General features: G+C 43.2%; 196 protein-coding genes, 6 tRNA genes, 1 pseudogene and 2 riboswitches (2 of these 205 only partly in view). Of the genes and pseudogenes, 82 read left to right on the forward strand and 121 right to left on the reverse strand.

Going from position 1 to position 230,686, the window contains the following annotated elements:
• The 4 genes and pseudogenes from HXT44_RS04535 to HXT44_RS04550 form a co-directional block, all read right to left on the reverse strand.
• Nucleotides 1-19, reverse strand: a pseudogene (locus HXT44_RS04535) (Na+/H+ antiporter NhaA); its annotated part reaches 1,220 nt to the left of the window's first position; the annotation flags it as partial.
• Between the two features lie 176 nt (nucleotides 20-195).
• A tRNA-Arg gene (locus tag HXT44_RS04540) sits at nucleotides 196-269 on the reverse strand.
• A 153-nt stretch (nucleotides 270-422) separates the two neighbouring features.
• On the reverse strand, nucleotides 423-1,097 hold the full coding sequence (locus HXT44_RS04545; RefSeq protein WP_004108705.1) for an ATP-dependent Clp protease proteolytic subunit: 675 nt from the start codon (nucleotides 1,095-1,097) through the stop codon (nucleotides 423-425).
• Between the two features lie 2 nt (nucleotides 1,098-1,099).
• Nucleotides 1,100-1,711: an ATP-dependent Clp protease proteolytic subunit gene (locus HXT44_RS04550; protein ID WP_004108703.1), complete on the reverse strand. Its 612-nt coding sequence runs from the start codon at nucleotides 1,709-1,711 to the stop codon at nucleotides 1,100-1,102.
• Between the two features lie 214 nt (nucleotides 1,712-1,925).
• On the opposite strand from HXT44_RS04550, the gene HXT44_RS04555 reads away from it, so the two are divergent.
• Nucleotides 1,926-2,714 carry a hypothetical protein gene (locus tag HXT44_RS04555; RefSeq protein WP_004108702.1) on the forward strand — a complete coding sequence of 263 codons (789 nt, stop codon included), beginning with the start codon at nucleotides 1,926-1,928 and terminating at the stop codon, nucleotides 2,712-2,714.
• A 128-nt stretch (nucleotides 2,715-2,842) separates the two neighbouring features.
• On the opposite strand, the gene HXT44_RS04560 is transcribed toward HXT44_RS04555, so the two are convergent.
• The 7 genes from HXT44_RS04560 to HXT44_RS04590 all read right to left on the reverse strand — a co-directional run bounded on the left by HXT44_RS04560 (nucleotide 2,843) and on the right by HXT44_RS04590 (nucleotide 13,145).
• The gene (locus tag HXT44_RS04560; RefSeq protein WP_421782588.1) at nucleotides 2,843-4,246 is read right to left on the reverse strand and encodes a chloride channel protein; all 1,404 of its coding nucleotides are present in this window, start codon (nucleotides 4,244-4,246) and stop codon (nucleotides 2,843-2,845) included.
• Nucleotides 4,247-4,397: 151 nt separating this feature from the next.
• Nucleotides 4,398-5,747: a trigger factor gene (tig, locus tag HXT44_RS04565; protein WP_012914242.1), complete on the reverse strand. Its 1,350-nt coding sequence runs from the start codon at nucleotides 5,745-5,747 to the stop codon at nucleotides 4,398-4,400.
• A gap of 53 nt (nucleotides 5,748-5,800) precedes the next feature.
• Nucleotides 5,801-7,231: an HRDC domain-containing protein gene (locus tag HXT44_RS04570; RefSeq protein ID WP_415697884.1), complete on the reverse strand. Its 1,431-nt coding sequence runs from the start codon at nucleotides 7,229-7,231 to the stop codon at nucleotides 5,801-5,803.
• A 192-nt stretch (nucleotides 7,232-7,423) separates the two neighbouring features.
• On the reverse strand, nucleotides 7,424-7,804 hold the full coding sequence (locus tag HXT44_RS04575; protein ID WP_004108694.1) for a hypothetical protein: 381 nt from the start codon (nucleotides 7,802-7,804) through the stop codon (nucleotides 7,424-7,426).
• A 143-nt stretch (nucleotides 7,805-7,947) separates the two neighbouring features.
• Complete coding sequence (pflA, locus tag HXT44_RS04580; RefSeq protein WP_064621742.1) at nucleotides 7,948-8,829, reverse strand: pyruvate formate-lyase-activating protein; 882 nt, start codon at nucleotides 8,827-8,829, stop codon at nucleotides 7,948-7,950.
• Nucleotides 8,830-8,939: 110 nt separating this feature from the next.
• A complete protein-coding gene (pflB, locus tag HXT44_RS04585; protein ID WP_421782591.1) occupies nucleotides 8,940-11,315 on the reverse strand; it encodes a formate C-acetyltransferase in 2,376 nt (791 codons plus the stop codon).
• Nucleotides 11,316-11,432: 117 nt separating this feature from the next.
• Nucleotides 11,433-13,145 (reverse strand): NAD+ synthase, encoded by a 1,713-nt coding sequence (locus HXT44_RS04590; protein WP_064621743.1) that lies wholly within the window; start codon nucleotides 13,143-13,145, stop codon nucleotides 11,433-11,435.
• A gap of 221 nt (nucleotides 13,146-13,366) precedes the next feature.
• Here HXT44_RS04590 and HXT44_RS04595 point away from each other — a divergent pair, with 221 nt between their 5' ends.
• From HXT44_RS04595 to thiC, 4 genes are all read left to right on the forward strand, one after another.
• Nucleotides 13,367-14,200, forward strand: coding sequence for a MetQ/NlpA family ABC transporter substrate-binding protein (locus HXT44_RS04595; RefSeq protein ID WP_004106340.1), 834 nt, complete (start codon nucleotides 13,367-13,369; stop codon nucleotides 14,198-14,200).
• Nucleotides 14,201-14,392: 192 nt separating this feature from the next.
• The gene (locus HXT44_RS04600; protein WP_064621745.1) at nucleotides 14,393-15,241 is read left to right on the forward strand and encodes a methionine ABC transporter ATP-binding protein; all 849 of its coding nucleotides are present in this window, start codon (nucleotides 14,393-14,395) and stop codon (nucleotides 15,239-15,241) included.
• Between the two features lie 2 nt (nucleotides 15,242-15,243).
• Nucleotides 15,244-15,924, forward strand: a complete 681-nt coding sequence (locus HXT44_RS04605; RefSeq protein ID WP_004108684.1) for a methionine ABC transporter permease — start codon at nucleotides 15,244-15,246, stop codon at nucleotides 15,922-15,924.
• A 64-nt stretch (nucleotides 15,925-15,988) separates the two neighbouring features.
• A riboswitch (TPP riboswitch) is annotated at nucleotides 15,989-16,094 on the forward strand.
• The gene (gene thiC, locus HXT44_RS04610) at nucleotides 16,092-18,749 is read left to right on the forward strand and encodes a phosphomethylpyrimidine synthase ThiC (protein WP_421782594.1); all 2,658 of its coding nucleotides are present in this window, start codon (nucleotides 16,092-16,094) and stop codon (nucleotides 18,747-18,749) included. It overlaps the preceding riboswitch by 3 nt.
• A gap of 382 nt (nucleotides 18,750-19,131) precedes the next feature.
• Here thiC and HXT44_RS04615 read toward each other — a convergent pair whose 3' ends face one another.
• The 7 genes from HXT44_RS04615 to hrcA all read right to left on the reverse strand — a co-directional run bounded on the left by HXT44_RS04615 (nucleotide 19,132) and on the right by hrcA (nucleotide 31,170).
• Complete coding sequence (locus tag HXT44_RS04615) at nucleotides 19,132-19,668, reverse strand: peptidylprolyl isomerase (RefSeq protein ID WP_421782596.1); 537 nt, start codon at nucleotides 19,666-19,668, stop codon at nucleotides 19,132-19,134.
• 235 nt (nucleotides 19,669-19,903) lie between these two features.
• A complete protein-coding gene (locus HXT44_RS04620; RefSeq protein ID WP_421782598.1) occupies nucleotides 19,904-25,600 on the reverse strand; it encodes a GA module in 5,697 nt (1,898 codons plus the stop codon).
• Between the two features lie 522 nt (nucleotides 25,601-26,122).
• A complete protein-coding gene (locus HXT44_RS04625; protein ID WP_421782600.1) occupies nucleotides 26,123-26,953 on the reverse strand; it encodes an inositol monophosphatase family protein in 831 nt (276 codons plus the stop codon).
• A 226-nt stretch (nucleotides 26,954-27,179) separates the two neighbouring features.
• Nucleotides 27,180-27,833, reverse strand: a complete 654-nt coding sequence (serB, locus tag HXT44_RS04630) for a phosphoserine phosphatase SerB (RefSeq protein WP_041160586.1) — start codon at nucleotides 27,831-27,833, stop codon at nucleotides 27,180-27,182.
• Nucleotides 27,834-27,858: 25 nt separating this feature from the next.
• Entirely contained in the window at nucleotides 27,859-28,842 is a 984-nt protein-coding gene (gene fmt, locus HXT44_RS04635; RefSeq protein WP_012914250.1) for a methionyl-tRNA formyltransferase, read from the reverse strand.
• A 69-nt stretch (nucleotides 28,843-28,911) separates the two neighbouring features.
• Nucleotides 28,912-30,063, reverse strand: a complete 1,152-nt coding sequence (dnaJ, locus tag HXT44_RS04640) for a molecular chaperone DnaJ (protein WP_004108655.1) — start codon at nucleotides 30,061-30,063, stop codon at nucleotides 28,912-28,914.
• A 90-nt stretch (nucleotides 30,064-30,153) separates the two neighbouring features.
• Complete coding sequence (gene hrcA, locus HXT44_RS04645) at nucleotides 30,154-31,170, reverse strand: heat-inducible transcriptional repressor HrcA (protein WP_162861136.1); 1,017 nt, start codon at nucleotides 31,168-31,170, stop codon at nucleotides 30,154-30,156.
• A 219-nt stretch (nucleotides 31,171-31,389) separates the two neighbouring features.
• Between hrcA and tkt the strand changes: the two genes are divergently transcribed.
• Nucleotides 31,390-33,489 carry a transketolase gene (gene tkt / locus HXT44_RS04650; RefSeq protein ID WP_004108651.1) on the forward strand — a complete coding sequence of 700 codons (2,100 nt, stop codon included), beginning with the start codon at nucleotides 31,390-31,392 and terminating at the stop codon, nucleotides 33,487-33,489.
• A gap of 220 nt (nucleotides 33,490-33,709) precedes the next feature.
• The gene (gene tal, locus HXT44_RS04655) at nucleotides 33,710-34,813 is read left to right on the forward strand and encodes a transaldolase (protein WP_012914254.1); all 1,104 of its coding nucleotides are present in this window, start codon (nucleotides 33,710-33,712) and stop codon (nucleotides 34,811-34,813) included.
• Nucleotides 34,814-35,072: 259 nt separating this feature from the next.
• On the opposite strand, the gene HXT44_RS04660 is transcribed toward tal, so the two are convergent.
• The 17 genes from HXT44_RS04660 to efp all read right to left on the reverse strand — a co-directional run bounded on the left by HXT44_RS04660 (nucleotide 35,073) and on the right by efp (nucleotide 57,057).
• Entirely contained in the window at nucleotides 35,073-36,704 is a 1,632-nt protein-coding gene (locus HXT44_RS04660; RefSeq protein ID WP_012914255.1) for an RNA-binding domain-containing protein, read from the reverse strand.
• Between the two features lie 260 nt (nucleotides 36,705-36,964).
• Nucleotides 36,965-37,792: an HAD hydrolase family protein gene (locus HXT44_RS04665; RefSeq protein ID WP_421782603.1), complete on the reverse strand. Its 828-nt coding sequence runs from the start codon at nucleotides 37,790-37,792 to the stop codon at nucleotides 36,965-36,967.
• A 147-nt stretch (nucleotides 37,793-37,939) separates the two neighbouring features.
• On the reverse strand, nucleotides 37,940-38,188 hold the full coding sequence (secG, locus tag HXT44_RS04670) for a preprotein translocase subunit SecG (protein ID WP_004119067.1): 249 nt from the start codon (nucleotides 38,186-38,188) through the stop codon (nucleotides 37,940-37,942).
• Between the two features lie 61 nt (nucleotides 38,189-38,249).
• Nucleotides 38,250-39,056, reverse strand: a complete 807-nt coding sequence (tpiA, locus tag HXT44_RS04675) for a triose-phosphate isomerase (RefSeq protein WP_064340411.1) — start codon at nucleotides 39,054-39,056, stop codon at nucleotides 38,250-38,252.
• 163 nt (nucleotides 39,057-39,219) lie between these two features.
• The gene (locus HXT44_RS04680) at nucleotides 39,220-40,425 is read right to left on the reverse strand and encodes a phosphoglycerate kinase (RefSeq protein ID WP_102155099.1); all 1,206 of its coding nucleotides are present in this window, start codon (nucleotides 40,423-40,425) and stop codon (nucleotides 39,220-39,222) included.
• Between the two features lie 1,026 nt (nucleotides 40,426-41,451).
• Nucleotides 41,452-42,399 carry a DNA-binding protein WhiA gene (gene whiA / locus HXT44_RS04685; protein WP_012914259.1) on the reverse strand — a complete coding sequence of 316 codons (948 nt, stop codon included), beginning with the start codon at nucleotides 42,397-42,399 and terminating at the stop codon, nucleotides 41,452-41,454.
• Nucleotides 42,400-42,672: 273 nt separating this feature from the next.
• The gene (gene rapZ, locus HXT44_RS04690; RefSeq protein ID WP_100066708.1) at nucleotides 42,673-43,548 is read right to left on the reverse strand and encodes an RNase adapter RapZ; all 876 of its coding nucleotides are present in this window, start codon (nucleotides 43,546-43,548) and stop codon (nucleotides 42,673-42,675) included.
• A gap of 80 nt (nucleotides 43,549-43,628) precedes the next feature.
• The gene (locus HXT44_RS04695; protein WP_076002916.1) at nucleotides 43,629-44,822 is read right to left on the reverse strand and encodes a shikimate dehydrogenase family protein; all 1,194 of its coding nucleotides are present in this window, start codon (nucleotides 44,820-44,822) and stop codon (nucleotides 43,629-43,631) included.
• Between the two features lie 22 nt (nucleotides 44,823-44,844).
• On the reverse strand, nucleotides 44,845-47,265 hold the full coding sequence (locus tag HXT44_RS04700) for a primosomal protein N' (RefSeq protein ID WP_012914261.1): 2,421 nt from the start codon (nucleotides 47,263-47,265) through the stop codon (nucleotides 44,845-44,847).
• A gap of 72 nt (nucleotides 47,266-47,337) precedes the next feature.
• On the reverse strand, nucleotides 47,338-48,555 hold the full coding sequence (gene metK, locus HXT44_RS04705; RefSeq protein ID WP_012914262.1) for a methionine adenosyltransferase: 1,218 nt from the start codon (nucleotides 48,553-48,555) through the stop codon (nucleotides 47,338-47,340).
• 138 nt (nucleotides 48,556-48,693) lie between these two features.
• The gene (gene rpoZ, locus HXT44_RS04710; RefSeq protein WP_004108619.1) at nucleotides 48,694-48,978 is read right to left on the reverse strand and encodes a DNA-directed RNA polymerase subunit omega; all 285 of its coding nucleotides are present in this window, start codon (nucleotides 48,976-48,978) and stop codon (nucleotides 48,694-48,696) included.
• 82 nt (nucleotides 48,979-49,060) lie between these two features.
• Entirely contained in the window at nucleotides 49,061-49,669 is a 609-nt protein-coding gene (gmk, locus tag HXT44_RS04715) for a guanylate kinase (protein WP_012914263.1), read from the reverse strand.
• A 15-nt stretch (nucleotides 49,670-49,684) separates the two neighbouring features.
• Entirely contained in the window at nucleotides 49,685-50,596 is a 912-nt protein-coding gene (pyrF, locus tag HXT44_RS04720) for an orotidine-5'-phosphate decarboxylase (RefSeq protein WP_004106386.1), read from the reverse strand.
• Between the two features lie 3 nt (nucleotides 50,597-50,599).
• Nucleotides 50,600-53,995, reverse strand: a complete 3,396-nt coding sequence (carB, locus tag HXT44_RS04725; protein ID WP_076002918.1) for a carbamoyl-phosphate synthase large subunit — start codon at nucleotides 53,993-53,995, stop codon at nucleotides 50,600-50,602.
• 32 nt (nucleotides 53,996-54,027) lie between these two features.
• On the reverse strand, nucleotides 54,028-55,239 hold the full coding sequence (gene carA, locus HXT44_RS04730) for a glutamine-hydrolyzing carbamoyl-phosphate synthase small subunit (protein ID WP_102155098.1): 1,212 nt from the start codon (nucleotides 55,237-55,239) through the stop codon (nucleotides 54,028-54,030).
• 607 nt (nucleotides 55,240-55,846) lie between these two features.
• Entirely contained in the window at nucleotides 55,847-56,326 is a 480-nt protein-coding gene (nusB, locus tag HXT44_RS04735; protein ID WP_102155096.1) for a transcription antitermination factor NusB, read from the reverse strand.
• Between the two features lie 167 nt (nucleotides 56,327-56,493).
• Nucleotides 56,494-57,057, reverse strand: a complete 564-nt coding sequence (gene efp, locus HXT44_RS04740) for an elongation factor P (protein ID WP_004111770.1) — start codon at nucleotides 57,055-57,057, stop codon at nucleotides 56,494-56,496.
• 129 nt (nucleotides 57,058-57,186) lie between these two features.
• Between efp and HXT44_RS04745 the strand changes: the two genes are divergently transcribed.
• Nucleotides 57,187-57,576 (forward strand): YccF domain-containing protein, encoded by a 390-nt coding sequence (locus HXT44_RS04745; protein ID WP_012914266.1) that lies wholly within the window; start codon nucleotides 57,187-57,189, stop codon nucleotides 57,574-57,576.
• On the opposite strand, the gene pyrE is transcribed toward HXT44_RS04745, so the two are convergent.
• From pyrE to leuS, 22 genes are all read right to left on the reverse strand, one after another.
• On the reverse strand, nucleotides 57,552-58,244 hold the full coding sequence (gene pyrE, locus HXT44_RS04750; protein WP_012914267.1) for an orotate phosphoribosyltransferase: 693 nt from the start codon (nucleotides 58,242-58,244) through the stop codon (nucleotides 57,552-57,554). The genes HXT44_RS04745 and pyrE overlap by 25 nt on opposite strands.
• A gap of 96 nt (nucleotides 58,245-58,340) precedes the next feature.
• Nucleotides 58,341-59,342, reverse strand: a complete 1,002-nt coding sequence (locus HXT44_RS04755) for a dihydroorotate dehydrogenase (protein WP_012914268.1) — start codon at nucleotides 59,340-59,342, stop codon at nucleotides 58,341-58,343.
• Nucleotides 59,343-59,347: 5 nt separating this feature from the next.
• Nucleotides 59,348-60,244, reverse strand: coding sequence for a dihydroorotate dehydrogenase electron transfer subunit (locus tag HXT44_RS04760; protein ID WP_012914269.1), 897 nt, complete (start codon nucleotides 60,242-60,244; stop codon nucleotides 59,348-59,350).
• Nucleotides 60,245-60,338: 94 nt separating this feature from the next.
• Nucleotides 60,339-61,382, reverse strand: coding sequence for an orotidine-5'-phosphate decarboxylase (gene pyrF, locus HXT44_RS04765; protein ID WP_421782609.1), 1,044 nt, complete (start codon nucleotides 61,380-61,382; stop codon nucleotides 60,339-60,341).
• 34 nt (nucleotides 61,383-61,416) lie between these two features.
• The gene (locus tag HXT44_RS04770) at nucleotides 61,417-62,829 is read right to left on the reverse strand and encodes a dihydroorotase (protein WP_415696161.1); all 1,413 of its coding nucleotides are present in this window, start codon (nucleotides 62,827-62,829) and stop codon (nucleotides 61,417-61,419) included.
• Between the two features lie 55 nt (nucleotides 62,830-62,884).
• The gene (gene pyrB, locus HXT44_RS04775; protein ID WP_004119034.1) at nucleotides 62,885-64,120 is read right to left on the reverse strand and encodes an aspartate carbamoyltransferase; all 1,236 of its coding nucleotides are present in this window, start codon (nucleotides 64,118-64,120) and stop codon (nucleotides 62,885-62,887) included.
• A gap of 143 nt (nucleotides 64,121-64,263) precedes the next feature.
• The gene (locus HXT44_RS04780) at nucleotides 64,264-64,491 is read right to left on the reverse strand and encodes a type II toxin-antitoxin system RelE/ParE family toxin (RefSeq protein ID WP_318255951.1); all 228 of its coding nucleotides are present in this window, start codon (nucleotides 64,489-64,491) and stop codon (nucleotides 64,264-64,266) included.
• Nucleotides 64,492-64,596: 105 nt separating this feature from the next.
• Nucleotides 64,597-64,830 carry a hypothetical protein gene (locus tag HXT44_RS04785; protein WP_174182559.1) on the reverse strand — a complete coding sequence of 78 codons (234 nt, stop codon included), beginning with the start codon at nucleotides 64,828-64,830 and terminating at the stop codon, nucleotides 64,597-64,599.
• Between the two features lie 80 nt (nucleotides 64,831-64,910).
• Entirely contained in the window at nucleotides 64,911-68,099 is a 3,189-nt protein-coding gene (locus HXT44_RS04790; RefSeq protein ID WP_421782611.1) for a bifunctional [glutamine synthetase] adenylyltransferase/[glutamine synthetase]-adenylyl-L-tyrosine phosphorylase, read from the reverse strand.
• Between the two features lie 621 nt (nucleotides 68,100-68,720).
• Complete coding sequence (locus HXT44_RS04795; protein WP_421782613.1) at nucleotides 68,721-75,641, reverse strand: peptidase; 6,921 nt, start codon at nucleotides 75,639-75,641, stop codon at nucleotides 68,721-68,723.
• A gap of 871 nt (nucleotides 75,642-76,512) precedes the next feature.
• Nucleotides 76,513-77,367, reverse strand: coding sequence for a methylenetetrahydrofolate reductase [NAD(P)H] (gene metF, locus HXT44_RS04800; protein ID WP_004108239.1), 855 nt, complete (start codon nucleotides 77,365-77,367; stop codon nucleotides 76,513-76,515).
• Nucleotides 77,368-77,370: 3 nt separating this feature from the next.
• Nucleotides 77,371-79,725, reverse strand: coding sequence for a 5-methyltetrahydropteroyltriglutamate--homocysteine S-methyltransferase (gene metE / locus HXT44_RS04805; protein ID WP_421782615.1), 2,355 nt, complete (start codon nucleotides 79,723-79,725; stop codon nucleotides 77,371-77,373).
• 457 nt (nucleotides 79,726-80,182) lie between these two features.
• Nucleotides 80,183-80,740, reverse strand: a complete 558-nt coding sequence (locus HXT44_RS04810; RefSeq protein ID WP_004108244.1) for a SixA phosphatase family protein — start codon at nucleotides 80,738-80,740, stop codon at nucleotides 80,183-80,185.
• A gap of 9 nt (nucleotides 80,741-80,749) precedes the next feature.
• Complete coding sequence (locus tag HXT44_RS04815; protein WP_285089423.1) at nucleotides 80,750-81,886, reverse strand: tRNA (adenine-N1)-methyltransferase; 1,137 nt, start codon at nucleotides 81,884-81,886, stop codon at nucleotides 80,750-80,752.
• Nucleotides 81,887-81,946: 60 nt separating this feature from the next.
• Nucleotides 81,947-82,990: a tRNA (adenosine(37)-N6)-threonylcarbamoyltransferase complex transferase subunit TsaD gene (tsaD, locus tag HXT44_RS04820; protein WP_076002926.1), complete on the reverse strand. Its 1,044-nt coding sequence runs from the start codon at nucleotides 82,988-82,990 to the stop codon at nucleotides 81,947-81,949.
• A 21-nt stretch (nucleotides 82,991-83,011) separates the two neighbouring features.
• Nucleotides 83,012-83,542 carry a ribosomal protein S18-alanine N-acetyltransferase gene (rimI, locus tag HXT44_RS04825; RefSeq protein ID WP_421782617.1) on the reverse strand — a complete coding sequence of 177 codons (531 nt, stop codon included), beginning with the start codon at nucleotides 83,540-83,542 and terminating at the stop codon, nucleotides 83,012-83,014.
• 25 nt (nucleotides 83,543-83,567) lie between these two features.
• On the reverse strand, nucleotides 83,568-84,395 hold the full coding sequence (tsaB, locus tag HXT44_RS04830; RefSeq protein WP_421782619.1) for a tRNA (adenosine(37)-N6)-threonylcarbamoyltransferase complex dimerization subunit type 1 TsaB: 828 nt from the start codon (nucleotides 84,393-84,395) through the stop codon (nucleotides 83,568-83,570).
• Between the two features lie 113 nt (nucleotides 84,396-84,508).
• Nucleotides 84,509-85,081: a tRNA (adenosine(37)-N6)-threonylcarbamoyltransferase complex ATPase subunit type 1 TsaE gene (gene tsaE, locus HXT44_RS04835; protein ID WP_102703169.1), complete on the reverse strand. Its 573-nt coding sequence runs from the start codon at nucleotides 85,079-85,081 to the stop codon at nucleotides 84,509-84,511.
• A gap of 137 nt (nucleotides 85,082-85,218) precedes the next feature.
• Nucleotides 85,219-86,247 carry a DNA polymerase III subunit delta gene (holA, locus tag HXT44_RS04840; protein ID WP_119504467.1) on the reverse strand — a complete coding sequence of 343 codons (1,029 nt, stop codon included), beginning with the start codon at nucleotides 86,245-86,247 and terminating at the stop codon, nucleotides 85,219-85,221.
• 69 nt (nucleotides 86,248-86,316) lie between these two features.
• Nucleotides 86,317-88,005 carry a ComEC/Rec2 family competence protein gene (locus tag HXT44_RS04845; protein WP_076002928.1) on the reverse strand — a complete coding sequence of 563 codons (1,689 nt, stop codon included), beginning with the start codon at nucleotides 88,003-88,005 and terminating at the stop codon, nucleotides 86,317-86,319.
• A 7-nt stretch (nucleotides 88,006-88,012) separates the two neighbouring features.
• Entirely contained in the window at nucleotides 88,013-88,816 is an 804-nt protein-coding gene (locus tag HXT44_RS04850) for a ComEA family DNA-binding protein (protein WP_416091157.1), read from the reverse strand.
• 594 nt (nucleotides 88,817-89,410) lie between these two features.
• A complete protein-coding gene (gene leuS / locus HXT44_RS04855) occupies nucleotides 89,411-92,395 on the reverse strand; it encodes a leucine--tRNA ligase (RefSeq protein ID WP_421782622.1) in 2,985 nt (994 codons plus the stop codon).
• A 209-nt stretch (nucleotides 92,396-92,604) separates the two neighbouring features.
• Between leuS and HXT44_RS04860 the strand changes: the two genes are divergently transcribed.
• From HXT44_RS04860 to HXT44_RS04875, 4 genes are all read left to right on the forward strand, one after another.
• Complete coding sequence (locus HXT44_RS04860) at nucleotides 92,605-93,045, forward strand: hypothetical protein (protein ID WP_004108264.1); 441 nt, start codon at nucleotides 92,605-92,607, stop codon at nucleotides 93,043-93,045.
• 74 nt (nucleotides 93,046-93,119) lie between these two features.
• Nucleotides 93,120-93,563, forward strand: coding sequence for a DUF2871 domain-containing protein (locus HXT44_RS04865; RefSeq protein ID WP_080551015.1), 444 nt, complete (start codon nucleotides 93,120-93,122; stop codon nucleotides 93,561-93,563).
• Between the two features lie 82 nt (nucleotides 93,564-93,645).
• On the forward strand, nucleotides 93,646-94,461 hold the full coding sequence (locus HXT44_RS04870) for a fructosamine kinase family protein (protein ID WP_116431622.1): 816 nt from the start codon (nucleotides 93,646-93,648) through the stop codon (nucleotides 94,459-94,461).
• A 123-nt stretch (nucleotides 94,462-94,584) separates the two neighbouring features.
• Nucleotides 94,585-96,294: a hypothetical protein gene (locus HXT44_RS04875; protein ID WP_004108269.1), complete on the forward strand. Its 1,710-nt coding sequence runs from the start codon at nucleotides 94,585-94,587 to the stop codon at nucleotides 96,292-96,294.
• Between the two features lie 122 nt (nucleotides 96,295-96,416).
• On the opposite strand, the gene HXT44_RS04880 is transcribed toward HXT44_RS04875, so the two are convergent.
• Nucleotides 96,417-98,228 carry an AMP-dependent synthetase/ligase gene (locus tag HXT44_RS04880; RefSeq protein ID WP_064621438.1) on the reverse strand — a complete coding sequence of 604 codons (1,812 nt, stop codon included), beginning with the start codon at nucleotides 98,226-98,228 and terminating at the stop codon, nucleotides 96,417-96,419.
• Between the two features lie 142 nt (nucleotides 98,229-98,370).
• Nucleotides 98,371-98,988, reverse strand: a complete 618-nt coding sequence (locus HXT44_RS04885) for a M23 family metallopeptidase (RefSeq protein ID WP_421782626.1) — start codon at nucleotides 98,986-98,988, stop codon at nucleotides 98,371-98,373.
• A 206-nt stretch (nucleotides 98,989-99,194) separates the two neighbouring features.
• On the opposite strand from HXT44_RS04885, the gene HXT44_RS04890 reads away from it, so the two are divergent.
• Nucleotides 99,195-99,270, forward strand: a tRNA-Asn gene (locus HXT44_RS04890).
• Nucleotides 99,271-99,451: 181 nt separating this feature from the next.
• Entirely contained in the window at nucleotides 99,452-100,312 is an 861-nt protein-coding gene (locus HXT44_RS04895; protein ID WP_421782628.1) for an ATPase, read from the forward strand.
• A 115-nt stretch (nucleotides 100,313-100,427) separates the two neighbouring features.
• On the opposite strand, the gene HXT44_RS04900 is transcribed toward HXT44_RS04895, so the two are convergent.
• Nucleotides 100,428-101,819, reverse strand: coding sequence for an amino acid permease (locus HXT44_RS04900; RefSeq protein ID WP_162861137.1), 1,392 nt, complete (start codon nucleotides 101,817-101,819; stop codon nucleotides 100,428-100,430).
• A gap of 149 nt (nucleotides 101,820-101,968) precedes the next feature.
• A riboswitch (Lysine riboswitch) is annotated at nucleotides 101,969-102,155 on the reverse strand.
• A gap of 328 nt (nucleotides 102,156-102,483) precedes the next feature.
• Here HXT44_RS04900 and HXT44_RS04905 point away from each other — a divergent pair.
• Nucleotides 102,484-103,668: a tyrosine-type recombinase/integrase gene (locus HXT44_RS04905; protein WP_421782630.1), complete on the forward strand. Its 1,185-nt coding sequence runs from the start codon at nucleotides 102,484-102,486 to the stop codon at nucleotides 103,666-103,668.
• Between the two features lie 630 nt (nucleotides 103,669-104,298).
• Here HXT44_RS04905 and HXT44_RS04910 read toward each other — a convergent pair.
• From HXT44_RS04910 to HXT44_RS04920, 3 genes are all read right to left on the reverse strand, one after another.
• Nucleotides 104,299-105,135: a hypothetical protein gene (locus HXT44_RS04910; RefSeq protein WP_421782632.1), complete on the reverse strand. Its 837-nt coding sequence runs from the start codon at nucleotides 105,133-105,135 to the stop codon at nucleotides 104,299-104,301.
• 313 nt (nucleotides 105,136-105,448) lie between these two features.
• Nucleotides 105,449-105,871 (reverse strand): ImmA/IrrE family metallo-endopeptidase, encoded by a 423-nt coding sequence (locus HXT44_RS04915; protein WP_421782634.1) that lies wholly within the window; start codon nucleotides 105,869-105,871, stop codon nucleotides 105,449-105,451.
• Entirely contained in the window at nucleotides 105,855-106,235 is a 381-nt protein-coding gene (locus tag HXT44_RS04920; protein WP_421782636.1) for a helix-turn-helix domain-containing protein, read from the reverse strand. Before HXT44_RS04920 ends, HXT44_RS04915 begins: the two co-directional genes overlap by 17 nt.
• A gap of 125 nt (nucleotides 106,236-106,360) precedes the next feature.
• Between HXT44_RS04920 and HXT44_RS04925 the strand changes: the two genes are divergently transcribed.
• The 18 genes from HXT44_RS04925 to HXT44_RS05010 all read left to right on the forward strand — a co-directional run bounded on the left by HXT44_RS04925 (nucleotide 106,361) and on the right by HXT44_RS05010 (nucleotide 114,782).
• Nucleotides 106,361-106,594, forward strand: coding sequence for a hypothetical protein (locus HXT44_RS04925; protein ID WP_421782638.1), 234 nt, complete (start codon nucleotides 106,361-106,363; stop codon nucleotides 106,592-106,594).
• A gap of 118 nt (nucleotides 106,595-106,712) precedes the next feature.
• Nucleotides 106,713-106,895: a hypothetical protein gene (locus HXT44_RS04930; RefSeq protein ID WP_012914299.1), complete on the forward strand. Its 183-nt coding sequence runs from the start codon at nucleotides 106,713-106,715 to the stop codon at nucleotides 106,893-106,895.
• Nucleotides 106,879-107,253: a hypothetical protein gene (locus tag HXT44_RS04935; RefSeq protein WP_421782641.1), complete on the forward strand. Its 375-nt coding sequence runs from the start codon at nucleotides 106,879-106,881 to the stop codon at nucleotides 107,251-107,253. The genes HXT44_RS04930 and HXT44_RS04935 overlap by 17 nt, the downstream gene beginning before the upstream one ends.
• A 99-nt stretch (nucleotides 107,254-107,352) precedes the next feature.
• Nucleotides 107,353-107,628, forward strand: a complete 276-nt coding sequence (locus tag HXT44_RS04940) for a hypothetical protein (RefSeq protein WP_288231167.1) — start codon at nucleotides 107,353-107,355, stop codon at nucleotides 107,626-107,628.
• Nucleotides 107,629-108,000: 372 nt separating this feature from the next.
• Nucleotides 108,001-108,294 (forward strand): helix-turn-helix domain-containing protein, encoded by a 294-nt coding sequence (locus HXT44_RS04945; protein ID WP_421782643.1) that lies wholly within the window; start codon nucleotides 108,001-108,003, stop codon nucleotides 108,292-108,294.
• 192 nt (nucleotides 108,295-108,486) lie between these two features.
• Entirely contained in the window at nucleotides 108,487-108,699 is a 213-nt protein-coding gene (locus HXT44_RS04950; protein ID WP_421782645.1) for a DivIVA domain-containing protein, read from the forward strand.
• 145 nt (nucleotides 108,700-108,844) lie between these two features.
• Nucleotides 108,845-109,156 (forward strand): hypothetical protein, encoded by a 312-nt coding sequence (locus tag HXT44_RS04955; protein ID WP_421782647.1) that lies wholly within the window; start codon nucleotides 108,845-108,847, stop codon nucleotides 109,154-109,156.
• Nucleotides 109,149-109,676 carry a hypothetical protein gene (locus tag HXT44_RS04960; RefSeq protein WP_421782649.1) on the forward strand — a complete coding sequence of 176 codons (528 nt, stop codon included), beginning with the start codon at nucleotides 109,149-109,151 and terminating at the stop codon, nucleotides 109,674-109,676. Before HXT44_RS04955 ends, HXT44_RS04960 begins: the two co-directional genes overlap by 8 nt.
• On the forward strand, nucleotides 109,673-110,581 hold the full coding sequence (bet, locus tag HXT44_RS04965; protein ID WP_421782651.1) for a phage recombination protein Bet: 909 nt from the start codon (nucleotides 109,673-109,675) through the stop codon (nucleotides 110,579-110,581). Before HXT44_RS04960 ends, bet begins: the two co-directional genes overlap by 4 nt.
• Complete coding sequence (locus HXT44_RS04970; protein WP_421782653.1) at nucleotides 110,581-111,075, forward strand: single-stranded DNA-binding protein; 495 nt, start codon at nucleotides 110,581-110,583, stop codon at nucleotides 111,073-111,075. The genes bet and HXT44_RS04970 overlap by 1 nt, the downstream gene beginning before the upstream one ends.
• A 10-nt stretch (nucleotides 111,076-111,085) precedes the next feature.
• Nucleotides 111,086-111,433: a hypothetical protein gene (locus HXT44_RS04975; RefSeq protein WP_421782655.1), complete on the forward strand. Its 348-nt coding sequence runs from the start codon at nucleotides 111,086-111,088 to the stop codon at nucleotides 111,431-111,433.
• Nucleotides 111,430-111,702 carry a hypothetical protein gene (locus HXT44_RS04980; RefSeq protein WP_421782657.1) on the forward strand — a complete coding sequence of 91 codons (273 nt, stop codon included), beginning with the start codon at nucleotides 111,430-111,432 and terminating at the stop codon, nucleotides 111,700-111,702. The genes HXT44_RS04975 and HXT44_RS04980 overlap by 4 nt, the downstream gene beginning before the upstream one ends.
• Nucleotides 111,699-112,082, forward strand: coding sequence for a hypothetical protein (locus tag HXT44_RS04985; RefSeq protein WP_421782659.1), 384 nt, complete (start codon nucleotides 111,699-111,701; stop codon nucleotides 112,080-112,082). Before HXT44_RS04980 ends, HXT44_RS04985 begins: the two co-directional genes overlap by 4 nt.
• A 378-nt stretch (nucleotides 112,083-112,460) precedes the next feature.
• A complete protein-coding gene (locus tag HXT44_RS04990; protein WP_421782661.1) occupies nucleotides 112,461-112,748 on the forward strand; it encodes a hypothetical protein in 288 nt (95 codons plus the stop codon).
• Nucleotides 112,749-113,603, forward strand: coding sequence for a hypothetical protein (locus HXT44_RS04995; protein ID WP_421782663.1), 855 nt, complete (start codon nucleotides 112,749-112,751; stop codon nucleotides 113,601-113,603).
• Nucleotides 113,575-113,784: a hypothetical protein gene (locus HXT44_RS05000; RefSeq protein ID WP_421782665.1), complete on the forward strand. Its 210-nt coding sequence runs from the start codon at nucleotides 113,575-113,577 to the stop codon at nucleotides 113,782-113,784. The genes HXT44_RS04995 and HXT44_RS05000 overlap by 29 nt, the downstream gene beginning before the upstream one ends.
• A gap of 11 nt (nucleotides 113,785-113,795) precedes the next feature.
• A complete protein-coding gene (locus tag HXT44_RS05005) occupies nucleotides 113,796-114,164 on the forward strand; it encodes a hypothetical protein (protein WP_421782667.1) in 369 nt (122 codons plus the stop codon).
• 54 nt (nucleotides 114,165-114,218) lie between these two features.
• Complete coding sequence (locus HXT44_RS05010) at nucleotides 114,219-114,782, forward strand: hypothetical protein (RefSeq protein WP_421782669.1); 564 nt, start codon at nucleotides 114,219-114,221, stop codon at nucleotides 114,780-114,782.
• 52 nt (nucleotides 114,783-114,834) lie between these two features.
• Here HXT44_RS05010 and HXT44_RS05015 read toward each other — a convergent pair whose 3' ends face one another.
• The 6 genes from HXT44_RS05015 to HXT44_RS05040 form a co-directional block, all read right to left on the reverse strand.
• Entirely contained in the window at nucleotides 114,835-115,164 is a 330-nt protein-coding gene (locus HXT44_RS05015; RefSeq protein WP_421782671.1) for a hypothetical protein, read from the reverse strand.
• Nucleotides 115,165-115,569: 405 nt separating this feature from the next.
• Nucleotides 115,570-115,836: a hypothetical protein gene (locus HXT44_RS05020; protein ID WP_421782673.1), complete on the reverse strand. Its 267-nt coding sequence runs from the start codon at nucleotides 115,834-115,836 to the stop codon at nucleotides 115,570-115,572.
• 285 nt (nucleotides 115,837-116,121) lie between these two features.
• Nucleotides 116,122-117,156, reverse strand: coding sequence for a hypothetical protein (locus HXT44_RS05025; protein ID WP_421782675.1), 1,035 nt, complete (start codon nucleotides 117,154-117,156; stop codon nucleotides 116,122-116,124).
• 13 nt (nucleotides 117,157-117,169) lie between these two features.
• A complete protein-coding gene (locus tag HXT44_RS05030) occupies nucleotides 117,170-117,646 on the reverse strand; it encodes a hypothetical protein (protein WP_421782677.1) in 477 nt (158 codons plus the stop codon).
• Nucleotides 117,633-118,352 (reverse strand): ArdC family protein, encoded by a 720-nt coding sequence (locus HXT44_RS05035; protein ID WP_421782680.1) that lies wholly within the window; start codon nucleotides 118,350-118,352, stop codon nucleotides 117,633-117,635. Before HXT44_RS05035 ends, HXT44_RS05030 begins: the two co-directional genes overlap by 14 nt.
• Before the next feature lie 44 nt (nucleotides 118,353-118,396).
• Nucleotides 118,397-118,696, reverse strand: coding sequence for a hypothetical protein (locus HXT44_RS05040; RefSeq protein ID WP_421782682.1), 300 nt, complete (start codon nucleotides 118,694-118,696; stop codon nucleotides 118,397-118,399).
• A gap of 308 nt (nucleotides 118,697-119,004) precedes the next feature.
• Between HXT44_RS05040 and HXT44_RS05045 the strand changes: the two genes are divergently transcribed.
• The 25 genes from HXT44_RS05045 (at nucleotide 119,005) to HXT44_RS05165 (ending at nucleotide 141,108) form a co-directional block, all read left to right on the forward strand.
• The gene (locus tag HXT44_RS05045) at nucleotides 119,005-119,199 is read left to right on the forward strand and encodes an HNH endonuclease (RefSeq protein ID WP_421782684.1); all 195 of its coding nucleotides are present in this window, start codon (nucleotides 119,005-119,007) and stop codon (nucleotides 119,197-119,199) included.
• A gap of 169 nt (nucleotides 119,200-119,368) precedes the next feature.
• Nucleotides 119,369-119,809, forward strand: a complete 441-nt coding sequence (locus tag HXT44_RS05050) for a DUF6076 domain-containing protein (RefSeq protein ID WP_421782686.1) — start codon at nucleotides 119,369-119,371, stop codon at nucleotides 119,807-119,809.
• Nucleotides 119,810-119,921: 112 nt separating this feature from the next.
• Nucleotides 119,922-121,220, forward strand: coding sequence for a phage terminase large subunit (locus HXT44_RS05055; RefSeq protein WP_421782688.1), 1,299 nt, complete (start codon nucleotides 119,922-119,924; stop codon nucleotides 121,218-121,220).
• Nucleotides 121,221-121,232: 12 nt separating this feature from the next.
• Complete coding sequence (locus HXT44_RS05060) at nucleotides 121,233-122,693, forward strand: phage portal protein (protein ID WP_421782690.1); 1,461 nt, start codon at nucleotides 121,233-121,235, stop codon at nucleotides 122,691-122,693.
• Nucleotides 122,629-123,456 (forward strand): hypothetical protein, encoded by an 828-nt coding sequence (locus HXT44_RS05065; protein ID WP_421782692.1) that lies wholly within the window; start codon nucleotides 122,629-122,631, stop codon nucleotides 123,454-123,456. Before HXT44_RS05060 ends, HXT44_RS05065 begins: the two co-directional genes overlap by 65 nt.
• Nucleotides 123,457-123,551: 95 nt before the next feature.
• A complete protein-coding gene (locus HXT44_RS05070) occupies nucleotides 123,552-124,109 on the forward strand; it encodes a hypothetical protein (RefSeq protein WP_421782694.1) in 558 nt (185 codons plus the stop codon).
• A gap of 21 nt (nucleotides 124,110-124,130) precedes the next feature.
• Nucleotides 124,131-125,087 carry a major capsid protein gene (locus tag HXT44_RS05075; protein ID WP_421782696.1) on the forward strand — a complete coding sequence of 319 codons (957 nt, stop codon included), beginning with the start codon at nucleotides 124,131-124,133 and terminating at the stop codon, nucleotides 125,085-125,087.
• A complete protein-coding gene (locus HXT44_RS05080; protein ID WP_180963150.1) occupies nucleotides 125,080-125,241 on the forward strand; it encodes a hypothetical protein in 162 nt (53 codons plus the stop codon). The genes HXT44_RS05075 and HXT44_RS05080 overlap by 8 nt, the downstream gene beginning before the upstream one ends.
• A gap of 2 nt (nucleotides 125,242-125,243) precedes the next feature.
• Entirely contained in the window at nucleotides 125,244-125,621 is a 378-nt protein-coding gene (locus HXT44_RS05085; protein WP_421782698.1) for a Gp19/Gp15/Gp42 family protein, read from the forward strand.
• Nucleotides 125,622-125,623: 2 nt separating this feature from the next.
• A complete protein-coding gene (locus tag HXT44_RS05090; protein ID WP_421782700.1) occupies nucleotides 125,624-125,959 on the forward strand; it encodes a hypothetical protein in 336 nt (111 codons plus the stop codon).
• 3 nt (nucleotides 125,960-125,962) lie between these two features.
• The gene (locus tag HXT44_RS05095) at nucleotides 125,963-126,253 is read left to right on the forward strand and encodes a hypothetical protein (protein ID WP_421782702.1); all 291 of its coding nucleotides are present in this window, start codon (nucleotides 125,963-125,965) and stop codon (nucleotides 126,251-126,253) included.
• Nucleotides 126,247-126,606, forward strand: a complete 360-nt coding sequence (locus HXT44_RS05100; protein ID WP_421782705.1) for a hypothetical protein — start codon at nucleotides 126,247-126,249, stop codon at nucleotides 126,604-126,606. The genes HXT44_RS05095 and HXT44_RS05100 overlap by 7 nt, the downstream gene beginning before the upstream one ends.
• Nucleotides 126,607-126,678: 72 nt before the next feature.
• A complete protein-coding gene (locus tag HXT44_RS05105) occupies nucleotides 126,679-127,293 on the forward strand; it encodes a hypothetical protein (RefSeq protein WP_421782707.1) in 615 nt (204 codons plus the stop codon).
• 101 nt (nucleotides 127,294-127,394) lie between these two features.
• On the forward strand, nucleotides 127,395-127,700 hold the full coding sequence (locus HXT44_RS05110; protein WP_421782708.1) for a hypothetical protein: 306 nt from the start codon (nucleotides 127,395-127,397) through the stop codon (nucleotides 127,698-127,700).
• A complete protein-coding gene (locus HXT44_RS05115) occupies nucleotides 127,697-128,074 on the forward strand; it encodes a DUF5361 domain-containing protein (RefSeq protein ID WP_050541813.1) in 378 nt (125 codons plus the stop codon). The genes HXT44_RS05110 and HXT44_RS05115 overlap by 4 nt, the downstream gene beginning before the upstream one ends.
• 4 nt (nucleotides 128,075-128,078) lie before the next feature.
• Nucleotides 128,079-132,143 (forward strand): tape measure protein, encoded by a 4,065-nt coding sequence (locus tag HXT44_RS05120; protein ID WP_421782710.1) that lies wholly within the window; start codon nucleotides 128,079-128,081, stop codon nucleotides 132,141-132,143.
• A gap of 3 nt (nucleotides 132,144-132,146) precedes the next feature.
• Nucleotides 132,147-132,899 carry a phage distal tail protein gene (locus HXT44_RS05125; protein WP_421782712.1) on the forward strand — a complete coding sequence of 251 codons (753 nt, stop codon included), beginning with the start codon at nucleotides 132,147-132,149 and terminating at the stop codon, nucleotides 132,897-132,899.
• Nucleotides 132,900-132,908: 9 nt separating this feature from the next.
• On the forward strand, nucleotides 132,909-133,625 hold the full coding sequence (locus HXT44_RS05130) for a phage tail spike protein (protein ID WP_421782714.1): 717 nt from the start codon (nucleotides 132,909-132,911) through the stop codon (nucleotides 133,623-133,625).
• On the forward strand, nucleotides 133,618-135,825 hold the full coding sequence (locus tag HXT44_RS05135; RefSeq protein WP_421782716.1) for a phage tail spike protein: 2,208 nt from the start codon (nucleotides 133,618-133,620) through the stop codon (nucleotides 135,823-135,825). The genes HXT44_RS05130 and HXT44_RS05135 overlap by 8 nt, the downstream gene beginning before the upstream one ends.
• 10 nt (nucleotides 135,826-135,835) lie before the next feature.
• Nucleotides 135,836-136,405 (forward strand): nitrate reductase, encoded by a 570-nt coding sequence (locus tag HXT44_RS05140; protein ID WP_421782718.1) that lies wholly within the window; start codon nucleotides 135,836-135,838, stop codon nucleotides 136,403-136,405.
• Complete coding sequence (locus HXT44_RS05145; protein WP_416090864.1) at nucleotides 136,405-136,581, forward strand: hypothetical protein; 177 nt, start codon at nucleotides 136,405-136,407, stop codon at nucleotides 136,579-136,581. The genes HXT44_RS05140 and HXT44_RS05145 overlap by 1 nt, the downstream gene beginning before the upstream one ends.
• Complete coding sequence (locus tag HXT44_RS05150) at nucleotides 136,574-138,544, forward strand: BppU family phage baseplate upper protein (protein ID WP_421782721.1); 1,971 nt, start codon at nucleotides 136,574-136,576, stop codon at nucleotides 138,542-138,544. Before HXT44_RS05145 ends, HXT44_RS05150 begins: the two co-directional genes overlap by 8 nt.
• Nucleotides 138,545-138,553: 9 nt before the next feature.
• On the forward strand, nucleotides 138,554-139,246 hold the full coding sequence (locus tag HXT44_RS05155; RefSeq protein ID WP_421782722.1) for a DUF6273 domain-containing protein: 693 nt from the start codon (nucleotides 138,554-138,556) through the stop codon (nucleotides 139,244-139,246).
• Nucleotides 139,247-139,712: 466 nt separating this feature from the next.
• On the forward strand, nucleotides 139,713-140,612 hold the full coding sequence (locus HXT44_RS05160; protein ID WP_421782724.1) for an N-acetylmuramoyl-L-alanine amidase: 900 nt from the start codon (nucleotides 139,713-139,715) through the stop codon (nucleotides 140,610-140,612).
• A 19-nt stretch (nucleotides 140,613-140,631) separates the two neighbouring features.
• Nucleotides 140,632-141,108, forward strand: a complete 477-nt coding sequence (locus tag HXT44_RS05165) for a phage holin family protein (RefSeq protein ID WP_421782726.1) — start codon at nucleotides 140,632-140,634, stop codon at nucleotides 141,106-141,108.
• A 258-nt stretch (nucleotides 141,109-141,366) separates the two neighbouring features.
• On the opposite strand, the gene HXT44_RS05170 is transcribed toward HXT44_RS05165, so the two are convergent.
• The 3 genes from HXT44_RS05170 to HXT44_RS05180 form a co-directional block, all read right to left on the reverse strand.
• Nucleotides 141,367-141,439, reverse strand: a tRNA-Ala gene (locus tag HXT44_RS05170).
• Between the two features lie 166 nt (nucleotides 141,440-141,605).
• Nucleotides 141,606-142,682 (reverse strand): ATPase, encoded by a 1,077-nt coding sequence (locus HXT44_RS05175; protein WP_421782728.1) that lies wholly within the window; start codon nucleotides 142,680-142,682, stop codon nucleotides 141,606-141,608.
• A gap of 190 nt (nucleotides 142,683-142,872) precedes the next feature.
• A complete protein-coding gene (locus tag HXT44_RS05180; protein WP_421777309.1) occupies nucleotides 142,873-143,880 on the reverse strand; it encodes a DMT family transporter in 1,008 nt (335 codons plus the stop codon).
• A gap of 344 nt (nucleotides 143,881-144,224) precedes the next feature.
• Between HXT44_RS05180 and HXT44_RS05185 the strand changes: the two genes are divergently transcribed.
• Nucleotides 144,225-144,629: a pyridoxamine 5'-phosphate oxidase family protein gene (locus tag HXT44_RS05185; protein ID WP_004106472.1), complete on the forward strand. Its 405-nt coding sequence runs from the start codon at nucleotides 144,225-144,227 to the stop codon at nucleotides 144,627-144,629.
• 315 nt (nucleotides 144,630-144,944) lie between these two features.
• Here HXT44_RS05185 and HXT44_RS05190 read toward each other — a convergent pair whose 3' ends face one another.
• From HXT44_RS05190 to HXT44_RS05235, 10 genes are all read right to left on the reverse strand, one after another.
• Nucleotides 144,945-145,394 (reverse strand): DUF3021 family protein, encoded by a 450-nt coding sequence (locus HXT44_RS05190; RefSeq protein WP_004106474.1) that lies wholly within the window; start codon nucleotides 145,392-145,394, stop codon nucleotides 144,945-144,947.
• A 90-nt stretch (nucleotides 145,395-145,484) separates the two neighbouring features.
• Nucleotides 145,485-145,994 carry a LytTR family DNA-binding domain-containing protein gene (locus tag HXT44_RS05195; protein WP_421782730.1) on the reverse strand — a complete coding sequence of 170 codons (510 nt, stop codon included), beginning with the start codon at nucleotides 145,992-145,994 and terminating at the stop codon, nucleotides 145,485-145,487.
• A gap of 149 nt (nucleotides 145,995-146,143) precedes the next feature.
• Nucleotides 146,144-146,962: a histidine phosphatase family protein gene (locus HXT44_RS05200; RefSeq protein WP_285089275.1), complete on the reverse strand. Its 819-nt coding sequence runs from the start codon at nucleotides 146,960-146,962 to the stop codon at nucleotides 146,144-146,146.
• A gap of 24 nt (nucleotides 146,963-146,986) precedes the next feature.
• Complete coding sequence (rsfS, locus tag HXT44_RS05205) at nucleotides 146,987-147,391, reverse strand: ribosome silencing factor (RefSeq protein WP_064621532.1); 405 nt, start codon at nucleotides 147,389-147,391, stop codon at nucleotides 146,987-146,989.
• 36 nt (nucleotides 147,392-147,427) lie between these two features.
• Nucleotides 147,428-148,837 carry a bifunctional UDP-N-acetylglucosamine diphosphorylase/glucosamine-1-phosphate N-acetyltransferase GlmU gene (gene glmU, locus HXT44_RS05210; RefSeq protein WP_012914347.1) on the reverse strand — a complete coding sequence of 470 codons (1,410 nt, stop codon included), beginning with the start codon at nucleotides 148,835-148,837 and terminating at the stop codon, nucleotides 147,428-147,430.
• 114 nt (nucleotides 148,838-148,951) lie between these two features.
• Nucleotides 148,952-149,022: transfer RNA gene (locus HXT44_RS05215), tRNA-Gln, on the reverse strand.
• 91 nt (nucleotides 149,023-149,113) lie between these two features.
• On the reverse strand, nucleotides 149,114-150,136 hold the full coding sequence (locus HXT44_RS05220) for a ribose-phosphate diphosphokinase (protein ID WP_032837849.1): 1,023 nt from the start codon (nucleotides 150,134-150,136) through the stop codon (nucleotides 149,114-149,116).
• A gap of 96 nt (nucleotides 150,137-150,232) precedes the next feature.
• Entirely contained in the window at nucleotides 150,233-151,045 is an 813-nt protein-coding gene (gene nadD, locus HXT44_RS05225; protein WP_004108320.1) for a nicotinate-nucleotide adenylyltransferase, read from the reverse strand.
• The gene (locus HXT44_RS05230) at nucleotides 151,035-151,553 is read right to left on the reverse strand and encodes a hypothetical protein (protein ID WP_004108325.1); all 519 of its coding nucleotides are present in this window, start codon (nucleotides 151,551-151,553) and stop codon (nucleotides 151,035-151,037) included. The genes nadD and HXT44_RS05230 overlap by 11 nt, the downstream gene beginning before the upstream one ends.
• A 38-nt stretch (nucleotides 151,554-151,591) precedes the next feature.
• On the reverse strand, nucleotides 151,592-152,869 hold the full coding sequence (locus tag HXT44_RS05235) for a glutamate-5-semialdehyde dehydrogenase (protein ID WP_064621530.1): 1,278 nt from the start codon (nucleotides 152,867-152,869) through the stop codon (nucleotides 151,592-151,594).
• A 200-nt stretch (nucleotides 152,870-153,069) separates the two neighbouring features.
• Here HXT44_RS05235 and thrC point away from each other — a divergent pair, with 200 nt between their 5' ends.
• Nucleotides 153,070-154,596, forward strand: a complete 1,527-nt coding sequence (gene thrC / locus HXT44_RS05240) for a threonine synthase (protein WP_102703179.1) — start codon at nucleotides 153,070-153,072, stop codon at nucleotides 154,594-154,596.
• Between the two features lie 59 nt (nucleotides 154,597-154,655).
• On the opposite strand, the gene HXT44_RS05245 is transcribed toward thrC, so the two are convergent.
• From HXT44_RS05245 to HXT44_RS05270, 6 genes are all read right to left on the reverse strand, one after another.
• A complete protein-coding gene (locus HXT44_RS05245; RefSeq protein WP_064621599.1) occupies nucleotides 154,656-155,324 on the reverse strand; it encodes a regulatory protein RecX in 669 nt (222 codons plus the stop codon).
• A gap of 31 nt (nucleotides 155,325-155,355) precedes the next feature.
• On the reverse strand, nucleotides 155,356-156,495 hold the full coding sequence (recA, locus tag HXT44_RS05250) for a recombinase RecA (RefSeq protein ID WP_064621600.1): 1,140 nt from the start codon (nucleotides 156,493-156,495) through the stop codon (nucleotides 155,356-155,358).
• 205 nt (nucleotides 156,496-156,700) lie between these two features.
• Nucleotides 156,701-157,390, reverse strand: coding sequence for a CinA family protein (locus HXT44_RS05255; protein ID WP_248893584.1), 690 nt, complete (start codon nucleotides 157,388-157,390; stop codon nucleotides 156,701-156,703).
• 111 nt (nucleotides 157,391-157,501) lie between these two features.
• Entirely contained in the window at nucleotides 157,502-158,182 is a 681-nt protein-coding gene (gene pgsA / locus HXT44_RS05260; RefSeq protein ID WP_076002943.1) for a CDP-diacylglycerol--glycerol-3-phosphate 3-phosphatidyltransferase, read from the reverse strand.
• Nucleotides 158,183-158,263: 81 nt separating this feature from the next.
• Complete coding sequence (locus HXT44_RS05265) at nucleotides 158,264-160,963, reverse strand: DNA translocase FtsK 4TM domain-containing protein (RefSeq protein WP_421782733.1); 2,700 nt, start codon at nucleotides 160,961-160,963, stop codon at nucleotides 158,264-158,266.
• Between the two features lie 147 nt (nucleotides 160,964-161,110).
• Nucleotides 161,111-161,186, reverse strand: a tRNA-His gene (locus tag HXT44_RS05270).
• Between the two features lie 140 nt (nucleotides 161,187-161,326).
• Here HXT44_RS05270 and purT point away from each other — a divergent pair.
• The 6 genes from purT to purD all read left to right on the forward strand — a co-directional run bounded on the left by purT (nucleotide 161,327) and on the right by purD (nucleotide 171,510).
• Nucleotides 161,327-162,610, forward strand: a complete 1,284-nt coding sequence (purT, locus tag HXT44_RS05275; RefSeq protein ID WP_421782735.1) for a formate-dependent phosphoribosylglycinamide formyltransferase — start codon at nucleotides 161,327-161,329, stop codon at nucleotides 162,608-162,610.
• A 175-nt stretch (nucleotides 162,611-162,785) separates the two neighbouring features.
• A complete protein-coding gene (purC, locus tag HXT44_RS05280; protein ID WP_421782737.1) occupies nucleotides 162,786-163,568 on the forward strand; it encodes a phosphoribosylaminoimidazolesuccinocarboxamide synthase in 783 nt (260 codons plus the stop codon).
• A 142-nt stretch (nucleotides 163,569-163,710) separates the two neighbouring features.
• The gene (locus HXT44_RS05285) at nucleotides 163,711-167,466 is read left to right on the forward strand and encodes a phosphoribosylformylglycinamidine synthase (protein ID WP_421782740.1); all 3,756 of its coding nucleotides are present in this window, start codon (nucleotides 163,711-163,713) and stop codon (nucleotides 167,464-167,466) included.
• Nucleotides 167,467-167,548: 82 nt separating this feature from the next.
• Nucleotides 167,549-169,036 carry an amidophosphoribosyltransferase gene (gene purF / locus HXT44_RS05290; protein ID WP_421782741.1) on the forward strand — a complete coding sequence of 496 codons (1,488 nt, stop codon included), beginning with the start codon at nucleotides 167,549-167,551 and terminating at the stop codon, nucleotides 169,034-169,036.
• A 96-nt stretch (nucleotides 169,037-169,132) separates the two neighbouring features.
• On the forward strand, nucleotides 169,133-170,167 hold the full coding sequence (purM, locus tag HXT44_RS05295) for a phosphoribosylformylglycinamidine cyclo-ligase (RefSeq protein WP_421779375.1): 1,035 nt from the start codon (nucleotides 169,133-169,135) through the stop codon (nucleotides 170,165-170,167).
• Nucleotides 170,168-170,238: 71 nt separating this feature from the next.
• Nucleotides 170,239-171,510, forward strand: a complete 1,272-nt coding sequence (purD, locus tag HXT44_RS05300; RefSeq protein WP_421782743.1) for a phosphoribosylamine--glycine ligase — start codon at nucleotides 170,239-170,241, stop codon at nucleotides 171,508-171,510.
• Nucleotides 171,511-171,625: 115 nt separating this feature from the next.
• Here the strand turns inward: purD and HXT44_RS05305 are convergent, their stop codons facing one another.
• Entirely contained in the window at nucleotides 171,626-173,695 is a 2,070-nt protein-coding gene (locus tag HXT44_RS05305; RefSeq protein WP_410311097.1) for an LTA synthase family protein, read from the reverse strand.
• Between the two features lie 309 nt (nucleotides 173,696-174,004).
• Between HXT44_RS05305 and HXT44_RS05310 the strand changes: the two genes are divergently transcribed.
• From HXT44_RS05310 to HXT44_RS05330, 5 genes are all read left to right on the forward strand, one after another.
• Complete coding sequence (locus tag HXT44_RS05310; protein WP_421779380.1) at nucleotides 174,005-175,384, forward strand: alpha/beta hydrolase; 1,380 nt, start codon at nucleotides 174,005-174,007, stop codon at nucleotides 175,382-175,384.
• Nucleotide 175,385: 1 nt separating this feature from the next.
• Entirely contained in the window at nucleotides 175,386-178,049 is a 2,664-nt protein-coding gene (locus HXT44_RS05315; protein ID WP_410309270.1) for a bifunctional lysylphosphatidylglycerol flippase/synthetase MprF, read from the forward strand.
• Between the two features lie 113 nt (nucleotides 178,050-178,162).
• A complete protein-coding gene (gene purE, locus HXT44_RS05320; RefSeq protein ID WP_004108375.1) occupies nucleotides 178,163-178,627 on the forward strand; it encodes a 5-(carboxyamino)imidazole ribonucleotide mutase in 465 nt (154 codons plus the stop codon).
• Entirely contained in the window at nucleotides 178,611-179,783 is a 1,173-nt protein-coding gene (purK, locus tag HXT44_RS05325; RefSeq protein WP_004108378.1) for a 5-(carboxyamino)imidazole ribonucleotide synthase, read from the forward strand. The genes purE and purK overlap by 17 nt, the downstream gene beginning before the upstream one ends.
• Nucleotides 179,784-179,803: 20 nt before the next feature.
• On the forward strand, nucleotides 179,804-180,208 hold the full coding sequence (locus tag HXT44_RS05330; RefSeq protein WP_004106002.1) for a Fur family transcriptional regulator: 405 nt from the start codon (nucleotides 179,804-179,806) through the stop codon (nucleotides 180,206-180,208).
• A gap of 127 nt (nucleotides 180,209-180,335) precedes the next feature.
• Here HXT44_RS05330 and HXT44_RS05335 read toward each other — a convergent pair.
• Nucleotides 180,336-180,408 (reverse strand) — tRNA-Arg (locus HXT44_RS05335).
• Between the two features lie 79 nt (nucleotides 180,409-180,487).
• Nucleotides 180,488-181,681, reverse strand: a complete 1,194-nt coding sequence (locus HXT44_RS05340) for an SLC13 family permease (RefSeq protein WP_102703190.1) — start codon at nucleotides 181,679-181,681, stop codon at nucleotides 180,488-180,490.
• 255 nt (nucleotides 181,682-181,936) lie between these two features.
• Between HXT44_RS05340 and HXT44_RS05345 the strand changes: the two genes are divergently transcribed.
• Nucleotides 181,937-183,688 (forward strand): acetolactate synthase large subunit, encoded by a 1,752-nt coding sequence (locus tag HXT44_RS05345; protein WP_174182542.1) that lies wholly within the window; start codon nucleotides 181,937-181,939, stop codon nucleotides 183,686-183,688.
• A gap of 149 nt (nucleotides 183,689-183,837) precedes the next feature.
• Here the strand turns inward: HXT44_RS05345 and HXT44_RS05350 are convergent, their stop codons facing one another.
• Nucleotides 183,838-184,803 (reverse strand): nucleoside hydrolase, encoded by a 966-nt coding sequence (locus HXT44_RS05350; RefSeq protein WP_012914360.1) that lies wholly within the window; start codon nucleotides 184,801-184,803, stop codon nucleotides 183,838-183,840.
• A 259-nt stretch (nucleotides 184,804-185,062) separates the two neighbouring features.
• Between HXT44_RS05350 and HXT44_RS05355 the strand changes: the two genes are divergently transcribed.
• The 4 genes from HXT44_RS05355 to HXT44_RS05370 are packed head-to-tail and all read left to right on the forward strand — an operon-like array spanning nucleotide 185,063 to nucleotide 188,202.
• Nucleotides 185,063-185,674, forward strand: coding sequence for an ECF transporter S component (locus tag HXT44_RS05355; protein WP_012914361.1), 612 nt, complete (start codon nucleotides 185,063-185,065; stop codon nucleotides 185,672-185,674).
• A 54-nt stretch (nucleotides 185,675-185,728) separates the two neighbouring features.
• A complete protein-coding gene (locus tag HXT44_RS05360; RefSeq protein WP_012914362.1) occupies nucleotides 185,729-186,535 on the forward strand; it encodes an energy-coupling factor transporter transmembrane component T in 807 nt (268 codons plus the stop codon).
• Nucleotides 186,519-187,373, forward strand: a complete 855-nt coding sequence (locus HXT44_RS05365; RefSeq protein WP_174182541.1) for an ATP-binding cassette domain-containing protein — start codon at nucleotides 186,519-186,521, stop codon at nucleotides 187,371-187,373. The genes HXT44_RS05360 and HXT44_RS05365 overlap by 17 nt, the downstream gene beginning before the upstream one ends.
• Complete coding sequence (locus tag HXT44_RS05370; protein WP_119522537.1) at nucleotides 187,357-188,202, forward strand: energy-coupling factor ABC transporter ATP-binding protein; 846 nt, start codon at nucleotides 187,357-187,359, stop codon at nucleotides 188,200-188,202. The genes HXT44_RS05365 and HXT44_RS05370 overlap by 17 nt, the downstream gene beginning before the upstream one ends.
• A gap of 47 nt (nucleotides 188,203-188,249) precedes the next feature.
• On the opposite strand, the gene HXT44_RS05375 is transcribed toward HXT44_RS05370, so the two are convergent.
• From HXT44_RS05375 to HXT44_RS05420, 10 genes are all read right to left on the reverse strand, one after another.
• Nucleotides 188,250-191,384: an alpha-mannosidase gene (locus HXT44_RS05375; protein WP_162863112.1), complete on the reverse strand. Its 3,135-nt coding sequence runs from the start codon at nucleotides 191,382-191,384 to the stop codon at nucleotides 188,250-188,252.
• A 90-nt stretch (nucleotides 191,385-191,474) separates the two neighbouring features.
• Nucleotides 191,475-193,631, reverse strand: a complete 2,157-nt coding sequence (gene dnaG / locus HXT44_RS05380; RefSeq protein ID WP_410311086.1) for a DNA primase — start codon at nucleotides 193,629-193,631, stop codon at nucleotides 191,475-191,477.
• Complete coding sequence (locus tag HXT44_RS05385) at nucleotides 193,625-194,908, reverse strand: deoxyguanosinetriphosphate triphosphohydrolase (RefSeq protein ID WP_119522541.1); 1,284 nt, start codon at nucleotides 194,906-194,908, stop codon at nucleotides 193,625-193,627. The genes dnaG and HXT44_RS05385 overlap by 7 nt, the downstream gene beginning before the upstream one ends.
• Before the next feature lie 63 nt (nucleotides 194,909-194,971).
• Entirely contained in the window at nucleotides 194,972-196,351 is a 1,380-nt protein-coding gene (gene alr, locus HXT44_RS05390) for an alanine racemase (RefSeq protein WP_119522543.1), read from the reverse strand.
• Nucleotides 196,352-196,436: 85 nt separating this feature from the next.
• Nucleotides 196,437-196,976, reverse strand: coding sequence for an N-acetyltransferase (locus HXT44_RS05395; protein WP_421782748.1), 540 nt, complete (start codon nucleotides 196,974-196,976; stop codon nucleotides 196,437-196,439).
• 53 nt (nucleotides 196,977-197,029) lie between these two features.
• A complete protein-coding gene (locus HXT44_RS05400) occupies nucleotides 197,030-197,524 on the reverse strand; it encodes an S-ribosylhomocysteine lyase (protein WP_004106032.1) in 495 nt (164 codons plus the stop codon).
• A gap of 117 nt (nucleotides 197,525-197,641) precedes the next feature.
• Complete coding sequence (gene nikE / locus HXT44_RS05405; RefSeq protein ID WP_174182540.1) at nucleotides 197,642-199,339, reverse strand: nickel ABC transporter ATP-binding protein NikE; 1,698 nt, start codon at nucleotides 199,337-199,339, stop codon at nucleotides 197,642-197,644.
• Nucleotides 199,336-200,220, reverse strand: coding sequence for an ABC transporter permease (locus HXT44_RS05410; RefSeq protein WP_119522549.1), 885 nt, complete (start codon nucleotides 200,218-200,220; stop codon nucleotides 199,336-199,338). The genes nikE and HXT44_RS05410 overlap by 4 nt, the downstream gene beginning before the upstream one ends.
• Nucleotides 200,221-200,262: 42 nt before the next feature.
• A complete protein-coding gene (locus HXT44_RS05415) occupies nucleotides 200,263-201,228 on the reverse strand; it encodes an ABC transporter permease (protein WP_076002963.1) in 966 nt (321 codons plus the stop codon).
• Between the two features lie 235 nt (nucleotides 201,229-201,463).
• The gene (locus HXT44_RS05420; RefSeq protein WP_012914371.1) at nucleotides 201,464-203,155 is read right to left on the reverse strand and encodes an ABC transporter substrate-binding protein; all 1,692 of its coding nucleotides are present in this window, start codon (nucleotides 203,153-203,155) and stop codon (nucleotides 201,464-201,466) included.
• A gap of 543 nt (nucleotides 203,156-203,698) precedes the next feature.
• On the opposite strand from HXT44_RS05420, the gene pdxS reads away from it, so the two are divergent.
• The 4 genes from pdxS (at nucleotide 203,699) to HXT44_RS05440 (ending at nucleotide 206,110) form a co-directional block, all read left to right on the forward strand.
• On the forward strand, nucleotides 203,699-204,532 hold the full coding sequence (pdxS, locus tag HXT44_RS05425) for a pyridoxal 5'-phosphate synthase lyase subunit PdxS (RefSeq protein WP_050397242.1): 834 nt from the start codon (nucleotides 203,699-203,701) through the stop codon (nucleotides 204,530-204,532).
• A 2-nt stretch (nucleotides 204,533-204,534) separates the two neighbouring features.
• On the forward strand, nucleotides 204,535-205,128 hold the full coding sequence (gene pdxT, locus HXT44_RS05430) for a pyridoxal 5'-phosphate synthase glutaminase subunit PdxT (protein ID WP_064622142.1): 594 nt from the start codon (nucleotides 204,535-204,537) through the stop codon (nucleotides 205,126-205,128).
• A gap of 380 nt (nucleotides 205,129-205,508) precedes the next feature.
• The gene (locus tag HXT44_RS05435; RefSeq protein WP_050770715.1) at nucleotides 205,509-205,829 is read left to right on the forward strand and encodes a type II toxin-antitoxin system RelB/DinJ family antitoxin; all 321 of its coding nucleotides are present in this window, start codon (nucleotides 205,509-205,511) and stop codon (nucleotides 205,827-205,829) included.
• A 2-nt stretch (nucleotides 205,830-205,831) separates the two neighbouring features.
• Nucleotides 205,832-206,110, forward strand: coding sequence for a type II toxin-antitoxin system YafQ family toxin (locus HXT44_RS05440; protein ID WP_004108415.1), 279 nt, complete (start codon nucleotides 205,832-205,834; stop codon nucleotides 206,108-206,110).
• A gap of 139 nt (nucleotides 206,111-206,249) precedes the next feature.
• Here HXT44_RS05440 and HXT44_RS05445 read toward each other — a convergent pair whose 3' ends face one another.
• The 14 genes from HXT44_RS05445 to map form a co-directional block, all read right to left on the reverse strand.
• Nucleotides 206,250-207,806, reverse strand: a complete 1,557-nt coding sequence (locus tag HXT44_RS05445; RefSeq protein WP_421782752.1) for a BspA family leucine-rich repeat surface protein — start codon at nucleotides 207,804-207,806, stop codon at nucleotides 206,250-206,252.
• Entirely contained in the window at nucleotides 207,784-209,676 is a 1,893-nt protein-coding gene (locus tag HXT44_RS05450; protein WP_421782753.1) for a BspA family leucine-rich repeat surface protein, read from the reverse strand. The genes HXT44_RS05445 and HXT44_RS05450 overlap by 23 nt, the downstream gene beginning before the upstream one ends.
• 249 nt (nucleotides 209,677-209,925) lie before the next feature.
• A complete protein-coding gene (locus HXT44_RS05455) occupies nucleotides 209,926-210,693 on the reverse strand; it encodes a type III pantothenate kinase (protein WP_004108421.1) in 768 nt (255 codons plus the stop codon).
• 182 nt (nucleotides 210,694-210,875) lie between these two features.
• Complete coding sequence (locus HXT44_RS05460; protein ID WP_410309283.1) at nucleotides 210,876-212,318, reverse strand: ABC transporter substrate-binding protein; 1,443 nt, start codon at nucleotides 212,316-212,318, stop codon at nucleotides 210,876-210,878.
• A 34-nt stretch (nucleotides 212,319-212,352) separates the two neighbouring features.
• Nucleotides 212,353-214,260, reverse strand: a complete 1,908-nt coding sequence (gene glmS, locus HXT44_RS05465) for a glutamine--fructose-6-phosphate transaminase (isomerizing) (protein WP_421782754.1) — start codon at nucleotides 214,258-214,260, stop codon at nucleotides 212,353-212,355.
• Between the two features lie 95 nt (nucleotides 214,261-214,355).
• Nucleotides 214,356-215,144 (reverse strand): amino acid ABC transporter ATP-binding protein, encoded by a 789-nt coding sequence (locus HXT44_RS05470; RefSeq protein ID WP_116431593.1) that lies wholly within the window; start codon nucleotides 215,142-215,144, stop codon nucleotides 214,356-214,358.
• An 85-nt stretch (nucleotides 215,145-215,229) separates the two neighbouring features.
• Nucleotides 215,230-216,231 (reverse strand): amino acid ABC transporter permease, encoded by a 1,002-nt coding sequence (locus HXT44_RS05475; protein WP_102155694.1) that lies wholly within the window; start codon nucleotides 216,229-216,231, stop codon nucleotides 215,230-215,232.
• A gap of 144 nt (nucleotides 216,232-216,375) precedes the next feature.
• Nucleotides 216,376-217,284 (reverse strand): ABC transporter substrate-binding protein, encoded by a 909-nt coding sequence (locus HXT44_RS05480; protein ID WP_004108432.1) that lies wholly within the window; start codon nucleotides 217,282-217,284, stop codon nucleotides 216,376-216,378.
• 276 nt (nucleotides 217,285-217,560) lie between these two features.
• Nucleotides 217,561-218,058, reverse strand: a complete 498-nt coding sequence (gene smpB, locus HXT44_RS05485; protein WP_004107461.1) for an SsrA-binding protein SmpB — start codon at nucleotides 218,056-218,058, stop codon at nucleotides 217,561-217,563.
• A 133-nt stretch (nucleotides 218,059-218,191) separates the two neighbouring features.
• Entirely contained in the window at nucleotides 218,192-219,598 is a 1,407-nt protein-coding gene (locus tag HXT44_RS05490) for a CHAP domain-containing protein (RefSeq protein WP_116440497.1), read from the reverse strand.
• A 146-nt stretch (nucleotides 219,599-219,744) separates the two neighbouring features.
• The gene (gene ftsX / locus HXT44_RS05495; RefSeq protein ID WP_004108436.1) at nucleotides 219,745-220,668 is read right to left on the reverse strand and encodes a permease-like cell division protein FtsX; all 924 of its coding nucleotides are present in this window, start codon (nucleotides 220,666-220,668) and stop codon (nucleotides 219,745-219,747) included.
• Nucleotides 220,668-222,131 carry a cell division ATP-binding protein FtsE gene (gene ftsE, locus HXT44_RS05500; RefSeq protein WP_004108438.1) on the reverse strand — a complete coding sequence of 488 codons (1,464 nt, stop codon included), beginning with the start codon at nucleotides 222,129-222,131 and terminating at the stop codon, nucleotides 220,668-220,670. Before ftsE ends, ftsX begins: the two co-directional genes overlap by 1 nt.
• Before the next feature lie 63 nt (nucleotides 222,132-222,194).
• Nucleotides 222,195-223,331 (reverse strand): peptide chain release factor 2, encoded by a 1,137-nt coding sequence (gene prfB, locus HXT44_RS05505; RefSeq protein WP_004108440.1) that lies wholly within the window; start codon nucleotides 223,329-223,331, stop codon nucleotides 222,195-222,197.
• Nucleotides 223,332-223,411: 80 nt separating this feature from the next.
• Nucleotides 223,412-224,185, reverse strand: a complete 774-nt coding sequence (gene map / locus HXT44_RS05510) for a type I methionyl aminopeptidase (protein ID WP_004120872.1) — start codon at nucleotides 224,183-224,185, stop codon at nucleotides 223,412-223,414.
• 91 nt (nucleotides 224,186-224,276) lie between these two features.
• On the opposite strand from map, the gene HXT44_RS05515 reads away from it, so the two are divergent.
• Nucleotides 224,277-226,412, forward strand: a complete 2,136-nt coding sequence (locus tag HXT44_RS05515) for a M13 family metallopeptidase (protein ID WP_421782757.1) — start codon at nucleotides 224,277-224,279, stop codon at nucleotides 226,410-226,412.
• 91 nt (nucleotides 226,413-226,503) lie between these two features.
• Here the strand turns inward: HXT44_RS05515 and HXT44_RS05520 are convergent, their stop codons facing one another.
• From HXT44_RS05520 to HXT44_RS05530, 3 genes are read right to left on the reverse strand one after another with little or no spacing between them, the layout of a single operon-like run.
• Nucleotides 226,504-226,692, reverse strand: a complete 189-nt coding sequence (locus HXT44_RS05520; protein ID WP_421782759.1) for a hypothetical protein — start codon at nucleotides 226,690-226,692, stop codon at nucleotides 226,504-226,506.
• The gene (locus tag HXT44_RS05525; RefSeq protein WP_421782761.1) at nucleotides 226,671-227,075 is read right to left on the reverse strand and encodes a hypothetical protein; all 405 of its coding nucleotides are present in this window, start codon (nucleotides 227,073-227,075) and stop codon (nucleotides 226,671-226,673) included. Before HXT44_RS05525 ends, HXT44_RS05520 begins: the two co-directional genes overlap by 22 nt.
• Nucleotides 227,072-227,557 (reverse strand): hypothetical protein, encoded by a 486-nt coding sequence (locus tag HXT44_RS05530; protein ID WP_421782763.1) that lies wholly within the window; start codon nucleotides 227,555-227,557, stop codon nucleotides 227,072-227,074. Before HXT44_RS05530 ends, HXT44_RS05525 begins: the two co-directional genes overlap by 4 nt.
• Before the next feature lie 315 nt (nucleotides 227,558-227,872).
• Here HXT44_RS05530 and HXT44_RS05535 point away from each other — a divergent pair, with 315 nt between their 5' ends.
• Entirely contained in the window at nucleotides 227,873-228,361 is a 489-nt protein-coding gene (locus HXT44_RS05535) for a single-stranded DNA-binding protein (protein WP_033888461.1), read from the forward strand.
• 121 nt (nucleotides 228,362-228,482) lie between these two features.
• On the opposite strand, the gene HXT44_RS05540 is transcribed toward HXT44_RS05535, so the two are convergent.
• Nucleotides 228,483-230,315, reverse strand: coding sequence for a proline--tRNA ligase (locus tag HXT44_RS05540; RefSeq protein WP_421782765.1), 1,833 nt, complete (start codon nucleotides 230,313-230,315; stop codon nucleotides 228,483-228,485).
• A gap of 214 nt (nucleotides 230,316-230,529) precedes the next feature.
• On the reverse strand, nucleotides 230,530-230,686 hold the final stretch of the coding sequence (locus HXT44_RS05545) for a PIF1 family DEAD/DEAH box helicase (protein WP_064621396.1). Its footprint extends 1,301 nt past the window's final position; 157 of the gene's 1,458 nt are visible here — the last part of the coding sequence; the start codon falls outside the window, past its right edge — the gene reads right to left on this strand; it ends in the stop codon at nucleotides 230,530-230,532.

A 230,686-nucleotide genomic window follows, 5' to 3' on the forward strand; every position in this document is an offset into this window, starting at 1 on the left:
TCCAACTGCGTCGTATCATATTGTAAATATTTCCTCCACTAAATGCATTTATAGCATTTATAGCGTTTATACGTTTATAACGTTTTATAGTGCAAAATATGTGATTCGCACTTTTAAGTATAACTGAGAGGCATAAACCGAGCGAGTTGCATACGAATTAAAAAAACGCGGAGCAAAAGCTTCACGTTTCATTTGTGCGCCAGACAGGATTCGAACCTGCAACCTTCTGATCCGTAGTCAGATGCTCTAATCCGTTGGGCTACTGGCGCATGTTTCCAGCCTCAAGAACCATGTCCTTGTTTCCGGCAACTTAACTAATATACAACTATCCGCACTAAAACACAAACCCCGGCGTGTCGACCAGGGTTTGTTGTTAAGAAATACAAATATTGATAAATATCCGCTAAGTTGTAAAGATTGAATTATGCTCTACGCTCAAGCACTTCGTCAACCATTCCATAAGCTTTGGCTTCTGAAGCAGTCAAAATAGTATCAACTTCAATATCTTTACGAATACGCTCAATATCTTGACCAGTATGTTTTGCAAGAGTTGATTCTAACCAAGAACGCAAACGCAACATTTCCTTAGCCTGAAGCTCAATTTCAGTAGCTTTACCAAAATCTTGGCCCATTGCAGGCTGATGAATAAGCACACGCGCATTTGGTAAAATCATGCGCTTACCAGCAGCTCCAGCAGCAAGAATAATAGCAGCAGCAGAAGCAGCCTGACCCAAGCAAACAGTTTGAACATCTGGATTAATGTACTGCATGGTGTCATAAATTGCAGTCATAGCAGTCATCGAACCACCAGGTGAATTAATGTACATCATCACATCGCGATCAGAATCCATGCTCTCTAAAACAAGCAACTGAGCCATAATGTCATCAGCAGAAGTGTCATCTACTTGCACACCCATGAAAATAATGCGATCTTCAAACAGCTTAGTGTAAGGATCCTGAGTTTTCATGCCGTATGGAGTTTGCTCGCCAAACTGAGGCAACACGTAACGATTAGTAATGCGCTGAGCAGAAGTAACACCGCCAAAACCAGCTAAACGCTCGGCACGCGCAACAAACTTTGCTTCTTCACTTGCCATAATTACTCCTCACCGCGCATAGAAGCAGGAGTGGTCACAATCTTATCTACGAAACCATACTCCAAAGCTTGCTGAGCTGTAAACCAGTGATCGTATTCATTATCTCGGTAAATTTCCTCTACCGTATGACCAGTCTGCTTTGCAGTCAATTCAGAAAGCGTTTTTTTCATATCCATAATAAGCTCTGCATTAATTCGTACATCTGTAGCAGTACCACCGACACCGCCAGAAGGTTGATGCATAAGCACACGCGCATGCGAGGTAATATAACGCTTACCAGGAGTGCCAGAACTAAGCAAGAACTGACCCATAGATGCAGCCATGCCAACAGCAATAGTCGCAACATCTGGCTCAATTAATTGCATAGTATCGTAAATTGCCATACCAGCAGTAATTGAACCTCCAGGCGAATTAATATACAGCCAAATATCCTTCTTAGGGTCTTCCGCAGCAAGCATTAACATTTGTGCGCAAATAACATTGGCATTCTCGTCTTTTACTTCAGATCCCAACCAAATAATGCGATCTTTTAGCAATCGATTAAAAATAGAATCAGTTGATGTAGACGCTTCAGCCTGTTCCATCACAGGAGAAGCTGTAAAAAGCTCAGTCACTATATCTCCTTGTTACCACGTAATTATTTCTACACTACCTTGTGCGCATGACCACATAGAAAATATTGCGAATATGATTTGAATTGAATGTTTTACACCAAATTTCTAGAATTTTATTCATATCAACAGATGTAATTTTTACTTATTATCCTACACTAGTATGCATTATTGAGTATATTTTTATCGGATTATCAATTCATTATAAGGAGTAATTATGGATTCTAACCAATTGCCAGATAACAACTACTCGCCTGCTCCGATGCCAAATAACGAGTATCCAAATAATGGTTACCAAAATAATACATACCCAAATAATGTAAATCCAAATAACGGATACCCAAACAATGGTTATGAAAACAATGAGTATCAAAACAACGTATACCCAAATAACGGATACCAGAACAACAATTACCCTAATAATGTAAATCTAAATAATGGTTACCAACCAAACGTATATCAGAATAATCAACAACCAGTCAACAACTATCCTGCAAACGCTTATCCAAATGCAACAAATACAAGTGCTCATAAGTCAAAATACACTTGGCTTATTGTTGTCATAGTAGTAGCAATAGTTGCAGTAGGTGGCTACGTAATTTCAAAACCACATTACAATTCAACTAATCTTAAGCCACATTACAATTGCTCTGCACCTAAAAGCGCAAATATTGAAGAATACGTACATTGCCATTCAGAAGAAGCTAAAAAACTCACTAATGGATTTAATGATGCCACTAGCAGCTCACCATTCAACATAACGTTTGCCACTAAAGGTGATCAGCTCAATATAAATGCAAAGTTCAAAAAGCACCTATCTGATTTAGAAATTACAGCGTTAAAGACTGGAATGCAAACATACGGCGATAGCCTCTCGAACTTGATGCCACAATCAGCATCGGATGAAATGAAAGAAAAAATTATTGCACCAGTGCGCATACATTTCTCCTTCTCAAACGATGATGGAACTTTTATTGCAGATAAAGAATTCAGTTCTAATAATTAATTAAAAAATAACTAAAATAACCAACATAACTAAAAAATATTTACTAATAACAAATGCGCCTTTGCTAATACTGAACTAGGATAGGCGCATTTATTTTGCATATATTGTATTTTCTATACTAAAAAAATTTAAACATTATTTGCGGCTAAAAATTTTGGTATCATCGTTATGCTTCTAGATACAGCACAAGAAACAACCATTGGAATAATCATAATCATAGGCAAATTCACTAATTGTGCTACCAAAAAAAGCGCAAACCACAATGACTTTCGACTTGCAGTTAGCAGACTTGCAGCACCAAAAATAGCAGCTATTACCAATATTTTGGGCTGACTTGATAACATGCCACCAACAACTGGAATGTTCATACTTATAAAACCTATAATCAGCCCTACGCAAGCTCCAGACGACATACTCGGCTGAAGCACACCACCACTTGCGCCAGCTCGAAGAGTGCAACTTGTTAAAATTATTTTTGCAACAACCAGTAGAAGCAAAGTTACCAAAGAGTTTTTGTCAATTGCAATACTTGTTTTTGCAATGTTATATGCGTATTGCGCTAAAGCTCGACCATTGCCCATAATGGCTGGATTCCATGATGCAACTAATCCTGTTACTAAGCCCATTAATGGCAAAAAATATAAAATTTGGTAATTGCGAGCACACTTAGAGCGAGCCCAACGAATCATCTTATGGAAAAGAGTGCCAACAATACCACAAGGAATGCCAACTATAATTGCAAGCAGCAACACAGTCGTATTGACAATATGGATGTCATCAAGACTTGACAAACAATAGTAAGGCTCATACCCAAGCACAAAAATAGTAGTCAATGATGCAATTTCACTTATACATAACGCAATAGCAAAAATACTAAATTTTTGTATAAACCAATACCATTTCAAACGCTTTAAAGAAGATTTCGAGTCATGAGAAAAACGTGGAATTGCAACCAAACCTAGCGCCATAATCGCACCCGCTATTGGAGCGCGATAAACTCCAGCTAAACCAGCACCAGCAGCACTTGCAACCAAAACGCGAGCTTGAAATTCACTGACTCGGATAAAGCAGAGTAACTTCTGAGTAAGCATTGCAGCCAATTCTCGAGGCGCAACTTCCCTACCTAAACTTGCGCCAGAAGCAACTATAAAAATTTGTAAACATACATGGATAATCGTTGTATGCCATGGCATTGATTGACCACGAACAGCATGAGCTATATCGACAATACGATTAGAAGATTTTGTCCATAACCACATCCAAATAATTGCAGCAACAGACATGACAATTAATACAACAGCAACGTAGTGCAATACTGGCAATCCAACTGGCGAAGGTTTAAGAGCAGATTCTGAAAATCCGAACATTACATTTTGCACAGCATGTAGTAACAGAGTTAATAATATTGCACCAACCCCAGCCATAACTGCAACAAAAAAAGCAATAAGACTTAATCGTAAACATGTAAAAACATAGTTCAAACACTTACTAGGTTTTTTACTGCCTACTATTTGCAAATTGCGTTTTTCCATTAGCGGCAGCCTTCCTTATGTTATTTGTTTTTCATTTTATTTGTTTTTCACTTTCTTTAAAGTATAACAACAACACAAAAACCCAGAGCAAAAGCCCTGGGTTTTTAGCAAATATGAGAAAGTATAAACTTTTTTTCTTGCTTGAAAAATACTACTTAGAAAGTTCGTCAGCAACTTCTGCAGCAGCAGAAGCAGCCTTCACGCTTTCGTCTTCGTCATCATCCTCAGACAAGAATGCACTCAAGTCAAGAGCTTCTCCGCCAGAAACGAACTTTACAGCACGCATACCAGCAAGCAAGCCCTTAGAACGAGCAACTTCCTGCACAGCAGAACCAAGCTGACCGTTATTAACGATTGCGTTAATGAACTGGTTTGGATCCATGCCGTACTGCTGAGCAACAGAAACCAAGAAGTTGGTGACGTCAGCCTGGGAAACAGTCACATCCATCTGTTCAGCCAAAGCGTCAAGAACCATCTGGTCGCGAAGTTCCTTCTCAGCAGCCTGCTGAGCTTCATCCTTCTGCTTCTTGGTAGCTTTTTCAGGATCAGGGGTCATGCCCTTCAAATGCTCTGAAACAGCCTTGTCCAAAACGCCCTTTGGCACAGGAATTTCAACTTCTTCCTGAAGCTTAACAAGGAATGCGTCACGGGCATTAGTTGCCTGACGACCTTCAGCAGCCTGCTCGCAAGCCTTGCGAATATCTGCCTTCAAATCCTTCAAAGTATCAAACTCAGAAGCTTCCTGAGCAAAATCATCATCAAGCTCTGGCAATTCCTGAGTCTTTACGGAATTAACCTTAACCTTGATCTGAGCCTTCTCGCCCTTATGCTTGCCGGACTCGAGAGTACCTTCAAAGGTGGTTTCTTCACCGGCAGAAAGGCTATCCAAAGCCTCATCCAAACCGTCAAGCAACACACCGGAACCGATTTCGTAGCTTACGCCCTCTTGCGCATCAACTACTTCGTCATCGATACGAGCTTCCAAATCAATGTTAGTGTAATCACCCTTAGCTGCAGGACGGTCAACACCAACCAAAGTAGCAAAACGCTGACGGAGGCTTTCCAAGCGCTCCTTGACATCCTTGTCGGAAACCTTTGGCTTCTCAACTTCAATCTCAACGCCCTTGAACTTGTTCAACTTGAAATCTGGACGACGCTCAACTGTCGCTACAAACTTAAGACTTGCATCTGCATCAGTCGACGTTGGAACTTCCTGAACGTCAAATTCTGGCTGATCCATTGGGCGAATCTTCTTTTCTTCCAAAGCCTTGGAATAAAGCTCTGGCACAGCGGAATTTACGGCTTCGCCGGCAACAGCTGCGAAACCGACGCGCTGATCTACAATCTTGCCTGGCACATGTCCCTTACGGAAACCTGGCACGTTAATTTGCTTAGCAATCTCCTTACGAGCTTCTTCCAAGAATGGCTTGAAGTCTTCGAGATCTGCGGTAATGGTGAGCTTAACTTTAGTTGGCTCAAGATTCCTGACGCTGATTTTCACGCTTGCGCTCCTGAAATTACGTTTTTTCTAGCTTCTGCCGTATGGCACAACCGTTACATGATAGCGCGAGTTACGGACTCAGCTACCAATCGGGTTTGCCATTCGCGAGCACCATGCTCACTTAAGAATGTTTTAACATCAATATCTTGCGCATCATCATGCCAGCAAAGATTACGAATAATCTGTGGTTTGATAATAATTTCTGCAGGAGTATGAGTGTATTCAGAAATTTGATTTAACTCAGCTTTTACTCTTTGTAAACGCTCGTAACGCTTAGGGTGATGTTCTCGCCAATATTTCATAGATCTAGGAGCGCTTTGGGAATCTTGCATATCCTGCAAGTACTGCGAATCCGATAAATCATGGCAATCCTGACAATCATTAGAACCTTGCGACTCGTCAGTATCTGTTGACTTAAGTACGTTCGTTTTACGAGATTCGCGCGAATTAAGTTGAATAGCTCCATTCGGTAATACTGGATGCACATCATCCATAGCCGTTTCACCAGATTTAGCGCGCAAAATAGCATTCTCTATAACGTTTTTCCAAATAGATGGTTTAACTTTGCGCTGAATTGGAGCGTAACGCTCGAACATTTTGTCTTGCTCACTGCCAGTGTGCATTCGCACTCGCTCATTCAAAGAACGAATAGCACGAAACGCACGCGCATTACTAGGTTTACGCTTACCAGCTTCAATAATCGCAGCGTCAGAAAGTAGCAGAGTTGGCGCAATATCATATTCACGCGCTAAAGCATCTCGCTTTTGCCACAATGCTTTCGCAATAACTAAACCAACACGATCGTGCATAAGTACGCTAATATGCGATATTTTAAGCCATGGACGTGGATGCGGAGCTTTCTTTTGTGCACCCTTACTAAGTAAGTGTTTAAATTCTTCTTCCGCCCAAGAAAGTTTACCTTGCTTTTTAAGTTCGACGCGCATTACTTCTTCTAGCTCAATAAGTAATTCAACATCTAAAGCTGCGTAATTTCGCCAATCTCTAGGAAGTGGGCGGTAAGACCAATCTGCTGCAGAATGTTCTTTTGCAAGAGTAAGACCCAAATAATATTCAGTTACAGAGCTTAAACCAAAGCGCTTTCTACCAAGTAATTTAGCCGCTATCTCAGTATCAAATAAAGCACGCGGGCGCAAACCAATATCGAAAAATCCTGGCAAATCTTGCATCGAATCGTGAATAATCCAAGGCACATCCCCTACTGCCTTGTTAAATTCGTTCCAATCAGCTCCAAGTTTTGTAAGTTCTATAGGATCTAATAATCCAATTCCTGCACCCTTGCGTTTGAACTGAATCAACCAATCTTCATGACTGTAGCGAAAACCGGAAGCTCGCTCAGCGTCTGCAGCTAAAGGACCGGAGCCTGCCGCCAACAAGCTGCAATAATCTTTATATGCTTCAAGCGTATCAATGACTTCTGGAACTCCTTCTCTAGGCTCTTTTAAAAGCTTTGGTTCCTCGTTCAAGTACGCCTCCCGATTGCATGCTTTACCCAAATTCTTACGCTTTTTGCAACTTATTCTGTACTTTTTGCAAAATATCCGTAAAAAATATTTAAGCCGTGTTATAGATTATGCATCTTTTAACACGGCTTCAACTTTCGCACACAACTAAGACTATTCAAAAATAAAAAATCAAATAAATAATCAATTAAATAATCAATCTGTTTTATTGTTTGCTACTTCGTCATTTATGCGCTTAACAAGCCTAGTTTTAAGGAATCTAGTAAGAGTAAATGCGACTACCGAAGCTAAAACTGTTGGAACAACGTAGCCAGCATGTAAACCTAAATCCGAAAAGTTGACTATTGGAAAAGTGACAAGTTCTGTAACAACAGCTATAACAATAGATATTATTGGCACTTCAATAAGAAGTTTCTTATCGAAAGATGCAACAATGTTTATTGGCAATAAAATTATTGGCAAAATAACGAAAATAGTAAGCGCTGTAGCAAAACCAAACTGATCGTTACACCGCACAAAAACAGCTAACGCTAATGTAAAAGCTAATGCAATCCAACAACCTATTCTGCGCTTCATTGCGTATCCTTTCTCTAAAAAAGAGTATTTGTATAATTATACAAAAATCCTTCAAAAAACAATACGATACGCAAAGATTGCCTAAATTACAGTTACATTTTTGACACAATTTAAATGCAGTCTAAATGCAATCTAAACGCAGTCTAGTACACAACAAAACCGTGGTCTTTGAACTGGTTTACAACTCGCTCTTTAAGCGCCCTAGAAGGCCCTTTTTGATTCTCAAGAGGATATGGAATCCTAAGCTCATGCCACTTTGGACGTCCTAGTTGATGGAATCCAAGCACGTCAATATGCTCAACAGCATCACCAAACGAATCGCAAATCTCGGCAACTTTTTCAACGTTTTCTTCACTGGAAGTCAAATCTGGAACAAGCACAAAACGCACCCAAATCTTCTTACCAGCTTTCGCCAAGCGCTGACCAAAGTCAATAGTTGGCTGAAGCAAGCCGCCGGTTACTTTTTTATACGTTTCTTCAGTTCCTGATTTAACGTCAAGCAAGCAAAGATCAATGTCGTCAATCATTTCATCTGTATAATTGCGATTCAAAAAGCCCGAAGTATCTAAGCAAGTATGAACGCCCATCTCTTTTGCAGCGCGAAATACTCTAGATACAAAAGCTGGCTGCATCATGGACTCGCCGCCAGAAAATGTGATTCCTCCACCTGTTGCTTTAAAAAGACTTTGATAACGGTCAACTTTTTTAATCATTGCATCTAAGTAGACTGGCTTGCCGTCACGCATTTTCCAAGTATCAGGATTTTGGCAATACTGGCAACGAAGTGGGCAACCGCTCATAAACACCGTCATACGAGTTCCAGGACCATCAACAGAAGTATTGATATCCCACGAATGCACAAATCCAATATCGCCAGTTTTAAGAGCAACTAAGCGATCTTTACGATCCAGCCCAATTGGCGACTCAAATCCAGAAAGTCCACCCATTAAAGTTTGGCGAGCATACTCTTTTGACTCCTTCAACATATGCTGAGTTGTGGTACGAAACGCTGTGTTTTCAGCCATCTAACTGCCCTCCAAACTATTTATAAATAAATAATAAATAATATACGCAATTAACAAAAGCCGGGAGCGAAACTAGCCTCGCTCCCGGCGGTGTTTACTAATCAACCAAATCAGTCAGTAACTGAACCCTGGTGGAATGTACGAGAAATAACGTCGAGCTGCTGCTCCTTAGTGAGCTTTACAAAGTTCACTGCGTAGCCGGAAACTCGAACCGTCAAATGCGGATACTTTTCTGGGTGCTCAACAGCATCTTCAAGCTGTTCCTTACGCAACACGTTGATGTTTGCGTGGTACAAGCCGTGACCGTTGCCAGCATCCAAAATGCCAACCAAGTTGCTGATGCGCTCGTCTTCGTCACGACCCAAACCGTCAGGAGTAATGGTGTTCGTAAGCGAAATGCCGTCAAGAGCATCATCGTAATCAATCTTTCCAACGGAGAACATCGAAGGAAGCATACCGTGCGAATCCATGCCGTTTTCTGGGTTTGCGCCTGGAGCGTACGGAGTACCCTTCTTGTGACCGGATGGGAAGGAACCAGTGTTCTTGCCATACTCAACGTTAGAAGTAATAGTCAAGATGGACTGAGTTGGAACAGCATTACGGTACACAGGCAAACGCTTTACCTGACCCATAACAGTGCTTACAACCCACTTTGCTAAGTCGTCTGCACGATCGTCGTCGTTACCGTAAACTGGGAATTCGCCAACAGTCTTGTAGCCAACGATTAAGTCGTCGTCGCCGCCCTCGATATACTCGTACTCGTGGCCTTCAGTGGTCTTAGCATCCTTGTTGTAAATTGGGTAAACCTTTGCATACTTCAAAGCAGCCAAGGAATCTGCAGCAATAGACAAGCCGGACATTCCGCAACCAAGCGTACGGTAGACTTCCCTATCATGCAAAGCCATTTCAATGGACTCGTAAGCGTACTTATCGTGCATGTAGTGGATGATATTCAAAGCCTCAATATAAGTCTCGGAAAGCCATTCCAAAGCCTTCTCGTAATTAGCCTTAACTTTCTCGTAGTCGAGAGTGCCGTCAGCTTCTGGCTTGATTGGGTCAATAACACCCTTATCGATAACTTGCATGCCGGTCATTTCATCGCGGCCGCCGTTAATAGCGTAAAGCAAAGCTTTTGCAGAGTTCACGCGAGCTGCGAAGAACTGCATTTGCTTACCGACGCGCATTGGAGAAACGCAGCAAGCAATAGCAGCGTCGTCACCCCAGTGCTCACGAATGTCTTTATCGGACTCGTACTGGATTGCAGAAGTGTCGATAGAAATTCGTGCGCAGAAACGCTTATAAGCTTCTGGAAGCTTTGGATCCCAGAAAATAGTGATATTTGGCTCAGGACCAGGTCCCAAATGCTCAAGAGTCAAAGTGTTGAGCAAACGGAACGAAGTCTTGGTTACGAAAGTGCGGCCATCCTCGCTGAAGCCTGCATCGGACCAAGTTGCCCAGTAAGGATCACCAGAGAAGATTGCGTCGTAATCCTTAGTACGCAAGAAGCGCACAATACGAAGCTTCATAACAAGAGCGTCAATAATTTCCTGAGCGTCGGTTTCGTTAATTAAACCTGCCTTCAAATCGCGCTCAAAGTAGCAATCGAAGAATGCGGAAACGCGACCGAAGCTCATTGCAGCGCCATCCTGGCTCTTAACAGAAGCAAGATAGCCCATGTAAGTCCACTGAACAGCTTCCTTAGCGGTCTTAGCTGGACGAGTCAAATCCAAACCGTACTCGTTACCCAAGTTAATAAGCTGCTTCAAAGCCTTAATCTGCTCGTCATGCTCTTCGCGGAAGCGAATCCAATGCTCAATTTCGGTCTCGGTAAAATCGTTACGGTATGGAATCGAATCCTTGTCGCGCTTCTTAAACTCAATAAGCATGTTCACGCCGTAAAGAGCAACACGACGATAATCGCCAATAATACGACCGCGGCCGTAAGCATCTGGCAAACCGGTCAAAATCTTGTTGTGGCGAGCAATCTTAATATTCTTGGTGTAAACGCCAAACACGCCATCGTTATGAGTCTTACGGTAGACGGTGAAAATCTTCTTGATTTGAGGATCTACTTCCTTGCCAGCTTCTTTAATAGCTTGCTCAACCATGCGCCAACCGCCGTTTGGCATCATAGCGCGCTTGCAAGGCTCATCAGTTTGCAAACCGACGATTACGTTATCTACTTCTGGGCTTTCAATGTAGCCTGCTGGCATTGCGTCAATACCTGCTGGGATATGAGTTTCAACATCATAAACACGACGCTCACGTTCAACAGCTAAGTAGTTGTCGTCGAGATACTTCCACATGTGCTTCGTTTTTTCAGTGGCATTTGCCAAGAAACTTTCGTCACCTTCATATGGCGTATAGTTCTTTATTATAAAGTCGCGTACGTCAATGTCTTTCTTCCAATTGCCGTCAGTAAAACCATTCCACACTTCGGTACGAAGATCCTCTTCACTGAGAACTGGCGCATCAACTGATGTCATGTTTAGACTCCTTTTGTACCCGCAACGCATCTTCACGCTGCCTTAATAACAATGTTAGAGCATAAGTAAACGCATACACGAGTAGTTTTGCAAAAAATCTAGTGAAATATATCACATTTATTCACGAAAAGCTGTGGTAACAGGCATTCTGCGATCCCTGCCAAAAGCAATAGCACTTACTTTTGGTCCAAGCGGATACTGCCTGCGCTTCCATTCTGCACGATCAACTAAACGCATAACCGTGTCAACAGTATGCTCGTCAAAACCATCTTCAAGCAAATCTGCTCTACCATGAGCAAGCTCAATATGAGCCTCTAAAACACGATCAAGCAAATCGTACTCAGGTAAAGAATCAGAATCCTTTTGCCCTGGACGCAACTCTGCACTCGGAGGCTTAATAATAGAATTAACCGGAATAAGCACACCATCTTGCGGAGCTTTCGCTTTCGTAACTTCTGTTTGCTCAGAATCCTCATATCCAACAATTGGCAGCATACCAATGCCTACTCCAGCATTCGCAGCGCGATTCCTCCAACGAGAAAGTGCCCAAACGCGCGTCTTAAACAAATCCTTAATAGGAGCATACCCTCCTACTGCATCGCCATAGATAGTAGAATACCCGCAAGCAAGCTCCGATTTATTACCAGTTGCGAGCGCCAAAACACCGCGCGAATTCGAGTAAGCCATTACGATTACGCCACGAACGCGAGCTTGCAAGTTTTCTGCAGCAACACCTTCTAATAAAAGTTGCGATTGGAAAGCTTTAAAAAGCGGTTCAATTGGTTGCACATCATAGTGAGCGCCAATTCGCTCTGCTAAATCGCGCGCATCGTCTTTAGAACCGTCCGAAGAGTACATGCTTGGCATAGAAATGCCATACACATTTGCTCCACCGCAAGCATCGGCAGCCATAGTAGCTACTAAAGCAGAATCAATTCCTCCAGAAAGTCCTAAGCACACACCCTTAAAACCATTCTTACGCATGTAATCTCTAAGACCTACAACACACGCACAATACACTTCTTCGTCTGCGTCAAGTTTTGGAGCAATGCTTGAAACTTTCTGCTTTTTCAGCGAGTTATCAAAATCAACAAACGACAAATCTTCATCAAACATTGCCGAGCGTTCAAGTAAAGTTCCGTCAGCATCAACAACAAAACTTCCACCGTCAAAAACCAAATCATCTTGGCCGCCGACTTGGTTCACATATACGACTGGCGCATTGACTTCAACAGCGCGCTTTTGAGCCAAACTCAAGCGCACATGAGTTTTACCTTCCTCATATGGAGAACCGTTCATAGTTATTAGCGCATCGATACCAAGTTTTGCCAAACGCGCAACAGGACCGCCGTCTTGCCAAATATCTTCGCAAATAGCAAAACCTAGACGCATTCCATCTACTTCCAGCAGCTCACACTTATTGCCAGAAGAGAAAATACGAAACTCGTCAAAAACACCATAATTTGGCAAGAAATGCTTGTCGTATTGCAACACAGATTTACCTTCATGCAATACGAGAAGCCTGTTTCGAGGCTTTCCAGCAGACTCGTCAAAGCCAACAGTTCCAACTACTACGTAAAGCTCCCCCAAGCCTTCTTCCGCAAGTTTTGTTGCAAGCAAGTCTGCAGCTTTTTGTGCAGTTGTGCGGAACGTGGCACGCAAGGCGAGGTCTTCAATAGGATACCCAGTCAAAGTCATCTCAGGAAACACAACCATGCGAGCACCCGACTGCTTTGCGCGCGCAGCATACTTCAAAACTTTTTCAACGTTGCTATCAATGTTCCCAACGCAGGTATCTATCTGCGCTAACGCCAATCGCAAAAAACTCATACATTACAGTCTAGTAGATAGCTTCATTGCAAGTAAGCGACGTGTTGAAAAACTTATTTTTTCTCTTTCCACACTGCAAGTATGCGAATTATTAACACGTCATAAATAATACTAATAAGCAAAGTGTGGAATTATTGATTTTTCTCGCCTATATTGATAATTCGTTACTCGCGAAGGGGATTTAACTTTAAACGAATTTCACCGAACAAGGAGCAGGAAATATGCGAAAAATTAAAGTTATTGCATCAATTACAGCACTGGCAGCATTAGCGACTTTCACTTTAAGTGGCTGCGGTAGCTCAAAAGCAGGCGCAAAGGATGACAAGACCATTACTGTTGCAGCTTCACCTACCCCGCATTCTGAAATCTTAAATAAAGTTGTAAAGCCAATCTTGCAAAAAGAAGGCTACAAGCTAGTAGTAAAGGAATTTACTGACTACGTGCAGCCAAATACAGCTACTGAAGAAGGCGAAGTTGACGCAAACTACTATCAGCATTTGCCTTATCTTGACAACTTTAATAAGGAAAAGGGAACTCACCTTGTTTCAGTAGGTGGAATTCATTTTGAACCATTTGGATTGTATCCAGGAAAAACCAAGACGATTAAAGCATTAGCAAACGGAGCAACTGTTGCAGTTCCAAATGATCCTACTAATGAGGCTCGCGCATTGCTTCTTTTGCAAGATGCCGGATTGATTAAGTTGAAGAATCCAAAGGATATTAACGCTACTACAAAAGATATTACTGAGAATCCTAAGAATTTGAAGTTTAAAGAACTTGAAGCGGCAACAGTTCCTACTGCCATTAAGGATGTGGATCTTGCTGCCATGAACGGCAATTACGCTATTCAAGCTGGTTTTAACCCAACTAAAGACCCACTTACTTCAGAAAAAGTTGGAGGCATTGCGGCTAAAACTTATGAAAATATTATTGTAGTAAAGAAGGGCTCTGAAAAGTTTGCAAAAATCAAAGCCTTACTCAAAGCTTTGAAGACAAGCGAAGTGCGTGACTATATTACTAAAACTTACAAAGGCGCTGTGCTCCCTGTTTTCTAAAAAATACTCACAATGTAGCCACCTAATGCCGCATGTGTATGCTTCGTGTATGCTTTGCGGCATTATTTTATAAGCGTGTAATATACGTAATGTGCGTGCTAGTTAATAATCTAGTTAATGACGCTAGTTAGTAACTCTAGTTAGTAACGAAGTATATTTCACACAGAAAGCAATAATCTGTTAAGGAAAAGCATGATTCAGATCGAACATCTTCACAAAAGCTACGGCAAAGGTAGCAAAGCGAACGAAGCATTACACGACATTAATCTGACTATTGAATCGGGAGAAGTATTCGGAATCCTTGGTTCTTCTGGTGCAGGAAAGTCTTCGCTAGTTCGTTGCATGAATCTGCTTGAGCGACCAACTTCCGGCAGAATTATTATTGACGGAAATGATATTAGCGAAGTAAAAGATAAAGAACTTGCAAAAGTACGCACTAATATTGGCATGATTTTCCAGAATTTTAGCCTTTTCCAGCAGCGTACAGTATTGCGAAACGTCACTTTCCCATTAGAGCTGAATCACACTGCAAAAAAGGAACGAGAAGAACGCGCAAACTACTTACTTGACTTAGTTGGTTTACAAGATTTTGCAAACCGCTACCCTAGCCAGCTTTCAGGCGGACAGCAGCAGCGCGTAGCAATTGCACGAGCATTGGCGAATAATCCGTCGATTATGCTTTGCGACGAAGCAACAAGCGCACTTGACTCCACAACTACTGCGCAAATCCTTGATTTATTGAGCCGAATTAACCGCGAACTCAACGTAACGCTTGTTATTATTACGCATTCGCTGGCTGTAGCACGAAATATTTGCGACCGAGTTGCAATGATTGATGGCGGACGCATTGTGGAATTAGGTGACACTGATACGCTTTTTGCAAATCCACAAAGCGATATTTTGCGAACTCTTATTGCAGATGAAAAACAGGAAAATCATCGCGCTAAAATTACAAGCACGATTGCAAGCGAGCTTAACAATAAGCCAGAAAACGCACAAACAGACGAACAAACAAACGCGCTTACCAACGAGGTGAAATAACAATGTTAGAAGCTGCTACACAATTTTTTAACGACTACGGCAACTTACTTATTGAAGGCGTGCAAGACACACTCGTAATGACATCAGTTGCAACACTTTTTGCATACCTTATTGGACTTCCAGTTGGCGTACTTCTCATTACATCAAACAAAAAAGGCATTTGCCCCAACGCGCCAATTAACGCAGTTCTAGGCTGGATTGTTAACATCGTGCGTTCTGTGCCGTTTATTATTTTATTAGTTGCAATAATTCCTTTCACTCGTCTCATAGTTGGCACTTCTTTGGGAGTTCCTGGAGCTATTGTGCCTCTGGTGATTACGGCTGCACCATTCGTTGCTAGAGTAGTTGAACAATCTTTAGCCGAAGTTGACGGAAGCTTAATTGAAGCAGCACAAAGCTTTGGAGCAAGCAAATTGCAAATTGTTTGCAAAGTGTTGCTGTGGGAAGCTTTACCTTCGCTAATTCGCGGAGCTGCGCTTACATTTATTACGCTTTTTGGATTCTCCGCAATGGCTGGAACAGTTGGCGCAGGCGGACTCGGAGATATTGCAATACGATACGGATACCAGCGTTATCAATACGATGTGATGACAGTTGCTGTTATCCTTTGTATTATTCTCGTGCAGATTGTGCAAAGCTTGGGAGATTTTATTTCACGCGCAATCAATCATCACGAACGCTAAAGAAATTCGCAACATACCCACCACCAATTAAATGCACATAATCGTGTAAACTTGCTGGTAATTCGACATTTTGCAGGGGTGCTTTCGAAAGAAGGCTGAGATGGTATTAGTTTGCCTAACCCTTCGAACCTGTTAGTTAATACAACGTAGGGAGCAACGATTTTAGTATGACATCGAATTATCCGTACGCATCAATGCGTAATCAATTTAATCTAAGCGCCTGCTTTATTGCAGACCCACAAGCTTGTAATAATCGTCCGCTTACCGATATTGTCGATGATGCTTTGCGCGCTGGAGCGACTTTTATTCGTCTTCATTGCAACAATGAAAACGCTAAAGAAATCACTACTATTGCACGCGATATTGCACAAATCATCGAAGACAATAACAAATGCGATTCTGTAACTTTTGTTATCGACGAGCGTGTTGATGTCGTTTGGCAAGCTCGCAATCAAAGCATCAAAGTTGACGGAGTGCATTTAGCACAAAGCGACATGGAGCCTAGAGAGGCTCGCGCTCTTCTTGGCGAAGATGCTGTAATCGGCTTATCTGTTGAAACCGAAAGCTTAGTTAAAGTAATAAACGAACTTCCAGATGGATGCATTGATTACATTTGCGTAACAGCAATGCGCAATCCTGAAGAAGGATGCGAAAGCACTACTGCCGCTTACGAATTGGAAGCAAATCACACAACGCTGGACGAAGCGAAAATTAATACGATTTGTTCCGCAAGTGATTTTCCAGTTCTAGTTGGCGGAAGAACTGCACTCGACGATATCGATACAATCGCTCACACCAAGGCTGCAGGATGGTTCGTTTCTGAAGCATTGTATTCTTCAGAAACACCAGAATCAACTATGCGTGAATTTGTTGAACATTGGAAAGCTGTGCGAGGTGAAGAAAAGCACGGCTACGCTAAGCGAGTGATAGTTGCAGAAAATTCTGAATCAAAATCTTCAGAAACTCAAGAAAAGAAGCCAACTTTTATTAATGCGAAAGAAGCAAAGGATGCTGCGAAATTAGCTAAACAACAGCGAGTTGACATTGCAGCTCGCGGATGCACTCAGCGCGATAAAGCTCATATTCGCAAAACAACTCCAGTTCATTTTGAGTATGAATATGGTTCTTATGATTTGGAAGTTCCTTATACGGAAATTAAGCTTTCGGATACTCCTGGCGTAGGTCCTAACCCGCCTTTTAAGGATTACAATACTGAAGGTCCAAAGTGCAATCCTAAGGAAGGTTTGGCTCCGCTTCGACTTGACTGGATTCGCGACCGCGGTGACGTTGTGGAATACGAAGGACGCAGGCGCAATCTTCAAGACGACGGCAAGCGCGCAATTAAGCGAGGCAAAGCTTCTAAAGAATGGCGTGGTCGCACGCATAAGCCAATGAAGGGCGCGGACCATCCGATTACACAAATGTGGTACGCTCGACACGGAATTACTACTCCGGAAATGCAATATGTTGCAACGCGCGAAAATTGCGATGTAGAGCTGGTTCGCGAAGAAGTTGCAGCCGGACGCGCTGTAATTCCTTGCAATATTAACCATCCTGAAGCTGAACCTATGATTATTGGCTCGCGCTTCTTGACTAAGCTCAACGCAAACATGGGTAATTCTGCTGTCACGTCATCTATCGACGAAGAAGTAGAAAAGCTTACGTGGGCCACGAAGTGGGGTGCGGATACCGTTATGGATCTTTCCACCGGTAACGATATTCACACAACGCGCGAATGGATTTTGCGCAACTCCCCTGTGCCAATTGGAACAGTGCCAATGTATCAGGCTTTGGAAAAGGTTGAGGATGATGCTTCTAAGCTCAGCTGGGAGCTTTTCCGCGACACTGTTATTGAGCAGTGCGAGCAGGGCGTTGACTACATGACTATTCACGCTGGCGTGCTTCTTCGCTACGTGCCGCTTACTGCAAACCGCGTAACCGGTATTGTTTCTCGTGGTGGCTCAATTATGGCTGAATGGTGCTTGCAACATCATCAAGAGAGCTTCTTGTATACGCACTTTGAAGAATTATGCGAGATTTTCGCAAAGTACGATGTTGCATTCTCTTTGGGTGATGGTTTGCGTCCAGGTAGCTTGGCTGATGCTAACGATGCGGCTCAGCTTTCCGAGCTTATGACGCTTGGCGAGCTTACGAAGATCGCTTGGAAGCATGACGTACAGGTGATGATTGAAGGTCCTGGTCACGTGCCATTCGACACTGTGCGTATGAATATTGAGATGGAGAAGGCAATTTGCCAGAATGCTCCATTCTATACGCTTGGTCCTTTGACTACGGATACCGCACCTGGCTATGACCACATTACTTCCGCAATTGGTGGCGTGGAGATTGCGCGATACGGCACCGCAATGCTTTGCTATGTGACTCCTAAGGAACATTTGGGGTTGCCTAATAAGGATGATGTGAAGCAAGGCGTGATTGCGTATAAGATCGCTTGCCACGCAGCTGATCTTGCTAAGCACCATCCACATGCTATGGATCGCGACAACGCAATCAGTAAGGCTCGCTTTGAGTTCCGCTGGTTGGATCAGTTCAACTTAAGCTACGATCCAGATACCGCAATCGCCTTCCACGACGAAACGCTTCCTGCAGAACCGGCAAAAATGGCGCACTTCTGCTCGATGTGCGGACCAAAGTTCTGCTCGATGGCTATTTCGCAAAATATTCGTAAGCGTTTTGGCGGAGCAGCTCAGCAGGAGCAGCTCGTTGAAGAAGCACGCAGTCAGGCAATTGCCGATGGTATGAAAGAGATGAGCAAAAAGTTCCAAGAATCCGGCTCATCGTTGTATCAAAGCGTGAAAGCATAAAATGATGAGGTACGGAAGTGCGGAAAGCAAAAACTGAATTGCAAGTGCTTCAATAACAATACTTACAACGGATAATAATAGAAGAAGGTTGATATAAACCAAAGCGAGTTTTATAGTGAGCTATTACGCTTGCTATAAGACTCGCTTTCTTTATATTCGCATTTAAATTCTAATTAATACGACTTTTTCGTTGCATGCGTTGTAAAGTTTCTGCCGCCTTACAGCCGTATTCCGACCTTTATTTTACACGAGCGTAAAGTTTCTGCCGCCTTACAGCAAAAATCCGACATTTTCTGTACACAAGCGTATAGAAAATGTCGGATTAGCAATTAAGAACTTTAGTATTAAAGAATATTAAAGAGTATTAAATCATAACGTTTAATCACAAAACTTCAATAGAAATAATACCTACAGGCTCAAGAGGAGCATCAGATCGATCCGTTGCGACAGCCTCGAGCTTATCGACGACCGCCTTCGATTCATCGTCAGCAACTTCGCCGAAAATTGTATGGTGACCGTCAAGCCATGGAGTTGGCACAGTTGTAATGAAGAACTGCGAACCGTTAGTGCCATGCAAACGACCGTCACGACCGTGACGCTTTCCAGCATTTGCCATAGCGAGCAAATAAGGCTTATCGAACTTCAAGGATGCGTCAATTTCATCGTCAAACTCGTATCCAGGACCGCCAGTTCCATTGCCGAGTGGGCAGCCACCCTGAATCATGAAATCCTTAATGATGCGGTGGAAAGTTAAACCATCGTAGAATGGCTCATGCGAAGGTTTTCCACTGAATGAGTCAAGCCACTCGCGCTCACCAGTAGCTAAGCCAACAAAATTTTTGACGGTTTCAGGCGCTTTACTGTCAAACAAATTGATTTTTATATCGCCTTCAGAAGTATGCATAATAACTGTAGTCATGTGGTAATTCTCCCATATTTTCACGACTGTTTCAATTCGTGTTAGATAAAAATATTCGCATACAAAAATGCCTCACTTTGCGTAGTAAAGAAAGACGCAAAGTGAGACACTTTTACATTAACTTCATTATGCTAATTAACTCAATACTCAGCAAACTTACTGAATACAATTAAGCAAACATTAAGCAGCTCTAAAACTAGCTGATCTGCAATAACCAGACCAGCTAGCAAATATTCTACTTACTACTGTGACGAGAAGTACCACGACGCTTAGCTGAGAAAAGCGCAGCACCAGCAGCACTAAGAGTTGCAGCAAACAAGCCAAACACAGACACGTCACTACCAGTCTTACTAAGCTGAGCAACACTACCACTCTTCAACACCTGAGCGCGCACAGAAGCACGAACCTCAGCCGCATGAGCCTTAGCAGACGCCAAAGCCTTACGAGCAGCAGAAAGATTCTTAACCGCAGCATCAACCTGAGCCTGGGTAGCATTCGGATCAGCAGCAACCTTCTTAGCCTCAGCCAAAGCAGCATCAAGAGCCGCCTGAGCCTTAGCAACTTGAGCATCCGCCTGCTTCACAGCCGGATTATTCTCAACAGCAGCATTCACAGCAGCAGAACTTGCGCCATTAGCATTATTAGCGTTAGCGTTGGCAGCATTGGTGTTAGCAGCGTTACCTGCATTACCCGAGTTTACGCCAGCACCAGCGTTACCATTACCAGCATTTCCAGGCTGTGAATCAGACTCAGCACCCTGAATCTGAACATTCAACTCACCCTTATCCACAGTAGTAGGCGCATTATCATTCACACCATAACCAGCTTCAGAACCAGAACCAGGAGTTGGTTTCTTACCATCGAGAGCCTCTTCAGCTGCCTTAAGCTTTGCAAGAGCATCATCCAAAGCCTTCTGCTTGTTCTCCTTAGAATCCAATGTAGTTTCACCGTACTTAGGTGTAGTACCATCAGCGCTAGGAGTGGTCAAATTCTTGATAAGATCCTGAGCATCCTTAAGAGCCTGATCAAACGCATCCGTCTTAGACTTATCAGCATACTTATACTTATCTAAGTCTTTAACGGTGTTATCCTTACCAATCTCATTCTGCAACGCGGTTGTGTCAACGCCATCAAGAGCTTTACGTGCTTCTTCAAGCTTCTGAAGTGCGTCGTCTACCGCTTTTTGCGCAGCAGCTTCCTGCTCGGGAGTGCGCGGAGTAGAGTCTGGCTTCGCTTGATCTGCGTTATCTTCTTTAGCTTTATTCAATGCTGCTTCAGCGTCAGAGAGTGCCTTGTCAAAGGCCTCTTTCTTCTCCTTAGAAGCGGTCGTGTACAGAGAATCGCCTGGCGTAGCCGGCTTAGCGGAATCGTTAGGATCAGCTGGCGTTGGCTTAAGCTTAGAGTCGTTATCTACTTCAGCCTGAAGTGCATCAGTAATAACGCCAGCACCCTTAGCTTTGTCGTCAATGGCCTGCATTGCCTTAAGAAGATCCTTATACAGCTCATTAACCTGATCCGCATCCTTAGGATCGCCATTAGCTTTGTCTAGCACGGCTCCAGCAGCAGTAGCAGCATCGTCAAACGCTTTCTTTTGCTCATTGCCTTCTTGCAGACCCTTATACTTGTCGCCCTTAGCGAACTTATCAGCGATCTCTTTCAGCTTCTCAAGGCGCTCCATAGCATGATCGGTTGCAATAGCATCAGCAAGCGCGTTGTCGATGTCGTCCTTGCCGGTATCCTTGCCATCGTCATCCTTGATGTTGTGCGCATCAGTTGAGTTGATGATGTCTTCATACGCTTTCTTCTGCGCATTGTTCAAATGGTCAAGCGCAGCAATCTGCTTCTTAGCATCCTCAATCTTCTTAGCCTTCAGCGCGCGATCCGCAATACCCGTTGGGTCGCCAAGCTTAGTGGCAGCATTGATATCCTCAATAGCCTTCTTCTTTTCTTCGTCAGAAAGACCGCTATTGCTGATGCGCTCAATCTGCTTTTCTTTTTCTTGCTTGAGAGCGTTCTGGTCATCGTTAGTGTTGCCAGTCGTATCGCGCTTGCCCTTAGCATCTTCGATTGCCTTGTTTGCGGCATCAAACGAAGTTTTCACGCCATCAACAGCATTCTTGATGTCAGAAGGCTTAGTTGCACTGTTAACAGTGTTCTTGGCATCATCGATTGCCTTAGTGGCAGCTTCATACTTATCTTTAGCTTTTGCTTTCTGCTCATCAGTCAAAGCATTGTATGCTGCATCAAGCTCTGCTTTCTTAGCTTCAAGCTTCGCAATACCAGCATTCTTAGCATTTTCTTCGTTAATCGCATTCTGGCGCTTGGCTGCATCAAGAGCATTCTTAATCTCTTCTGCAGTAGCAGCAGGATCCTTCTTTGCAAGATCAGCTTCCAAAGCAGTGAGCGTGCTATCCTTCTGAGCTGGATCAGCGCCGATTAACTCCTTAAGAGCCTTATCGTCATCGCTGTTAGCATTGCCGTGGCTTAGGAACGGAAGCGCGCCAGCACTAACATCCTTGTGCGCTTCATTAAGATTATTAGCTTCATCTAAAATCTGCTGAACTTCTTCAGGAGTCTTAGCACCAGGCTTGGTAGCATCTCCATCATTCCCATTCAGCTTTTCCTTGAGCTTATCCTTTTCTTCTTTAGTTAGATTATCAAGCTTATCAATCTGCTCGGAAGCTTTCTTTTTCTTATCCTGTAGCTCTTGATTCTTCTGTTCCTCCTGCTTTTTATCTTCCTTCTCTTTTTGCTTCTTTTCGGCGTCTTTCTTTGCGTCGCCGCCACCCTTGTTGTTGTTTATCGTTTGCTGAGTATTCGGGTCGCTAGAGTTTGCATTCTCTTTGCCCTTATCAGCAGCACTCTTGAGAATTTCTTTAATCTTGTCTGCAGTGGTAGCATCACCAATCTGCTTCTTATAATCTTCTTTTTGCTCTTTCGTTAAGTTAGGATTACGGTCGATTTGCTGCTCAGCGTCCTTTTTCATCTGCGCAAGCGCATCAGGCGTTGGAGCAGGAGCAGATTCTTCCTTCTGCTTATATGTAATAGCAACAGTGAAAAGCTGAGTACCCTTATGATCCTTAAAGACGATTGACTTATAGTCTTTTTTACCATCGGTTTCGCTGGAAGTAACTGACTTGATATTATCGTCAGCAATCTCCATGTCAACAGTGCCAGACTTTGGCTTAAGATCAGAAGCAGATGGAAGGTACGGAATAGTCATGCCATTCGTTGTAACTTGGAAACTATTCTGCCCATCATAGTTAGCGTCAAAGAATGCTTTAACAGCCTTCTTGAAATCTTCTTCAGTAGGCTTGGATGGATCTTTAACCTCAATTGCAGCAGGTTCGTTATACTTGCGCTCAGCTTTCTTGGCATCAGTAAGCTTACGAATAAGATCGCGAAGGTCTTTTTCTGCTGTTTGACCCTTTGCTATTTCATCAATCTTGGAATTATCCAACTGATCAGGATTGTCAATACCAGCGCGCTTCAAATCGTTGTTGGTAAGCCCATCATCTTGACGTTGCTTCAGCAGCGCTTTTGCCTGCTCTTTGAGCTTATCAATCGTATTATCCTGAGACGGCTGAGTATTACCCTTTTTGACGTACAAATCGCTAGCTTTGATGGTAATCAAATCAATTTGTGTACCAGGATCCCAATCTGGATCATCGCCATCTAACCAAGGATGACCATTAACCTTAATGCCATTATCAGGACCTAAACTAATAGTTAGCATTGGTCCAGCATTGTTGTTAGCACCTCCATAAGGACCCATATTTTTTGTATTAGCTTTAGGTTTCCACTTTGTATTAACAGCAATGCTGTCTGCTACACCTTGAAAATCAGAATCTTCGACCCCATCATAGTTGTCTGTTACAAACTGCTTTAAAGCCTTTACAGCCTCTTGAGGAGTTGGATTATCTCCATTAATCTCCGTCTTTGTTACCTTATACGTAAAGGTATCGTGCTCATTTTGACCATTTTCTGTCTTAGTTTCCGTAGAAGGCGTCTGAGGCGTTTGCGTACCCGAAGCTTTCTTAAAGAATACGCTCATTGGGTAGGTAGCGTCTTTGTAGTTATCCGCCTTAAACGTAATGTAACCCTTACCATCTTTCACGCTATACGAAACATCGGTAATAGTTACATCTGAATTATCTTTAGCGTCCTTACCTTTATTCTTCTTAAGAGCAGTTTTAGTTGCATCAAGCGCATTCTTATAAGTTGTTAAATCTGCTTCCTGCATATTGAAAGGATCAAAGTTGACACGAGTTTGCGAAGCTGGAGCTTCAACAATGAACTCTTTTTCAGCAGCAGGAGTTGGAGCAGGCGGCTGAGGCTCTGGAGCTGGAGCCTTTGGCTTCTGCTTTAGGAATTGCCACGCTGCGATAGTGGTCTTAGAACCATCTGCCCATGTGATTGTTGCGTCACCTGTTTTAGAATCAACCGTAACAGGTGCTTTATTGCTATTCTTAGTCTTTGCATCATCATACGGCGTTATACCAGTGTTTGCCTTATCAAATTCATTGATAATCTTGGTTATCTCTTCTTGAGAAATCTGCTGAAGGTTGTCAACTTCCATTGTGTCTGGCACAACATACGGCGCCCAATCGGAGATTTTTGGCCCTTGGAACACAAGCTCAGACACAGGAATCGTAGCCTTTGAGCCATCCTTGTACGTCACAACAAGGTTTTCACCCTTATCATCAAACTTAATTCCGTCAGTTTCAGCAAGATGGCTGTTAAAATCACTATTATCCTTGTTCTTTTCCTTGAACGCAGCGATAACAGCATTCTTATCTTCTTCTGTCAAAGCGCTCGGATTTACAACAGGAATTGCATCAGGCAAAGTTGGCTTATACTTATCGCTATCGGACTCGTCTTTTGTTACAAGCAAGCTAGCTGGCATAGTGCGAGTCGTCTTATCTTTAAAGGTGATAGTAGCCACACCCTTTTCGGATACTTCTACTTTTTCTACCAAATCCGAGTAATACTTTGTGTTTGCGTTTGCTTTTTCAATTTTGTCTTTAATTGCTTTTTGCTCGGCTTCACTTAAAGCGTTAGTATCCTTAACCTTCGTAACCTCTGGATACACAAGCTTCAAATGGTCCGCAATCTTTGGCGTATTGTGCTTTTGGCCAACCGCATAGTGCCAGTTACCAGCAAAACGATAAACGCCAGCCGCAAAACGAAGCGGATTTTCATCGCGCTTTTGCCACGCATCATCCGTCATTTCGGAAACGTAGGTCATGTCATACCAACGCTGACCAGCAGATTCCCAGTCTACGAAAATACCCTTAAGGCCTTGAGTTTGCTTTTGGTATTCTTCCCATTGTTGTGCGGTATTGCCCGCATTATCGTAGCCTTTATTGTCTTTGGAATCCAAGCCCACAAGCTGTTTCCAGCCTTTGCTGGCAAGAATTTTTTCGTCACTAAAATAATAATTAGAAATATTAGTCCATTCCTTAGGACTATTAAAATGTTTGTCAGAAACAGCGCCATAACCGTTTGCGTCGGTTGTAATATATTGCGAAGAACCAGCAGGTTTAACCTGCTCCTTGCCATTTTTTGTTAACTTTTCAATACGCTTAAATTGAATATCTTGAGGATCTTTCAAACCAGCAGGAACACCAAACCACCACATTGGACGGAATCGCCAATCGTCAGCTGTAGCATTGTTGTGGCAATTAGAAAGATAATGAACGCGAACAAATTTACCAAGAGGGTCTATGCCTTCAGTACCGCCAGCTTTGGCGTGATCTAGAGTATCGTAATATTCAACGTCAATGTTGAAATGAGCCTCGGCATATTTTGCATCAGTTTTGAAACCGTAATAAACATTGTTGCCAGTGCCGTCTACATAACCGTCAGCATATGCAGGAGAAACGAATACCCCCCCCCGAGCACCATAGCACCTGCGAGCATAGCTGCGCACACGCTCTTAGAAAGTGGTGCGTAAATAACGCTGTTACTCGACTTTTGCATAGACTTTTGCAAATCGGCAAGATGCTTCGCACTCATAATCTTCTTCGTCATTATTCCTCACTTCAATAATGTGTATTCTTTATGTTTCTGCTTATGCATAACTTGTAATATGCAATAATGCAGCAGCCAAACAAATTAGCATTCGCTTCTTTGTTTCATACCAATTTGCTATTTACACAACGCTTCATACTCTCTTAATACGTTTCAAGCATGCATAAAAATGTGCAAACTGACATTCGTACAAGCTATATGGTACTCAACTATTCATACATTGCAAACCTTTTCATGCAATAATTTGTGTAGCGTAAATCACATAATTCGCAAATCACGCATGAATACGTATAAATTACATGTTAAGACGTCATAATATTTATTAAAAAAATTACGACACGCCGCAAGATAATTGAATGCTTACGCAAGACTATTAACTACTTGCGCAAGACTATTAACTACTTACGCAAGAGATTATTGCTTACTTAAGATACGGCTTTAACTCGTTAATAAGCAAACCGTTAGAAGCAACTACGTCATTTTCGCGTCGCCAATGAATAGGGTTTCCATCCCACTGGCAAACCTGACCCTGCGCTTCTAGCACAACCACGGCACCAGCAGAAACAGCTGGAATATCCCAATGATGCAAGTGAGGCTCAAAATAAGCGTCATAAGTGCCATCTGCCACCTTGCACAAGTCGAGCGACGCAGGCCCAATACGCTTAATATCCGCAGGGCAGCCCTCTTCAACAGAAGCGACTACGTCAAGCGCGCGCTTAGATTCACCAGGTATATAAGACATTCCATAACAAACCACAGATCCTTGCAAAGTAGAAGTTGTGGAAGGCGTAATCTTCTCACGCTTCTCTCCTTGCGGAGTTCTACGAATACGAATAGCACCCTGAGCCTTTGCAGCCAAATAAGTCAATCCCAACGCAGGAGCGTGCACAACGCCAAGAACCGGACGAGCGGAGCCTTCATCGTTAAACTCAAAAAGCGAAACCGTAAGAGTCCACTCAGCCATATCGCGATTAAAATTAATAGCACCGTCAACGTTTCCAACGCACCAAAAACGTTCTCCCGGATTGCACTGCTCCGGCTTAGTTTGCCAAAAACCTTGGAAAGGATTCACATAAGTCAAACGATTTTGAATAAAACGCACGAGCTTATCGCCAAAACCAGATTCAGATTTATTAGGATCACCCAACGCAATCGACGTCATATCTTGAGGGCTTAATTGATCCTGATACGCATGTTTACCAACATCTTCCAAAATACGCGCAACTTCAAGCGCAACTTCTCGTAAATTCAACTTACACTCCCTACCCTAAATGCATAAATTCCCGTATTTATGCACACTCTCTCTCCCATAAATTAACTTTATTTTACTCAACAATAGAAAGATTCACCAACACATTTAAGCTCTGCGGTTAAAAGATACAGAACTTTCACAAAAAATTTAATCATTAATCTTTAATCATCATTCGCAATTTTACATTGCCTACGTACATTACTCAACTTTTACTTTTAAAAACGTATTAATTCGCATTCAAAAAACGCAAGACAGCGCTTAAATCGCGAGTAAGAATGCAGTAAGGAGTAGCCGCTTGAACTGTTGGTTTTGCGCAAAAAGCTACGCCTAATCCAGCGAATTTAATCATTGAAATATCGTTCGCTCCATCCCCCACTACAACAGTTTGTTCGCGATCAATTCCAAGATTAGTTACCCAAGTTCTAAGCGCTTCAACTTTTGCATTAGCATTAACAATATTTCCAAGTACGTTGCCAGTAAGCTTGCCGTCAATAGACTCTAAATGGTGAGCCGCCCAAAAATCAATATTCAAACTCGGCAAAAATTCGTCCAAAATCTCATAAAAACCGCCAGAAACTGCGCCAACTTTCCATCCGTGCGCATGAAGCGTGTCAATTAAAACATTCGCGCCTTTAGTTACATGAATTTTAGAAATAATACGCTTTTTGCACTCGTCAATATTCAAATCGCGAAGCATACTCACGCGCGAACGCAAGGAAGTATCGAAAGTAATTTCGCCACGCATTGCTCGCGCTGTAATCGCAGAAAGCTCATCGCCGCATCCAGCTTCTGCACCGAGCAAATCGATAACTTCTTCCTCAATAAGCGTTGCATCAACATCCATAACCAAAAGCCCTGGTTTAGACAAAGTTGGCAACATCGAAGAAAAGTTCATAATCATAATTTTATGCGCAGTAAGCTGCTGCCGAAAGCCTAGCTCCGCGCGCCCAGTCTGCCGCTTTCATAGCTTTCTTTCCCTGCGCTTTTACTTCCAAAAGTTCAAGTACGCCGCTTAAAGTACCAACCCAAACTTGCTTCTTGCCAGCAAGCAATTTTCCAGGATCAAGCTTCATCAATTCCTCACCATGCGGATCGTTAGCATCTGCCGGAACTGCACGTAAAACATGCAAAGTAATCGGATCCGCATTATGTTCATCGTCCGCATGAAGCTCGCACCACGCGCCCGGATTTGGCGTACAAGCGCGAATTTGACGATCGACTGCAAAAGCTGGCACATGAAAATCAATATGAGCATCTTCAACAGTGATTTTTTGCGCAACTTCTTGAGGAGTTTGATCTTGCTCAACCGGCACAATTTCACCAGTTTCCATGCCACGAAGAGATGCTGCAAGAAGCGGCGCGCCGTCGTTTGCAAGTCGTGCAAGAAGATCGCCAGAATTTTCGTGAGACTCAATTTTTGTAGTAAACTGCGCCAAAATAGGCCCACAATCCATGCCGCGCGTAATGCGAAAAACCGTAGCACCTGTAATATCATCCCCAGCCCAAATTGCGCGCTGCACAGGAGCTGCACCTCGCCATTGCGGAAGAAGCGAAAAATGAAGATTATACCAGCCGAGCGGCAACGCGTCTAAAACATTCTGTCGCAAAATCTTGCCGTATGCTACAACTGCTGCAGCTTTTGCACCGGTTGCCGCAAGCTGTTCAAGAAACACATCTTCATTTTTAGGATCCGACTCAAGCACTGGCAAGCCGAGCTCAAGAGCAGCCTGTTTCACAGGGCTTGGCACAAGCTTTCTACCGCGACCAGTCGGAGCGTCCGGTCGCGTAAGAACAGCGCGAACATCAAAATGCTCACTATCTTTAGTTAACTCGCGAAGAGACGGAACCGCAACTTCCGGAGTTCCAGCAAACAATATTGGTAATGCCATATTTCCCCACTATTTTAAATCAAAGCCGTAAATTAAAGCCGTTTAAAGCAGTAAATTAAATCCGTAAAATCAGCCGGCAAAAGCTTCCTTTAATTTACTAAAGAAACCTTTACGCTCACTCGACTGCTCACTTAACGAATGCTGCTGCACTTGCTTCATAGAACTATCATGCAATTTAGCAAATTTTTCAATCAAAGCACGCTCTTCATCATTCAACTTAGAAGGCGTTTGCACTAGCACATGAACCACGATATTTCCGCGATCTTTAGAACGAAGCTTCGTCACACCAAGATTTGGCAAAGTAATAGTGTCTTCATTTTGGCAGCCTGCAGGAATCGTTATTTTCTGAGCACCATCAAAAGTGTCGATTTCAAGGCTACGACCAAGAACAGCCCAGCTCATAGGAACTGTAATCCAACAATGCAAATCATCCTCGTTACGAGTAAATTGCTTATCTGCACGAATATGAATATCAACGTACAAATCGCCGGCAGGACCGCCGCACTCACCAACGCTTCCTTGGGAAGCTAAGCGCAAACGACTACCGTCACGAATTCCAGCCGGCACGTTCACTCCAACTTCACGAATTGAACGCACACGACCATGACCGTGGCAGTTTTGGCAAATATTCTTAATAATCGTGCCGTGACCTTCGCAATGCTCACAAGGCATCGAAGACATCATTTGACCGAGCATAGTGCGCACAACTTTTTGGCAGAAGCCAGAACCGTGACACACAGAGCACTGTTCTGGAGCGGAATTGTCGGCAGAACCGGAACCAGAGCAATCCTTGCAAACGCCAAAAGTAGTTAACCGTACGCTAACATTTCCGCCAAAAATAGCGGTTTTCAAATCAATACGAGCCTCAGCTAACGCATCATCGCCAGGCTGCACACGCGAAATTGGTCCTTGCGAATTACCGAAAGAACCGCCAAAGAACTGGCTGAAAATGTCGCCCATGCCCATATCTGCAAAACCAGCACCTGAAGCTCCGGCACTTCCTGCAGAAGGATCGTTAGGATCAACACCCATGTCTACCATTCGACGCTTTTCAGGATTAGAAAGCACGTCGTAGGCAGCATTTACTTCCTTAAACTTTTCTTCAAACTCAGCGCCTGCAATATCAGGATGATATTTGCGGCTCATTTTGCGATAGGCTTTGCGAATTTCGTCGTCGCTAGCATTGTGATCAACGCCTAGAACTTTGTAGTAATCAGTCAATTAATTCCCCTTTTACCTTTTTCTAAAATCATTCTTGCATAAGGCACAGCCAGACATAAGCCGAATAACCAGCCATAAACCAGCCACGTTTTATGAATTTTCGGATATAAACGAATTAAGGTAGCGCGCAACAGCCTTAACAGCAGTCATCGTTGCAGCATAATCCATATGCGTAGGACCAATTGATCCAATAAACGCAGAGTCAGAATCAGCATTGTATCCGTAAGTGCTTGTTACAACAGAAGCGTTAAGCAAACCAGGAGTGTGCGTTTCCGAGCCGATTGCAACACTAACACCACTTGCACAATCGCTTGCTTCCTCACTTAACGAAGTCATCAGTCGCATAATAACAGCCTGTTCTTCGAGTGCGTCAAAAAGTGAAGCAAAATCAACAATACTTTGTCTATGCGCAAGTTGAGAAGCTCCAGCCATATATAAGTCGTGAGTATGCTCACCGTCATGCATATCTTCTAAAGCGTTAGCAAGTTGACTAATAATTTGCAAAGCTGACGCTAAATCCTTGCGATTTGCGAGCGCATAAACGCGTTGTGAAGCAGATGAAAGAGATAGCCCAATGCAGCACTCATTAACCATATTAGTTAGATGCAATAAGTCATTTGAATTTATAGTAGTTGCTTGAATCATGTGCTGAGCTACGCCTCCAGTATCTGTAATCACAACAACCAAAAGCGTAGAAGACGATACTTGAACAATCTCAATTCTTTTTACTTTTGACTTAGACAATGCTGGAGATGCTACGAGAGCGACTTGACCCGTAATACTTGCAAGAAGACGCGCGGAACGTTGCAAAGTATCTTGCAAACTAACAGATCCGCTTAAAAAGTTGCGTATAGCGCGACGCTGCGGTTCAGAAAGTGGAATAACTGCAGCCAAGCCGTCAACAAAATAGCGATACCCCTTTTGGGTAGGGATGCGACCTGCGGAAGTGTGCGGCTGAACAAGGTATCCCTCCTCTTCCAAAGCCGACATATCGTTACGAATAGTAGCTGAACTCACACCAAGCTGATGATGCTTTGCAAGAGCCGCAGAACCAACAGGCTCTTGAGAACGAATATAATCCTCAACAACTGCGCGCAAAATCATCATGCGTCGTGACTGCATTACCACTCCTTACAAACACTCTAAATACTATATTCCTATAGTAGTCTATTTCTTAGCACGCAACAGAACATAAAAGCAAACTTTTGACACACTTTGTAACATATTCGTCGCGCGCGAAAGATAGGATTGAAGGGCAATGAGAGGGTAAAAAGCCAGCGTAAGCTGTGCTTAAAAACCCGGATTATTGGAAGGAAAGTAGATCACATGACCGATTTCAACTGGTCTGCATTAGACGAGCGCGCCGTAAAAATGGCGAAGGTTCTCTCGGCTGATGCTGTTGAGCGAGCAGGACACGGACATCCTGGCTCCCCTGTTTCATTAGCACCGATTGCGTACACATTGTACCAGCATTTCATTAAGCACGATCCAGCTGACCCAAAGTGGGCTGGCCGCGATCGTTTTATTCTTTCTGGCGGTCACGCTTCGCTTACGCAATACGTGCAGTTGTTCTTCTCTGGATACGGCTTGACTCTTGACGATCTCAAGTATTTCCGTGGCGGTGCAGACACGCGTACTCCAGGTCACCCTGAATACGGCTTGACTCCAGGCATCGAAATGACTACTGGCCCACTCGGTCAGGGTCTTGCTTCTGCTGTTGGTTTCGCTTACGGCCAGCGCTTTGAGCGCGGTCTTCTTGATCCAGAAGCTCCAGCTGGCACTTCCCCATTCGATCACAAGGTTTGGGTTATCTGCGGCGAAGGCGACGTTGAGGAAGGCGTTTCTTCTGAAGCTGCTTCCTTGGCTGGAAACCAGAAGCTTGGCAATTTGACTGTAATCTTCGATGCAAACCACATTCAGATTGAAGGTGACACTAAGCTCACCTTCTCTGAAGATATTCTTGCTCGTTACCGTGCATACGGTTGGTACACCGATGAAGTTAGCTTCATCCAGCCAGACGGCTCCTACAAGGAAGACGTTCAGGCTTTGGCTGCTGCTATTGAAAAGGCTCAGGAAGTTACCGATAAGCCTCACTTCATTAAGGTTAATACTTTGATTGCTTGGCCAACCCCAGGCAAGACTAACAATGAAGCTTCCCACGGCTCCAAGCTTGGCGAAGAAGCTGTTAAGGGCTTGAAGGAACTTTGCGGTTTCGACCCAGAAGTTCAATTCCCAATCGACGAAGAAGCTTTGGCTCACGCTCGCAAGGTTGCAGAGCGCGGCTTGGCTGCTCACAAGGCTTGGGACGAAGCTCTTGCAAAGTGGGCTGCCGCCAACCCAGATAAGGCTGCTCTTTACGAGCGTCTTAAGGCTGGCAAGCTTCCTGAAGGCTTCGACAAGGCTATTGACGACTTGGTTGCTGGCTTCGAAGTTGGCTCTAAGGTTGCTACCCGTAAGGCTTCCGGCGCAGTTCTTAACGCAATTGCTGCTGTTATGCCAGAACTTTGGGGCGGTTCCGCTGATTTGGGCGGCTCCAACAACACCAACATTAAGGGTGCTGACTCCTTCGGTCCATCCGAGGATGCAACCCGCACTTGGCCAAACGTTTCCGAGCATGGCCGTCAGCTTCACTTCGGTGTGCGCGAGTTCGCGATGGGTGCTATTACCAACGGTATTTTGCTTGGTTCTGACACTCGCCCATTCAACGGCACCTTCTTCCAGTTCTCTGACTACGAGCGTCCAGCAGTTCGCTTGGCTGCTTTGATGGAGATTCCAAACCTCTACGTTTGGACCCACGATTCCGTAGCTTTGGGCGAAGATGGTCCAACTCACCAGCCAATCGAACACTTGGCTGCATTCCGTGCTATTCCTCAGCTTGAGGTTGTGCGCCCTGCAGATGAGTACGAAACTGCTGAAGCTTACCGTTACTTCTTCGAAAAGAAGAACAGCTACCCAACCGCTATGATTTTGACCCGCCAAGGCGTTCCAACCCTCGCTGAGACTGCTGAAAAGGCTCGCGAAGGCGTGAAGCACGGCGCTTACGTTTTGGTTGATTGCGAAGGCACTCCAGACGTAATCATCATGGCAACCGGTTCCGAAGTTCAGTGGGCTGTTGCTGGTGCCAAGACTTTGGCTGCTGAAGGCATTAAGGCTCGCGTTCTTTCCATGCCATCTCTCGAATGGTTCGAAGAGCAGGACGAAGAGTACAAGGAAGCAATCTTGCCAAAGTCCGTCAAGGCTCGCGTTTCCATCGAAGCTGGCTTGGCATTGCCTTGGTACAAGTATCTTGGCGATTGCGGCAAGGCTGTTTCTATCGAACAGTACGGCTTGCAGGGTGACGGCGGTCAGAACATGATTGACTTGGGCATTACTGCTGAGCACGTAGTAGAAGCTGCTAAGGCTTCTATCGAAGAAGCTCGCGCCTAAGATAGCTTGACAAAAAGCAAGTAAGCAAAATAAAGCTTGATGTATCAAAATAAAATTGATATGTCACAAAACTAGAAGTGCTAACGAAACACTTCACAAGAGACAGCGATGGCGTGTTGATGCCGAGCTACCGTTGGTTCGACATCAACCGCTGTTTCTTGTAAAAACGCCAAAATACCGACGTGCCCCAATTGGTGGAGCACAGTGTTAAGGAGATAACATGACTGAAGCAACGCAGCGCACCAGCGATTCCGGCGTTTCTATTTGGTTGGACGATTTGTCCCGTACCCGCATTGAGTCCGGCTCTTTGCAGGATTTGATTGCTAATAAGAATGTTGTTGGCGTTACCACCAACCCATCCATCTTCCAGAAGGCTTTGAGCCAGGTTGGCCCATACGATGCACAGCTTAAGGAACTCGGCAAGGTCGACGTTGAAACCGCTATCCGCGAGTTGACCACCACCGACGTTCGTAACGCAACCGATATCTTCCGCGAGATCGCTGAAAAGACCGACTTCGTTGACGGCCGCGTCTCCATCGAAGTTGACCCACGCTTGGCTCACGATACTGCTAACACTGAGAAGCAGGCTGAAGAGCTTTGGGCAAAGGTTGATCGTCCAAACGTTATGATTAAGATTCCAGCAACTTTGGAAGGTCTTCCAGCTATCACCGCTACCCTTGCTAAGGGTATTTCTGTGAACGTAACCTTGATCTTCTCCCTCGAGCGCTACGAGCAGGTTATCGACGCCTTCATCGAAGGTATTGCTCAGGCAGATGCTAACGGCCACGACTTGAAGCACATTGGTTCCGTAGCTTCCTTCTTCGTCTCCCGCGTTGATAGCGCTGTTGACAAGCTCCTCGAAGCTAACGGCTCCGATGAAGCTAAGGCTCTTGAAGGCAAGGCTGCTGTTGCTAACGCTCGCTTGGCTTACGAACTCTTCGAAAAGAAGTTCGCAGCTGACCCACGTTGGGCTGCTCTTGAAGCTAAGGGCGCTAAGAAGCAGCGTCCACTTTGGGCTTCTACCGGCACCAAGAACGCAGCTTACTCCGACTGCAAGTACGTTGACGAGTTGGTTGCTGAGCATGTTGTGAACACCATGCCAGAAAAGACTTTGAACGCTCTTGCTGATCACGGCAACGGCGCTGCTTCCGTTAAGGGCACTTACGAAGAGAGCCACGCTGTTATGAACAAGCTTGCTGAGCTTGGCATCAACATTAAGGACGTTACCGACAAGCTTGAGGCCGACGGTGTTGCCGCCTTCATCAAGTCTTGGGATTCCGTGATTGCTGACGTGCAGTCCGGCATCGATCGCGTAAACGCCTGATTTGATTAATCAGTAATAAATAAACATAAACCGCACATGTTCGTGGATTAATTCACACATGTGCGGTTTTTGTTTGCGGAGCACTCCAAACGAGAGGAAAACTCCCTACAATTGGAGCACTCAAGCAGATTAACCAACTGAGAAAATAACGGTGATTACTTGCCAGAAAGAGTTTGCCAGCGAGATTTGGTTAAAACGTTACGATAGCGCACGCGAGTTTCGTGCATAAGCGATTAATTCACACATGTGCGGTTTTTGTTTAACTGCGGTTAAAAACGTAGGTAGTAGCTCGACCTTTTCCACAAACTGAAATATCTCCTCTACTAACTAAATCAGATAACAATTGCTTAGCCTTGGTACTACCCACGTTAAGAATATTTTGCACTTGCTCACGCTTTATTGTTCCATGATTATGTACTGCTTCAATAATCTTTTTATAGCAATCGTCAACGCTCATACGTTTATGCGAGTTATTAGAATCTTGCGAAAGTGAATTTGTAGTAAGTTCTGAATTATAAGTACCGTTCACTAAATTCAATGAATTAGCATTAAGTTCAGTTTTGTTTTTTGAAGAACCAGATACAAAGTTATTCTTATCGCTTACAAAAAATTCAAGAGTAGTACGGTCTGGATTAAAGGACTCACTTAACATTGGATAGCGTATTCCAGCCCAATCACAACCAGCTCTCATAGCATCAAATCCGCTTCCAGCACGTTCAACAACAGAAATCAGCGCGAACATTTTAAGCAGTGCTGGATTCCGAGAATCAGAAAAACCTCCAGCTAAAGCCACTTCTACAGGCATACGTAAGCAACCCGGGTTTGCAAAAGAAAGCTTAAAACCATCATTTGCGCTATTTGTTTCTATAGAAGATTGTGAAGAACCATCAACATCAGTACTCACAGCATCATTATATGTAATAACAGTATTACCTCGCATATAATAATCAGCATGAATCAACGTGTTTGCAAGGGCTTCTCTAACTGCCATATGCAACGGAGTATCATCAACTCGTAATGACTGCGAATTAAGCAAAAATGGTACATCAATTTTACGAGAAAGACGCTGCCATACAATACTCCAAAAATCATAAAGATTTCCACTCCACGAACCATCCGAGCTGACAATCCTATGACTCCACCTACTATCAGCATTGGTAATTTCTCTGTAGTCGAGAAAATAGTACGGAAATTCCGTAATAATGCACCACTCCTGACCAAACATTAAAAGACCCGATCGAGTAGGATGCAATTTATTCGACTCGTCTTTTGCTAACGCTCCGATTCTCATAAGAAATTCATCTGTATCAAGCGTAAGCCAAGGATGTTGAGGACGCACTGCACTTAGCATATTGCGGTAAGAGCGCACAGTCTCCATATCAAAATCGTCAACACTGTGTTGCAACAGTGGAGATTGATCCATAGAATTTACGCTCGAACCATTGTCTCTGACCATCGCTTGATACTCTTCTTGCGAACATTTGTAGTCGCCTTCGAAATTACGACGATACGTACCGCCTATAGGATTTCCATTAATATAAATCGGTTTATCAGAACGATTTGCTCTTGGAACGGTTATGCGAATAATAGATTTGTTATCATCCATCTGTTCAATAGAAATATTTTCTTCAATAAGAATATTCGAACTAATTTTATTCTTATTATTTAGCGTATCCCAAATATCTTTTACCATATGTTCAGGGTTATTTACGCCAACAAGCTGTAAATTATGCTGAGCATCTTCGCCTACACCCAGCAAGATAGTTCCACCATTCGTATTAGCAAAAGCACAATACGTTTCCCACATACTTCTCGGCGTACCGTTTGAAGCCGCTTTCGCTTCTAATTGATTACTCTCTCTTAGTAAAGACAGCGAATTTATATTGAACATTGCAGTCTCGCTTCGTAAGTTAGGTTTGTTGCAATATCGTTTTTAGTTAAGTTTGTATTTATATTTGCATTTAAAATCGGACATTTTAAAGCTTAAAAATATTTTTTGCGTCCGATTTTACATCCTTTTCGTCCGATTCTACTTGTTTTGCGTCCAAAAAACAAGAAAACGTCCGTAAATTTTGCCTAAACGTCCGTATTCTGTAGAACGCGTCCGATTTACTGCTATTTGCGTCCGATTATGATGATTGCAATAAACCGCTAGAGCAATTCGTTTTGAAGCCAGCTGGCAACACCGTCGTCATTGTTGGAATCGCAAACTTCGTCCGCAATCGCAAGCAAACGCGGATTACTATTCGCCACCGCTACCCCATAACCACCAGCACGGAACATGTCGATGTCAATAATATCGTCGCCAAAAACAACTGTGCGGCTCGTCTTTACGCCCAAACGATCGCAAATAACGTTCAGCGCGTGTCCTTTGTTTGCAAGAGGATTCGTGAGCATCCACAACACGTCTTCGCTAATATGCAATGAAAAATCGCTTGGAAGAATGCTCTGAAGTTTTTCCTTCTCACTCTCTCGAGGAACAATAATAATCTTGTCTGCAATGCCACTCGGAACATTAGAAAAATCGGTAATAATAAAATCCTGCTCGTTCCAAAGCATACGAACATCAAAATTAGTGTAACGAACGTCGTTCATCACAATACCAAGACGGAGCGTAGGTATTTTATCAAGCAATCGCAGGCAAACATCAGCAGCAAGATTAGAGTCAAAACCAAAGCGAGTAAGAGTATCAATGCTTCGCTGCGAAGTAAGTTCAGAAATAGTGCTGTGAACACAATCAAAATCAATAAGCGCACCATTGAGATACGCGCAAACTTGAGCTTTTAAATCGTGAACAAAATCAAAAGCGCTTCCAACAGGACGAGCCGTAATAATAGCAAGCGGAATACCAGATTCGTGCAAACGCTCAGCAGCCTGCACAGTTTCGCTGCTTAAAAAGCGGCCTTCAAAAGTATCGGAATCGTGAAGCATTGTGCCGTCAAGATCAGCAATTACTAAAGAAGGAGAAAAACGAAGCATTATAGTTACCCACTATTTTTAATGTGCATAATGAATTTGTAAATCGCACAAATGCAAGCGCGTACGCAAGATCACACACAAGCCCATAAATTTTGATTTATAAAATAAAAAGCGCGCAATCTTTCGACTATGCGCTTAAAAGAATACTTAGATAAGTGAGAACTTAGTCATAAGGTTCAAGGCAACAATAACAGCCACCCAAATCAACGCTATAATAACCGTCCAACGATTTAAGTTCTTTTCTGCAACACCAGAGCTACCAGCGTTCTTCGTTAAACCGCCGCCGAACATGTCGGAAAGGCCGCCGCCCTTGCCCTTGTGCATCAAAATTAACAATGTGAGCAAAATGCTAGTGAGCACAAGCAACACCTGCAAAATAATCTTCACAGTGGACACAACCAACCTCCTGTTTTACAGTACCCGATTAAGTTTAATAATAACCTTTGACCGCTTAAGCTTATTTAGTCTCTAAACGTGTTTGCGCAGCCGTTAGTCGCACAATATTAGCAAGTTCTTGCGCATCAAGAGAAGCGCCACCAATTAAGAATCCATCGACATCTGGCTCCGCGATAAGACTTGAAGCATTAGAAGAAGTTACAGATCCGCCGTAAAGAATACGGACAGTATCTGCAACATCGTCACCGAACGTAACGCGCAAGTCTTCACGAATAGCCAATGCAGCTTCCTGAGCTGAATTAGCAGTGGCAACCATACCAGTACCAATTGCCCAAACTGGCTCGTACGCAATAATTAAACGCTTAGCTTGCTTCGCGTCTAAATCGCGCGTTACATCATGCACTTGCCCTACAGCAAAATCGAGCGCAACACCCTGTTGACGTTCTTTAAGACTTTCACCAACGCAAAGAATTGGCTGCATTCCTGCGGCAAGAACAGCTCGAACTTGATCAACTATATTTGCATCATCTTCAGGATGATACTTGCGTCTTTCAGAATGACCAACAATAACCATTGAACATCCAAGACTTGCAAGCATATCTGCAGAAACATCACCAGTAAAAGCACCTTGAGCAGTAACAGAAACAGCTTGAGCTCCGTACAATATTGGCAAATGGTCAGACTCAACAAGAACTTGCACGCTTCTTATTGAAGTAAAAGAAGGCATAAGTGCAATTTCACAATCGTGATAGTCGTAATGCGCGTCACGCAGTAGCCACGCAAATTTTTGTATAAAATGCGTAGCTTCGCGGTGATTGAAATTCATTTTCCAATTACCAGCGACTAACGGCTTTCTTTTGGAAACCATAATCACCCTTAAAAATTTACGATTGAGATTAATAGTATTGCGCAAATTAGTGTTATGCCGACCTCGATTTACAAAGCGGATTCATAAAATCGAAAGTCGGCATAAGCGAAAATATTTAGTTTATACTTGCTCGCGTAAATATTACTTACTCAAGCAATATTACTTACTCAAGCACACTCAAACCTGGAAGAGTCTTGCCTTCCAAGAACTCGAGAGAAGCGCCGCCGCCAGTAGAAATGTGCGAGAAGCCATCTTCTGGGAATCCAAGATTGCGCACTGCAGAAGCAGAATCACCACCGCCGACTATAGTGAAAGTGCCGTTCTTAGTTGCATCGACCAAGCCCTGGGCTACAGCGCGAGTACCGGCTGCAAACTCTGGAACCTCGAACACACCCATAGGACCGTTCCAAACAACAGTCTTGGAGTCAACAATCTTGTCGTGGAAAAGCTTCTGAGAGTCAGGACCAATATCCAAGCCCATCTTGTCTGCAGGAATAGCGTCTGCTGGAACTACTTCTGGAGCAACTGGAGTATCCCCTGCTGGGAAGCCAGCGTTCACAACAATATCGGTTGGAAGCACAAGCTCAACGCCGTTCTTCTTAGCGGTTTCAATGTATCCTTTAACCTTCTCGAGTTGATCCTCTTCAAGCAAAGAAGTACCAACTTCGTTACCCAAAGCCTTGAGGAATGTGAACACCATACCGCCGCCAATAACAAGACGATCAGCCTTAGAAAGCAAGTTTTCAATAACGCCGAGCTTGTCGGAAACTTTAGAGCCGCCGAGAACAACAGTCAAAGGACGCTCTGGGTTTTCAGTTGCGCGAGAAAGTGCCTTAACTTCCTTCTCAACAAGCAAGCCTGCAGCTGCTGGAAGATCGGCAGCAACATCGTAATTTGAACCCTGAGCGCGGTGCACAACACCAAAGCCGTCGGAAACAAATACTTCGCCAAGAGAAGCAATCTTCTTAGCGTAAGCTGCGCGCTCGGAAGCATCCTTGCTGGTTTCTTCCGCGTTGAAGCGCACATTTTCAAGCAAAACAACGTCGCCATTATTCATGGCAGCTACCTTAGCTTGAGCATCTTCGCCGTAAGTGTCTGCAGCCAAAACAACATTTGTGCCGAGCAATTCACCCAAACGCTGCGCAACTGGAGCCAAGGAAAGCTCTGAAACAACCTGACCCTTTGGACGACCAAGGTGAGCCATCAAAATCACCTTAGCACCCTGCTCACGCAAAGCCTTAATGGTTGGTAAAGCAGCACGAATACGACCATCATCAGTAATCGTCGTACCCTTGAGAGGAACGTTAAAATCAGCGCGAACCAATACGCGCTTACCACTCAAATCTCCCAAATCTTTCAGTGTCTTCATTGGTATCCTTTCCAAACCATATTGGCTTACCATATTTGACTTACATACTGGCTTACCGTGCCGGCTTACTTCGTTCAACAAAACGCAAAATCAGCCTCAAACATCAACACATTGCCGGGTGCAATTATACCGCACATCTTCAACAATCCCTATGAACAACGCAGCTTTGCACCAGTGCTCTGCTGACGTTGCGTCTGTAGCTTTGCAGTAATGCTTCTGCGAAAAGTGGTTTTGTAGCTTTGCAGTTGCGCTTTGCAAACGTTGCGTCTGAAGCTTTGCAGTATTGCTTTGCGGACGGCGATTATTTATTGATTAGTGAACTTTAGCATTATTGCTCTGCTGACGTTGAGTATTTATTGCTTAAAAAAACACTAGCATTTGCGCTGCTGCACACACCACGCTAAGCACTACTACCACACCACAGAACACTAGCGGTTTTACTAGTAGTGAGGGGTGGGTGTTGCTTGAGAAGTACGAATATTAGTGTGGTAGAGATTTGAGATTTTTCGCACTGAGCGCGGCGAACGTCAGAGCCGCAGGCTGCTGATTCGCCAAGCGAAGAAGAAAAATCGAAAAATCTCTGCGATAGACACGGTTATTAACGAATTAGCACGCAGAGTTTGGGGGGAATTTCTTTACGAGCACTAAAAGAGGACTGAGGAAGCAACATTCCTTAAGAACAAAGCAGACAGCAAAACCTCTAACAGCCAAAGCGACGAAGGACTGGGCGCGACGACCTGCCGAAGCGCTTAAAGCGTAGCGCGCGAAGGCAACTCGGAGCGTGAGCTTGCTCAAGTTGAAAGCACGGTGTGCTTTCAACGCAAGCTCAGCAGCGAGTACACGCAAAGTGTACGAGCGCTATAAGTGCAAACACAAATTTTCTAGCCTCGTCAAAACCAAAAAACTAAATCAGTTACAAAACTCATAGACGATACTCAAGAATATTGCAAACAAAAAAGCGCGAGAAGTAAAAAACAACTCACGCAATTAAAAAATTAACTCTGCAATAATCACGCAAAATCAGCATTAAAGCTGCTGCATACGCGACTTCTCAACCTTCGCTGAAAGCTGCAAAAGTCTACGAATTCGCCCTGCAATCGCATCCTTTGTAATAGGAGGATCAGCCAAGTGACCAAGCTCTTCCAAACTTGCGTCGCTATGCTCAAGACGAAGCTTTCCAGCCATCAACAAATTATCTGGAATATCGTCGCCCAAAATATCGAATGCGTGACGAACCTTTTCGCATGCCTCAGCAGCAGCCTTAGCACTACGACGCATATTCGCATCGTCAAAATTAGCCAAACGGTTTGCTTTTCCGCGAGCTTCACCGTCCGAACGCTTACCGGTCCATTCGCGAGCAGAACGAGGAGCACCAATCAAAATCAACATTCGCTCAATTGCGTCAGAATCGCGCAACGTCACTCGCTCAGAGCTACGAACCTGACGAGCCTTGGCGCTAATGCCAAGTCGCGCCGCCATAGTTTGCAAAGCATTTGCAGCCTCATGAGTTGGGCAAACAACTTCCAAATAGCTAGCTTTGCCAGGGTCGGAAATAGCACCGTGAGCCAAGAAAGCACCACGCCAAGCTGCTTTGATTTGGGCGATACTTCCACCAACAATCTCAGGTGCAAGACCTGCAACAATTCTCATACGTCGATCAAGAAGACCAGATTGCAAAGCCAGTGCTGCAGCACCACGCTCAACTACCACGTCATAGCGAACTACAGTGCCCGTAGGAGTTTGCCGAGAAACTTGAGCAATTGTTGCTTCCCTCTGGAAATAAGTTTTCAATACCTCAACAAGCCACTGAGCTGCGCGCTGAGAATCCAACTGAGCGCGAATAACAGCTTGATTATTTACTGGCCTTAAGCCGCCAGCAAAGCGCATCATTGCTGCAGCTTGAGCCATAATGACAGTCGGGAGCTCATTGTTGTTTGAAACGAGTTCATTTTTGACGTCGTCAAGAAGAGCCAAGGGACAACCTCCTACTTTTGTTCTTCTTAAAATATGAGTGCTGTTGGGTACTTGCATGATGCTGTGGCACACGACATGCCCGGCTTTCTGTGATACAGAATACGTTGGACATTTTACCGGTTTTTGCACATGCTTTACATGCTTTTAGTACAAGATTTTTTATATTTTATATAATTTACACAATTTTTATTTAATTTTTTAATTAATTTTAATTGATTAGTTTCATAATCGCATTTCACTACTTTACTTTTTGCTACTTTACTTCTCCACTTACTATGATCTTCTCTGTAGCTCTCTTGCAGATACTGTAACTTGCAAACCGTGCAATCTCAAACGTCTAGCAAGCTCAATACTTACGGCAACAGAACGATGCTGACCGCCAGTACATCCTACAGCAATAGTCACGTAATGCTTGTCTTCTTTAGCGAATCCGTCGATAGCTGTAAGAAGCGCATTTTCGTAAGAATCTAAGAATGTAATTGCCGCAGAATTCGATAAAACATAATCTTGCACAGCTTGATCCTTACCTGTAAGCTCCCTTAATTCAGGAACCCAGAAAGGATTCGGCAAAAATCGCATATCGGCAACAAAATCAGCGTCCATTGGCATGCCGTATTTAAATCCAAAGCTGAAAATATGCACAGAAACAGTAGAAGAGCCTTTTCCAAGCAATCCTTCGTAAAGCTTTGTAGAAAGTTGGTGAATACTAAGTGCAGAAGTATCGATAATAATATTTGCGCAATCTTTCAGATGACTGAGCAGCTCTCGCTCTTCTAGAATACCGTCAATAAGTCTGCCACCGCGCTGCAAAGGATGCGGTCTACGCACAGACTCGTAACGCTTGATAAGCACAGCATCTGAAGCATCTAGAAACAGAATTCGCGTTTTTACACCAAGGTCATCAATATGCGCAAGAACTGCAAACAGGTCGTCGAAATATCCTCTAGAACGCACGTCAATAACAGCAGCAAGCTTATGCACTTTAGAACCGGATGAAGTCATCATATCTACTAGCGGTATGAGCAGTTTTGGCGGAAGATTATCGATAACATACCATCCCATATCTTCCAACGCGTTAGCAGCGTGCGAGCGCCCAGCTCCGCTCATGCCTGTAATTAGCATAACTTCAAATCTGTCAGATAGTTGCATACTAGTCGACGCGGAACGTTGCGTAGTATGTTGCGCATCACGTTGCACATCACTTTGCGTAGTATGTTGCGTATTATCGCTCATAATGCCTCCTGTAAGGCTTTTCGCATGAGACTACTTAAGTCATCGTAATATCTAGCCTTGTCAGCACTAGGTTTATAACCAAGCTCAGAACCAGTCTCAGCACAATCCTCAGCGCCAGTCTTAGCACAATTCCCAAAATTTTCTTTAGATTGCCTGTACTCAATCGTCATAAGACTTACTTGTGCTAAAGCTTGTTGCAAAAGCATTTCTTCTCCGCCAATAGCGCAACCGTATTGTTGCCATACACTAAGTAGCATGCTTGGGCGAGGATCGTAAACTACGTCAAGCAATGTTCCTAATTTCGTTTGATTATTCGCACTATCTTGACAGTACGCTTTCAACGCAAGCGCAATTGGATCTGCTACATGCGCTGGAACTGTGCTTATGACTATGTCTGCTTCTGCGATTGCACGAACAGCTTCGAGTGAATTTAAAGATTTCAAAATGAGAGATTTATCACATTCTGACAATTTTTCTGCACTCAATTTTTCTGCGCTATAGTCTGCAAATTTTGAAAATACTTCTTCGCTTATTGTTGGGAACTCAATACCTTGCACAGGCTCATACATAGCGTCATTTTCTTCGCTTTTATTATTTTGACCTATGCTTATTTTATTTGGAAAATCAGCGCAATACTTTTGTATAAGATTATTAAAACGTTCAACGCCTTTTACACTACCGTCATCTTCAGTTCTAGCAACAACTTGCACTTGCTCAAGCTTTGCTACTTGCGCAATTTCAATTAAAGCTGCCAATGCAGAGGACGCAGTGTTGCCACTGCCAATAATAACAGCCTTTTTTACTTCGCATATGCGCTCATGTAATGCTTGCATAAATGTTATTAATATGCCACTTACGTCAGTGTTGTATAGCTTTATTTGCGATTGCGAAGCGGTTGCTGGGTTGCTAGTAAAAACTGCAGTATTTGCCACGTTAAGCGCGCGCGACCAGTAGTCGCAAGGTGTACCGAGTTTCATTACGGTTTTTTTAAGCGGCATAGTAAGGCTTAAGCCTTTCCAAGAATCGTCAAGATGCGCAATAAAATCGCGAAGCTCTGTTTCGCTTACTTTTTCCTTACTATATTGCCAATTTGTAAGACCTAAAACCTTATAAGCCGTGTTGTGAAGCACAGGAGACAGCGAATGCGAAATAGGATCTCCCAAAACTGCGCAATGATATGTTTTTAACATTTTTCTCTCCCCTATTAGTAAGTTAGTACGCTAATAAATCTTTTGGATCAACACAAAAACGCAACTCTCCTGCAGCACGTGTTGCTACGTGACGAGCTACTTCCTTGTGCAATCGGTTCACTAATTCTTGTCTTAAATAAAGCGGAACTCTTACTACAGCTTTTACACGGTCGTAAATATCGTCAAAATGCTGGTATCTGTCTGTAACAGGCGGATGCATTGGAACAATTCCTAATAATGGAGAAATTGCTGAAAAATCAGCATCTTGACTACTTTCGCACCCAAGATTTTCTTGCATTGCACCAATGTTTTCAAGCGCACGCATAACCGCATCACGAGCACCCCATACGCATGCTGCAGTTACACAAGGCGGCAATATTGCTTGAGCTCTTTCTGAAAGCTCATTGCAAGAAAGTTGAGTCGTATCCCACAATGTAAGCGCACGCGCAAGAACAGGATACGTTTCGCCAATCAAAAGCACACTTCCTCCGCGCGCTCTAGGAGCACATAAAGCAGAAGCTTTCATCCACGAATTAAGTGTATCTATTCGCGCATCAAGCCCCGAAGCGTACAAACTTACCCACGTATCGAGTATTGCTACAACACCATATTCTCCGTTACAATTTGCGTCTTGCGTTTGTACGCGAGGCTCACATCCAGGAGTTGCAACAACAATTACAGGTTTTTCATCAATACACTGGATAATTCCGTTCGGTTGGTGTTGTGACGAAATAATAATAGGCACGTTGCGAAATAGTTTAGATAATTCTTCTGCAACACCAGCAGCGCCAACTTGTATAACTCGCATATTGCTACTGCCACAATTAGAACAAGACCAATTTATTGCACTAGCACCACACCACGAGCAACGTGCTGTTTGCTGACTATTTGCAACATCGAGAGGCCCGGTACATCGTCTACAGCGCGCTTGACGTTTGCAAGAAGAGCATATAGCCGATTGCGTCACGCCATCTTGCGCAATAGAAAGCAGCACAGGCTTACCATCCGAAAGAGCATCATTAATAGCTCTTACTGCGCTATGCGGTATGCGAGCGCCAATACTTGGGTCAGCTAATTTCAATAAAGCTTCACGATTAAGCCAACGAACCCACGGAACTAACTTTTCGCGAGCAAGTCTACTCGCACTTACAGGGATGCTAGATCCGCTTATTGTTTCAGCAGTTTTAGCAGATTGAGTAGTTTGAATAACTTTAGTAGTTTGAACGGATTGCTCACCTTGCGCATCTTGCGCATTCGACATATAGCAGTCTACTTCACTTTGACTAAGCGCGCTTCTGGAATACGACATTGACACAAATACGCCGCCATGCCTTTTCGCACGAAGCCGCATAACGCCACGCGCTTGAGCATACGGCATCATGCCATCAGCATATTGGTACGCGCAATCTTCAACAATCGCAAATAAAGCATCTCCCTCAACTGGAGCATACATTGCAGCTCTAGTGCCAAGAACGCAAGGAACTATTCCGGACGCGATTGCACGCCAAGCTCTATATCTATCAGCTGGAGGATCCGCAGCACAAAGTCGAGCAACATCGCCATCAAAACTTCCAGCAGAAAAACCACGATGATTCTCACTGACGCGCTTATATGGCTTTAATCCGTAAACCATTAGCGCGCGCATTACATCATTTACTTCTCTTAGCGTCGGCAAAACTACAACAGCTTGCTTACACGCGCTTAAAGCAGTGACAATCATCCACGCTAAATCTTGTGCAAGTCGGCAAGAACCTGGTAAAGCGTCTACAATAAAAGATTGAGAAGAATTATTTTCTGCTTGCTTGACTAATTGATTTTCTGTTTTATTTTCACTAAAACTTGCGTCAATAGATTTTTTGATTAATGCATTGTATAAAATATTTGCATTTTCGTAATCATAAATCATGCGAGAAGTTGTAGCGTAACCTGGGTTTGTATTGTTATCGTTTTGCAAACGCTTCTTAAGATTTTCACGCCACTGTTTTCTGCGTTGCAAGCGTATGTTGTCAAAAACTTCCTCATGCTCAACACGAGCTACGCGTTGAGGCACAGCAAGACGCAAAATATTTGAGCTAGTTCCACCATAAGCTTTAGCTATGGCGTCAATATCGTCTCGCAAAGATTTAGAAAGCAAAACATCTGAAGGAAACACGCGCTCTAAAAATCTTAAAGCAGTATGAGGGGTGTCTGTATGCGAAGAACGAGACCAAATAACTCCAGTGAGCTTTTGTGCTCCAAAACGAACGCGTACAAACGCCCCAGGCTGAGCAGATTCATCTTGATCTTGCGATATCAAGTAATCAAAAGTACGACCTAAATGTGAAGCTTGAACATCAAGCATCACATGCGCAATAGGGCATTCATTAGCAGGCACTAGAGAAACAGCATTGCGCTTACGTCTTGTTTTACGCGCTAAGCCGTCTAGCGAAGGTTGCTCTGCCATAAATAACCCTTAGTTTTACTTGAATTACATCACATAATTACTGTTATTTTACAGCAAAATTTATCAATAAAACTACTTTTTTAGCGCATCTTTCAATTGCTCAATACGATTCGTTTCTTCCCAAGGGAATTTGACATCCGTACGACCAAAATGACCATAAGCTGCGGTTGGAGCATAAATTGGCTTAAGCAAGTTAAGCTCATCAATAATCGCAGCTGGACGCAAATCAAATACTTCACGCACAGCACGCGCAATATCTGCACGCGTAATACCTTCAGCTTCAGTTCCGAAAGTTTCTACGTTTACGCTTACAGGATCAGCAATACCAATAGCATAAGCAACTTGAACTTCTGCCTTATGAGCTAAACCAGCTGCCACAATATTTTTTGCAACCCAGCGAGCTGCATAAGCTGCAGAACGGTCAACTTTGCTAGGATCCTTACCGGAAAAAGCTCCACCACCATGATGAGCAGCACCACCATAAGTGTCAACAATAATTTTTCGACCAGTTAAGCCCGAATCAGCTGCAGGACCTCCCAAAACGAAGGAGCCAGTAGGGTTTACAAGCATACGGTACGAATCGTGCGCAACTTTTTGAGCAAGAACTTCGTCCAACACAGGATTAACAACATGTTCAACAAGCTGATCTTGTAACCAGTCTCTAGAAACTTCTGGGTCATGCTGAGTAGAAATAAGCACAGTATCCAAACGTTTAGGCAATCCTTTTGAATCATACTCAATCGTTACTTGAGTTTTCCCATCTGGACGCAAATGCGCAACAGTGCCATCTTTACGAACTTTAGCAAGCTTTTGAGCTAAACGATGAGCAAGATAAATCGGCAAAGGCATTAAAGTATCTGTTTCGTCGCTAGCGTAACCAAACATAACACCTTGATCGCCTGCACCTTGAGCAGCGTAGTGCTCCTCACGAGAAGATGCACTCTCGCAAGAAGCATCCAACCTAGCAACACCTTGATTAATTTCTGCACTTTGCTCAGTTAAAGAAACCATAACACCACAAGAATCAGCATCAAGACCAATTGTGGAGCTCGTGTAGCCAACATTACGAACAACTTGACGCACGATTCCCGGAATATCGCTATAAACTTCACCACGCACTTCGCCAAAAACCACAAACTGACCAACGGAAGCACAAACCTCTACAGCAACATGCGCATGAGAATCCTGACGAAGCATATCGTCCAATATAGCGTCAGCAATTTGATCGCATAACTTGTCAGGATGACCTTCAGTTACAGATTCTGCAGAAATTAATTTACGTTCTTCCACATTTCCCCCTTACGTTTATAGTCGATAAGGCTAAATACAGGCTAAATAAAGTGAAAAACGCAGCCGTGCATCCGCTTTATTGAGCACGGATGATACGCGACTGCGAATACCCATAAAGACGTTTATTAGCAAGGCTTATTAATTACCTTCGCTTAAATCGTCCTCACCAAGAGTCTCTTCAAGCAATCCAGCATTAATTTCGCGGAAAGCAATAGCTAAAGGCTTTTCTTGATTTTGATACTCAACTAGTGGGCCAACATTTTGAAGCAAACCTTCATTAAGCTGAGTAAAATAAGCATTAATTTGACGTGCTCGTTTTGCAGCAAATAAGGCAAGCGCATACTTGGAATCCGCATGTTGCATTAAATCATCAATCGGTGGATTCGCAAGACCAGTAGGTGTTGGCTGAGTGCCTAATGCCATAATATTCTCCAAATTCTATGGTGCCACAATAGTTCCAAAAGGCTTATTATATGCTATCGATTGGATATTGCGTAAGTTTTAACTATAAGTCGTATTCGCTTGCAATAACATTCCACAGTTCATCTGCGGCACGCTCAGCATTATCGTTCACAATAACAACATCAAACTCTTTAGCTGCAGCAATCTCAACTTTAGCGGTTTCCAAACGTTTTGCTTGCTGCTCAGGAGTTTCAGTACCACGACCAATAAGACGACGCTTAAGCTCTTCAAAGCTCGGAGGCGCAATGAACACGTACACGACTTCTAATCCAAGACGAGCTGCCTCTTGTTTTACACGCCTAGCTCCTTGCAAATCTATTTCCAACAAAGTAGGAATATCTTGCGTAAGATGATCCAAAACAGGCTGAAGAAGGGTGCCATAATGAGCCATGCCATGAACCAGCGCAGTTTCCAAGAATTCGCCATTACGCTTACGACGCTCAAATTCTTCTTCATCTAAGAACCAATAGTGAATACCATTAAATTCACCAGGTCTAGGCGCACGAGTGGTAGCAGAAACAGATAGCCAAATATGTGGATGCTTCTCACGAAGTATGCCTTCTACTGTGCCTTTACCAGCCGCAGTAGGACCCGTTAATACGATTAATCGACGTCTAGACTGCGAAACTGCAGTCTCATCCGTGGCACCCATTTGTTTACCTCTCGTTTACACACATTCGCCTGAATCAACAAGAGCCTGACGAATATCCAATGCTATGCGTTCAGTTGCAGCCGAAAGTTCACCAATATTTGGACCATGCGACGCAATCGAACGCGAAACAGTTACCAATACATTACCATGTGTACCAGCAAAAACACGCTTTAAATCGTCAGCTTCTGCACCTTGCCACCCATAACCAGGAGAAAGAATTGGACCAGTAAAACTGGTTACGTCAATTCCACCACCGTTCATCCAGTCGCCAATAGTCGCTCCAACAATTAAACCAACAGAACCCATTCCTTTAGTTTTATTGTTAAAACTTTGAGCCGTTTGAGCAATTCCGTGAGCTACAGTAGTTCCGCGGTAAGTTCCGCTTTGCCTAATAGCAGTTTGCAAACTTGCGCCTTCGCGATTAGAAGTTAGAGACGCAATAAAAACACCGCGACCGTTATTAAGAGCTTCGTTAATTAAGCCGCCCATAGAACGTGCACCATAATAAGGAAGCAAAGTAATAGCATCAGCAAGAAGCGGAGCTCCAGGCTTAAAATATGCGTCTGCAAGCGCAGAAATAGTAGTAGACAATCCTCCATGACCGCAATCAACAATAGTAATAATATCCATTTGACGAGCGGCATACAGCACACGCTCAAGCGCTGCGAAACCCTTAGAACCATAGCGCTCAAACATGCTGGATTGGAATTTAACTGCCGCTGCCCTACCATTCATAGCTTGCAGCATGCGCATAGAAAAAAGTTCAGCTCCAAGAGCATCCATGTTGTATCCCCAATTAAGCAGCATTTTGCGATGAGGATCGATTCCAACACACAATGGTCCATATTTTGCCATAGCGTTCTTCAAACGCAAACCAAAATCGGATCGTTGCGCCTGCACTTCTTGATCACGAATGCTCTCGGTCATGTATTAAGCCCGACTTTCTTGACTTTCTGCCTGTTCAATTGCAAACAACTGCTGAGCATGTTCTTGTATGCTCATCACCTGATAATCGTTGTTCTTAACAGCTTCAATAGCCATTAATACTGGTGCGAATTCGGTAATAGTAGTGAATTGCGGAAGATCAGCTGCTACAGCTGCTGCACGAATGGCATAACCATCAGTGCGCGATCCCCTTGAATTCGGCGTATTCAATACCATATCAATCTTACCATTTTCGATAAGCTCTACAACATTCTTACCGATTCTTTCATGTGCTTTCTCACTATTTGGCATATCCTTCGCCGTGTCGCCCTGACTAGAAAGCTTATCGACAATCACGGAATCAATACCATAACGACGAAGCACAGAAGCTGTACCTTCAGTAGCCCAAATCGTAAAACCAAGCTCCACTAATCGCACTGCAAGAAGCGGAAGTTGACGCTTATCTGCATCACTTACAGACACAAACACGTTGCCGCTGGTAGGCAAACCACCCTTGTATGCTGCAAGCTGGCTCTTAGCAAAAGCATGTGGGAAGTCACGATCGAAGCCCATAACTTCGCCGGTAGAACGCATTTCTGGTCCGAGCAAAATATCAACCGTACGACCAACAGGAGTGCGGAAACGCTTGAACGGCAGCACAGAAGCTTTAATAGCAACTTGCTGACCTGGATGAATATCACCACCATCGCCTTGCGGAAGAAGAAGTCCACGCTTGCGCTGCTGTGCAATTGTTTCACCAGCCATAATTCGAGCAGCAGCTTTAGCAAGAGCAACACCAGTAGCTTTAGAAGCAAACGGAACAGTACGAGACGCTCGAGGATTTGCTTCAATTACATACAAAGTGTTTGCCATAAAAGCGTACTGCACGTTAATCAGACCGCGAACTGAGCAGCCGCGCGCAATCGAAAGCGTGCCTTCGCGAAGGCGGCGAATTTGATCGTCCGAAAGCGTGCTTGGAGGAAGAGTACAAGCAGCGTCACCAGAGTGCACGCCAGCTTCCTCAACATGCTCCATAATGCCGCCAATATAAAGCTCGTTGCCGTCGTAAAGCGCGTCAACATCAATTTCAATAGCGTCCTGAAGGAACTTATCAATCAAAAGCGGCGAAGGCAAGCGGCCAGAAACAACAGTGTCTGCTCGAGCTTCATCCAATGCGCGATCAACATACTTTGCAAGCTGAGCGTCGTCGTACACAATCTCCATTCCGCGACCGCCGAGTACGTAGCTTGGACGCACAAGAACTGGGTAGCCGATTGCGTGAGCTGCATCTTTTGCTTCCTCAAGGCTTAAAGCTGTGCCGTATCGAGGAGCGTTCATGCCTTCTTGACGAAGAACTTCGCCGAAAAGCTCACGATTTTCAGCCAAATCGATAGCCTCAGGAGTCGTTCCCAAAATTGGAACTCCTGCAGCTTTAAGACGAGCAGCAAGCGAAAGTGGCGTTTGGCCACCAAGCTGCACAATCACGCCCTTAACAGGTCCAAGCTTCTTTTCTGCTTCGTAAATTTCAAGCACATCTTCGAAAGTAAGAGGCTCAAAGTAAAGGCGGTCAGACATGTCGTAATCTGTAGAAACTGTTTCAGGATTGCAATTAACCATAATGGTGTCGTAATCCTTGCCCAATTCCTGAACAGCGTGAACGCAAGTGTAATCAAACTCAATACCCTGGCCGATTCTGTTTGGACCAGAGCCAAGGATAATCACAGCTTCGCGATCGCGCTTCTTCAACTCGCTTTCGTCAGCGTAGCAAGAATAGTAGTACGGAGTTGCTGCGTCGAACTCAGCTGCGCAAGTGTCAACAGTCTTGTAAACAGGGCGCAAACCGTAAGCCCAACGAAGCTCACGAACCATGTTTTCGCCTTCGTCGCCAAGATTACGCAAATGCGCAATCTGCACGTCCGAAAGACCAGCAAGCTTAGCACGCTTCAAAACTTTAGGAGTTAAGGTTTCAGCTTCACGAACTGCGAGCGCAGTTTCGTTAATTTGAGCCAGCTGCTCTACAAACCAAGGGTCGATTTTTGTTGCTACAAAAATTTGATCTGGCGTTGCTCCACCCCAAAGCGCGCGCTGGATTTGCAAGTAGCGATGCTCGGTTGGAGTATGCATTTCTTCAAGAAGCTTATTAACTTCTTCCTTGCTTGGACGCTCGCCATCCCAGCTAAAGCACGCGTGACGCTTGTCGATTGAGCGCATTGCTTTTCCAAGGGATTCCTGGAAGTTTCCAGCCAAAGCCATTGCTTCGCCAACCGACTTCATAGAAGTTGTAAGCGTGGTGTCTGCTCCTGGGAACTTTTCGAAAGCAAAGCGCGGAATCTTCGTTACAACATAGTCGATTGTTGGCTCGAAGCTTGCAGGAGTTGAACGCGTAATATCGTTTTGAATTTCATCCAAAGTGTAGCCTAAAGCAAGTTTCGTTGCGATTTTTGCAATTGGGAAGCCAGTTGCTTTAGATGCGAGCGCGGAAGAACGAGACACACGCGGGTTCATTTCGATTACGATAATGCGACCAGTTTGAGGGTTGATTGCGAACTGAATATTGCAACCGCCGGTATCGACGCCAACGCCTCGAATAATAGCGATACCGATATCGCGCATCTTTTGATACTCTCGGTCGGTAAGCGTAAAGCAAGGAGCTACTGTAATCGAGTCGCCAGTGTGCACGCCTACAGGATCGACGTTTTCGATTGGGCAAACAACTACGACGTTATCTTTTGCGTCGCGCATAAGTTCAAGCTCAAACTCTTTCCAGCCTTCAATGCCTTCTTCAATAAGCACTTCGTTTGTTGGAGAATAGTGAATGCCGGCTCCTGCAATGCGGTGAAGCTCTTCTTCGTTATGAGCAATACCAGAGCCCAAGCCGCCCATTGTGAAGCTTGGACGTACTACTACCGGGTATCCTAAAGTTTCAACAATTTTGTCTACTTCTTCAATCGAGTGAGCAATAAAGGATTTTGCTGACTCAGCTCCGGCTTTTTCAACGACTTTTTTGAAAAGCTCTCGGTCTTCGCCGCGGTCGATTGCTTCCAAAGAAGCGCCAATAAGCTCAACGTTATATTTTTCTAGGATTCCTGCACGACCCAAATCCATTGCAGCATTAAGTGCAGTTTGACCACCAAGCGTTGGAAGAAGCGCATCCGGACGCTCCTTTGCAATAATTCGCTCCAAAATCGAAGTGTCAATTGGCTCAATATATGTTGCGTCCGCAAGTTCCGGGTCGGTCATAATCGTAGCCGGGTTAGAGTTGACCAAAATTACGCGAATGCCTTCTTCGCGAAGAACTCGGCAAGCCTGCGTTCCGGAATAATCAAACTCTGCAGCCTGACCAATAACAATCGGGCCGGAACCAATTACCATAACCGACTTAATATCAGTACGTTTTGGCATAGTAAACTTCTCTTTCCGTAAATCTTAAAATCTTACTTGCTTTTTCGAGTGTTTTCGCGCATCAATTGCACAAAACGGTCAAATAGATAGGAAGCATCGTGCGGGCCTGCTGCAGCTTCCGGATGATATTGCACTGAGAACGCTGGAATATCAAGGCATTGCAAGCCTTCTACAACATTGTCGTTCAAGTCAATATGCGAAACTAGCACGCGACCAAAGTGACCGTTTCCATAAGGAGATTGGACAGGACCGTCAAGAGGAGCGTCCACTGCAAAGCCGTGATTATGAGCTGTAACTTCCACTTTTCCGGTTGTAACGTCTTTTACAGGCTGATTAATACCGCGGTGACCAAACTTCAGCTTGTAAGTGCCAAAGCCGAGCGCGCGACCAAGCAACTGGTTTCCAAAGCAGATACCAAAGAACGGGTAGCCTGCATCCAAAACTTTACGCAAAAGCTCAACTTCGCGATTTGCTTGGCCAGGATCTCCAGGACCATTCGAGAAGAATACACCGTCTGCGTTAAGAGCTTGCAGCGATTCGAAGCTTATTGAGGAGCTTACGACGTGCACACGGCAGCCGCGCTCAGCCAAACGGTGAGGAGTCATGGATTTAATACCAAAGTCAACTGCTACAACCGTGTAAAGCGGATCTTTTCCTTCAAAATCACCGCAAGGCTCAATCGTATACGTTTCTTTAGTGCTGACTTCATCCGTTAAGCGCAAGCCTTGCATTTGAGGAGTCTGCTTAATTTCGTCAACGAAAGAAGCAACGGTACGAAAAGCCCCGGTTGACGAATCAACCAGGGCCTTATTAGAAAAAATGCCGGCACGCATAACGCCTACCGAGCGTAAATGACGTACCAGCTTTCGAGTATCAATACCACTAATGCCAACGATACCTTGCTTTTGTAAATCGTCTTCCAAGGAACCTTCAGCTCGCCAATTGCTAACTACTGGGCTTGGCTCCTTAACCACGTAACCTGCAACCCAAATGTGGGCAGATTCTGGATCTTCATGATTCATTCCCGTATTACCTATATGTGGGAATGTTTGAACTACGATTTGTTGATCATAACTTGGATCAGTTAATGTTTCTTGATAACCAGTCATGCCCGTGGAGAACACAATCTCAGCGCGCGTAGAACCTTGCGCACCAAAAGGCTTACCAACGTAAACCTGACCATCCTCCAACACCAATACTGCATCATCACTGCCGAATCCGGCAAAGGTGTCGTTGTAATCCACCTTAACCCCCTTATGGCTTTAGGATATTCGTGGTAAGTCTACTCAGGTTGGCGGACGGGCGACGCGCCGGCAATAAGTTATTGCGCGTTATGTGTTCTTGAGTATCGTCTATGAGTTTTGTAACTGATTTAGTTTTTTGGTTTTGACGAGGCTAGAAAAATTGTGTTTGCGCTTATAGCGCTCGTACACTTTGCGTGTACTCGCTGCTGAGCTTGCGTTGAAAGCACACCGTGCTTTCAACTTGAGCAAGCTCACGCTCCGAGTTGCCTTCGCGCGCTACGCTTTAAGCGCTTCGGCAGGTCGTCACGCCCAGTCCTTCGGGCGCTCTGGCTGCTAAAAGCGCTTATTGTGTTCGCCTATATTTAAAGAATGTAGCTTCTCAGTCCTCTTTTAGCACTGAACACAATTTTTCCAGCCTCTCAACACACTAACCAACAACACAAAACTCATAGACTCGTGCAAAAAGTTACGCAAAGTGCGTGGAATAGCGCAATAACTTACACTTTGTCTTGTAATTGATAGGAATGTTTAGCGTGGCGTAAGCAGAGCATTAATGCTAGTGTTACCCAATCAACAGAAATCGATGTCTGCGAAAATACTAACTCAACTACTCCTGAGTGTCAGCAGTAGGTTCCGCAGCCTCGTCGCTAGAGTCTTGAGATTCGCCATTAAACTTTGCCAAGCAAGCATCTTTATCTGCCATAATCGCGCTTAGTAAGCCGTGAATAAACGCAATAGCTTCGTCATCGCTATACATTTTTGCGAGCGCAATCGCCTCGTCAATAGCAACTTTATCTGGAATCTCATCGTTAAGAAGCATTTCCCACACCGCAATGCGCAAAATATTGCGATCGATAACAGCCATTCTGCCAACTTTCCAGCCAGTCGAATAGCGGTTTAGCGTCTTGTCGATTCTGTTACGTCGCTCTCCTACGCCTCGAACAATCTCAATAGCGTACTCTGGGAGCGGAGTTTGAGCGCCAGGCTCCTTAACTCGCTCCTCAAGCAAAGAAAGAATATGCTGATTCTTCTCATCCGCCTCATACAGCGTATTCAAAGCCCTTTTACGAGCGGTAGAACGTGCCATCGTAACGCCCTTCTGTGTAACGTATAAAAATTACTTAATAAAGTTGTATCAAAAATTACGCGACCCAGCAACGAATAATCGCCACCGGGTCACTCTATAAAAATTATTGAGAAATAAATAGCTAATTTAATTAGATAACTAATTATTTTAATTAGATAATTAATTCTTTAGTTTTCACGACCAAGATAAGAGCCGTCACGAGTGTCGACCTTCACCTTTTCGCCTTCACCCACAAAGAGTGGAACCTGGATTTCAGCACCGGTTTCCACTGTTGCAGGCTTAGTACCAGCGTTAGAACGGTTGCCTTGCAAGCCTGGCTCAGTGTGAGTAATAGTCAAAATCACTGAAGCTGGAAGCTCAACGCTCAAAGGAGTACCGTCATGGAAGCTTACGATGCAGTCGGTGCCCTCAAGCAAATACTTGCTCTGCTCGCCAACTAAAACCTTAGGAATATAAACCTGGTCGTAAGTGGTCATATCCATAAAGACGAAGTTGTCGCCATCTTCGTATGAATATTGCAACGTGCGGTTATCAACGGTCTCGAACTCCATCTTCATGCCGGCATTAAAAGTCTTGTCGACAATCTTGCCCGAGAGCACGTTCTTAATGGTGGTACGCACAAAAGCAGGACCCTTGCCTGGCTTCACGTGCTGGAACTTAACGACGGTCCAAAGCTGACCGTCAAGGTTCAAAACCGATCCATTCTTAATATCATTGGTAGTCTGTGCCACGAGTTACCCGTTTCTTTCGCTAATAGGCTGCAAATTAAGCAGCTAAGAAATAAACCTTGCTTATTATGCCACAAAGTGTCAACTTATGCATTCGTGTACCGATAGCAGCGAAATTATATACTTAATAATATGAAACTTCTTGGCAATATTGTGTGGCTGATATTCGGCGGTCTCTTCATTGCTGCAAGCTGGTTACTTATAAGTTTCCTTCTTTGCATAACCGTTATTGGCGTACCATTCGGTATTCAAGCATTCAAAATGGCAAAGCTCACACTCACGCCATTTGGAAAACACGTTATTTACCGAGGCGGCACTAGCACAATTTGGAACATATTATGGATTGTATTTTTCATTGGGCCAATGCTTGCATTAGGTTATATCGTTTCAGGATTCATTTGCTGCTGCACAATTGTTGGCATTCCATTTGGCATACAATCTTTCAAAATGGCAAAACTTGCGTTGTGGCCGTTTGGTTCCGAAATTGTAGAAGATAGTTACGCACCATACGTACGCAAGTAATCTGCAGCGCGCGAAGCTAATTCCTCATCCATAACTGGCTTACCGTCACTATTAGTGAGTTTTTGAGCTGCAGCGAAAATTTCGCGCACATTTGCAATTGGCAAAACTGGGAATCCAAACTCCTGCTCTACTGCTTTTACTGCAGAAAGCTCACTGTCTTTCGTGCGTTCCATTCTGTCTACTGCCAAAATCAAGCCAACAACTTGCACATTTGCTTCCGCTTTAAGCTTTGGCAAAGTTTCGCGAACTGCAGTTCCAGCAGTCATCACGTCGTCAACTAACAGAACTTTCATGCCGTCTTTTAACGGTTTTCCAACCATAATTCCGCCGTCGCCGTGGTCCTTTCGTTCTTTGCGGTCGAAAGTAAAACCAACAGGCATATTGTGATTATTCGTCAAAGCCATTGCCGTAGAAACTGCCAGCGGAATGCCCTTATAAGCAGGACCGAAAACAGTGTCGATATCTTGCGGAAGTTTGCCGTCTTCGATTGCTGCAACAACGCGCTGAGCATAGTACGCGCCTAAGCTCGCGATTTTCATGCCGTCGTCAAAAGCGCCAGCGTTAATAAAATAAGGTGATTGACGACCAGATTTCAGTGTAAAGTCACCAAATTTAAGCGCGCCTGAATCAAGCAAAAACTTTGTAAAACGTTCGTCTAATTCTGCCATAATTAGCTCTCTTTCTTAAAATATTTTTAAATACTTTCTAAATAATTTCTTAAATATTTTCTAAATACTTTTTAACTACCTTTTAAATACTTAATTTCAGCGCCAAGTCTTTCCTTCGGCAAGTAAAGACGCAAGCTTTGGACGAGAATCAAGCAAATCATCAAGCTCGCGAGCAATGCGAATAGGAGCAGTAGGATCCACCAAAGCGGCAGCACCAACTTCTACAGCATTAGCGCCAGCATACAAGTATTCCAAAGCTTTTTCGCCGGAATCAATGCCACCAATGCCAATAATTGGAATATCTGGCATAGCTTGACGAACTCGCCACACAAATCCAAGACCAATCGGGAAGATTGCAGGACCGGAAACACCGCCTGTGCGGTTTGCAATAATAGGCTCGCCTGTTCGAATATCAATTCGCAAACCAACAAGCGTATTAATCATGCTTAAAGCATCTGCTCCAGCATCAACTGCAGCTTTGCAAATCGAGACAATATCCGTCACATTTGGCGTCATTTTTACAATCATTGGCTTATCTGTCATTGCGCGAAGTCGCTTAATTAAGCGGTGTAATGCCACCGGATCCGTGCCAACGCTCATTCCGCCGTGAGTTACGTTTGGGCAGCTTACGTTAATTTCAAGCATGTCTGCAGCAGAATCTGCAAGCTTTTCAACAACTTGCGCATAATCGTCGTCACTGTGCCCTGCAACATTAGTAATAACAAGCGCTCCCATTTTCTTTAGTTTCGGAAGCTCGTCTACTAAGTAGTGGTCGACGCCAGGATTTTGCAATCCAACTGCGTTTACCATGCCAGAAGGAGATTCTGCAGTGCGCGGAGAAGGATTTCCTTCCCACGGAACAGGTGAAACGCCTTTTGTGCAAATTGCGCCGAGTTGGCTTACGTCGTAAAAACGTCGGCAAGCTGCAAGCTGGAAAGTTCCAGAAGCTGTACCAACCATGTTTTTCCACTTAACGCCTGCAACTTGAGTTGGATGTTTCCAAACGTGGCTAGTGTCAAAGCCAAAAGTTTCAGCGGAATTTGTTGCGGAATTTGCGTTATTTACAGAATTATTTTCGTCATTATTTACAGCATTCATATTTTTTACTCCCAACCCAAACGATTCGCATCAAAAACAGGACCGTCGTTGCAAACTTTCAGCCTGCCTTCCAAAGTGTCAACAACGCAAGCAACGCAAGTTCCGTATCCGCAGCCCATACGCGCTTCCAAACTGAGTTGGCATTCAATATTTCTTTCATGCGCCCAGTGAGCTACGGCTTTCATCATAGGCAAAGGACCGCAAGACAAAATCACCGTTGGTAAATCGTCTCCAAAATTAAAATGCTGACTTTCTTCAAGCTCGTCTAGCAGCGTAATAACAGTTCCTTCAGCATTCGTAATACTGTGTACGTCTGAAATATATTCTTTCGTTAAATCATCTGCAAAACGCTTATTACGGTAGCCAAGCACTGCCGTTACGCTAGAATCTTCACACTTTGAAAGCGCTTGAGCAGCACACAAAATAGGTGGCACACCCAAGCCGCCACTGACCAACAGATAATGTGCAGGTTTGGAAATATTAAAGCCAAGTCCCAAAGGTCCAAGAGCGTCAATGCTATCTCCTGGCTTAAGCTCAGCAAACTTAGCAGTGCCTTTGCCAATCACAGCAAAAATCAAAGTAAAAGTATCGCCTTCTACGCTTGCAACTCCAAAAGGACGCGGAAGCATAGCAGTCGGGTCAGGGGAATACAAGTTCACAAATTGCGCAGGAGCAGCTTTTTTAGCAATCTCAGAATCTCGCAAAGTCAAACGGTACACGCCTTCGTCTAGCTTCTCATTATTGAGTACTTCTACAGCTCTACGCCCCCAAAGGCGCGAATATTTTGCATTATTGCTTTCGTCTGCAGAACTTGAGCCGGAAGAATCAAAAGCGTCTTCACGTAACGTAATTATGGCGTTTCCAGAGGCTTTTCGCGTTGGAATAAACATGCCATCACTCATGTGGTTTCCCCTACCCTTGTATGTGTTTTGTACCGTTGCGTTTTATTTTTAATTTTAATTATATTTTTAGTTATATTTATTTTAGTTATACATTCTAGCGATACACTGCATTTCTCAAGTCGTCACGCATATTTTTCGCAGCAACAGCTGCAGAATCACGCACAATATCAAGAATGTCATCGAGAGACATGTGCCCTTGATTTTTAGCGTAATCTTCAGACTTTTTCCAAGCACCAATAATACCGCGCGAAGAATTGACAATAGCACCTTCAGAATTTGCATCAAACATTCCAGCAACATCTTGAGCAGTACCGCCTTGAGCACCATAGCCTGGAACCAAGAAGAAAGTGTGCGGCATAATCTCGCGCAAATGCTTGCCCTCCTGCGGATGCGTGGCACCTACAACTGCACCAACTCTTGAATAACCGTGCTTACCAATGCTTGAAGCACCCCAGTTCTCAATCAAATCAGCCATATGCTCATACACTGGCTTGCCATCTTGCAAAATAAGCTCCTGCAGCTCTTTGCTAGAAGGATTCGAAGTGCGAAGCAGCACAAAAATGCTTTTATCGTGCGCTACCGCTTCATCGATAAAAGGCTTCACGCCATCCGAACCCATATAAGGGTTTACTGTAAGCGAATCTTCATGCCAAACGTCAAGATTTTTAGAGCTTTTTAGAAGATTTTTAAGAGATTGAGGAAGCGCGTTACCAGTAGCATTTTCGTCTTCAAAATATGAAGAAAGATTAGCGAAACCGCTTAAATGAGCAGCATACTGACCAGCTGTAGAGCCAATATCTCCGCGCTTTGCGTCACCTATTACAACTAATCCTTGCGATTTTGCGTATTCGCAAGTCATTGCGTACGTGTCCATTCCAGCGGAACCTAGTGCTTCGTACATCGCAATTTGCGGCTTTACAGCCGGCACAAAATCTGCAACCGCGTCGATAATAGCGCGATTAAACTCAAAATAAGCTGTAGCTAAAAGCGTTGGCAGCGCATCCTCGCCTTCTACTTCTTGCAAAACTTCGTCCGCAAGAGAGCTAATAATTTCGGCAGGAACAATTCCAGGCTTAGGATCCAAGCCCACTACGCTAGGATTTTGCTTGGTTGCAATCGCTTCAATAAGTTCGTCCATAATTTACTACCATTCCAAATTTATATTTAATCAATCACATTCTCGAGAAAGCAATTTCTGAACCAATAATCGTCGCAACAGGCCTGCCCGTAAGTTGCCATCCATCAAAAGGAGTGTTTCGAGCTTTTGAATGGAACGAATTTGCGTCAACCGCCCAATTTTCGCGCATATTAATCAGCACTAAATCAACGTTTTCAGGGTGCTCAGTAATACTTAAACGCAGCGTTCGCTTGTTTGCGCATCGCGAAGAAACGTTAAGCAAAGCCGCAATATCAGTAGGTCTTCTGCTCATCAATTGCATTGGATTTACTGCCATTAATTCGATTAAATGCTTATCGTCCGTATATCCTGCATCAACCAAAACTTTGCGGCACACGCCATACGCGCACTCAAGCCCAATAATTCCGTTAGGAGTGCTTGCAAAATCTCCTGACTTTTCTTCCGCAGTGTGAGGCGCGTGATCTGTTGCAATCATGTCAATTGTGCCATCCGCAATAGCAGCGAGCGTTGCTTGACGATCCGCTTTTGAACGAAGAGGAGGATTCATCTTAGCCATAGCACCATATCGCAAAACATCCTCATCACACAAAGCTAGATAGTGAGGCGCAGTTTCGCACGTAATCGGCAAATCCTCTTTCTTTGCCTTACGAATAGCTTCAAACGCAGCAGCAGTGCTCACATGCTGGAAATGCACATGTACGCCAGTTTCGCGGGAAGCATCAATATCTCGCTGAACAATTGCAAGCTCAGTAGAAGCTGGAATTCCACCAACACCAAGCATTTTTGCGACCGGACCCTCGTTCACAGCTCCCGTATCATGATGCTCACAATGCTCCACGAATGGCAAACCAGTTTGTTTTGCCATAGCTAACACATCTCGCAAAATCGGTTCAGGCACTGCAGCACCGTCGTCGCTTATAGCAGTAATCGGGTGCTTTTTCATAGGAGAAGTTTTTTCGTCGTCGTCGATTCCAGCAACATACTTTTTCCAAAGCTCAATATTGCTTGGCTTTAAGCCTTTACGATTCAATGATGCGCACACGCTCAAATCGTAGCGAACTGGCAATTTTACGCCGTAAATGCAGCCATAGCGCTGCAAATAGTCGACTACATTATCTACATCAAATGGAGCATCTTCCCAAGGCTCGCCGTCAAGAGCTGGAACAGTATTTGGCATAATCAAAACTTGCGTATAACCGCCAGCCGCAGCAGCCTCACTGCCGGTCATCATTGTTTCTTTTGCTGTTTGTCCTGGATCTCTAAAATGCACATGCGGATCTGCAAAACCAGGAGCAACAACCCAATCACTTGCGTCAATATCGCCAGTAACGCGCGCATTCTGCTCTATAAGGGCATCCTGACGAACGCCATCAACAATAAGATCAATACGTTCGCTAGTATCCCACACAGAGATATTGCGCAAAGTTAAGGTGCCTGATTCGTTCATTTCACTCCTGGTTTTGCGTAATTTTTACAGTTATATAATAATATTATTAAATTTTTTATTTAGTTTCTGCTTCTTCGTCGCAATACATGCAACGATACTCTTGCCTTACGGAATCAGCTTTGTAGAACTTACGTTTAAGAGTTAGTTCGCTGTTTGTTATGCAACGAGGATTCGGGCAAGTAAGATCTTCAGGCGCATTCACGTCTGTTACGTGCACGCGAGGATCCGTTAATGAAATTCCATGTGCGTCAACTGCTTGCAATTCGTCTTCTGGCACGTTTACAAAATCAGTTGGTTCGTAGCCGCAAAGCTCGTCTCCAAGAACGGAACTTTCCAAAGCCATACGCATAAGCATACCGTTTTTAACCTGCTCAAAATATGCTGCGCGAGGATCGTCATCAACGTCAACAGAAATCTCGTTAATTCGAGGAAGCGGATGCAGCACAGGCATATGCGACTTTGCTTTTTGCAATTTTTCTTCAGTCAAAATGTACGTGTCACGAAGTCGCAAGTATTGCTCGCGATCCGTAAAACGCTCTTCTTGCACGCGAGTCATGTAAAGCACGTCAAGCTTGCCAATAACTTCCATCAAGTCGCGAGTTTCTTCGTAAGTGCACGAAGGAGTGTCATTAATGCGGTCGATTACGTACTGCGGAGTTTTAAGCTCATCCGGGCTAATCAGCACAAAATGAACGTTTCCAAAGCGGCACAAAGTTTCAATAAGCGAGTGAACTGTGCGTCCATAAGTTAAGTCGCCGCACAAACCGACAGTGAGATTATTAAGGCGACCAAAACGCGCGAGAATAGTTGCCAAGTCTGCAAGAGTTTGAGTTGGGTGCATGTGGCCGCCGTCACCTGCGTTAATAATAGGCGTGCTCACAGCTTGCGTAGCAACGAAAGCAGCACCCTCCTTTGGGTGACGCATTGCAACAACATCAACATAATTAGACACGACTTTCAAAGTATCGTTTACAGTTTCACCCTTGCTTGCGCTGGAAAGTTGCGCACCTGCAAAACCGATTACCTTTCCGCCTAAACGCAGCATTGCTGTTTCGAAGCTTAAGCGAGTGCGCGTGCTCGGCTCATAAAAAAGAGTGGCCAACACTCTGCCATCGCAAGTGTGAGCCACTTCTTTACGGTGCGAATCAATGTATCGCGCTTTGTCTAAGAGCATTCGTATTTGCGCAGTTGAAATATCGTCTAATGTAACAACACTTTTGCCAGCTAGAGAATTTGCAATTGTGCTGCGAGAAAAAGTTTGATGTAAAGAACTAGAAATTGCGTTCGTCATAATAAGTACCGCTCACCTTCCGTCAATTGGCAAACGGTCGCAACCACACGCGACCTACGTAATTTTACTGATTAGCGTTGACGAATCCCCCACCCCCGGAGTGGCGGAGAACTATAACTTATTATGCAACATTTAATAAGTACTTAATCCAATAAATCTATTTGTTCCAATACAGTTTGTTGATTACGTTTACCATAAGTAACCTTCAAAATATAAACTGTATTTTCTTCTAAAACAACTCTGTAATAAACAAGAAAATTCTTTACAATAATACGACGCACACCAAGTGAATTCCAAGGCTCATACTTAACTACAGGTGCAAACTGAGGAAAAAGAGACAGTCTTTCGATACTAGATTTAATAAAATTAATAAATTCTTACGGAAGTTTTCTTAGAGATATTAGATGCAATATAGTCTCTTATATTTTTTAAATCGTTTTCTGCATCCTGAGTAACAAGAATATCAAAGGAACTCATTACAAGCCCTTTTCTAACTCAGCAAAAACATCCGCATACGGACGCACTAAACCAGAAACTGACTGCTTATAACTATGCATAAGTTTTGCAGCAAAATCAGTAGATAATAATTCGTCATTTTCTTCTAAATTTTCACCACTGACTGCTTGTTTTATAGGCGCAGAAACATCAGCATAAAAAACTGAAGTGTTGGCTCTTTCTTTTACATTATTACTCATTACTGTATTTTTCATTAAAATCACCTCCCGTCCTGAAATTATAACCTAAAGAAGAGAATGCAACAATAAATGTGAAGCGACTAAAGATTGAGAAATTAGCGAGCGTAGAAAAGACGAGACATGATTTCACGGCACTGACGCATAGTTGCTAAAAGATCGTTTTCAAAAACGCGGCCCTGGTTCGGCTCGTAGCCAAGGTAAGTTGCAATTCCACCCAAAGAATACGAGTCAGTTGGAATAATATCTGCGCGAGCCATTGAGCCAGACCACAAGAAGTTTGCGTTGCGCACCGCGGAACACATATGCCAGCAGCGGCTTAAAACTTCAGCATCCTCGTCGCTTATAAAATGCTCAGATTGCAATGCTTTCAACGCTTGCATAGTTCCAACTACTCGTAAAGATTCATGCTTTGAAGCATATTGCAATTGCATCAATTGCACAGTCCACTCAACATCGCTTAAACTGCCACGACCAAGCTTCAAATGCCTGTCCCTACTCACACCTCGAGGCAAACGCTCCGCTTCCATGCGCGCTTTGAGCTTACGAGTTTCAGCAAGCTGAGAATCACTAAGAGGATTTGCAGCGTAACGCAATTCGTTTACAACGCCATCAAGCAAAGCATCCGCCAACTCCTTAGAACCTGCAGCAAAACGCGCTCGCAACAACGCTTGATGCTCCCAAGTGCTAGCCCATTGACGATAATACTTTTCGCAAGATTCTAGCGAACGAACAAGCGGACCGTCTTTTCCTTCCGGACGCAAATCCAAATCGACCATGATTTTTGGTTCAAGCGTAAGAGGACCTTGCAAAATATTACGCAAAATATCTACAGTTTTTTGCGCAAAGCGGTGAGCTGCGTTGAAATCGCAATCTTCACCAACAGGCTTGTAAATTACCATAATATCTGCGTCAGAACAGAAGTTTACTTCTCTACCACCGTAACGACCTAAAGCAATAATAGCAATTTCAGCTTGAGGAGCATTCAAATTCATGACTGACACAGCTTCACGCATGGACCATTGCAAAGTCGCATCTAAAATAGCATCAAACACATCACTCATTGCAAGCATAGAAGTATCGTCATCAATTAGACCACACATCCAAGCTAAAGCAACTCGCTCAATTTCCTGCCGGCGAAGAGCGCGCAAAGACTGCGCAAAATCCGCAATATTACTTGCATAACGCGCAACCATTGCACTAGTTTGCATGTCAAGACTTGCCCTATCGCGCGCAGATAACGCTTCGTCGTCTCCAAGCCAAGTAATAGACTGCATAGACTGCATCATAGCGTCGCCAAGATAGCGCGAATCCGCCAAAACGTGGCAAAGACGCTGAGCTGCGGAAGGAGAATCACGCAAAAAACCAAGATACGTATTTTTTCCGCCAAAACGCTCCGCAAGACGCCGCCACGCAAGCAAACCCATATCCGGATTCTGCCCGTCGCCAAGCCACTTCAACACTGCCGGAAGCAAAATTCTATGAATTTTAGCAGCCCTAGAAAGCCCCTCTGTAAGCGCTTCAACATGCAACTGTGCTGCGCGAGCATCCGCAAAACCAATAGAAGCAAAGCGCGCGCGAGCAGCCTCCGGCGAAAGTACAATAGGATCCGCATCCGTTTGAGCGTTAATAGGAAGCATCGGACGGTAGTAAATATCCTTATGCAAGTGCCGAATTTCACGACGAGCTTTATCAAAACGCGCAACTAACTCTTCCGGACGAAGCCGCACAGCACGAGCAAGGCGGCAAATCTGCTCATTGTTGTTAAGCTGCTCTGTAGAAATTGTGCGCGCGCGATCCAAGCCGCCGTTTCCTTGCGCACCCAAATCTGGGAACAAATGCGTGCGATGCATACTCCACATTTGCTGACGATGCTCAAGAACACGCTCAAAACGGTAGTGTTCTGCCAATAGCGCCGCCTGAGACCTAGAGACGTAGCCACCTTGAGCCAACGCTTGCAAAGCGGAAATAGTATCCCTTACTCGAAGCGACTCATCCTCACTTCCGTGCACAAGCTGCAGCATTTGCACAGTAAACTCAACATCGCGCAAGCCGCCTTTACCAAGTTTCATATCCAAATCGCGTTGAGAAGCCGGAATAAGCGACTCCACACGCTGACGCATATGCTGGCAGTCAGCTACAAAATGCTCACGACCAGAAGCCTTCCAAATAAACGGCTCAACCATATCGCGATAAGCTTTTCCAAGATCCGTATCCCCTGCTGCAGGGCGCGACTTCAAAAGCGCCTGAAACTCCCAGCTACTCGCCCACTTTTCATAATATTCTCTATGAGAATCAAGCCTACGAACAAGAGGACCATCCTTACCTTCCGGGCGAAGCGCAGTATCAATCTGCCAAAGCGGAGGCTCCACAGAGCCCATAACCACCGACTGGCATACTTTTTGCAAAACCATTGCCATAGAAACACCAACGCGCAAAGCAGCATCCTGGTTCTGCTTGTTGCTTAAATCCGCAGGCTCCACAACATAAATCAAATCGATATCGGAAACGTAGTTAATTTCTTGCGCTCCAAGCTTGCCCATAGCAATAATCGCAAATCTGCATGCGGAAGAACCAGTAACCTGTCCTCGCGAAATAGACAACGCTGCCTCTAAAACAGCATCGGCAGCGTCGGAAAGCTTACGACTAATATCTGGCTGCACTTCAACAGGGTCAGCGCTCGCTAAATCAGCCGCCATAATTGCAGCAACATGCTCACGGTAGCGCGCACGAAGCGCAGAAACTGCTTGTGCAAAGCCGAGTGATGTTAAGTAAATTGTGTTAGAATCGCTGCTTTCAGAAGAAACAACTGTTGCAGTGTAAGCTTGTATTGCTTCGAGTAAGTCTTTTACGCGTTCTTCCCTAGTCATTGCAAAAAGATGATTCGGGTCATTTGCTGCAGCTTTTATAAGATTAGGTCTTGTGCGCATAAGCATTGCCAACGCGTTAGACGCACCTAATACTTGCATTAGGCTTGTTAATGAGTCAGATACTTGCGAATTTGAAGTTGAAATATTATTTATTATTTCGGGGTATGTTTCACTTAAATCTTGCAATGAAAGCAATGCAGAATCTGGATCTTCAACTGTGAGCGCGCTTCTTAGTAGTGTTTCAAACGATATTTTATTGCAGTTTTTGCATATTGCCATCATTGCGCAACGTGCGGCATCCGGGCGAGCAAAACCGGCTTTAATAAGGCTTCTTGAGGTGAGTGCGGAAGAGTTCGTGCTGCTTTCGTTGCAGTTGGTTTCAGTAGTTGCACTATCTGTTATGTTCGCACTTTCCATACCGCAACTTTACATTGTGGTGGTGTACAAGGCTGCGAAACTACCTGCTTTCGCGCTCATAGCGTGGCGAGTTTTAGGCATCATTCTTAACGTGGCGCAAGTTTTGGGGGATTTCTCTCCTCGCACGTCCCGTCCTTCAGTCGCTTTGGCTGTTAAAGACTCTCATGCATACTTTGTTCTCTACGAACGTTGCTCCATCAGTCCTCTTTTAGTGCTCGTAAAGAAATCCCCCAAACTCTGCGTGCTAATTCGTTAATAACCGTGTCTATCGCAGAGATTTTTCGATTTTTCTTCTTCGCTTGGCGAATCAGCAGCCTGCGGCTCTGCGCGACGACCTGCCGAAGCGCTTAAAGCGTAGCGCGCGAAGGTAACTCGGAGCGGAAACTCGCTTAAGTTGGAAGTCCAGTGGACTTCCAACGCGAGTTTCGTAGCAAGCGCGTTACCCGCGCGAGCATGTCTTCGCTCAGCACGGACGCTAATGTTCTTTAAGCAACAAATAGTCACCGTTTGCAAAGCACTGGCGCAAAGCTACAGGAACAGCATGTGCAGCGGCAGCGGATGAAAAAATCCCTCGCGGATTATCGGAAGATAACCTGCGAGGGATTTTAGTTACGCGATAGACTACTCGTTAGAGTGCTTACGACGGCGAGAAGCTACGCCAGCAGCACCAAGACCGGAGAAGATTGCAGCAAGACTTGCAAACAAGCCAGTTGCAGCACCCGTCTTAGCAAGACCACCAGCATTACCGGAAGCATTACGCAACGCAGCCTTAGCAGCCTTAAGATTCCTCAAAGCGGCATCAACCTGAGCCTGAGTAGCATTCTTATCAGCAAGCACACGCTTAGCCTCAGCCAAAGCCTTCACGTAAGCTCTAGCAGCAGCAGTATTCGCCTTAGACGCAGCAGAAGAATCTGCTTCAGAATTATTAACCTCGACTCGCAAAGCAGTCTTATCAACCGAAGCACTCTGAGAATCACTAGCATCAGCATCATAGCCGCTACCGCTTCCAACACCACTGCCTATGCCAAACGGGTGATTAATCTTATACTTAGCCGCCTGAAGCTTCTTCAAAGCCGCGTCAACCTCAGCCTGAGTAGCATTCGGATCCTTAAGCACACTGTTAGCCTCAGCCAAAGCCTTGTTATAGGCGTCAATATCCTCAGTCATTCCAATCATAAAGAATACAGAATCACGGAACTTAGCATCAGCATCTGCTTCTGTTTTCAGCTTGGAAGGATCAGTCTTGTAATCATCGGCAATCTTCTTCTTGGCGGCTTGGAGATCCTTCAGAGCATCGTCAAGTTGCTTTTGAGTTGGGACTTTAGTACCATCTGGAAGATCAGTCTTTGGCTTTCCAGTAGTGCGATCAAACTTATCAAGAAGATCCTTGGCAGCCTTGAGCTTCTTGTTATAGTCGTCAAGAGCTTTCTTAGCAGCGTCATCACCCTTAGCAGTCGCATTCTTGAACTCTGGAGTATTCTCGAACACGTCGGTTCTGGTGTCAGTATCTCCGCCCTTCGACTTATCAACTTCTTCTTGCAAGTCATGCGGACTGGTGACGTAGTTCTTAGTAATCTTATCTTTAATTTCCTTCAGATTCTTAAGAGCCTCGTCAACTTCTTGCTGAGTTGGGAGTTGCTTTCCAGCTGGAATGTTGGCTTTTGGATTGCCACTCTCGTCGAATAGATCAAGAAGTTCATTGGCTTTCGCTAAAGCGTCATTGTACGCTTGTATGTCTGCGTTATCCTTGCTGTCAGCACCCTTCTTGGCAAGAGCATTCTGATACTCGGTAGACTTTTCGAACTTCTCGGTGTCTGGCTTAGCTCCGCCGTCGTCCTTAAGCTCTTTCGTTTCTTTCTTAAGAGCGTCGACTTTGGTCTTGAAGTTGTCGTCGATATCCTTCTTGGCCTTCTTCAAAGCCGCAAGAGCATCATCAACCTGCTTCTGAGTTGGACGATCTTCTGGCTTTGCGTTTGGATCAGGATTCTTGACCTTTTCAATAAGCTCGTTTGCTTTAGCAAGCTTCTCGGCATAAGCTTTAAGCTTTTCCGTTGCAGTAGCGTCACCAGCGTTCTTCTTTTCAAGCGCGTTCTTGTACTCAACCGACGCCTCGAACGGAGGTGTTACAGGTTGACCCTGTGCGTCCTTATCGCCGACTTCGTTTTCAAGAAGCTTTGCATCAGTCTTGTAGTTGTTAGCAATCTTGTCTTGAGCTGCTTGCAGTTTCTTTAGCAAGTTGTTTACAGACTTCTGAGTTGCTGTCTTCTTCCAGTTATCATCATTAAGCTTCTGCTTGATTTGATTGAGAACATTCTCGAAGCCAGTGTCTTTGCCAGTTTCACCCAAGTCATTTGTAGCACCTGGATCACCAGCAGTCTTCTTAGCAAGAGCATTTTGATACTCAGGCGTCTTCTTGAAGCCATCATCTGCAAAGTCTTTGGCAGAAGTCAACGCTTCAAAATTCGTCTTGTAGTTGTCAGTAATTTGCTTCTTAGCTGCAGTAAGAGCATCGAACGCATCGTTAATCTGCTGTTGCGTTGGACGTTCGCTGTTCTTCTTGTTTGTATCCTTTGCATCACTTACTAACTTGCGAGCATTTGCAAGAGCATTCTTGTAAGCAGTAACGTCTGCATTTTCATTACCATCGCTTGTCTTAGCTTGAGCATTCTTGAACTCTGGAGTAGCTTCAAAGTCGCCTTCAGTAACAGCAGGAGCATGTTCAGCAGTAGACTTGTTAATTTCTGTCTCAAGACCAGTAGTAACAGTCTTATAGTTATCCTCAAGCTTCTTGCGAGCTTCGTCAAGAGTCTTCAGCGCCTCGTCGATTTCTTTTTGAGTTGGCTTTGCGTCTTGCGGCGTATCTTTATCATCATGCTTCTTCAAAAGCTCTTGAGCTTTTGTCAAAGCTTCATCATACGCCTTCTTGTCTGCGGCGGCCTTGTTGTTCTTATCATCATCAGGAACAAGCTTGCCATCCTGCTCCTTCATGAAGTGAGGATCAGACGCATTGCGATACGCATCAGAGGTAAGCGTTCCTTCTTCTGGAGCAGGAACGTCTGCCTTGGTACCATGCTTCTTTACGCTCGCTTTGAGCTTGGCGACGTCGGTGTTGTACTTGTCAAGCTCGGCGCGAGCCTTGTCAAGAGCAGCCTTGGCATCGTTAATTTCCTTTTGCGTAGCATCAGGCTTCTTGAGCAAGTCTTTGGCTTCGTTGAGTGCTTTGCCGTAGGCATCTGCTGCCGCTTTAGCAGCAGCGTTCTTGGCATCATCCGGTCCCGAGCCATCAGGCTTTTGGAAGCTTGGCTGCGACGCGTTCTTAAACGCAGGGCTTGGATGAGTGGTTGCGTCCTCGTTAATCGACTTAATCAGCTCGTCGGTCTTAGTCGCAAACTTATCCAGTGCCTTCGCTGCTTCGTTCATTTCCTTAAGGATTGTGTCAACATCCCTGTTCAGCGGCTCACCGTTCTTGTGCGCTTGAATGTCTTTCAGGTAGTCCTTATCGTTAGGGTCGCCATCTTCCTTTGGGATAATGTTATCAGGAATATCATGACCATTTGCTTGATCCTTCGGAAGCGTGTTAGTAAGCGCAGCTGTTAGTTTCGCTGCTGCCTTTTCATACGCTTCCTTAGCCTTTTTAGCAGCTTCTACCTTAGCTTTTTCTTCTTCACTAGGATTTTGCTTTTCGGCAAGTTCTTTCAAATTCGCGTAGGCTGGGCTGTGTTGTATTGCAAAGTCATTAAGCGCAGCAGCCGAAAGTCTGCTGGTGTCGGTTGCGTAGGTGTCAATAATCTTGCGAGCAGCGATTAGCTGCTCTTTAACCGCATCAACCTTTTTCTGATCTACGGTGCTCCCAGGCTTATTTAATTCATCCATCAAGTCTTTTGCAGCGTGATAAGCGTCGTTATAGGCTTTGAAGTCCTTAGCAGCCTGAGAATCTTTGCCCTCAGCTTGTGCCTTATCAAAGGCATTGAAGTAGGCCGGCATCAAATAACCGCTGAAGTTGTCCGCAATAGCTTCCGCTAAATCAGTTGCTTTTGTCTGATAAGTTTCAGCATAAAGTACCTTTTCAGCATCTTCGAGTGCTTTCTTGGCATCCTCAACGTCTTTCTTGGTGGCCTTGTCGTCAGCAAGAACCTGCTTAGCTTTTGCAAGTGCGTCATCGTAATTCTTAACGGCTTGCTGAGCAGCAGTATCGCCAGTCTTATTCTTGGCGTTCGTGTAGAACACGCTATGCTTGTTAGGATCTTTATCTAAGCTCTTTTGCACCGCAGCGGCAAGAGGAGCCTTGTCGGTTGCGTTGGCATCAAGTGCTGCCTTAGCTTTCTTAAGATCATCAATAGCCTTGTTTACTTCTTTTTGAGAAGCGTTTGGATCCTTGAAGACCTCATCAGCCTTCTTAACAGCGTCGTCGTACGCCTTGCGCTGTTCAGGAGTCGAGTTCTGGTAAGTTGGATCGGCATTTGTCAGCGTTTGATTGCCTTGATTATCCCTACCCGTGTTTACCTTGCCGTCCTTAGCGATGGCATTATTCAACTCATCCTTGTTGGTGGTAAAGTCGTTAAGCTTTTCGCGCGCAGCATCAAGCTTAGCCTTAGCGTCGTCAACAGCCTTCTGCGTGGCGTTCTTGTCTTCCTTTACCTTATTAGCTTCCTCAAGAGCCTTGTCGTAATCTGTCTTTGCCTTCTTAGCAGCTTCGTTTCTGTCCTTATCATCAGAACCGTCTGCCTTCTTGAAGTCAGGGTCGCTTACGTTCTTGAACTGGTTTGTTGCTTGCGTGCCAGTTGCGGCGGTAGTGCCTTCTGCAGCCTTACCATTAGCATCAATCGAGTCGTTCAGCTTATCCTTGTTGGTGTCAGCACCATCAAGCTCGGCGCGTGCCTTATTAAGGTTAATCGTAGCGTTATCGATTTGCGCCTTCTGCTCTTCGGTAAGGTCTTTTTCTTGCTTGTCCTTAACAGTTGCAAGCAAGTCTGTTGCAGTCTTTAATGCCTTTTCATACGCATCTTTCTTATCAGCAGACGCGTTGTAATACTTCGACTGTGTTGGAACATCCTTGCCCTCAACGTTTTCGGTCTTGTGCTCGCCAATCGAATCCGAAAGGTCTTTCGTCTTATGATTCGTCTGCGGCACAAAGATAACGTTAATTGCCTTTGCTGTATTGCCTGGATTGCGGCCTTGCTCCAGATAAACATGCTTATAGTATGTCATTGCATACGGCTCAACAAACAGACGCGCCTTGAAAATCTTGCCCTTTTTAGCAGCCACCGTTACAGAGCCAGCCTCTGTATCCCATGAATACGAACCAGCATCTGATAAATTATCACCGAGGTCTACGTCAGAATTAGAAACTTTCTGATTCCCAGACCAGTATGGACCACCCATATTGCCAAGCGTAAGCTCGCCCGTTGGCTCGCCATTTTGCAGCGCATAGTGCATGTGCGACTTTTTCGCGTTATTCCCTGTACCTTCATAGGTAAGCTGCTCGCCGCCTGTAAGGTCGCGCAAACCAGCTTGCTTGTCTTTTGGCGTAGCTTTTAACAAACCAAGAATCTTTGTTGTATCAAATTCTTTTGCTGCGGTTGGGTCGTAACGGTAGATGATAGTTGTGTGACTATCATTACTCCAAGAAATACCTTCGTCGGTTTCGCGACCATCAATCTTGGTTTTAGTCCAAGTAACGTCGTAATCCGTACGAATATTTGGAAGCTTTGTAAGCTTATTAGCCTTTATATCAGACGTAAACTCGGCAACTGCCTTATCGGTCTTGATCTTAACGGTAATCGTATTTTCCGCCTGACCGTTCGAGATGCCCTGATTAGCTTGACCAGCTTTAGTAAAATCGCCCTTAAGATATTCAAGTGAAATCTGATCTACGCTGGTAAGGTTAAGGTCTTTATTGGTCTTATTAGCATCAAAAATAGCCTGCTTAATGCGCGCAATCTCGTCTTTCGAGTAATCGAGTGGGTTAGCAACAAAGACTGCTTTATCATCGCTTGGAACAACGTACTCGCCAGCTTTGAGATTCTTGAGGACGAGGTCTTTGAGCGCAATCTTAGGAGCGTCCTTAGCATCCACGCCATCAAAGTTGATTACAGCTTCGCCTTTGTCGTTGATACTTACCTTGTCTTGGGCAACATTGTTAAGCGCCGCAAGTTTTTTGATGATGTCGGTTTTTACTTCTTGCGAAACGTTAGTTGGATCTTCAACAGTTGGCTTGTCGATACGCGTGTCGTAGCGCGCAACCGTAAGCGGAATAGCTTGCGACTTAAAGCCCAAATCCGTAACCATATAGGTGTTAAGCGTCTTCGCGCCAGCTACGTAAGTCTTATCCGTTGCGCCTTGAGCTGAGGTTTCCTTATTAATAGCCTCAAATGCAGTCTTGTCGTAAGCACCATCAGCTTTTACGTTAATATTTTCTGTAAATTTATCAGAAAGCTGATTATTTACAGACTTCTTATCACTACGCGCTGTCTCAATATTGCCAGCGGCAGTAATTGCTGATTGAACCTTTTCAGGAGTAAGCTGCTCGTTATACTTAAGCACCACAGAGCCGGAAGTTTTTGGCGGCACAAGCGTTACAGCACGGAATACGTTTGTTTTATAAGCAACAGTTTCGTTATTATCTTTAGTTACGTACACGAAAATAGAGCGACTGGCTGTATACTTCTCAGCGCCTCCATTAAGGTTACCATCCCTAAAAAGAGTTGTCATCTTAAGGTCAGCAGAACCATCATTATTCGCAGTAAACTCATATTCGCCAGAATAAGCTTGGTGTTTACCTGAATTTTTCGAGTAAAAATCAATACCTCTCTCACTTTTCTCATTATTGAAACCATTCGTCTTAGCAGGGAAAATAGCGATACTGGTAATATTGCCATCTTTTGGCTTTGCAAAATGGAAAGTAATAGTATGCTTTTCACCATCTACGCTGTATGTATTGTCTGAGCTTCCCCAGCCATACACGTTCGGCATAGTGTCAGCGTTATTCTCGTCAATATCAATCTTGGTATTAGAGGTATCCGTTGTGTCTGGATTAATTTTATTAGGATCTTGACCTGCTGAACCATCAGAAGCGCGATCTTGATTTTCAGTTGCAGTCTCGTCGGTTGGCTGAGCATCAGGCAACGAGCGCTTACCACGAATCTTTACAACAGTCGATTTATTTTCAGTACCATCAGTATTTACAGTATTCTCGGATTTCTGCTCAGCCTGCTTATTGGTATTCTCAGCCTTATACCCAGCCTCTTTATTAGCTTCAGTCTGATTCTTATCGCCAGCTTCAGCCTTCTTACCAGTCCCAGCATTCTCACCAGCAGTCACAGGCGTCTGAGCTACATCCGGCTTAGTATCAGGAGTACCACTCACCTCCGCCGCCATTGCCGGAGTTGCACCAAAAGCGAACGACGCACCAGCTAACACGCCTGCAGCGCCAACCGTAAACGCCGCCACCTTGCGAGCATCCACAGCCTTCGCAATCGCGTTACTTACTGCAGCATCCAATGTAACCTTGCGTGCGTGCTTTCCGGAATTTGAATTTATCATAATGATATCTCCTTAATATCGATTCTCTCTGAATAAGTCTTTATGAATTTATTAGTGAAGAGCTTTATGTAGTAATCAAACGCTGATTGAACTACAATCAGATACATATAAAACTTCCACTCAGCTTTCAAAAGCACGAATCCCTTGTTGAGATTTATGTTCAATAATACCTAATATATGAATATTTTGCAATGTATCTGTTATGATGCATAGCCTACTAACCCCCCCCCCCGCGAGACTTTATTTCAACGTTTTCGGCAGGTTTTTGCGGTCAAAATTAATATAGCAAATGTAAGCTAGATTACATTTTTAACGTCGATTCTAAACACATGTTTAGAATAAATTGCATTTATTTTGTGCATATATACATAGATATACATTTATATACACTCACACACTCTATGTTAAATTTCAATACTCACTGCCCTTCAGTCGTGTGGATATTAGCGTGGTAGAGATTTGAGATTTTTCGCACTGAGCGAGGACGCATGCACGTTTATGAAGTTTTGCAGTTGCGCTCTGCGCAGACGCTGATTCCTGTTGATTAGTGAACACTAACATCCGTGCTACTGCATGTGCCACTCCAAGCACTCTTCCCACCACAACAAAAACAATTGTGAGTGAATTAACGTGTGAGTGATAGGAATTGCTTGGTCGAGCAATATAAAAGCGGAACGATAGTAATAATATTATTGACGAATACTATTTTTGCAGAAAAAGTAAGTAAAAAACTAAACTTAACTACACAACCGCTAAGTCCAAATAAGGTATAAGAGCGTAGCGCTGCGAGACAAGTAATTCCTATCACTCACCTTTGCATAAAATAAAACCGCAAATAAAGAAATCCCCCAAAACTCGCAAACGCTACCACCTACCCAATCTTCGTAAAAAGCGGCTTCACATTCGCCCAAATCCTTCGCGCAATACCCGGATGATTCATGGTATACAAGTGAATGCCATCCACACCTTCAGCAATTAAATCGTTAATCTGCTGAGAAGCAAAAATACTGCCAGCATCGCGCAAGCAATCAGCATTACTCCCCCAACGATCCATCATTGCGGAAACTTGCGAAGTAATGCGAGACGCACACAAACTCGTCATGCGCTTAACTTGCGAAGCGTTCGCAACAGGCATCACTCCAGCCTCAATCGGCACATTAATGCCTGCCGCACGCGCCAAATCACGGAAGCGCAAAAAATCCTCGTTATCGTAAAAAAGTTGCGAAATTAAATGCGTAACACCCGCATCAACCTTGCGCTTCAAATTATCAATATCCGCTTGCAAACTTTCCGCTTCCGGATGCTTCTCCGGGTAGCAAGCACCCAAAATCGGCAAATCCGGGTGCTTTGAACGAATATAATAAACCAAGTCACTAGCGTGCTCAAAAACGCCTGCCGATTCCTGGCCCGCAATCACGTCGCCGCGCAAAGCCAAAACCCCGGAAACACCAGCATTATCAAACATTTCCAAAGCTTCATCAACAGCATCATAATCAAGGTATCGAGCAGTCAAATGAGCAACCGCGTCAATACCATATTCGGAGCGAATCGTATTCGCAATACGCGCAGTAGCAGTACGATCCTGCAGCTTTCCAGTGCCGTAAGTAACCGAAATAAAATCCGGGTCAAGGCCTTTCAACCCATCCAAAGTATCATAAATCGTACCGATAGGAGATGTGCGCTTAGGTGGGAAAACTTCCAGCGAAAACTTTGGTTTATATGGCATAACTCACCCCTTGCACTGAGAATTGCACTGCTGATTGCTTAGCTTGTTAGCTTGCAATTGCGCGCGAACCTCTTTAGCTGCAGAAACAAGATTCTCCAAGCTTGGCCAAGTTTCAGCGTCACCTCGAGTTTTAAGACCGCAATCCGGGTTAATCCACAGCTTCTCGGCAGGCATCTTGCGCAAAATCTCGTGAATACGCTCCACAAGCTCCGTCTCACTAGGCACGCGAGGAGAATGGATGTCGTAAACGCCAGGGCCAGCCTCAGTCTCAAAATGCGCGTCGTGAATAGCGTCAAGCACAACCAAGTCACCGCGAGAAGCCTCAAAAGAAATCACATCCGCATCCATAGCGTCAATGTCACGAATAATGTCATTAAACTCCGAATAGCACATATGCGTGTGAATTTGCGTAGTCGCAGCCACAGCAGAATGAACCAGGCGGAAAGCAGCAATAGCCCAATCCAAATACTTCTTATGCCAATCAGAACGACGAAGCGGCAACTTTTCGCGCAAAGCAGCCTCATCAATCTGAATCACGCGAATACCAGCGCGCTCCAAATCCAACACTTCATCGCGAATAGCAAGAGCCAACTGCTGAGTCTGCTCCTCGTGCGTAATATCCTCGCGAGGCCAAGACCAGTTAAGAATCGTCACAGGACCTGTAAGCATGCCCTTAACAATATGCTTCGTGCAGCTTTGAGCATAAGCACTCCACTCCACAGTAATTGCAGACTCGCGAGAAACATCCGACCACACGATTGGAGGCTTCACGCAGCGAGTGCCATAAGACTGTACCCAAGCGTTCTTCGTAAACTTAAAGCCGCGCAAATGCTGGCCAAAATATTCAACCATGTCGTTTCGCTCAAACTCGCCGTGAACAAGCACATCCAAGCCAATTTGCTCCTGATGCTCAATGCACTGAGCAATGCGATTGCGCATAAACTCGTCGTAAGCTTCGCGAGTAATTTCACCCTTACGAAGATCAGCACGAGCGTTACGAATATCCTTAGTTTGTGGGAAGGATCCAATAGTTGTCGTTGGCAAATCCGGCAAGCCAAGCGATTCCTTTTGCAGACGCTGACGCTCCACCCTCTTAGGCAATCGCACAAAATCAGAATCTTTAAGATTCGCAAGACGATTAGCAACAGCAACATCCGCTTTCACGCGTGAACCGTCAAACAAAGCCTGATTTTTAGCCAAAACGTTACTAGATTTGCGGCTTTCGTCGCCTTCTGCAGAAAGATTGGCAATATCGCGAATCTCTTGCAACTTTTCAACAGCAAAAGCAAAATGTTGCAACACATCCGCCCCCAAAGCATCCTCACCAACAGTGCTAAAAGGCACGTGAAGAAGCGAGCAAGCAGTAGAAACAGCCACGCGATCCGTAATATTCTCGCGCAAAGCGTCAACCAAACCAAGGCTTACAGCATAATCGTTGCGCCAAATATTACGGCCGTTCACAACGCCTGCAAAAAGCGTAGTTTTTTCGTTCACACCATAATGCTCAATGGCTGCAAGATTTTCTTCCTTGCCTTCCACCAAATCAACGCCAACGCCGTCAAAACCAAGATCATTCACAGTTTCGTAAGCGTCAGCAATATTGCCAAAATACGTGTTAAGAAGAAGCTTAACTTCCGCACTCCTGGCTTCAAGCAAAGGCTTATACAAAGCTTCAAAAAGCTCCAAATCGCCTTGCTCTTTATCCAACGCCAAATAAGGCTCATCAAATTGCAACCAAGTTGCGTGAAGCTCGCCAAAACGCTTAACAATACTCGCATAAGCAAAAGCCAGAGCCGAAATCACAGACTCTGTTACTTCCAACTCCTGAGCTTCAGGAGTACGAGCCAACTTCAAAAAAGTGTACGGACCAATCAGCACAGGCTTCGTTTCCAAACCCTGCGCGCGAGCCTCCAAAAACTCGTCAAAAGGCTTAGTTCCAGCCAAATGCAAGTCTTGCGGATTCTCAACTTCCGGCACAATATAGTGGTAGTTCGTAGTAAACCACTTCTTCATAGGCAAAGCCGTCACATCGCCGCGCTCACCCTGGTAGCCGCGCGCGATGGCAAAAAGCGTATCCTCAGCATGCTCAAAATTCAAAGCATTGTAACGCTCAGGCACAGCACCAAGCAAAATAGCAGTATCGAGCATTTGGTCATAGTAGCTAAAATCATTACTTGGAATTAAATCAATCCCAGCTTCAGCTTGCAAACGCCAATGCTTAGCTCGCAAAGACTGAGCAACTTCACGCACTTCATCCAAAGAAGCATCCTGCTTCCAGTAACGTTCAATAATCTTCTTCAACTCACGATTAGCGCCAATACGTGGAAAACCGGAAACCGAAGTAAAAACCGTAGACATACATCCTCCAAAAAATTTCTTTGACTCGCTTTAGCCTAGCAAAGAAATGCTTGAATGCGGTCATTCAAGAACTTGGGGTGTCGTTATAAGATTAATTTATATGCTTAATTTCGTGCGTGTTTCTTTTCCTTGGCGAAATGTGAGCAATGGAAATTACTTGTCTCGCAGCGCTACGCTCTTATACCTTATTTAGACTTAAAGGTTGCATAGTTAAGTTTAGTTTTTTACTTACTTTCTTTCAAAAATAGTTATTTATCAAAAAGATATTACTATCGCTCCGCTTTTATATTGCTCGACCAAGCAATTTCCATTGCTCACAACAAACCAATCAAAATAACATAAACTATGCAATTAAGCTACGGGTGGGTGCGCAGCGGGGGGATTATTTTTTGGCGTGGTGTGGGCGGCAGCACTGATGCTAGTGTGCCTTGAACAACAGAAATCAGCGCATTCTTAGCTAGGCAAAGGATTTGGGCGTAAGGATTGCGAGGGCCGTGGCGCCGCGCAAGCCGCAAGTCGCGAATGGACGATCAGACACAAGCACCACAACCGACGCATTAGCAAGCCCCAAACGCATCGCCCCAAGCACATCCGGATCCGAATCAGGCGAAGAAAGCCACTGCGCAGCCATCGACATCGTCGGCTCATGCCCAACAATCATCGTCGTATGAACATCGCCTCGAATCGCTTGCAACTCGTCCATAACAGATTGCATGCCGCCATCATAAAGACTTTTGCGCGACTCAACCACAGGAGAGTCGCCAAAACGCTTCAACATGCGTTTCAAAGTTTGCTCAGTGCGATTCGCACTAGAACACACAATATAATTCGGCACAAGCTTCAAAGATTCCAAGCCTTTTGCCATAATTTTCGCCTGCTTCAAGCCCTTATCAGTAAGACCACGACCCCAGTCGTCGCCCATTTCAGGAGCTTCAGCCTTCGCATGACGCATCAGCAACAAAACGTACTTACTATGATGTGCTTTCTTCATAAGCTTTTTCATTGGTGATGCCATAATGCTCTCCTACTTAGCTTGATTATGCGCTGATTGTTGTGCAGACTGCGAATCTTGCAAATCTTGCGACTGCGAATCTTCCGGCAATTGCGCAAGCTGCACATCTAAATCACGTAAAACTTTACGCAATTTACGATCCGAAATATCGCGCAAAGACAAGTCTTCCAACTGTTCAGCGCGCTCTTCTGCTGTCATATCGTCAATATCGCTCACAGTATCTTTAGTACCGTGTTCACGCTTCTTCAAAGCACTAAAACCTTCAGCCATTGCGCGTGAAACAATCAAAAATCCAGTGTGACCAATCATCGCGTGATCCGGGCGCACAGCCAAACCTTGAGCTTTCCAAGTGCGCTCCAAGGTTTCCTGAATTTCCGGCTCCGTCCACATGCCGCTTTCTCGCAAAGCTTCAGCCATTCGAGACATTTGCGTAGTAGTAGTAACGTACGAAATTAGCACGCCTCCCGGCACAATAACGCGATGCGCTTGTTCAAGACGATTCCAAGGGTCAAGCATGTCTAGCATAATGCGATCCACGCTGTGAGCTTCTAAAGTTTTTGCAACAGAATCGAAATCGCCAGTAAGCAAATTCCACCATTCTGGGCGCTTTCCGTAGTACAAAGTTGCGTTAGATTCAGCAATACGCGCAAAATCCGGACGAAGCTCAATCGTAGTAAGATTTCCGCGCTCCCCAACCGCATCTAAAAGACTTAAGCTCATAGCACCAGATCCAGCACCCGACTCTAAAACGCGCATACCGGAACGAATATCGCCAAGAGAAATTACTTGAGCAATATCTTTCGGATACATGATTTGCGCGCCTCTAGGCATAGAAAGCACGTAGTCAACCATGCGCGGCCGCATAACTACATAATCCCAGCCACCAATAGCGCGCGCCGCCTTCCAAGGTTTGTTGGACGATTTAGAAGGATCAACAATAGTTTGTTGCGTTTCGCGCTTTGCGCTAACAGTAGTAATTACAACGCCTTCGCTTTGACCAATCACGTCGTCGTGACAAATAAGACCGTGCTCAGTTTGCGTAACCCCGCCTGCAACAAGCTGTGCAGTAATTCGCTTACCTTTACGATCGGTGAACTGAATCTTCTCACCTACTCGTAACACTCCACTACGCGAATTAACTGACTGCACAAAACACCTCACTTATTTTTAGAGCACGATTTCTTAGCGCGACTTTTATTATTTCTACTATTATAAGCTCACCGTCGTAAGCGGCATAGCAGAATCGATTGCAAAATCAGGAGCAGAAGGACGAACCCCTGCTTCTACCAAATTCACGCCTAGCATTGCAACCATCGCACCGTTATCCGTGCAAAGCTTAAGCTCTGGCAAACGCACTTCAATTCCATGCTCCTTGCCGCAAGCCAACAAATGCTCGCGAAGCTGCGAATTAGCGGAGAATCCGCCACCAATCATAAGCGTTTTAGAACCGTACTGCTCGCAGCCCATCATAGCTTTTCTAGAAAGCACTTCCGCCACAGAATTAGCCAAAGAAGCACACACGTCATCAACTGGAATTTCAAGACCCTGAGCTTCACGCGCTTCAACCCAACGAGCAACAGCAGTTTTTACACCCGAGAAGCTGAAATCGTACGGATGCTCTTTGCCGGAACGACCTTGCGTTAAACCTTGCGGAACTTTCAAAGTATTCGGATTTCCAAGCCTTCCATGCCTATCAATATGAGGACCACCCGGGTATGGGAATCCAAGCAATCGCGCAACCTTATCAAAGCACTCGCCGGCAGCATCGTCCAAAGTTGTGCCAACAACGTCAATACTTTTAGCAATATCGTTCACGTGAAGAAGCGAAGTGTGACCGCCGGAAACAATTAAAGCAAGTACATCTTCCGGCACATCGCCGAATTGCAATTGCGTTACTGCAATATGCCCAATTACATGATTAATACCATAAATCGGCTTATTTGCAGCCCAAGCTAATGCTTTAGCTCCCGAAACTCCCACAGCTAAGCAGCCAGCAAGACCAGGACCTGCGCTTACTGCAATCGCGTCAACATCGCTTAAATCCATGTTTGCGTCTGCTAAAGCTTTAGAAACAACCGGCACAAAAGCTTCAGCGTGCGCACGAGAAGCAATTTCTGGAATCACACCGCCGTAGCGCGCATGCTCTTGCATTGAAGATGCCACCACATTTGACACCAGCGTGCGTCCGCGCACAATAGCTGCGGCAGTTTCGTCACAAGTTGATTCAATTCCCAATACGATTGCTTCGCTCATTTTATTCCTCGTTATTCCTCGTTATTCCTCAGTTCCGTTATTTTTTGCGGTTAGATTAGCGCACATTGTGTACGCATCCACACCTTCCGGCTGATAGTAACGTTTTCGCAAACCCATTTTCTTAAAACCAAAACGTTCATACAACGCGAGCGCAGGAACATTGTCAACTCGCACTTCTAGCAGCATGCGTTTAGCACCAATTTGTTTTGCAGTTTTAATCATTGTCAACAAAAGCTTAGAGGCTACGCTTTTTCGTTGATATTGTTTTGCAACGCCAATTGTCATTATTTGCGCGTCGTCGCCGTCAAACCAGTAGCCAGCATACCCGCATAACGTATGCGTATTTTCGTCGATTTGAGCGTAATACGCGCGCATAGGAGCTTGTAATTCTTGCGAAATCATGCTCTCATTCCATGAGCCTTTGCCAAACAAGTCAGCTTCAATAGGCGCTATTTTTTGCGCTAACTCATCGCAAGTAAAATCGCACTTTGGAACTATATTGCAATTCTCGGCTACTGCTGGAAATTGAGAACGCGTTATATCAACAATCATAATTACTCAAATCGTTAAAACGCTTCTATTTCTCTTTTGCCTTATTCGCTTCGCCAGAGCCAAGCACATGCTTAAGCGGATTTGGCACAGACACGTCCGGACGGCGCAAATACAGCGGTTCAACAGCTTTTACGTACTCATCTTTATTTGCACATTCCAAAGAGCATTGCTCGAAAATTTGCAAACCTTGCACACCCAAGTCAAGCGCGCAAACTTCAGCAATAACGCCAACATTGGCAATATTGCGCCAATCTTCAACGTATTTTTTAGCACCGTGACCGAGCACATCCACGCAATAATTTTCGTTAGTTTGTCTTGCTAAATACTCATTCACACGAGCCACAACATTTTGCGGATAGTCAATATCCATATTTATCAGCGCATTGCCTTCGCCGTCATACAAGGACATGTACACTTGGCGACGGCGCGCATCATTTAGTGAAAGCACGTAGTGACGAATATTAGAGTCGCAAAAATCCACAGAATCCGGAATATTTAGTAGCAAATCCTTGCAAATAACGCCATTTTTGCGAGCTTTTTCAAACGCACCAGAGCGCATCATCAAACTTTGAGGAAGAAGACTATCACACCCCAAAATTTCAGCATTATTTGCAAACGCGATCGCTTTCGCTGCAACCAATCCCGCGCGAAGACCAGTAAAAGGAGCAGGACCTACTCCCACAACCACGCGATCAATATCCGAAGGCTTAAGTCCCGCGTCCTCCACAACTTTTGCAATATTTACTTGTAAACGCTCCACGTGAGTGCGCGAGTCGGTTTCAACAATCGGCTCATGACCCACAATTCCGACAGTAGAGCCAAATGATGTGTCAATAATCAGCGTATTACTCATATTTATTCCTCGAAATCACGTACCAGACTAGCTTACTCGCTTAGCACAACTTGCGTTATTTACTGCGTTATTTACTTATGTATTACTCGCGTATTACTCTGCCTATTTCTTAATTACAATTTTGCAAGTCGATTAAGCCAATCCTTGCCGACAGCTTTCAAAGTTACGATTCGCTCACCGTCGCTAGTAAAATCGTCTACTTGCGAAGAATCAATAGGTCTTGCAATATGAACTTCTAAACGCTCAGCAGCAAGCACTCCAGCCATTTGCTCACCCCACTCCATAAGCACAACAGTGCCGTCTCCCGGCTCTTCCAAAGCTTCGTCAAGCCCCAAAGATTCAAGCTCGTCAAGTAAACGCGAAACAGTATCTTGACCCGGAGCAAAATCTTCGCCACCCAAACGGTAAGCGTCAACGTGAATTAAAGTCGCAGGCTTGCCATCCGCAAAAGTGCCATGCAATTCTCGCGCAATCGTAAAAGTTGGAGACACAATCGGCTCACTAATTGAAAGCCCTGCGCCAAAACCTTGCGCAAACGTTGTTTTACCAGCTCCAAGAGGGCCAGAAAGCAGCAGAACGTCGCCTTCTTTAACTAGTTTTGCCACAGCTTTGCCAAGCTCACGCATATCAGCATCCGTAGGCACAGTACAAACTTTTTGCTGTTCTGACACCGTTTCTTCTTTCATACTTAACACAATCTTTCTAATTTGCAGTTATTAATTTACGATTTTTAATTTACGTTTCCTATTTACAATTCCTATTTGCGATTCTTAATTACGATTCTTAATTACGATTCTTAATTACGATTCTTAATTTACGCTTTCTAATTTCCTCGAGCCGCAATGAGCATAATACATTTTTCAAGCGCATAATTCGCGTCACTAGATCCGCCTTTGCACTGCTCATCCGCCCAAGCTAAAGATTGTAAACATTGAGAAACACCTGCACTATTCCATCCAGCAAGCTGACGCATTGCCATTTTAAGCGCCCACGGGTTTACTTTCGCTTCAGCACTAGAAATCGTGCCGTTGCGAATTGCCATTGCGAGCGCAATTACGCGTACTTTTGCAGCCAAAGCACCTATTAATACTATGGCGTCAACTCCTTGAGCAATTGCAGTTCTTGCTGCAAGCACAGCAGAACCTGCATGACCTGCAACAGCTTTATCCGCAACAAAAAAGCCGGTAACTTGCGGATCTGCAATCAAGTATCGATCGACAATATCAAGCGTTATTGGATTATCATCATAATCGAAGCATAATTGCGAGCATAATGCTGCAAGCTCTCCTGTTTTACTTCCCAAAACTGACACAAGACGTTGTGCTGCTTGAGGCTCAATGCTTCGATTGTGACGCTCAAATATGCTCATAACAAAGTTGAGTTTTGCATCGTCTTTTTTAAGATCCGGCACTGTAATTGTGTTTGCGCCAGCTTTCGTTAGGCGCGTAATAATAGACTTTCCTTTAAGCCCACCTTCGTGACGTGCAATAACCCAAGTTGCAGAAGAGTCTACAAAATTATTTTCGCCATTTTCACTATTTTGCGCATTATTTTCACTATTTTGCGCTTGTTTGCAGAAATTTTCGATTGCGTCTACTAAAGACTCGTCTGCTTGTTGCAAATTATTTATTATTACAATCGTTCCGTCACCGAAAAGCGAAGGACCTACAGCTTCGTCAAATGCGTACTGATCCGCAGTTGACGCATCGAGTTCAATAATTTCAGCATCCGGAGCACTTTCTTGAACTTTTTCACGCACAGTTCGAGCATTAAGCTCGTTTAAGTAAGCGTCACCTCCAACTACCAGCGTAACTGGCATAACGCGTTGCGCGCGCTTATTATTTGCTGCCATAATGCTCCTTAAACCAACCAACTCTTAACCATCATAATATTGCATTCGAATATGCGTGCGTGTTTAGTATTACTCGAAGATTTGCGCGGCTTCACTTATGGTTCGCTTTGCAGAAGATTCCCATAATTGCCCGATTATGCTCATACGCTGAACGCAAGCTCGATTGTGAAAGACACGAAAAGCAAGCATAAAAACAGCAAATATTGCAACTTCTACCCCTGCCATCATCCACGCTCCAGCAGCACCCTTCATCCAAGGAAACACACCAAAAGCTGCTTCGTCACACCAATACGCGCACTTTTCCATAAAGCTTGTTCCAATTGATGAAGCTTTCGCAAAAATAAGCGATAATCCATCGTTAAAGCTCGCACAAACTAGCGAAATTAAGCCGAACACTGTTGCCCAATCCATAAGAGGCGCAACTATTAAGTTAGCTGGCACAGACATAAAAGACACTTCCGGTTGCATAAGAATTTGCACTGGCATAGTCCAAAATTGTGCAGAAAGCGTTATAGCTAGCGCAGAAGCAACACAAGATGGCATATATTTTGCAAACGTTTTAGAAATCGGCACTCCCATAACAACAATTCCCAAAGTTGCTGCGGAAGAAAGAGCAAAAGCATAGTCCCAAGCGTATGAGGGATTTACCACAAGCACGCCTATAACAGTCCAACTTAAAGCACTAGCTGACTGGTATGGTCGTTTACAACACCATGCAACAGCGGATATTATTCCCATAATTAACGCTCGAAGCACAGATGCAGAAGGGTAAACTATTGCAGCCAAAGCAATTTGCAACGTAATTTGTATTAAAGATGTAGACCAACGAGGCAACAGTAATCGTGCGCAAAACTTGCGAATAATCATACTAAGTAGCAAAAAGTGCCCACCTGAAACTGCCATAACATGCATGATTCCAGCATGTTGAAAATGTTGACGCGTCATATTCGCATAAGTTTCGTCGACCGGCTCAAGTGAACTTGCATCCTCTACTGGCACATATTCTTGTCCAAGCATGCCAACAGTTACTCCAGGAACCAACATTCTGCCTTGCATATCGAGCTTATTTGTTACGTCATAAAACGATTTCCACAAATTACTAACAGCTTTATGCCAAAAGTCTGAGTCTTGTACAACATGCAAGTTTCGTTGAGTTTTTTCTACATGCAATTCAGGCTTACTACTATCAAATCTCGAAGCTTTCACGCTAACAGGAACGCTTAGGCTCGAACCATAGCTAAGTTGCTTGCATATTGGCGAATACGCATACAGTCGCGCTTGAACGTAACTTTTTTGCGCATCAAACTTATGCACTTGAACATTAGCTTGGCAATCTCCTTTAAAACTTCTAGACGAGCGCACAGGAGCAACTACTGTAAATTCTGCAAATCGCGCGCGCTCGGCATTATTTCCTTGAAAATACAGTGCTTTAGTAGGATTATTGCCGCGTATTTCTCGCATAATAACGTCACCAGATATCACATATTGAGTTATGTACGAAAGCATGCACGCAGCTACAAAAACGTTTATTATTACTAAAACTGTTCTGCGCCATATAAAAAACTTAAATTTTTTGCAAAATATAAAAATCGAAACTATAGTTGCATTGAATAAAACTATTGAAATGCAATAAATTATAGTAAAATTGCATAAGAATTTTCCAATTAAGCACCCAGCCCAGCACGCTGCAGCAACAGGAATCATACGAAAGTCACGACTTCCAGAAACGTTTTCTACTTTTTCTACGTTTTCTCGCATAATTCACCTATTTGACGTCAACATTCCCACGGAATTTATTCAAGGTTTTAGGTCCAATTCCTTTAATTTGCATCAAATCTTCTAAACTGCGAAAATAACCAACTCTTTTACGCTGAGCAATAATGCGCGCAGCAGTTTTGGGGCCGATTCCTTTTAAGGTTTGTAGTTGATCAAGCGTTGCAGTGTTTATATTGATTCTGCCAGTGTTACTTTGATGAGAAGCAGTATTCTCGTTGCTTTTGTCGCTTTTGTTATTACTGTCGCTTTTGTCGTTACTGTCACCTTTACTTCCTCTGTTGCCTTTACTGCCGCCGTTGCCTTTGCTTACGTCATCTCCGTCACTTCCGTCACCTCCGCTGTTTTCGTCGCTTTCATTACTTACGCTTTTTTCTTCATCATCATTTTTATTCTTATCTTTTACATTATTAAAAGAAGACTTTTCGCGACTAGTATCGTCGTTTTCTATTGCAAACGCGCCTGCTTTTTCGTTCTGAACTCGTTGATATGTTAAGGATTGAGAAATGAGCATTGTCAGGCTTGCACAAAGAGCTGCAACTAGTATCAGCATTAAAGCAAGCGTATGTACAGGCTTCATGTGAAATCTAGGAGAAGTTTTGCTACTTATAATTTCTTCATCAAAAGAATTACAAGCTTTTTCGCAATAGTCGTCACTAAAATTTTTACCAAAATTGCTGTTAGAAAATTCTTCTAAAGACGTTGCAATTCGTCTCCGAGGCAAATCAGACGCAGGCTTATTAAACCTAAAATTATGCGCATAATTCTGCCCAAAATTCTGCCCAAAGTCTTCCATAAATCCCCCAACTCTTAAAGTTCTTAACTTAACTATTGGGCAACTTACTAACACTTCGCAACAAAAATACGCGCCTGTGGTTAAAACCTTTAACAGCCAAAGCGACTGAAGGAACGCTCGCGCGGTTAACGCGCTCGCTACGAAACTCGCGTTGGAAGTCCACTGGACTTCCAACTTAAGCGAGTTTCCGCATTGAAATGCCTACGCGCGCTACGCTTTGAGCGCTCCGGCAAGTCAATGCGCAGCTTAATTAAGCGACTTTAGTTGCACTTAGTAAACCACGCACTTTACGTAACTTTCTGCACGAGTCTATGAGTTTTGTGTTGACGGTTAGCGTGTTGAGAGGCTGGAAAAATTGTGTTCAGTGCTAAAAGAGGACTGAGAAGCTACATTCTTTAAATATAGGCGAACACAATAAGCGTCTTTAGCAACCAGAGCGCACGAAGGACGGAACGCACGCAAACACAAATTTTCCAGCCTCGTCAAAACCAAAAAACTAAATCAGTTACAAAACTCATAGACGAAACCCAAGAATAACAAAAAATGCTGTAAAGCGCGAAAAATCGCGCAATACAGCATTAATTAAGCCGAATCTTACCTCTCGTCTGGTACAATAGACACAATCTTCGGAGCCTTCACAATCACCTTGCGCGGAGCCTTACCGCCCAAGCGATCAGCTACAGCTTCTAGCGCAAGCTTTTCAAGCTCAGAAGCGTCAATATTTGGATCAACTTCAAGCTTTGCACGAACCTTGCCCTTTATTTGCACAACGGCAGTAACAGTATCCTCACCAACGTAACGAGCATCTGCAACAGGCCAATCTGCGTGAGCAATAGACTTATCATGCCCAAGCTTGCTCCACATTTCTTCGCAAATATGCGGCGCAATTGGAGCCAACATAAGAACCAGCGGCTCAACAGCTGCTCTCGGCACGTGAGGAAGCGAAGTCAAGTGGTTGTTAAGCACAATCAGCTTAGCAATTGCAGTATTTGGACGCATTGCTTCCATTTCCACAGTCACTTCTGCAATTGTGTTGTTAAGAATCTTCAACGTCTTCTCATCCAAAGCGTCGTCAGTTACCACGCAAGCTCCGGTTTCTTCGTTCACAACGTTACGCCACAAGCGCTGCAAGAATCGCATGCCACCAACAACGTTACGCGTGTTCCACGGACGAGACTCAGAGAGCGGACCCATGCTCATTTCGTACAAGCGGAACGTATCTGCACCGTAGTTTTCGTACATGTAGTCTGGGGTCACAATATTCTTTAAGCTCTTGCCCATTTTGCCGAACTCGCGGTTCACAGTTTCGCCATGCCACGTAAAGGTTGGCTCGCCAGTGCCGTTTGAAGCACCTTCTTCAACCTCGTCAGCAGGAACGTACTGTCCGCGCTCATCCGTATAAGCGTAAGCCTGAATCATGCCCTGGTTAAACAAGCGGTGGAATGGCTCAGCAGAATCCACGTAACCCAAGTCGTAAAGCGCCTTATGCCAGAACCTGGAGTAAAGCAAGTGCAAAACTGCGTGCTCTACACCACCAACGTAAAGGTCAACGCCGCCAGAAACATGCTCTTTGCCTGGACGGTTTGTGCCCATCCAGTAGTCATATTCATCGCTGTCAACCATATGCTCAGCGTCGTTTGGATCCAAGTAGCGCATGTAATACCAGCAAGAACCAGCCCAGTTTGGCATAGTGTTGGTGTCGCGATAGTAGGTTTTTACGCCGTCACCAAGGTCGAGCTGAACTTTTACCCAATCCTCGTTTCGGCTCAAAGGTGCTTCAGGCTCAGAATTTGCGTCGTCTGGAGCGTAAGTTTTTGGCTGATAATCAGGAACGTCCGGCAATGCAATTGGAAGCTCACTATCTGGCACTAAGTGAGCAACACCGTCCTCATCGTAAACGATTGGGAATGGTTCACCCCAGTAGCGCTGACGAGAGAACAGCCAGTCGCGAAGTCGGTAAGAAACTCTACCTTTTCCTACGCCTGCAGCTTCAAGCCAAGTCGTCACCTTTTTAATAGCTTCATCTACACGCAAACCGTTAATAGACAAAGCATCGCCAAGCTTATGAGTATGTTCTACTGCTGAATTAATAACAATTCCGTCGTGAGAAACAAACGGAGCTTTACCCTCGTAATCCTCCAACTTTTCTTCGGAATCAGGCAAAGGCTCAACAGTGTAAATTACTGGCAAACCGAATGCTTTTGCGAAATCATAATCGCGCTGGTCGCCGCCAGGAACTGCCATAATTGCACCTGTGCCGTAGCCCATAAGCACGTAGTCAGCAGCAAACAGTGGAAGCTTTGCTCCAGTTACAGGATTAATTGCATAAAGACCCGTAAACAAGCCTGTTTTTGCTCCTGCGTATTCCGTGCGATCTTTAGCAGTCTTCGCGCGAGCTTGAGCTTGATACTCTGCCAAGCCTTCTTTAAGACTTGCGTAACCGCCCTTCCAGCCTTCTGGAACGTCCGCACCCCAAGCTTCTGGAACATGCTCAAGAATTGGGTGATCCACAGAAACAACAGCAAAAGTTGTGCCAAAAAGCGTGTCTGGACGAGTAGTGTACACTTCCAAATCGCGCGTTTCGTCATCCGCACATGGCACTTCAAAGTGCACAGATGCACCGTGAGATTCGCCAATCCAGTTTCGCTGCATAAGCTTAACTTTTTCTGGCCAATCAATAGTGTTCAAATCTTCCACCAAGCGGTGTCCATAATCGGTAATTCGCATGGACCACTGGCGAAGGTTGCGCTGGAATACTGGGAAGTTTCCGCGTTCAGACTTACCTTCTGCAGTAACTTCTTCGTTTGCGAGCACAGTTCCCAAGCCTGGGCACCAATTTACAGGAGATTTAGAAATATAAGCAATACGGAAATTGTTTAATACATCCGCTTGCTCTACTTTATTAAGCTCTTCCCACTTTTTGCCTGCAAAACCAGGAATTTCGCGCTTTCCGCTCTTAAACTCATCAACAAGCTCAGCAATTGGTCGAGCAGAACCTTTTCCGCCGTCTTTGCGCACAAAATCAGGGTTGTACCAAGCGTCATAAAGCTTGGAGAAAATCCACTGCGTCCAACGCACATAATTCGTATCAATAGTTGCAAAAGACCTACGATCATCAAAGCTCAAGCCCATGCGGTGCAGCTGCCTGCGCATATTAGCAATATTCGCTTCGGTAGTAATGCGAGGGTGCTGACCAGTTTGCACAGCGTACTGTTCAGCCGGCAAACCAAAAGCGTCATAACCCATTGCATGAAGAACATTCTCACCCTTCATGCGATGGTAGCGGCTTACAACATCCGTTGCCAAATATCCAAGAGGATGTCCAACGTGTAAGCCTTTGCCGGAAGGATACGGGAACATGTCCATTGCAAAGAAAGAAGGACGACCGTCAGCATTCCTGCCTTCGCCATCCTTCAAATTGCCCTTAACATTAGCGGCCCAAAATGTGCCCTGCTCGTCCCAGGTTTTTTGCCAGCGCTGCTCAATATCTTGTGCGAGCTGCGCGTTGTAACGAAAAGCTGGCTCAGCAATAGTAGCTTTGTTGTCAGCTGTTGCATACTGTTGATCGTTGTCGTTCATACCCTAGGACTATAGCGTCTAATATCGTCATTACGCAACACTTTTTACAAGTTTTGTTAAGAAAAATATGCTTTTTACGAAAGTTTTACTGTTTAATGCAATAAATTTATGCAAACAAGCTTTTTCATAAAATCCATTATTACAATAGTAAACAAAACAATAGTAAACAAATTATTATTAAATAACTTTTTAATACAAGAGGTTAAGAATTGAAAGTACCGAAGAATACACTACTACTTATTGCTTGTTTAGTTTGGGCAGCAGCAGGCTTTAATATTCTCAATATTGGGTTGTTAGCATACCAAAATTATTTGCAACCACTTAATTATGCTTTGTCTATTCTTGTTTTTGGCATATTCCAATTCCTAATTTTTGGCAAACTTGTAAAAAAGCATACTCAAAGAATTAACGGCTATGCTGAAGAAAAGCAGTTTTTCCTTAAATTCTTTGACGTAAAATCCTTCATAATTATGGCTTTTATGATGACAGGCGGAATTGCTTTGCGCGCAACTAACGCAGCTCCAGAACAGTTTATTGCAGTGTTCTACACAGGCTTAGGAACTGCACTATTTTTAGCAGGATTGCTTTTTGGATATCAATTTGTTAAAACTGTATGTCCGCATTACAAAAACACTCATACTATGCAATAGTGCTTACAAACACTTGTAACACCAGCAACATTACTAAGGAATATTTGACTATCACTCTACGTAAGGAAGTTACTATGAATCATGTTATGAAACGTTATATTAATACGTCTTTGTTGTATGCTGTCCTCGCCATGATTGGCGGTGTCTTTTATCGCGAATTTACAAAATTTAATGCTTTCCATGCAAAAAGTATGCTTGCTGTAGTTCACACACACTACTTTATGCTTGGCATGGTTGTTTTTCTGTTACTTATACTAGTTGAGAAAAACTTCAGTTTTAGTAACGAAAAAACTACACGAATCTTAGTAACTTATCATATTGGACTCAACCTCACAGCACTAATGATGGTTACTCGTGGAATTGCACAAGTACTACGTCTACATCTCAGTCCATCTATAGATTTTGCCATAACTGGTTTAGCAGGAATCGGACACATCCTACTTGGCGTAAGTATTGTACTAATCTTATTGCAAATTAAACGCAGCATCGCTCATTGTGCTAATACTTCAGTAAAATAGTGAGTTTGGGAATAAATTAATAAATATTTTATTAAGTATGTAGCACATATTTCGTATGCGCTACTACGCTAAGAAGGCTTCTATGAACAACGCTGTATATAAGAAAAGTAGATTATACGCTCCTGAGCGTTTCTTTGAATGCGAAGGTAAAGGCTTAAAATGGCTTTCTGAAGCTCACAAATACGGCGGCCCTAGAGTGGCTGAAGTATTTGATTGGGGAAACGGTTACCTTAATATTGAGCGCATTGACACTCACTCAGCAACACCACTTGCTGCATTTGAGTTTGGTGCAGCGCTCGCTCATATGCACGATTACGGTGCAAAATATTTTGGTGAAGCACCAGCAGATTACGATGGCACATGCTATTTTGGACCTTTAAGCGATCCAGTTGAAATGCCAACTGGCACTTGGAGTAACGTTATTGACTACCTTGCGGACGGACGATTGCGTCCTATGGTTGAGCTTGGTATTGCTCGCGGAGAGCTTACTCAAAGCGATTTAGATCTTACAAACGAAGTTATTGATGCGCTGCCTGATTTATTAGGAAAAGCTGCAGAAGATAAGCCTGCTCGAGTTCACGGAGACTTGTGGAGCGGAAACGTGTTATGGACTAAAAGTTCAGACGGCGAACACACTGAAGCTGTTCTTATCGACCCTGCAGCACATGGTGGGCACCGCGAAGAAGATTTAGCTATGCTTCATCTGTTTGGAATCAGCTATTTTAGGCAGATTTTAGACGGCTATCAGTCTGTTCATCCACTTAAAGCAGGTTTTGAGCAGCGCATGATTATTTGGCAGCTCTACCCTATTGCAGGACATTGCGTGTTCTTTGGCGGAGGCTACGTGAGCGAATACCGTAATATGTGCGAAAGTCTTATAAAAAGTTCTATAAGATAATTTTGCTCACTAAAATAGCAATGTAAGTATTTAGCACATGGCTATATACAATGTTAGAAGATAGTTACAAGTAGATCACATATAGACAGCAACAGATAGACCACGAAACGAGAGGTCACTACTATGATTCGTTTGTGCAACAGAACTATGCATCGTTCTTTAGTTATGCTGGCAGCATTAGTTACGATGCTTTTTGTTGTTAGCTCGTGCGCAAGTTCAACAAAAACTTCTTTAAAATCTGAAAATAAAGAACAAGCGAATCACGGTAACGTTATTGTTTTTACTCCATCAGACGGATTAGCAATAACACGCAATAAGCCTCTAAGCACGTGGGACATATTGGTTCCAGAATTAATAAAATCGTTAAAAGATAAGGGATTTGACGATAATTCTATTACTACTAAAACTTCTTCTAGCCTTTCAGAACAAAGCCGCGATGTGCAAGATTATGTAGTAAATTTGCTAAGCTCATTGAACAATGCAAAACAGAATAATTCAGGAAAGCACAATTCTGTTTCTGAAAATTCAAAAATCAAAAAACAATTAAGTAAAACGACAATTGTTATAGCTCCATGGACTAGCAAAAACGGCAATAATAACTATGGAGATTATGCAACGTTGCCTGCGTCTAATTCTGAAAATACACAAAAATCAAATACTCAGGACTTAAATTTACAAAACGACGATAACTCTCAATCATCTAAAGATGAGCTTAATGCAGAAAAACGATTGGCATCCTCACTTCGCCTAGCAAAAAAGGCGGGAATCCACGTTGTTATGCTCTCACGGAATGTTAGCGGTTTCAAACCTGATGTGATGTTCCATTTATCTGACGCAAGAACCATTGGCGAAATTCAAGCAACAACTCTGATACAAAAAATCGCTCTAGATCGTGCAACTAAAGAAAATCCACGCTATATTGAAGTTCTTTTGCCATGTCACAATCAAAAAAATATTAATGCAAACAATAATAATCAACAAAATAACAGCGACGAAGCAAGCGAAGATGATGATTCTAACAACAATACGCATGCAAATAGCGAAACAGCATTCCATGATGATTTTGCTGAAGAAGCATTCGCTGGCATTTGGAAAGTTTTGAGACCATATTTTGCTTCTGGAACATTAATAAGCACTTCTGGAAGATTGAATGTGAATAGTAGCGAAAAAGACTGGACCAATGTTGCTTTCGACGCAGATGTAGCTGACTCTGTGAAAAATGAGTTAACAAAACGAATTACGAAAAGTACAAGTCTTTTTTCACACTCAAGGCATCGCGTTGATGGAATTATTGCGCTCGATGATCAAATTGCTTTACAAGCCGTACAAGCACTAAACAATCTCGGTTATGAAGGAAGCGCAGCAGATATAAACCCATCTTTCAATTTGCCGGACGTTATCGGAAACTTCATAGGGAAACGAGATCTTAATAAAAGACCAGTTCCTGCTCCAAAAGATTCTGCAAAGAAATCCGAAAAAGAATTACGACAACAGCAGAAAAAAGATGAGGAAGAAGAATCAGAAGCAAAGAAATGGCCAGTAATAACTGGTTATGGCGCGTACAAAAATATTATGCCAAACATTGTGAGCGGAAAGCAATGGATGACAACTATAGAAAATCATAAGCAGATTGTTCAAGATCTTACTGCTACTTGTTATTCTTTGAACAGAAACGGTAAACTTGACAAAAAAATCGCTACAGTGCAAACAAAAATTGAACACGGGGAAACTGTCCCTACTGTTAACGAGCGACTAGTGGCAGTAAGCGCAACAAATCTAAAGTCACGTTTAATTGACCCAGGTTACGTATCATTAGCAGACGCAGGCTTGTAAATACAATTTTTGAACGCAAGTTATGGAACGCAAGTTGTGAAATATAAGTTGTGGAACGCAATCTGCAGCTTGAATATAGCTTCAAGCTATAGTCAAGCTATATTCCACGAATTTACACACAGCTAACGTTTGCGTGGAGCATAAATAACGTGTTCGATAAGGTCGTTATAACGCTCTACAACAACTTGACGACGCGCCTTTAAACTTGGCGTAATCAAACCGTTTGCTTGAGTAAACTCATCTGGAACTATTTCGAACTTGCGAATAGACTCAGCTCTAGAAACTAGCTCATTTGCTTTGCTAACAGCACGTTCAACTTCTGCTCGCACAATACCGTTATGTGAAGCTTCTTTTAAAGACCGTACGGGGCATGCACCACGCGAAGAAAGCCAAGTATTTACTTCTGATAAATCGAGCGCAATAATTGCTGAAACAAACGGCTTCCTGTCTCCGATAACAACAGCTTGAGAAATAATAGGTGAAGACATTAATGAAGCTTCTAACGCATTTGGAGATAAGTTCTTACCGCCAGCAGTAATAATAAGATCTTTCTTTCTGCCTGTAATACGCACAAAACCGTCATCGTCTAAAGATCCAAAATCTCCAGTATGCAACCAGCCATTTACAATCTGCTGTTTGGTAAGCTCAGGATTATTATGGTAGCCTTTGCACACTGCAGGACTTTTAATACACAATTCACCATCATCAGCAATAGCAACAGATACACCCTTTACAGGCAAACCAACGGTACCAATGCGATAACCTGTCGTAGGATTCACCATAGAAGGAGCACAAGTTTCTGTCATTCCATAGCCTTCTAGAAGAGGCAAACCAATGCCATTAAAGAAGTGTGCAATCGACAAATCTAAAGGAGCACCGCCCGAAATAGCGTATGAAACAGAGCCTCCAAATACGTGTAGTAGTGGAGCATACACTAATTTTTTACATATTGAATGGCTAAGAGCGAGCATTGGAGGAACCATTGAACTAGACTGCTGAGCGCGAGACCATTCGCGAGCAACCTTAGATGCATAAGCAAAAATAAAACCTTTTACTCCTCTGCCTGCTTTTTGAGAAGCAGCATTGTAAATCTTCTCAAAAATGCGTGGAACCCCAAGAATAAATGTTGGTTTAAAAGTTTGAAAATCAGACAATACAGTTTTCAAATTACTCGTCAAACCAAGAGTTATATTTCCAGCAAAGCAGAACAATTGCATAAACCTAGCAAAAACGTGCGCAAGAGGCAAGAACAGCAAAAGACGCGGGCTGCCTTTTAACGCAATGTCTGGCATAGAAATAACACCTGATTTAGCAATAAAGACAAAATTGCTATGAGTAAGTTCAATTCCTTTTGGCTCACCAGTTGAACCTGAAGTGTACACAATTGTTGCTATGTCACTTCCATTAACAGCGTGCACTCGCTCATAAAATTCAGCATCAGTTACTGCTTTACCGTATTCAATGCACGCGTCGATAGCACCACGATTCATCACATATACGTCGTGAAGAGTAGGACATTCTTCCTGAACAGCCTCTACTTTTGGCAACATTTCAGGAGACTCCACAAATATTGAACATACTTGAGAATCTTGAACAATATGTTGTATTTGCAACGAAGAGCTTGTTTCATAAATTGGCACTGTCAAAGCGCCTATAGACATAATAGCCATATCAAGAATTGTCCATTGCCATGAAGTGTGAGCAATAATTGACACAGCGTCACCAGGCATTACCCCTCTAGCAATAAAGCCTTTAGCGACAGCTATTACTGTATCTCTAAATTCTTGAGCAGTATATGACTTCCAAACGCTGTCAGCTCCAACGTATTCAACCAAAGAACCATTAGGATTGCGCTCTGCTCGCTCTTCTAGCAGTGAGAAAACATTAACATCTGTATCAATAGACTCATCAAGTGGACGAGAATATTCTTGCATATTAGCTCCTCTATCTGCTGAATTGACGTATATCTTTACTATACGCGATTTGCAAGCCTTCGCATATGCGAATATCTACAAGATTGTAATAAATTTTGTTCATTTATCTACAAATATCTACGATACAAATATAGTATTTTGCTTATTCCACAGACTTAAGCACAATGCGACGCTTAACAGTCATTCTTTCAGGATTAGCATATGTACGATTTTTACGTTTTAAACCCCACTGCACACAAGTTGTGCCGCAATGGTCCGAACCTCCTTCGACATGTGCAAAATTCTGGCCTCTTTTCACAAAAACACCAACGCTAAACTTTGTTACAGCAGGCTCAAAAGTGGATGTCAGTTCACCATGCCTAATAGTCACAACTGATTTACCAGCGACTTTACCAGCAAAACTAATAACGCCATCTGCAGGCGCAAATAAAGGAGTCCCTGTGCTTGCAGCTAAATCTACGCCGCGATGCCCAGCCATCCAAGGTTTAGGCGGAGGATTAAAAGCTTTTACTATTCGTGCAGGTTTTACAGGCCATTGCATAGCTGACTTGCATGTTTTTTCGCTATAAGAGCCTTTAGAAAGAGCACACTTGTGGCAACATGTCACAGCAGATTCTACAACATAATATTTAAGATGATGACTATTTTGCGAAATTTCGGGTTGTAAAAACAGCGTATCTAATAAAATAACTGAGATTATAAAAATCCCCAAACAGGCAGATATTTTGTAATATAATTCATAATTTTTGCGAATACACATATATTCCCCATCCATATTTTTATAAAACGACTTTTATAAAAGTTTTGCAGCTAATTTGCGAAAATCATAAGCTTTTAAAGCATTGTGGATAAAACATATGCTTATAATCACTGTTTCGACACGCCAAAACACGCCATATTTGCATCTTTGAAAATTACGTGTAATATAAATGTCTTGTGCGCAGCACTTAGTTGAGCACAAGATATTCCTGCGTAGCTCAGTTGGCAGAGCGTTCGACTGTTAATCGAATGGTCGCTGGTTCAAGCCCAGCCGCAGGAGCCATGAAGCCACTGGTTTTCCAGTGGCTTTTTGCGTTAAATATTACGACTTGTATCCACAAGCAAAATCTTGATTGTTTAGCGCTCATGAGCGTGGCTAACATAAACATTTTGGCGTATTATATAAACGAGTTGCGTATTCAAATGCGCTAATGTTGAGCAGCAATAGATAACAGAGGACAAATATGAATCAACATAGCTCCGATAGTGTTGAAAAGAGTCAAAAGAAAAAGCTCATTATTCTCATTGTGGGAATTGTTGTGCTAGCTTTAGCTCTTGGCGCAGTTGGCACACTTTGGTATATGAAGCAGACTGAACGCACTAAAGCAGCTCGCAAACAGTGCGAAATAAAAGTTGCACAAATTTCTAAAGCCAAAGCCGTATGGAAAAGTTTAGTACACAACAGCGTAATAACAGATCTCACAAAAGGTGACTCTGATAACGCAAAAGAACTTGCTAAAATCATGAGCGAAAAGGTTCCTGACGCAGTATCTTGCACAGCAAACTCTCCTGAAGAACTTGGTTCCCAAAGCGTAGAAGCTTTAGCTGCTTCTGAATGGTATGCAGTCAAAGCAAAAAGAGTGCGCGAGTTGGCTGTTACATTAATCGATGAAAATAACAAAAAAGATAAAGACAAAGACAAGCAAGACGAAGAAACAAAGAAGCAAGAGATAAATGAATCGACTGGAATTGTAATTCAGCGTTCAAATGTTGTCCCACCAAAGCCAAAGCCAACACCAGCGCCGACGACAAATACTCAAGACACTAAGAAACAGAAGACTGAGAAGAATAAGAATAAAGACAAAGACAAGAACAAAGACAAGAACAAAGACAAGAACAAAGATAAGGAAAAAGAACAGGAAAAGAACAAAGAAAAAGATAAGGATACAAAAGGCAGCGAAGACGGATCTGGCGACGGAAACCATAAAGGAAATGATGGTCAAGAAGATCCGAATGATAAAGCAAAAAAGGGCGACCAAGATCCCTCTGCTAAAGCGGACCTAATAGGACCGCCACCATCTCCAGAATCTCCACAAAAACCATAAAACATATTCCTCTGTTATCTGACTCAATGTAAAAGCTCCCAGTGATATACGCTGGGAGCTTTTACATTATCTAACTCTACATCGTAAACGATGTTGAACTTTATAAACTATTCGTTCATTTTGCTACTCGAACATGAGTTAAATCGACTTCTTCAAGAGGAATTACTCGAGTATGATTTTTAATCTTGTAGCCAATGTATAGAACGATAAATAGCGGCACGGACATGTACGTGATTCCAATAGCCTGCCAGTTAAGCGTTGCAAATGAATGCAAATCCTGACCAACAATAACAAGAATACATAAGAAGAACGCAACAATAGGACCAAACGGATACCACTTTGCTCGATAAACTAATTCATCTAAGGAATGACCTTGAGCCAAGTATGCTTTACGGAAGCGATAATGAGCTGCAGCAATACCAGCCCAAGCAATAAAACCAGTCAAACCACTTGCAGCAACCAGGAACATGTAAATTTGCGAACCAAAAATACTCATAAAGAAAGTAAATAAAGCAACTACAAATGTAGCAATCAACGCAGGAACAGGAATACCACGAAGACTTACCTTGCCAAATACTTTTGGAGCATTATCTTCTTTTGCGAGCGAATAAAGCATTCTTGTTGAAGCATACATGCCGGAATTTGCTGCAGAAATAACAGAAGTCAGAATCACTGCATTCATAACTGCCGCTGCAGCTGCAAGCCCTGCACGTTGGAACACAAGCGTAAACGGACTAATAGCAATATCAGTTACATCAGAACCAAGTAAGTTCTTGTCAGTATAAGGAATAATGCAAGCAATAACGAAAATTGCAAGAATGTAGAAGAGAAGAATACGCCAGAACACTTGCTTTACAGCTTTTGGAATACTCTTTTCAGGAGTTGCAGACTCTCCAGCAGTAATACCAATAAGCTCAGTTCCTTGGAAAGAGAAGCCTGCAATAGCGAACGCACACAACACTGCAGGAACACCGCCTGCAAATGGAGCGTCCTTATGAGTGAAGTTTTGCAAGAATGGCGCTTTGCCGCCAACAATGCCAACAATCGTAAGCGAACCGATAACAAGAAATACGATTACTGCCAACACTTTAATAATAGAAAGCCAATACTCAGTTTCTCCAAAGCACTTAACTGTAAGCACATTGATAACCAAAATAAGCATAAGAACCGACAGTGAGAAAATCCATATTGGCACTGTTGGGAACCAGTATTGCAGAACTATTGCTGCAGTACTAACGTCCACCGCAACCGTAATAGCCCAATTAAACCAATAGTTCCAGCCCATTGCGAAACCGAGTGCAGGATCAATAAAACGTCCAGAATACGATGCAAACGATCCACTAATAGGCATAAATGTTGCCATTTCACCAAGGGAAGTCATAAGGAAGTACACCATAATGCCAATCGCACCATAAGCAAGCAAAGCACCACCAGGACCAGCCATATGGATTGTTGCACCACTAGCAACAAATAAGCCGGTGCCAATGCTGCCACCTAAAGCAATCATGGAAATATGTCGGGTTTTTAATCCTCGATGGACATCGTTATTTTGATGAGTATTCTGCTGAGTATTCTGTGCAGCAGTAGATGATAATGAGCTACTCATTTTTCCTCCTTTCATGACAATCAGAGGCAAAACAAGCAAGCAAAAGCAAGCGTGTCGATAGCTCTCCGCAGCGGATGCCAAATCACTGCGACAGTCCTTGGTATATTAAGCCAAGTCCCAGCTCACTACTTTTGGGATTAAGCAGTAAACTTCGGCGCTCTCCCCTTTTGTAAGCAATTAACGCTTTCCCTGGCTCATGCTTACTACTCTTGTCGAGCGCGACCTCTGGTCGATGGTGTTCATTATTAGTACGACTTGCAGACAAACAGTAAAAAATACGGCGTGGCGCATAAAAATTAAAAAATAATAACAAAAAACGCCACCCCAAAAAGAGGTGACGTTTAAAATTTGTGGAGCTAGGGGGATTCGAACTTGTTGGGATTCCGCCATTTCTTGTTTTTGTTGGTATTGCAACGATTATCGTTGATATTCCGCCATTCTTACGGCGTGTCACAAGCTTTCTGACTCCGGAAAACACGCGCGGAATGGGTATAATTGGTGTGTCGTTTGGTGTGTCGTTTGTGTTTCGTCGACTCATCAGTGATTAAAAGCAAGGAGCATAAAAATGGTACAAGAATTTGGGACGCTGAGCTATCGTCCCACGAAAGAGAATCCGACTAGAATAGTCGCACGATACCGTACACCAATGTACGCATTCAGCCTGTGGCAAAACTTACCTAAAGTGCAATCCAAGAGTTTCCCTATCCATCAGAAGCGCGCCGCAGAGGACTGGCTGAGAAAAGCAGAGTATGAGATAGAAGAACGAATATGGGTGCCACCTCAAGAGGTAAAAAGACGCGAAATAGCAGAACACACAACATTAGACGCGTACTTTCCTGAATGGCTTGAAAAACGACGAGTGCGCGGCAAACCGCTTAAAGATAGCACAAAATACGCGACAACAAAAACGTATGAGAATCATATTAAACCGGTGCTTGGTAGTGTTGCGCTCGCAGACTTGAGTACGCAAATGGTAAACGATTTTAGAGACGGTTTGGACGTGTCGCAACCGGACATGGTGCGCAACACTATGAAAGTATTGCGTGCTATTGTAAACAGTGCGCTGCGACCGGATATTAACGGCAATCCGCCAATCTTGAAGAATAATCCGTTTACTGTTAGTGAAGCTAAAGTTGAGCGTCGCCATGAGATAACAGTCGCAACACCTGAAGAGGTTAAAACAATCTACAGTATGATGCCGGAGGCTTACGCGCCTACTGTTCTGCTAGCTTCGCTCGGAGCGTTTCGTATTGGTGAGATTTGCGCTCTCAAGGTCAGTGATATTGATTTCAAGCATAATACGGTTACTATCAGTAGGACGCGCGCGACTACCCCTAACTCGACTGTGCTGACGACCGCACCGAAAACTGAGCATAGTAATCGTAGTGAGGTGATACCAGTCTCGCTGGTTGATAGTTTGAAAGAGTTCGTGAAAAAGCAAGAGTTAAATCAGGATGATTGGCTGTTTCCTATGAGAACGGATAGGACAACGCCTATCCGTACGAATACTCTACGAGATTACTATGATAAGGCTAGGCTTGCTGCGAACCGTCCTGACTTGCATTTCCATGATTTACGCCATACGTGCTTGACGTGGCTTGCTCAGAGTGGTGCGACCGTTAAGGAACTCATGGATATGGCTGGTCATGCTGACCCGAAGATTGCGATGATTTACCAGCATGCGGCGGACGAAAGACGGCGCTCGCAGGCTGAAGCACTTGGCGGACGCTTGTTTGGTGGTGAAAGCTGAGCTTTACCTCACTGAAGATGCGTTGGAGAATATCGATGAGAAAAATTAAAAAGCGCGAAAGCGCGTATATGAAAGTATATGTAATAGTTATGTATATATGTAAGGTGTTACATCAATGTTACATCAAAGGTGTTACATCAAAGTTACATCTTGATGTAACATCAATGTACGGATTCCGTACATTGATGTACGGATTTCGGTCGCTTTTCTGCTAACTATATGTAACATTAATGTACGGAAAAATAAAACCCTATCGCAAAATAACACCACCTTTGCGATAGGGCAAAAGAAACTCTCAACAAGCTTCCTCATGTAGTCTACCACACGCCATGGGGAAACGGAAAGCGTAACAACAATGGGAATAAGAAACGCTCAAATCGTCAGAACTTTGACATTGAAAGAGCCGAAAATGTTAAGGGTTGCAATAACCGCGTCTGACGATGCAGATAGGAGTGCTCAAAATAACTAACACTATGAGCTGTTTTATTATACCCTTTGTTTGGCGTATAAGTAAAGCGCGCTAGAAGAAAATGGAAAAAACTTCTAACGCGCTTTTGCTTGGTTTGAGAATCTATTCAATTATGCAGAGAGAAAGAGATAGATAAAAAAGATTTATCAGTTTCTATTATATCATGTTTCGTGGTTTTGTTGTTGTGTTTCTTTGCGAGTGTCTGGAGCGTTGTGCCCGTATTTTACGAAGTATTGGCGTGGTGTGAGTCCTTCGTGTTCGCGTTTGAATTGTTCAATTTCTGAGTTGATTGGCTTACCGTACATTTCGTCCTCGATTTCTTCTTGTAGCGGTGTGGTGTCTTCTTCTATTTTATCGTGTTCAATGGCTTGCTGCATTGTTTTTGTTTGTGTTTTGAAGAGTGCTAGTAGTGCTTCGTTTGGCGTGCTGTTCCCGGTTGGTGGTGTTGGTGTGGTTGGGGTAACCGTGCGCGCAGTGTGTTTAGGCATACCGTTGTTGGGTTGCGGTTGCGCGTCCGGCGGTTTGCCATCTAGGTTGAGCGCGTACCGCACGTATTTTTCACACTCGCGGTTTTCGTCCTCATCACCTATGGTTAAAAGCCACACCGCGCTCGCGTGCTTACTGTACCGACTATTTTTCAAGCATTTTACTAAACCTTTAGCTTGTAGCTTTGTGACAATGCGGCTAATGCGAGATATAGCAGAGCTTTCTTTTCGCAAATCATGAGGTTCGCCATTGATAATGGTTATATTATCCACACTGTCGGGCAATACCATTCCTAGTGCCTTTGCTAACTCTAGCCAACCGTACATGTAGGTTCTAGGTAGTAGGTTCTTCTTTTTAGCATCAACGTCAAGCGGATAGTCGGCGGACTGTATAGCCATTGCGGATAGGATAGAGAACTCGTCCGCGCTGAATGACGTGATAGTCCCCCGCGCATTATTGAGTTTCCCACATTTTGCTAATGCTGTTATCTGTTGGATATTTCTAAATCCCATGATTTCACACTTTCCGCTTCCTCACGGAGTGTGATACACTGAGTAAGGAAACTGTTCGGGTTTCTTTTACCCTGCTACAAGCTGTTGTCTATTTTGTAGCAGGGTTTTTCTATTTGTAGCATTACTACATTTAAGCTATCACTGTTTGAGTTTAACGTCAAACAGTATTCGCGTAAAATACATTTTGGTTTGAGCTTAATATCAAACAGTATTTGAGTTTAACGTCAAACAGTGGTTTGAGCTTAACATCAAATCTTTGGTTTGAGCTTAACGTCATACCTTACATAACATACATAACTAATACATAACCTTTTCATAACGCGCTAACGCGCAAATAAGAATCAAAAAAATGCAACTGAGATAAAACAAGCTCACGATAATCATCTAGGACTTGCTTTGTTACATTTAATTCGCGTGCCATTAGTAGAGAGTTTCCCTCGTAGACCGTTTCCGCCTCAATGTAATCATTGATATCAATAAGCCTATAGGCAGCTAGTTTTCTAGTTCGCCTTTCGTCATGGCTATTAGGAGAGAAGTCCGCGTATTCGGCGTGAATAAGCTCGTGGCATAGAGTGCATCGCATTTGATAAGGCTGTAAATCTTCGTCAAGTACGATAGTTTTGTATTTTTCAAAGTATGCGCCGCATATGCCTTTGGGTAGCGGCGCGGTTCTCACCACTACCCCTAGGCTTTCCGCTTGACGTTGCAAAGCCATGAAGCTAACGCCATTCGCCATTTGCAGCCTCGTCTTCTTTGTGCTTATCTTCGTTTGCGACGAGATTAAGTTTAGAGAAGTCAACGATTGCTGAAGCAAACTCTGTGTCGCTTATAGATTCTGGACTGTCCATTATCATTCTTTGCATTGCTCTATCTACTATTACGCTGATAGGTACGTCTATTGCGTTGCATATTTCATAGGCTACGTCAATTGGCATAGCAGGGCTGCCGCGCAACCACCGGCTAACATTGCCTGATTGACGACCTATTCTCCTACATACTTCGGCTTGAGATATGCATGTTGATGATATTGCTCCGCGCAATTCAAGGCTTACGTAAAGGCTGAATTTTGCGGACATTTCTCTGAGTTTTTTTGTATCCATATGCAAGATTATACACCATATTAAGCAACAATGTTGTTTATTATGGAACTTTTAATAAAACGGCTTTAATAAAAGCAACACGCGCACGACTTGATTGTTGTCTATTTTGTAGTAATGTTGTTTATATGAACAATAAAGAAATTAACGAGTTTCTAGCAAGAAAGTTAGAAACAGCGATAGAAGAAAGTGGCTTAAAAGTTTCAACAATCTTGCAAAAAACTGGAATGAAATACACCACGCTTTACGGCAAAAGAACAGGAAAAGTCGCACTAACCATGGAAGAAGCATTCGTTTTGTGCAAAGTACTCAATAAGCCATTCAGCTACTTTTTCCCCACTGAGCCACCAGCAAAGGAATAACAATGAACGCGAAAGAAACAACCACAACAATAATCAACCAACACGCTAAAAACATCATCTACATAACAAACGTCAAAAACATAAACGAACTGGAAAACGAACCAAACGAGGAACAACAATGAACAACAAAATCAAAGAACTAAGAGAAAAGCGCGCCGCCGCTAATTTTGAAAAATATGTAGCGCTTTTTGCTAAACAAAACGCCGACGCAGACTACCGCGAAAAATTAGAAACCTTCAACAAAATAAACGAAGAACTAGAACAAGCCAAAGAAGAAGCCAACAATGACACCAGAAATTGAAAAAGCCACACAAGACTGGATAACAGCCGAACGCGAATACAACGAAGCCGAACAAGGCTTCATGGACATAAAAGACCAACTAACAAAACAAAACCTAGACGACGCCAAAGCAGAACAAAAGATAGAACAACTCAACAAACAGCTCGAAGAACTAAAAACAAAAGAATACAAACTCGCAGAACAAATAAGCATCGAACAGCGCAAAGCCTACAAAATCTTCGGAAACCTAGAAAGCAACTGGGACTACAAAATGGCGAAAAACAACCTCATAGGCGCAAGAGACAAACTCGACATCGCGCGAAACTACCTAGAACGCCTAATCGCAAAAGAAGCAGAAAATGACGCCACAAAACATTAACCACCTAATCGACGCAATAACCGCGGTTGTTGCCGGGCTAGGCATCTCAGGAATCTTCGCATACGTACTCTACCTAATCCTTAAAAACATAGACTAACCATGACACCGAAACAAACCCTCGCACGCGCAAAACAAATCGACCAACTCGCACAAAAAGAATACGAAAAAGCCGACAACCACTGGCTAACAGCAATAACAAAATACGCGCAAACCAAAAAACAATACGAAAACTACCCAAACTTCACAAACAAGAAAAAACTACAACAAGCCGAACACAAAAAACAGCAAGCACTAGACGAAAGAGAATACGCGATCAACAACGCGTATGAAGTAAGACAAAACCTACTACAAGCAGAAAAGGAAAACCAAAAATGAAACACCCATACACCAAACTACTAGCAAACATAATCGCATACGCTGCAAGCATCATCCTATACGCGCTCAACGCAGGCGGTAGTATCAACGGCTTAACAATCCTAAGCATCACACTCGCAACCATAGCAAGCATCAACCTAGTGCGCGCAATAACAACCATCACAGAAAGAACACAACAATGAGCAAAACCACGGCAACAATCAGCATTATCATCAGCATACTAATCGCCTTGAGCGGCATCACACTCGTATACGAAACCGTACACGATCAAATAGACAGTATCAACCTACCCATCGGCTTCTTCCTCATCCTCATAGGCGTTACCGCCAGCTTAAGCGTTTACAACGAATACATAGAACAGAAAGACATTCAATGTGTGAAAAACAGTACACAATCAAAGACATCATCCATCGTTTTGACAAACTTGAACAACGATTCGACAAACTCGAGCAACAAATCAAACAGCGAACAGTAGTTAAAAAAGCGTACACCATCAGCGAATTCGCCAAAGCCTACAACATGACCGAGTTGAAAACGCGTGAACTAATTCAGCGCGGAAAAATCAAAGCCACAAGCGATACAAACGGGCGCGGCACACGCTACCTAATAGACGCAAAAAGCATAGAAGACTGGTGGAGTAAACAACTCGGCAAACCAATCAAATAACAATTTTAAGCGCGTAAACGGCACTCTAGAAAAGACAGCAACCAGTTTTTTGTACCGTTTCTGGTTACTCAAGCCGCTAGAGGTGCGAAGTTCGACTCTTCGCACGCGCACAAAGGGCATGATGAATGTGGGACGCTCCATGTACTTAAACTCGTCAAGCTGCATCATGCCCCCATTATGAAAGGAAAACTAATGCTCATAACACCACAAGAAGTCCGAGACGCGCAAATAAGCACGCGCTTCTTCGGCACAGGATACGACATTGAAGAAACCGACCGGTTGCTCGACAACTGCGAACAAACAATCGAAGCCGTAGGCACGCACCTAGTAGAAATGCAACACACCATGCTCAAGCTGAAAAACCTACTCGAAGTACACAACATCCCAATCCCACAAACAATCTGAGGCTAGTATGAGCACCGAAGAAGCATTAAAAGAACAACGAAAAAACAAAATACATGAAACAGGCGTTATCAAGTATTACACGGATAAATATTACGAAGCCTACAATCAACTACTCGACCTACTACTCGACTAAATGGAGAGAAAAATGAGCAACACAGAGCTAGACAAAGCATTAGCGCAGCTTAAAAAAGCAAACGAAAAACACACGCGATTACAGAAAGAATACGATTCCGCGCGAGCTAAATGTGAGCTACTCACACAACTTAGTGCGGAAATCGACAAACTTAAAAGCAAATACGAAGGCACACTCGCAAAGTGGCATGAACTCGATAAGCAATTCGACGACGGACATAAGCAGCTTATAGACGCGATAGATGACGCGCTCAACGAGTGGTACAAAGCAAAACAACACGTCAAAAAAATAATCGACAAACTAACCGGAGCAAACAATGACTAAAGAAATCACAGACTTTGAAGAACAATTAAGCAACTTGAGCGACCACGACTTATACGCGGTAATCGCCACACTAGCCAAATGGTCAAAACGAATCAAAACCGCACTAAAAACCGCTAAGAACACATACTTGCATCAAAGAGACTCAGGCGACCGCGACGAACTACGATTCAACAACAAAACAGTCGGCGAAATCAGCATAAGCAAAGGCAACGAAGGCTACTACATTGTGAAAGACCCGAAAGCCTATGCTGCAATCCTTAAACAAATCCAATGGACGCTGGACGACGGGCGCGACGCATGGTACACGACAATAATGCCATGCGACGAAGCTTGCATGCCGGACTTTCTCGACGAGCTAATCCGCGCACACAATGGTGAAATCCCGAAAGGTGTCGAATACAAAAACGGTAGGGGTTCAGTCGTAACAGTGAAACTAGACCGCAACTATGCTAACTCAGCTCTTGACGTAAAAGAAATAGCGAAGGTTGCCGCATTACAAATCGAAGAAGGTAAAAAATGAGTAGCGAACTCACCATTACTCAAGACCAAACAGACTGGACACAACAACAAGTAGCCGCGCTCAAACAGTTAGGCGTATCAAACGACGTGACACAAGCCGACCTTGCTATATTCCTCACACAATCCAAACGAACCGGACTCGACCCGTTCAGTCGCCAAATCTACATGATAGGACGCAAACAAAAAACCCCTAACGGTTACGAAACCAAGCAGACAATACAAGTCGGCATTGACGGGTTACGCGCAATCGCACACAGAGTCGCTCAACAATGCCACGAAGTATTCAGCATGAGCGATACATTGTGGGCGGATAAAACCGGAACATGGCATGACGTTTGGTTAGCAGCTGAGCCGCCAGCAGCTGCAAAAGTAAGCGTCAAGCGTGGCGGCGGCGTGTTCAGCGCAGTGGCAATCTTCAAAGAGTACGCGCCAGTATACAACGGCAAACTCAGCGGAATGTGGGCAACAAAGCCAGCGTTGATGATAGCGAAATGTGCTGAAGCGTTAGCTTTACGTAAAGCTTTCCCATCGGACATGAGCGGCATTTACACAGACGATGAAATGGAAAAAGCTGAGGACATAGCCACTCCACCAGTTGTTGAAACACGCGTTCAACAGCAAGCCGAAACCACGAGCCGCAAACCGTTAGTGTCAACACAAGAGCAGAGAGACCAAATCCTCGAGATGCTTGCAGAAGCTGGAATCCGCGACCGCATGGTGCAAATAAGCTATCTGAAACATTTAAAACTCCACATTCCTCCGACGAAAGAGGAAGCAGAATTCCTGATTAAAAACCGTGCGACTGTAATTAGAAACGCTAGCGCGTGGGTACGAGAGCAAAGCACGAAACGCACTCAACAGCCAGCCGAACAACAGCCAGCTGAACAAGCAGAAAAGGAACAATAATGGCTAACGAAACCACCCTCACAATCGTAGGCAACCTAACAGCAGACCCCGAACTGCGCACACTACAATCCGGCGCGTCCGTCGCCACATTCTCAATCGCATCCACCCCACGCACATTCGATAAAAACCAGAATCAGTGGGTAGACGCACCAGCATTATTCATGCGATGCCAAGCATGGCGAGACCTAGCCGAACACATTGCCACAAGCCTAGCCAAAGGCATGCGAGTAGTCGCAACCGGTAGGCTCAGCCAACGCACTTACGATGACCAAACAGGTACGAAGCACACGGTAGTAGAAATGACCGTCGACGAAATCGGAGCAAGCCTACGATACGCCACATGCCAAGTCACCAAAACAAGCACAAGCACAGGCTTTACAGGCTCAACCCCCCAAACGGCACAAGCATCAGCCGCACCACAAGCCAACGCGTGGACGCAAGCCGCACCAAGCAAAGACCCATGGGGGAACCCAGAACCCGACCCGGAATTCTAGGATGCAAAAAATGAAACTCACACTAGGTCAACGATTCAAAATCCTCTTCACCGGCAAAATATCCGTAACGCAACCAACTTTGACACATGATCGTAAGAGTACGAGAGTAAAACGCGCGTGCGGCAAATACGCAGAATTAGCTAAAAAAAGCCGTCAAACACCAACCGAATGGGTTCAAATCGCTGTAATGCCTTTAGGTAGTGCGCGCGTACTCGCATCAAGAGTAAGACGCGGCGGAGTCGCAGCATTTCGCAAGCCACGCGGAGGAGTTTACGAAGCGCGCATAACACCATGCATGAGCGAATACGTCGTAGAAATGCGTTTTATCCCAAACAAGAGGAAAGAAAAAACAAAATGAAAAAGAAAAACCGAGGAATCCTCGAAGACAACAACATCATTGACGCGCTCGCAGAATTGTATCACGAAGCAGGAAACCTCCCCATAGGTGCGCTCTTCGAACTCGAAGCAGATGAAGAATGCGACGACTACTGTGTAAAAGTCATTTGCTATGTGTCAAAAGAAAGCTATGACAAAATCCGTAAGCTAATGAAAAAGCAGCGAAAAGAACACACTGGAAGGGAAACACAAATCACAACTGCTTGTGTTACAGGGGATGCAGAAGAATGAGTAGGCAGAAACAGAAAGGCACGGCGTTTGAAACCGCAATTGTAGAATACTTGCAAAACAATCTCTGCGATGAGACTATCGAACGCCGCGCGTTAAACGGCACATGCGACCGCGGCGACATCAGCGGCGTAACATTCTGCGGCAGCCGCATGGTACTCGAATGCAAAAACGAAAACAAAATGCGCTTAGCCGAATACGTGCGCGAAGCTGAGATAGAAGCAGCCAACGATAACGCACCCTACTACGCGGTCATACACAAGAAACGCGGCACAGGCATAAGCAACGCGGCAGGCGTTCAACAACAATACGTCACAATGCCATTACATGTGCTGGTGAGCATAATCTACGAAGCGAACCAGTGGTACGAAGAAGCACGCTAAAACAGCGAGAACGAGAAATGAAAAAACAATACCTAACACAAGTAATCATCGGAGAACACAACATAACCGCAATCCCAACGTGGGTAGGATACGGGTGTATTCAACACAAAGTGCCTACAACATCAATACGAACCCACTTATACCAGCGCATAAGCACAAGTAACGACTTGTACTTAAGCAGTGACTTAAAACAGTACATGAACGAATTAACAGGCAACGCACAGCATGTGAAGGGACACAAATGGTACCCAAAAAGATGACTGACTTAATCCGCAAATGGTATGCGGACGGAATACCACTCAACTACATATGTAAACAAACAGGACTAACGGAGCAACTCGTAGAAGCAATAATCAAACAACCAAAAACCGCGGAAGAATGGAACAGACAAATATTCAGCAACCACCGCTAGATTTAACACGAGTGTTGCGCGCGTTAGGATACACGCACCCAAGCGACCTAGACGGCGCGAGCGTAATCGCAGTGCGCGCCAACGGTGAAATCGTCCACGACTACTTGCAAGGCGTAACCAACGCGCGCGCACAAGTAGTCACATGGCGACTACGCGGCAACGGCGAGCGCATTATGGAAAGCGTGCGCACCACCAGCGCATGGCGCACCGTGCTAGATAGTAAGTGGAAGACGATTAATATTTTGGAGAAGTAAGTGAACACAAGACAAGTTAAGCTAACAGACTATGATGAATTTGTTGATAAATTCAAGCCGAAACTAACGACGGACGACTGTTACACGCCGCCGCAAATCTACGAGATTATTAAGAATTGGGCGGTTGAAAAATACGGTTTGCAAGGGCGTACTATTTTGCGTCCATTCAAGCCTGGCGGCGATTATGAGGCGGAAGAGTATTCAGAAGGTTGTGTGGTGATTGATAATCCGCCGTTTAGTATTCTGAGGAAGATTAAAGATTTTTATATTGCGAATCATGTTGATTTTGTGCTTTTTGCGCCAACGCTCACGCTTTTCAGCTCAGCGGATAATGTTGTAAACTACGTGCAGGTTAATGCGCCTATCCGGTATCATAATGGCGCAGTCGTGAATACTAGCCTTGTGACTAATCTTGGCGATAATCTCGTTGAGACCGCGCCAGACTTAAGACGCAGGGTTATAGAAACCCAACAAAAATCGCCTATTAAAGCTAACACGTCTGTAAAAAAATACGTGTACCCTGAGCATGTTATATCCGCAGCACTCTTGGATAAGTATGTGAAGCATGTGCAGCCTTTCGTATTAAAGCGTAGTGAAGCGTACTTTGTGAAAGCACTAGACTCGCAGCGAGCTAGTAAAAAAGGCATTTACGGCGGAGGATATTTTATTAGCAGCAAAGCAGCGGAAAGACTCAAGCAATGCTTACAAAGTCCGCTAGTGGAAGGCTGCACGAGTTCAGAGCACCCAACAAAGTGGGTTCTAAGTGAACGCGAAAACCAAATAATCAAAGTACTAGACGAACAGTCACAGAAAGACAACGACAATAATGGTAGTAAACATCAGTCAGAAAGATAAGACGCTTGAGCATGTGCGTGAACGCTTGAGTCAAGTCTACGGTGAAATATCGCCGCACGTGCCAGACTCGGCAATCCAATACTTGGACGCGTATGATGCGCTAATTCGCAAATACCTTACACAAGACTACGGGTACAGTAATCCGAGCATGCCTTTAGAAGAGCCAAACCACACGAAATAAGGAGAAGAATTATGACCACGCCAGATTATTACAAGTATGATGACGGTGAAACACATTTTGAATGCTTTGACATTAGCCGCTATTATTCAGACGACTGGGCGCAAGTAATCCAATACGTGTTCCGCTGGCAGAAAAAAGGCGGCGTAGACGATTTGAAGAAAGCGTTAGTGTGTGCAAAAGACGCACGAGACAACGGCATGATGCCAAAGCCTATCACTAAAAACAGCATATTTTACAGAGCAATAACCAATAAACTCTACATTCTTAAGAACAATAATTTTAGCAACGCTTGTAAAATATGGGAACAGTTCAGAATGGTTTATGATGCTACAGACGAAATTATTGAAGCTTTGGGAGATATGATTGATGCCGCAGAATGAAACCGCATGAAGCTGGCTTAAAGCGTATAATCCTCATTGAAAGAAAGGAAACGAATGCACGATAGTAGCGAACGTCGTTTATGTCGCGAATGCCGTCACACTTACGCGAAAATAATCCGCGCGTTGCCAGCGCAGACTACTATCGTGCGTCAGATTGCCTACAAGCAGGTAAGGCTCACGCACCTAGGGCACACGCCGTCACGTGGTATTCCACCAATGCCTTTGAACACGCGCGCGTTGAATCTCATTGACCGTATTCATGCGCAATGTTGTGTGGTGCTTGGTCAGATTGACGCGCGTTACGCACGCCTGCCACTTGAGCCGGCGTTACGTTTGATGGTGCAAAACGTGAAAAAAATTCCGCAGTTGCCAGCTGCAATCTACGACTTGAAAGAATGGCGTGCAATCGAACGCGACTATGAGACACTCACCACCCCGGACGAAATCAAACACCCAATAGGCGTGTGCCCGAAATGTAACACGCCAGCCGCCGCGCACACGTGGGACACGACCTACACGTGCACTCGTTGCGGTTGCAGTAGTATCGTAGCGGACATGAAAGCGAACGCACACGCGGCAGTTAGAGCGCGCCGCGGCGTATCATATCGCGCACGCTGATTGTTTTTTATTATAGGGTAGGCAAATAAAACTTGCCTACCATTGTTTGTTTTTACTGTTGATTGCTTGACTCGGTTTTAGCTGCTTTATCAACAGATTCTTTCAGCTCTTGCCATGATGATGGCAACTCTATGGGGCGGTGTGGGCGGCGTGTTGCCCAATCGCGGATAGTGTCATAATCCCACGCGGGCTTTGCTGTTAGTACGCCAACTGAGTGTGTTGGTAGTGGCATTAGACCGCGGAGGTTACTCGCATCTTGACCATCTAAGGCGGCGCGCCTAGAGCGCACGAGATATTGGCGCATAGAATCATAACCTACGCCAAGAAGCCGCGCCACATCATGCAGTGATACGAGTACCGTTTGACCGTTCTCATCTAACATAATAGGCTCCTTTTATTTTTCTTTACTGTTGCCCGTTAAGCCAGCGGATAAGCCAGCGATGCCAGCTGCTAGAGTGAACCCAATACCAGCGAATGGCACTTGCAGGATAACGTTTGTTGCAGCTGTAATGGCGCATATTGCCGAGATAATGCCTAATACTCTTGTTTTACTCATAATCGTGTGGAAAGATTGGGGCTAGGGGTTCTAGCCAGTATGAGTGGTTGGAACCCCCGTTTTTTACTTGCGCTTATTGTCGTGTCGTAAATCTAACCAAATCATAATGACGATAGTTAGAATGTTGAGCGCGAGCGCTGCCCAATCTTTGGTTTCCATGTTCACCTCCTTTCATATTTAATATATTACCACAATGTGGGAACATTGGCAAGGGGGTGAATAAAAATTTTTTTAATCCTTCGCGTCTTCGATATACTCGCGCAACAATGCCAAGCCCTCAACCTCAGACACAGGCAAGCACACAGGCGCTTGTGGGCGGCGCATTGCCCACTCGCGGATCGTATCGTAACGCCAGAGTGGCGCGCGAAGATTAAACCCCGCAAGCGCGTCAGGCAACGGCAAATCAAAAGGCTTCACGCAACCGTCCTTATAATGACGGCGCGCCGTCGTCAAGTATCGCAACACCGCGCTTTTCTTCAAATCCAGCAACACCGCCACGTCGCGCGCCATCAGGTAAGTTGGCGCGTCTTTTCTCGCGCGAAAATCATAGTCAGACATTACTTACTCCAAATAGTCTAAGTCCTCGGTTTCAACTTGTTTTTGCGTCACTTCTACGCGCGATGTATCAATGTCAGCTAAAATTTTTTTCAGAGTCTCCATATAGTATGAATTAATATACATTTTTATCCTTTCGTATATAAAAAAATGCCGTACAAGCGCCACACGCGCAATTCGGTGTGTCGCTCCTCGCTCTTAGCTTGCTGCATATGAGCAAGCTAAGTTTTAGTTCATAAGTTTTTGTAATTCTTCGGCTAGGCTTGTGCGGAAAGTCTTATCAAAAGCGAGCGCGCTATTTTCAGCAAGGCGCGTTTTGAGACTCTGCCAAGTGCTAGCGTCTTGCTCTTGCTCTTTTGTCCACTTGATAAAGCTACCAAGTGCGAAGCCTAGTACTTGAGCGGCGTTCTTGTCAAAAGAATCCTTTTCAAGGTCATCTTTTCTATATAGGCGCTCAAAATCATCGCTTTGCAAGAAAGCTGCAAAAGAAGTTAATCTATCATCGCCGTCACTTAGACTGTCCGCTGTGTACTCTGTGGCGCAGTCCTCAAGTAAGCTATATACGGTATAGCGCAACTCGTGCCCCCAGTCAGTCATGTAAAGCACAGGCATATCATCGCCAGTGTACTTCATAAAGTACGAGTAGCTACTAAAACGCTGCGTGGCATTCCATACTTCTTCTTCTGGGTACTTGCTCACGAGCTTGATAGCGTTCAAAATCTCTGTTATAGTGAAGAAGCTCCCCTCACCTAAGGCTTGAGCGGCTAGACCGCTGAGTGCGTACCCGACTTCGCGCAGCGCATTTTTAGTAGCCTTAACTCCAGCCTTTTCCATCTCTTCGTAAGTAGCAGGTTTGATATATTTTAAGTGCTCAGTGTCATCGTCTTTTGCGTAAAGGTGGGATTCTTCGAAAACTTCGTGAGCTTCACTGATAATCTCATCGCGCGCAAGCCAGCAGACGCGCGCGTCAACTTCGTCTTCGCGCATTTGGTAAGCATCGCTCAAATCATTTTGCAAAGCCTCGCGCCCCTCGTCGTCGTCAGAGTATTCGCTAGTGTCAATGCCCAAGAAAGCGGCCAAATCCTCAGTACTCAAGCCTTCGGCAGTGTAATCAATATTTTTAATATAAAGGCCGTCAGTGGTATTTTCTAAGTCCCAGCTGTATTGAATGACTTTGTAAAAAGCCTTTTCATCAGTAGCGGCTTCTAAATCCTTAAGGTCATCCAAGGTAACCATCATCACCTTAATGCTTGTGTCAATCATTTTTATACTCCTTTTAGTTCCTTGCTTGCTTAATAGACTTATAGGCTTTTTGGATATCCTTATCCAAGGTTTCAGCGTCTGCGAAAAGTTCAAATTCTTTGCTGTTTAATTTCCCTTCGCTTACTTTCCAAAGCTCCTCATGAGCTTGCATGGCGCATATTTTTGCCGTTTGCGCAATGTCGAACATGCAGATAGCTGAACCAATTTTTCCTTCTTCAGCTTTTTTGATTGCGTTTAACGAGTAGCGCCTGCAGTTTTTAACTTCGTTTGCAAGCCTTTGCAAGATTTCTTTTTTCATTTTTTTAACTCCTTTTTGTTTTGCGTTTCCGCTCGTTTTCTTGACATTTTCTATATTACCACATGCCGCACCTTTGTCAACCTTCGGCGTGTCGCGTGATAGGCTAGAAAAGCCGTGGCGCAAGGGCGAGTTTTCCTTTTTCGTCCTCTTGACAATGACGCGCCACGGCCTTTTTATATCAAGCCACAGCACACAATGCGCAAGCCTTCGACTTATCAAGCAAAACCTCAATAGCAGCCGCATAATCACTCAGCGCAGCGCTAGTATTTCTAGCAAAAATATTACAAACGCCAGCCACGCACTCGGTCGCCAACCGCTCTAAGGTCACACCGTCAACACCCCAAGAGATAGACACTTCAGGCACTTGTGGCGCGCCATCAACCTGCGAAGAATCAAAAACATAAGCCAAACCAGCGCCGCAAATCTCGTCCTTGACAACAAGCTCACCACTAGCCACGCGCGCTTTTCCTTCCTTAGAAAGACGCACAACCGCACCTACAGGCTTGCCCCCTTTTGTATAAGCGCACTTGTAAGTTTTAGGAGAAAGAAGTGCCAACCCCTTGCTCCCTTTTTTAACCATCGCGTCCGCCTTCTTCCACTCAGAAAAACCACGCACGCGACCAACCTTCGGCATTTGCGCGATAACCATCAAAATGTTACGCGTACTATAGTGCTTATCGGCGTTAACAGCCTTAAAACGCGCCACACTACCAACAAGACCAATAACGCCATCAACAGACTGGAAAGCCTCACGAAGTGCGCCAACAACCTGACTCGTTAAATTTTCAGCCTTTTCTTGAGCCTTCGCGCGTGCCTCTTCTTTAGAAGGCTTCGCAGCCTTAGTTTCAGGCTGAGCGGTCGTAACGGTTTCGTCGAAAATATCGAAAGTATCCTGCATTTTAATCAATCCTTTGTTTTGCGTTTCCGCTTTTCTTGACTTATTTAATACTCTTCTACGCAGCTCTTCGCGGCCTTTTTGATAGCGCGGCGTTCTTTCCACAAGAAATGAGCATCGCACTTATCTTCATGCGCACTATAAGCGCGGCGAATTTCCTTGCTGTCGTCAGGATTAACGCCGAGGAAGTCAGCAATATCGTATTCATCAACAAGAACGGTGTAGTCACAATCTGGGAAATATAAGCCCTCAAGCTCCCATTGGAAACCGATTTCGCAGCAAGCGGCGTAAAAATCTTCCGCAGTCTTTGCGCTCTTCAACTCGTCATATTCTTCTTCGTACAACATTTTATTTTCCTTTTTGTTTTGAGCTTTCGCTCTTGTTTTCTTGACATTTTCTATATTACCACACCTCGCACCTTTGTCAACTTTCGGCGTGTCGTAACACGCCATGGATATGATATACTCATATAAAGCGATAATCCCAAAAGAGAGCGGCACAAATGTGCCGCTTTTTTAATACCATGACAAAAACAAACCCGCGCCGCACCAACGGCGCAAGACGCGACAGCATAAGACGCAGAGCCTTAGCGTACTATGACACCTGCTATATATGTGGGCAACTGATAGACAAGACACTGCGCACGCCGCACCCAATGAGCGCAGAAGTAGACGAAATAGTGCCAGTGTCACGCGGCGGCAGCCCATACGAGTGGACTAACATCAGGCTCACGCATCGCAGATGCAACAGAATAAAAAGCTCGCACAGCATCGACTACGCGCGCGCCAAAGTCAACGGCACGCCACAAAGTCCGCGCGAAAAAATATACTTCAAAGCAAGTCAATGGTGACCAAGTGATAATGATAATGAGAATATTATCAATAAGGGTGGGGGGGTACCCCCTCCCCCGGCTCGAAAAGCCCCCCCGGCGAAAGGTCTAAAATCTCCCCGAGTGCTCTATTCGTAACACCCTTATCGTAACAAAAAGCTATTCGTATCAATATGCCTAGGAGAAACGTATGCAATGCAAGAATTGCGGACACTTTTTCAAAACAACCGGACACGGACGCAAGCCTCAATATTGCTCGGATAAATGCCGCGTAGACGCAAACCGTAAACGTAAACAAAACGGTGTTAAAAAAGAAGAAACAAAGCAGCCTGTGGTAATAAACCTGCCATCTAAGAGCGTGAAAACAAGCATACAAGACGAAGAACTAACAAAAGAAACGTTTGAACGCATGTGTGATGCTAGCGTTTTGGAAGAACTACGCTACGCAAGAGACATACTACACAAAGCGATGATTAGTCCTGATACGCCAGCGAACGCATTGCCGGCAATAAGCCGTGAGCTTATAGGAATTACTGAGAAAATAGAAGGCATGAGCGACTCAACCAATCCATTGAGTGCGCTAGAAACGGAGGCTGTAACAAATGACACTTTCGACACCACGACTATCTAGCATCGCACGACACTGCATCCTCCCTGAAGGCATTGTAACAACCGACTTTCCGCGATACGAGCGAGTATTAAACGCGTTAGGCGTACACTATGACCCTTGGCAAAGCGCACTTTTGAGCGCACTGTTTGGCAAACGTAAAGACGGCAAATACGCGGAAGGCGTAGGCGGTGCAGTATTAAGCATTCCGCGACAAGTTGGCAAAACGTTCATGATTGGCACTTCAATGCTCATGCACTGCGCGATGAATCCTAACTTGCTTATGTTGTGGACTGCTCACCATACGAGAACAAGCGACGAAACGTTCAGAAACATGACCGCGCTCGCAGAGCAGCCTGTGTTTAAGCGTTTTGTTAAGGCTGTTCGTCGTGCTAACGGGCAGCAGCAGCTTGAGTTTAATAATGGTTCTCGTATTCTGTTTGGTGCTCGTGAGCAGGGTTTTGGCCGTGGTTTTGCTCATGTTGATGTTATTGCGTTTGATGAGGCTCAGATTCTTTCTGAGTCTGCTATGGATGACATGATTCCAACCATGAATGCGTCTCCTAATCCGTTGGCGCTTTACATGGGTACGCCGCCGCGTCCTAAGGATAATGGTGAAGCATTTACTTTGAAGCGTACGAACGCGATTAAGGGGTACGATAAGGATACTTTGTACGTTGAGTTTAGCGCGGATAGAGATTGCGACCTTGATGACCGTAAGGCTTGGGCTAAAGCGAATCCATCTTACCCGTTGAGGACTAATGAGAACGCTATTTTGCGTATGCGCAGACAATTGTCTGACGATAGTTTTAGACGTGAAGCTCTTGGAGTGTGGGACGAAACAGCAAGCCATAACGCCATTGATTTGAAGCTCTGGGCTGAGAGCACTGTGAATAAGCCTAAAGACGGTGGACTTGCTTCGTTCGCATTGGATATGAACCCTGAGCGCACTATGCTCACGATTGGCGCTTGCCGTCGCTTTGATGATGATACTTGCCATATTGAGATGGTTGAGCGTCGTCCTATTGCTGAGGCTGGTTTGCAGTGGGCTGTTGATTGGCTTGCTGAGCGTTGGGATAGGACTGCTAGTGTTTGTATTGACTCACAGTCCCCTGCTATGACGTTGGTGCAAGATTTGCAGGAAGCGTCTATATTGGTGACGATTTTGCAAACCAAGGACGTTGGGCAAGCGTGTGGTCGTTTCCTTGACTTGTTGACGCTTAAGCAACTAACGCATTTGAGTGATGAAGACCAGCCTCAGCTTGCTGATGCTGTTAGTCATGTTGTTACGCGTCCGCTTGGTAAGAGCGGCTTGTTTGGTTGGAATAAGACTGGTTCTGACGTTGATATTAGTCCTCTTGTTGCTTGCACTTATGCGATGCATGGTGCTTACACGAGCAAACGTGACCCGTTTGAAGATGCGCATATTTGGTAAAGGTGGTGTGCTGTGAATTTCGTATTACCTAGAGCTGTGAAAGGCTTAAAAGCTGACGATTTGAAAGTTTATCTTTACTTGGTAGATAGGCTTATAAAGAAAAGGCAGCGCAACAAGCTTCGTAACGCCTATTATGACGGCAAGAATGAACTGCATGATATTGGGTACAGTCTGCCGCCTGTTGCAAGCGATATTAACATTGTTGTCGGCTGGCCTGAAAAGGCTGTGGAAGTGCTCGCTAACCGTATTATTATTGACGGCGTTCGCGCAACAAGCGGCAAGGTGCCTGATGAGCTTACGCAGTTGATTGAGGAAAATGACCTGTTTCAGCTTGCGGCTCAAGCTCATACTAGCGCATTGGTGAACTCGTGTGCGTTTATTGCCGCGCTAAAAGTGAAGAAAAACGGTGTAGATAAAAACGTTATTGAAGTATTCACTGCTGATAACGCTAGTGGCATCTGGGATAATAGTCGGCGCTGTTTAAGCAGCGCGCTACTTGTTGATACTTACGATGATGGAATGGAAACACCGGCAATCATATATTTGATGAGTGACGGGCATGTTTTACGTATTGAACGCACTAATAATACTAATTTGTGGCATGTTGCGGAAGATGTAAACTATTACACTCGTATTCCTTGTGAAGTGTTGGCTTACCGTCCTGATTGTAAGCGTCCGTTTGGTAGGAGTCGCATCAGTCGCGCTGTTATGAGCTACACTGACTCGGCTGTTCGCACTTTCCTCCGTAGCGAATTGCAAGCAGACTTGTATTCTGTTGGTGCGCGCTACATTCTTGGCGCTAATAAGCAGATGTTTACCGATGAGAACGGCAACGAAGTACCAAAATGGAAGCTACTCTTGGATTCTCTTATGGTTATTCCGAACAACCCTAAGACTGGGCAAACGCCGACTGTTGGGCAATTCCAACAAGCGTCTTTCCAACCGCACATTGACCAATTACGCAACACGGCATCAATGTTTGCAGCGGCAACGAGTATGCCGCCTGACGAGATGGGTGTGCTGACAGATAATCCTAGTAGCGCCGAGGCTATCGATAAGGCTCAGAAAGAGTTGTGCCTTATCGCTGAGAGTTGTCAAGCAGCATTTGGTACGGCGTGGCTGAACATTATTCATAAGGCGGTTGGCGCGGATACTAGCAATATTGTTCTGCAATGGCGCAACCCGGCTACGCCGTCGCGCGCCGCTAGCGCGGACGCTGCTGTGAAGCTCGTGAGTGCTGGAGTATTACCGGCTGATAGCGAGGTCGTGTACGACATGCTTGATTTGAATGATGCTCAGCGTAAAAGCTTGAGAGCATATCAGTCTAAGAAGCGCGCTCAAGAGCATATTGACCAATTAAGGGCAAAACTAGCACAAACCACACCTGATGAGACGAAGGCGGTGGATAATGGACTGGCGGCAAACTCAGGAACTGTACAATCTGGAGTACGAGAAACACCTGAAGTGTCTTGATACGCTGATTGAGGAAGCCTGTTATAACATTGAGGACTATTTTACGCCTCACGCATTGGAGTCTGCTACTCGCGCCGACGATATGCGTTATATTGTTGAGGACTTCGTTAGGGACGCGGCAGGTGAAGCGGACTCGTATTATCGTAATGTGCGTGAACTGTATCAGCAGTCCGGCGCAAAGCTTTCCACGTTGGCTGAGTCTGAAGCGTTTGACCCTGACCGCGCTTTATGGAGCGTGCTTAAAGGATTTTCTGATACTGATTTTAACGGTTTGACTTTCAAGCAGGTTAAAAACGGTAGTTCACGTGCTGGCATGAGCATGAATGATTTGTGGGCTAAAATGCCGTTGAATAATCTCGACGACATGCAGCAGTTTATGGCTGATATGATGCATACTGCTAACCGTCAAATGGTGCGTTCTAATATGAAGAATGACCCTGATGAGCCTCGTTGGGCGCGCGTGCCTAGAGGTTTTTATACGTGCGCGTTTTGCCTTATGCTCGCTAGTCGTGGTTTTGTTTACAAGTCGCAGCATTCTGCAGGCTTGGAGCTTGGTTCTAAAGGACTTGAGAACTATTATCACGAACATTGCGATTGCGAAGTTGTTCCACAGTGGGGTGCTAAAGCGTTGAAACTTAAAGGGTATGAGCCTGAAAAGTATAGAGCTATTTGGGATGACGCTAGAGCGCATACTGCCAATCCGAGAGATTATCACAATACGCTCGCAACAATTCGGCGACGGAACGCTGGTTTTACTAAATAGGTTTTGAATATTAGCCACACGATTGTGTGGCTTTTCTATTTTTCGCGGAAACCGCGCACCGCGTTGTTAATTGCGCGACTATCTAAGGAGAACAAATGAACAAGAAGAAAGTACCATTCTATATTCGCTTTATTGCTAATACGGACGCGGCTGGCGGCAGCGAACAGTCTGATACTGATTCTCAGCAAACAGTGGAAAATGATTCTACCAACGATACTGAAAATTCTAAGCAGGAAAGTAAACAGCCCGAAACGTCTAAAGAGTTTAGTCGCGCGCTTAATAAGCGCGTTGAGGAAGTAGAAGCAAAATACGCTAATTACGATGAGTTGAAAGAAAAAGCAGAAAAGTATGATTCGCAGGAATCTGCTAACGCTCAGCTTATCGAAAAGTTGCAAGCTGAGAACGACGCGCTGAAAGCAAAAGCAGAGCATAATGCGCAGGTTGAAAAAGTTGCGCACGAAACTGAGCTAGACGTCCAGCTCATAAGCCTCCTGAAAGGCGATGGTAAAGAGCTGGAAGAAAACGCGGCGATACTTGCAAAGTTCTTCAAAGCTAGAGAACATAATTTGCCGACTGCAGGAACAAAGAGTTCTGTTCCCCCTAGCGTGAAAATGACACCATTTGAACGTATTGCGGCGGCATTCTCGAATTAACAACAAAAATAAGGAGTTATTATGACAGTAACATTAGCAGAGTCTGCTGTTATTAGCACAAACCAGCTTGCGCGCGGTATTATTGAGACTTTTATACAAGAGTCTCCTATTCTTGACCGCATTCCATTTATTGAAATTCAGGGCAACGCTTACGCGTTTAACTCTGAAGGAACATTGCCTACTGTGGCTTATCGTGCGGTAAACGAGGCTTATCCTGAGTCTACTGGTACGTTTAAGCAGACCACTGAGAGTCTTTACATTCTCGGTGGCGACGCTGACCTTGATAATTTTATTCAACAGACTCGCTCTAATGTGAAGGATCAGCGTGCTGAACAAACCGTTATGAAAGTTAAAGCATTGTCTTACGCATATCAGGACTCTTTCTTCAATGGAGATAATGATACGAATAATAAGAGCTTTAATGGTTTGAAGAAGCGTCTGACTGGTAAGCAGGTTTTGGACGCTGACACTAACGGTTTGCGTATTCTTGGCGACGGTAAAGAGGATATTTTTAAGTTCTTCGATAAGCTGGACGAATTGTGCGCATCTGTAAACGGTTTGAACGGTTCTAATGGCGCGCTTTACACTAACGCTGCTATTATCGCGAAGATTCGTTCCGCGGCACGCCACGTGTCTGCTGACGTTTTCGTACAGAATGATGTGGCTGGTAAGCGTTCCGTAATGTGGAATGGTATTCCTATTTTGGACGCTGGCTCTACCCCGGCAGGTAAGGCTGTTCTTGGGCTTGATGAAACTCAGGGCACTGCTTCTAACACTGGTAGCATCTATGCTGTTCGTTTCGCTCAGGGCGAAGGCGATACCGGCATCATTGGTTTAACCAATGGTGGCGTAATGGTTAAAGACCTTGGTGAGTTGCAGGAGAAGCCATCTCAGCGTACTCGAATCGAGTTCTACACTGGCTTGGCAATGTTTGGTGCTAAGGGTGCTGCACGCTTGAAGGGTGTAATCAATGCCTAGTGTTCGCAAACCTGTAGAAAACTTGCCGCGTCTGGAAGAGTTCACGGTAACAAATCAGGACAATATTACGTATCATGTGGTGCGCAATCTTGACACCGGCGAACAGACTGTGACTCGCGTGGACGCTGACACACCTACGTTTGGGAGCGTGTAACAATGGCGGACGTTGAAGAAGCGTTCGCAACCGTAGAAGAATTAGAGGCTAGATGGCACAAGCTCACACAGAGCGAACAAGCCGTCGCAGCCTCTAAACTTCTCGACGCAACCGACATTCTAAAAGCTCGCTGCACAAACTGGGCAAATCAGCCTAAAAGTAGGCTTGCACGCATCGTGTGCGCAATGGTAAAGCGAAGCATGATAGCTGACGTGCAAAATCCTAACGGCTACACTCAAGTAAGCCAAGGCGTTGGCGCGTTCAGCGAGTCTGGCACATTCGCGAACCCTACTGGCGACTTGTACCCGCTTAAAAGTGAGCTTGAAGACCTAGGTGTAGGCGTTGAAAAAGCGTTCATTATCCAACTTGATAGAGGCTAACAATGCGCGGCGGAACGATAACAATAATCAGTCGGCGCGCTAACGGCACTCTACCAAGCGGCGAAACCGTGTGGGAAACAGACGAAGAAACCGTGGACAACGTGCTCATGATAGACGGTGCGCAAAATAATCTCACGGACTCTATTCGTCCTGACGGCATCGAAGTTGCGCGAACCCTCTACATGCCACGCTCCTGGAATTACCATTCATTGCGCGGCGCACAAGTCAAAATAGGCGAATGCGAGTACGCGGTGATAGGTGACCCGAAGCCAGCAGTCACAAACATGACACCAACTAGCTGGAACGTGATTGTAGAAGTTAAAACAGTAGAAGGATAAGTTATGGCGAACGTAAAAATCGTGCTCAACAATAAAGCATTCCGTGAAATCTACCGGCAGCCGGGTAGCAAGCAAGCTGTAAACGAGGCTGCTGGAGATATTGCTAATCGCGCAAATAGTGCTTGCCAAACGCTAGGCGCAAACTACGTAGCATTACCGGCACAAGACTCCGAAGTCGGTAGTATTGCGCTCGCTACGACAAACATTGGTAATACCACGACGGTGTATAAGACGCGATTGGATAACGCTCGCTATAATACGCTTTCCAAGGCGATAGGTGGCACATCATGGTAAACGCTGAAAAACTGGTTATGGACTGGTTAAATAAGGATGAGTTTTTAGCACAGTATAAAGCTCGTATGGTTATGCCAGCAAAGCGTGAAGAGCGTTGCATAACCGTAGAGCAGACTGGAGGCTCTAGCTCATACCATGTGAGCAATGCGACTATTGCTGTACAAGTTTGGGCAACAACAAGGTGGGACTGCTCGCGCATTACTACCGACGTTGTTGTTCCGCGATTGATGAGCATTGTTGAATTGCCCGAAGTAGCGTCTGTTGGCGTGGAGAGCGTTTTTAACTTTCCTTCTCCTGACTACCCTACGCATAATCGGTATCAGATCCTGATTCAATTGGTTCTTGCTAACTGAATCCGTATTAAAGAAGTTTAAATAATTGTTTATTAGCCGCCTTTTTGGGCGGCTTTTTTATTAGGAGATATTATGACTGAGCAAACAAAGAATGATAAGGCTAATGTGTCGCTTGGTAAGCCTTGTGCTATTGGCGGCGTGTATTATGCGCCTCTTGGCACGCCACTGCCAAAGGACGCTAAAACACCATTGGCTGAGGCTTATAAGTGCCTTGGGTATATCAGTGAAGACGGTTTAACAAACAGTACTGATACTGATACTACTGAGGTTAAAGAGTGGGGTGGCGCAACTGTTCTGAAGGAAATTTCCTCCTACTCTGAGACTTATCAGTTCGCAATGCTTGAGATTAAAGCAGATTCTATGAAGCTACGCTACGGCGCTGATAATGTTACCGAGTCCGCTGGCAGCTTGCATATTCTTCATGGTATGCCTAAAGATGAGCATTATGTTGTCGTGTTTGAAATCATGCTTACTGGCAATCGCAAGCAGCGTCTTGTTTTGCCTGACGCGTCTGTTGTTGAATACGATGACATTACTTATTCTGCCGGTGACCCTATTACGTATTCTGTGACGCTTTCTGCTAATCCGTCTAAGTTGATTGGCGGCAAGACTGTTGATGATTACATTGATGCCGTAGCAACGCCTGTTGCTGGTTCTGTAAATTCGGCTGGTACTGAATCTCATTAAGCTAGCCGTTTTTTTAATTCTCGCTTGCACTCTGCTTCTTTCCTTTCTCAGGGTGCAAGCGTCTTATTTTAGAAAGGGAAAACTTATGAAAGGTAAATATTATGGCTGCACATACTATGCCAAAAGAGTCGAAGCAAACTATCACAGTAAAAGACATTGAACTAACTGTTGCATCTGACCTGTTCGACGATTTGGAAGTGTTGGAATTGTTAGGGGAAATGAACCCAGCAAACGGCAAAAAGCCTAACGCTTCTGCCTTGCCAGCATTTTTGGAGAGGGTTCTTGGCTCGTCGCAATACAACAAAGTCAAGGATGAGTTGAGGGACACTTACGACGGTCGCGTTCGCTTGGACTCTGTATCGGACTTTATACAAGAGTTTATGAGTAAGGTTGCCCCAAACTCGTGACGCTCGTGGAAATGTTGCGCGTCCGCTCGGACGTTCTTCGGGCGGACATGCAGCGTTTTTACGGGCTTGATATTGATGAGATTGGCTACAGTATCCGTATTATGCGCGCGGCTGATTTGGCTGCTAACTTGCCGCATGAAGCGCTTATTTGGAGCGTGTTTGATGAGCGCAACGCGTGGACTACAAACACTTACTTGTTGGCTCTTATAGCGGATAATACGAGTTTTCTCGCATGGAGTAAAACAAAGGATGCGACTCGTAAAGGCGCAAAGTTTAAGAGCCAAATTCCGCGTCCTGGAAGTAAAAGCTCAAAACAGAATAGTGATGTTAAAGCTGTTGACGTTGACACGTTAGCAGAATTTTTGAAGAGGTGACATTATGGCTATCAAGGTTGCTACCGCGTTCGTTGAGGTCGTACCTAAAGTGCGCAACATGGGCAGCGTATTGCAGAAAGCGTTCGCAGGTGTTGATGCTGGTAGTTTGCTCGGTAGGAAGATTGCAAACGGCGTGAATGGCAGCCTTGGTAAGTATGTGAAGATTGGCGCAACATTAGCTGGCATTAAGGTACTTGGTAGGAAGATTGCTGGTATTGCTGGCAGCGTTATCAACATGGGTAATGAGTGGGGTCGTACTACGTCCATGCTTAAGGTTGCTGTTGGTACTAGCGGCGACTGGCAGAAAGCGTTGGAAGCCACTCATAAGGCTGCAAACGGCATTGGCATACCTATTAAAGACATGGTTGAGTCTGCTAGCCGTCTTGTTCAGCTTGCACCTAAGACTATTCCTGATTATAAGACTTCGTTAAAGTTCAGCACGCTGTTGCAAAAGAATCTTATTGCAACCGGTGCTAGTGGCGCGGAAACCGCGTCTGTTATGAGGCAGGTTACGCAGGCATTAGGCAAAGGCATCGTGAACGGCGACGAGTTAAATTCCATTATGGAAAACTCGCCTATGATTGCTCAAATGCTCGCAAAGCATCTTAATATTGATGTTGGCAAGCTCAAGGAAATGGGCAAAGAAGGTAAGATTAGCGGCGATGCGCTCCGTGACGCTATCTTTGAAAACGCTGACAAAATAAACAAGCAGTTTGCAATGATGCCAATCACAGCAGACCGCGCGTTTACTGCTATTAAAAACGATTGGCAAATGGCAGCGAATCAAACCGCGACTAAAATCAGTGAAGCGTTAGGGCATGGTTTAGCATCCATATCTTCGAGTGGCGCTATAGCCGCACTCGCTAACAGTTTGAAGGGTATTATTCCTCTTGCTACGAGTGTGGGCAACGCTATCGCGAACATTTTTAATAAGCTTGCTCCTGTTTTTGCTAAAGCGTTTTCTCCTGATAGTGTTGAAGCGTTCTTGAAGCCACTAACCGCATTATTTGACAAGATTAGTAGCATGAGTGTTGACCAGCTTGTGAATGGGCTTAAAATGCTTGGTTTTGCTGGCGCAATGGCGTTTAGTGGTATTTTGAAGGGCGCGGACTCGTTCCTCAGTCGTATTCCTATTATTGGGGGTGCGCTAGTTAAGCTCAAGAACGGACTTGTGGCTATTGGTGGTGCGGCTGGCAAAATGGCTGGAAGCCTGTTGGAAGCATCGGGCGCAGGGCTTTCAAAGCTTGGCTCTGGATTGCAAATGATAGCTAAACAAATAGTGCGGTTTGATGCTGGCGCACCAAGCATTAAAGCATTCGTTCAAGCCGTTAGCGACGTTGATTTTAAAAAAATGGGCAAAGACGGCAAAGAATTTGTTGAGATTATCGGCGAGATGGAGAACGGCACTCTTAATGTTCGTGATAGTGTCATGCAGCTTTTTCGCGCTATGCTCGAGGCTCAAGCAAACGGCAAAAAAATACCATCAGTACTCCTTAAGGCGTTCGGGCAGCTAGAACTTGAAGCGAATGCGAGCTGCAACACTATTAAAGCGCGGTTTGCTGATATGGTTAGCGGTATTCAAGCTCTATCTAAGTATACTAGCACCATTAAGCTTTTTGACAGTAAAGTTACGCTTGAGCAGGCGGCGGAAGTTCGCGCAATCATTGCAAACGCTGTTCACTCTATGACTGGCATTAAAATTCCTGATTTTTTAACACAACCTATTGGTTCTATGGTTGCGTCCGCTGTTAATACTCTTAATCGACTCGGAGGCGCGGCTCAAACTGTAAGTAACACGATTAGTGCGGCATTCTCCCCTATTGTAGCTAAAGTATCGGCAGCATTAGCACCGTTAACTAATGTTATGAAAACAGTTGGCTCAGGCATTAAAAGCGGTTTGAGTAGCGCAATTAGTGACGCTTGCGCAAAAATACCTATACTTGGTAGGGCTGTTAGTGTCGTAGGTTCAGCATTGGATGGGCTTAAAGCTCGCGGCGGCGCAGTGTTTAGAGCTGTATCATCTGCAGCATTGAAGGCGGCTGGCGGCGGTATCAAAATGTTTGGCAACGCTGTTAAAGGTGTTGGCTCGTGCCTTGGCGCTGTTGGCAAGGCTGCGTCTGCTCTTGGTATTAACGCGGCTATCATTAGCGGTGTTACCGCAGGATTTAGCGCGATGATGAAGCTTAACCCGGCTCAGTTTGCGTCAAGTGTGCAAAACATGGCTACAAACGTGACTAATGGTATTAAGAATCTTGCTGCTAATATTCCGCAGGCTGCTAAAGCGTTGGCTACGGCTATACCGCAGATTGCGCAAACTGTTACGCAGTGCGCGCCTCAGATTATTAATGGGCTTGCTCAAGCATTCAGCCAACTTGCGCCTGTTATTATGCAACAATTGCCATCATTGATGAGTGGCGTGCAGCAACTGTTTCAATCTCTTGTGGCGCAGTTGCCGTCGATTGCAAGCTGGCTTACTAACGGTTTTGCTAGCCTTTTCCAAGGGGCGTGCCAAGCGTTGCCGGGTATTCTTGGCGGCTTATCTCAAGCACTGTTGGCGGCTATTGGTGGCATTGCTCAAGCGTTGCCGCAGGCGTTGCCGAAAATGGTTGCAGGTTTGAGTAGTCTTTTCCAAGGTTTGGCGGCACAAATACCGCAGATTGCTCAACAGTTAGCACAGACTATGCCGCAGGTTGTGCAGGGCTTATCGCAGGGGCTTATTGCTAATTTGCCGCAGCTTATGCAGGGCATTGTGCAGATGGTGACGGCTATTGCTCAAGCGTTGCCAACACTGTTGCCGGCTTTGCTGCAGGGTATTGTGCAGCTTATTGCCGCATTGGTTCAGCAGTTGCCAACACTGCTTGTTCAGCTCATAGCAGCATTGCCAACGATTCTAGGCAATATTGTTGTGGCTCTTGTAAACTGTTTGCCTGTTCTTCTTGCTGGTGTCGGGCAGCTTATTGGCGGCATTATCGCAGGGTTGCCACAGGCTATTGGCGCGCTTATTGGCGCATTGCCGGGTATTTTGCAAGCTATCTGGGATGCTATTACTGGACTGTTACAAGCCGGCTGGAATAGTATCGGCTCTATTTTCCAAGCCGGTGGCGCGATTATTCAAGGCGTATGGGACGCACTATGGAATGGTGTCAGTAGCCTATTTTCAAGTATTTGGAATGGGATTAAGGGCGCTGCTCAAGCTGTTTGGAATTGGCTCACATCAACACTTAATTCTATTTGTCAAGGTATTAGCAGCGCGTGGAACGCGTGCTGGAACGGCATCAGCTCATTCTTTAACAGTATTTGGAATGGTATTAAAGGTTTTGCTCAAGGCGTTTGGAATGGTATTAAAAACACGTTGAGCGGTGTTTTGAATGGTATTACTGGCGCTTGGAACGCGTGCTGGAACGGCATTAAAAGCTTCTTCAGTAACATTTGGAACGGTATTAAGAATGGTGCTAAAGCTGGTATTGATGCTGTGTTTCATTTCGTCACTGGTTTGAAAGATAAAATCTTCGGTTTCTTCAAAGGTGCTGGACAGTGGCTTATCAACGCTGGCAAGGCTATCCTTGACGGCTTGCTGAAAGGCTTGAAGGGCGCATGGGATGGTATCTGCAACTTCGTTGGTGGCATCGGCTCGTGGATTGCGCAGCATAAGGGACCAATATCTTACGATAAAAAGCTGCTTATTCCGGCTGGCAATGCGATTATGCAGGGCTTCAGCAAAGGGCTTGGTGGCTCATGGCAAGGCGTACAAAAGCAGGTTGCAGGGTTCACTAAACAGTCTGGCGACTGGTTTGCTGATGCGAACGCTATTCGCTTGAAAACTACTGTTGTGCCGCCTGACGGTGGTTGGGATGCTCAACAGAATCAGTTGGCTAAGGTTGCAGCAAACTATGACGTTGACGCATCTCAGCATGGTTTAACCAAACAGGATGTTTACGAAGCGTTTGGTGAGGTTATGAGCCAAGGTGTGACGTTGAAGCTGAATGGTCGTGGCGGCGAAGTCATGGCTGGAGTGTTGGCGAAACCAATGAACAATGAGCTTAATAGGCTCGCTAAGCTAGGCAGGTAAAATATGAGAATATTTGAAAACAAGTATTGGGTGCGCATTAATGGCACGCCTATTAGTGAGCTTGGTTTTATGCTTGGAGAGGACGGTATCAAGGTTGCGCAGCCTGAGGTTAAAACAAGCTCGGTGACTGTGCCGGGCTTGAGCGGCGCACTGGATACGACTCTTGAGGATGAAACCTTAAGAACCTACATGAATCCTATTGAGATTAGTGTAAGTCTTGTTGCTGTTGGCGAACCTGATGAGATTGGCGCGGTGCGTGCTAATCTTGCTCGCTTGCAAGGTAGACGAGGCACATTGTCTTGCTATCTTACTGATGGTGAATGGCGTGGTAGATGGCGTATAAGCGAGTTGGAGTACCCCGGTAAGAGTCGTCGCGCAATCAGGACGACTCTTATTCTTACCGCGCAACCGTGGACTTACGGACGCACAAAAACAGTGCAGCTTAAAAGTAGGGAAACACAAATAAACGTTACTGGCAACGTTCCATGCTGGGCGCGTTTTGAAATGAGCGTCGACACTGACGTTTTACGAATAACTCACAATAGCGGCACTTTCCTTGAGTTTGATATTGGCGTGCATCTTAATGGCACTCTTATTGCGTCTACCACGCCTGAGCGTAGAGAGTACATGATAAACGGCAATCATATTTTACCAACTGTTGATAGTACATGTTTTGCGTTGCGTCCTGGATTAAACACTATTACTTGTGACGACTGTTCTGGTGTTCTTACTTTTTGTCCTCAAACCATTTGCTAGGGGGTATTGATGCTTAAGTTTATAGTTTTGTCCTCTACGGAGAAACCTAAAGCTGAGATTACGCACTTGTTGAAGGCTGAGCGGACTCGCGCGCTTGATGGTACAGACGTGCTCGAACTTATGGTAGAGAACACTAACGTTGAAAAGAACGATAGGATTATTTACACGGATTGTAATGATACGTACGAGTATATTGTGCAGTCTGTTGAAGAGGAACGTTCGGAAAATACGCCTCTTGTGACTATTAATGCAGCGAACAGCGTGTGTGAGCTTGTCAATAGTTACATTGTGTATGACCCGAGGCAGGATACTACAGCCATTGAGCGTGCTCAAGCGGCGGTTGATGGAACTCGTTGGGAGCTTGAGTCCGTGGAAGAAGGTTCTCTTTCTCACCGTGCTAATTTGAGTTTTTACCATACTAATGCGCTTGATGCTCTTATGAAAGTATGCAAAGTTTTTGGGCTTGAGCTGGAGACACATATTGTTGTTGAAGATGGTGTTATTACTCATAGGCGTATTAGTTTGCTTGAGCGGCGTGGTAATCGTATTGCGTCGAAGCGTTTCGAGTACGGTCGTGATTTGGCGAATGTGAAGCGAACTATTGACCCGGCTCAAGTTATTACGAAGCTTTACGTTTGGGGTAAGGGTGTTGAGCGTGATTATGACAAAGAGAAAGCTGAGCTTGATAAGAAAGAGCCTAAGTTAGAAGGTGGTTCTAATGAGTAGACCGCGTGAAAGAAGGTTTAATAATCAAGATTGGCAGGCTCGCAAGGCTGAGAAACAAAAGCAGTGGGAGCAAAGGCAGGCTGAGAAAGCTAAAAGGCAGGCTGAGTGGGAGACTCGCAAGGCTGCTAGAAAAGCCGAGTACGAGGCAAGGCGTAAAGCTCAGCAAGAATTGGCGGCAGCACGAAAGGCTGAGCGTGAGAAACGCAGGGCTGAACGTGCTAAAGAGATTGCTAGGAAACGTGCTGAGATTGCTCAGCGTAAGCGTGAACGTTTGGAAAGGCAACGGCGTGAGCTTGAAAGGCTTTCCAACAAGAGCGAAACGTTTACTAAGCGTGTTAGTTTTATGGCAATAAACGATGGCAAACCTTACCTTGTGGATGAGGACGCACGCTTATTGTATGGTATTCGTGACGCGGCTGGAGATATTCAGCACGCTGAGGGCGAGGTTGTTTTTGAGGATGCGACGAACCCACAAGAACTGTTGAGACTAGGCAAGCAGAAGCTTAAGGAGGTATCGAAACCTCAAGTGGCTTACGAGGCTGAGGTGGTGAATCTTGGTCGCGCCGGTTTTGACCCTGACGGTGTAAACATTGGTGACGCAGTACAGATTGTAGATACGACTTTCACTCCCCCTATTCGTGTTGAAGGGCGCGTACTGAAAATTGAGGAAGACTTACTCGATTCGGTTGATGCAACTCGTATTACGCTTGGTAATATTCACGAGTCTTACACGCAGAAGCGACGCGCTCAAGAGCAGAAGCTTGATGAGCTTATCGCTCAGTCTAGTGAGTGGAATGCGGTTACGGAAGGTAACGGCTTGTATGTTCGTGATCTTATCGAACATGTAAACACGGTACTTAATGCGCGCGGTGGTTACACGTATTTTACGCCTAATGCTGGTTTGTTTGTTTATGACAAAAACAAAGGTAAGAATCCTACTACCGTGACTCAGATTGGCGGAGGGTTCTGGCGCATCGCAGACTCTAAAAAGTCTAATGGAGACTGGGATTGGAAAAAAGTTTGCGACGGCCACGGACTCTTCGCAGACTGCATCTACACTGGTATTTTGAGCGATGCGCAGGGGCGTAATTTTTGGAATTTTGACACTGGCGAGTTCTCATTGCAGGCATCGGTGAAGATTGGTGGCAAGACGGTACAAGAGATTGTTGATGATAGTTCTGCTGGTGTGATTTCGAAGATGAACGGGGCACTAACCCAGGAAGCTATTTTCAACAAGCTTACTAATAATGGTGAGACGCAGGGTATTTATTTGAGTGGCGGTCACGTGTATTTGAACGCGTCTTATTTGCGTACTGGCGTGATTAGTGGCGCGCGTGGCAAATGGGATTTAACTAATGGCATTATTAGCATGTGGGATGCTAATGGTAATGAAACCGTGCATTTGGATGGTGATGGTAAGAATAATAAGCTTGTTGGAGAGTTTAGAACTTCACTACCGGGCAATTATGGCGTAGTGTTAAGTCCTAAGTTTACCACTGTTCACATAGAGGACGATGGGTACATGGGTAAAGGTTCTGGAATCAAATTTGATTCTCCCGGGCATTATCAGAGTCCTTTAGTGGCATCAGAGAGTGAAAGTAATGACGGTAGCGTCCTCAGCTCGCTTTGGGCTACTGGTGGTCACGTTCGGAAGCATGACCCGGCAGCAGCTCTTAACATGGCAGAAGCATACGCAAATGGTAAATACGCGAAAGTATTACTTAGCGCATTTGGGGATTTCGACGATAAAGAATACACTTTATCAGCTGGGTTTTATGCTAGTTCTTACCCGAATGCTGCAAGTGGAGGTGGTATTGCGCGCCTTTTCTCAAATAACGGGCGTGAATCATGCTACATGAGTGCTAACGTGTCTAGTGGTGAGCTATACTTCAACGGTGCGCTTGGCGAGGAAAGTAATCGTAACACTTTTATTTCTTACCATTGGCTTGCCATGCCGAATGGTATGGGTTCGCATCAGCATGAGGTGCTCGAGTTTAATACTGGGTGCCCGGCTAAGTACGGCTGCTATTATGCGGTTGCGTCGTCTGACACTGACTGGGGTCAAGTTAATTGTCATGTGGCTTTTACTGGTCGCTCAAGTGGTTGGAAAGTCGGCTTGGAAAACAATACGACAATTAATTTCTCGCAGCCTGTGTATGTGAATACTTTCGGCTGGCTTGTAAACAGAAACATGGGTTAAAGGAGGTTCTGTGGCTCAAACTATTGAGAAACAAGGCGATTATTATATTCTACGTTTTGACCCGGCTTGTGAAGATGGTGTTACGGCTTGCGTGTTTAGTGCGCAAACTATCGCTTCTTGGAGCGCACTACTCGGATTGGAAAACACTGAGGAAGCTATCGCAGCGATAGTGAGTGCGAAAGAGCCTAGGGATGCGTATGACCCGAAAACTGGGCGTAATGCGTGGACTGACGCTTACGATGCGCTTGAAGCTACGCTTGATGATAGTGCTCCCCCGTCTAATCTCATGGCTGTTGATGGTAGTGGTCGCGTAGAACCTAACCCTCTTGTTGCTGCTTACAATAAGACGCGTTCCACTCTTGGACTTGGTTTAATGAAGCCTCCGACACCGGGGGCTTTTTTTGTACTCGAAAACAACAACGCGCAACCGCAGGCTGAGAGTGGTTCTGGTATTGATACGAGTTGCGTGGATTCTAGCGTAGTTAAAAAGCTGGAAGCTGACACAGATTTTCAGAAAGAATTACAGGATGCTGCTGAAGGCTTTTATAAGAGTCTGATGCCACAGGATAGGAGAAACTAATGACTGACAGTAAGGATTCAGTTAGTTTTGATGGTGCGGTTGCCGGCAAGCTGAGCGAAATGCTAGCACAGGCTAACGCGCGCATTGCCGCACTAAGCGTAATGGTTGAAGTGAAAGACGCTCAGATTAAAGAGCTTGAGAGTAGGCTTGAGCAGAAAGGTGAAGAGCATGAGTGATTTTCAGAATGCTACTTGGAGCGTTATTCAGCTCGATTATGCGAACGCGTTTATTCCTGACGTTCGTTTGAACGGTGGTGATGAGAATGGGCGTATTATCCGCGTGCAATTGCTTGACAATGGCGTGCCGGTTGATGACGCGTCGGTTGAAGTGTTCTTGTGCTGGAATCGTCAGCCGGGTGTTCTTATTGGTGACCGCGTGAAAATGGAAGCGAAAGACTCTGACGACGGTCGCATTTGGCAGGCTGCTGTTCCGGTTGCGGCTTGTCGTATGCCGGGCACGGTGACGCTTGGTTTTGAAGTAAAGCGTGATAAGACGATCGTGTGTTCTCGTAGCTTTACTGCGACGGTTGAGCAGCCGGTTTTTGATGCTGGCTCGCCCGAGGGTAAGTCGTACCGGCAAGAGCTTGAAGACGCGGCACAACAAGCAAAGGACGCTACTGGTAAAGCTAACGCTTTAACTGATAAAGTTTCACACCTGATTGAGCAGAATGAAACAGTATCGCGGAATGCTCAAAATGCGGCTGATGCCGCTAATAATGCTACTAGCATAGCGCAACAGGCGGCACAGAAAGCTAATGAAGCGGCAAGTGAAGCATCACAAGCTGCTCAAAACACTCAGAACGTTATTAGTCACGCTACTGAGGTTGTTCAACAGTGTGATGCTAGTAAGCAGGCTGCTGACCAAGCGGCAAAGCGTGCTGATGATGCTGTGAGTGGGTTAAAGCAAACTGTGCAGGATGCGGCAAGTGATGCGGCTAGTAAAGTGCAGCAGGCGGTTGAGCGCGCTAACAGTGCAGCACAGGCGGCGGATTCGGTGCGTGAGAAAACAGAGACTGCAAACAAACAGACTGAAACCGATTTAGCAGCATTAAGAGAAGAGGTTGTTAAAGCTCAGCGCGCCGGGTTTACCGCGTCATCTAGCGCGCAAAAGTGTGATGAAGCAGCACAAGCTTATAGGAACGTGTCAGGTGAGGTAGCTCAAGCAAAGCAGACTAGCGAACAGGCGGTTGAAGCAGCAAACAATGCGCTTCATACAGCTCAGGAGTCTGCTACGGCTGTGGCTCAAGCTCAGAGCGTTCTTGACCAAGTGAAAGAGGTTAGCGAGACTGCTAAGCGAGTAGTTAGTGCGGTTGACGAGTTGAAGCAGACGAATAATGCAGCATTGGAGGCTACTCGTACGGCTAACGCTCAAGCGTCTGCAGCCGCTGATGCGGCTGGTAAGGCGAATAATGCTACTAGCGCAGCCAACAGTGCGACACAGGCGGCGAATGATGCTACGAGTAAGGCTACGCAGGCTTTGCAAGAGTCTGAAACACGTTTGAAAACTGTCGAACAGACGGCTCAAGATGCTAAAAGCGTGGCTGGTACGGCGAATAGTACGGCTGAAGCAGCACGCGCAACCGTGGATCAGATTCAAAACAAAATGAATGCTACAGATACTGCTATTGACCGCGCTCAAAGCACAGCAAACTCAGCATTAGAAGCTACAAATAAGAATAAGAATCGCATTGACTCTATGGAGTCGGAGGTTAGTTCGTTAAAAAACTCTTGTAGCGCAGCACAGAGTAAGGCGAATGATGCGGCTCAGGCTGCTAGTAAAGCACAGTCGGTAGCGGATAGTGCTAATAGTGCGGCGCAAGCAGCTGCTAGTAAAGCTGATAGCGCGCAACAAGCAGTAAACAACATGCACATGCCAATAGTAAAACCCCACACATTGACCGGTTACACAACCCCAAGTTCTTGGGATTGGACTCTAACAGATTTAAAAGAATTACCACATGGGGGGCATATTCTCATCTACCCACAAGCTGATGGTATTAAAGAGTACATGCGCCAGCAGCCGGAGTTCGAGATTGAAGAACAGAATGGTGTGCGAACAGGGAAAATAACTGTAATAACTCACCAGAAGAATGACAACGGTTCTGCTCTCAAGCTTGTTTTTGTTTGGTTTGCGGACTAGGAGACTGTTATGACTGTTTTTCAAATGCCGTTTTATTTTTCGTATGAGAATAAGCGCATCACACCGGATTTTGAACCGGTGCCCGGGTGGAAGCCGTTCGCTAACTATGGTTCAAGTCCAGCGCAGATTATTGCTCATTGTGTGCGTAATAAGGATTTTAGTGTTCTACACGCTGGTGATTACTTTGATGAGACTGTGAATGGTACGACTTACCGTTGGACTATTGCAGAATTTAACCACTACGGGCGCGGTGAAGCGTTGCTTGTGCCAGATAAGCTGATACCAGACAAAACGAAGTTCTCAGACAGAGATAATCTTTATATTGACTCTACATTGGATTGGAAGTTTAAAAATTTTTATCGTGTGATGCCGGATTCTTTGAAGTCTTACGTGCTTAAAATGAGCTTGCCATGCACGAATTATGATGGCAAAGTAGACTACTTTGATGAGCATGTTTTCCCACCGTCTGAGATTGAAGCGTTCGGCACAGCGAAGTATTCTAATGAGTCCTCTAGAACTTACACGCAGTGGGCTTGCTTTACTGATAATAGCAGTCGCATACGCTCAAACCGATGGTATTGGTTGCGAAGCACGTACTCAAACCGCTTCACCTTGATTCCAGCTGTCAACGCTGATGGCTCAGCAGCTTACGCTATAAACAGCGCAGTAGGCGGCATACTCCCGTGCTTCTGCATAGGGTAACCGTAGGCTATGCGCATCTTTAATTCTAGGGGTCACCTCCATGCAACCCCGAAGCATGAACGCGTATTATAAGCAGCTCAAAGCGAAAAATGAGACACTTTAGGACAATGTAGGACAAATAGGAAAAAACAAAACTGGACTTTTCAATAGCGTTTTTTGGGACTTTTGGGACTAACTTTGGGACTTTTGGGACTTTTCAATAGCGTTTTTTGGGACTTTGGGTACTTTTCAATAGCATTTTGGGTACTTTGGGTACTAATTAAGGTACTAATTTCAGAAACTACAGTAAAAGTCCAGTAAGAGTCCAATAAGGGCAAAACACGGAAAGTATGATACGCTCCGTCCGAATCCGTCCGAATCCGTCCGAAGAATCCGGTTTTATCCGAAAACACTCGACTATAATACGCGCAAACAATTTTTTAGCCACGCAAACAGCGCGGCTTTTTTAATAAGCAAAGGAGAAACATTGCAAGACTGGGAAAAATGCATCGCAGACAAAACAATGCTAATTAAGACACACTACTCGACAGGACGCGAAGGACATCATATACGCAAAATCGTGCTACACCATAACGCTGGCAACTTAACAGTAGAAGGCTGCTACAACGTGTGGCAAAACCGTGAAGCAAGCGCACACTATCAAGTGCAGTCAGACGGTGTCATCGGGCAGCTCGTAAACGACTGGGATACAGCATGGCACGCCGGCAATTGGAACGCGAACCTAGAGTCAATTGGCATTGAACACGCGGACGAATCCAATACTCCATGGCGCATCAGTCAGAAATGCTTAGACAATGGCGCACACCTAGTCGCAGCACTGTGCAAGCTCTACGGACTTGGTAGACCGCAATGGAGCGTGAACGTGTTCCCACACTCGGCTTTTTGCCCTACATCATGCCCTTGCTCACTACGAGACTCACAAAACAGTGAGTATATGCAGCGTGCGCAGCAATGGTATGACGCTATGGTGCATGGGACGCGCGCGCCAGCATCACCGGCACCACAACCAGCACCAAAACCGGACGTGTCACCGATAGAGCACGACGGGGACATTAGCAGCTTTACTATGCACATTCCATGGGGCACGAACCAAGACCAGCGCATGGTTTTCACACGATGCGGCAACGTTGTCACAGTGAATGGGTGCGGTTGTGTGGTTTGTGGCGGCGGCTCGTGGGTTAAAGCGAGAGAGCAAGTCCCTGAAGGTTTCCGACCAGTTTCTTTAGCAACAATCCGCTTATCCGGGAATGGTACAGGAAGCATCATGGTAAAACCTGACGGAAGCGTCTGCTGGGATGGCGATGGTAAAAACTGCTTCACCCACATTAGTGGTACGTGGATTACAAAAGATAACCAGCCAAAATAACAAATAGGAGAAGAAAAGAATGAATGACGTTGAAATATTTTTCCTCGAACTCGCAGGCGCAGTAGTGTTGCTCGATTTTATCAGCGGATTTGCAAAAGCAGTCTATACTCACAGCGTGGCTAGTAGCAAAATGCGCGACGGATTGTTCCATAAGTTCGCGTACGTGCTAGTTATTGCCGTTTGCATCCTGTTTGACTATGCACAAGCCAAAGTAAACATCGGTACACACGTTCCACTTGTGCTGATCGCATGTGCGTATATCGTCATTACAGACACTGTTAGCTTCTTCGAGAATGTTTGCGCATTCAACTTGCAGATTGCGAACATGCGAGTCGTAAAAGTTATCTTATCTGTTCTTGATTGTGTAAAAACTTATGTTGACGGACAAGCAGACAATGCTATCAACAACGGTAAGCATGCAGCCGCAACCGAAACTGACACCGAGTTGGACGGGCGCGGCAAAGAGATGAACGACACGCCTACTGAAAATAAATAGCGTGCAGTATACTCAAAGTATTCTCTAATTGAGAATACAAGTTGAAAATTAGCAATTACCCCTCGACTCGTGCGGGGGGTAATTTTTTATACTTTTAAAGAATGGTATAATAGAAGTAAGCGTGTTGAAGCTCATTGCTGAGTGGTTTAACTCGCGATAACTGCCTATAACTATGGTGATTTGGTGTGTCGTTTGGTGTGTCGTCACTGTAAGACACACGCCGAAAACGTTGGAATAAAGCCATTCTTAACAATATTGTGGAGCTAGGGGGATTCGAACCCCCGACCCCCTCCATGCCATGGAGATGCGCTACCAGCTGCGCCATAGCCCCGTTTTTACTTATGCCGTTCAAACGAACCTTTGATAGGTTACAACAAATAGCCGTTCTATCCAAATGCGGCGTGTCGAATTCAACTTACAAATTCTAAAAATCCTGCGAATTCTACTAACAATTTAGTCGCCAATTCGGCAAACCAATTCAAGAACCAATTCGAAAATTAGTTACCATTGGCACTTCCAGATTGATCACCATTACCAGGAGAAGTTACATTGTTTGAAGAACCAGTAGATCCCGAAGATCCAGCAGATCCAGCACCTGCATCAGAACTATCAGCACCCGATCCACTATTCCCACTAGCAGCATCACCTGAATTCGTTCCTGAATCATTGTTAGTATCACTACCTAAATCATTATCGGAATGACCACCTGTCGAACTATCTGCATTTTCATTGCCATGTTCATCATTTTCATCTTCATTACCATCTTTACTATCAGAATCATCATGAGATTTCTTATGGTCTTGATTAGTATTCGTATTAAGACGTTGCTTAGGTTGTGGTTGATTTTGCTGTTGCTCATGACTAATTTCTTCAGGCTTATCAATATTGTCTGTGCCTTTTCCTTGTGTAAACAAAAGAACAGCACCTGCAGTAACAATAACAGCTATAAGAGCACTTATAACAGCAACAACAATTGTTGTACGATGATCGTTTCTATTTTGGTAAGATCCAGAAGAGTAACCGTAGTTTTCACTAACAACCTTAGATAACGGCACCGGCTCTGGAATTGTGCCTTCCGACAGTTCCATGTCTTCTTCATGCTGTTCACGTAATTTCGACAATTCCAAAATACGCGTATTTTCTAATTCTGGATTACGGACTTGCGAACTAACAGTGCGTCCAAATCTTGCATCTTGAACAGCCATATTTTTGTCATCTGAAGGATCAGTATTACATTGCAACGAATTTGATGAATATTGCATATGAATATCATCTCCAATTCTTTTAGAATCAACATTCTCTAAACCATTTGAACGCACGCTAGAATCTGACACATTACTAAAATTAGACTGTTCTGTAGAAGTATTCGGATTTACTTCCGAAAGTTTACGCGATGAAGCGTGAATAACATTCTGATACAACTGTGATGCTACTGCTGAGACAATAGAACCAATAGCTACGCCAATAACTGAACCAGCAATACCAATTTTAGAAGCAAGTAAAAACGAAGTCACTGCAGCGAGCGATCCAGCTAATACTTGCGTAAACGATATGCCTTTGAAGAAATTCTTCACTTATGCACCTTAACTATTTATGCGAATATAATGCCAAAATGCATGGCAAATATGCAAATTCCACTACCAACATCATTACAACAATGATGGTATCACCCTACGCAAAAATTGCACAGTATTGCCAGAGCATTCTTACAACAAAATCACAAGTCTTATATACATAAAACTTAGCTACACAAAACTGAAATGCCTAAGACTTAGCAACCTCAAAATCTCTATCTTTATAAGAAAGCTCACAATTCGCTTTTTTATCACAATAATGCTCACCTAAGCTTGCAGTAATAATTGCAGCAAATATTAAAGCAAATCCCACAAAAGCCATGTTAGAAACATGCTCATGAAAAAGAACAGTAGAGAATAAAAGCGTGAACAAACTTTCAGTGCACATAATCACAGAAGCGTTTGCAGTAGAAAGATTCACCAAACTATAGTTTTGCATAATTTGTGCAACTACTGTTACTACTACTGTAAGGTAGAACATATTAGCAAAAATAGAGAAATGATTAGCAGCGTTAAAGTTTGGCAAAGGCTCACAAATAAGCGCACCAGCTACAAAAAGTACGCCTGAAACAACAAATTGCCCAAAAGTTAACGTAACTGGATTATATTTACGAGAATAATACGCAAGGAACGTAAGATTAAAAGCAAAAATTGCAGCACATAATAGAGTAAGAAAATCTCCATAAGACAATGTGAGCACAAGCATTCCAGGCTTTAATGCCACAAAACCTACTCCAGCAACGCACATAACTGCAGCTACTAATCCTAAAAGAGTTGGCTTTTTCTTGACGATTAACCAAGCAGAAAATGGCGTAATTACGCAATATGCTGCTGTCAAAAACGCGCTACGACCTGGATCAATTGAACGTAACCCTTCAGTTTGCAAAATTAAAGTAGCATAATACGTAATTCCAGTTAGCAAAGAAGGAACAATAAGCTTTTTTGTAAAAGTTTTACGAAGAGTACTGAAAAAAATAACAGCCATAATTGCGCAAGCACCAACCATACGAACGCCCATAAGCCATTGCACAGGAAACACTTCAAGAGCATATTTTGAAGAAACATAGCTGCCACCCCAAATAGCAGCACAAATCAACAACATAATCTGAGCAGTATGAACACTTTTGCCTTGAGGCATGCCCGATTTATCCGAAAGCGGTTCAGCTATAGATTTAGCTGTTTCATATTTCACCTTCATAATATTCCCCTTCAACTATAAAAGTTGATTCTTTAAAATTTTTCTTTTATAAAGCGTTTTAGCTTATAAAATAGACAGAATAGCCGTAAAATCGTGAAAAGTACAACTTTCTGGCGTTCCTTCGTAAAATTTCCGATATACACTTCAGAAAACAGTGACAATCAAGTATTTTGCTGTATAAATTTCGCCCACGAAACTATTAAAGAATTGGGTGATTTATATCACAACTTACAATTTTTTTACGCTACACACTCGTATACACTTTTAAATCAGCGTAATGTAGCAATGTAGGCTTATAAATTGCGTACGAAGAAAGTACGCAATCTTGTTAGGAAAGGAATATTATGGCAACTCTTAGCGCAGATATGAAAGAATTTATTGCGAATAATTTGGCTTGGATTGCAACAGTAAGCAAAGATGGCGAGCTTGATTTGGGACCAAAAATGTCTATGTTCGTACTCGACGACAACCACCTTGCCTACCACGAGCGCACTGCAGGTCAGCATTATAAGAACTTGCAAGATGGCAGCCAGCTGGTTGTAGCAGTTGCTAATTTGGCAGAAAAGAAGGGCTATCGCTTCCGCGGAACCGTTACCCTTCACACTGATGACGCGATTTACGAAGAGCAAGTGCGTGTGGCTGAAGAAAAAGGTACGAAGAAGCCGGCTGCAGTTCCAGTTATGGAAATCACTGAGATTCAGGACTTGACTTCTGGAGCTACTGCCGGCAAAACTATTGCAAAAGATTAGTGCGTCGTCATTCAGTCGTGTGGATATTAGTGTGGTAGAGATTTGAGATTTTTCGCACTGAACGAAGGACGCTCGCGCGGGTAACGCGCTCACTACGAAACTCGCGTTGGAAGTCCACTGGACTTCCAACTTAAGCGAGTTTCCGCTCCGAGTTGCCTTCGCGCGCTACGCTTTAAACGCTCAGGCAGGTCGTCGCGCAAAACGCCGAATTAGTACGTCTATAGTAGGCGTCATACAATATCGAGTGGCGTTCGTCCTCAACGGCGAAGATGAACACCACTCAATTCTTTACTTGATTATTTAGTTGTCACTAATTTACTTGCTTTCTTTACGCAATGCTTTCAGTCTAGCGTTCATTTCTTTCGCTTTCTTCTTCTCGAAGTAATAAATTATTGCAGCAATAGGAATCGGTAAAATAACAGTGAACGCAATCCATCCGCAAATCACCGCTGGCTCATCTTTGAACGAAATCCATCCAACAATCACCGATACAATAAACTGAATAGCAATTGGCGGAACTAGCGCAAAAACGAACTTTGCAAAATTTGACATGCGTTCATTCGACCAAAAAATAGCGAACACTCCATATCCTATGCCTATAACAAACGATGCTACAGCATAAGATGCAATTCTATTTCCAACCTCACTATGCGCTAACAGACTTGATATAAAAGACATTACTGTAAAAATAGTGCACCCTATGCCAATGCCTTTAACAATGTTTTTTACCATTGTTTTACCTAATGTTGCAACTTGCTTTTCCATAATAATCGTTTCCTTTTTAAGTATTAAAATCTTGTATTGAAAAATTAGTATTAAAAATTTTGATAGTTTTATATTCAACTACGCTTAAAACTACATTCCTAAGCGCTTTTTGAACCCACCTAAGCATCTGCGACTAATCCACTCAACGCTTCCGTCGTCCATTTTTACGCTCATACTTCCGCCGAATCCTGGATCGACTCGAACAATGCGATTCAAGTTCACGATTGCGGATTTAGATATGCGCACAAACGACGCGAATTGCGGATTGTCGAAATCCATTAGGCGCTTGTAAGAAACGCACTCACCTTTATCACTGTGAATGATTACGCGCGAATTTTCAACGCAAATCATAATCACATCCGGCTCGTGCATAACAATAATCGAATCGTTAATATAACCGTATATGAATGGATTATTATTGCTTAATTTATCTGAAGTATTAATTTCAGTATTATTTTCAGCACTTCTTACATTTGCATCATTTGAGTCAATGCTTTGTAACTGAGCGATAATGCGCTTAAGCTCATCGTCAATATTGTGAATTGACAACTGAACTGACTGCTCTTCCTCAGGCGGAACAATAGCAATAGTTACTTTCATCAAGCCTCCTTTCCGTGCACTACTGTTAGCGTTTGTTAGCTTTTTGTTTTGTAATTTTGACTATACGGCACTGTAAATAGTCTGTCTTTACAAAATCGCTAAACGGTAGCTTTCGGTAATTAAGCGGTAAAAAGGAGATATTACGCAGATTAAGCCGCCCCCCAAATGCGAATAAGGCGCTGGCTTGTAGGGTCAGCTGCAGGACCTTGATCATAAGCATCCAAACGCCAATGAATCGAACCATCCGCGTTAAGACTTGGAATTAAGCGCGCCCAGCGACCATTTCCCATGCCACCAATCGTTTTGTAAGAAGGATCTACTTTATCTAATCCAAGCAGCTTATGAACAGTTTGCGAAAGGCAAGAGCCATGCGAAAACACTAGCAAATCGCGGTCTGCGCCAGTTTTGCGAGTCCAATCTTCTACTGCAGTAGCAGCGCGCTCTCCTACTTCCTGCTTAGCTTCAGCACCATGACGAAGCTCCCCGCCTTTACCTTCGACCCAAGCTTTGAAATCTTCCGGCCACTGTTCGCTAATCTGCTGGCGATTCAAACCTTCCCACTCGCCAAAGAAACGCTCGCGCACACCATTTTCAACTTGCACATGAAGCCCAATCTTATCTGCAAAAGCATGAGCAGTCTGTTGAGCGCGAATAAGTGGAGAAACAATCGCCACAAAACTCGCGTCCGCTTCTTCTGGCGTAATGCGCACGTGTTCAGTGCTGTTCGGGTCCTTTGGATCTTCTAAATCAGAAGCACCAAAAAGCACGCGCAAAGCTTTTCCAGAGCGAGTCACCTGATCCATTCCAGACTCATCCAAAGCAATATCAATCATGCCTTGCAAACGGAACTGTGCATTATACGGAGTTTGACCGTGGCGAATAAGCATAACAGAACGAGCAATTCCTTCATGCGCACTATTAATGGAATTATTTACGTTACTCGCAACATTTTCTACGAAATCAACCATGGTTTGTACCGTACTTTCTTCTTATTATTCAGTTTTGCTAGAATCTTCAGTTTCGCTAGCATGCTCTGGCAGCTGCAAATCGATTGCCGGGCAATCATTCCACAGGCGTTCCAAGCGGTAGAATGCTCGTGCTTCCTCATGCATTACATGAACTACAAAATCGCCAAAATCAAGCAAAATCCACTGTGCTAATTCCAAGCCTTCACGAGATAAAGCCTTGCGTTTGTTGTCTTTCAAGTACAAGTCTTTTTCGATTTCTTCTGCAACACCCAATACTTGACGCTCGTTTGAAGCAGAAACAACTAACATAGCATCCGTAATACCAAGCAAATCGCTTACATCAAAAGCCTGCTCGTTCGTTGCTTTCAAACGGTCTGCAGCAGCGGCAGCAATACGAATTGCACTAATTGAGCTTTCTAAAGCTGTCATAACGTTACTACTCCTTAATTCTCCAACAAACGCTTTTTAGCGTTCCCAAGCTGGCTTCCAATTTTCGACTACATGCTGAGTATTTTCAGAGTACACCATAGAATCAGCCGGAACATCGTGACGTACCACCGATCCAGCGCCGGTAGTAACATCATCTCCCACAGTAACCGGTGCTACAAACAGGTTTCCTGCACCAACGTGAGCACCAGAACCAATCGTAGTATGATTCTTATGCACTCCGTCATAATTTGCAGTAATCGTACCGCCACCAATATTCGTATGCTCACCCAAATCAGCATCGCCAATATAGCTTAAATGAGGTACTTTAGTGCCATTTCCAATATGAGCTTTCTTCATTTCTACGAAAGCTCCTGCTTTACTTTCCTCACCAAGTACGTTTCCTGCACGCAAATACGTCCAAGGACCAATGTTTGCAGCCCTACAAATATGCGATTCCTGTACACGCGAACGTTCAACCACAGCATCCTCATCAATTTGCGCATCAATAAGAGTCGTGTAAGGGCCAACTACAGCACCACTTGCAACCGTAGTACAACCTTGAAGGAAGCACCCAGGAAGCACAGTAACATCTTGTGCGAGCGTAACACTATCTTCAATCCAAGTAGTATCAGGGTCAAGAATAGTTACACCTTCAAGCATCCATTTTTCACACACGCGCTTATTATGTGCTTTTGCGAGCGCAGCTAATTGCACACGATTATTTACGCCCTCTACAGTAAGCGGATCTGGAGCAGACATTGCACCAACATGACCAAACTTTCGGGCATGTTCCAAAGCATCAGTCAAATAGAACTCACCTTGGGCATTTTGAGAGTTAAGATCTGCAATTGCGTCACATAATACAGTCGCATCGAATACATATACAGAAGTGTTCACTTCATGAATAGCAAGCTCTCCAGCATTTGCATCCTTATGCTCAACAATACGCAAAACGTCACCGTTTGCTTCGCGCACAATACGACCGTATCCAGTTGCATCGTCTAATACTGCTGTAAGAACTGTTGCCACATTGTTATTATTATTGTGAAAATCAACTAAAGACTGCAAAGTTTGCGTATCAAGTAGCGGCATATCGCTTGCGGCAATCAGCACAGCTCCTTTTAATGCTTCACCAGTTTCGTTTTTAGCAATTTCGTTAAGATCTTTAATAGCACATTGCACTGCTCTGCCGGTTCCAGGAGTTTCGTCCTGATTTACAATATGCACATTTTCGTTATAGCTAATAGCAGCAGCAGCTACGCGTTCAGCTTGAGCATGCACAACTACAGCTAGTTTTTTAGGATTTACGCCATTCATGGCATCCATAACACGATTGAGAAATGTTTTACCAGCAAATGGATGTAGTACTTTCGGAGTTTCTGAACGCATACGCGTCCCATCGCCTGCTGCCAAAATTATTGCCGCAGTTACATCATGCTTTTCCACGCATACGCTCCTTATACTATTTTAATAAATTTCGCTGTATGTAATTCTATTACTTATTAGCAGCGTTCAAAACAAAAAACGCCACTCGATTCAACGAGTAGCGCTTCAAGTAAGCTCCCTCACCTGGATTCGAACCAAGACAAAGGGTTCCAAAGACCCGTGTGCTGCCATTACACCATGAGGGAACGGCGGAAAAACCGCCAAGTCACTATTATGCCATAATATCGAAAAACGTCAAATTGGCGTGCCGAAAAGCAAACCGTACGAAATCAATACTTAAGCAAATAAGAATCCTTGTCCGTGATGCTCAGGATAAGTGTCGAAAAGCTTAGCAACCGAACCATCCTCAAACACTGCTTTAATAGCGCTTGCAAGAAGCGGAGCAATTGAAAGAACAGTCAAACCATCCCAACGCTTCTCTTCTGGAATTGGCACAGTATCAGTCAAAACAACTTCCCTAGCACCACAAGACTTCAAACGCTCGACTGCGGGACCAGAAAGCACGCCGTGAGTTGCAACAACTGTAACAGACTTAGCTCCAGCTTCCTTCAACACATTGCAAGCTCCTGCAATAGTTCCTGCAGTATCGATCAAGTCGTCAACCATAACGCAATCGCGTCCAGCAACGTCACCAACGACGCGATTTGCAACCGTCTTATTAGGGCAAGTGATATCGCGAGTTTTGTGCACAAAAGCCAAAGGACCGCCACCTAAGCGCTGAGCCCACTGTTCTGCTACGCGAATACGACCAGCATCAGGAGACACAACAGTTACGTTTGCAAGATCATCGCGGAAACGATCACGTACGTAATCAACCAAAACTGGCATAGCAATCAAGTGATCAACAGGACCGTCGAAGAATCCTTGAGACTGAGCTGCATGCAAATCGACGCTCATAATGCGATCAGCACCAGCAGTCTTTAGCAAATCAAACATCAAGCGGCAAGAAATAGGTTCGCGACCGCGATGCTTTTTATCTTGTCGAGAATAACCAAGCAACGGGCATACTGCAGTAATTGAACGAGCAGAAGCCCTCTTCAAAGCGTCAATCATAATTAACTGTTCCATAATGGACTTGTTAACAGGATCACTGTGGCTTTGAAGCACGAATACATCTGTACCACGCACAGATTGCGTATAGCGAACATACATTTCACCATTAGCAAAATCGTATGCCGTAGTTTCAAGTACATCAATTCCAAGCTGATCAGCTACATCACGAGCAAGCTTCGGATGTGCGCGACCGGTAACGAGAACAAGGTTTTTATCTGGCTTTCCTTCAAGGACGATGCTCACCATATCTCCAAACATTAGTTCGCTTTAATTCGCGAAATGAACATAATCAATACTAACTTTTTGCACAGACGATAAACGACAAGCCTACAAAATCAATAATTACGCACGATATAAACCATGCTTAACTATGTATTGAACTACTCCATCTGGAACTAAATACCACACCGGCTCACCATGCTCAGCTCGACGACGAACATCAGTAGAAGAAATAGACAACGCTGGAATCTCTAAAATATCAACCGGCAAATGCGTAGAATCACAATGAACCATATCGTCACGATTCGCCGCAATACCAGTATCATTCGTATGCATTTGGCGAGGCATTAACGGAGAATTAGAATCTGCTAGCTTTTCTGGTCTCGAATAGCCAGGACGAGTAACAGCCACAAATCGAGCCAAATTCCACATTTCGCGCGCATTTTTCCATTGCATTATTTCAGCAATAGCGTCAGCTCCAGTAATAAAGAAAAGCTCAGCATCCGGATGCTGCGCGTGAATATCTTTCAAAGTATCAATAGTATAAGTAACTCCAGGGCGATCAATATCAACCCTAGAAACAGTGAACTTTGGATTTGATGCTGTTGCAATAACAGTCATTAAATAACGATCTTCTGCATTCGTAACTTTTTTATCAAGCTTAAAAACAGGCCTACCGGTAGGAACGAAAATAACTTCGTCAAGATCATAAACCCAAGCAACTTCTGAAGCAGCAACCAAGTGGCCATTGTGTATTGGATCGAATGTGCCGCCCATAATTCCAATGCGCTGACGTTCATGCACATTGCCACGAGCAGAAGTACGTTTATGAACTGAATTCACAACCGCAGGAGGAGCCGCTTCTTTACCAGTAAACGCGCCATGAAATAGGTCAGACATGCGACGTTCTGCATCTTCGTGAATTTCAGGACTCATTCGCTTCAGATTCCTTGTCTTCCACTTGAGTTTCATTCACTAATCCAGATGCAACATTTGCGCTATCCGGATTAATATTGCCCATTTCTTCATCCCACTCATCTTTTACAACACGCTGGATTTCGGCAAAAGTTGGAAGAGGGAAATCTGGTTGATATGCACCACGAATTTTCGCTACAGATTCCGAAATTTTAGCAAGCATGGATGTCATGCCATCAATATCATGATCACGTTCTAATTCGCTAAACTTAATAATATTCTTTTCCATATTGCGAACATTTTTAAGAACATTATTAAACGAAGTTTCATCAGGAATAGTCACATCATTCGAATCAGAATCTGGCCAGCCCATCAACACTGCGTCAGCATACTCAAGCGATGAACGTTGCGATGCAGAAGCAATACCATCTTCAATTTGCACCAAAAAAACATATCGCACAATGGACAAACGTTCAGCAGCAACATCAAGCGCCTCAGCTGTACTCAAATTCACGTCATTATTAGGCATACTCTTACCTTACCGCCACGTAACTATTAAAACCAGTACTACTCGCGTATCTGCCCATCTCCGTAGCCGATCCATTTGGTTGTTGTCATTTCAAACAAACCCATAGGGCCTCTTGCATGCAATTTTTGCGTAGAAATACCAAGTTCTGCACCAAAACCAAACTCGCCGCCATCCGTAAAGCGCGTTGAAGCATTTACCATAACTACAGCGGAATCAACACTTGCAATAAAACTTTGAATAGTTGAATAATCTTCAGCAATAATGGTTTCAGTATGACCAGTAGAATATTTCGCAATATGAGAAGCTGCATCAGTATAATCATTTACAACTTTCACACCCATATTCAGCGACAAATATTCTCGCTTCCAATCTTCCTCAGTGGCACACTCAAGCTGCAATCCTTGAATATTAGCGGATTGTAAAATATCGTAAGATTTATCATCTGCATGCAAAATTACATTATGCTCAGCTAAAGCAGCAGCGATTTTTGGCAAAAATTCTTGCGCAACAGCTTTATGCACTAATAATTTTTCAGCAGCGTTGCACACGCCCACTCGTTGCGTTTTTGCATTAATAATAATCGGTACAGCTTTTTTAATATCAGCGCTTTTATCTACATAAATATGTACGTTTCCAGCTCCAGTCTCAATAACAGGAACCGTAGATTCTTGAACAACTGCTGCAATAAGATTTGCGCTACCTCTAGGCACAAGCACATCAATATGACCGTGAGCATGCATCATTGACGTAGCTCCGTCTCTTCCTAAATCATCAACAGACTGAATCAAATCAGCACTAAAGTTAGAATTTTTAAGAACCGATTGTATAACTTCAATACTCGCCTGATTCGTATGGAGAGCCGCGCTTCCACCACGCAAAATCGCAGCATTTCCAGATTTAATACACAAAGCAGCTACATCAATAGTTACGTTTGGACGAGCTTCGTAAATCATTCCCATAACGCCCATTGGAACTCGAATTTGCGAAAGTTTAATGCCATTAGGAAGAGTGTATCCGCGAACAACCTCTCCTACAGGATCTTGCAATTGTGCAATTTTTCGCACGCTTTTTGCAGAAGCTTGGATTCGCTCTTCGTCAAATTTAAGCCTGTCGAGCTTTCCAGCATCCATTCCTTTAGCTTCAGCTTCTTTAAGATCTTTTTTGTTAGCCTCAGCAATATTTGAAGCTGCATACTCTAAGGCATCTGCCATTTTTTCGAGAAGCGCATTTTTTGCGCGAGTGTCTGCATGAGCAAAATTACGCCACGCTTTGCGCGCACAATCCGCACGAGCATTCACTAAATCATCAACAGACAACGTTTCCCCCTATAGATTATTTGCCTAATCGCCAATTAATTAATAGTAAAACAAAAGCATTTATACATATGAGATTAGCACACGCCCATTCGCCCAGCACTTCAGGTACCATAATTTGATATAAGTTGTGTAAATAATTTACATAAATAATCTATGTAAGTAAAAAATATTCTCTATAAACAGACGGTTACGGAGTTATTATGGCATCAGATACAACTATTTTCCATAGCACTCGTTCGCTTAAGCCAACATGCACTTCAAAAGAAGCAATACGTAAAGGAATTGCTGAAGATGGCGGATTATTTGTAGCCGATAGCCTTGGTAGCGAGCGTTACGATATTTCTAAATTGCAAGGCAAATCGTATCAAGAAATTGCGCAAGATATTTTACAACTGTTACTGCCAGATTATACTTCAGAAGAGCTTTCTTCTTGCATTAAACTGGCATACGGCAATCAATGGGCTAATAACGCTATTACTCCACTCCAGCAGCTTGGAAACACTCGCGATTTTGTGATGGAACTTTTCCATGGTCCTACATGCGCGTTTAAAGACGTTGCTTTGCAAATGTTGCCACAATTAATGTCTCGCACTAAAACTCAACACGAAAACGAATCTGATATTGAAAAAAGCGTTATGATTCTAACTGCAACTTCTGGAGATACAGGTAAAGCTGCTTTGGCTGGTTTTGCTGATGTTCCAGGCACTTCTATGGTTACTTTTTATCCAGAAGGAAAAGTTAGCCGCGTTCAAGAATTGCAAATGACTACGCAGGTGGGCGAAAATGTGAAAGTTTGCGCAGTTCGAGGCAATTTTGACGATGCTCAAACTGGCGTAAAACAGATTTTCACCAATAGTGAGCTTAATAAAAATATTGAAGAATCTGCGAATACTGAATTGTCTTCTGCTAATTCAATAAATGTTGGACGACTCGTGCCGCAAGTCGTGTACTATTTTGCGGCTTATAAGCAACTTGTTGAGCGTAAAGCAATAGCTCTTGGAGACGAAGTTGAGTTTTGCGTACCAACCGGCAATTTTGGCGATATTCTTGCTGGATATTACGCAAAAATGCTTGGTCTTCCTGTAAAACATCTTATTGTTGCAAGCAATAGCAATAATGTTTTGTTTGATTTTTTGGTAAGCGGCACTTATAACCGTCAGCGCTCATTCCATCACACTGTTGCTCCTTCTATGGATATTTTGGTTTCTTCTAATTTGGAACGAATGCTTTATTACATGTGCGATAAAGACACGCGTTTAATACAAATGCTTATGAACGATTTACAGCAGTGGGGCGCTTTTGAGATTCCAGAAAATGTGCTTGCAAAGATTCGCTCACTGTTTGGCTGCGGTTGGGCAAATGAAGATCAAATTCGCGAAGCTATTTATGACTGCTGGAACAAGTACAAGTATGTGATCGACCCACATACTGCTTGCGGATTCTTCGTTATGCAAAATATTCCACATGACGAAAGCACACCTAGAGTATTGCTAAGCACTGCAAGCCCATACAAATTCCCTCGCGTTGTTGCTGAAGCTTTGAATATTGAGCATGTGCAAGATATGAATGATTTCAAATGCATGGACGCTCTTAGTAAAGCTACAGGAACTAAAGCTCCAAGCATGCTTAGAAATCTTGAAAATAAAACTCCACGCTTTAATGATGTTATTAATGTTGAAGATATGCCTGAGTATGTTTTAGCTCAAGCGCATAATTTCGCAAAATAATCATAAAGTTTTAAGCGAAAGAGGCTGGTTTACTTGTATAATCCAGCCTCTTTTACTATTCATTCGTTATTACTTTCGAATAAAGCTGCATACACTTCGTTAATAACGTTTAAATCATGACCTTTTCTTGCAGCTGCTGCGAAAAATCTTCGTCTTCGAACTAAAGGCTCAAGATTTCTCGTGCGCGAAGCCGTTTTGCGACCGAGTTCCCACGCTGCTTCAGTGAATACTCCAGAGTTTTGAGCAGAAGCTACATTTTGTGAAATAGCAGCAGGATCAACATTTTTACGCTGCAATTCCATTCGAGTAGCTCTAGCACCAAGAAGCCTCACTGCGCAAGAGCGAATCACCATTTGAGCGTATTGATTGTCATCAAGAAGATGCAATTCAAGCAAGCGATGAATAACCGCGTCAACAGCAACTTCCGTGTAACCTTTTTCTTTAAGCCTTTTGCGCATGTTCATCACAGAGCGAGGAGCATAATCTAAAAGCCTTAAAGCAGCTTCCCTGCAATCATCTTCACTACTATTGCAAAGTTCGTCGCTTAAATCACTTACTTTAGCGTTTTTTACATACGGCATGTTTTTTGTATTATTTTTTGCGCTTAAAAGTACTGACTTATGCGATATTTTTTTGCGAGTATGTGTCACTACACTATTACTTTCGTCATTTTCTTCAGCACGCTCTACTGGATGATCGCGAAGAAAATTCTCTACACTAATAGGCATATTGCATTCGCTTTACACTGTAATCTTATTATTACTTCGATTCGGATGACTTTTGTGCAGAATTTTTAGCTACAGAATCATCATCGAATTGATCTAGTTCAGAATCTTCAGCGAATTGATCTTCAGGATGCATTAAACCTAACGAAGCTTTGACTTTTTCGCTAATTTCTTCAGTAATAGCTGGATTATCTTTCAAGAATTTACGGACGTTTTCACGACCTTGTCCAAGCTGCTCACCTTCATAAGTAAACCAAGAACCAGATTTCTTAATAACTTCAGCTTGCAGTCCCATATCGATAACAGAACCTTCAGTCGAGATACCTTCTCCGTAAAGAACATCAAACTCAGCAGTTTTGAAAGGCGGAGCCATTTTATTCTTGACAATCTTAACTTTAGTTCGGTTGCCAACAGCTTCTTCGCCCTCTTTAATAGTAGAAACTCTGCGAATATCCATACGCACAGACGCATAGAACTTCAAAGCTTTACCACCAGTGGTAGTTTCAGGATTACCAAAGAATACGCCAATTTTTTCACGAAGCTGATTAATAAAAATAGCAGTAGTGCCAGCTTGTGACAGAGCACCAGTCATCTTACGCAACGCCTGACTCATTAAGCGAGCTTGTAAGCCCACATGACTATCTCCCATATCGCCATCGATTTCAGCTTTAGGAACTAATGCCGCTACAGAATCAACAACAATAACATCTAACGCACCAGAACGAATAAGCATATCAGCAATTTCCAATGCCTGCTCACCATTATCTGGCTGAGAAACAATAAGAGCATCCGTGTCTACTCCAAGCTTTCGCGCATAGACAGGATCCAACGCATGCTCAGCATCAATAAATGCCGCTACCCCACCATTTTTTTGAGCATTTGCAACAATATGCAAAGCAAGAGTTGTTTTACCAGAAGACTCAGGACCGTAGACTTCAACTATTCGCCCTCTAGGAACACCGCCAATCCCCAAAGCAGTGTCCAACGCTAATGAACCAGTAGGAATAACTTCTACATCTTGCATAGGTCTATCACCTAAGCGCATTGCAGAACCTTTTCCATATTGTCGTTCAACATTGGCTAAAGCAGTTTCTAACGCTGCTTGGCGACGTGGATCTGTTTTATCCGCATCAATAAGGCGATTAATACTGCCTTTACTTTTTGTTTGCGCCATGTATGCTACTCCTTTCGCATGCCGTTATGTATCGAACGACCTTAGTTCCATACTAGATTCAAGTACAAGCATTTTTGTGCAATGTGGATAAAACATTTAATCCAAGCACTTAAACACTTAACTCAGCTTAAATCATCTCGACAAACATAAGTATACTACATATGCGAACATTTGTTCGATAGCGCGTGTCTTGATTACACCCCAACTACTTACAATCTTCGACATAAGCAATCAAGTCATTAGCTATTCTCAATAACTGAAATACAGTAGATTCGCGAACTTCTTGACGACTGCCAGATAATCTCAATTCAAAAACAAAAGCAGCACTTGATGGCGCAATTTTAGTTACGCTTTGACTTTCGATTTGAGCAAAATCATAATCATAGACGTTACTCACACAGCCATTTTCAAGTTCTTTACGAGCTACATCTTTAACAGAATCCATAACATCACTAACTTGAGGCAAAAATATTCCAACATAAACTAAACCTGCTGGTTTATTACCATCAGGACCAGGACCTGCAACACCAGTTGTAGACAAGCCAATAATAGGAAAATTTGCACAACACTCACAATCTTCCTCATACATCCATCCACTGCCACGATATATTTGAGCAGCTCCAATCGCCATTTGAAAAGCAACATCCTGGTAAACCGCGCCTTCAGATTGTAAAAGATTAGAATTTACGCCAAGAATTTTGGATTTAGCATGAATATCATAAGTGACAGCAGATCCACAAAAAACTCGTGACGCACCAGGAACAGAAACAAAAGCATCAGCCAAAAGCCCGCCAGTTAACGACTCTGCTGAAGCAATATGCATTCCTTTAATAAAACTTTTTTCCAATAGATCCGCAGCTAAAGAAACTGTATTAAAACCTGAAGAATTATTCATAATACGCTCGATATGATTGTAGCTTACGATTTTCCAAAACATAAACCCTTTAGGGATAATCTATGAAAAACCGTAAGCTACAAACAAGAAGTTTAACTCGTTATATTTTATTTACTTCACAGGAGACAAAGGCACTGCATTTTTTGCATCATCAACTTGAGATTCGCTATTTGAAGAACCCTCAAAGAAAGCACTATAGACATACAAAACTGCAGAATAGAAAGCAAAGCCCAAAGAAATACCAAGCAAGCCAAAAGCAACTGCATAGTAAGAAACCATCCAAGAAGGCAATGGATTAGCATGAAGAGTTGCAACAAGAGGTGCAATAATCATTGCAATACCAATCGACTGCGTAAGAGTCTTATATTTTCCTGCAGAGGATGCAGCAATTACCCTTCCACGAACATTAACAACATAAATTCGCACAAGAGTAATGGCAATTTCGCGAATCATGAACAAGATGGTTATCCACCAATAAATTTCGCCGAAAACAGAAGCAATAATAAGCGCAGCTAAAATAAGAATTTTATCCGCAATTGGATCAAGCAACTTACCTAATTCTGTAACCTTATGATATTTACGAGCCATCCACCCGTCAAGCTTATCCGTAGAAGCAGCTACAACAAACAGCACAAACGCAGCCCAACGCAACGAAACTGAATCAAAACCCCATATACCTGCTTTCAAATATAAAACAATAAAAACAAGCGAAAGCAAAATACGGATATAAGTCACAATATTCGGAGCATAATTCCAGCCAACAAAAAATGATGACTTAGCTTTTTTCTTCATACACATAACCTTCATTCTACTGCAAAGTAAAAACTTCTAGCACATCACACAACTTGGTACTGCACATAACAATACAATATCTTATAACGAATCTGACTCACCACGAATAAAAGCCAAAACTTTTGGCAAATCTTCCGGCTGAACCAAAACTTCGCGAGCTTTAGAACCTTCAGAAGGTCCCACTACTCCTCGAGATTCAAGCAAATCCATCAATCGACCTGCCTTTGCAAAGCCAACGCGCAACTTGCGCTGAAGCATTGAAGTAGAGCCAAATTGCGAGCTAACAACAAGCTCTGCAGCCTGAAGCAACTCATCCATATCGTCGCCAATATCGCTAGTTTTAAGCTTGCTTTGAGCTTGAGCATCAGCTTTTTGAGCCATTTGCTCAATATCTTCACGATACTTTGGCTTGCGCTGCGTGCGAACATACTCAACAGCCTTACGAATTTCAGATTCACTCACCCACGAACCCTGCACACGCTGAGGCTTAGCAGCACCCATTGGAAGGAACAAAGCGTCACCTTGACCAATCAAAGTTTCCGCACCAACAGTATCGAGAATAACCCTGGAATCCGTTGCAGATGAAGTAGCAAAAGCCAAGCGAGAAGGAATATTTGCTTTAATCAGGCCTGTTACAACATCAACAGACGGACGCTGAGTAGCGAGAACTAAATGCACACCTGCAGCTCGAGCAAGCTGAGTAATACGCTGAATAGAACTTTCCACATCGTTCTTAGCAACCATCATCAAATCAGCCATCTCATCTACAACCACAAGTAAATACGGGTATGGAGCAACTTTTCGCTCAGATCCAGCCGGAGCATGAACCTTTCCTTCACGAACAGCCTTGTTGAAATCTTTAACATGACGGAAACCAAAGAATTGCAAGTCATCGTAACGAGCATCCATCTCTTTAACAACCCATTCAAGAGCCTGCGCAGCCTTCTTAGGATCTGTAATAATCGGAGTAAGCAAATGCGGAATGCCAGCATAAGCAGAAAGCTCCACGCGCTTAGGATCGACCATAATCATGCGAACTTGTTCAGGAGTTGCTCTCATAATAATCGAAGTAAGCATTGAATTAATGAAACTCGACTTACCAGAACCAGTAGCACCAGCAACAAGCAAATGCGGCATTTTATCGAGAGCTGCCGTTACGAAATGACCTTCAACATCTTTTCCAACGCCTGTAAGCATAGGATTAGGGTCATTCATAGCTTTTTGCGAGCGCAGAACATCTCCCAAATGCACAATTTCGCGGTCGACGTTTGGAATTTCAATACCAATAGCAGACTTTCCTGGGATTGGCGACAAAATACGCACATCCGTACTAGCTACAGCGTATGCAATATTTTTTTGCAAATTCGTAACTTTTTCAACTTTTACACCAGGACCAAGCTCAACCTCGTACTGCGTAACAGATGGGCCTCTAAGGAATCCAATAACGTGAGCGTCAACGTCAAACTGTTCGAAAGTAGAAGTTAACGCGCGAATAACGTTATCGTTTGCTGGAGTTCTCGCAGCATGAGGCTTGCCATAAGCCAAAAGATTCAAATCAGGGAGCTTGTAAGGTTCAGAGGAAGAATCAAAAGAAGGCTCATTATTATTGCCAGCACCACTTTCACTGCCGGCAGCATTTTCATCATCTGAATCTTCCTGATCCCTGCGATATTGATCCATACGTTCAGCTGGAATACTTGACCACGGATCGCTTGCAGATAAAGAGGAATCACTCATAGGAGCTTTTGGCAATATTTCTTCAGGAACAGGCTTTGATGAAGATGAAACACTTCTAGGTGTAAGTTGACTCGAATTATTATCAGCATTTTCAAATTGAGAATTATTTGCAGCATTATTATCTGAAAAGCTGCTCACAGTTCTTGCTTTACGAGGTTCAACTCTTTCAAGATTATCTGCACTATTACCGTGAGAAGCAGCATGCGAAAATGCATCATCGCCGGCGTATTCGTCAAGCAATTCCCCATTATTATTGCTGTTTTTACGCTTAAAGAATGATTTAAACAGTTTCAATACAGAAGACATTTGAGAAGATCTGCTATTATTTTTAGGCGATTCTTCATTGTGAGTTGGCACATCATCTGCAAATTCCAAAGAATTGGTTTTGCTGTCAGAATTATCTTCTGCAGAGTTTCCTAAATCTTCAGAAGACTTTTTACTGTTATATTTAGCAAAAATAGTAGCAACACTTTGAGCTATATCAGTTACATGAAGGCGAGCAATCATTAATATCGAAAAAATAGCAGCTACTACAAAAATAATAATTGCAAAAATACGAGAAAGACCCCACGATAGCGGAGATCCGAGCACAAAACCTAATAACCCACCTGACTTCTGTACAGTGTCTAAATTAAACGCTTTTCCGCGAGGTGCAGAAGAAATATCAAGAATTGAGCAAACAGACAACAATAGAATAATAAATCCGCTAATAACACGAGGATTACCAGAGCCAACTCCACTGTTACGCATCAACCTAAAAGCAACAACGCTTAACCACACAGGCAGAACAACGCTCATAATTCCAAGCAAACTAGAAGACACAAAATGGAGACCTACTCCAATAAACCCACTAACTCTAAACCATTCTGATGCGCAGAACAAAATCGCAAGAACAAGCATAACGAAGCACAAACCGTCCCTGCGATATGCCTCATCGTATTCTCCAACACCAAAAAACGAGCGCACTAACTTTCCTAAAGTTCTAGGCACAAACAGGAGAATTGTCTCCCACAATGGTTCACTAGGTGAAGCCTTACCAGCCATAAATACTCCTTCTGTGCATTACTTCATTGCGCACGCACAATTTAAGTCGGGAAACACCCTAACCATATCAGTTTACCCTATGTACTGTTTGGCTTGAAGGGTTACAAAACTAACAAAAAACGGCTGGTCAATTACCAGCCGTTCAAGTGGGGTGGCTAACGCGGCTTGAACGCGCGACCTTCTGAACCACAATCAGATGCTCTACCGACTGAGCTATAGCCACCATGCGCGTGAAAACATACATAATCACACAACAAAGGGATACTATACACGATTTTCTAGATTTCCGCCAGAGCAACACACTTCGGCGCGTCGTAGTAGCAACATCAATTATTCGACAATGGCAAATGCAACAATGGGTGTATGAGTTTTTCTGAGCAAAATCAACGCATTTTTGGCGTAACTGCAAATAGCAACAACACGACAGCACTTCTTCTTGGCTCAGGCGAGCTTGGCAAGGAAATTGCGATTGAGCTTATGCGATTAGGCGTGCGAGTATGCGCTGCCGATAGCTACAAAAACGCTCCTGCAATGCAAATAGCTCACGAATACCACGTGCTAGATATGTCGAATCCGCAAGAATTGCAAGAACTTATTTCAAATGTGAATCCTGACATTATTATTCCAGAAGTTGAAGCTATTGCTACTGAAGTTTTGAAAGATGCTGCTAAAAAGAATATTCAAGTCGTTCCTAGCTCAGATATTGCCGCGATTGCAATGGATCGCGAGCGCTTGCGTAGAATTGCGCACGAAGATTTAGGACTGCCTACTACACCGTATTGTTTCGCTTCATCTTATGAAGAGTTAGAGGATGGAGCTAAAAAAGTTGGATATCCTTGTGTAGTTAAGCCTGTTATGAGCTCTTCTGGTCACGGTCAGTCAATAGTTCGTAGTTCTGAAAATTTGCTTGCAGCTTGGAATGAAGCTCAGCATGGCAGGCGTGCAGCAGCTGGTCATGAGAATGAGTGTTCACGCGTTATTGTTGAAGCTTTAGCTCCGCTTGATTATGAGCTTACAGTACTTACAATAAGCTCTTGCGCAGGAATTACTACTTGTGAGCCGATCGCTCAGCGTCAGCAAGACGGAGACTATAGAGAATCTTGGCAGCCTGCAAATATTCCTGAATCGATCCGCACTAATGCGAAAGATATTGCAAAGCGCGCTGTAGAAGGTTTGACTGATATTGCGCAAGAAGCTGGCGAAACAGGTTGGGGCGTTTATGGAGTCGAATTATTCGTGCTTACTGATGGCTCTTTGCTTTTTAATGAATTGTCACCTCGCCCACACGATACTGGCATGGTAACTATGATTTCGCAGCACTACAGTGAATTCGCATTACACGCATTGGCTATTTTGGGAGTTCCAGTTACAGCTAACTATACTGAGCTTTCTTTGAAAAATAATGAAGTTGCAGCAAGTCACGCCATTGTTATTAAGGCGGAAGGATCTGTTGGTTTTACGAATATTGCTCAAGCTTTGCAATCTGGCGAAAATTATCGATGCAACTTGCGTATTTTTGCTAAGCCTTCTGTACATGGTCACAGACGCATGGCAGTTTCTTTAGCTACTGGATTAACGCAAGAAGAAGCTAGAGAAAATGCGACACGCGTCGCCATTTCGCTAAAAACTACACAAACAAATGCTTAGATACATTGAAAATTAAGGCATAGGAGTTAAAAAAGATAATAATTTACAGTATGCACGAAGGGAAATTTTGTAGGTAACAATTGTTACGCTAATCGTGCTGGCAAAGGTCAGGTAAACCTACAAATATTGTTGGTTTGCGCCTACAACTGTGAATGCACATAAGAGAGGGCATATCATGGAAAAACTTGAGAAGTTGTACGAAGGCAAAGCCAAAAAACTGTATGCTACCGATGACACCAATGTGCTATGGGTTGAATACATGAACCAGGCAACAGCTGGTAACGGTCTGAAGAAAGCTCAGATTGCAGGTAAAGGCAGTTTAAATAACCGGATTACTTCGTTACTATTCCATTTACTTGAGGCGCGCGGCGTAAAAAGCCACTTCCTCGGACGAATTTCCGATACTGAACAACTTGTAAAGCGTATGCGCATGTTCCCACTGGAAATTATTATGCGAAATACTGCTGCAGGTTCTTTTGCAAAACGTTATAACGTTAAAGAAGGAACACCTTTAAAGAAGCCATTGTTGGAGTTCTGCGTAAAGTCCGACGAGCTTGGTGATCCATTTATTAATCCTGAAGGCGTTGTGGCTCTTGGATTAGCAACAGATGAAGAAATAGCAGAAGTCACTCGTCAAGCTCATGCTGTTAACAATGCTTTGTTGGATATTTTCTCAAAGATTGATGTTCAGCTTGTCGACTTCAAGATTGAAGAGGGCGTGGACGCCGAAGGAAATATTCTTCTCGCTGATGAAATAACTCCTGATACTTGCAGACTTTGGGATAAGCGCAATGCTGGTACGAATGAGGTAAGCCATTTGGACAAGGACTTGTTCAGACGCGATTTAGGCGACATCATTCCTGCTTATGAAGAGATTTACGATAGGCTTGCATCTTTAGCTCAAAGCGAAGGCTTGGATGTCTCTGTGCGCAAACCTGACGATTGCGTAGAACGATAATGATTGTTGTGGCTCGTACCTTTAGGGGTGCGAGCCACATGCATTCTTAATGTGATTTTGAATAATTTAATATTTATAATTTAAAACCAATACAACAATAAACACTGCATTCATACCGCACATTCAACAAGGTAGGTTTCTCGTGGTATTTCGCGTATATGTGGAAAAACGCACTGGTTTTGACGTTCAAGCGCAACAGCTTTTACATGAGCTTAGGGAGATTCTTGGCATAAGCGCGATTACTTCCGCAAGAATTATTAACCGTTATGACGTTGAAGGTATCAGCAAAGATTTATTCGACAATGCTGTGCAAACAGTATTAAGCGAACCTCCAGTTGATAATACTTACGATTACTTGCCTATTGAAACCGACGAGCACGTATTTGCTGTAGAATTTTTGCCTGGTCAATTCGATCAGCGTGCGCAATCTGCTAGCGAATGCATTCAACTTATTAGTCAAGGCGAACGCCCAACAGTGCGCACTGCTAGAGTAATCGCTTTAAAAGGTGATCTTGACGAAAAAGCACTAAACGATATTAAACACTACGTTATTAATCCTGTTGAAGCGCGAGAAGCTTCACTTGATGAGGTAAAAAGTTTACAGCGAGAAGCAGTTGTACCATCTGATGTAGAAGTAATTAGCTCATTTAACGATTTAAACGAAGCTGGATTACAAGACTTTATTAATACTCGCGGTTTGGCAATGGATTTGGCTGACGCAAAGTTCTGCCAGAAGTATTTCCGTGAAGAACATAGAAATCCTACTATTACAGAAATTCGCGTTATTGATACGTACTGGTCCGACCACTGCCGTCACACGACTTTTGGCACCGAGCTTACAGATATTTCTATTGACGATAACACTGTTCAAGAAGCATTTAGCCGTTATCTTGATTTGCGAAAAGAACTAAATCGCGAAAATAAGCCTATTTGCCTTATGGATATGGCAACTATTGGCGCAAAATACTTAAAGCATACCGGCGAGCTTAAAAATTTGGACGAGTCAGAAGAAATCAACGCTTGCACAGTAAAAGTTAAAGTGGACGTAAACGGTCACGACGAAGATTGGCTATTCCTGTTTAAAAACGAAACACATAATCATCCTACAGAGATTGAGCCTTTCGGTGGAGCTGCAACTTGCATTGGTGGCTGCATCCGTGATCCTCTTTCTGGACGCTCCTATGTGTATCAAGCAATGCGCGTAACTGGTGCTGCAGATCCACGCACGCCTATTAGCGAGACTTTAAACGGTAAGCTTCCGCAGCGAAAAATTGTAACTTCTGCTGCCGCAGGATACTCTTCTTACGGAAATCAGATTGGTTTAGCTACTGGCGAAGTACACGAGTTATACCACCCTGGTTATGTTGCAAAACGTATGGAGGTTGGTGCAGTTGTTGCCGCTACCCCAGCCGACCATGTGCGCAGAGAAACTCCAGCTCCTGGCGATGTGATTATTCTTCTTGGCGGACGCACTGGTAGAGATGGCATTGGCGGCGCAACTGGCGCTTCTAAAGCTCAAGATGTTGAAAGTATTGAAGAGTGCGGAGCTGAAGTTCAAAAAGGTAATGCTCCTATTGAGCGAAAACTGCAACGACTTTTCCGACGCAAGGATGCTTGTCAACTTATTAAGCGTTGCAACGATTTCGGCGCTGGCGGCATTTCTGTCGCAACTGGCGAAATTGCCGACGGCTTAACTATTAATCTCGACAAAGTTTCTAAAAAGTACGAAGGTCTCGACGGCACTGAGCTTGCTATTTCTGAATCTCAAGAGCGCATGGCTGTCGACGTTGCATCAAGTGATGCTGAAGAATTTTTGAAGTATGCTCGTGAAGAAAATCTTGAAGCAGAAATAATAGCGACTGTTACTGAAGAAGCACGAATGCGAATGACTTGGCGTGGAAAAACCATTGTTGACTTAAGCCGCGCATTCTTGGCTTCTAATGGCGCTGCAAAACAGCAGATATTGCATATTGAAAGTGGAGAATCTTACGAAACTCCATGGCAGAATCAGTCAGATTTGCCGTTAGAAAAGCGCATGCATAACTTAGTTTCGGATATTAATATTGCTTCAAATAAAGGCTTATCTGAACGATTTGATTCTACTATTGGCGCTGCTACTGTGCTTATGCCTTTTGGCGGTCGTCGCCAGCTTACTCCTGCTCAAGCCATGGTTGCTAAATTCCCAGTATTTGGCGAAACAAACACAGCTTCCGCAATGGCTTGGGGATTTAATCCGTATTTGATGGAAAAGAATCAGTTTACTGGAGCTTATGTTGCGGTTGTTGAATCATTGGCAAAGCTAGCAGCTAGCGGTTTCACTCGCGAACGTGCTTACTTGAGTTTGCAAGAATATTTTGGCAAGCCTCACGATATTCCAGAGCGTTGGGGAAAGCCAGCTGCAGCAGTTCTTGGTGCTTTAAGTGCACAGCTTGATTTTGGCGTTGGCGCTATTGGCGGCAAAGATTCTATGAGCGGCAGTTTTGAGAATCTGGATGTGCCACCAACTTTGATTTCGTTTGCTGTTTCTACCGGAGACGCACGTTTAACTGTTTCACCTGAATTTAAGGGTGTAAATCATAAAGTTATACGTATTGCTCCAAAGTATAAATCCGACGGAATCACTCCAGAAAAAGAAAGCTTCCTGAAAGCACTAGAAATTGTAGAAAATATTACGAAAAACAAGCAAGCTCTTGCTATATCTACTCCTGGCTACGGTGCTAGCGCAGAAAGCTTATTCAAAATGACGCTTGGAAATCATATTGGTCTTAAATTATTCAACAATTTAAGCGACGATGATTTATTTAAGCCAGCATATGGAAGCTTCTACGTTGAACTCAAGGAAGACGCTGAAGTTCCATCTTTAGCTAATACAAGCTTGGTTGACGTTGAGATTGTTGGCGAAACAACTGAAAATTACGCAATTACTTCATCAAATAGCGAAGAAATTGATTTAAGTGATTTGCAAAAGGTTTGGGAAAGCGAACTTTCCTCAATCTTCCCGTACAAAAAGCCTGGCGAGATTGTAGAAACTATTAATAACAAAACTAATGTTTCTACTACAAATCACATGCACATAGGAAAACTAAAGCCGCTTTCGCATCCTCGCGTTATTATCCCGGTTTTCCCTGGAAATAATTGCGAATACGATACGCAAGCTGCTTTTGAAAAAGCTGGAGCAGACGCTCATACGCTTATTATTAATAATTTAAGCGCAAAAGATATTGCACAATCAGCTGAGAAATTGGTTGAAGAGATTAAAAAGAGTCAAATTGTAATGATTCCGGGAGGCTTCTCCGGAGGCGATGAGCCGGACGGTTCTGCGAAATTCATTACAGCATTCTTTAGGAATCCAGCAGTAACAGACGCAGTTCGTGACTTGCTTAATAATCGTGACGGTTTAATGCTTGGAATTTGCAATGGCTTCCAAGCGCTTATTAAGCTGGGCTTGGTTCCTTTTGGAGATATTGTTCCTATGGATTCTAACTGCCCAACTCTTACCTACAACACTATTGGCAGACACCAAAGTAGGATTGTTCGCACTAGAGTTGCTTCAAATCTTTCACCATGGTTAGCAAATACGCAAGTTGGAGACATGCATACTGTTGCAATTTCTCATGGAGAAGGTCGCTTTATTGCTACTAACGAAGTTATGGAAAAGCTTATTAAAAACGGTCAAATAGCTACACAATATGTTGACAGCAATGGCGTACCAAGTATGAGCTTAAACGTAAATCCTAACGGCTCAATGATGTCAGTAGAAGGTATTACAAGCCCAGACGGTCGAGTTTTTGGAAAAATGGGACATTGCGAGCGCGCAGGTCGTGACTTGTATGTCAATATTCCTGATTTCCACGAGCAACCATTGTTTGAAGCTGGCGTTGAATATTTCACTGCATGAGCTTTAGTTTACAGTTGCAAGACTTGTATCAAAATAACTACAAAATTCGACGATTACAATCATCGATTATTAGGGGGTATGAATGTCTGCAGAACTTGAAGATATTCACGAAGAATGCGGCGTATTTGGTGTGTGGGGTCATCAAGATGCAGCTAGGCTGACATATTTTGGACTTCATGCGCTACAGCATCGAGGACAAGAAGGTGCCGGCATTGTATCTAACAACAATGGCAAATTGCATGGGTATCGCGGATTGGGATTGCTAACTCAAGTATTTAGCAATGAACAAGTTATGAATCGTCTTACTGGAAACAGGGCTATCGGTCACGTGCGATATGCTACTGCAGGTTCTGGAAGCGTTGATAACATTCAGCCTTTCCTATTCCGTTTCCACGATGGAGACGTAGCTCTTGCTCATAACGGAAATTTGACAAATTGCACTAGCCTACGTAATTCCTTGGAAGATAAAGGCTCAATATTCCACTCAAATTCTGATACTGAAATATTGATGCATTTGATTCGCCACTCCAGTAAAGCAACTTTTATGGATCGCCTAAAAGAAGCTTTACAAACTGTTCATGGCGGTTTTGCTTACTTATTACTTACTCAAGATGCACTAATCGGAGCGACTGATCCAAATGGTTTCCGCCCTCTTTCGCTTGGTCGTATGAAGAACGGCGCATACGTGCTCGCTTCTGAAACTTGTGCGCTTGATATTGTGCGAGCAGAGTTTATTCGCGATATTGAGCCTGGCGAAATCATTGTTATTAATGACGATGGCTACACTATTGAGCAATATACGAAGCATGTACAGCATGCAGTATGCTCAATGGAATTTATTTATTTCGCTCGCCCAGATTCTAATATTTACGGTATTAATGTTCATTCTGTGCGAAAGCGTATGGGTGCGCGTTTGGCTAAAGAATCTCCTGTTGAAGCAGATATGGTTATTGGAGTACCTAATTCTTCACTTTCTGCTGCTGCAGGATACGCTGAAACAAGCGGAATTCCAAACGAAATGGGATTGATTAAAAACCAATATGTTGCACGCACTTTTATTCAACCGACACAAGAATTACGCGAGCAAGGCGTTCGTATGAAACTTTCTGCTGTTCGTGGTGTGGTTGCAGGAAAACGCGTTATCGTTATTGACGATTCGATTGTTCGCGGAACTACTTCTAAGCGCATTGTGCAATTGCTTCGAGAAGCTGGCGCTAAAGAAGTGCATATGCGTATTTCTTCCCCTCCGCTTAAATATCCTTGCTTCTACGGTATCGATATTCAAACTACGAAGGAACTTATTGCAGCAAAGCATTCAGTTGAAGAAATTCGCGAGTATATCGATGCTGATTCCTTAGCATTTTTGTCTTTAGATGGATTAGTCGAGTCGATTGGATTAAAAAAGCCTGCTCCTTATGGCGGTTTGTGCGTTGCTTACTTTAATGGCGACTACCCTACTGCACTAGACGATTATGGCGAAGAATTCTTGGCTTCCCTTACTCCTGAAGAACGCGAACATTTGCAAGAAGTAAGGAAGCACAGTAAATATTCACACGAAAATCTTATATAACTTAATAACTTGATTATTTATTAATTAAATTGTTCATTGCAATTTATAAATAAAACTTAAGAAAATACTTATAACATTGTTACGAAAGGAACCAATATGCCACACGCATATGAAGAAGCTGGCGTAAGCGTAGAAGCAGGATACGAAGTAGTACGTCGTATTAAATCTCATGTAAATCGCACAAAGCGCCCAGGCGTTGTAGGTGGCATTGGCGGATTTGGCGGCTTATTTGATTTGGCATCTCTTGGTTACAAAGAGCCAGTGCTGATTTCTGGCACGGATGGCGTTGGAACCAAGCTTGTGATTGCAAAAATGATGAATAAGCATAACACTATTGGCATTGATTGCGTTGCAATGTGCGTAAACGATATTGCAGCTCAAGGTGCCGAGCCGCTTTTCTTCCTCGATTATATTGCATGCGGAAAAAACAATCCTGAAATACTTGAGCAGGTAGTTTCAGGCGTTGCAGATGGTTGCGTGCAATCTGAAGCAGGTTTAATTGGCGGCGAAACTGCTGAAATGCCTGGAATGTATGACGAAGACGAGTACGATCTTGCAGGTTTTGCAGTAGGCGTTGCAGAACGTTCGAATATTGTTGACGGCTCCACTATTACTGCCGGCGACGTGCTTATCGGACTTCCTTCTTCAGGAGTTCATTCAAATGGATTCTCTCTTGTTCGCAAAGCTTTGTTTGAAGAAGCAGGTTTTAGCGTTGACACCAAGCTAGATGAGCTTGGCGGCAAGACACTTGGCGAAGTTCTTCTTGAACCTACTCGAATCTACGTAAAAGCTTTAAAGCCACTTTTTGCAGAACATCTTATTAAGGGAGTTGCTCATATTACAGGCGGCGGATTTATTGAAAATGTTCCACGCATGTACGCAGATGATTTGGCTGCAAAAATTGATACCACTAGCTGGAGCGTTCCACCTATTTTTGGAGTTATTGAAAAAGCTGGAAAAGTTGCTCACGCTGAAATGTTCAACGTTTTTAATATGGGTATTGGCATGGTTTTGGCAGTTGACGAAAACAAAGCAGACGAGGCAATGCGAATACTAGACGAGCATAACGAAACAGCTTATATTATTGGCAAAATGGCTAAGCGCGAAAACGTTGCAGTCGAATTGTTGTAATCCACAAAACAGCAAAATATAAAGCTGCAAAACAGTAGACAGCGAAATCTTAAAGCAATAAAGGATTAAAAATGAAAGTTTTAGTAGTTGGTTCTGGCGCTCGCGAACACGCTATTGCACACGCGCTACTTAAAGGAGAAAGCGTTGAAGAAGTAACTGTTGCTCCTGGAAATCCTGGTATTGCAGCAGATGGCATTCAAACTGCAAACATAAGTCAATCAGATCATGACGCTCTTATTAAGTTCGTTAAAGACAATAACTACGATTTTGCGTTCATTGGTCCTGAAGTTCCCCTTATGAATGGCATTGTTGACGATTTTGAAGCGCATGGAATTGCCGCTTTTGGTCCAAACAAAGCCGCAGCTCAAATTGAAGGCTCTAAAGATTTCGCAAAAAAGCTTATGGCTCGTCACAACGTTCCAACTGCCTCCTACAAAACATTTGACGCTTTGGAGCCGGCACGCGCATACGTTCTTGAGCATGGTGCTCCAATTGTTATTAAAGCGGATGGTTTGGCTGCTGGAAAAGGCGTTACTGTTGCTATGGATGAGCAAACAGCAATTGATGCTTTGGATGATATCTTCGTAGATCATCGTTTTGGTCAAGCTGGAGCAAAAGTTGTTATTGAAGAATTTTTGCAAGGTCAAGAGTTTTCGCTTATGAGTTTTGTAAGCGGAACTGATTTTTGGGTTATGCCTATTTCTCAAGATCACAAGCGTGCTTATGACGGAGACAAAGGACCAAATACTGGAGGCATGGGAGCTTATAGCCCTGTGCCGCAAATTAGCGACGAAACAGTTCAGCGTGCTATCGACGAAATTGTGCGCCCAACTGTTGAAGGACTAGCTAAAGAGGGTACGCCTTTTACTGGCGTGCTTTATGCTGGCTTAATTGATACAGCAACAGGTCCTAAAGTTATTGAGTTTAATGCTCGTTTTGGAGACCCAGAAACAGAAGTTGTGCTTCCTCGCCTTACTTCAGATTTTGGTGCAGCTATATGGAATATTTTGCGACATAAAAGCCCAACTTTTACTTGGAAAAATAACGGTGTTACGCTCGGCGTAATTATTGCAAGCGAAGGCTACCCTGGCACTTTAGTTACCGGAACTCCCTTTCCTCAAATTCCTGTTGACGAAAATCAAGGTCAGCACGTGTATTATGCAGGAGTAAAAAGCGATGAAGAAAGCGGCAAACTTCTTACTTCTTCAGGTAGAGTAGCTCTTGTGCAAGTGCATGGAGATGACGTAAAAGACGCTCAAAACAACGTCTACAGCATATTAGATAAGGTTAATCTTCCACACATGTTCTTTAGGCATGATATCGCATCTAAAGCTTTAAAATAGTTTGTTAATTGATATAGTTTTCATTAACAAATTGCAAATCAATAAGCCCCTCGCTATTTGAAACATACTATGTATCAAATACAAACGAGGGGCATTGTAATAACCAAACTAGCTTTTAGCGCGGTAATTTCAGAAAATCAGTATTACGCAAATAATGCTTTCCAGCAGTAATATCGTATTGTATTAAGCGATAGTCATGAAGAAGTTGACGTGACTTCTTATCCATCTTAGACAAAATCATAGGATTACCATCGTTATCCAAATAAATTGATTGTCCCTCAGGAATTCTATCCCAGCCTTGAATAGTATTTACAACAGGAGGCTCCATAGCGCTCACATGCTCATGTAAACAAGTTAAGAAAGCAAGATACGGAGAAACTTTAGCGTTCATATGTAAAGCAGCCTGAGAAATAAAGAAGTTAGGCGAAGAATACTTATTAGTATGATCTACATCTTTATTTGTATTAGAATGCTCTACATTTTTGTTTGAAGATTTTTTCTCACTACGCTCTTTACGCTCCAAAGCAACCTTATTTGACCAAATAAAATAATCAGTCAAATGCAAAGACAATGAATTCTTTTCATCTGAACTTGCAGTGCCGTAAATTCCTGGTAAATGGTCACCATAAAACATAACAGTAATAGGCTTATTTAGTTTATCTAAACTCTTCAAAAACGCTTGCGTTGCCTCATCAGTGTGTTGTACACCCTTAGCATACGTTTCAATAGAAGTTTTTTCATCATCACCAAGATTAGCGGCACCATCTTTAGAAGACGCTTCGAATTCATTATTCGCATACCAATCCCTATAAGGCATATGGTTTTGCATAGTAACAATTTGTACGAACCTAGGTTGCTTATGCTCTTTAATCTTTTCTAACGCACTCTTATATGCTGATGCGTCAGAAACATACGGTGATTTATCTATAACATCACGGTGAGCAATAACATCAGGTCCTTGCAATGCGTAAAACTTACTAAATCCAAACTTTTTGTAATTAGTAGCACGCAAATACATGCTCGGCTCATACGGGTGGAAAGCTATAGATTTAATAGAATTACTAGAATCATCCCAATATTGATTAATAGTTGGAGACCATTGAGCATTAGGAACCAACTGCTGATACGGACTCGTCATTGAAGGATCAAAATTAGCCATGCTCAAACCAGTTAAAGACATGTACTCTAGATTTGCAGTACCGCCACCATAACCAGAAGAAAGCATCAAACCACTATCCGTATGCTTCTTTAAATTGCTAATAAATGGTATTGGATTCTTGTTCAACTTCAAACCAGGAACACGAGTAGGATCAGAGAACGATTCAGACAAGATAAGAATAAAAGTATTATCGTTCATATTTGTTGTACGAGAACGATTTATACGTTTAGCTTCATCGTTATAACGCTTGTATACAGCCTTCATAGTTTCTTCACTGTAATCAGCCGGCCTATCCATAATTTTAGGATTTACATTACGCAAAAATGCCACAATAGCACCATTGCGTTGAGCGTCATAAACAGAATCCCACATAGCAGGACTGTCACCAAGCATTTTAGAAAAAACATTAGCCGAAGAGTCAACTGTGCCAACGCCGCCAATATACCAGCTTAAATTCCCTATTAAAATCAACGCAATTGCAACACGAATACCAGCAGAATAACGCCAATCTTTAAATCGCACAATCTTTCCATGATTTGTATCAAATATGTGTAAGCAAACAGTTGTAACTAAAAGCAAAATAAAAACGCCTAAAGCAACACCAATGACCATAGGAGCATTATCTGGCAAAAATGAAGCGACATTACCAGTGTTACTTTTTAAAAAGTTTAAGTCCGCAGGAAGAATAGTTTCATAACGAACATTTACTTTCATATATTCAATAACAGCAATAAGCAATGAAACACTTAGAATTATTGCACTTGATATCCAAAATCGGTTACTAATCAAAAGAATTAAACCGTATATCATCGCAACAACGAGCGCACTAAGAACAATAACAAAATTAAGCTCTCTCCAAGTTTTAGTTATTAATCCCCAACGTCCACCAGACATTGCAGAAGTCATCTCAACTCTTCCAGCGCGCTGCACACCCATTTGCACAATAATTACCGACATGCCGTCAATAACAAAGAAAAGAAATGCATACAGCCAATACGGAACTTTCAAGCGCAAAAATGACTTCATACTATCCTCAATAAATCACACACGTACTAATTATTACTAATAATGTGCAAGTCTACTTATTGCTATCGTCATAACTTTTTAACAATGCATTGAAACAAGAAAAATAGCAATTTTAATACTTAGGACTGATTACAATATATGTTTCGATATTTATTATTTAAATAGAATAAATAATAAAAAATAAAACAAATATTGAGGAAAATTTCAGATACTAGCATTACATTACTAGGTTGGGCAATTACTGTGCGTATATGTCGCTTAGATTAGTAACTGGTACGCAAATTAGACTAGAAAGTATAGGAGTCAAACATGCTGCAATTGGCAAAAGTGAGTCTTTTGCAAGGATGGCTACCAGTAAGCCTTTTTAGCGTAAATGGTATTTCTTTAGTCTTGTTGCTTTTTATGAAAACAAAACGCGGCAAGAAAATGTTCCACTTACTAATACAACTTGCAATAGGTGTCATAACATTTTTTGTCGGTGGAATAATTGCTTGGCTTATTTCTGACGTGTTTCTTGTATTCGAAGTAAGTCTTGGATGGCTCGTTATTTTTTCTATTGCATGCGGCTTCGGGCTTATAGGTTTTGCAGCAACAGCATTTGTTTTCTTACACAAATGGAGAAAATTAGTTGCAGTAATAGCTATTATCTTGACGTTAGCAAGCACAGCCCTTCATGTAGACATGATTTATGGGGAATACACGACAATAGGTTCAATATTTGGAATGGGCGGTTTTCCAAAACTAGAAGTTAATAAGCAAAAATCCGCATCCTCTAGTATTAAACAATGGAGAGAGTTAGCAGCACAACAAAAACTGCCAAAACTGCCTAAAAAAGGTATTGTTCGTTCAGTTTATATCCCTAACACTGCTTCACATTTCAATGCCAGAATAGCAAACGTATACTTGCCACCTGCTGCACTTGTTAAAAAACCACCAAAACTGCCAGTTATGGTCATGTTTGCAGGACAACCTGGTAGCCCTAATCACTTTTTTGCAGCAAGCGATATTGCAAATACTTTAGACAATTACGCGAAAAATCACTACGGTCTTGCACCTATTGTTGTAGCCCCTGACCAAAATGGTGAATCTTCGCATAATTCTCTGTGTGCGGATACACATGTGTTCGGCAAAGCAGAAACATATTTAATTAATGATGTTCCTAAATGGATACGCAAACATTTGCCAGTAAGCAAAGATCCTAAAATGTGGCTTATGGGCGGCTTCTCACAAGGAGGCACTTGCTCAACGCAACTAGTTCCATCTCACCCTGATATATTTGGAAACATTTTTTCTGCCGGAGGGGAACTAGAACCAACATATAAGAATCGCCAAGAAACAATTAATCATTATTTCAATGGAAACACATCAGAATATGAGCGACATATACCTAGAGTGATAATGCGTAAAAATGCTCCTTTGAAACAAAATTATTACGCTATTGCGGGCTCATGGGATACTAAATCTCAAGCGAATCAGGCAACCATCGCACTAAGCGCACATCGCGCTGGAATGAATGTTATAACCATGCTTTCTCAAGGCAATGGTCATGATTGGCACACAGTAAAAGCTGGATTAAAAATAGCAATTGATCAATTCTGCAAAAAAACAGGTATTTCAAGCACTGCACCAAAACTTAATACCTACCAAAATGTACAAATTCTTATCAACCAGCAAGTGAATCGAGACTAATATGATGCTGTCTTTCTTTCATAAACGTTGTAAGAAAAATGATTCTGATTCTAAACATTCAGCAATTCGGCATACAAAAATATTGATGCACGATTTCATAACCTGGATGCAACATAAAGTTTTTGCATTAACGCTTACATGCATTTTTATTGTTATAAATTGCATACACTGGCTCGTATTAGCACTTATGCATTTTTATACTTATGGCACAAGCGCTACTCTTGCACAATTGTTTATGCGACATCATCATTCAAAAGGTCCAAGCCTATTCTTCGGGCACGGAAACGTCACAGAGCTGCTGATAAAAGTGTGCCATTCGCTTATTTTCGTAAATAATATGCCATCTCTTATGGTTAATTGTTTACTTGTTGCCGTACTTATTGGCGTTGCAGAAACTCGTATAAGTAGACTTAATATTATTTATATTGCAATATTTAGCACACTTGTTGGCATAATTGTAGGATTAACAATCATAGGTAATCTTTCAATCATTATTCGAAACATGCATTGGATTACCAAGATTCCTATTCGACTATCTCCATTCACACTGTTTATTGGCGCTTTTATGGCTTCTGCATCTTACGAATCTATTTTGTGGCGCAGAAGAACTTTAGTAATTGGATACGCTACTACTTCAGCAATGCTTCTTTATAGTGGAAATCCAGGCGATTATTGCACTATTATTGCAGCCCTTACAGGACACATCATCGGCAATATTATGAGCAAAACAAAAGGCGTTAGACGAAGTGTAAACTGGTGGGAAGGTACAGATTACGAAATTCGTAGGCTTTTTGCAGTAGCTCAGAGCATTATTGCATTAGGTCCAGTGTTGGCATTATCTTCACGCTCTCACGCAGGAATTCTTACTACTCTTGGTTTGTTTATGTCACCGCAACTAGGCTCTAAGACATGGCTTACGCGATGCATGACAAATTACAGCACAAATAATTGTTTTCTTCATTCAGGTCTACATCACGCTGCAATTGGCGAATTATGGATTCGCATTCTATTACCAAGCATCACACTGATGATTATTGCGTGGGGAATGTTACGAGGGCGTAGACTAGCTGCATTAACTTCTATATTTATAAACGCACTGACTGTGCTATATGCAGGAATGTATTTCACTGTTTTGCCTTTAATTGCCACAAAACAAAATATTTTGGAACATCAACATAATGCTGTTGCTGTTGCTTTTATGCTTACCGCTCTCCCACCATTATTGCTTACTATTTTGTTGATAATTAATTTAAAGCATTTTTCTGTTCATACGAGCAAACTACAGGCACGTTTGGGACTAATAGCAATTTTTATAGCATTGTATATAACTGGTGCTGGATATGTTGCTTTTGGTCTTATGATACCTGAAGAATTTACTCCATCTGCTGATATTTACCACTTATTGCGAGATTTACCAGGGCGCTGGATGCCTATGGGATTTGGAAACAGATCTAACGCAATGCTTCGCACTGAAACACCCCTATCTTCTTTACTAGCACAAAGCGTGGGCGTGATATTCTGGACAATATTGTTTATTGTCTGCTTTACGTGGTTCCGCAGCAGCATCTCTACAAACGAAAACGATAGAAAAAAAGCAAGCTCATTAGTAGAACTTGGTGGAAACACAATGAGCTTTATGACAACTTGGGCGAATAACCATTATTGGTTCTCTCAAAGCGGGCAATCTGCAATTGCCTATAGACTAAATTACGGTATTGCGCTCACTCTTACAGAACCTTTTGGAGATGAAAAAGAGTATTCACAAGATATTCGAGGATTTATTAAATTCTGCGAACAAAATTCGTGGTCTCCAGCATTCTATGCTGTGCACGATAAAACGCGTCAAGAACTAGAAAAACTTGGATTTACTTCTATTAAAGTCGGAACAGACATGCTAGTAGACCCTAATACTTGGCAGACGCGAGGGAAAAAATGGCAAGATATTCGTACAGCTATAAACAAAGCAAAACGAGATGGAATTGCCGACGTACTTACAACTTATAACGAAGCCTCTTGGGACGTACGGCAACAAATTGTAGAAATTTCAGAAGAATGGGCAGAGTTAAAAGCTCTTCCAGAAATGAAATTTACTCTCGGAGGACTTGACGAACTTCAAGATAGCCGCGTCAAAATTTTATACGCTATTAATGAAGACGGCAGGGTACTTGGAGTAACAAGCTGGATGCCAACGTATAGAAATAATCGAATTATTGGTTGGACACTTGATTTTATGCGTCACCGCACAGATAGTCCTAATGGGATTATGGAATTATTAATTGCTAGAATGGCAGAACGTTTAAGAGATGAAGGATTAGAAAACCCAGACTGTTCTGTAGAATTTATGAGCCTTTCTGCAGCACCTCTAGCTGGCATAAACGAAGACATATTGAACGAAAATGGTCAAAAATCTTCTAACGTTATTAATCATGCGCTAGAAATGATGTCTGACATTTTGGAACCAGCTTATGGGTTCAAATCGCTATATTTCTTCAAGAAAAAATTCCAGCCATCCGCAAGTTCCGTATATGTTTGCTATATGGATTCTGCAAAATTAGCTCAGATTTCACTAGCTGTAACTCACGCCTATTTACCGGAAGCTAATCCTAAACAAATACTAGAAATGGTAAAATCGTTGCGACCAAAAAGCAATGAAGCGAACAAATAATTTGTTAAGTTTTAGATAAACTTCGGCGAGTTCTCCCTAGTGTTGCGTAAAGTAACAAGTGCACGTCAGGGAGGTTCATCGTGTCAGAAGTAAAGCCAACCGTCGCTGTCGTAATGGGATCCTCAAGTGATTGGGAAACCATGCGTCATGCTTGTGAAATTCTAGATAAATTCCAAGTTCCGTATATGAAACGAGTTATTTCCGCACATCGTACACCGGAATTAATGGCAGATTTTGCGCATAATGCTCGCTCAAACGGTTTCCACATTATTATTGCTGGAGCCGGTGGAGCCGCCCACTTGCCTGGCATGATTGCGGCACAAACCACGCTTCCTGTTATTGGAGTGCCAGTACGCTCGCATGCGCTATCAGGCTGGGATTCATTGCTTTCAATAGTACAAATGCCAGGAGGTATTCCTGTTGCAACTACTGCAGTTGGAAACTCTGGTGCGACAAATGCTGGATTGCTTGCTGTAAGCATTCTAAGTACAACTGATAATCGTCTTGCTAAAGAACTAGCAGAATATCGCAATGAACTAAAAGAAAAAGTCGAGGAATCAAATGCCAACCTTATCTGAAGTAACTAATGGTGCTGTTGAACGTTTAATGCCAGGATCCACTATTGGAATTATTGGCGGCGGCCAGTTAGGGCGCATGATGGCTATTGCAGCTCGCCATATGGGTTTTCGTATTGGTGTTCTTGACCCTACGCTTGACTGCCCTGTGTTCCAAGTAGCAGATTTGCAGGTTGAAGCTAATTACGACGATCCTGAAGGCTTACGTGAGCTTGCTGAACGTTGCGATGTATTAACTTACGAATTTGAAAATGTTAACGCAGACGCACTTGATAAAGTTCGTCATTTAACCGCAATCCCACAAGGAACTGACCTGTTACGCGTAACTCAAGATCGCGTCAGTGAAAAAACGTTCATTAATAGTCATAAAATCGAAACAGCTCCGTGGCGTGAAGTAAATAATTTGGACGACTTAGATGCTGCTATTGACGAAATAGGCTTGCCAGCAATTCTTAAAACTCGTCGCGGCGGCTACGACGGTCATGGTCAAGATGTTTTGCGCACAGAAGAAGACGTTGCTAACATTCACCATCGCTCGGATCGCGGAGGAAAATTCCCTCCTTCAATTCTCGAGGGTTTCGTCGATTTTGCTTTTGAAGCATCAATCCTGGTTTCTGGAAATGGTAAGGATTTCGTAACTTATCCTCTAGTAAAAAACGTGCATCACAATAGTATTTTGCACATGACTTTAGCTCCTGCAGTAGTTGATCCTGAAGTTGAAAAAACAGCTCACGAATTAGCTTTGCGCTTAGCTAAAGGATTCGAACTAGCAGGAACATTAGGAATCGAGCTTTTCATCACTAAAGATAATCGCGTAGTAGTAAACGAACTTGCTCCTCGCCCTCACAATTCCGGGCATTATACGATTGAAGCTTGCGATATGGATCAATTTGAAGCACATATTCGCGGTATTGTTGGTTGGCCTTTAAAGAAGCCTAAGCTACTTTCCCCTGCTGTTATGGTAAATGTTCTTGGGCAACATGTGGCTCCTACACGTTCGCTGATTTTGGAACATCCAGAATGGCATATACATGATTATGGAAAAGCTGAAGTTCGTAAGAATCGCAAAATGGGTCATATTACTGTGCTATGCGATAATCCTGTTGACGCTGCTGCAGCATTAGATGCAACAGGCTGCTGGGACGACGAGCTAGACTAAAAACGACGAAAGGATGCGAAATGTCTAGTGAGCCTATGCGTAGACATACAAAACAAAAAGAAATAGTACTCTCCTACTTACGCGAGTCTCGTAATTTTGTTTCTGCACAAGATTTGCACCGAATACTCGCCAAAGACGGGGAGATTATTGGCTTAGCAACAGTGTATCGTCAACTTAATTCTTTAACTCAAAGCGGCGAAGTAGATACCGTGCGCTTTAATGGACAGCAATTATTCCGTATTTGCGATGAAAATACTCATCACCATCATTTAGTGTGCGAACGTTGCGGAAAAACCGTCGACATTGAGCCACCTGACGACGAAGGATGGATTCATAAAGTAGCTGAATCTCACGGGTACACTGTGGTGGATCATACGCTAGAAGTATTTGGCTTATGCGAAAGCTGCCGCGAAGAAGATAAGTAACCTGTACGCGTCTTAAAGACGCGTACAGACCTCGCTTGCGTTGAAAGCACACAGTGCTTTCAACCATAAGCAAGCTCGGCACTCTGAAAAATCTTGAAATACACTATGCTATTTCAAGATTTCATCGTGCCCCCGACGCGACTCGAACGCGCAACCAACGGATTAGAAGGCCGTTGCTCTATCCTTTGAGCTACAGAGGCAAACAAATGGTTATTATACCAAAAAACTGTTATCAACGCGCCATAAAATTATAAATATCAAACGTTTATATAAAAATTGTTATTCAATAATCCACGCAAGTGACATCAACACTGCAAGGAAGAACACATTGACAATAGTATACGTGAGCAAATAACGCCCACGGTAATGCGAATACTGGTGTGTAATTCCCTTATAAGAAATAAGCGAAGCCATAGAAGCAATCAAAGTACCCATTCCACCAAGATTCGTGCCAATAATAAGAAGCTTCCACTGATCACAGAATCCAGAAAGCAGAATCGTCGTTGGTACATTACTAATAAATTGGCTTGAAGCAATAGAAACTTCCATCGGATGCGCACCAACCCACATTTGCGCAAGATCGCTAAATCCAGAAACTCGGCGCATATTGCCAATAAAAACAAAGAACATAATAAACGTGAGTGGCAAAGCCCAATCTAAAACACGGAATACGTGGCGGTCGCAAACAAGAAAAGCTGCAACCATAATAAGCACCATAATCCAGTCAGGAATCCATCCACTAACACCACACAAGCAAACGACAAACAGCAAACTATAAACAGTAACACGCCAGCGAGTAAAACTCATACCATAGCCCATAACACGAATTTCATCAGGCTGCGGATGGCCATGCGAAGGAGCCAACACGCTTTGCTCAATGTCGTCACCATGCAAACCTGCAAACTGGTCAACTGTGCGCGACTTAAAGAATACGAATGCAAACACGATCATCAACAGTGCTGCTGTAATCGTATAAGGAGCCATAATCTTCAAAAAATCTTGCGTAGACATATGAGTCAACGCCTTTAAATACAGATTGTGAGCATTGCCAATAGGAGTGAGCATACTTCCAACATTGGCACCAATGGTCATAAGCGTAATTACAAGAATTGACTGCTTTTCAGCATTCGCCATTACGAGCACAGATAGCGCAAAAGGCACAAAAGTAACCAAAGCAACGTCGTTCGTGATCCACATTGCTGAAAAGAATGTTAACGACATAAGCACGAGCACCAAGCCGCGCTCAGTGCGCACATGCCTTAGCAAACGCGCACCAATAGATCGAAACACACCAATGCGCTGGAATCCGCACACAACCATCATAAGACACACTAATTGCGAAATAGTGTTGACATGAATATAACTCAAATATTGCGGATCTGGAGGTACAAAAAAACAAGAAATAACCGCTAAAATTGCGGCAACAATAAGAATGGTTTCACACTTGACCAGATTCAACAGCCAGCGCTTCATCATTCCTCCGTAACGCAATAGACACAATGGTTCTATTGTACTAGAAACCCAGTCCTACAATCGGGTTAAATTCCCGACAAAATCGTTGCAATAACAATAAATTAGCAACTATTAATAGCGTGATTTAGCCTAAAGTAGCTAACACAAAATTCCGCCCTTTTTTATGACACGCGCATTGCAAAAATTGCGTTTAAAGACAAGATTGCGTATATCATATTAAAACAAAGAATTTGTTGTCTACACAAGAAGCGAATTATGGCAGAAATAAACAAAACAGAAGATCAGAAGCTTGAACAAAAACTTGCTCGTCAAAAGCATCTTCGTGAAAACCACAAGCGCAATACTGCAGATTTAGTTGTTGAATGCTTGGTAAACGAAGGCGTTGAAGTAGTATTCGGTATTCCAGGTGAGGAAAATATTCCGCTTCTTGAAGCAATTGAGCGCGATGGACGAATTCGTTTTGTGCTTACTCGCCACGAGCAGGGCGCTGGTTTTATGGCAGCAACATACGCTCATATTACTGGAAAACCGGGCGTATGCTTGGCAACTCTAGGTCCTGGCGCATTGAATTTAACGCTTCCTGTAGCTCAAGCAAACGCAAGCACTACACCGCTTGTAGCGATTTGCGCACAAGGTAATGTTTCTAGGCTTTATAAGGAATCTCACCAAATTATTGATTTGGTTGCGCTCTTCCAGCCAATTACGCAATGGTCTTCTATGATGCTTGCTCCAGAATCTGCGCCGGAAATGGTTCGAAAAGCTTTCTCTATTGCCGGTCGCAACCGTCCGGGAGCCACGTGCCTTGTTATTCCGGAAGATATTAGCGAAATGCCAGCACCTGACAACGCAAAGCCTCTTCCACTTCCGCATCCGCTGCATATTATGCCAGCGCCGGACACTATTGAAGAAGCTGCGAAAATTATTAGTCAAGCAAAGCAACCTATTATTTTGGCTGGAAACGGCGTTGCGCGCTCTCACGCTGAGGCTCAGCTTCTTGCTTTTGCTGAGCAGCTTAATGTGCCAGTTGCAACTACTTTCGAAGGTAAGGGCGTTTTCCCAGATAATCATCCGAATGCACTTGGCGTAGTCGGCTTCATGCATCGCGATTACGAGAACTTCGCGTTTGATACTGCTGATTTGATTATTGCTGTCGGCTTCTCAATTCAGCAGTTCGACCCGAAGAAAATCAACCCAAATATTGATAAAACTATTATTCACATCAATACTTTTGTGGAAGATACCGACGCGCACTACCCTACTGCGCTGAATATTATGGCGAATATTGGCCAAACGCTTAAAACTCTTACAGAAGTATTAAAGACACGCAATATCACTTTCGACGTAAGCCACCCACGTATTCGACAACTGCTTACGGAAGAATTACATTCTTGCGAAAACGACGAAAGCATGCCAATGAAACCGCAGCGCGTAGTTTACGATATTCGCCGCGCTGTTCCTGAAGGCACGAAGGTTCTTGTAGATACAGGCGCCCTTAAAATGTGGATGGCACGATTGTACCCAACTATGCACCCGAATACTTGCATAATCGACAACAGTCTTTCAACTATGGCTTGGACACTTCCGGGAGCTGTTGGAGCTTCGTTTATTCGCGATAATTCCGGCAAAATTAACACGAAACCGGTTTTGGCTGTGATGGGCGACGGAAGCTTTATGATGAACGTGCAGGAAATTGAAACTGCAGTGCGCGTTGGCAGCCGAATGGTAGTTCTTGTTTGGGAAGATAACGCTTATGGCTTAATTAAGTGGAAGATGGAACTTCATGCAGGCGAGCACGAATACGTTGATTTCCATAATCCGGATGTGCCAAAACTAGCTGAAAGCTTTGGCGCGCGCGGTCATGCTGTTAAAAAGCCGGAGGATTTGTACAACATGCTGCGTGAAGCACTGGATCAGAAAAACGGTGTCGATGTGATTTCCTGCCCAGTTGATTACAGCGAGAATATGAAGCTTATTGAAAAACTCGGCGATATTGACTTTAGTAACTAAAATATATTTATACTGAAAAAATATACGCATTAATTTATACGCATTAAATATAAATACGACCGAGAAAGTTTGTGAACAACCATAAACAAACCCGGTCGTATTTAAATGTTATTTCAATATAGAAAGCATGTTGGTAAAAATAAATTTTGCTAATCTACAACATGCAAAGTACGATAAATGTAATTTTTATATTTTTCGGGATTAAGCCTACTACATATTTCAACATTCGGAGTTTTACCAGAGAAGAAATTAGCATCAACAAGAACTGAGCCATAACTTGGTCCAGGAGTTGCATCAACTTGGCAATAATATTTTGTGCACTCGCTTATACATTCAGGATATAACGCAGCGGCAACAGCAGATGGATCAGCCATATCTAGATAAGCATCCCCAAAACGGCTAACATTCATTTCCATTAATTCCCTATTACAATCAATGACAAACTTACCGAGTTCTCCACTTTTGCGAATATTAGCAATTTCTTGTGGATTCAGCATACATTCTCCCAAGCATGCGTCCCATCCAACAAACATAATATTTTTAAGACCAGAATCAACTAATATCTTTGCAGCTTCTGCATCTTGCCAAATATTAAATTCTGCTACAGGAGAAACATTTCCACGACCTAAACCAGCAGATCCCATAACGACTATGCGACCAACTTTTTTCATCGCTTCATAATCAACCTTAATAGCTAGAGCAATGTTAGTTAATGGTCCTAATGCAATAATATCTATTTCACCATCTTCACTGTTTCTCAAAGTTTCAATCATTTTCAAAACAGCATTACCATTACTTTCTTTCAAACGATGAGGAACTAGACCAATATCACCCATTCCATCTCTACCATGAGTTTCATGAGCATAAGCCAAATCGCGTAACAGCATGCTTCTGCTTCCTTTATATACAGGTGGCTCATATGAACCAGCATGCTCGATAGTAGTAAGCGTATTAATAGTCGCTTGTTCCATGCACACGTTTCCTGATACAGTGCAAAACATTAATATCTCATATCTAGGATCATTTAAAGCCATGGCGATTGCCATAGCATCATCCGAACCACAATCTGTATCTATTATTATTTTCTTTTTAGAATAAATTCCTTTATTTTCCATAAACTCTCAACATCCTATCAATTAATAGAAACTGTAGTTTCAGATGTAACTAACTTTAGCGTGCAGCTGAAGCAACACATACTGCAAGCATTATAAAACCAAATGTTATTTATATACGCAAGCGCGTATATGCCGTATATATGTCATATACTCGCGAAAATTTATCAAAAACACTAAATATTAATTTACAAACTTTATAAAGGTATCTTATAATCCATGAAAAGATTATATTTGTAGTAATAAAATAGGAGGTAGTTGCATGAAACAGATAATTAAATCATTCAAGGAAGAATTTACTACTGCTGCAGTTGTCACAATACCATTATGTGTTGCTATTAATTATATTTCTGGCACTATAGCTGGCGTACTAAAACTACCTATCTTCCTTGATACTATAGGCACTTTATTTGCATGCATGGTTTTTGGACCACTTGTAGGAATAATAACTGGAATGCTATCTTCAATAGTTTCATCAATCACTATGCCAACCATGCTTCCATTTATAGTGGTCAATATTGCTCTGGCCTTATGCGCTGGCATTCTAGCAAAACATAAAATGTTTTCAAATTATATGAAAATTTTTATTTCTTCAATAATCATGGCAATAGTATCCATTATTATTGCGGCACCGATAGTAGTAATAGTATTTAGCGGGTTTACTGGCGGAGGATCATCTATGATAGCGGGTTTAATAACTGCATCTGGAGTGAATATTTGGATTTCTGTATTCTCTGCTGAAGGATTCTTTACTTGGGCTGATAGAATATTAACAATCATTATATGTTTAAGCGTTATAAAATGCTTGCCCAATAAATTACTGCTTCTTTTCCCATTAGGTTCACTTTACTTAAAAAATTCAGATTCTGAATAGTAAAAATTAAATCGAGTCTACTATATACAGACAAAGATAAAAGTAATTATGCACATGCATTATATAGATACTATTAATCAAGTAAAAAATACAAATACGTTTGTAACGCTGTATCCTACAACAAAATTTATATTGACCATATATTTGATAATAGTAGACATTATATTAAATACTTTTTCATTCACATTATACTATTTACGACTTTTATTGTTCCCCTATTTTCTTGCTCTACTTATTCTGATGATTCTATGCGGAATAAAAAAGAATGGATATAAACTTGTAGCAAGTATAGCCATGTTCTCATTATTTGTTGCAATATTTCAAGTTGCTTTCTATAGACAAGGAAATGCAATATTAAATCTTAATTTTTTGCAAATTACAGATACAGCATTGTCTAATTCTATAACGCTTGGAATGAATACCTTAAACATATCAACTATAGTCATATGGTTTTTCCAAATAACTGATATAGAAGATATTACAATATCTTTAAGCAAACTTGGGATGAGCAATAAAATATGTTTCATAATACTTTCTACTTTCCAAACTATTGATTATTTACAAATGCAAATTAAAGCAATCATAATCTCGCAAAAAAGTCGTGGAATAAACTTTAATGGAAATTTAATACGTAGAATTGGCACATTTACTTCGATTTTGCTTCCAGCATTTATTACTTCACTAATAAACATAGAGCAGCGCATAATGATGCTTGATTCAAGAAATTTTTTTAGTTCAGAAAAAAAGACATATATTAAACAGGTTAATCATAATGGTCACGAAAAATTAGTACTAGCAATAGGAACAATTACACTAGTTTTTCTTATTCTAGGAAGAGTAATTTATGGTTATCTCATATAATATTTGCGATTTTTCATACACTTATCCACTTACTTCAAAACCAGCTTTAAGTAACATAACAATACAGATAGAATCAGGGAAAATATATGGAGTAATTGGAGCTAACGCTTCAGGTAAATCAAGTCTATGCTTATCTCTTAAGGGTTATATTCCTCATTTCTATAAGGGAGAATATTCTGGAAAAATACTATTAAACAACACGATTGATTTAGCAAAATCTAATGAAAGTGGCAGCATAGGCTTTGTATTTAGCGATCCTTTTTCACAATTAAGTCATATTAAAAAAACCGTATTTGAAGAAATTGCATTCAGCTTAGAAAATCGCAACACCCCTACTCAACAAATAGAGAGTCGAGTTACACAAGTTATGCAATTACTTAACATAGAACAGCTTGCGCTTCAAAACCCACTAAGCCTATCTGGCGGGCAAATTCAACGCGTTGCAATCGCTTGCGTTATAGTGAATAATCCAGAAATACTAATTCTTGACGAACCTACTCTACAACTTGATCCAAAAGAAACTAAGAATATTTATAATTTTCTACAAAAATACAAAGATGAAGGACATACTGTAATAATTAGTGAACAAGATACAAATTTGTTAGCAGAATATGCAGATAATATTATTGTTCTTCAAAATGGTTTTATAACCCATTATGGGAATAAATATGATGTTTTTTATGATGAAACCTTCCCTTCTGACTGTATTGATATTCCAGAAGTCGTCAAAATTGTAAAAAAGTTACGTAATTTTGATATTCAAATAACGCCTAACATAACAGATATAAGCAAATTAATAGTTTTATTGAAGGAGAAATGCAATGAGCACCGCAATTAAATTGGACGATGTAAGTTTTCAATATCCTTCAAATGAAAAAATAAAAAATAAGAACAATAATAAACAAGAAAAATCATGCAAAATTCTAAAACACGTAAATGTAGAATTCGAAAGTGGTGAAGTATGCGCAATAATAGGTAGCAATGGAGCAGGGAAAAGCACTTTAGCCAGAATAATAGACAATTTATTACAGCCAACTTCTGGTGACATAACTATCGAAGGAAAACAATATAAAACATTAAAGCAACACGATATTACATCACTCGTTGGTTATATTTTTCAGAATCCAAATGATCAAATTTTTAACAGCACTGTGCATAAAGAGATTACATATGGGATAAAGAATATAAACAATGATCTTTACCGTCGCGTTGTGAATCTTACTGGTTTAAACGATAAAGAAAATACAAACCCATTTAATTTGTCATTCTCTGAAAGAAAATTTATTAACATTGCATCTGCACTGCTAAGAGAACCACATATTATTATTATGGATGAAGTGACTGGCGGGTTGGATAAGCTACAAAAAATGCGACTTGTAAAAATACTTAATTATTTACATACGATAAATGTAACAGTATTATTTATTACCCATGACATGGAATTCGCATACAAAAATTGTCAAAATGCTCTCATACTTGATAATGGAAATGTGCTATACAAAGGGAGCATCGAATCTGCATTTCAGAATGTAGAAATAGTAAGACGCGCGCATATTGACCAACCAATCATAGTGCAGATAATGAATGCGCTCGAAATTAACTATATAAATACAGATAATCCTATATGTGCTTTAGCTAAATATATTGCAAATCGCAATAATCATTAATGTATGTGCAATCACAAGTATCAAAATATAAACAAAAAATATCAATATTAAGATGCAATGTGAATGCGCAATGAGCATAGCTGAAAAGGATGTAATTCTATATTTAACACGTCATTATTCTTGTGCAAAGCTACAGGCATACCGTGCAACACGGGCATTTCCATAAGATCCACTTCTTCAATCGAAGCCGCACGCAAGATTTTATTGAGTTTTATTTGCCCACTTGCGCAGCCACCACATGGCTCGTAAATACGCAAAATTATATCTCCAGAACAATCGTCAGCTAGCTTAACCCAATCTAATGCAATTAGACCTGAGTTTCTATGAATCGTAAACAGCGGATCTACATCTGGAAGCTTATCAATAATTGGCGAATTCAAAAAATCAGCTATACTTAGCACTGAATCCATATTTGCATCAGCAATAAATGACCAAGTAAATTCATGCTTACCTTGATCCGTATTTGGATCTGGGTAAAGAGGCGCAGAAAGCAAAGATAATCTGAGCATAGTTCCACAAGATGAAACATAATCGCCAATAGGAGCAGCATCAGCGCCATAAGTAGACGAATTCGCAACTGCAACAGCATAAGAGGAATCTTCTATACGAACAAACCTATGCGTGCATGATTCAAATTTTGCGTCATCACTACGAGTATTTTTTACTATTGGACGTTCAACTAAACCATATTGACACTCATATTGCGCATTATTTGAACATATAGATGTTGGCATATCTACTTTCAAAAATTGCTCTTTAGCTTTCCAATCAACTTGTGCATGGAAATCAAGTCGTTTAACACATGGCTCTAAAATTATATTTGTTTTAATCTTTATATCTTTTTTACATGCCAAGATTTCAACAGACACACCGCCCGATAAAAGTTCTTTAACATCAGCAATTGAGGAATCATCAATCTTACGATTCCTCATAAATGCATCTCTATCAACATCCCACGCATCCCATTGATACGGCTCATCTTTTAGTATCTCGTATTGCGCCATGCGATAACCAGATGGAATTAGCTCGCGATTAAATTTAATATCTTTAACAGAAGATACTGTGCCATCGCGTTCAATAATCACACTTAAAACACTATTATTAAGAATTATTCCACCATCATTTTTGTGTTTTACAGTTGTTTTATTATTTTTACCGCTTTCATTGCATTGATATAAATTCCAAGCGACCTCATTTTTACCTGTATAAGTCAATAACTTTACATTTTCACGCATACTAATCGCGCTAATAGTGCCAGTCGCACTGTTAGCTTTTACAATCGCATGAGCAATATCTGAGATAATCTTACGTAAACAAGAAATATCTCTAGCATATTCTTCTCTAGCTTGCCTATGAACCCATGCAATAGCAGAGCCTGGAAGAATATCGTGGAACTGGTTCAGTAATAAAGTCTTCCAAATTCTAGTAAGCTCATTGCTATTAAAACGGTATTCTGGCGCATAAACTCGAGCTAAAACAACAAGATATTCAGCTACGCGCAACAATGATTCCTCCATGCGGCAATAGCGCTTCATATCTTGCTGAGAAGTAAGAGTTTTCCTATGCAACTCTAGATAAAGCTCACCTTTAAACACTGGTGTATTACCATTTGAATCGTCAACAATATCTTTTCGTATTTTTTCAAACAACTCATCAGGAGTGCCGAAATCAACTCTAGGAGCACCCTCTAAATTACAATCACGCCTAATACGAGCAGTCATTTCGCGAGTAGGTCCGCCACCGCCATCGCCAAAACCGTATAACAATATTGCGTGATCAGATAAATCTTTATCCAAAAAATTGCGTTGAGAATAAACTAACTCATGCATGCTCACAGCTGAAGCATAAGTATTAGATGGAGGAAAATGAGCTAAAATCCTAGAACCGTCTATTCCTTCCCAAAGGAATGAATGATGCGGGAATTTAGTGGTATCGTTCCAAGAAATCTTTTGAGTTAAAAACCAATCAAATCCAGCGCGGCGAGCAAGTTGAGGCAATGCTCCAGTATAGCCAAAACTGTCTGGGAGCCAAATGCCATGAGGTTCAACACCAAGATGCTCCTTAAAATAGCGCTTACCAAAAGTCATTTGGCGAATTAAAGATTCACCGCATGGCATCATTACATCGGACTCAACCCACATACCACCGACAGGTATAAAACGTCCTTCCTTAATCCTATTTTTCATACGCTCAAACAAATCGGGATGCTCGTTTTCTAGCCACTCGTATTGTTGAGCAGAACTCATAGCATAAGTAAAATCAGGATCCTCATCCATAAGAGCTAAAACGTTAGATATTGTGCGTGCAACCTTTCTATGAGTCTCGCGCACAGGCCATTGCCAAGCAGAATCAATATGAGCATGCCCGACAGCCGTATGCTTTATAGAGCTTGCTGCAGCAGGGCAACTTAATACATTAAACAACTCTTTACGAGCATTTTGAACAGTAGAAAAATCATGCTCATCATATGCGTTTAAGGAGAGCTGTAAAGCTTTAGCTAATTTCCAATAACGCGGATTATCATCATTTAATTCGCGCATCAAAGAACTTACAGTCTCAAGATCTATATAATAATCAAAAATATTGCGATTAAAAACGGTAACGTCAACATACTTCAACATATATTGGCATTCGGTTTTTCCAGTAGCACAATCTCCTAAATCAGTAGGAGAAAATGGAGCAGATCCTTCAACAAATGGATTGTCTGCAGCTTCTAAATATAAAGTAAAATTACCATTTTCATCAATACTAACAGAACGATTATTATGTTCATCAATCAATGGAACCCAATGATTACAAGGGTTTACAGCTTTGATAACTCTTCCATCGAGATTATATACTAATCCTTCAGCTTGAAAACCAGGAAAAAGATTGCTAATCCAACCTAAATCAACATTTAGCTCAACTTTGCGCCCTTTTACCTTTGAAAAATCAATCGACCCTGTAACTTCAAACCATGTTGTACCCCAAGTTGTTCCCCAAACACCTGGAACATTAAATGAGCTAAACACAATATCGTTTCTTTTTAGCTTAGAAAAGAATTCGTTAGAAGAAATAGGTTCTCCAGCAATCTCATATGCTCGAATTTTACAGTGCGATAAAACAATATTTATATACGGATATAGGCGTTGTTGCATAACTCTTGTACAGCGATTCAACTGCTGCTCAGGTAATAAAAACATTGTTTCTACACTTCTTTCTTACATAGCTACACATTTATATATAAATCGCGTATCTCGGTATATAAAGACAAAACAAGTAATTGATACATCTTATAGAATTTGCGATTGTAAGTTTTTGCGAGCCGCTTCCATTGAAGTAATTTTTCCTAGAAGCTCAAGCTTTTCCTGACCATCCTTGAGTTTCGCCATACGCACTCTAGCAGCACCGATTCTACGCATATAGCCGATATCAAGAAGGCGAATAAGCAGCTCGTTTGCATACTTACTTTCTGCACTCGTAGCTTTTCGCAAAAAATCTGAAGGAGATCCGTTTGAAACTTGCTGATTCTGTCGATTGCTGGTATCTTCCAATGTATCTGCAGGAGAAGGAAGCGGCAACGGCATTACAGAAAGTTCTGTAATAACGGACTCAAGCAAAGGACCTGCAGCTTTTGTCATCATGTGCAGCCACAATCCTTGCGAAACATTGCCAACCGGCAATCCACCTGCAGCTACAAATGCTTGAAACAGCGTACGAAATACTGGTGTAATAAAATTATTCAAAGTCAATTGCGCAAACAATTTCTCATCAAAAGCAAGCGGAACTTGCAAAAGTAACGCCATAAATTGTTGTTCGCACATAAATACAGCATCATCCACACGATAATAATGCTGATTTTTAGCAGAACTTTTAATAATTTCCATGCGAGAAGCTTTAAAACCTGCATTACAATCGTCATGAATTTGCTGACCAAAAGGCGGAATAACGTTATGCTTTTGCGCATAAGCATCGTCGTCACGCACTTTCAAACGTCTACGCGCAGACTCAACTTCATTGCGCATAACAGCTAAATCAACGCCAATTGAGCGCACGGCTTTGCGCATATACAAGTCAAGCAGCGAACGGTCTCGAATTTGCGCAATAAGAGGAGCGACAGCCTTTATAGCGCCCATTTGACCAGTAGTGTACGAAGTCTCAAAACGATTAATTACTGTGTCAATAACGAAATCGTATAGCGGACTTGCATGTGCAACAAGCGAACGCACAGCCTCATCACCGCGCTGAATACGCAAATCGCAAGGATCGAGATTATTGTCTGCTACAGCAACAAAAGTTTGCGTCAAAAACGCAGAATCCAAACCAAAAGCGTGTAGCGCAGCCTTTTGACCTGCAGCATCACCGTCGAAAGTAAAAACGATGCGCGAACTTACAGACTGTCCATCTACCTTCAGCGGACCAACAAGCTGAATTGCACCCAAAGAATCGTCTGCAATAAGGCGGCGCACAATTTTTGCATGCTCAACGCCAAACGCAGTTCCGCAAGTTGCAACTGCAGTATCAATACCAGCTAAATGGCATGCCATAACGTCCGTGTAGCCTTCGACAATTACAACTTGACGCTTTTTTACAATATTTGCTTTAGCTAAGTCAATTCCGTACAAAACTTGCGTTTTTCGATACAGTGCAGTATCGGGAGTGTTAATATATTTTGCGCTAATGGAGTCGTCGTCATAAAGCTTTCTTGCACCAAAGCCAAGAGTTCGACCAGTCGAGTCGCGAATAGGCCAAGTTAAGCGACCGCGGAAATAGTCATATATTCCGCGCTGACCGAGTCTAGCGAGACCAGCATCAAGAAGTTCTTGACGCGTAAAACCTTTATTTGCCAAATATCTAACTAAATTATCCCAGCCTTTAGGCGCGTAACCACAAGAAAAACGCGCACTTTGTTGCGGAGTAAAGTTTCGCCCTGCAAGTAATTCGCGCGCAGGAGCTGCCTCTTTAGTGCCGAGATTTGAAACGAAAAACTTTTGCGCTTCTTCATTTGCTTCTAAAAGCCTGGCTCGCTTAGAACCGCGCGCTTGAGAATCATTATTTTGCTCCTGCTTATAATGCATCTCAATGTGATAACGATCTGCTAAAAACTCGACCGCTTCACGAAAATCAATATTCTCTTTTTGCTCAACGTACTTAAATACATCACCACCAGCGCCGCAACCAAAACAGTGCCACACTCCCAAGCTTGGTCGCACGCTAAAACTCGGCGTTTTTTCATCGTGAAATGGGCAAAGACCTACAAAAGTGCCAGTTCCGGAAGGCTTAAGCGTCACTGTTGCAGACACAATGTCATACAAATCTGCCGCAGCACGCACGCGCTCAATGTCTTCTTTCACAATCATTCCAACCATGCTATCTAGCTTATCGCAAATCTGCGGCGAGTGGTAAATTTCTCCGCCAGTGTTGGAAACTCCTAGTGGATTCGTTAGCACAAAGCCGCGTGAAGAGTTGTAGCAGAACCGTCTGTAAGACTTGCTACTTGGTCGATTGCAACACGAAGACGCTCATCATCGTTAGTGCACTCGTTCCAATCTCCCACGAATACTTCCTCCATTGCATCGTGCGAGCGCGGCGACTTGCTCATAAATACTTCTACTAAATCTGTCAAAATTTTCTGTTCGCGCTTATAAACCTCACGCTCGCGAGGAGCGATTATAAAGTGCACAGCTAAGCTTTTCAGCATCACAATTTCGTAGGAAGTATTTTCCGGAATCACAAGGTTTGCGCGGTAGCGAACAAGCGGACCATTGCCATAACGCTCACGCGTAGCGTGCTCAACAGAGCTTGCAAAACGACCAATAAGAGCACTAGTAATATTTTTCAACTGCGCTAGTGCTCGACGAGAACCGTTGAAAGAATTAGGAAACATGTGAAGCGAACGCAAACGTTTCAAAGCATCCAAAAGTTTATCTACATCCCAACGTTCACCATACCATGCATGGGTTTCTTCAATAACTTCATCTACAACTTTTGAATCCGCAACTAAAGCAGGGTTAAAAGCACCAGTTACAATCGCATCCTCAATATCGTGCACACTGTAAGCAATGTCGTCTGAAAGATCCATTATTTGACATTCCATTGGTTTTGCTTCGCTTGGAGCACCAATTTTCAGCCATTCAAACACATCTCGATCATCCGGATACACACAGAATTTCAAATCACGCTCGCCTTTATCGTGCGCTTTTGCTTCTTCTAATCCCCACGGATACTTCACTGCAGCATCTAATGCTGCGCGCGTAAGATTTACTCCTGCACTACTGCCGTTTTCACGAAAAACTTTCGGTTCCAAGCGCGTAAGTAAGCGAAGAGTTTGTGCGTTTCCTTCAAATCCACCAATATTTTTCGCTAATTCTGCGAGCGCGCGTTCCCCGTTATGACCAAATGGTGGGTGCCCTAAGTCGTGCGATAAGCAAGCGCAATCAACAACATCTGGATCGCATCCAAGCATTGCTGCAATTTGCCTACCAATTTGCGCAACTTCCAAAGTATGTGTCAAGCGAGTGCGAGCAAAATCATCCGAACCTGCAACTAAAACCTGGCTTTTTGCACCCAATCGACGAAGAGCAGACGAGTGTATGATTCGCGCGCGATCTCGTTCAAAAGGCGTTCTCACACGAGTGTGATGAGGCTCACTCGCCCAGCGCTCGGTATCATGCAAATCGTATTCGCCAACGATCTCATTATCTGATGCAATTACTTCGTCGCACATACAGCACCTCTTTTTATTTGCAATTAAGGCTATTATTAACCTTCTAAAACAAGCAGTAACAAGTTATATAAGACTTTTTGCGTCCAGTTTTGCAATATCGCTAGAAGATAGCACTTCGTAAGCGTTGCGGTAAAGCCGCGGTACGCGAGGCCCAATTCCAGTCATGATTTCGTAGCTGATTGTTCCTGCAGCTTCTGCCCAATCGTCTGCAGTAGGCTCAGCAAATTTCATGCCTCTTCCAGGTCCAAAAAGCGTTACAGTATCGCCTTCTCGAACGCCTAACTCTGAGGCATCTCCTTTTAAATCAACTATGAACTGATCCATACAAACTCGCCCAGAAACGTTCAAAATTCGCGCACCTTTATTGGTTTCTACTCTAACTGGTCCGCCCGGCTTATCAATATGACGAGCACCTTGCATATCAAATCCGGAAGCAGAACGCAAAATTCCGTCAGCGTAACCAAGCGGCACGATAGCAGTACTCGTATTATTTGGAGTTAAATACGTACGCCCGTAAGAAATTCCATGCCCTTCTTCTACAGCTTTTACAGTGCCAAGTTGCGCTTGAAGCGTCATAGCTGGTTGCAATCCATAAGTTTGCGAATCCCCCATTGCAGGATCCGGCTCGTATCCGTACAAACCAATTCCTGGACGAACAAGTTCAAAACGAATTTCAGGACGGTTAAGCGTTGCAGCAGTATTCGCTAAATGGCGGATTTTAGGAGCAACCGATGCTTCTTTCATGCGTTTCGTAAACTCGTGGAATTGTTGGATTTGACGGTCGGTTGCATCTACAAATTCTGGAACGTCAGGAGAATCTGCTACAGCTAAGTGACTCCATTGGCCAATAACCTCGATTACGCCTTCACTAGAGTATTGCTGCAATTTTTCTAGAGCGGCACTAAAACCTTCTGGCGTAAAACCGTTTCGTCCAAAACCAGTATCGACTTTTACGTGCACGCGAGCAGGTTTACCTAACTTTCGTGCAGCAAAAGCCACAGCATTAAGCGAGTCAATAGAGCCTACAGAAATATCGATATCTGCTGTAATCAAATCTGCAAATCTCGTAGTTGGAGCACTAGTAAGCCAAGTGAGAATATGACAACGGCTAGAATCAATACCAGCTGCACGCAAACGTAACGCCTCGTACGGTTGAGCTGTGCCAAGCCAAGTAGCGCCTCCAGCTAAAGCCGCGAGCGCACTAGGAATAAGCCCATGACCGTATCCATCTGCTTTTACGACTCCCATAACTTCCGGCGCATTCTGACCAGGCTGCAAATCTTGCGAAACGCGCGTAACCAAAGTGCGCATATTGTCTCGAAGTGCCTTCAAATCGACGATTACCTGCCCAGGGTATGCACTTAACGCGCGAGCATAGTTTGCTTCTAACATTGCCGCATTACTTGCACTATTACTTGCCGCATTACTTAAATCTGTACTCATAACTCACCTAACTGATTTAGTATGCTTTTAATGCTACATGCTCTTTTGTATACTCTCCATAAGCTTTTAAGAACACATGCGCATTTCATATGACATGATTAAGTGTTTGCACCCATTGGTATGCAATACGTACTGCACTGTGTGCACGGTCTGGAATAACGACCAATCCACAACGACTAAACCCTGCACGCGTAATTACTTTTTGCATAATTACGTTATCTGGATGCGTGTCAATGCGTACATTATTATAGTTTTGCTGCACCCAATGCAAGCACGCTGTTGCCATTTTTGGTTTTATTCCCGAAGATGCTAAGCGGTGAATTGTTACATAGGGGGAAATATCATCAAGCCACGCACCGTCAATACTGGCATACACTTCATCAACACCTTCGCATAATGCGAATTGCGCTAGAATACGCTCGTTACATGATTCTGGGTCCTCGTCAACAATCAAATAGAAACGTTTTAAACGAATATCCTCAATAACACTTGAAACAAGTGGAAAACCATTCCCCCACTGATGAGGATTGCCTGTAACACGCATAAATTTGCGAGCATTTTCATAAATATGCTCAATATTTTGCAAGTCACCAAGAGTTGCTTTTCTTAATGTTATATCTTCCATGCCAACCTCTAAAAGAAACCAAATAAAACTACGCAAAATTAGCTAATTATTACTTACACAAGTTTGCGCTCAAAAGGATCCGAACTAATTCCCTTCGCTAGAATATCTTTACACCATTGACTAGCACCAAATAAACTGTGGTCTCTATAGTTGCCACAAGATTCAATAGTTGTTGCAGGAACATCATCCCAAGTCGCCTTAAACGCAATAAACTCAAGAGATTCCTTTAAAGCACGCGCCACATCTTCTGTGCTGTGTTCACCCCAAGTTAGCAGATGAAAACCAGTTCTGCAACCAAAAGGCGAGCAATCAATATAGCCATCAATACGCTCGCGAAGTAACACTGCAATCATATGCTCAATTGTATGCAAAGCTGCAGTAGGAATCGCTTCCTCATTAGGCTGCGTTAAACGAATATCATAGTTGGAAATAACATCCCCATTAGGACCTTTTTGCGTATTGATATAGCGCACATAAGGTGCTTTTACTTTAGTATGATCTAGTTCAAAACTTTCTGGTCTAGGTCTAGACGCATCCTGCTTATTCATAAGTATTCCCTTCACTTAACTACACAATAAACAACGTACTCTTTAACGTACTGAGTACTTCTATAGTAGACGGTAGTCGCCTAATTAGTTGAAAGATTTATTAGTTGAAAGATTTATTTACATGATTGCTGCGTTTACAAGAGCACGAGTGTAGTCATTTTGTGGATTATTGAGCACATCATTTACACTGCCACATTCCACAACTTTTCCTTCATTAAGAACAATAACTCGCGTTGCTAAATGCCGGATCATACCCAAATCATGACTTACAAATATGCATGACATGTTTTTGCGCTCAGAGCGAATGGATGCAAAAGCGTCTAAAATGCGAGTTCTTTCCGCAACGTCAATTGCACTCATAGGCTCATCAGCAAGCAAAACTCGAGGATTATTAATTAAGGCGCGAGCAATACAAACACATTGCGCTTGACCGCCAGAAAGCTCGTGAGGATGACGTTCCAAAAAATCTTCAGGTTTTAAGCCTACTAATTTCAGCATTTCACAAACACGCTGCTCAATAGTTGCATCGTCTAATTTAAATGATTTTCGCCATATTCTAAGAGGCTCAGCAACACTTTTTTGAACTGTCCAGCGTGGATCCAATGCAGCAAACGGATGCTGAAATACAAGCGACGATTCGCGTCTCATAAGCGTACAAGCATTTTTATTTACTTCTGATAAATTGGCATTATTTACAATTTCACCGCAATAAGTAACGTTTCCTTCGCAAAGAGTTTCAAGCCCCAACATAGCGCGTATAAGAGTTGTTTTGCCGGAACCAGATCCGCCAATAATCGCCAAAGATTCGCCAATATTAAGATTTAAATCTACGCCTCTTAACACTTCAGCACGAGTTTTTGCGCGACCTAAAGTAACGTGAATATTTTTTGCATTTATAAGCGAATTTTCTTCACTATTGCCAATACGGGAATTAAATTTCTTAGAATCAACGTTTGCAGAACCAGTATTTACAGAACCAGTATTTGCAAAATCAACATTTGCAGAACCCACTTTTACAGAATCTAAATTTTTAGAACCTAAATTTTGCGCTCTAAAAGTCAACTTTTTAGCAGCACTCACTAATTGTTTAGTAGAAGAAATACGCGGATTATCAAGCAAATTCTTAATATTTTCACTATCGACCACACGCCCAGAATCAAGCACATAGCAACGATTAGCAGCATGCGAAAGCACAGAAAAATCGTGCGTTACAAAAAGCATTGAAGCGCCCATATCATCTACAAGTGAAGCAAGCATTCGCACAACTTCACTTTGTGTAACCGAGTCAAGCGCGGTAGTAGGCTCATCAGCCAAAATCAAACGCGGAGAAGTAATCAAAGCTGTAGCAATACCAACTCGCTGCTGTTGACCTCCAGAAAGCTCAAACGTGCGTTTAGATGCGAGATTTTTCGACAACCCTACTTTTTCAAGCATCATGCATACTCGATTGTGAATATCGTCATCATCTAGATTGTAATGTATTCGCAAAGGCAAAGAAATTTGTTTTTCAACGCTTAACATTGGATTAAGTGCTCTATTAGCTTGCTGAAATACTACACCAACGTATTTTCCACGAATAGAAGCTAAATTTTCATCTTTTGCTTTCACTGTTTGAAGATTGCCAAGCATACAAGAGCCTGAAATTTCAGCATTTGACGGCAATAATCCAGTTATAGCTCGAATTAGCATAGATTTGCCAGAGCCAGAAGAACCAACTAAGCCAACACGCTCACCGTCAGAAATCTCAATTGATACGTTGTCAAGAATTAGTTTTCCGCCAAGTTTTAGCGTGAGATTTTGAATATTTAAGCTCATTTTTCCCCTACTTTATTCGTACTTTTTGATGAAGGATCTAAAACTTTGCGCAATACGTCACCAAAAAGATTAAGAGCAACAACAACTACAGTCACAATCAAACCTGGCCAGACAACCGATAAAGGATTTACGTGAATTAACGAAACAGAAGTAGCCAACACGCGCCCCCAGCTAGGAACTCCAGCAGGAACTCCAATACCCAAGTATGTTAAGCCACTTTCAGCCAAAATAACAGTTCCTGCAGAAAGAGAAAGCTCAACAAATGCAACAGGAATAATATTGGGTAAAACATGATGAATAAGAACATATTTACGAGATGAACCTTGCAAAACAGCTGAAATCACATAATCAGATTGCAACGCAAGCTGCGCACTCGGCCGTACAATACGTGCTAAATTCAAGCCATAGCCAGTTCCACAAGCAATAACAATCACAACAACACTAGCTCCAAACGGAACTGCAAGCATAAGCGCAATTAAAACAGTTGGAATAGAAATCAATGCGTCAACAGACATAATGCTTATTGTGCGAACAATTTGTGAACTAGAAATCATAAAGCTCAAAACAATAAACCCAACACAAGCAGCAACTAGAACAGTAGAAAAAACGAGAATCAGCTCAATTCTTGAACCTGCCATAAGCCAACTAAGCATATCCGAACCAGTGCCGTCCGTGCCAAGCCAATGCGAAAAAGACGGCTTTTGCCATACTTTAAAACCATTAGTTTCTAAAAGTGAGTACGGAGTCCATAAAAGCGAAAGCAAAGCAACGAAAAACCATATTGCAAACGTTAAACACACAAATTTACCGAAAGTAGCATTCCATACGCGCTTACATAAAGTAGATTTTACTTTGATACTTTTTTTAGACATATTGCACATAAAAACTCACCTTATTCGCATGTTAGATTCAACAATAGGAAATTAATTCAAACTATCTTTAGATAACCTAGGGTCAAGTAGTCGGTGCGTAATGTCAACTACAAAGCCGATTAGTAAGAACAATGCAGCAAGCATAAAAAGCTCACCTTGCACTGCAATTAGATCGCGCAAACCAACATCTCGAACCATTCCCGTACCAATACCAGGTAAGGAAAACAGGTTTTCAATAACCATCACACCCATAACCATATGAGCGAAAGTTAAACCAATAACAGATACGAGTTGAGGAAGAGCAAGCCGCAAACCAACACGCCACACAACTTGTTTGCGAGTCATTCCGCAAGCCATAGCTTGAGAAGCTACTTCACTTTTAACAATATTTTCAACAGTTGCAGCAGTGTAACGCATAAAACTAGAGCCAACAATAAGTCCGACTGTAAGAGCCGGAATAAGAAGAGACGCAAAAGCTTCAGGAAATTCGCTCCAGCCATCTGTAGGGAAACCTTGAGTTGGCAACAAACTGAACACGCCAATACCGCGTCCTAATAGCAAAATAAGTAGCATGCAACCCCATAATGCTGGAACAGAGCCTGCTGTAATAGCCAAAAAGCGCATAATTGCCTGTGGAAGTTTGCCTTCATGAGTAATTTGCAAACATCCAAGTGAAATACCAACTACTAAAGCAATAAACAGACCCAAAAGAATCAGCGGAAAAGTAATAGAAGCACGCATCGCAATAGTTGAACTTACAGAACGACCAGTCAACATAGACACACCAAAGTCACCGCGGAAAACACCACAGATCCAGTCAACATACTGCGTAAAAAGTGGTTTATTAATACCAAGTTCTGCTCTAAGCTCCTCTACTTTTCCGCGAGGAGCGTTTAAGCCGGCCATAACTTGCGCAACATCGCCTGGAAGTACACGTAACGATATGAAAATAACTACAGAAATGCCAAGTAAAGCAAGAAGAAACAGCAATACTCTGTAGCAAATCATGCGAAACATAAAATGCCTCCTTTCTTAGTGAGTTTTCGCATTGAAGGATTCTGAAATTCCAATAATTTCAGATTCAGTCAAAGCACCTAGTGCAGTTTCATTTCTGCGTTAGTGTCTTATTTTGCCCATTTTGGGACACTCACGCAGATTACATACTGCGCGAGTGTCTCTGATTAGTGGTTTTCGGACACGCGCGCAGTTTCATTTCTACATTAGAAACTAGATGGCGACTAGCAAATAAAAATCAACTAAGTCGCAGGTTGTATAGCGGCAAAATCTCTTGATTCATATCAAAAGACATTCCTTCAAGATTCTTCACTTTCGCAGTTACAACGCGATAGTTAAACAGCCAATCAGCAGGAGCATCCTCGCTAATAATTCGCGCAGCTTGAGCAAGCAATTTATCTGACTCTTTAGGATCCGCACAAAGCATAGCTTTAGCATACAAATCCTGGACTTGCTTATTGTCATAACCGTAGTAATACGTAGGATCCGCCCACTGCCCAAAATCGTGACTCTCATTGTGATCAACCATCGACAAATCATACTGCTTATTCTTATAAACATCCTGAAGCCAAGTAGTAAACTCAACAATATTAACTTTCAAATTGATTCCAATAGGCTTCAATTGCGAGCGCAGCTGATCGCCAATTTGCGTGCCGTAAATATTCGGATAAGTAAGCGTCAAATCCATAGGATGCGATTCGTTAAATCCGACTTCCTTCATTAACTCCTTAGCGCGCTGCAAATCATGCGGATACAGCTTAGTTAAATCCTCATAACCAGGGTCAAGAGAAGGAATTGGACCACCAAGAGCTAAATCCGTGCCGCCACGAGATGCAATAATTTGCTTGTGATCAATCGCGTAACGAATAGCTTTGCGCACGCGCTTATCTTTAGTACGTTCGCCTTTCATATTCATAGCTAGAACAAATTTATCTGTGCCATTACCTGCACTGACAACGTAACGCTTGGAATCATCTTTAAAAGGCTTAGCAAGTTGACCAGAAATAGGAGCTAATGCTTGCACAGAACCGGAAGAAAGTGCGTCAACTGCTGCGTTATCGTCAACAAAATAGCGAACTACTATCTTATTAGTTTGCGCACGATGAATACCTTTATAACGCGGATTTGCTTTTAAAACAACACGATCATTTGGCACAAATTTGTCAATTAGATACGGTCCAGAACCGACTGCTTGAGTTTTTGCATCATACTTTGCGCTTTTATCAAAAACTAAACCTGAACGACTGCAAAGTGCCCACAAAAGCTTAGCATTTGGCTCTTTAAGAGTGATTTCAAACGTGTAATCATCTTTTGCTTTAGCAGACTCAACTTTTCCAACCATGTTAGAGCCGCGATATTTTTTAGCAATAAGCTCGTTAAACGACCATTCCACATCATGCGCAGTAAGTTTATCACCATTAGAAAATACAGCACCCTTACGAATGTGGAATGTGTAACGCAAACCATCTTTACTTACTTCCCAGCTTTGAGCTAACGAAGGAACTACCTGATTAGTAGCATCGCGAGCAACTAAGCCTTCATACACATTGCCAATAAGCAACTGGTCAAGCGATGAACCTGATTGATTACGGATATCAAGATTCGTAGGAGCTAGCTTTAGACCTATAGATATAGTTTTGTTCGAAATTTCCGATACTGAGTTTGATTTATTTGGTTTATTAGATGTAGTAAGAGTTGCAAAAATTGCACTAAACACTACTACCAAAACAATAGCTAAGCCAAATAGCCATATCTTGCCCATTTTGCGTTTCGAGCCTGAATAAGCATATTTTTCAGCTTCATTCAGTGAAGAGTCAGTGCTCGCAGCGAAAGAAGTGCTTTTGTTAGCTTCATCGTTAGTTTTACCGGAGAATTTTTCAGTCGCGCCGTTTTCTTCGTGCACGCTTTCCTCAGGTTTGCTGTTAGACATACCATAAACCTTTCTTAATGGCATATAAACATTATTTATTTTGTTATTATTTATTTGTTATTATTTATTTTTTATTTATTCTTTATTTATTTTTGTCTTATAGCTCGCCGCTTTATTGGAAATGCACATTTGCAAACATAACTATTTGCATACCACATAAACCCAAATACAAGTCGACTGCATTACTAATCGTAGTCGATTGACAAGCCAGTCTCACCTATGGCGCGTCCAAAAAATCAAATCATATTTTGTATATTTTTGTAATATTTTTATACCAATACATATGAGATATATCCTACGAATGTGGTTAAATTCCAACAGAACGTAAACTTGCAAACGTACGCAATAATCGACATAAGATTACAGCGTAGAAGCGCGCAAATTCACGAAATATTAAGATGCATACACGTATCTCATATGTTAAAGCTAAAGCGAGGAATGATGGCTGAGAACTTGAATACTACGGTAACTGTGAACGAATCCTCGGATCCGCAAAATAAAAGCGGCGAAGACCGTACAGCATTGAACCGCCAATTGGCGCAAATGCTTAAGGGTGGCGTAATTATGGACGTCACCACCCCAGAGCAGGCGCGAATTGCTGAAGATTCTGGCGCATGCGCAGTTATGGCTTTGGAGCGTATTCCTGCCGATATTCGTGCAGCAGGCGGCGTTTCTCGTATGAGCGACCCGGCTATGATCCACGGCATTCAAGAGGCTGTGTCTATTCCTGTTATGGCAAAATGCCGTATCGGTCACTTTGTTGAAGCACAAGTGCTTGAGGCTATCGAGATCGACTACATCGACGAAAGCGAAGTGCTTTCTCCAGCCGACGACGTGTATCACATCAATAAGCGCGATTTTGCTGTGCCTTTCGTTTGCGGCGCTAAGGATTTGGGTGAAGCTTTGCGCAGAATCAACGAAGGCGCTTCCATGATTCGCACTAAGGGCGAGCCAGGAACTGGAGACGTGATTCAAGCTGTGCGTCACATGCGCATGATGAATTCCGCAATTCGTAAGCTTACAAGCATGCGCGAGGATGAGCTTTTTGAAGAAGCCAAAAATTTGCGCGTGCCTTTCGAACTCGTAAAATACGTTGCACAAAACGGCAAGCTCCCTGTTGTTAACTTCGCAGCCGGCGGCGTTGCTACCCCAGCCGACGCTGCTTTAATGATGCAGCTTGGTGCCGAAGGCGTATTCGTTGGCTCCGGTATCTTTAAGTCTGGAGACCCAGCAAAGCGTGCTGCAGCAATCGTTAAAGCTGTAACTAATTACAAGGACGCCAAGATGATTGCTAAGCTTTCCGAAAACTTGGGCGAAGCTATGGTTGGCATTAACGAGCAGGAAATCAAGCTTTTAATGGCTGAGCGAGGCGAGTAATTTTGTCAAACTCACCTACCAATACTGATAACTCCGCTCATACTGTAGCAGTTTTAGCTGTTCAGGGAGCTTTTCTTGAGCATCGCTTAATGCTGGAAAAGCTGGGAGCGCGCGTAATAGAGCTTCGGCAGGCGCGCGATTTGGAGCAGTCTTTCGACAGATTAGTGTTGCCGGGCGGCGAAAGCACCGTGCAAGCTAAGCTTCTTCGCGAGCAAAATATGCTCGAGCCTTTGCGTGAGCGCATTGCAGGAGGAATGCCTGTTCTTGGCACTTGCGCAGGTTTGATTTTGCTTGCGAAAAACGTGGAAGGTGACGAAGTAAACGGTTTTGGCACTTTAGACGTAACAGTTAAGCGCAATGCTTACGGACGTCAGCTCGGAAGCTTCCATTGCGAGGCTGAGTTTGGTGAGCTAGGCAATGTGCCGATGACGTTTATTCGCGCACCTTACATTGCAGAAGTAGGCTCTAATGCCAAAGCTCTTGCAACTGTAGAAGGTCATGTTGTCGCCGCGCGCCAAGGAAAGCAAATCGGCACATCCTTCCACCCGGAGCTTGACAACGATACGCGAATCCATCAGCTTTTCCTGGATTTGTAAATTGGATTCGTAACTCCGGCAAATGTCCCATAAAACAGCCAACGCTCGCGCGAGCGTTGGCTGTTTTTCGTTACTCACGCAGAACGCAATCTGCAATAACAACACACTTTTTTAACGCGGACGTCAAAAACTTTGAATTTTATGTAATTTACATAGTAAACGTATACATGCGGTAAACGTAATGCAATCGTAATACAAAGTAAAACGTTTATATAATATTGTAAAACAGTGTAACACATTGTAGAATGTAATAAAAGTTGATAGCTGAATATCACAAAAAGCTAGAAAAACAAATCAAAATTAAACAAAATTAACGAGTCAAGAAAACTAACGCGCTTATAGAAGCAAAAATTATAAGTATAAAATCAAGGAAGCATATTATGGCAATCAGCGCAACAGCAACGAAATCAAACACTGCAGCGAAAACCGCGAGCATCAACGTACGCGTCACCAAGGATGTTAAAGCGCAGGCAGAAGAATTATTCGCCAGCTTCGGCATAACTCTTAGCGAAGCAATAAACATGTTCTTACACAAATCACTTATGGTAGAAGGACTCCCATTCGACTTAAAACAGCCAAAATACAATAAAGAAACAATCGCCGCGTTTAAGGAAGCAAATGATATTCTATCCGGAAAAGTTCCAGCAAAACGCTATAACTCAGTATCCGAGATGATGGACGACGTTTTTAAGGAAGATTAATTATGCTTACTTTGACATACACTTCACAGTTTAAAAAAGACATGAAGAGAATCAGAAAGCGCGGATACGATACACATCTTGTTAATATACTACTTGAGAAGTTGCGCAACGAAGAGATTCTTGACGAAACGTACCAAGATCATCCTCTTAAAGGAAAATATTTAGGCTTCCGTGAATGCCATGTAAAATCAGACTGGCTATTGATTTACATAATTAAGGAAAACGAGCTTGTTCTAACAGCATCTCGCACGGGAACACACTCAGACGTATTCAACGAGTAGCACTGCGAGTTGCTAAGCGTTGAAATCACAGTGTGCTTTCAACGCAAGCGAGGTCTGCCTTAGTCTCAATTGACGAAGGCAGGACAGATTTGTGTGGTAGTTCATTGGGAATTCGGTTGTGTTTTGCGTGCGCTGCGATTTAGCGCTGTTTAGTGTGCTTGCCGAAGGTGGAATCGTCACTTCGGAACCGAGCAAAGAAGCCGGTTGCCGCACTTACAGCAGATTTAATCATCGAGCCACTTACAACAGGATGCGCGAAGCAGTGCTTAAAGCCAGCTGCAATATCGAGCGCGCCGCCGCCAAAAGCCTTCGCAAACCCAGTCAAAGCAGTGCCAGAGAGCACAGACGCAACCCAACCATGACGACCGAACGCCCCAGCAACCGCAAATATTGAGAACAGTCCAATAGACAAGAACGTGAACATAATAGCCGACTGGCCGCCAGTATGCGGCAAAGGCACTGGCTGAACAAATGTCTCCAAATAGTACGTCGTAGTAAAGAACACTAAAGGCGAAATTGGATTACTAACAGGCACAGCACCATCACCATCGCCAAGTTCTGTCCAAGTGCAACCACCTTCGCTTGACTTCTTAAACATGATTTTATAAGTATTACCCTGTTTTTCGTCAGGCTCAGGTTCAGGATTTTCATCTTCATCATCGCCATCTCTTACAGATCGCAATTTCCTTGCGGATCGCAGTTTCTTTACACGCGATTTCAACGTTGCACTACGCGAGCCAGTATCAGTATCACCACCTGATTTATCGCCACCTTCACCTTCACCAGGTTCATCTCCGCCAGGTTCATCACCACCAGGTTCACCACCAGGTTCCTCACCACCAATAACTTCGCCCGATTGAGAATCTATAGCACTTCTAAACTTTGAAGCGAAACTATTTTTTACAATTCTGTACGCATAATCCTGCGATTTTTCATCCTGTTTCTTCTCTAAATTACTCGAATTATACAGTGCAGGAATATAGTAAGTATAAGTAGTGCCACCCGAATCTCTATTGCAATCACATGTCATATTGTCATTTTTTATATCGCCAGGCTCCATTAGCTTGGCTTTAACAGGAATGTAGTATGCAATATTTTTAAGATCATCATTGTTTGAAATTGTATCTAAAATCGTAACATTATTAGTTACGACTATATTATCGCTGTGACCATTCTCATCGAGGGAGAATATTTCGCCATCAGCAAAATGACTTTTGATAGGATCATCCTCAGGATTATTCTCAAAACCACTAGACTGCAAATTATTCGCAATCAACGTGCCTTTAAAACCACCAAACATACCATCAACAGAAACAGTAGTAGACTCAGAATTAGTAGGTTTTGTAAAGTTCTTATTGCTGAAATCTAATATAAGACTGTCGCCACTTTCTGCTCCTGCATTGGAAAACATCGAACTAAGATTCGTAACTTTTGAAATATCCCACTTGCTTAAATCCGCAGCGCCGGTAAGTTTTTTGCAATCAGAAAACATGCTAGACATATCCGTAACATTGCTAACATTCCACCCTTCTAGACCTTTAAGATTACCCAAGCGAGTACAACCACTGAACATGCTAAACATATTCGTTACACTGCCAACATTCCAGCCGCTCAATGCACTTATATCAGCCAACCCTGTTATTTCTACTACATCACCTTCATGGTTTATATGCTCAAAATAGCAATTGGAGAACATGCTGCTCATGTCCCGTAACACTGCCAACATTCCACTTTTCTAGACCGCTAAGATTACTCAAGTTAGTACAATTGTTAAACATGCTGCTCATGTCCGTAACACTGCCAACATTCCACTTTTCTAGACCGCTAAGATTACTCAAGTTAGTACAATAGCTAAACATGCTGCTCATGTCCGTAACACTGCCAACATTCCAGCTGCTCAAAGGTTGAAGACTAGTTAAACTACCACAATTACTGAACATGTCGCTCATCTTCTCAACACTGCTAACATCCCAATCTTTCAAAGGATCAAGACTAGTAAGACTGCCGCAAGTGTTAAACATGCTGCTCATGTTCTCAACACTGCTAACATCCCAATCTTTCAAAGGATCAAGTTTAGTAAGAAAACTGCAATTAGAGAACATTCTAAACGTGCTAGTTAATGCGCTTGTACTGCTCTTATCTTTTGTATTCCAATTAGCTAAATCTTCGATATTTTTAAGCTTAGAGCAATATACAAACATGTCATCCATTTTTTTAACGTTACTAACATTCCACTCTCCCAAGCCTTCAGTACTTCCAATGTTGCTGCACAGCGCAAACATTGCCCTCATATCTGTAACATTTCTAACATCCCAACCACTCAAAAATCCAAGCGAACTCATACTCTTGCAGTATTCGAACATACCGATCATTGCTGAAACGTTTTCAGTATTCCAGCTTTTCAAACCGTCAAAATCTGTTATCTTGGTGCAACCCTCAAACATTCTGTTCATGTTCTTAACATTGCCAGTCTTCCACTTACTTAAAGATTTAACCGAAGCAATCGCCATCTCACCTGCATACCCGACTACTGGATTCAAAGCATCATGTTGATCTTGGTCCTTAATAACAGACGCGAACATTCCAGACATACTTCTAACATTGCTCACATCCCAATCTTCCAACCCTTTAAGAGATTTCAGACTAGTGCACCCCTCGAACATGCCCTCCATATTCGTAACCTTGCTCACATCCCAACCGCTCAAAAAACTAAAATCAGTTAATGAGGAATCCTTAAATAGATAAGACATGTCTGTAACGTTACTTACATCAAACTTGTCAATGTTACCAATGCTACTAATATTTTTCCCTGAAAAAAGACCCACACCTTTCTTGGACAGACTCCCATACGCATACACTTCTGCACCATAAAAATCAACTGAGCCAGTGCCATCATTATTGAGATTTGAAATTGCTTTTCGAATACTATTAAAATTACTAGATAGCCCATCAGCACTAATAGCACACGCATTTCCAGAACCAGATTTAGGGCGGAATAGAACTGTATCAGGGAAGTTGTCTGGAAGATAATGAACCACGCAAGCAGGAAGCTTTTTAACTTCTTCTAGGCTTAATTTCTCACCATCACCAGTGCTGCGATCTTTGCCCTTAGCTTTGTTAGCGTCTTTGCTATCTTTTTTAGAAGCTTTGTCAGCATTTTTGTCAGATTTACCAGATTTTACAGCATCTTTACTGGCATCTTTGCCAGCACCTTTTCCAGCAATTTTACTGGCATCTTTGCCAGCATTGCTGTTATCTACAGACCCCCCCCCATTAGATTCATTACCAGCTTCCCCATTAGCTGCCCCATCATTTCTCTTACCTTCTTTTTTATCTACCTCTTTAGCCTTATCCCCTTTAACTTCTTTACCAGCTCCACCTTCACCCGACTTATTTTGACCCCTATTATTCTCGGCAGCAGCAGCCAAAACAGCAGCAAACAATGGATTCTTCGTTACGTTGGCATAAGCTATCGCAGGCAACACAGTTACGCTTAAAATCATAGAAACTACGCATGAAACGGCACCAATTGTCGAGAGAATACAATCTCTCCTTCTCTCCTTCATCAATCTTCCTCTCATGTGAGCAAATCCCCTACCGGCGTATAAGCGGTACACAAAAAACAAGTGCGCATCAAAGAAAGTTCACCGGCGAACGCAATCTTTACACATAACTATTCATAGTATACGCCCAAATGCGAAAAATTGGTATAACAACTTACTAATAACAAATTTATACAGCAAATTTTTATAACAAATCGCCGCAACAAACGAAATCGCTATGACGAATATCCGCAACAGCAAATTCGCATTACATTACCGCAGGTTGCGCTTATAAATTTCAGCCATACCTTTGAAAATCAAGTCAGGATCGTAAAAGTCAATCGTTTTCACGTCTTTTTCAAACAATCTACCCAATCCGCCAGTAGCAATTACCTTAAACGGCTCACCAATCTCCGTCTTAAACTGTTCTATTGTGCGCTCAATTCCACCCAAGAAGCTGTAATATAATCCAGCTTGCATTGCGAGTTTAGTAGATTTTGCAAGAACAGACTGCGGTCTAGCTATTTCCACTTCTGGAAGCTGAGCCGTGTTATCCCAAAGTGCCGCAGCTGCAGTACGAATACCTGTGCAAATAAGTCCGCAAGTAATAGCACCACTTTTATCTATATAGTTGTAAGTTGTTGCCGTACCAAAATCAATAACTAGTACAGATCCTCCATATTCACTAAACGCACCAACGCAATCAGCTAAACAATCCGCGCCAAGAGTTCTTGGCTCATCAATACGAATATTCATACCGGTTTTAACACCAGGGCCTACAATCATAGGATCAATATGAAGAAATTTGATAATACTAGCGCGGAATGAATGCATAACTTTCGGCACAACAGAAGCAACGATAACATCTTCAACATCGTTTATTGTAAATCCGCTTAAATGCAAAAATTGCGCAATCATAATGCCATACTCGTCTGATGTATGATTAGACTTTGTTGTCATACGATAAGTGCCAACAATTCGGTTATTTTCCAAAAAACCCAGCACAATATTCGTATTACCAATGTCTACTGCTAATAACATGTGTGCCTACTTCCTATATTGGCATTTACGGATTAATTAAGTTAATCTGCAATCACGTGCGCACGTATTGTATATGTATTTATACTATCCTATTGTATTTATACTACTTTTGCTAATAATCTTACTTTTACGCAAAATTAAGCTGCTTTTACGAAATCACTTAATCGTAATAAGTTACGAAATTATCTAACTACAAATCCTTGATTGTAACCATATTCTTGAAGATCTTTTTCCCACAATAAAAGACCATCTTTTAAAGAAATTCGCTTACCAGGATCATCTGGAAGCCACAATCTACTTCCATCATCTTGAGTAACACCAGCATCAATCATGGCTTGCACGTTTAATCTAGCTAAAGATTTAACACTCCAGTCATATGCTTGACCCATAGTTGCTCTAAAATCACTTCGCGAATACACTTCAAAAGGCAAATACCTATATCCCGTATCCACGCGATTAGCGGCATCTGCAAATACACGATTAAACTTCTGACCGCCAAAATAGGGTATATCAATACCTCGTGAATCACGAATAGTAGCTCTATCTAAAAATGACTTATCTCTAAGCGTAACAACATCTGCAGGAAACGCTCCACCATTGACACGAGTACGAATTCCATGCATATCATGGCATACAAAATTCACAAATCGCATTGCTGCTTCAGGCTTACGACTCGATTTAAGCACAGATAACGAAGAACCGCCCATTTCTGCATTACGCTTTTCTCCGTGCATAGTTGGCACATTCGTTACCTTCCATAATCCTGCAGTTCCAGGCACATTTTCCAGCAGCAAAGACGGCATCCAGGCTCCTGAGAAAACAGAAGCAATCTTGCCAGCTCCAACACCGTTCTTCCAACGTTGACTCCAAGTTCTAGTTCTAATGTCAATCAATCCTTCATCAATCATTGATTGCCAGAACTTTGTAAACTCTTCAGTACCCTTATCTTTGCTCAATCTAACAGTAACTGTTTTCCCATCATGAGAAGTCATAAACGGGTGTCCACCTGCAAGCCAAATCATAGCGTTATAAAAACTTGCGTCACCTGAGTCTGATGCAATATACACACCGATATCTTTAAGCTTACGAGCAGCGTGACGGTAATCTTCCCAAGTGTGTATTTTTGTGGCATCTACACCAGCCTGCTTAAACACGTCATCATTATAAAACCAAGCCATTGGGCCAGAATCCATTGGCAAACCGTAAACACGTCCACCAAGTTGCACAGAAGACCATGTTCCAGGAGTATAGAATGTGCGAGTATTTTTCACACGATCAGTAATATCTAAAAGCTGTCCACTTACCGCATATTGCGGAAGAGCAAAATATTCTAATTGAACAACATCTGGCATACCATAGCCATCTTGAATAGCACTATTAAGATTGCTATATCCGCTAGTATCCTTTACAGTTACGTGAACATCCGGATTATGTAGTTCAAATTCTTCAGCAAGTCGTTTCATGCTTGGTTCCCAAGACCAAACACTAATTTGAGTTCTAGAATCTTTAGTTCCGCATCCGCAAGAAAACAGCAAAGAAAAAACACAAAGTATCAACAGAAGCAAGCGTCCAAAATGATTGCGTTGTTGCAAAATTCTTGCAAATGCAGACATAAGATTTGCCATCCGTTACTTTATGTTACTCAACGTTGTTATGCGCTTACTCAACAGTTACAGACTTTGCAAGATTACGAGGCTTATCAACATCATAACCTTTTAACTTTGCCATATCCATTGCAAATAATTGCAATGCAACTACATCTACAAGAGGACTTAGCAAAGTCGCACATTTAGGACGCCAGAACACAATATCTGCATAGCGAAAAGCATCTGGATCACCCTCTTCTGCAACAGCTATAGTGAAAGCTCCGCGCGCTTTAACTTCTTCAATTCCAGAAATAACTTTCGCATGAAGCACATCACGACCGCGAGAAGATGGCACAATCACAACTACCGGCTCACCTTCATCTACAAGCGCAATAGGACCGTGCTTAAGCTCACCTGCAGCAAAACCTTCAGTAAAGGTATACGCAATTTCCTTAAGCTTCAACGCACCTTCTAGCGCAACAGGATATCCAACATGTCGACCTAAGAAAAGGAAAGATTTAGCTTCCAGAGTATGCTCAGCAGCTTTCATAATTGATTCAGATTGTGTATCAAGTACACGCTGAATTTTATCCGGCATCTCTTTTAATTGCGCAACTATTTGCTGAATTTCGTCGCGATACATAGTGCCTTTTACTTGCGCCAAAAACAGACCAAGCATATAGGCTGCAACTATTTGCGCAACAAAAGCTTTAGTAGATGCAACTGCTATTTCTGGACCTGCATGCGTGTAAAGAACTGCATCAGATTCGCGCGGAATGCTAGAACCTTGCGTATTGCAAATTGCAAGAACTCTACTACCTTGCTCGCGCGCATGGCGCAAAGCCATAAGCGTGTCCATTGTTTCGCCAGACTGCGATATTGCAACCACCAATGTTCGATGCGTCAAAATAGGGTCACGGTAGCGAAACTCGTGCGCAAGCTCCACCTCAACCGGCACGCGCACCCAGTGCTCAATAGCATATTTTGCAACCAAACCTGCGTAACTTGCCGTTCCGCAAGCAACAACAATAATTTTGTCAATTGCGCGCAACACGTCTTGGCTAATATGAACTTCGTCAAGAACAATATTTCCCTGAGCGTCAAAACGCCCGCGCAAAGTGTCTGCAACAGCGTGCGGATCTTCATGAATTTCCTTATCCATAAAGGAATCCCAGCCGCCTTTTTCTACAGCAGACGCATCCCAGTCAACTGTAAAACAAGTAGGATTTTCAACAATATTATTGTCAAAATCAGTTAGAAGCAAAGATGCTTTGCCACTGCCATCTACATCTCCAATGCACACCGCTTGATCTTGACCAACTTCCAAGACTCGATCCGTATAAGCAACAAAAGCTGCAACGTCAGAGCCAAGGAAATATTCACCGTCTCCAAGACCTACAACCAACGGCGAATCGTGACGAACGGCAGCCACAATACCTGGCTGACGAACGTCAACAGCAAGTAATGTGAAAGCTCCTTTTAACATTTTTGCAGTACGACGAAGAGCTGTGAATAAATCCGGCTTACCAGTTTCGTTTACAATATCATTCGCAATTTTGCCAAGTAATTTTGCAGCAACTTCAGTATCTGTTTGAGAAGAAAATTCGTATCCTTCTTCGTGAAGTTGCTCTTTTAATACAACAGCATTTTCAATAATGCCATTATGAATAAGCGCGATTTTGCCATCTGCACTAGTATGAGGATGCGCATTAATGTCACAAGGAGCACCATTAGTAGCCCAACGAGTATGACCAATAGCTGCACTCGCTTCAGGCATAGGATTTGCATCAATATCGTTGCGAAGAACAGATAAACGACCAGCTTTCTTTCGCACAGTCGCACATTTCATCCCAGGAGCAACTAAAGCTACGCCCGAAGAGTCATATCCGCGATATTCTAGACGCTCTAACCCACCTAAACAAACTTCTAAAGGTTTTGCACAAACTTTTCCAAAACCTGCGTATCCTACAATGCCACACATAATCTTCTATTGTACGTTATGCGAGCGAGCGCACGCCAGAGAAGCACACAAAAACTATGCAAAACTACATAAATAAGATACGTTTCTTACGTAAATTACAATACGTGATTTAGGAAATCTTTAAAACGATCAGTTTGCGGACTAGTAATAATATCTGCACTACCCTGCTCAACTATGACACCGCCATCCATAAACACAACCTGATCTGCAACCTCACGCGCAAAACCAATTTCGTGAGTTACTACAATCATAGTCATGCCATCTTTAGCAAGATTTCGCATAACGGTTAACACCTCACCTACAAGCTCTGGATCTAACGCGGATGTTGGCTCGTCAAATAGCATAATTTCCGGTTTCATAGCAAGAGCGCGAGCAATTGCAACGCGCTGCTGCTGACCGCCTGAAAGTTCTGCAGGATAATGGTTCATACGCTCATCCATGCCAACTCGCTTTAGTTCTTCAATAGCTAAATCGCGCGCTTCTTGAGCTTTCATATGCATAACATGAACAGGAGCTTCCATAACGTTCTCTAAAGCCGTCATATGAGGGAATAAATTAAAACGCTGGAATACCATGCCAAGCTTCGCACGCTGTTGAGCAATTTCTTTGTCGTTAAGAGCCTGCAGGCACTTCTCACCTTTATGCATTACTTGCTTTACACCGATGCGCTCGCCATAAATACTTATACTTCCTGCAGTCAAAGTTTCTAATTGATTAATTAAACGCAATAACGTCGATTTTCCAGAACCGGACGGACCCAAAATAACTGTTACGCTACCTGGGTTCACCGTCATATTAATACCGTTAAGTACATGCAATTGACCGAAAGATTTTTGCACATCGTTAATAGCAACCGCAGGAAGATTAGATTTTGCTTCTACCATTTATTCACATCCAATTTGTTTGTTTCATGCAAAATTTAAAGTTTACAAAGAAAAATATTTAAAATTTAAGCTATTATGCGCTTATTTAAGCATTAAATCCGAGCATAGCAGCATCATTTCGTCCTTTAACATTTTTCCGTTTAGCATCTAATGATTGATCGCCGCGCTGATCAGAATCAGTATTAAGTTGAGCATGTTTTACAATATCTCTTGCTTCAAAGCCTTTAGCAAAATGCTTCTCGAGCATGTATTGCAAAACCATCAAAATGGAAGTAATAATCAAATACCAAATACTCGCAACAAGAAGAAGCGGAATTGGTTTATAGATACGGTTAGCAATAGCATTTGTAGCAAATTGCAATTCAAGAGTAAACGGAACTGCAAGAACTAACGAAGTCGTTTTTAGCATACCGATTGTTTCGTTACCAAGCGGAGGAACAATAATACGCATTGCTTGAGGAAGAATTACACGCCTCATAGTTAAAGCTCTACCCATTCCAAGAGCCTTAGCAGCTTCAACTTGTCCACTATCAACGGCTTCCAATCCTGCTCGAACAATTTCCGACAAATAAGCGGATTCATTCAAAGACAAACCAACTACAGCAGCAGTAAGAGAAGTCATAATTACATTAGAATCAATAGACCAAAATTCTACAGAAGTAAAAGGAATGCCAATACTAATTCTCGGCACAAGCACTGCAAACATGCCCCAAAATACAAGCTGCGTATAAACAGGAGTACCACGGAAAAACCAAATAAAGAACCAACTTACGCCACGAAGCACAGGATTAACTGACTTGCGCATCATCGCTAAGCCTACAGCAAACACGATTGAAATTACCATAGCAATTAGCGTAAGAAGTAACGTCCAGCCAATACCAGAAAGCACGTTATCGCTTATTAAATATATTCCGACTACTTGCCATTCAAAACGAGGGTTAGTAATAATACTGTAAAGAAGCGAACATGCTATTACAGCTACAATGACTCCGGCAATAATAGGTCCTGGCTTTTTTACTGGCAAAATACGTTCAGAGTTAGTTACTCCGGACTTGCTCTTAGCAGAGTTACCAATTAAAGAATTCAAAATATGCTCCAATAAGTACGTTTATACAAAAACAGCAAAGTAAAGAAACAATCTGAGCCGAGAATTCAATCACGACTCAGATTAACAATATCATTTTAGATAATTATTCAATTATTTGATAGCTAAAGTTTCATAGCTAAAGTTTTATAGTTTTGGATTAACTACAGACTTTTCAATAGCAACATCTTCAACGCCCCACTTCTTCAAGATATCCTTGTAGACGCCGGACTTCATAAGCTTATCAATGCCAGCTTTTACAGCCTTCAGCATCGCTGCATCACCCTTTTTAACAGCCGCTCCCATTGGTTCAGAATCCTTGCTATTTTCCAAAATTTCAAGCTTTCCAGGATTCTTAATTGAAGCGTAACCTGCAACAGGAGTATCTGCATACATAACATCAGCGCGACCGGAAAGAAGTGCGGTAGTTGCGTCAGTTTGCTCCTTGAAGCTCATGATTTCAAGAGGCTTATTTCCTTTAGCTGCGCACTGTTTCTTTGCTTCTTCCATAATAGGTTCGCCAACAGTTCCAGTTTCCAAAGTTACTTTCTTGCCACAAAGGTTCTTTGGATCTACTTTAGTAGGATTTCCCTTACGCACTTCAAAAGACAAACCTGCGTTTGCATAAGTAATAAAGTCTACAGACTTCATACGTTCAGCATTTACTGTAAAACCAGAAATACCAACATTATATTTGCTTCCTATTGCTGGAATAATTGAGTCAAACTGAGCATGCATAATTTTTGCTTTTAAGCCCATGACCTTTGCAAGGGCCTTCGAAAAATCAATTTCGTAACCTACAGGAGTTTTACCGTCTGCAGCAAAGAATTCTGCAGGGGCATAACTTACGTTTACACCAACAGTTAACTCTCCTGTTTTTGCAACTGGTGCTGGTACCAAGGCTGCAACAGCATCATCTTTTTGCACATGACTTACATCATAGCTACGAGCAACATCAGGGTCTGCTTCTTTAGAATCAGCAGGTCCACATGCAGCAATACTGCCAATCATTACTAAAGATGCAACAATAGCAACAGGCTTCATAGATTTAAACATAGTTCTTCTCCTCATGTATGTAGTAAGAATCTATAATTTGCATTAATGTGTATAACTATACACGATAACCCTACAAATTCAACAGCCTTTTATACGATTATTGAATATACAAAGATACTCATGCGGTACATCTGCACAATAATTATGCTTTTCATAAACAAAAACTGCATATTATTCGCAATAATGTATAATATGTGCGTGTCGCATTGCCTCACTTTTTATCACGTGCGAAGCAAGCAAGTGTTTCACAAACGCATAAAAAAGAAGCGTCAACTCTTAATCAATACTACGAGAACGCAGATTACGGTAACGCATTTCACGCAAAGCCTCTCGCTTATCTTGCTCCTCACGCAAAGCCTGACGCTTATCAAATTCCTTTTTACCGCGCGCTAAAGCAATTTCTACTTTTACGTAGCTTCCCTTAAAATACAAACGCAAAGGCACAACAGTGTAGCCTTTCGCCTCAGTTTGCCTAGAAAGCTTAGCAATCTCAGCAGCGTGAAGCAGAAGCTTACGCTTGCGCTTAGGAGCATGATTATTCCATGTGCCGTTTAAATATTCAGGAATATTTGCTCCTTCAAGCCACATTTCACCACGACGATCAATATTCACAAATGATTCAGCTAAAGAAGCACGCCCTTCGCGAAGTGACTTAACTTCAGTACCAGTAAGAGCAAGACCTGCTTCATAACAATCTTCAATTACATAATCATGATGCGCTTTACGGTTTTGTGCCACAGTAACAGTGCCATCTTGCGCAGGCTTATTTGCCATAATTCCCCTCCAGTACACATCACACACAAAAGAAACTTGCCATAAGATACTACTATCTTATGGCAAGAACAATAAGTCGTAAACTTACAAAGTTTTCAATTTCAACAAATTGAAAACTTTGAAGTACTTATATTTAATAATGCACATACTCGTAATCGCCTGGATTATAAATAGTTTCATAAGCAGGGAATGTCGAAAAACCAGTTCCACCTTCAGAAATAAGAACTGATCCATCAGCATTCACACGTTCCACAACCGCAACATGTCCATATTGCCAATCAGCATTCCAATTACCAACACGTTGACCACGAGCAAACACCATAACAGCACCAACATGTGGAATTCTATTAACTAAATATCCAAACCTACGACCAGTATTCGCCCACTCAGCACCATTACCCATGTAGGAGCCAACAGGCAAACCAAGTTGCGAACGACGCAAATAAGCCCATAACGTGCATTGACGAGCAGGATAAGCAGAACCACCAACAGTGTTTCCAGTATTATGCCCGTAGCAGAACTTAGAACCTTCTGCGCAATTTCCAGGAACAGTATAATTCATACCATTAGCAGCACCATTAGAAAGTTGCATCGGAGGAAGGTAAACATTCTTTCCAGAGCTTCCATTCAATTGCTGGCGATTACCAGCATTCGGATCAGCCTTAGCGAATGACTTATTAGCAAGAGCACGCGCTTGAGCATCGATGGCAGATTTCATTGCTACAATTTCTGCAGCCTCACGCGCAGACTGAGAAGTCAAACTACTCTTTTGACCTTCCAGCTGCTTACGAATCTCTTCACCATGATCTCGCAAACTTTGCAAGGACTTTTTGCGATCATTGGCGGCTTTCGCAGCGATTTGAGCACTTTGCGCTTGAACATCCGCCTGCTGCTTTAACTTGGTTATTTCTGCTTCAATAGCAGCCAAACGCTGACGACGATTCATAGAAGTATTCAACTTAATAGCAGCATCATTAGCAGCATTTGCTTCACTTCTAGCAACAGCAGCCTCGGATTGTAACTTTCCAACAAACTGTTCTGTAGTAGTTGATTTAGTCACAATATCCATAACATTAGATGCCTGAGAACCATGGAAACTCTTACGAGCAAGCTGTGCTACAGCAGCCTTAGCATCATCAAAATCTTCACCAGTTTTTTTAATTTTCTCTTCCAAATCACGCTTATCTTTTTGTGCAGACTCTAGACGCTGCTGCGTTGATTCTACAAGACTGCGCGCCTGAGAAGCTTGCTCTTCTGCTTGTTGAGCAGCTCGTATTTGATTTGGAATTTTATGCTCATTTAAATCATTCAATTCAATGATCTTATTTGCAAGTTGTTTACTTACACCAGCAAGTTGGCGCTTCAAATTCTCGTTTCGTTGTATTTTGCGCCTATATTCCTTCATGTTGACAGCACTTGCTGTAGACGCATTAAATAATGCACCAGCAACACCAGCAAACATCATTGAAATAGCAACTATTAAACTCACTACAGTGTGAGTGCGTCGAATTGCATACATGCTATGTCGATCTTCGCTCATATCACTTCCCTTTCAACATCACTATTGCGAATTATACCGTAATGCAAGGAATCACGCGAGTTTCTACTTCAAATCTTCTAAAATATTACTTTCACAATGCTCATGCGAAAATAACGCAAATAATTACGCACCTATTATTTTGCATTTTAAGCTTTTAAGTATCGCCTCAAAGCAATAGCAGAAGCAACTATAGATAACACTACTGCACCAGCTACAAGTATTGGAACGCATAGCCACACAGTTGTTTGAGTAACAAATGGCATCCAACGCACATTCTGCGCAAGCCAATCAGTTACAAAAACTTTAACTACTAAACTTAGCGCAGCACCAGCAAGTAAAGAACCTACAAACGACGCGAACGCTCCTTCAAGAATAAACGGCATACGAATAGTCCAGTTAGAGGCACCAACTAAGCGCATAATTTCGGTTTCTTGACGACGGCTAGCAGCAGACATTCGAATCGTAGTGCCAGTAAGCATAATCGCTACAACAACCATAACTGCTGCAAGCACAATTGTCACAACAGTAGCGCGATTAAGCACACTGAAAACAGGATCAAAAATCTGACGCTGATCAACAACTTCTTCCACACCATCGCGTCCAGAAAGAACTTCTGAAACAACCTGATATTTCATAGGATTAGTAAGCTTCAAGCGCAACGAATCTTGCATGTCTGCCGCAGTTAAAGTACGTCCTTGATACATTCCGTTAGGATATTGCTTTAAGAATGTGTTTTTATAAAATTCATTGCGGCTAACATAAGTGATATTTGAAACATCATCGCCTAATTCTTGGTGAATAATATGCTCCAATTTTACAATTTCGGCATTAGTAGGCGCTTTTCCAGAAGCACAAGAAGGAGATTGGCTAGTTCCATCCGGGCACAGCCAGGCAACCACTTCTACTTTGTCATACCAGTCGCCTTTTGCCTTGGTAATCTGCGCTTGCATAAGCACTGAAACACCAATAAAAAGGAAAGAGATGAACGTTACAAGCATAACCGAAAGAATCATCGAAACATTACGACGCAAACTAATGCAAGTTTCGGAAAAAATAAATCGTAAACGCATTACTCTGCTCCTTCAGTTTTATTAATGTCATTATTGCTATCGTCAACACTAATGTTCTCATTATTAGTATTTTCAGCTGCAACAGGTGGCTTAGGCGGAGCTGGAGGCATAGGAGGAAGCTGAGATTTACGCTCAGATTCAGCATCGGATTGTAACTTACTTTCTGCTTCTGACTGCAACTCATCGCCGGTTTCGGATTGTGATTCTTCGCTCACTTCAGAGTTTTCAGTAGATTCAGTAGATTCATTAGTTTCAGCAGTTTCGTGAGATTCGTGAGATTCATTAGTTTCTGCAGTTTCGTGATTATCAGCAGTCTCAGTAGTCTCAGTAGTATTAGCAGTTTCTGCAGTTTCAGAATTTCCGGCAACTTCAGAGGATTCTTTATTATCTTCCGAAATCTCAACTTCTGAATCATTCTCTTCAACATCTTCATTATCGTTTGAAGAAATCAATCCTCGTCCCCAAGTCATCGTTGTTTCCAAAGACTGGAACACTTCGCCGTAACGACCAGTTCTGCCAGAATGAACAGACTGAGCCAAACGTGCAATTCCTTCATTTTCTGAAGTGTCGCTCTTCAACGATTGCGTTACCATGTCAACAACTTCACGCGCCTGAGCAGCACGTTGAGCTTTTTTAGAAAGCCTCTTATGACGTTCAGTATGCTCAGATTGAGTAATTGATTTTTGAGCATCGCTAGCTGATTGATCTTGAGAATTTTCAACAGTTTGTTGTGCTTTAGAATTATGCTCAACTTCACTATCTGGGAAATACAATGCAGAATCATATGATCCTTCACGCTCATCACGCACAATTTTTCCAGCATGAAGTTCCACAACTCGCTTACGCATTGAGTTCACAATTTCCTCATTATGCGTAGCCATAACAATCGTTGTGCCAGTTCGGTTAATAGCATCCAAAACTTCCATAATTCCAAGAGAAGTAGTTGGATCCAAATTACCAGTAGGCTCATCTGCAAGAATAATTTGAGGGTGATTGACGTATGCGCGAGCAATTGCAACTCGCTGCGCCTCACCGCCAGAAAGCTCGTGTGGGTAATTATTTTCTTTACCAGTCAAACCAACCGTTTCAAGAACACGAGGAACAAGTGAACGAATCGTAGACCGACTCGTGCCAATCACTTCCAAAGCAAAAGCAACATTTTGGTAAACTGTTTTATTATTAAGCAGCTTATAATCCTGGAAAATAAAGCCAAGAGATCTACGATACTGCGGCACTTGTCGGTTAGAAAGTCTGCGCAAATCGTTACCAGCTACGTGAATTTCCCCACCATTTGCTTCTTCTTCACGAAGCAGCAAACTAAGCAATGTAGTTTTACCAGAACCGGAAGCGCCAACAAGAAACACAAAATCTCCGCGATCTACATGCAAAGACACATCGTCTAATGCAGGACGTGTACCTCGAGGATATATTTTTGACACATGATCTAATGAAATCAGCGACATTGTTTCAATTCCTTCCGAAGATTATGTGTAATTGTTGGTTTTTAGTTCTAGCTTTAGTTTTATTTAAGATTCTGCTTCAGCTTCTTTTTGAGCTGCAACTCGCTGCTCGTGACGCCAACGAATGCCAGCTTCAATAAAACCGTCAATATCGCCGTCAAAAACAGCTTGAGTTTGTGAAGTTTCGTAACCAGTGCGCAAATCCTTCACCATCTGATAAGGGTGAAGCACGTAAGAGCGCATTTGATCTCCCCAACTTGCCTTAATATCTCCAGCAAGTTCCTTCTTTTTTGCAGCTTCCTCAGCATGCTTAAGCACAAGCAAACGCGATTGTAAAACAGCCATTGCAGCTGCGCGGTTTTGAATCTGGCTGCGCTCATCTTGCATAGAAACAACTAAGCCGGTTGGCAAATGCGTAATACGAACAGCAGAATACGTAGTGTTCACGCCCTGGCCGCCAGGACCAGACGCTTGGAAAGTATCCACGCGAATGTCGGAATCTGGAATATCAATATGATCCGTAGCTTCAACAAGAGGAATTACTTCCACTGCGCTAAAGCCAGTTTGGCGACGGCCTTGATTGTCAAATGGCGAAATACGAACCATTCTGTGAGTGCCACCTTCTACAGAAAGACGACCATACGCGTACGGGGCATCAACTTGGAAAGTAGCAGATTTAATACCAGCTTCTTCCGCATAAGACGTGTCCATCATCTTAGTTTTGTAGCCGTTTCGCTCAGCCCAGCGCAAGTACATACGAAGAAGCATTTGAGCAAAATCGGCAGCATCCACGCCGCCAGCACCAGAACGAATCGTAACAACTGCAGAACGAGCATCATATTCGCCGTCAAGAAGAGTCTGAACTTCCATATCGTCCAACTCGTGAGCAATATTTCCAAGCTCTTCTTGAGCCTCGCTCATAGAATCAGCATCGCCTTCTTCTTGGCCAAGCTCAATTAAAGTCTTAGTATCTTCAATGCGCTGATCTACAGCTTGCAAACGCTTCAACTGAGACTGAGCCGCGGAAAGCTTACTCGTAACCTGCTGAGCATGCTCAGAATCATCCCAAAGTCCAGGCTCTGCAGCCTGCTTTTCTAAATCAGCAATCGTAACTTTCAACGAATCAACGTCTAGTGCTTTAGAAATCGAAGAATACTTTGCTTCAACATCATTTAATACTTGGGAAAAATCAAATTCCGCCATTTACTTAAAGTACCTCTTTACATACCTGTTTTACGCAATTACTACTCGCAAAATACTTACAAAATCAACTATTGATAAGTTTAGCGCACGGTCAAAATCTCAGGACCGTTTTCCGTAATTGCAATCGTGTGCTCGCTGTGAGCACCGCGAGAACCATCAGCAGAGCGAAGAGTCCAACCATCCTTAGGATCCTGGTAAATTTCGTCAGTAGTCTTTAAGAACCATGGCTCAATTGCAATAACTAAACCTGGGCGAAGCTTGTAGCCATGGTGAGCAGTGCCATCGTTAGGAACATGCGGATCGCCGTGCATAATATGACCGACTCCGTGACCGCCAAACTCAAGATTTACGCTATAACCATACTCGTGAGCAACGCAACCAACAGCTGCAGAAATATCGCCAAGACGGTTGCCAGGCTGAGCCATGTTAATGCCAGCCTCCAAAGCTTCCTCAGTGCACTTAATCAAGCGCAAATCCTCAGGATCTGCATGCTTTCCAACAACGAAACTAATAGCGGAATCTCCAACCCAGCCGTCTACGTTAATTGCCAAATCAAGAGTCAACAAATCGCCGTCTTTAAGGTTATAATCAAAAGGAACTCCGTGAAGAACAGCATCGTTTACAGACGTGCAAATATAGTGCGCAAAAGGACCTGTACCAAAATCAGGAGCGTAATCAACATAGCAAGAAGACGCACCTTTGCGGCTCATAATACGCTGGCGAACGAAATCATCAATCTCAAGAAGATTCGTGCCAACTTTGGTCATTGCTTTCAAGTCTTTAAGAATACTACCGACGAAGCGACCTGCAGGCTTCATCGCTTCAATTTCAGATGGAGTTTTAAGTTCAATCATGCTTCAAGACTAACGCGCAGGCACGAAAATAAAGCAAAATATAGCGAAAATACTAACCAATAGTGTCGCTTAATACTTGTAAGCTAATCACATGTCTAACAACAATAATAATAGTAATAATAAGGAATCGCAGAAGGAAATTTCTGCTGTAGATTTCGACCCTGCCTCCTTCTCGTCGGTTATTCGTCCACAAGACGACTTGTTCCGTTACATAAATGGTCCTTGGATTGACACTTACACTCTCCCAGAAGACAAACCAATGTATGGTGCTTTCCACAAGCTTGCAGAAGATGCAGAAAAGCAAATTCGAGATATTTTAGAAAACGAAAATTGCCCAGCCAAAAAGTCGCAAACCTTATACCGTAACTATTTGGATACCGCATCTATTGAAAAAGCTGGAATTACGCCAATTAAGGGCGATTTAGACGCTGTGGATTCAGCAGAAACTAAGGAAGATTTGGTTCGCACTATTGGCGCGCTTAATCCGTACGGCGGTCCAGATGCAATGTTTTATTTTGGCGTTTACGGAGACCCTAAAGATCCTAAGACGAATATTATGCATATTGAGCAATCGGGATTGGGCTTGCCAGACGAAGCATACTATCGCGAAGATAACTACGCTCCAATTCGCACTGAATATGTAAAAATGGTAGCTTCTTTGCTGCGCTTAGCAGGCTACGGAGACGCAACTACTACACAAGCGCAAGCCGAGCGTTTCTTGAATGTTGAAACTAAAATAGCGAGCTACCATTGGGATAACGTAGCAACTCGCGATTCTCAAAAAACCTATAATCCTTACAATTATGCCGATTTAGCAAAAACTCTTGAAGCTCTTAATCTCGACGCTTTCTTAGACGCTACTCAAAAAGCGTACGATAATTGCGAAGAAGCAACAAATCAGCCAATCAACCTTCGTGAAGCTTTTAACAAAGTTGTAGTTCACGAGCCAAGCTTTATGGAAGGTTTGAATAAGATTTGGCAAGAAGCCGACTTAGAAGATTTAAAGCTTTGGGCGCGCGTGCACGTGATTTTGCGCTGGGCAAGCTTACTTAGTGAAGATTTTGCACAAGCGCGATTCGACTTCTACGGCAAGGTGCTTTCTGGTGCCACAAAGCAGCGCGACCGTTGGAAGCGAGCAGTCGGAGTTGTTGACGATGCTTGTGGTGAGGAAGTTGGACGCGAATACGTGCGATTGCATTTCCCTGAGTCTTCTAAGGAATATATGCAAGGCTTAGTTGACAATCTTATTAACGCTTACCGTGAGTCGATTTCGCACAGCACCTGGCTTGGTGAGGAAACTAAAGCGAAGGCTTTGGAAAAGATTAGTAAATTTGAGCCAAATATTGGTTACACAAACCATTGGGTTGACTACTCTGCGCTAAATATTAAGGAAGACGCTGACTTAGTTGATAATATGCGCGAAGTTTATCGATTTGGCTTTGGTAAAAATACTGCAAAAGCCGGAAATCCTGTGGATCGCGAAGAATGGCAGATGACTCCGCAAACTGTGAACGCTTACTACGATCCTCTGCTGAACGTAATCGTGTTCCCAGCTGCTATTTTGCAACCACCATTCTTTAACCCAAGTGCTCCAGACGCAGCAAATTACGGCGCTATTGGTGCCGTGATTGGTCATGAAATCGGTCACGGTTTTGACGATCAAGGTTGCGAATACGACGGCGACGGCGTGCTTAACAATTGGTGGACTGAAGAAGACAAAACCAACTTCACTGAGCGCACTAAGAAGCTTATTGAGCAATACAATGCTTTCACACCAACGCAGCTTATCATTAAGTACTCTCACTTGAAGAGCAAAGAAGAGCGCAATGCGATGCCTCACGTAAACGGTGCTTTAACGATCGGCGAAAATATTGGCGATTTAAGCGGCGTGACTATTGCGCTTAAAGCATACGCTTTCGCTTTGCAAAAGAGCAAGGGACAAGAAATCAACGGAAGTGATGATGCGATTCGCGAAACTTTGTTGAACGCTCCTGAAGTAGATGGTTTCACTGCTTTGCAGCGATTCTTCTTAAGCTACGCGTTAGTATGGCGTTCCAAGGCTCGTAATGAAATTGCGGAACAGCTGCTTCAAATCGACCCGCACTCCCCAGCCGAATGCCGCACTAACGGCATTGCTCGTAACGTAGACTTGTTCTACGATGCTTTCGACGTTAAAGAAGGCGACGAAATGTGGCTCGACCCTGCTGAGCGCGTACACATTTGGTAAGTTGCGAATAAATCGCAAATAAATCGCAAATAAGTCGCGAATAAGTCAAAAATAGAAGCCTGCAGACGCTTAATAAACGTTTGCAGGCTTATTATTTTCTATTTTTAGAAATCAGCCTTTGTCTTAAGAAAATCCAAGCTACCGCTGCAATTGCGCACAAAACAAGCACGCTTAAAATCGCAGAAATAATCACAATAAATTTATACGTTGAAGCATTTTTCTTCATAGCTTTCGCTAACTTTTTATGATGCTTATGCTTCAAATGCTTCTTTTTAGCCAAAGGTTTTTTCTTCTTAGCTTCCTCGTCTTTACGCTTCTGCTCTTCCTTCTTTTTTCGCTCCTCTTCAGCACGCTTTTTTGCTCTTCGGGAGATTCTGGGCCAATCTTTCCATCCGGATAATCAATATCACCGTTATATTCCGACAGTGTCAACGCTCCAACAACACCATAAGGGCCGCCCGAAGCCTCTCCGTAACCGAAAGAAATATTGTTAGGATTCAAAATCTGATACAAATGTCCATTATCTTCGTTAAAACTTCCGCCGGTTGCGCGCAAAGCCGACTCTTCATCTTGAATCCACAATTGCATAGAACCAGCAAGATCCACACCCCAACTTAAATTTTCACCCCACGCCTTTCGCCCAGTGTAATCAGGCTCGCTCACACCATCTGGGCCAAAATGGCCAAACTGCCCATGCTGAGCGGTTTCTTGCGCGCGGCGGAAAGCATCCTCTTCATTTGCAGAATCGTACTGAATATTATTACATACGCTTCTTTAGTAAGACCGTAGCGGCTCACGTAATCTTGCAAAGGAACGCCATTAAAATACGTGCTGCGATCATCGTAAAGCCTAGATCTTGCATTTCGAATAGAAGAAAGAACGTAACGCGCTACATTACTTGACTGAATAAAAGATGCAGCAGAAGCAGAATTAGTTGTTTGAATTATTGGATTTTGATGATATTCGTGATGATATTCGCGATTATATGCCTGATGATACGCCTTAGAATGTTCTAAAGTAAAATCAGCAAAATTTTGCGATATTGCACACGCAGCTAGGCATACAGCCGAAATAACAAGGATACTAACCCAACTTATGCGCATATTAGATTTATGCTTTGCATATTGCTGATTATTTTCCACCATAAATATCTTCTTCACTGCATTCAATATTTTCAATACGTTTGCTCAATACTACCCTGCAATGAGGAATGATTACGTATGCACAGTTAATTGTTGAGCTTTTACTAAATATTTTGCTGTAGTCAAGAGATCAATTACATTGTGGATAAAACCTAGGTTTTAACCACAATAGAAAAGTTTGCTGGCAAAGTTGTTGCGCAAAGTTCATAGTTGTTATTACTGCGGCATTTCCTCGTGGCTGCGAAGCTCAGAGGCAATGATGGCTCTGTATTTCGGGGCTGAAATGGCTGCAGTCCATTTGTGAAAGGACTATGAAATATGGCACAACAACAGTCGACCGTGACTATTAGTGGATACGTAGGCGCTGAGCCTGTAAACTTTGGGCGAAGTGAAAATTCTCCGGCTTGTTCGCTACGAATCGCGAGCACGCAATCATATTACCGCAACGACGAACAGCAATGGCATGAGCGTCCAACTACTTGGATGACTGTGAAAGCGTATAGGACTTTGGCTTCAAACGTGCTAAAAAGCGTTCATAAAGGCGATGCAATCGTTGTATATGGCAATTTGAGTACAGAAAGCTGGACAAAAGATGGAAACGATTATAATCGCGTAATTTTGGAAGCTTCTGCTATTGGGCACGATTTAAATCGCGGAACTACGCAATTTACAAAGCGAAACGCTGATTCCGCTAAAAATGATCATACGAAAGAAAGTAATCAAGTACAGCAGAAGAACAATGCACAACAAAATAACTCTAACGCAAACATTTCGAATGACGAATTTGGAGGCGAAACTGATATTTAAGGAAAATAAAATCGCAATTCGAGAAATCCACTAAACTCACAGCACAATAAATTAATATGAATACAATAAAATAATGCCGCCAAGAATCAATATTCCTGGCGGCAAATTGTAAAACAGGCCGTTACTTAAGCAAATCGTTTACGCGAGATACGATTCGAGCGGCAGCTTCGTCAACTGGAACTGCCTCAACGTTTGAGCCATCACGATTGCGGATTTCAATAGTGCCATTGTTCACGGTATCGCGACCAGCAACAGCAATCAGCGGCACGCCAACAAGCTCAGCATCCTTGAACTTTACGCCTGGAGAAACCTTTGGACGGTCGTCAAAGATTACTTCGATGCCTTGCTTGCTAAGCTCCTCAACAACCTTTTCAGCAGCGTCGAAAGCAACCTGATCCTTGCCTGTTGCAACAACATGAACTTGAGCTGGAGCAATTGCCATAGGCCATGCTAGACCAGCGTCATCGTGATGCGTTTCTGCCAAGCATGCAATTACGCGGCTAACGCCAATGCCGTAGCAGCCCATCCAAACCGGCACAGCCTTACCGTTTTCGTTAAGAACGCTTAAGCCCAAAGCCTTAGAATACTTTAAGCCAAGCTGGAACACTTGACCAATTTCCACACCGCGTTCGAAGCTCAACGGACCGGAACCATCTGGGCTCATATCGCCATCGCGAACCTGGGCTGCTTCAACAACACCGTCCGCCTCAAAATCGCGGCCGTAAACAGCGTTGTAAACGTGCTTTCCGTCTTCGTCAGCTCCTGTAATCCAGGCACTTCCCTTTGCAACGTGAGCATCCATCAAGTAGCGGACAGGATTTGCAATACCCCTACCCTCTTTGCGAGCTTGAGGACCTAATACGCTAAAACCAATGTAGCCCTTAACGAACTCAGGATGAGACTTCAAATCATCCTCAGTTGCTTCTTCGATTTCTGCAGGAGCAAACTGAGCTTCAAGACGCTTCATATCTACTTGGCGATCCCCTGGAATACCAATCGCCACGATTTCGCGCCATGGCTCCTCATGCTCGCCGCCTTCAGCATCTGCCGGATGCTTAACAGCAATAATCAAGTTCTTCAAAGTGTCGTCTGCTTGCCATTCGCGACCATCTTTACGCGGATGCAAGTCGTTAGAAACCTTAACCAAAGCTTCAATCGTCTTAGCGTCTGGAGTTTCGAGAGATTGCGCTGCAGGAGTTGCTGAGTAATCAACATCTTGCATTTCTGGAGTGGTAAGAGCCTCAACATTCCAAGCTTTTCCTGAAGGTGCGAGCGCAAAAGTATCTTCACCAATTGGCATTGGAGCCAAGAATTCCTCGGAATCAGAACCACCCATTGGGCCGGAAACAGCGTGAACAATCACGTATTTAATTCCTAAACGGTCGAAAATTCGAGCGTAAGCAGCGCGCTCCTCAACGTAAGCAGATTTCAAACCATCTTCGTCAATCGAGAACGAGTAACCATCCTGCATAATAAACTCGCGGCCGCGAATAAGGCCAGCGCGCGGGCGAAATTCGTCGCGATACTTCGTTTGAATCTGGTACAAAGTAACTGGTAAATCCTTGTACGAAGAATACATATCCTTAACAAGGAGCGTGAAAACTTCTTCGTGCGTTGGAGCAAGAAGATAGTCAGCTTGGTGGCGATCCTTAAGACGGAAGATATTGTCGCCATATTCTTCCCAACGGTTGGTAGCCTCGTAAGGCTCGCGCGGAAGAAGTGCCGGGAAGTGAACTTCCTGCGCACCGATACCGTTGATTTCGTCGCGAATAATCGCCTGAACCTTGTTCAAAACCTTAAGTCCTAGCGGAAGCCAAGTCCACACACCTGGTGCAGATTTACGAATATAGCCTGCGCGCTGCATAAGTTTTGCGGAAGTCACGTCCGCGTCTGCAGGATCCTCGCGCAGCGTACGAAGGAATAGCTGAGACATACGAAGTACATTGGAATTCATGCGTTCCAATCTATTTGCGCATGAGGACATAAACACTTGTCTACACGCATCAACAAAAGTAATACTCGATTAAATCATAACGTGCAAAAATATAACAAAGCGACCAAAACAACTCAGGTGTGAGTAGTTTATGCCGCTTCTAAGGCAAAATCCGACCAAAACGACTCAGCCGCGAGTAGTTTATGCCGTGCGCAAGGCAAAAACTTATAGAATATTAAAACTCGTCGTCGAAAGAAAATTCGTCCGTAACGCCATCACCGGCATTTTCAAAAAGACTAAACTCCTGCTGATCCGCAAAATCACCATCTGCTTTTTTGGCAACAAACGAGGAAGCCCCATCGCTAGCAAGCAGCTCACTTGCGCACCTTGAC

It is taken from the genome of Gardnerella sp. DNF01198P (assembly GCF_049244165.1).
GTDB lineage: Bacteria > Actinomycetota > Actinomycetes > Actinomycetales > Bifidobacteriaceae > Bifidobacterium > Bifidobacterium swidsinskii.

What these genes read in the sequence shown, in the direction of transcription:
- nadD (WP_004108320.1), bottom strand. Translation starts at nt 151,045, where the DNA reads ATGAGTCCTGAAATTCACGAAGATGCAGAACGTCGCATGTCTGACCTA.
- HXT44_RS04960 (WP_421782649.1), top strand. Translation starts at nt 109,149, where the DNA reads ATGACTAAAGAAATCACAGACTTTGAAGAACAATTAAGCAACTTGAGC.
- HXT44_RS05305 (WP_410311097.1), bottom strand. Translation starts at nt 173,695, where the DNA reads ATGAAGTCATTTTTGCGCTTGAAAGTTCCGTATTGGCTGTATGCATTT.
- HXT44_RS04745 (WP_012914266.1), top strand. Translation starts at nt 57,187, where the DNA reads ATGAAACTTCTTGGCAATATTGTGTGGCTGATATTCGGCGGTCTCTTC.
- pflB (WP_421782591.1), bottom strand. Translation starts at nt 11,315, where the DNA reads ATGACATCAGTTGATGCGCCAGTTCTCAGTGAAGAGGATCTTCGTACC.
- carB (WP_076002918.1), bottom strand. Translation starts at nt 53,995, where the DNA reads ATGCCAAAACGTACTGATATTAAGTCGGTTATGGTAATTGGTTCCGGC.
- HXT44_RS05085 (WP_421782698.1), top strand. Translation starts at nt 125,244, where the DNA reads ATGGCGGACGTTGAAGAAGCGTTCGCAACCGTAGAAGAATTAGAGGCT.
- HXT44_RS05345 (WP_174182542.1), top strand. Translation starts at nt 181,937, where the DNA reads ATGGCAGAAATAAACAAAACAGAAGATCAGAAGCTTGAACAAAAACTT.
- HXT44_RS05445 (WP_421782752.1), bottom strand. Translation starts at nt 207,806, where the DNA reads ATGTTCTCCAATTGCTATTTTGAGCATATAAACCATGAAGGTGATGTA.
- HXT44_RS04935 (WP_421782641.1), top strand. Translation starts at nt 106,879, where the DNA reads ATGACACCAGAAATTGAAAAAGCCACACAAGACTGGATAACAGCCGAA.
- HXT44_RS05040 (WP_421782682.1), bottom strand. Translation starts at nt 118,696, where the DNA reads ATGTTGTACGAAGAAGAATATGACGAGTTGAAGAGCGCAAAGACTGCG.
- HXT44_RS05190 (WP_004106474.1), bottom strand. Translation starts at nt 145,394, where the DNA reads ATGGAAAAGCAAGTTGCAACATTAGGTAAAACAATGGTAAAAAACATT.
- HXT44_RS05490 (WP_116440497.1), bottom strand. Translation starts at nt 219,598, where the DNA reads ATGAGCGAAGATCGACATAGCATGTATGCAATTCGACGCACTCACACT.
- HXT44_RS04990 (WP_421782661.1), top strand. Translation starts at nt 112,461, where the DNA reads ATGGAACAGACAAATATTCAGCAACCACCGCTAGATTTAACACGAGTG.
- HXT44_RS05470 (WP_116431593.1), bottom strand. Translation starts at nt 215,144, where the DNA reads ATGGTAGAAGCAAAATCTAATCTTCCTGCGGTTGCTATTAACGATGTG.
- HXT44_RS05540 (WP_421782765.1), bottom strand. Translation starts at nt 230,315, where the DNA reads ATGAATTCCAATGTACTTCGTATGTCTCAGCTATTCCTTCGTACGCTG.
- HXT44_RS05315 (WP_410309270.1), top strand. Translation starts at nt 175,386, where the DNA reads ATGATGCTGTCTTTCTTTCATAAACGTTGTAAGAAAAATGATTCTGAT.
- HXT44_RS04785 (WP_174182559.1), bottom strand. Translation starts at nt 64,830, where the DNA reads ATGAAAAATACAGTAATGAGTAATAATGTAAAAGAAAGAGCCAACACT.
- HXT44_RS05165 (WP_421782726.1), top strand. Translation starts at nt 140,632, where the DNA reads ATGAATGACGTTGAAATATTTTTCCTCGAACTCGCAGGCGCAGTAGTG.
- HXT44_RS05070 (WP_421782694.1), top strand. Translation starts at nt 123,552, where the DNA reads ATGAACAAGAAGAAAGTACCATTCTATATTCGCTTTATTGCTAATACG.
- rsfS (WP_064621532.1), bottom strand. Translation starts at nt 147,391, where the DNA reads ATGACAGCTTTAGAAAGCTCAATTAGTGCAATTCGTATTGCTGCCGCT.
- HXT44_RS04950 (WP_421782645.1), top strand. Translation starts at nt 108,487, where the DNA reads ATGCTCATAACACCACAAGAAGTCCGAGACGCGCAAATAAGCACGCGC.
- HXT44_RS04985 (WP_421782659.1), top strand. Translation starts at nt 111,699, where the DNA reads ATGAGTAGGCAGAAACAGAAAGGCACGGCGTTTGAAACCGCAATTGTA.
- serB (WP_041160586.1), bottom strand. Translation starts at nt 27,833, where the DNA reads ATGTTGCCAACTTTGTCTAAACCAGGGCTTTTGGTTATGGATGTTGAT.
- HXT44_RS05340 (WP_102703190.1), bottom strand. Translation starts at nt 181,681, where the DNA reads ATGAAGCGCTGGCTGTTGAATCTGGTCAAGTGTGAAACCATTCTTATT.
- HXT44_RS05375 (WP_162863112.1), bottom strand. Translation starts at nt 191,384, where the DNA reads ATGTTTTTATTACCTGAGCAGCAGTTGAATCGCTGTACAAGAGTTATG.
- HXT44_RS05450 (WP_421782753.1), bottom strand. Translation starts at nt 209,676, where the DNA reads ATGAAGGAGAGAAGGAGAGATTGTATTCTCTCGACAATTGGTGCCGTT.
- leuS (WP_421782622.1), bottom strand. Translation starts at nt 92,395, where the DNA reads ATGAACGACAACGATCAACAGTATGCAACAGCTGACAACAAAGCTACT.
- HXT44_RS04660 (WP_012914255.1), bottom strand. Translation starts at nt 36,704, where the DNA reads ATGTTCAATATAAATTCGCTGTCTTTACTAAGAGAGAGTAATCAATTA.
- HXT44_RS04810 (WP_004108244.1), bottom strand. Translation starts at nt 80,740, where the DNA reads ATGGCATCACCAATGAAAAAGCTTATGAAGAAAGCACATCATAGTAAG.
- HXT44_RS05125 (WP_421782712.1), top strand. Translation starts at nt 132,147, where the DNA reads ATGAGAATATTTGAAAACAAGTATTGGGTGCGCATTAATGGCACGCCT.
- HXT44_RS05180 (WP_421777309.1), bottom strand. Translation starts at nt 143,880, where the DNA reads ATGAAGGTGAAATATGAAACAGCTAAATCTATAGCTGAACCGCTTTCG.
- HXT44_RS05400 (WP_004106032.1), bottom strand. Translation starts at nt 197,524, where the DNA reads ATGAATAAGCAGGATGCGTCTAGACCTAGACCAGAAAGTTTTGAACTA.
- HXT44_RS04575 (WP_004108694.1), bottom strand. Translation starts at nt 7,804, where the DNA reads ATGAAGCGCAGAATAGGTTGTTGGATTGCATTAGCTTTTACATTAGCG.
- HXT44_RS05025 (WP_421782675.1), bottom strand. Translation starts at nt 117,156, where the DNA reads ATGATTGACACAAGCATTAAGGTGATGATGGTTACCTTGGATGACCTT.
- HXT44_RS04970 (WP_421782653.1), top strand. Translation starts at nt 110,581, where the DNA reads ATGGCTAACGAAACCACCCTCACAATCGTAGGCAACCTAACAGCAGAC.
- HXT44_RS05195 (WP_421782730.1), bottom strand. Translation starts at nt 145,994, where the DNA reads ATGAAAGTAACTATTGCTATTGTTCCGCCTGAGGAAGAGCAGTCAGTT.
- HXT44_RS05185 (WP_004106472.1), top strand. Translation starts at nt 144,225, where the DNA reads ATGGCAACTCTTAGCGCAGATATGAAAGAATTTATTGCGAATAATTTG.
- HXT44_RS05220 (WP_032837849.1), bottom strand. Translation starts at nt 150,136, where the DNA reads ATGGTGAGCATCGTCCTTGAAGGAAAGCCAGATAAAAACCTTGTTCTC.
- metE (WP_421782615.1), bottom strand. Translation starts at nt 79,725, where the DNA reads ATGTCTACGGTTTTTACTTCGGTTTCCGGTTTTCCACGTATTGGCGCT.
- HXT44_RS04900 (WP_162861137.1), bottom strand. Translation starts at nt 101,819, where the DNA reads ATGATTGCTTTAGGTGGCAGCATTGGCACCGGCTTATTTGTTGCTAGT.
- HXT44_RS04700 (WP_012914261.1), bottom strand. Translation starts at nt 47,265, where the DNA reads ATGGCAGAGCAACCTTCGCTAGACGGCTTAGCGCGTAAAACAAGACGT.
- HXT44_RS05230 (WP_004108325.1), bottom strand. Translation starts at nt 151,553, where the DNA reads ATGCCTAATAATGACGTGAATTTGAGTACAGCTGAGGCGCTTGATGTT.
- pyrF (WP_421782609.1), bottom strand. Translation starts at nt 61,382, where the DNA reads ATGGACGAACTTATTGAAGCGATTGCAACCAAGCAAAATCCTAGCGTA.
- tsaD (WP_076002926.1), bottom strand. Translation starts at nt 82,990, where the DNA reads ATGAGCGAAGCAATCGTATTGGGAATTGAATCAACTTGTGACGAAACT.
- fmt (WP_012914250.1), bottom strand. Translation starts at nt 28,842, where the DNA reads ATGGCATTACCAATATTGTTTGCTGGAACTCCGGAAGTTGCGGTTCCG.
- HXT44_RS04880 (WP_064621438.1), bottom strand. Translation starts at nt 98,228, where the DNA reads ATGCAAGAATATTCTCGTCCACTTGATGAGTCTATTGATACAGATGTT.
- HXT44_RS05265 (WP_421782733.1), bottom strand. Translation starts at nt 160,963, where the DNA reads ATGGCTGGTAAGGCTTCACCTAGTGAACCATTGTGGGAGACAATTCTC.
- HXT44_RS04955 (WP_421782647.1), top strand. Translation starts at nt 108,845, where the DNA reads ATGAGCAACACAGAGCTAGACAAAGCATTAGCGCAGCTTAAAAAAGCA.
- HXT44_RS05365 (WP_174182541.1), top strand. Translation starts at nt 186,519, where the DNA reads ATGGTTATCTCATATAATATTTGCGATTTTTCATACACTTATCCACTT.
- HXT44_RS04885 (WP_421782626.1), bottom strand. Translation starts at nt 98,988, where the DNA reads ATGTGTATTCGCAAAAATTATGAATTATATTACAAAATATCTGCCTGT.
- HXT44_RS05480 (WP_004108432.1), bottom strand. Translation starts at nt 217,284, where the DNA reads ATGTTTAAATCTATGAAGCCTGTTGCTATTGTTGCATCTTTAGTAATG.
- tkt (WP_004108651.1), top strand. Translation starts at nt 31,390, where the DNA reads ATGACCGATTTCAACTGGTCTGCATTAGACGAGCGCGCCGTAAAAATG.
- HXT44_RS04600 (WP_064621745.1), top strand. Translation starts at nt 14,393, where the DNA reads ATGATTCAGATCGAACATCTTCACAAAAGCTACGGCAAAGGTAGCAAA.
- purT (WP_421782735.1), top strand. Translation starts at nt 161,327, where the DNA reads ATGAGTTTTTCTGAGCAAAATCAACGCATTTTTGGCGTAACTGCAAAT.
- HXT44_RS04665 (WP_421782603.1), bottom strand. Translation starts at nt 37,792, where the DNA reads ATGCTTCGTTTTTCTCCTTCTTTAGTAATTGCTGATCTTGACGGCACA.
- HXT44_RS05415 (WP_076002963.1), bottom strand. Translation starts at nt 201,228, where the DNA reads ATGTTTCGCATGATTTGCTACAGAGTATTGCTGTTTCTTCTTGCTTTA.
- metF (WP_004108239.1), bottom strand. Translation starts at nt 77,367, where the DNA reads ATGCCATATAAACCAAAGTTTTCGCTGGAAGTTTTCCCACCTAAGCGC.
- purF (WP_421782741.1), top strand. Translation starts at nt 167,549, where the DNA reads ATGTCTGCAGAACTTGAAGATATTCACGAAGAATGCGGCGTATTTGGT.
- HXT44_RS05530 (WP_421782763.1), bottom strand. Translation starts at nt 227,557, where the DNA reads ATGGTGGAAAATAATCAGCAATATGCAAAGCATAAATCTAATATGCGC.
- holA (WP_119504467.1), bottom strand. Translation starts at nt 86,247, where the DNA reads ATGGCAGCAAATAATAAGCGCGCGCAACGCGTTATGCCAGTTACGCTG.
- HXT44_RS05075 (WP_421782696.1), top strand. Translation starts at nt 124,131, where the DNA reads ATGACAGTAACATTAGCAGAGTCTGCTGTTATTAGCACAAACCAGCTT.
- nikE (WP_174182540.1), bottom strand. Translation starts at nt 199,339, where the DNA reads ATGAGCTTAAATATTCAAAATCTCACGCTAAAACTTGGCGGAAAACTA.
- HXT44_RS05255 (WP_248893584.1), bottom strand. Translation starts at nt 157,390, where the DNA reads ATGAATAATTCTTCAGGTTTTAATACAGTTTCTTTAGCTGCGGATCTA.
- HXT44_RS04930 (WP_012914299.1), top strand. Translation starts at nt 106,713, where the DNA reads ATGAACAACAAAATCAAAGAACTAAGAGAAAAGCGCGCCGCCGCTAAT.
- ftsE (WP_004108438.1), bottom strand. Translation starts at nt 222,131, where the DNA reads ATGTCGCTGATTTCATTAGATCATGTGTCAAAAATATATCCTCGAGGT.
- purM (WP_421779375.1), top strand. Translation starts at nt 169,133, where the DNA reads ATGCCACACGCATATGAAGAAGCTGGCGTAAGCGTAGAAGCAGGATAC.
- HXT44_RS04865 (WP_080551015.1), top strand. Translation starts at nt 93,120, where the DNA reads ATGAATCATGTTATGAAACGTTATATTAATACGTCTTTGTTGTATGCT.
- HXT44_RS04905 (WP_421782630.1), top strand. Translation starts at nt 102,484, where the DNA reads ATGGTACAAGAATTTGGGACGCTGAGCTATCGTCCCACGAAAGAGAAT.
- HXT44_RS04910 (WP_421782632.1), bottom strand. Translation starts at nt 105,135, where the DNA reads ATGGGATTTAGAAATATCCAACAGATAACAGCATTAGCAAAATGTGGG.
- HXT44_RS05245 (WP_064621599.1), bottom strand. Translation starts at nt 155,324, where the DNA reads ATGCCTATTAGTGTAGAGAATTTTCTTCGCGATCATCCAGTAGAGCGT.
- gmk (WP_012914263.1), bottom strand. Translation starts at nt 49,669, where the DNA reads ATGGGTGCCACGGATGAGACTGCAGTTTCGCAGTCTAGACGTCGATTA.
- HXT44_RS04595 (WP_004106340.1), top strand. Translation starts at nt 13,367, where the DNA reads ATGCGAAAAATTAAAGTTATTGCATCAATTACAGCACTGGCAGCATTA.
- HXT44_RS04760 (WP_012914269.1), bottom strand. Translation starts at nt 60,244, where the DNA reads ATGAGTGATGGCATGTTTATTCCAACGCGAAAAGCCTCTGGAAACGCC.
- HXT44_RS05535 (WP_033888461.1), top strand. Translation starts at nt 227,873, where the DNA reads ATGGCACAACAACAGTCGACCGTGACTATTAGTGGATACGTAGGCGCT.
- prfB (WP_004108440.1), bottom strand. Translation starts at nt 223,331, where the DNA reads ATGGCGGAATTTGATTTTTCCCAAGTATTAAATGATGTTGAAGCAAAG.
- thrC (WP_102703179.1), top strand. Translation starts at nt 153,070, where the DNA reads ATGGCATCAGATACAACTATTTTCCATAGCACTCGTTCGCTTAAGCCA.
- glmS (WP_421782754.1), bottom strand. Translation starts at nt 214,260, where the DNA reads ATGTGTGGCATTGTAGGATACGCAGGTTTTGGAAAAGTTTGTGCAAAA.
- HXT44_RS05370 (WP_119522537.1), top strand. Translation starts at nt 187,357, where the DNA reads ATGAGCACCGCAATTAAATTGGACGATGTAAGTTTTCAATATCCTTCA.
- ftsX (WP_004108436.1), bottom strand. Translation starts at nt 220,668, where the DNA reads ATGCGTTTACGATTTATTTTTTCCGAAACTTGCATTAGTTTGCGTCGT.
- recA (WP_064621600.1), bottom strand. Translation starts at nt 156,495, where the DNA reads ATGGCGCAAACAAAAAGTAAAGGCAGTATTAATCGCCTTATTGATGCG.
- pgsA (WP_076002943.1), bottom strand. Translation starts at nt 158,182, where the DNA reads ATGAAGAAAAAAGCTAAGTCATCATTTTTTGTTGGCTGGAATTATGCT.
- map (WP_004120872.1), bottom strand. Translation starts at nt 224,185, where the DNA reads ATGATTGAACTTAAAACTCCATCTGAAATTGAAGCGATGAAGCCTGCA.
- HXT44_RS04555 (WP_004108702.1), top strand. Translation starts at nt 1,926, where the DNA reads ATGGATTCTAACCAATTGCCAGATAACAACTACTCGCCTGCTCCGATG.
- purE (WP_004108375.1), top strand. Translation starts at nt 178,163, where the DNA reads ATGGGATCCTCAAGTGATTGGGAAACCATGCGTCATGCTTGTGAAATT.
- HXT44_RS05065 (WP_421782692.1), top strand. Translation starts at nt 122,629, where the DNA reads ATGGACTGGCGGCAAACTCAGGAACTGTACAATCTGGAGTACGAGAAA.
- HXT44_RS05090 (WP_421782700.1), top strand. Translation starts at nt 125,624, where the DNA reads ATGCGCGGCGGAACGATAACAATAATCAGTCGGCGCGCTAACGGCACT.
- HXT44_RS04940 (WP_288231167.1), top strand. Translation starts at nt 107,353, where the DNA reads ATGACACCGAAACAAACCCTCGCACGCGCAAAACAAATCGACCAACTC.
- hrcA (WP_162861136.1), bottom strand. Translation starts at nt 31,170, where the DNA reads ATGATGATTTTGCGCGCAGTTGTTGAGGATTATATTCGTTCTCAAGAG.
- HXT44_RS05105 (WP_421782707.1), top strand. Translation starts at nt 126,679, where the DNA reads ATGACTGAGCAAACAAAGAATGATAAGGCTAATGTGTCGCTTGGTAAG.
- HXT44_RS04615 (WP_421782596.1), bottom strand. Translation starts at nt 19,668, where the DNA reads ATGACTACAGTTATTATGCATACTTCTGAAGGCGATATAAAAATCAAT.
- HXT44_RS05410 (WP_119522549.1), bottom strand. Translation starts at nt 200,220, where the DNA reads ATGTGCAATATGTCTAAAAAAAGTATCAAAGTAAAATCTACTTTATGT.
- nusB (WP_102155096.1), bottom strand. Translation starts at nt 56,326, where the DNA reads ATGGCACGTTCTACCGCTCGTAAAAGGGCTTTGAATACGCTGTATGAG.
- HXT44_RS05150 (WP_421782721.1), top strand. Translation starts at nt 136,574, where the DNA reads ATGAGTGATTTTCAGAATGCTACTTGGAGCGTTATTCAGCTCGATTAT.
- HXT44_RS05110 (WP_421782708.1), top strand. Translation starts at nt 127,395, where the DNA reads ATGGCTGCACATACTATGCCAAAAGAGTCGAAGCAAACTATCACAGTA.
- HXT44_RS04590 (WP_064621743.1), bottom strand. Translation starts at nt 13,145, where the DNA reads ATGAGTTTTTTGCGATTGGCGTTAGCGCAGATAGATACCTGCGTTGGG.
- HXT44_RS05385 (WP_119522541.1), bottom strand. Translation starts at nt 194,908, where the DNA reads ATGTGCGACGAAGTAATTGCATCAGATAATGAGATCGTTGGCGAATAC.
- HXT44_RS05050 (WP_421782686.1), top strand. Translation starts at nt 119,369, where the DNA reads ATGCAATGCAAGAATTGCGGACACTTTTTCAAAACAACCGGACACGGA.
- rpoZ (WP_004108619.1), bottom strand. Translation starts at nt 48,978, where the DNA reads ATGGCATTAGGCACTCAGCCAACACCTACTGGTCTTGCGAATCCACCG.
- HXT44_RS05360 (WP_012914362.1), top strand. Translation starts at nt 185,729, where the DNA reads ATGCATTATATAGATACTATTAATCAAGTAAAAAATACAAATACGTTT.
- tsaE (WP_102703169.1), bottom strand. Translation starts at nt 85,081, where the DNA reads ATGAAAGAAGAAACGGTGTCAGAACAGCAAAAAGTTTGTACTGTGCCT.
- HXT44_RS04795 (WP_421782613.1), bottom strand. Translation starts at nt 75,641, where the DNA reads ATGATAAATTCAAATTCCGGAAAGCACGCACGCAAGGTTACATTGGAT.
- HXT44_RS05310 (WP_421779380.1), top strand. Translation starts at nt 174,005, where the DNA reads ATGCTGCAATTGGCAAAAGTGAGTCTTTTGCAAGGATGGCTACCAGTA.
- HXT44_RS04695 (WP_076002916.1), bottom strand. Translation starts at nt 44,822, where the DNA reads ATGTTAAAAACATATCATTGCGCAGTTTTGGGAGATCCTATTTCGCAT.
- HXT44_RS05130 (WP_421782714.1), top strand. Translation starts at nt 132,909, where the DNA reads ATGCTTAAGTTTATAGTTTTGTCCTCTACGGAGAAACCTAAAGCTGAG.
- purC (WP_421782737.1), top strand. Translation starts at nt 162,786, where the DNA reads ATGGAAAAACTTGAGAAGTTGTACGAAGGCAAAGCCAAAAAACTGTAT.
- HXT44_RS04945 (WP_421782643.1), top strand. Translation starts at nt 108,001, where the DNA reads ATGTGTGAAAAACAGTACACAATCAAAGACATCATCCATCGTTTTGAC.
- thiC (WP_421782594.1), top strand. Translation starts at nt 16,092, where the DNA reads ATGACATCGAATTATCCGTACGCATCAATGCGTAATCAATTTAATCTA.
- pyrF (WP_004106386.1), bottom strand. Translation starts at nt 50,596, where the DNA reads ATGACCGAGAGCATTCGTGATCAAGAAGTGCAGGCGCAACGATCCGAT.
- purD (WP_421782743.1), top strand. Translation starts at nt 170,239, where the DNA reads ATGAAAGTTTTAGTAGTTGGTTCTGGCGCTCGCGAACACGCTATTGCA.
- pyrE (WP_012914267.1), bottom strand. Translation starts at nt 58,244, where the DNA reads ATGGCAGAATTAGACGAACGTTTTACAAAGTTTTTGCTTGATTCAGGC.
- HXT44_RS05045 (WP_421782684.1), top strand. Translation starts at nt 119,005, where the DNA reads ATGAGCGCAGAAGTAGACGAAATAGTGCCAGTGTCACGCGGCGGCAGC.
- HXT44_RS05515 (WP_421782757.1), top strand. Translation starts at nt 224,277, where the DNA reads ATGTCTAACAACAATAATAATAGTAATAATAAGGAATCGCAGAAGGAA.
- HXT44_RS05000 (WP_421782665.1), top strand. Translation starts at nt 113,575, where the DNA reads ATGGTAGTAAACATCAGTCAGAAAGATAAGACGCTTGAGCATGTGCGT.
- pflA (WP_064621742.1), bottom strand. Translation starts at nt 8,829, where the DNA reads ATGGCTGAAAACACAGCGTTTCGTACCACAACTCAGCATATGTTGAAG.
- tsaB (WP_421782619.1), bottom strand. Translation starts at nt 84,395, where the DNA reads ATGAGTAATACGCTGATTATTGACACATCATTTGGCTCTACTGTCGGA.
- HXT44_RS04770 (WP_415696161.1), bottom strand. Translation starts at nt 62,829, where the DNA reads ATGAACGAATCAGGCACCTTAACTTTGCGCAATATCTCTGTGTGGGAT.
- HXT44_RS05155 (WP_421782722.1), top strand. Translation starts at nt 138,554, where the DNA reads ATGACTGTTTTTCAAATGCCGTTTTATTTTTCGTATGAGAATAAGCGC.
- pdxS (WP_050397242.1), top strand. Translation starts at nt 203,699, where the DNA reads ATGCTTAAGGGTGGCGTAATTATGGACGTCACCACCCCAGAGCAGGCG.
- HXT44_RS05350 (WP_012914360.1), bottom strand. Translation starts at nt 184,803, where the DNA reads ATGGAAAATAAAGGAATTTATTCTAAAAAGAAAATAATAATAGATACA.
- HXT44_RS05080 (WP_180963150.1), top strand. Translation starts at nt 125,080, where the DNA reads ATGCCTAGTGTTCGCAAACCTGTAGAAAACTTGCCGCGTCTGGAAGAG.
- HXT44_RS05010 (WP_421782669.1), top strand. Translation starts at nt 114,219, where the DNA reads ATGCACGATAGTAGCGAACGTCGTTTATGTCGCGAATGCCGTCACACT.
- purK (WP_004108378.1), top strand. Translation starts at nt 178,611, where the DNA reads ATGCCAACCTTATCTGAAGTAACTAATGGTGCTGTTGAACGTTTAATG.
- HXT44_RS04875 (WP_004108269.1), top strand. Translation starts at nt 94,585, where the DNA reads ATGATTCGTTTGTGCAACAGAACTATGCATCGTTCTTTAGTTATGCTG.
- smpB (WP_004107461.1), bottom strand. Translation starts at nt 218,058, where the DNA reads ATGGCAAATAAGCCTGCGCAAGATGGCACTGTTACTGTGGCACAAAAC.
- rapZ (WP_100066708.1), bottom strand. Translation starts at nt 43,548, where the DNA reads ATGCAACTATCTGACAGATTTGAAGTTATGCTAATTACAGGCATGAGC.
- HXT44_RS04560 (WP_421782588.1), bottom strand. Translation starts at nt 4,246, where the DNA reads ATGGAAAAACGCAATTTGCAAATAGTAGGCAGTAAAAAACCTAGTAAG.
- HXT44_RS05135 (WP_421782716.1), top strand. Translation starts at nt 133,618, where the DNA reads ATGAGTAGACCGCGTGAAAGAAGGTTTAATAATCAAGATTGGCAGGCT.
- HXT44_RS05330 (WP_004106002.1), top strand. Translation starts at nt 179,804, where the DNA reads ATGTCTAGTGAGCCTATGCGTAGACATACAAAACAAAAAGAAATAGTA.
- HXT44_RS04850 (WP_416091157.1), bottom strand. Translation starts at nt 88,816, where the DNA reads ATGGAAGACTTTGGGCAGAATTTTGGGCAGAATTATGCGCATAATTTT.
- HXT44_RS04545 (WP_004108705.1), bottom strand. Translation starts at nt 1,097, where the DNA reads ATGGCAAGTGAAGAAGCAAAGTTTGTTGCGCGTGCCGAGCGTTTAGCT.
- HXT44_RS05440 (WP_004108415.1), top strand. Translation starts at nt 205,832, where the DNA reads ATGCTTACTTTGACATACACTTCACAGTTTAAAAAAGACATGAAGAGA.
- tpiA (WP_064340411.1), bottom strand. Translation starts at nt 39,056, where the DNA reads ATGGTTTCCAAAAGAAAGCCGTTAGTCGCTGGTAATTGGAAAATGAAT.
- bet (WP_421782651.1), top strand. Translation starts at nt 109,673, where the DNA reads ATGAGTAGCGAACTCACCATTACTCAAGACCAAACAGACTGGACACAA.
- HXT44_RS05395 (WP_421782748.1), bottom strand. Translation starts at nt 196,976, where the DNA reads ATGGAAGATATAACATTAAGAAAAGCAACTCTTGGTGACTTGCAAAAT.
- HXT44_RS05035 (WP_421782680.1), bottom strand. Translation starts at nt 118,352, where the DNA reads ATGCAGGATACTTTCGATATTTTCGACGAAACCGTTACGACCGCTCAG.
- HXT44_RS04845 (WP_076002928.1), bottom strand. Translation starts at nt 88,005, where the DNA reads ATGCGAGAAAACGTAGAAAAAGTAGAAAACGTTTCTGGAAGTCGTGAC.
- HXT44_RS04975 (WP_421782655.1), top strand. Translation starts at nt 111,086, where the DNA reads ATGAAACTCACACTAGGTCAACGATTCAAAATCCTCTTCACCGGCAAA.
- HXT44_RS04790 (WP_421782611.1), bottom strand. Translation starts at nt 68,099, where the DNA reads ATGGAAAGTGCGAACATAACAGATAGTGCAACTACTGAAACCAACTGC.
- HXT44_RS04925 (WP_421782638.1), top strand. Translation starts at nt 106,361, where the DNA reads ATGAACAATAAAGAAATTAACGAGTTTCTAGCAAGAAAGTTAGAAACA.
- HXT44_RS05120 (WP_421782710.1), top strand. Translation starts at nt 128,079, where the DNA reads ATGGCTATCAAGGTTGCTACCGCGTTCGTTGAGGTCGTACCTAAAGTG.
- HXT44_RS04915 (WP_421782634.1), bottom strand. Translation starts at nt 105,871, where the DNA reads ATGGCGAATGGCGTTAGCTTCATGGCTTTGCAACGTCAAGCGGAAAGC.
- alr (WP_119522543.1), bottom strand. Translation starts at nt 196,351, where the DNA reads ATGAGTACAGATTTAAGTAATGCGGCAAGTAATAGTGCAAGTAATGCG.
- HXT44_RS05095 (WP_421782702.1), top strand. Translation starts at nt 125,963, where the DNA reads ATGGCGAACGTAAAAATCGTGCTCAACAATAAAGCATTCCGTGAAATC.
- HXT44_RS05455 (WP_004108421.1), bottom strand. Translation starts at nt 210,693, where the DNA reads ATGTTATTAGCAGTAGACATTGGTAATACGAATATTGTGCTGGGTTTT.
- HXT44_RS04680 (WP_102155099.1), bottom strand. Translation starts at nt 40,425, where the DNA reads ATGAAGACACTGAAAGATTTGGGAGATTTGAGTGGTAAGCGCGTATTG.
- HXT44_RS04605 (WP_004108684.1), top strand. Translation starts at nt 15,244, where the DNA reads ATGTTAGAAGCTGCTACACAATTTTTTAACGACTACGGCAACTTACTT.
- HXT44_RS04870 (WP_116431622.1), top strand. Translation starts at nt 93,646, where the DNA reads ATGAACAACGCTGTATATAAGAAAAGTAGATTATACGCTCCTGAGCGT.
- HXT44_RS05015 (WP_421782671.1), bottom strand. Translation starts at nt 115,164, where the DNA reads ATGTTAGATGAGAACGGTCAAACGGTACTCGTATCACTGCATGATGTG.
- HXT44_RS04920 (WP_421782636.1), bottom strand. Translation starts at nt 106,235, where the DNA reads ATGGATACAAAAAAACTCAGAGAAATGTCCGCAAAATTCAGCCTTTAC.
- HXT44_RS05145 (WP_416090864.1), top strand. Translation starts at nt 136,405, where the DNA reads ATGACTGACAGTAAGGATTCAGTTAGTTTTGATGGTGCGGTTGCCGGC.
- HXT44_RS05435 (WP_050770715.1), top strand. Translation starts at nt 205,509, where the DNA reads ATGGCAATCAGCGCAACAGCAACGAAATCAAACACTGCAGCGAAAACC.
- HXT44_RS05005 (WP_421782667.1), top strand. Translation starts at nt 113,796, where the DNA reads ATGACCACGCCAGATTATTACAAGTATGATGACGGTGAAACACATTTT.
- HXT44_RS04980 (WP_421782657.1), top strand. Translation starts at nt 111,430, where the DNA reads ATGAAAAAGAAAAACCGAGGAATCCTCGAAGACAACAACATCATTGAC.
- HXT44_RS05355 (WP_012914361.1), top strand. Translation starts at nt 185,063, where the DNA reads ATGAAACAGATAATTAAATCATTCAAGGAAGAATTTACTACTGCTGCA.
- HXT44_RS05420 (WP_012914371.1), bottom strand. Translation starts at nt 203,155, where the DNA reads ATGTCTAACAGCAAACCTGAGGAAAGCGTGCACGAAGAAAACGGCGCG.
- HXT44_RS04895 (WP_421782628.1), top strand. Translation starts at nt 99,452, where the DNA reads ATGAATCAACATAGCTCCGATAGTGTTGAAAAGAGTCAAAAGAAAAAG.
- HXT44_RS05100 (WP_421782705.1), top strand. Translation starts at nt 126,247, where the DNA reads ATGGTAAACGCTGAAAAACTGGTTATGGACTGGTTAAATAAGGATGAG.
- pyrB (WP_004119034.1), bottom strand. Translation starts at nt 64,120, where the DNA reads ATGACGAACGCAATTTCTAGTTCTTTACATCAAACTTTTTCTCGCAGC.
- rimI (WP_421782617.1), bottom strand. Translation starts at nt 83,542, where the DNA reads ATGATTGTTGATATAACGCGTTCTCAATTTCCAGCAGTAGCCGAGAAT.
- HXT44_RS04755 (WP_012914268.1), bottom strand. Translation starts at nt 59,342, where the DNA reads ATGAATGCTGTAAATAATGACGAAAATAATTCTGTAAATAACGCAAAT.
- tal (WP_012914254.1), top strand. Translation starts at nt 33,710, where the DNA reads ATGACTGAAGCAACGCAGCGCACCAGCGATTCCGGCGTTTCTATTTGG.
- HXT44_RS05200 (WP_285089275.1), bottom strand. Translation starts at nt 146,962, where the DNA reads ATGGTTGATTTCGTAGAAAATGTTGCGAGTAACGTAAATAATTCCATT.
- HXT44_RS05460 (WP_410309283.1), bottom strand. Translation starts at nt 212,318, where the DNA reads ATGGCAAATCTTATGTCTGCATTTGCAAGAATTTTGCAACAACGCAAT.